The organism is Caulobacter sp. GW456-12-1-14-TSB4 (assembly GCF_059424195.1).
Genome location: NZ_JBWKZF010000001.1, coordinates 112,281 through 282,342, shown reverse-complemented (window position 1 = coordinate 282,342; position 170,062 = coordinate 112,281). Strand labels below are relative to the sequence as shown.

The 170,062-nt window shown below is 68.0% G+C and carries 164 protein-coding genes (1 of these 164 running past the window's edge); 84 read left to right on the top strand and 80 right to left on the bottom strand.

Translation table 11 applies throughout. From position 1 onward, the window contains the following. The first annotated feature begins 281 nt into the window (after positions 1 to 281). Together AC07YH_RS01325 and AC07YH_RS01320 are read left to right on the top strand one after the other, a co-directional pair. Positions 282 to 614 carry a DUF3768 domain-containing protein gene (locus AC07YH_RS01325; RefSeq protein ID WP_494745213.1) on the top strand — a complete coding sequence of 111 codons (333 nt, stop codon included), beginning with the start codon at positions 282 to 284 and terminating at the stop codon, positions 612 to 614. A gap of 214 nt (positions 615 to 828) precedes the next feature. Further along, positions 829 to 1,086 (top strand): GlsB/YeaQ/YmgE family stress response membrane protein, encoded by a 258-nt coding sequence (locus AC07YH_RS01320; RefSeq protein WP_494745212.1) that lies wholly within the window; start codon positions 829 to 831, stop codon positions 1,084 to 1,086. Between the two features lie 359 nt (positions 1,087 to 1,445). Here the strand turns inward: AC07YH_RS01320 and AC07YH_RS01315 are convergent, their stop codons facing one another. Beyond that, on the bottom strand, positions 1,446 to 1,883 hold the full coding sequence (locus tag AC07YH_RS01315; protein WP_494745211.1) for a MerR family transcriptional regulator: 438 nt from the start codon (positions 1,881 to 1,883) through the stop codon (positions 1,446 to 1,448). Positions 1,884 to 1,961: 78 nt separating this feature from the next. On the opposite strand from AC07YH_RS01315, the gene AC07YH_RS01310 reads away from it, so the two are divergent. From AC07YH_RS01310 to AC07YH_RS01295, 4 genes are all read left to right on the top strand, one after another. Next, positions 1,962 to 3,200 (top strand): NADH:flavin oxidoreductase/NADH oxidase family protein, encoded by a 1,239-nt coding sequence (locus AC07YH_RS01310; RefSeq protein WP_494745210.1) that lies wholly within the window; start codon positions 1,962 to 1,964, stop codon positions 3,198 to 3,200. Between the two features lie 68 nt (positions 3,201 to 3,268). Next, positions 3,269 to 4,180, top strand: a complete 912-nt coding sequence (locus tag AC07YH_RS01305) for an acetoacetate decarboxylase family protein (RefSeq protein ID WP_494745209.1) — start codon at positions 3,269 to 3,271, stop codon at positions 4,178 to 4,180. Positions 4,181 to 4,640: 460 nt separating this feature from the next. Next, positions 4,641 to 5,270 carry a hypothetical protein gene (locus AC07YH_RS01300; protein ID WP_494745208.1) on the top strand — a complete coding sequence of 210 codons (630 nt, stop codon included), beginning with the start codon at positions 4,641 to 4,643 and terminating at the stop codon, positions 5,268 to 5,270. Between the two features lie 10 nt (positions 5,271 to 5,280). Beyond that, on the top strand, positions 5,281 to 6,906 hold the full coding sequence (locus AC07YH_RS01295; RefSeq protein ID WP_494745207.1) for a ShlB/FhaC/HecB family hemolysin secretion/activation protein: 1,626 nt from the start codon (positions 5,281 to 5,283) through the stop codon (positions 6,904 to 6,906). A 192-nt stretch (positions 6,907 to 7,098) separates the two neighbouring features. Here the strand turns inward: AC07YH_RS01295 and AC07YH_RS01290 are convergent, their stop codons facing one another. Continuing rightward, positions 7,099 to 7,683 (bottom strand): hypothetical protein, encoded by a 585-nt coding sequence (locus AC07YH_RS01290; RefSeq protein WP_494745206.1) that lies wholly within the window; start codon positions 7,681 to 7,683, stop codon positions 7,099 to 7,101. Positions 7,684 to 7,987: 304 nt separating this feature from the next. Between AC07YH_RS01290 and AC07YH_RS01285 the strand changes: the two genes are divergently transcribed. The 3 genes from AC07YH_RS01285 (at position 7,988) to ligD (ending at position 11,907) form a co-directional block, all read left to right on the top strand. After that, complete coding sequence (locus AC07YH_RS01285; RefSeq protein WP_494745205.1) at positions 7,988 to 8,551, top strand: sigma-70 family RNA polymerase sigma factor; 564 nt, start codon at positions 7,988 to 7,990, stop codon at positions 8,549 to 8,551. 3 nt (positions 8,552 to 8,554) lie between these two features. Then, positions 8,555 to 9,169 carry a cupin domain-containing protein gene (locus AC07YH_RS01280; protein ID WP_494745204.1) on the top strand — a complete coding sequence of 205 codons (615 nt, stop codon included), beginning with the start codon at positions 8,555 to 8,557 and terminating at the stop codon, positions 9,167 to 9,169. Positions 9,170 to 9,255: 86 nt separating this feature from the next. Further along, a complete protein-coding gene (gene ligD, locus AC07YH_RS01275) occupies positions 9,256 to 11,907 on the top strand; it encodes a DNA ligase D (protein ID WP_494745203.1) in 2,652 nt (883 codons plus the stop codon). A 2-nt stretch (positions 11,908 to 11,909) separates the two neighbouring features. Here the strand turns inward: ligD and AC07YH_RS01270 are convergent, their stop codons facing one another. The 3 genes from AC07YH_RS01270 to AC07YH_RS01260 all read right to left on the bottom strand — a co-directional run bounded on the left by AC07YH_RS01270 (position 11,910) and on the right by AC07YH_RS01260 (position 13,661). Beyond that, positions 11,910 to 12,248, bottom strand: a complete 339-nt coding sequence (locus AC07YH_RS01270; protein WP_494745202.1) for a hypothetical protein — start codon at positions 12,246 to 12,248, stop codon at positions 11,910 to 11,912. A 214-nt stretch (positions 12,249 to 12,462) separates the two neighbouring features. Continuing rightward, complete coding sequence (gene ku / locus AC07YH_RS01265; protein ID WP_494745201.1) at positions 12,463 to 13,344, bottom strand: non-homologous end joining protein Ku; 882 nt, start codon at positions 13,342 to 13,344, stop codon at positions 12,463 to 12,465. 71 nt (positions 13,345 to 13,415) lie between these two features. Then, positions 13,416 to 13,661, bottom strand: coding sequence for a DUF5961 family protein (locus AC07YH_RS01260; protein WP_494745200.1), 246 nt, complete (start codon positions 13,659 to 13,661; stop codon positions 13,416 to 13,418). 559 nt (positions 13,662 to 14,220) lie between these two features. On the opposite strand from AC07YH_RS01260, the gene AC07YH_RS01255 reads away from it, so the two are divergent. The 7 genes from AC07YH_RS01255 to AC07YH_RS01225 all read left to right on the top strand — a co-directional run bounded on the left by AC07YH_RS01255 (position 14,221) and on the right by AC07YH_RS01225 (position 17,588). Continuing rightward, the gene (locus AC07YH_RS01255) at positions 14,221 to 14,604 is read left to right on the top strand and encodes a VOC family protein (protein ID WP_494745199.1); all 384 of its coding nucleotides are present in this window, start codon (positions 14,221 to 14,223) and stop codon (positions 14,602 to 14,604) included. Positions 14,605 to 14,608: 4 nt separating this feature from the next. Beyond that, a complete protein-coding gene (gene xth, locus AC07YH_RS01250; protein WP_494745198.1) occupies positions 14,609 to 15,385 on the top strand; it encodes an exodeoxyribonuclease III in 777 nt (258 codons plus the stop codon). Then, positions 15,385 to 15,897, top strand: a complete 513-nt coding sequence (locus tag AC07YH_RS01245) for an inorganic diphosphatase (protein WP_494745197.1) — start codon at positions 15,385 to 15,387, stop codon at positions 15,895 to 15,897. Before xth ends, AC07YH_RS01245 begins: the two co-directional genes overlap by 1 nt. Before the next feature lie 45 nt (positions 15,898 to 15,942). Continuing rightward, entirely contained in the window at positions 15,943 to 16,443 is a 501-nt protein-coding gene (locus AC07YH_RS01240) for a DUF421 domain-containing protein (protein ID WP_494745196.1), read from the top strand. A 102-nt stretch (positions 16,444 to 16,545) separates the two neighbouring features. Beyond that, positions 16,546 to 16,728 (top strand): hypothetical protein, encoded by a 183-nt coding sequence (locus AC07YH_RS01235; RefSeq protein WP_494745195.1) that lies wholly within the window; start codon positions 16,546 to 16,548, stop codon positions 16,726 to 16,728. Positions 16,729 to 16,883: 155 nt separating this feature from the next. Further along, positions 16,884 to 17,252: a hypothetical protein gene (locus AC07YH_RS01230; protein WP_494745194.1), complete on the top strand. Its 369-nt coding sequence runs from the start codon at positions 16,884 to 16,886 to the stop codon at positions 17,250 to 17,252. A gap of 60 nt (positions 17,253 to 17,312) precedes the next feature. Further along, positions 17,313 to 17,588 carry a hypothetical protein gene (locus tag AC07YH_RS01225; protein WP_494745193.1) on the top strand — a complete coding sequence of 92 codons (276 nt, stop codon included), beginning with the start codon at positions 17,313 to 17,315 and terminating at the stop codon, positions 17,586 to 17,588. 44 nt (positions 17,589 to 17,632) lie between these two features. Here AC07YH_RS01225 and AC07YH_RS01220 read toward each other — a convergent pair whose 3' ends face one another. The 3 genes from AC07YH_RS01220 to AC07YH_RS01210 are packed head-to-tail and all read right to left on the bottom strand — an operon-like array spanning position 17,633 to position 23,044. Beyond that, positions 17,633 to 20,815: an error-prone DNA polymerase gene (locus AC07YH_RS01220; protein WP_494745192.1), complete on the bottom strand. Its 3,183-nt coding sequence runs from the start codon at positions 20,813 to 20,815 to the stop codon at positions 17,633 to 17,635. Then, positions 20,812 to 22,347: a Y-family DNA polymerase gene (locus AC07YH_RS01215; RefSeq protein WP_494745191.1), complete on the bottom strand. Its 1,536-nt coding sequence runs from the start codon at positions 22,345 to 22,347 to the stop codon at positions 20,812 to 20,814. The genes AC07YH_RS01220 and AC07YH_RS01215 overlap by 4 nt, the downstream gene beginning before the upstream one ends. Continuing rightward, positions 22,247 to 23,044: an ImuA family protein gene (locus AC07YH_RS01210; RefSeq protein WP_494745190.1), complete on the bottom strand. Its 798-nt coding sequence runs from the start codon at positions 23,042 to 23,044 to the stop codon at positions 22,247 to 22,249. The genes AC07YH_RS01215 and AC07YH_RS01210 overlap by 101 nt, the downstream gene beginning before the upstream one ends. A gap of 234 nt (positions 23,045 to 23,278) precedes the next feature. On the opposite strand from AC07YH_RS01210, the gene AC07YH_RS01205 reads away from it, so the two are divergent. Continuing rightward, a complete protein-coding gene (locus AC07YH_RS01205) occupies positions 23,279 to 23,461 on the top strand; it encodes a DUF3606 domain-containing protein (RefSeq protein ID WP_494745189.1) in 183 nt (60 codons plus the stop codon). A 580-nt stretch (positions 23,462 to 24,041) separates the two neighbouring features. Continuing rightward, positions 24,042 to 24,410 (top strand): hypothetical protein, encoded by a 369-nt coding sequence (locus tag AC07YH_RS01200; protein ID WP_494745188.1) that lies wholly within the window; start codon positions 24,042 to 24,044, stop codon positions 24,408 to 24,410. A 7-nt stretch (positions 24,411 to 24,417) separates the two neighbouring features. On the opposite strand, the gene AC07YH_RS01195 is transcribed toward AC07YH_RS01200, so the two are convergent. Continuing rightward, positions 24,418 to 24,597: a hypothetical protein gene (locus tag AC07YH_RS01195; RefSeq protein WP_494745187.1), complete on the bottom strand. Its 180-nt coding sequence runs from the start codon at positions 24,595 to 24,597 to the stop codon at positions 24,418 to 24,420. A 105-nt stretch (positions 24,598 to 24,702) separates the two neighbouring features. On the opposite strand from AC07YH_RS01195, the gene AC07YH_RS01190 reads away from it, so the two are divergent. Further along, positions 24,703 to 25,035 carry a hypothetical protein gene (locus AC07YH_RS01190; RefSeq protein WP_494745186.1) on the top strand — a complete coding sequence of 111 codons (333 nt, stop codon included), beginning with the start codon at positions 24,703 to 24,705 and terminating at the stop codon, positions 25,033 to 25,035. Here AC07YH_RS01190 and AC07YH_RS01185 read toward each other — a convergent pair. From AC07YH_RS01185 to AC07YH_RS01170, 4 genes are all read right to left on the bottom strand, one after another. Then, positions 25,032 to 25,787 carry an SOS response-associated peptidase family protein gene (locus tag AC07YH_RS01185; RefSeq protein WP_494745185.1) on the bottom strand — a complete coding sequence of 252 codons (756 nt, stop codon included), beginning with the start codon at positions 25,785 to 25,787 and terminating at the stop codon, positions 25,032 to 25,034. The genes AC07YH_RS01190 and AC07YH_RS01185 overlap by 4 nt on opposite strands. 74 nt (positions 25,788 to 25,861) lie before the next feature. Further along, complete coding sequence (locus tag AC07YH_RS01180) at positions 25,862 to 26,200, bottom strand: hypothetical protein (RefSeq protein ID WP_494745184.1); 339 nt, start codon at positions 26,198 to 26,200, stop codon at positions 25,862 to 25,864. A 94-nt stretch (positions 26,201 to 26,294) separates the two neighbouring features. Beyond that, positions 26,295 to 26,558 (bottom strand): DksA/TraR family C4-type zinc finger protein, encoded by a 264-nt coding sequence (locus AC07YH_RS01175; RefSeq protein WP_494745183.1) that lies wholly within the window; start codon positions 26,556 to 26,558, stop codon positions 26,295 to 26,297. A gap of 103 nt (positions 26,559 to 26,661) precedes the next feature. Next, positions 26,662 to 27,918, bottom strand: coding sequence for a DUF6880 family protein (locus AC07YH_RS01170; protein ID WP_494745182.1), 1,257 nt, complete (start codon positions 27,916 to 27,918; stop codon positions 26,662 to 26,664). A gap of 295 nt (positions 27,919 to 28,213) precedes the next feature. On the opposite strand from AC07YH_RS01170, the gene AC07YH_RS01165 reads away from it, so the two are divergent. Continuing rightward, complete coding sequence (locus AC07YH_RS01165; RefSeq protein WP_494745181.1) at positions 28,214 to 30,310, top strand: ParB/RepB/Spo0J family partition protein; 2,097 nt, start codon at positions 28,214 to 28,216, stop codon at positions 30,308 to 30,310. Here AC07YH_RS01165 and AC07YH_RS01160 read toward each other — a convergent pair. Next, complete coding sequence (locus tag AC07YH_RS01160) at positions 30,307 to 30,840, bottom strand: DUF736 family protein (protein WP_494745180.1); 534 nt, start codon at positions 30,838 to 30,840, stop codon at positions 30,307 to 30,309. The two genes, AC07YH_RS01165 and AC07YH_RS01160, sit on opposite strands and share 4 nt — an antisense overlap. Before the next feature lie 223 nt (positions 30,841 to 31,063). Between AC07YH_RS01160 and AC07YH_RS01155 the strand changes: the two genes are divergently transcribed. Beyond that, the gene (locus tag AC07YH_RS01155; RefSeq protein WP_494745179.1) at positions 31,064 to 31,378 is read left to right on the top strand and encodes a DUF736 domain-containing protein; all 315 of its coding nucleotides are present in this window, start codon (positions 31,064 to 31,066) and stop codon (positions 31,376 to 31,378) included. Here AC07YH_RS01155 and AC07YH_RS01150 read toward each other — a convergent pair. Next, positions 31,323 to 31,826: a helix-turn-helix domain-containing protein gene (locus tag AC07YH_RS01150; RefSeq protein WP_494745178.1), complete on the bottom strand. Its 504-nt coding sequence runs from the start codon at positions 31,824 to 31,826 to the stop codon at positions 31,323 to 31,325. The genes AC07YH_RS01155 and AC07YH_RS01150 overlap by 56 nt on opposite strands. 302 nt (positions 31,827 to 32,128) lie before the next feature. Between AC07YH_RS01150 and AC07YH_RS01145 the strand changes: the two genes are divergently transcribed. The 12 genes from AC07YH_RS01145 to AC07YH_RS01090 all read left to right on the top strand — a co-directional run bounded on the left by AC07YH_RS01145 (position 32,129) and on the right by AC07YH_RS01090 (position 39,571). Continuing rightward, entirely contained in the window at positions 32,129 to 32,479 is a 351-nt protein-coding gene (locus AC07YH_RS01145) for a DUF736 domain-containing protein (protein WP_494745177.1), read from the top strand. A gap of 101 nt (positions 32,480 to 32,580) precedes the next feature. Continuing rightward, a complete protein-coding gene (locus AC07YH_RS01140; protein ID WP_494745176.1) occupies positions 32,581 to 32,847 on the top strand; it encodes a DUF2285 domain-containing protein in 267 nt (88 codons plus the stop codon). 110 nt (positions 32,848 to 32,957) lie between these two features. Next, entirely contained in the window at positions 32,958 to 33,158 is a 201-nt protein-coding gene (locus AC07YH_RS01135) for a transcriptional regulator domain-containing protein (protein ID WP_494745175.1), read from the top strand. Between the two features lie 211 nt (positions 33,159 to 33,369). Next, positions 33,370 to 33,702: a DUF2285 domain-containing protein gene (locus AC07YH_RS01130; protein ID WP_494745174.1), complete on the top strand. Its 333-nt coding sequence runs from the start codon at positions 33,370 to 33,372 to the stop codon at positions 33,700 to 33,702. Positions 33,703 to 33,846: 144 nt separating this feature from the next. Next, on the top strand, positions 33,847 to 34,119 hold the full coding sequence (locus tag AC07YH_RS01125; protein ID WP_494745173.1) for a helix-turn-helix transcriptional regulator: 273 nt from the start codon (positions 33,847 to 33,849) through the stop codon (positions 34,117 to 34,119). Between the two features lie 2 nt (positions 34,120 to 34,121). Then, the gene (locus AC07YH_RS01120; RefSeq protein ID WP_494745172.1) at positions 34,122 to 35,189 is read left to right on the top strand and encodes a replication initiator protein A; all 1,068 of its coding nucleotides are present in this window, start codon (positions 34,122 to 34,124) and stop codon (positions 35,187 to 35,189) included. Continuing rightward, positions 35,186 to 35,824 carry a ParA family partition ATPase gene (parA, locus tag AC07YH_RS01115; RefSeq protein ID WP_494745171.1) on the top strand — a complete coding sequence of 213 codons (639 nt, stop codon included), beginning with the start codon at positions 35,186 to 35,188 and terminating at the stop codon, positions 35,822 to 35,824. Before AC07YH_RS01120 ends, parA begins: the two co-directional genes overlap by 4 nt. Then, complete coding sequence (locus tag AC07YH_RS01110) at positions 35,821 to 36,063, top strand: hypothetical protein (protein WP_494745170.1); 243 nt, start codon at positions 35,821 to 35,823, stop codon at positions 36,061 to 36,063. The genes parA and AC07YH_RS01110 overlap by 4 nt, the downstream gene beginning before the upstream one ends. Then, a complete protein-coding gene (locus tag AC07YH_RS01105) occupies positions 36,060 to 36,530 on the top strand; it encodes a DUF2840 domain-containing protein (protein WP_494745169.1) in 471 nt (156 codons plus the stop codon). The genes AC07YH_RS01110 and AC07YH_RS01105 overlap by 4 nt, the downstream gene beginning before the upstream one ends. Beyond that, positions 36,527 to 37,030 carry a S26 family signal peptidase gene (locus AC07YH_RS01100; RefSeq protein WP_494745168.1) on the top strand — a complete coding sequence of 168 codons (504 nt, stop codon included), beginning with the start codon at positions 36,527 to 36,529 and terminating at the stop codon, positions 37,028 to 37,030. Before AC07YH_RS01105 ends, AC07YH_RS01100 begins: the two co-directional genes overlap by 4 nt. After that, positions 37,027 to 37,653 carry a lytic transglycosylase domain-containing protein gene (locus AC07YH_RS01095; RefSeq protein ID WP_494745167.1) on the top strand — a complete coding sequence of 209 codons (627 nt, stop codon included), beginning with the start codon at positions 37,027 to 37,029 and terminating at the stop codon, positions 37,651 to 37,653. Before AC07YH_RS01100 ends, AC07YH_RS01095 begins: the two co-directional genes overlap by 4 nt. 187 nt (positions 37,654 to 37,840) lie before the next feature. Further along, the gene (locus tag AC07YH_RS01090) at positions 37,841 to 39,571 is read left to right on the top strand and encodes a relaxase/mobilization nuclease domain-containing protein (RefSeq protein ID WP_494745166.1); all 1,731 of its coding nucleotides are present in this window, start codon (positions 37,841 to 37,843) and stop codon (positions 39,569 to 39,571) included. On the opposite strand, the gene AC07YH_RS01085 is transcribed toward AC07YH_RS01090, so the two are convergent. After that, the gene (locus AC07YH_RS01085; RefSeq protein ID WP_494745165.1) at positions 39,566 to 40,153 is read right to left on the bottom strand and encodes a hypothetical protein; all 588 of its coding nucleotides are present in this window, start codon (positions 40,151 to 40,153) and stop codon (positions 39,566 to 39,568) included. The genes AC07YH_RS01090 and AC07YH_RS01085 overlap by 6 nt on opposite strands. 284 nt (positions 40,154 to 40,437) lie before the next feature. Here AC07YH_RS01085 and AC07YH_RS01080 point away from each other — a divergent pair, with 284 nt between their 5' ends. The 3 genes from AC07YH_RS01080 to AC07YH_RS01070 all read left to right on the top strand — a co-directional run bounded on the left by AC07YH_RS01080 (position 40,438) and on the right by AC07YH_RS01070 (position 44,145). Beyond that, complete coding sequence (locus AC07YH_RS01080; RefSeq protein WP_494745164.1) at positions 40,438 to 41,106, top strand: GntR family transcriptional regulator; 669 nt, start codon at positions 40,438 to 40,440, stop codon at positions 41,104 to 41,106. 616 nt (positions 41,107 to 41,722) lie between these two features. Then, positions 41,723 to 42,358 carry a lasso peptide biosynthesis B2 protein gene (locus AC07YH_RS01075; RefSeq protein ID WP_494745163.1) on the top strand — a complete coding sequence of 212 codons (636 nt, stop codon included), beginning with the start codon at positions 41,723 to 41,725 and terminating at the stop codon, positions 42,356 to 42,358. Positions 42,359 to 42,360: 2 nt separating this feature from the next. Beyond that, on the top strand, positions 42,361 to 44,145 hold the full coding sequence (locus tag AC07YH_RS01070) for an asparagine synthase-related protein (protein ID WP_494745162.1): 1,785 nt from the start codon (positions 42,361 to 42,363) through the stop codon (positions 44,143 to 44,145). Here the strand turns inward: AC07YH_RS01070 and AC07YH_RS01065 are convergent. From AC07YH_RS01065 to AC07YH_RS01020, 10 genes are all read right to left on the bottom strand, one after another. After that, entirely contained in the window at positions 44,077 to 46,515 is a 2,439-nt protein-coding gene (locus AC07YH_RS01065; protein ID WP_494745161.1) for a S9 family peptidase, read from the bottom strand. The two genes, AC07YH_RS01070 and AC07YH_RS01065, sit on opposite strands and share 69 nt — an antisense overlap. A gap of 60 nt (positions 46,516 to 46,575) precedes the next feature. Next, positions 46,576 to 49,578: a TonB-dependent receptor domain-containing protein gene (locus AC07YH_RS01060; protein ID WP_494745160.1), complete on the bottom strand. Its 3,003-nt coding sequence runs from the start codon at positions 49,576 to 49,578 to the stop codon at positions 46,576 to 46,578. Between the two features lie 122 nt (positions 49,579 to 49,700). After that, positions 49,701 to 50,699 carry a FecR family protein gene (locus AC07YH_RS01055; protein WP_494745159.1) on the bottom strand — a complete coding sequence of 333 codons (999 nt, stop codon included), beginning with the start codon at positions 50,697 to 50,699 and terminating at the stop codon, positions 49,701 to 49,703. Between the two features lies 1 nt (position 50,700). After that, positions 50,701 to 51,243 carry an RNA polymerase sigma factor gene (locus AC07YH_RS01050; RefSeq protein ID WP_494745158.1) on the bottom strand — a complete coding sequence of 181 codons (543 nt, stop codon included), beginning with the start codon at positions 51,241 to 51,243 and terminating at the stop codon, positions 50,701 to 50,703. A 548-nt stretch (positions 51,244 to 51,791) separates the two neighbouring features. After that, positions 51,792 to 52,925: an SAVED domain-containing protein gene (locus tag AC07YH_RS01045; RefSeq protein ID WP_494745157.1), complete on the bottom strand. Its 1,134-nt coding sequence runs from the start codon at positions 52,923 to 52,925 to the stop codon at positions 51,792 to 51,794. Positions 52,926 to 52,958: 33 nt separating this feature from the next. After that, entirely contained in the window at positions 52,959 to 53,384 is a 426-nt protein-coding gene (locus AC07YH_RS01040; protein ID WP_494745156.1) for a M67 family metallopeptidase, read from the bottom strand. After that, on the bottom strand, positions 53,374 to 55,089 hold the full coding sequence (locus tag AC07YH_RS01035; protein WP_494745155.1) for a ThiF family adenylyltransferase: 1,716 nt from the start codon (positions 55,087 to 55,089) through the stop codon (positions 53,374 to 53,376). Before AC07YH_RS01035 ends, AC07YH_RS01040 begins: the two co-directional genes overlap by 11 nt. Next, the gene (locus AC07YH_RS01030) at positions 55,086 to 56,282 is read right to left on the bottom strand and encodes a nucleotidyltransferase domain-containing protein (RefSeq protein ID WP_494745154.1); all 1,197 of its coding nucleotides are present in this window, start codon (positions 56,280 to 56,282) and stop codon (positions 55,086 to 55,088) included. The genes AC07YH_RS01035 and AC07YH_RS01030 overlap by 4 nt, the downstream gene beginning before the upstream one ends. A gap of 93 nt (positions 56,283 to 56,375) precedes the next feature. Beyond that, a complete protein-coding gene (locus AC07YH_RS01025; RefSeq protein WP_494745153.1) occupies positions 56,376 to 58,316 on the bottom strand; it encodes a tetratricopeptide repeat protein in 1,941 nt (646 codons plus the stop codon). 79 nt (positions 58,317 to 58,395) lie between these two features. Continuing rightward, on the bottom strand, positions 58,396 to 59,346 hold the full coding sequence (locus AC07YH_RS01020) for a restriction endonuclease (protein WP_494745152.1): 951 nt from the start codon (positions 59,344 to 59,346) through the stop codon (positions 58,396 to 58,398). A 331-nt stretch (positions 59,347 to 59,677) separates the two neighbouring features. On the opposite strand from AC07YH_RS01020, the gene AC07YH_RS01015 reads away from it, so the two are divergent. After that, positions 59,678 to 60,964, top strand: coding sequence for an AAA family ATPase (locus AC07YH_RS01015; RefSeq protein WP_494745151.1), 1,287 nt, complete (start codon positions 59,678 to 59,680; stop codon positions 60,962 to 60,964). Position 60,965: 1 nt separating this feature from the next. After that, complete coding sequence (locus AC07YH_RS01010) at positions 60,966 to 61,835, top strand: HNH endonuclease family protein (RefSeq protein WP_494745150.1); 870 nt, start codon at positions 60,966 to 60,968, stop codon at positions 61,833 to 61,835. Between the two features lie 401 nt (positions 61,836 to 62,236). Here AC07YH_RS01010 and AC07YH_RS01005 read toward each other — a convergent pair whose 3' ends face one another. Continuing rightward, positions 62,237 to 63,253, bottom strand: a complete 1,017-nt coding sequence (locus AC07YH_RS01005) for a PAS domain-containing protein (protein ID WP_494745149.1) — start codon at positions 63,251 to 63,253, stop codon at positions 62,237 to 62,239. 188 nt (positions 63,254 to 63,441) lie between these two features. Between AC07YH_RS01005 and AC07YH_RS01000 the strand changes: the two genes are divergently transcribed. Beyond that, the gene (locus AC07YH_RS01000) at positions 63,442 to 64,161 is read left to right on the top strand and encodes a Crp/Fnr family transcriptional regulator (RefSeq protein WP_494745148.1); all 720 of its coding nucleotides are present in this window, start codon (positions 63,442 to 63,444) and stop codon (positions 64,159 to 64,161) included. Here AC07YH_RS01000 and AC07YH_RS00995 read toward each other — a convergent pair. Further along, positions 64,128 to 64,322 carry a hypothetical protein gene (locus AC07YH_RS00995; protein ID WP_494745147.1) on the bottom strand — a complete coding sequence of 65 codons (195 nt, stop codon included), beginning with the start codon at positions 64,320 to 64,322 and terminating at the stop codon, positions 64,128 to 64,130. The two genes, AC07YH_RS01000 and AC07YH_RS00995, sit on opposite strands and share 34 nt — an antisense overlap. A gap of 307 nt (positions 64,323 to 64,629) precedes the next feature. Between AC07YH_RS00995 and AC07YH_RS00990 the strand changes: the two genes are divergently transcribed. Continuing rightward, positions 64,630 to 64,800 carry a hypothetical protein gene (locus AC07YH_RS00990; RefSeq protein ID WP_494745146.1) on the top strand — a complete coding sequence of 57 codons (171 nt, stop codon included), beginning with the start codon at positions 64,630 to 64,632 and terminating at the stop codon, positions 64,798 to 64,800. Between the two features lie 52 nt (positions 64,801 to 64,852). Here AC07YH_RS00990 and AC07YH_RS00985 read toward each other — a convergent pair whose 3' ends face one another. After that, positions 64,853 to 65,767, bottom strand: coding sequence for a HEPN domain-containing protein (locus AC07YH_RS00985; RefSeq protein WP_494745145.1), 915 nt, complete (start codon positions 65,765 to 65,767; stop codon positions 64,853 to 64,855). 195 nt (positions 65,768 to 65,962) lie between these two features. On the opposite strand from AC07YH_RS00985, the gene AC07YH_RS00980 reads away from it, so the two are divergent. Next, positions 65,963 to 66,868 carry a LysR family transcriptional regulator gene (locus AC07YH_RS00980; protein WP_494745144.1) on the top strand — a complete coding sequence of 302 codons (906 nt, stop codon included), beginning with the start codon at positions 65,963 to 65,965 and terminating at the stop codon, positions 66,866 to 66,868. On the opposite strand, the gene AC07YH_RS00975 is transcribed toward AC07YH_RS00980, so the two are convergent. From AC07YH_RS00975 to trbB, 10 genes are read right to left on the bottom strand one after another with little or no spacing between them, the layout of a single operon-like run. Next, entirely contained in the window at positions 66,865 to 68,025 is a 1,161-nt protein-coding gene (locus AC07YH_RS00975) for a TraB/TrbI/VirB10 family type IV secretion system protein (protein ID WP_494745143.1), read from the bottom strand. The genes AC07YH_RS00980 and AC07YH_RS00975 overlap by 4 nt on opposite strands. Then, complete coding sequence (gene trbG, locus AC07YH_RS00970) at positions 68,022 to 68,879, bottom strand: P-type conjugative transfer protein TrbG (protein WP_494745142.1); 858 nt, start codon at positions 68,877 to 68,879, stop codon at positions 68,022 to 68,024. The genes AC07YH_RS00975 and trbG overlap by 4 nt, the downstream gene beginning before the upstream one ends. After that, on the bottom strand, positions 68,876 to 69,559 hold the full coding sequence (gene trbF / locus AC07YH_RS00965) for a conjugal transfer protein TrbF (RefSeq protein WP_494745141.1): 684 nt from the start codon (positions 69,557 to 69,559) through the stop codon (positions 68,876 to 68,878). The genes trbG and trbF overlap by 4 nt, the downstream gene beginning before the upstream one ends. Positions 69,560 to 69,562: 3 nt before the next feature. Next, on the bottom strand, positions 69,563 to 70,828 hold the full coding sequence (trbL, locus tag AC07YH_RS00960; protein ID WP_494745140.1) for a P-type conjugative transfer protein TrbL: 1,266 nt from the start codon (positions 70,826 to 70,828) through the stop codon (positions 69,563 to 69,565). Further along, positions 70,828 to 71,085 (bottom strand): putative entry exclusion protein TrbK-alt, encoded by a 258-nt coding sequence (gene trbK-alt / locus AC07YH_RS00955; RefSeq protein WP_494745139.1) that lies wholly within the window; start codon positions 71,083 to 71,085, stop codon positions 70,828 to 70,830. The genes trbL and trbK-alt overlap by 1 nt, the downstream gene beginning before the upstream one ends. Next, positions 71,082 to 71,831 carry a P-type conjugative transfer protein TrbJ gene (gene trbJ / locus AC07YH_RS00950; RefSeq protein WP_494745138.1) on the bottom strand — a complete coding sequence of 250 codons (750 nt, stop codon included), beginning with the start codon at positions 71,829 to 71,831 and terminating at the stop codon, positions 71,082 to 71,084. The genes trbK-alt and trbJ overlap by 4 nt, the downstream gene beginning before the upstream one ends. A 1-nt stretch (position 71,832) precedes the next feature. Then, positions 71,833 to 74,253: a conjugal transfer protein TrbE gene (gene trbE / locus AC07YH_RS00945; RefSeq protein WP_494745137.1), complete on the bottom strand. Its 2,421-nt coding sequence runs from the start codon at positions 74,251 to 74,253 to the stop codon at positions 71,833 to 71,835. Positions 74,254 to 74,258: 5 nt separating this feature from the next. Further along, entirely contained in the window at positions 74,259 to 74,528 is a 270-nt protein-coding gene (locus tag AC07YH_RS00940) for a VirB3 family type IV secretion system protein (RefSeq protein WP_494745136.1), read from the bottom strand. After that, positions 74,525 to 74,875 carry a TrbC/VirB2 family type IV secretion system protein gene (locus AC07YH_RS00935; protein ID WP_494745335.1) on the bottom strand — a complete coding sequence of 117 codons (351 nt, stop codon included), beginning with the start codon at positions 74,873 to 74,875 and terminating at the stop codon, positions 74,525 to 74,527. The genes AC07YH_RS00940 and AC07YH_RS00935 overlap by 4 nt, the downstream gene beginning before the upstream one ends. Before the next feature lie 50 nt (positions 74,876 to 74,925). Beyond that, complete coding sequence (gene trbB / locus AC07YH_RS00930) at positions 74,926 to 75,843, bottom strand: P-type conjugative transfer ATPase TrbB (protein ID WP_494745334.1); 918 nt, start codon at positions 75,841 to 75,843, stop codon at positions 74,926 to 74,928. 247 nt (positions 75,844 to 76,090) lie between these two features. Between trbB and AC07YH_RS00925 the strand changes: the two genes are divergently transcribed. Next, positions 76,091 to 76,345, top strand: coding sequence for a hypothetical protein (locus tag AC07YH_RS00925; RefSeq protein WP_494745135.1), 255 nt, complete (start codon positions 76,091 to 76,093; stop codon positions 76,343 to 76,345). 2 nt (positions 76,346 to 76,347) lie between these two features. On the opposite strand, the gene AC07YH_RS00920 is transcribed toward AC07YH_RS00925, so the two are convergent. Further along, positions 76,348 to 76,773 (bottom strand): CopG family transcriptional regulator, encoded by a 426-nt coding sequence (locus tag AC07YH_RS00920; RefSeq protein WP_494745134.1) that lies wholly within the window; start codon positions 76,771 to 76,773, stop codon positions 76,348 to 76,350. Between the two features lie 3 nt (positions 76,774 to 76,776). Beyond that, the gene (locus tag AC07YH_RS00915; protein ID WP_494745133.1) at positions 76,777 to 78,738 is read right to left on the bottom strand and encodes a conjugal transfer protein TraG; all 1,962 of its coding nucleotides are present in this window, start codon (positions 78,736 to 78,738) and stop codon (positions 76,777 to 76,779) included. A 396-nt stretch (positions 78,739 to 79,134) separates the two neighbouring features. On the opposite strand from AC07YH_RS00915, the gene AC07YH_RS00910 reads away from it, so the two are divergent. The 3 genes from AC07YH_RS00910 (at position 79,135) to AC07YH_RS00900 (ending at position 80,229) form a co-directional block, all read left to right on the top strand. Then, positions 79,135 to 79,617, top strand: coding sequence for an Hsp20 family protein (locus tag AC07YH_RS00910; RefSeq protein ID WP_494745132.1), 483 nt, complete (start codon positions 79,135 to 79,137; stop codon positions 79,615 to 79,617). 12 nt (positions 79,618 to 79,629) lie between these two features. Continuing rightward, the gene (locus AC07YH_RS00905; protein WP_494745131.1) at positions 79,630 to 79,905 is read left to right on the top strand and encodes a hypothetical protein; all 276 of its coding nucleotides are present in this window, start codon (positions 79,630 to 79,632) and stop codon (positions 79,903 to 79,905) included. A gap of 72 nt (positions 79,906 to 79,977) precedes the next feature. Further along, on the top strand, positions 79,978 to 80,229 hold the full coding sequence (locus AC07YH_RS00900; RefSeq protein ID WP_494745130.1) for a hypothetical protein: 252 nt from the start codon (positions 79,978 to 79,980) through the stop codon (positions 80,227 to 80,229). Positions 80,230 to 80,236: 7 nt separating this feature from the next. Here AC07YH_RS00900 and AC07YH_RS00895 read toward each other — a convergent pair whose 3' ends face one another. Beyond that, positions 80,237 to 80,599 carry a CZB domain-containing protein gene (locus tag AC07YH_RS00895; protein ID WP_494745129.1) on the bottom strand — a complete coding sequence of 121 codons (363 nt, stop codon included), beginning with the start codon at positions 80,597 to 80,599 and terminating at the stop codon, positions 80,237 to 80,239. A gap of 306 nt (positions 80,600 to 80,905) precedes the next feature. On the opposite strand from AC07YH_RS00895, the gene AC07YH_RS00890 reads away from it, so the two are divergent. Then, entirely contained in the window at positions 80,906 to 81,118 is a 213-nt protein-coding gene (locus AC07YH_RS00890) for a hypothetical protein (RefSeq protein ID WP_494745128.1), read from the top strand. A gap of 230 nt (positions 81,119 to 81,348) precedes the next feature. Here the strand turns inward: AC07YH_RS00890 and AC07YH_RS00885 are convergent, their stop codons facing one another. Further along, positions 81,349 to 81,678: a hypothetical protein gene (locus AC07YH_RS00885; RefSeq protein ID WP_494745127.1), complete on the bottom strand. Its 330-nt coding sequence runs from the start codon at positions 81,676 to 81,678 to the stop codon at positions 81,349 to 81,351. Between the two features lie 337 nt (positions 81,679 to 82,015). On the opposite strand from AC07YH_RS00885, the gene AC07YH_RS00880 reads away from it, so the two are divergent. Beyond that, complete coding sequence (locus AC07YH_RS00880) at positions 82,016 to 82,513, top strand: hypothetical protein (RefSeq protein ID WP_494745126.1); 498 nt, start codon at positions 82,016 to 82,018, stop codon at positions 82,511 to 82,513. Between the two features lie 60 nt (positions 82,514 to 82,573). On the opposite strand, the gene AC07YH_RS00875 is transcribed toward AC07YH_RS00880, so the two are convergent. The 3 genes from AC07YH_RS00875 to AC07YH_RS00865 are packed head-to-tail and all read right to left on the bottom strand — an operon-like array spanning position 82,574 to position 86,411. Then, positions 82,574 to 84,907 (bottom strand): xanthine dehydrogenase family protein molybdopterin-binding subunit, encoded by a 2,334-nt coding sequence (locus AC07YH_RS00875; protein ID WP_494745125.1) that lies wholly within the window; start codon positions 84,905 to 84,907, stop codon positions 82,574 to 82,576. After that, on the bottom strand, positions 84,904 to 85,890 hold the full coding sequence (locus AC07YH_RS00870; RefSeq protein WP_494745124.1) for an FAD binding domain-containing protein: 987 nt from the start codon (positions 85,888 to 85,890) through the stop codon (positions 84,904 to 84,906). The genes AC07YH_RS00875 and AC07YH_RS00870 overlap by 4 nt, the downstream gene beginning before the upstream one ends. Continuing rightward, positions 85,887 to 86,411: a 2Fe-2S iron-sulfur cluster-binding protein gene (locus tag AC07YH_RS00865; protein ID WP_494745123.1), complete on the bottom strand. Its 525-nt coding sequence runs from the start codon at positions 86,409 to 86,411 to the stop codon at positions 85,887 to 85,889. The genes AC07YH_RS00870 and AC07YH_RS00865 overlap by 4 nt, the downstream gene beginning before the upstream one ends. Before the next feature lie 266 nt (positions 86,412 to 86,677). Here AC07YH_RS00865 and AC07YH_RS00860 point away from each other — a divergent pair, with 266 nt between their 5' ends. The 5 genes from AC07YH_RS00860 (at position 86,678) to AC07YH_RS00840 (ending at position 90,491) form a co-directional block, all read left to right on the top strand. Continuing rightward, positions 86,678 to 87,283: a DUF4142 domain-containing protein gene (locus AC07YH_RS00860; protein ID WP_494745122.1), complete on the top strand. Its 606-nt coding sequence runs from the start codon at positions 86,678 to 86,680 to the stop codon at positions 87,281 to 87,283. Positions 87,284 to 87,305: 22 nt separating this feature from the next. Then, entirely contained in the window at positions 87,306 to 87,707 is a 402-nt protein-coding gene (locus AC07YH_RS00855) for a DUF3597 domain-containing protein (RefSeq protein WP_494745121.1), read from the top strand. A 188-nt stretch (positions 87,708 to 87,895) separates the two neighbouring features. Further along, on the top strand, positions 87,896 to 88,483 hold the full coding sequence (locus AC07YH_RS00850; RefSeq protein WP_494745120.1) for an SRPBCC family protein: 588 nt from the start codon (positions 87,896 to 87,898) through the stop codon (positions 88,481 to 88,483). 26 nt (positions 88,484 to 88,509) lie between these two features. Then, positions 88,510 to 89,700 carry a zinc-dependent alcohol dehydrogenase gene (locus tag AC07YH_RS00845; protein ID WP_494745119.1) on the top strand — a complete coding sequence of 397 codons (1,191 nt, stop codon included), beginning with the start codon at positions 88,510 to 88,512 and terminating at the stop codon, positions 89,698 to 89,700. Continuing rightward, positions 89,700 to 90,491, top strand: a complete 792-nt coding sequence (locus AC07YH_RS00840; protein WP_494745118.1) for an SDR family NAD(P)-dependent oxidoreductase — start codon at positions 89,700 to 89,702, stop codon at positions 90,489 to 90,491. Before AC07YH_RS00845 ends, AC07YH_RS00840 begins: the two co-directional genes overlap by 1 nt. Positions 90,492 to 90,552: 61 nt before the next feature. Here the strand turns inward: AC07YH_RS00840 and AC07YH_RS00835 are convergent, their stop codons facing one another. Next, positions 90,553 to 91,644 (bottom strand): alpha/beta hydrolase, encoded by a 1,092-nt coding sequence (locus tag AC07YH_RS00835; RefSeq protein ID WP_494745117.1) that lies wholly within the window; start codon positions 91,642 to 91,644, stop codon positions 90,553 to 90,555. 410 nt (positions 91,645 to 92,054) lie between these two features. On the opposite strand from AC07YH_RS00835, the gene AC07YH_RS00830 reads away from it, so the two are divergent. The 3 genes from AC07YH_RS00830 to AC07YH_RS00820 are packed head-to-tail and all read left to right on the top strand — an operon-like array spanning position 92,055 to position 93,627. Beyond that, the gene (locus AC07YH_RS00830; RefSeq protein WP_494745116.1) at positions 92,055 to 92,579 is read left to right on the top strand and encodes a hemerythrin domain-containing protein; all 525 of its coding nucleotides are present in this window, start codon (positions 92,055 to 92,057) and stop codon (positions 92,577 to 92,579) included. A 2-nt stretch (positions 92,580 to 92,581) separates the two neighbouring features. Then, positions 92,582 to 93,085 (top strand): low affinity iron permease family protein, encoded by a 504-nt coding sequence (locus AC07YH_RS00825; protein WP_494745115.1) that lies wholly within the window; start codon positions 92,582 to 92,584, stop codon positions 93,083 to 93,085. Next, a complete protein-coding gene (locus tag AC07YH_RS00820; RefSeq protein ID WP_494745114.1) occupies positions 93,082 to 93,627 on the top strand; it encodes a DUF1003 domain-containing protein in 546 nt (181 codons plus the stop codon). The genes AC07YH_RS00825 and AC07YH_RS00820 overlap by 4 nt, the downstream gene beginning before the upstream one ends. Before the next feature lie 16 nt (positions 93,628 to 93,643). Here the strand turns inward: AC07YH_RS00820 and AC07YH_RS00815 are convergent, their stop codons facing one another. From AC07YH_RS00815 to AC07YH_RS00795, 5 genes are all read right to left on the bottom strand, one after another. Further along, positions 93,644 to 93,994: a response regulator gene (locus tag AC07YH_RS00815; RefSeq protein WP_494745113.1), complete on the bottom strand. Its 351-nt coding sequence runs from the start codon at positions 93,992 to 93,994 to the stop codon at positions 93,644 to 93,646. 52 nt (positions 93,995 to 94,046) lie between these two features. Then, complete coding sequence (locus AC07YH_RS00810; protein ID WP_494745112.1) at positions 94,047 to 95,510, bottom strand: sensor histidine kinase; 1,464 nt, start codon at positions 95,508 to 95,510, stop codon at positions 94,047 to 94,049. Positions 95,511 to 95,517: 7 nt separating this feature from the next. Next, entirely contained in the window at positions 95,518 to 96,159 is a 642-nt protein-coding gene (locus AC07YH_RS00805; protein WP_494745111.1) for a chemotaxis protein CheX, read from the bottom strand. A 76-nt stretch (positions 96,160 to 96,235) separates the two neighbouring features. Then, entirely contained in the window at positions 96,236 to 96,379 is a 144-nt protein-coding gene (locus AC07YH_RS00800) for a hypothetical protein (protein ID WP_494745110.1), read from the bottom strand. Between the two features lie 93 nt (positions 96,380 to 96,472). Next, on the bottom strand, positions 96,473 to 96,856 hold the full coding sequence (locus tag AC07YH_RS00795; RefSeq protein WP_494745109.1) for a response regulator transcription factor: 384 nt from the start codon (positions 96,854 to 96,856) through the stop codon (positions 96,473 to 96,475). A gap of 140 nt (positions 96,857 to 96,996) precedes the next feature. Here AC07YH_RS00795 and AC07YH_RS00790 point away from each other — a divergent pair, with 140 nt between their 5' ends. After that, a complete protein-coding gene (locus tag AC07YH_RS00790) occupies positions 96,997 to 97,554 on the top strand; it encodes a GAF domain-containing protein (RefSeq protein ID WP_494745108.1) in 558 nt (185 codons plus the stop codon). Between the two features lie 286 nt (positions 97,555 to 97,840). Here the strand turns inward: AC07YH_RS00790 and AC07YH_RS00785 are convergent, their stop codons facing one another. Further along, positions 97,841 to 98,428, bottom strand: coding sequence for a CC0125/CC1285 family lipoprotein (locus tag AC07YH_RS00785; RefSeq protein WP_494745107.1), 588 nt, complete (start codon positions 98,426 to 98,428; stop codon positions 97,841 to 97,843). Positions 98,429 to 98,708: 280 nt separating this feature from the next. Between AC07YH_RS00785 and AC07YH_RS00780 the strand changes: the two genes are divergently transcribed. Continuing rightward, a complete protein-coding gene (locus AC07YH_RS00780; protein WP_494745106.1) occupies positions 98,709 to 100,928 on the top strand; it encodes a PAS domain S-box protein in 2,220 nt (739 codons plus the stop codon). Positions 100,929 to 101,043: 115 nt separating this feature from the next. Further along, positions 101,044 to 102,114 (top strand): blue-light-activated histidine kinase, encoded by a 1,071-nt coding sequence (lov, locus tag AC07YH_RS00775; RefSeq protein ID WP_494745105.1) that lies wholly within the window; start codon positions 101,044 to 101,046, stop codon positions 102,112 to 102,114. An 88-nt stretch (positions 102,115 to 102,202) separates the two neighbouring features. On the opposite strand, the gene AC07YH_RS00770 is transcribed toward lov, so the two are convergent. From AC07YH_RS00770 to AC07YH_RS00740, 7 genes are all read right to left on the bottom strand, one after another. After that, positions 102,203 to 104,140, bottom strand: a complete 1,938-nt coding sequence (locus AC07YH_RS00770; RefSeq protein ID WP_494745104.1) for a hybrid sensor histidine kinase/response regulator — start codon at positions 104,138 to 104,140, stop codon at positions 102,203 to 102,205. Positions 104,141 to 104,727: 587 nt separating this feature from the next. After that, positions 104,728 to 105,336: a glutathione S-transferase family protein gene (locus AC07YH_RS00765; RefSeq protein WP_494745103.1), complete on the bottom strand. Its 609-nt coding sequence runs from the start codon at positions 105,334 to 105,336 to the stop codon at positions 104,728 to 104,730. A 405-nt stretch (positions 105,337 to 105,741) separates the two neighbouring features. Beyond that, complete coding sequence (locus AC07YH_RS00760) at positions 105,742 to 106,053, bottom strand: DUF3175 domain-containing protein (RefSeq protein ID WP_494745102.1); 312 nt, start codon at positions 106,051 to 106,053, stop codon at positions 105,742 to 105,744. 18 nt (positions 106,054 to 106,071) lie between these two features. Then, on the bottom strand, positions 106,072 to 107,064 hold the full coding sequence (locus AC07YH_RS00755) for an SDR family oxidoreductase (protein ID WP_494745101.1): 993 nt from the start codon (positions 107,062 to 107,064) through the stop codon (positions 106,072 to 106,074). Then, positions 107,048 to 107,350 (bottom strand): hypothetical protein, encoded by a 303-nt coding sequence (locus tag AC07YH_RS00750; protein ID WP_494745100.1) that lies wholly within the window; start codon positions 107,348 to 107,350, stop codon positions 107,048 to 107,050. Before AC07YH_RS00750 ends, AC07YH_RS00755 begins: the two co-directional genes overlap by 17 nt. A gap of 9 nt (positions 107,351 to 107,359) precedes the next feature. After that, a complete protein-coding gene (locus tag AC07YH_RS00745; protein WP_494745099.1) occupies positions 107,360 to 107,677 on the bottom strand; it encodes a plasmid stabilization protein in 318 nt (105 codons plus the stop codon). Positions 107,678 to 107,735: 58 nt separating this feature from the next. Further along, complete coding sequence (locus AC07YH_RS00740; RefSeq protein WP_494745098.1) at positions 107,736 to 107,996, bottom strand: hypothetical protein; 261 nt, start codon at positions 107,994 to 107,996, stop codon at positions 107,736 to 107,738. Between AC07YH_RS00740 and AC07YH_RS00735 the strand changes: the two genes are divergently transcribed. Next, the gene (locus tag AC07YH_RS00735; RefSeq protein ID WP_494745097.1) at positions 107,983 to 108,933 is read left to right on the top strand and encodes an NADP-dependent oxidoreductase; all 951 of its coding nucleotides are present in this window, start codon (positions 107,983 to 107,985) and stop codon (positions 108,931 to 108,933) included. The two genes, AC07YH_RS00740 and AC07YH_RS00735, sit on opposite strands and share 14 nt — an antisense overlap. A 50-nt stretch (positions 108,934 to 108,983) precedes the next feature. On the opposite strand, the gene AC07YH_RS00730 is transcribed toward AC07YH_RS00735, so the two are convergent. The 3 genes from AC07YH_RS00730 to AC07YH_RS00720 all read right to left on the bottom strand — a co-directional run bounded on the left by AC07YH_RS00730 (position 108,984) and on the right by AC07YH_RS00720 (position 112,769). Continuing rightward, positions 108,984 to 109,616 (bottom strand): extensin family protein, encoded by a 633-nt coding sequence (locus AC07YH_RS00730; RefSeq protein ID WP_494745096.1) that lies wholly within the window; start codon positions 109,614 to 109,616, stop codon positions 108,984 to 108,986. Positions 109,617 to 109,800: 184 nt separating this feature from the next. Continuing rightward, a complete protein-coding gene (gene nhaA / locus AC07YH_RS00725; protein ID WP_494745095.1) occupies positions 109,801 to 111,036 on the bottom strand; it encodes a Na+/H+ antiporter NhaA in 1,236 nt (411 codons plus the stop codon). Positions 111,037 to 111,185: 149 nt separating this feature from the next. Beyond that, positions 111,186 to 112,769 carry a tyrosine-type recombinase/integrase gene (locus tag AC07YH_RS00720; protein WP_494745333.1) on the bottom strand — a complete coding sequence of 528 codons (1,584 nt, stop codon included), beginning with the start codon at positions 112,767 to 112,769 and terminating at the stop codon, positions 111,186 to 111,188. 376 nt (positions 112,770 to 113,145) lie between these two features. On the opposite strand from AC07YH_RS00720, the gene AC07YH_RS00715 reads away from it, so the two are divergent. The 4 genes from AC07YH_RS00715 (at position 113,146) to AC07YH_RS00700 (ending at position 118,481) form a co-directional block, all read left to right on the top strand. Then, on the top strand, positions 113,146 to 113,751 hold the full coding sequence (locus AC07YH_RS00715) for an RNA polymerase sigma factor (protein WP_494745094.1): 606 nt from the start codon (positions 113,146 to 113,148) through the stop codon (positions 113,749 to 113,751). Continuing rightward, on the top strand, positions 113,717 to 114,682 hold the full coding sequence (locus AC07YH_RS00710) for a FecR family protein (protein ID WP_494745093.1): 966 nt from the start codon (positions 113,717 to 113,719) through the stop codon (positions 114,680 to 114,682). Before AC07YH_RS00715 ends, AC07YH_RS00710 begins: the two co-directional genes overlap by 35 nt. Positions 114,683 to 114,777: 95 nt before the next feature. Next, the gene (locus AC07YH_RS00705; protein ID WP_494745332.1) at positions 114,778 to 117,708 is read left to right on the top strand and encodes a TonB-dependent receptor; all 2,931 of its coding nucleotides are present in this window, start codon (positions 114,778 to 114,780) and stop codon (positions 117,706 to 117,708) included. Continuing rightward, positions 117,708 to 118,481 carry a DUF1868 domain-containing protein gene (locus AC07YH_RS00700; protein WP_494745092.1) on the top strand — a complete coding sequence of 258 codons (774 nt, stop codon included), beginning with the start codon at positions 117,708 to 117,710 and terminating at the stop codon, positions 118,479 to 118,481. Before AC07YH_RS00705 ends, AC07YH_RS00700 begins: the two co-directional genes overlap by 1 nt. Here AC07YH_RS00700 and AC07YH_RS00695 read toward each other — a convergent pair. Then, positions 118,469 to 121,681 (bottom strand): glycoside hydrolase family 2 TIM barrel-domain containing protein, encoded by a 3,213-nt coding sequence (locus AC07YH_RS00695; RefSeq protein ID WP_494745091.1) that lies wholly within the window; start codon positions 121,679 to 121,681, stop codon positions 118,469 to 118,471. The two genes, AC07YH_RS00700 and AC07YH_RS00695, sit on opposite strands and share 13 nt — an antisense overlap. Before the next feature lie 2 nt (positions 121,682 to 121,683). Next, entirely contained in the window at positions 121,684 to 123,900 is a 2,217-nt protein-coding gene (locus AC07YH_RS00690; RefSeq protein WP_494745090.1) for an alpha-galactosidase, read from the bottom strand. Positions 123,901 to 124,099: 199 nt separating this feature from the next. Between AC07YH_RS00690 and AC07YH_RS00685 the strand changes: the two genes are divergently transcribed. After that, positions 124,100 to 126,829 (top strand): TonB-dependent receptor, encoded by a 2,730-nt coding sequence (locus tag AC07YH_RS00685; RefSeq protein ID WP_494745089.1) that lies wholly within the window; start codon positions 124,100 to 124,102, stop codon positions 126,827 to 126,829. A 147-nt stretch (positions 126,830 to 126,976) separates the two neighbouring features. On the opposite strand, the gene AC07YH_RS00680 is transcribed toward AC07YH_RS00685, so the two are convergent. The 4 genes from AC07YH_RS00680 to AC07YH_RS00665 are packed head-to-tail and all read right to left on the bottom strand — an operon-like array spanning position 126,977 to position 130,171. Continuing rightward, a complete protein-coding gene (locus AC07YH_RS00680) occupies positions 126,977 to 127,708 on the bottom strand; it encodes a FadR/GntR family transcriptional regulator (RefSeq protein WP_494745088.1) in 732 nt (243 codons plus the stop codon). 54 nt (positions 127,709 to 127,762) lie between these two features. After that, positions 127,763 to 128,674 (bottom strand): 2-dehydro-3-deoxygalactonokinase, encoded by a 912-nt coding sequence (locus AC07YH_RS00675; protein WP_494745087.1) that lies wholly within the window; start codon positions 128,672 to 128,674, stop codon positions 127,763 to 127,765. After that, on the bottom strand, positions 128,674 to 129,300 hold the full coding sequence (locus tag AC07YH_RS00670; protein WP_494745086.1) for a 2-dehydro-3-deoxy-6-phosphogalactonate aldolase: 627 nt from the start codon (positions 129,298 to 129,300) through the stop codon (positions 128,674 to 128,676). The genes AC07YH_RS00675 and AC07YH_RS00670 overlap by 1 nt, the downstream gene beginning before the upstream one ends. A 4-nt stretch (positions 129,301 to 129,304) precedes the next feature. Continuing rightward, positions 129,305 to 130,171 (bottom strand): SMP-30/gluconolactonase/LRE family protein, encoded by an 867-nt coding sequence (locus AC07YH_RS00665; RefSeq protein WP_494745085.1) that lies wholly within the window; start codon positions 130,169 to 130,171, stop codon positions 129,305 to 129,307. A gap of 208 nt (positions 130,172 to 130,379) precedes the next feature. Between AC07YH_RS00665 and dgoD the strand changes: the two genes are divergently transcribed. The 6 genes from dgoD to AC07YH_RS00635 are packed head-to-tail and all read left to right on the top strand — an operon-like array spanning position 130,380 to position 136,837. Beyond that, positions 130,380 to 131,564 (top strand): galactonate dehydratase, encoded by a 1,185-nt coding sequence (gene dgoD, locus AC07YH_RS00660; protein ID WP_494745084.1) that lies wholly within the window; start codon positions 130,380 to 130,382, stop codon positions 131,562 to 131,564. Then, positions 131,558 to 132,550, top strand: coding sequence for a substrate-binding domain-containing protein (locus AC07YH_RS00655; RefSeq protein WP_494745083.1), 993 nt, complete (start codon positions 131,558 to 131,560; stop codon positions 132,548 to 132,550). Before dgoD ends, AC07YH_RS00655 begins: the two co-directional genes overlap by 7 nt. Then, positions 132,550 to 134,052: an L-arabinose ABC transporter ATP-binding protein AraG gene (gene araG, locus AC07YH_RS00650; protein WP_494745082.1), complete on the top strand. Its 1,503-nt coding sequence runs from the start codon at positions 132,550 to 132,552 to the stop codon at positions 134,050 to 134,052. Before AC07YH_RS00655 ends, araG begins: the two co-directional genes overlap by 1 nt. A gap of 18 nt (positions 134,053 to 134,070) precedes the next feature. Then, the gene (araH, locus tag AC07YH_RS00645; RefSeq protein WP_494745081.1) at positions 134,071 to 135,045 is read left to right on the top strand and encodes an L-arabinose ABC transporter permease AraH; all 975 of its coding nucleotides are present in this window, start codon (positions 134,071 to 134,073) and stop codon (positions 135,043 to 135,045) included. Then, on the top strand, positions 135,042 to 135,782 hold the full coding sequence (locus tag AC07YH_RS00640; protein ID WP_494745080.1) for an SDR family NAD(P)-dependent oxidoreductase: 741 nt from the start codon (positions 135,042 to 135,044) through the stop codon (positions 135,780 to 135,782). The genes araH and AC07YH_RS00640 overlap by 4 nt, the downstream gene beginning before the upstream one ends. Further along, positions 135,779 to 136,837, top strand: coding sequence for an aldose epimerase family protein (locus AC07YH_RS00635; RefSeq protein WP_494745079.1), 1,059 nt, complete (start codon positions 135,779 to 135,781; stop codon positions 136,835 to 136,837). The genes AC07YH_RS00640 and AC07YH_RS00635 overlap by 4 nt, the downstream gene beginning before the upstream one ends. Here the strand turns inward: AC07YH_RS00635 and AC07YH_RS00630 are convergent. From AC07YH_RS00630 to AC07YH_RS00595, 8 genes are all read right to left on the bottom strand, one after another. Further along, positions 136,824 to 138,674, bottom strand: a complete 1,851-nt coding sequence (locus tag AC07YH_RS00630) for a cytochrome c biogenesis protein DipZ (protein WP_494745078.1) — start codon at positions 138,672 to 138,674, stop codon at positions 136,824 to 136,826. The two genes, AC07YH_RS00635 and AC07YH_RS00630, sit on opposite strands and share 14 nt — an antisense overlap. A gap of 11 nt (positions 138,675 to 138,685) precedes the next feature. Further along, positions 138,686 to 139,150 carry a peptide-methionine (R)-S-oxide reductase MsrB gene (gene msrB / locus AC07YH_RS00625; protein WP_494745077.1) on the bottom strand — a complete coding sequence of 155 codons (465 nt, stop codon included), beginning with the start codon at positions 139,148 to 139,150 and terminating at the stop codon, positions 138,686 to 138,688. A 63-nt stretch (positions 139,151 to 139,213) separates the two neighbouring features. Beyond that, positions 139,214 to 141,061, bottom strand: coding sequence for a pyrroloquinoline quinone-dependent dehydrogenase (locus tag AC07YH_RS00620; protein WP_494745076.1), 1,848 nt, complete (start codon positions 141,059 to 141,061; stop codon positions 139,214 to 139,216). Then, complete coding sequence (locus AC07YH_RS00615; protein ID WP_494745075.1) at positions 141,058 to 142,167, bottom strand: lactonase family protein; 1,110 nt, start codon at positions 142,165 to 142,167, stop codon at positions 141,058 to 141,060. The genes AC07YH_RS00620 and AC07YH_RS00615 overlap by 4 nt, the downstream gene beginning before the upstream one ends. Positions 142,168 to 142,169: 2 nt before the next feature. After that, positions 142,170 to 143,402, bottom strand: coding sequence for an MFS transporter (locus tag AC07YH_RS00610; protein WP_494745074.1), 1,233 nt, complete (start codon positions 143,400 to 143,402; stop codon positions 142,170 to 142,172). Then, positions 143,402 to 144,697 carry a mandelate racemase/muconate lactonizing enzyme family protein gene (locus tag AC07YH_RS00605; protein ID WP_494745073.1) on the bottom strand — a complete coding sequence of 432 codons (1,296 nt, stop codon included), beginning with the start codon at positions 144,695 to 144,697 and terminating at the stop codon, positions 143,402 to 143,404. Before AC07YH_RS00605 ends, AC07YH_RS00610 begins: the two co-directional genes overlap by 1 nt. Positions 144,698 to 144,776: 79 nt before the next feature. After that, on the bottom strand, positions 144,777 to 147,626 hold the full coding sequence (locus AC07YH_RS00600) for a TonB-dependent receptor plug domain-containing protein (protein ID WP_494745072.1): 2,850 nt from the start codon (positions 147,624 to 147,626) through the stop codon (positions 144,777 to 144,779). 46 nt (positions 147,627 to 147,672) lie between these two features. Continuing rightward, complete coding sequence (locus tag AC07YH_RS00595) at positions 147,673 to 148,395, bottom strand: ribonuclease activity regulator RraA (protein ID WP_494745071.1); 723 nt, start codon at positions 148,393 to 148,395, stop codon at positions 147,673 to 147,675. Between the two features lie 274 nt (positions 148,396 to 148,669). Between AC07YH_RS00595 and AC07YH_RS00590 the strand changes: the two genes are divergently transcribed. After that, complete coding sequence (locus AC07YH_RS00590; RefSeq protein ID WP_494745070.1) at positions 148,670 to 149,566, top strand: LysR family transcriptional regulator; 897 nt, start codon at positions 148,670 to 148,672, stop codon at positions 149,564 to 149,566. A 103-nt stretch (positions 149,567 to 149,669) separates the two neighbouring features. Here the strand turns inward: AC07YH_RS00590 and AC07YH_RS00585 are convergent, their stop codons facing one another. Together AC07YH_RS00585 and AC07YH_RS00580 are read right to left on the bottom strand one after the other, a co-directional pair. Beyond that, a complete protein-coding gene (locus tag AC07YH_RS00585) occupies positions 149,670 to 149,960 on the bottom strand; it encodes a c-type cytochrome (RefSeq protein WP_494745069.1) in 291 nt (96 codons plus the stop codon). A gap of 117 nt (positions 149,961 to 150,077) precedes the next feature. After that, a complete protein-coding gene (locus AC07YH_RS00580; protein ID WP_494745068.1) occupies positions 150,078 to 150,710 on the bottom strand; it encodes a DUF2306 domain-containing protein in 633 nt (210 codons plus the stop codon). Between the two features lie 116 nt (positions 150,711 to 150,826). On the opposite strand from AC07YH_RS00580, the gene AC07YH_RS00575 reads away from it, so the two are divergent. Beyond that, positions 150,827 to 151,576, top strand: a complete 750-nt coding sequence (locus AC07YH_RS00575) for a LytTR family DNA-binding domain-containing protein (RefSeq protein WP_494745067.1) — start codon at positions 150,827 to 150,829, stop codon at positions 151,574 to 151,576. Here the strand turns inward: AC07YH_RS00575 and AC07YH_RS00570 are convergent. Beyond that, positions 151,573 to 152,586, bottom strand: coding sequence for a LacI family DNA-binding transcriptional regulator (locus AC07YH_RS00570; RefSeq protein ID WP_494745066.1), 1,014 nt, complete (start codon positions 152,584 to 152,586; stop codon positions 151,573 to 151,575). The genes AC07YH_RS00575 and AC07YH_RS00570 overlap by 4 nt on opposite strands. Positions 152,587 to 152,721: 135 nt before the next feature. On the opposite strand from AC07YH_RS00570, the gene AC07YH_RS00565 reads away from it, so the two are divergent. From AC07YH_RS00565 to AC07YH_RS00510, 12 genes are all read left to right on the top strand, one after another. Continuing rightward, positions 152,722 to 154,170: an MFS transporter gene (locus AC07YH_RS00565; RefSeq protein ID WP_494745331.1), complete on the top strand. Its 1,449-nt coding sequence runs from the start codon at positions 152,722 to 152,724 to the stop codon at positions 154,168 to 154,170. Positions 154,171 to 154,623: 453 nt separating this feature from the next. After that, complete coding sequence (locus AC07YH_RS00560) at positions 154,624 to 157,992, top strand: TonB-dependent receptor (RefSeq protein ID WP_494745065.1); 3,369 nt, start codon at positions 154,624 to 154,626, stop codon at positions 157,990 to 157,992. 65 nt (positions 157,993 to 158,057) lie between these two features. Further along, positions 158,058 to 159,602, top strand: coding sequence for a tryptophan halogenase family protein (locus AC07YH_RS00555; RefSeq protein WP_494745064.1), 1,545 nt, complete (start codon positions 158,058 to 158,060; stop codon positions 159,600 to 159,602). Beyond that, positions 159,599 to 161,074 carry a tryptophan 7-halogenase gene (locus AC07YH_RS00550; RefSeq protein ID WP_494745063.1) on the top strand — a complete coding sequence of 492 codons (1,476 nt, stop codon included), beginning with the start codon at positions 159,599 to 159,601 and terminating at the stop codon, positions 161,072 to 161,074. The genes AC07YH_RS00555 and AC07YH_RS00550 overlap by 4 nt, the downstream gene beginning before the upstream one ends. Further along, positions 161,067 to 162,107 (top strand): cupin-like domain-containing protein, encoded by a 1,041-nt coding sequence (locus AC07YH_RS00545; protein ID WP_494745062.1) that lies wholly within the window; start codon positions 161,067 to 161,069, stop codon positions 162,105 to 162,107. Before AC07YH_RS00550 ends, AC07YH_RS00545 begins: the two co-directional genes overlap by 8 nt. Continuing rightward, entirely contained in the window at positions 162,104 to 162,820 is a 717-nt protein-coding gene (locus AC07YH_RS00540) for a DUF6445 family protein (RefSeq protein WP_494745061.1), read from the top strand. The genes AC07YH_RS00545 and AC07YH_RS00540 overlap by 4 nt, the downstream gene beginning before the upstream one ends. A 170-nt stretch (positions 162,821 to 162,990) precedes the next feature. Then, positions 162,991 to 165,012, top strand: coding sequence for a glycoside hydrolase family 97 protein (locus AC07YH_RS00535; RefSeq protein WP_494745060.1), 2,022 nt, complete (start codon positions 162,991 to 162,993; stop codon positions 165,010 to 165,012). A 127-nt stretch (positions 165,013 to 165,139) separates the two neighbouring features. After that, on the top strand, positions 165,140 to 165,931 hold the full coding sequence (locus AC07YH_RS00530; RefSeq protein WP_494745059.1) for an ABC transporter permease: 792 nt from the start codon (positions 165,140 to 165,142) through the stop codon (positions 165,929 to 165,931). A gap of 9 nt (positions 165,932 to 165,940) precedes the next feature. After that, positions 165,941 to 166,693, top strand: a complete 753-nt coding sequence (locus tag AC07YH_RS00525; protein WP_494745058.1) for an ABC transporter ATP-binding protein — start codon at positions 165,941 to 165,943, stop codon at positions 166,691 to 166,693. Next, positions 166,690 to 167,607, top strand: coding sequence for a class I SAM-dependent methyltransferase (locus AC07YH_RS00520; protein WP_494745057.1), 918 nt, complete (start codon positions 166,690 to 166,692; stop codon positions 167,605 to 167,607). The genes AC07YH_RS00525 and AC07YH_RS00520 overlap by 4 nt, the downstream gene beginning before the upstream one ends. Next, a complete protein-coding gene (locus AC07YH_RS00515) occupies positions 167,604 to 170,060 on the top strand; it encodes a glycoside hydrolase family 99-like domain-containing protein (protein ID WP_494745056.1) in 2,457 nt (818 codons plus the stop codon). Before AC07YH_RS00520 ends, AC07YH_RS00515 begins: the two co-directional genes overlap by 4 nt. Next, positions 170,057 to 170,062, top strand: the start of a protein-coding gene (locus AC07YH_RS00510) for a glycosyltransferase family 61 protein (protein WP_494745055.1). Its footprint extends 1,221 nt past the window's final position; the window shows 6 of its 1,227 coding nt (coding positions 1-6); the start codon lies at positions 170,057 to 170,059; its stop codon lies off the right edge, out of view. Before AC07YH_RS00515 ends, AC07YH_RS00510 begins: the two co-directional genes overlap by 4 nt.

The window sequence follows — 170,062 nt, the reverse complement described above, 5'->3', positions numbered from 1 at the left end:
GGCCCCCCCGCCGGCGGCTCGACGCCGCCTCCCGAGCCCGCTTCGCGCGCTCTCCTGTACAGGCTTCATTGTCATGAGCGCCCGCATGCGGGCGCGCACGGCTTGGGGCTCCGCCCCCGGCGCGCTTCGGACCGGCTTCCGCCCAGCTTCGGACCCTTTGGGTCCTGCAGCCGGGTCCCCGCGAAGCCGGCCACTCCGCTTGCACCCCCAGCTCTCGCCGAGGGGCGCCGGTTGCAGACGCGCTTTGCGTCCGCAACCGACCACCCGAGGAGAATATTCCTATGACCGAGCAAGAGCATGTCGAAGCCATCGCCAAGCTGAACGACCAGCACCGCGCCCTGCCGGGGGTGGGCTGGGTGTTGACGCCCGGCGTCCAGGGCCTGGGGGGCCTCGCCGTGGCGCAGGCGGTGAACGCCGTGAAAACCTTCAGCGCCTTTGGCGAAGACAACGATCCCCATGGCGAGCGCGACTTCGGCGCTTTCGAGATCGACCGGCAGCGTCTGTTCTGGAAGATCGACTATTACGACCTCAACCTCGCCATGGCCTCACCCGACCCGGCCGATCCGGCCGTGACCCGGCGTGTCCTGACGCTGATGCTGGCCGAGGAGTACTAGAACTCCGCGTTGGGCCGGGCGCGAGGCGTCCGGCCCTATGCCGTTGGCCAAGTCGCCTCGGGATCGCGCCGCCGCTCAAGGCGGCGGCGCGATCCCGAGAACGGCGGCCGCCACGAAACCTTGGGCGCGATCCAAATCTTGGCGGCGGAACCATGCCGTCGTCCGTCGCTTATCAAGGGCCTCAGCCGGCGACGGCATATCCTGGAGTCCGCCAATGTCCATTCTCGCTTGGATCGTCCTTGGCCTCGTGGCCGGCTTCATCGCCAGCAAGCTGGTCAATCGCAGCGGCGGCAGCCTCGTTCTCGACCTCGTCCTGGGCATCGTCGGCGCCCTGGTCGGCGGCTTCCTGTTCAACCAGTTCGGCAGCGCCGGGGTCACCGGCTTCAACCTCTACAGCTTGCTCGTCGCCACCATCGGCGCCGTTGTCGTCCTCTTCATCTACCATCTCGTCGCCGGCCGCCGCGCGCTCTAGGCGCGCCCAGCGTATCCACGCAAAAGGCCCCCGGGGAGTCCCCGGGGGGCCTTTTTGCTTTCGCCGCGCACTTGGCGCGCGGCAAAGGGGCAGTCGAACCCCAAGGCCTTCAACCATTGATCGACATCGAGCCAGCAGCGTGTCGTGGCCGCGAGATCGCCGCTTGCGAACACGATCCGCGTTTCGTCCAAGATCGCGCAGCCTTCGGGTGGTCTCGCACGGGCGCGCCAGACGATGAGAAGATCGCGAACGCTGTCAGCTCCAGATCGGCAAACTTGAAGTCATGCCAAACCGGGGCAGGTCAGGGCAGGGCGCGCCTCGGTCGCGCCGAGCGCCGTTGGGGCCGACTGCCAGGTTCGTTATCGCGCCCCTGTCGCGACGGGGTCGATCGTCTTGCCGAGGACGGTTGACAGCACCCGGCGAGCATTGGCGGCGCAGTCCAGATCGTCGGGCTTGTCTTCGATGCCGGCGATCAGCGCCACCAACTGCGCTTTGCTCTCGGCCAGGCGCGTTTGGAGCGCCTCGATATCCGCGACGCGGCCGCGCAAGGCCGTAATGAGCGCATCATGCTTCCAGTCGGCTAGATCGGACGGAAGCAGCGTGCGGATTTCGTCGAGGCTGAAGCCGGCCCTCTGCGCCGTGGCGATGAGGTCGAGGACGAGCACGGCGTTGTTCGGATAGGCGCGATAGCCGTTGGCGCGGCGCTCGACCGTCGTGAGCAGGCCCTCCCGTTCATAGAACCGGATGCGCGAATGGGTGAGGCCCGTGCGCTTGGCCAGATCGCCGATGTTCATCATCCGGGGTCCGCATAGTCTGTTGACCCTAAACCTAACTTAAAGGTTAGGGCGTGGTCCATGGTTTTCGTGGAGCCGCCCATGTCCCTGTTTTCGCCGCTTACGCTGCCCAACGGCGCCGTGATCCCCAACCGTATCGCCAAGGCGGCGATGGAGGAGAACATGGCCGATGGCGACCACTTGCCGTCCACGGCGCTGATCGACCTTTACCGGGCCTGGGCCGCAGGGAAGGCGGGGCTCATCATCACCGGCAACGTGATGGTCGATGCGCGCGCCATGACCGGGCCCGCCGGCGTGGTGCTGGAGAACGACCGTCACCTGGACCGCTTCAAGGACTGGGCCACGGTGGCGCGATCGGGCGGCGGCCAGGTGTGGATGCAGATCAATCATCCCGGTCGCCAGATGCCCGCGGCGCTGGGCCAGGAAACCCTGGCCCCTTCGGCCATCCGCCTGGACCTGGGCGCCCAGTCCAAGGTCTTTCCCATGCCGCGCGAGATGTCGGCCTCCGACATCGCCGAAGTCGAGCGGCGGTTCGTGACGACGGCTGCGCTGGCCGAACGCGCCGGCTTCACGGGCGTGGAGATCCACGCCGCGCACGGCTACCTACTGAGCCAGTTCCTTTCGCCCCTGGCCAACCATCGCAGGGACCGCTGGGGCGGCAGCCTGGAAAACCGCGCGCGCCTGCTGCTGGACATCGTACGCGGGGTGCGGGCGGCGGTGACGCCGCGCTTCGCCGTGGCGGTCAAGCTCAACTCGGCCGACTTCCAGCGCGGCGGCTTCTCGCCCGAGGATGCCCGCGCCGTGGTCGCGATGCTCAATGGGCTGGGCGTCGACCTGGTCGAGCTGTCGGGCGGCAGCTACGAGGCGCCGGCGATGATGGGCTCGTCGCGCGACGAGCGGACCCTGGCCCGCGAGGCCTACTTCCTGGAGTTCGCCGAAGAGATCGGCAAGATCGCGACCATGCCGTTGATGGTCACGGGCGGCATCAAGCGGCGTGAGGTGGCTCAAAAGGTCGTCGAGAGCGGTGTGGCCATGGCTGGCATCGCCACGGCGCTGGCCATCGCGCCGGACCTTCCCAACCTGTGGCGACAAGGCAAGGCCGTCGCGCCCAGCCTGCGGCCCATCACCTGGAAGAACAAGCCCATCGCCTCTTCGGCGCACATGGCCGCCGTCCGCTACCAGCTCGTGCGCTTGAGCCGTCGGCGGCGCACCGCCCCCAACGTCTCGCCCGTCTGGGCCCTGATCACCGCGCAGCTCCAGGCCAGGAGGAGCGCTCGCCAGTATCGTCGCTGGATGGCGCAACGCCCGGCGACGGCCTGATCGCCGCCCTCTCGGCGCGGTGCCGCATCGGCCCGTCGCTCTTGGTCCACCGTCAAAAGGTTTCGTACATGGTTGAGCAATTCGTGGACGTCGAGTTCGGCGGCCAAAAGGTCCTGGTCCCCAAGGGCGGATACTACGACCGCTTCGGTTCCAATCCCGACCTGGACGTGGTGGCGCGCGATCCAGCCGCCGGCAACATCGACTTCTTCCGGCGGTTTCCCAAGCAGAAGGTCGCCTCGCGGGTCGGCCCCGTCTGGGCGCCGAACTTCTACTACCGCAGCAGTTCCGTGCAGCTTTTGATGACCGCGCCAGCCGACCGGCTGGCGGCGGCCCTGCCTGCGCCGCTCGAGCCACTGAGGCCCTTGCCGGGCAAGGGCCTGGTGGCGCTGACCTTCTTCTCCTACGCCGTCTGCGACAACGACCCCTATGACGAGGTCTCCATCGCCGTCGTCGTGCGCCGGCCTGGCGCCAAGGGCTCGCACGTCGGCCAGCTCCTGGGCGACATCCGGCGGCGCAATTTCTTCGCCCATGTCCTGGCCCTGCCGGTCACAACCGAGATCGCCCGCGTGCGCGGCGTCCAAGGCTATCAGTTGCCCAAGTGGCTGACGCCGATCAGCGTGGAAATCGGCGATGAGGTCAGAGCCAGCATCGCCGCCACCGACGGCTCGCCCGACCTGGTGCTGCGCGCGCCCGCGCCGACCTTTCGCGAGGCGCCGTCTCAGTCGCGTCTGGGCGCCAACACCATGATCCATCAGGTCGACGGCCGCTGGAACCAGACGGTCGTGCAGTCCAACACCTTGTCCTATTCCCAGGAGCTTTTGCCCAAGGGCGTGACCCTCACGCGCAACGGGGGGCCGATGAGCGATCTCCTCAACGGCCTGGGCGCCAGGTCCATACTCCGCTTGGACGTGGTCCGGGACGCGCAGCTGGTGCTCAACATGCCAACGCCATTGAGCGGGCTAGGCGTCAGCTCGTCATGAACTCGCTTAGGCTCCAAGCTCTGTAACGGCTACCGCGCGCCGAGGGAGACGCGGTTTACGGTGCAGGTCAAAACCCCGCGGCGCTCAAGTGTCTTGGACCGCGGGATGCGCCTCCATCCGGAAGAGCCTGCTGACGGCGTAGCGTTGATGGCGGCGTGAAGACTCGCACGACATGACCAGTGCGTTGGGAGCTTGCCTGAGGCGACGACCAAGGGCGGGGCGCGGCGTCTTCGCAAAGCGAGCGTTGCAGCCGCATACGACCGTGCGCAGAGGTCGGATCACCTCGATTCCAAAGATTTTTCAGCGCGGAACTGCTCATGGCAGCCGCCATTACCCCTACTCGATAAACTCCGTTCAGGGCTGGAAAATGGGCATTCTTGTCAGTCGTGCGACGTCGCTGGCGGCGTGCCTCCTGTCGACGATTTGCCTGAGCGCTTGCGCAACGGGCCAGGGCAGTTTCGTGGCCGGTTCCGGGGGCGGCTCGGACAACGGCGAGGCCTTTGCCGAAGACGATGGTTTCTACGCCGACACCGCTTTTGAGCGTGACGCTCCGGGCCTTCTGGCCGCCAGCGGCAATGTGCTCCTGGCTGGCGGCCGCAACCTGACGCCACCGACCTTGAATGCCGGCGGCGCCTCGGGCGCCGGTCCGCTTTTGAGCACCGGTCCGGCCAGCGCCGGCGTCGACGCCAATGTCAGTCTTTTGAATGGCGCGAACGCTTCGGCGGGGCTGACGACGGGCCTGGCGTCCGTCAACGTCAACGCGGCCTTGGGTGGCCCGCTGCTGGCCTTGAACGGCTCGCGCGCGGCCTTGCTTGGCGCCAGCGCCGTTGGCCCAAATGTCCTTGGCGTTACGCCGAACCTTTCGGTGGGCGTGGGCGCGGCGGTGAACCCGGCCACGGCCGCCACTCAGTCCTTGATCAACGCCACGGTCGGGGCCACCACGCCAAACGGTCCGATCAACGTGCCTGGCGGCGGCCCACTCCTGCCTCCCGTACTCGGCGTGCCCGGCACGACGCCGCTGCAGACCCTGCTGCCCCTGCTGCCCACCGCCCCAAAGCCGCCGGTCCTGCCGGGCCTCCTGGGCAACTGAGAAAGAAGACATGCGCGCCACTTCCCTGTTGATGGCCACGGTGGCGATGCTCGCCCTGCCGCTGGCGGTCCATGCCCAGACCAGCACGACCCGCGTGGTCCCGCAGAACCGGCCCGACCAGAACCCTCGCGTCACCCGAGCCCGCCCGGCGCCGGGACCCAAGGTCCCGCGCGGCCGGGTGCGCTCGACGCCCGTCGCGCCGTTCGTCCTGCGGGAAGTGCGGCTGGAAGGCTCGACCTTGCCGCCGGCCGTCATCGAAGCGGCCTGGCGACCGTTCGTCGGCAAGACCGTCGACACCCGCGATCTCGTCAAGATCACCAACGCCCTGGCCGCCGCCTACGAGCAGCGCGGCTATGCGATCTACACGGTCGTCGCGCCGGAACAGGTGTTCTCGGACGGCGTCCTGCACCTGCGCGCCCTGGAGGGCTACATCGCCGAGACGGTCGTCGAAGCCCCCAACGCCAAGAGCCGCGCGCAGGCCGACCGCTACCTGGCCCGCCTCAAGGCGGATCGGCCGCTCCACCGCGCCACGCTCGAACGCTACATCTCGCTGATCCGCGATCTGCCGGGCATGAGCAACGAGATCGCGTTGGAGAACGGCGTCGGCGACGACGGCGTGCGACTGAAGCTGAAGCTGACGCCCAAGCCCGTGCAAGTGGGTTTGTCGGTGAACAATCGAGGGACGGCTTATCTGGGACGCACCCAGGTGCAGGCCGATCTCTATCTCAACAGCCTGGTGCGGTCCGGCGACCAGACACGCTTTTCGGTGGCCGTCCCGACCGATATCGACCGTTTCCAGTCCTATTCGCTTTCGCATACCACGCCGCTTGGATCCGATGGCCTGACCCTGGGCGTCAACGCCGGCTACCTGAAGACCAAGCCCAAGGTCGGCGGGCTCATCGGCCACGCCAAGTCCGGCGGCGTCCAGCTGTCCTATCCCCTGCGTCGTGGCTACGAGCGCGACACCTACGTCAACATCTCCGTGGACGGGATCGACAGCGACAACGCGTTCCTGGGCTACACCTTCGCCAACGACAAGACCCGCGCGGCGCGCCTGGCGCTGTCGACCAGCGCCCAGACCGACCGGCGGCTGTGGTACGTTAGCGCCACGGTCAGCCAGGGCATCGACGGCCTGGGCGCCCAGACCGATCCGCTGCTGGCCAAGCTGGATTTCCGCAAGCTCAACGTTCGCGGCGGCGCGGCCTTCAGCCTGGGCAAGCAGGGCGCGTTGCGCCTCAACGCCGCCGGCCAGACCACCGCAACTCGCCTGCCCGGCACCGAGCAGTTCGCCATCGGCGGCGATGAGTTTGGCCGTGGCTATGAGGCCTCGGTCATCGCCGGCGACCAAGGCGTCGCCGGGTCGGCCGAACTGGCCTTCGTCCCGGCCAAGGCGCCCAAGGGCTTCGCCGGTTCTGAAGCCTACACCTTCATCGACGGCGGCAAGGTCTGGTACAGGGGCCGCTTCGGCTATGCCGGATCCCATGCCGACCTGCGCTCGGCCGGCGCGGGCGTGCGGGTGCGGGTGCGCGACAAGGCCATCGTCCAGGTCGAGGCCGCCAAGGCGCTTTCCAACGACATCGCCTTCCTCGACGGCCGTCCCTGGCGCGGCGTGGTTTCGCTCAAGACCGTCTGGTAGCCATTTACCCTCACACCGCGATCGAGCGCCTGGCCATCGGCCGGGCGCTTTTCCATATCGGCGAGGCCGCCACGGCCATCGCCAAAAGGAAAAAGCCGCTCGTTGACGAGCGGCCTGTCGAAGTCTGCGCAGGGCATTGAGAGGGCTTTGCGGGAAGGAAAGGGCGCGGCTTGGCCGCGCCCCTGCCGTGGCCTAACGCGGCGTCGAGGACGACGAGTTTTGCTGGCTGCCGCTGTTGGAGCGGTTGGTCATCGACGAGCGGCCCGCGCTGCGGTCGCTCGACGACCGGGCCGAGTTGTTGTGGCTCTCGCCGCTGGCGCTCTGGCGCTGAACGCCCCCGATCGTGGTGGCGTCGGTGCTGATCGGCACGCCGATGTGCAGGCCGCTGGACGAGGCGTCAGAGCTGTTGTTCGCGGCCGCGTTGGCGCCCGAGTTACCGCCGGCGTTGTTGCTGTTCGAAGCGTTGTTGCTCGCGGTGTCCTTGTACGTGCCGATCTGCGGATCGGCGTGGATACCGCCCAGCGTGGTGTCGCGCAGGTTGGTGTTGTTTTCGCGCCAGCTGTCACCGGTCTTGGTGGTCTCGCGGTTCTGGACGTTGTTGCGCCAGGCGTCGCTCGACTTGGCGCTTTGCGAGTTGTTGGTCGCGCTGTTTTGCTGGGCGGTGCTGGAGCCGCCGCGGCCCAGCAGGTTCGAGCCATTGCCGCTGCTGATTTGAGCGAAGGCGGGCGCGGCGATCAAGGTCAGCGCGGCCGCGCCGGTCAGAAGGTAATTACGCACTGAGATTCTCCTGGATTGAATAAGGCGGGTGTCGATTGGCATCGACAGAAAACAAACTCAGCGCCGTCTCAAAGGTTTCTGCCAGATCAATAATCTGTCATCATTTTTCTAATTTATTTCGGCCAACACTACATTAACGTCGTTAATTCGACATTCTGGTCGAATGTTATACTTTGCTGTGTACGTTGGAATATTCAATTTGGATCTCGTCAAATGAGATTATTTCGCTGCGCAGATCGAACGGAGTTCTTCGTAAAGGGTTGATGATCCAGTGCGTCGCCAAGGCGCCTTGCCGCTCGGACCCATGTTGCTCCCAAACCGCATCCCCACCGCGTCCTGCGCGGATGATCCGAGCGTCTGGATCGCCAGCATCGCCAAGACCGGCGACCGCTCGGCTTTCGCCAAGCTCTTTCGCCGGTTCGCGCCCAAGCTGAAGAGCTATTTCCTGCGCAATGGCTTCGAGGACGGCGAGGCCGAGGACCTCAGCCAGGAGACCCTCCTTCGGGTCTGGCGCTGCGCCGACCAGTTCGATCCAGCCAAGTGCGAGCCCTGGGGCTGGATCTACGCGATCGCCCGCAACCTGCGGATTGACCGCTATCGCAAGGCCGCGCGGCAATCTGGCCTTACGACCCAGCCGTCCTCGCCGCCGGTCGATCCCGAAGAGCAGATCCTTAGCGCCGACGACGCCCGACGCCTGCACGGTGCGCTAAACAGCCTTCCTGACGACCAAATCGCCGTCGTCAGGCTGGCCTATTACGCCGACAGTCCCCATTCTGAGATTGCCCGGCGACTGAATCTCCCCTTGGGGACGGTGAAGTCGCGACTGCGCCGAGCGGCGGCGCGCTTGAGGGCGACGCTCAGTGAGTAAGCTTTGCAGAGTCATCCTTCCCCGGACCTGATCGAACGCTTCGCGGCCGGGCAGCTTTCGCTCGCGCCGTCCCTGGTGGTCGAGAGCCATATCGAAGCCTGTCCAGGCTGCGCGGCCGGGGTCGCGCGGCTCGAGGCCGCGCATGGCCGCGCGCTGGCGGATCTTCCCGACGCGCCCCTGCGCGCGGACGCGCTGGACCGGGCCCTCGCCGCCCTGGGGACGCCGACGCCCCCCACGGCGATGGTCGGCGACACACCCCTTCCCACCGCGATCATCCGCCAGGGATTGCGCCCCCGACGCTTTATCGCAGCCGATTACTGGGTCGCGCCCGTCCGTCGGGCGCGACGAGACACCTGGCGGGCCTATGTCCTGCGCGCACCCGCCGGAACCGCGATCCCGGCTCACCGTCATCTTGGCCAGGAGTATTTCCAGGTATTGATGGGCTCGGTCGTGGACGGGGGCCTGCATCGCACCGGCGATTTCGTCGGCGGGGAGAAGGGCGCCGACCACGCCTTGCGCGTCACCGACGATGGCCCGTGCGCGTGCCTGATCGCCGTGGAACACGGCGCCCGATGGCGCGGCGCGATGCGGCTGCTATCGCCGCTTCTTGGCGTGTGACCCTGCCGTCGCGCCATGCGAGGCTGCGTCCGCTCTCCATGGGATCAGCGCGCCGCCCTGGCCGTTAGGAGCCGAGAGGAGTTCCGATGGCCGCCAACAAGCTCAGCAAGTACCGGGAGATGCGTGACTTCTCGCGGACGGCCGAGCCCGCGGGCAACGACAAGGTCGTGCCGTCCAAGGCCTTGCGCTTCGTGATCCAGAAGCACGCGGCTTCGCACCTGCATTTCGACCTGCGGCTCGAATATCACGGGACGTTCAAGTCCTGGGCGGTGCCGAAGGGGCCGTCTCTCGATCCGGCGGACCGCCGCCTGGCCATGGAGGTCGAGGATCACCCGCTCGACTACGGAGACTTCGAAGGCACGATTCCCAAGGGCCAATATGGCGGTGGCACGGTGATGCTCTGGGATCGCGGCTATTGGGCGCCCGAGAAGGGTTTCGAGAAGATCGGCGCCGCCTTGGCCAAGGGCGAACTGAAGTTCGTCATGGAAGGTGGTCGCATGCATGGCTCGTGGGTGCTGGTGCGCACCAAGCGCGACAGCAAGGGGCGGGCCAGTTGGATGATGATCAAGCACCGCGACGAGGGCGCGGAGCCTGGCAATCCGAACGGCCCGACCGATGACGACCGCTCGATCGCCTCGGGACGAACCATGGTCGAGATCGCCAACGGCAAGGGCAAGGCCGCCACGCCGTTCATGACCGGCGCCGGGGCGGACGCGGGCGCGGTCTGGCAGTCCAACCGCGACGACGGCGCGCCGGCCGGGCGCCTCAAGCCGGTCAAGGCCACGCCCGCGTCCAAGGCCAAGACGGTCCAGGTCCTGCCCGAATTCGTCGAGCCGCAACTGACCAAGCCGATGGAAAAGCCGCCCGCGGGTCCAGGCTGGGCGCACGAGATCAAGTTTGACGGCTATCGCATGCAACTGCGCACCCAGGGCGGCAAGGCGGCGCTGCGGACCCGCAAGGGCCTGGACTGGTCGGCGAAGTTCCCGGAGATCACCGCGGCCGGCGCCAAGCTGGGCGACGGCATCGTCGATGGCGAGGTGGTCGCCCTGGACGAGACGGGCGCGCCCGATTTCGCCGCCCTGCAGGCCGCGATCTCGTCGGGCGACACCGCGTCGCTGGTGTTCTTCGTGTTCGATCAGCTGTTCGACGGCCTGGAGGACCTGCGCGACCTGCCGTTGGCCCAACGCAAGGACCGGCTCGCGCCGCACCTCCAGGGCGCCGGTCCGAACCTGCGCTATGTCGACCATTTCATCACCGCCGGCGACGCGGTGTTGCTGTCGGCTTGCCGCATGGACCTGGAAGGCATCATCTCCAAGCGGCTCGATGCCCCGTACCGCTCGGGCCGCGGGGAAACCTGGACCAAATCCAAGTGCAGGGTCGGCCATGAGGTGGTGATCGGCGGCTACACCACGACCAATGGCGCGTTCCGGTCCCTGATCGCCGGGGTGCATCGCGACGGCAAGCTCTTCCACATCGGCCGGATCGGCACGGGATTTGGACGGGACAAGGTCGCGGCGATCCTGCCTCGCCTGAAGGCGCTGGAGGTCGCCAAGTCTCCTTTCGAGGGCAAGGAGGGGCCAAGCCGCGCGGGACGCCTTGGCGAGGCCCATTGGGTCAAGCCCAAGCTCGTCGCCGAGATCGAGTACGAGGGCTTCACCGCCGACGGCCAGTTGCGCCAAGCTGCCTTCAAGGGCCTGCGCGAAGACAAGCCCGCCCGTGAAGTCGACACGGTCGAGCCGGCGCCGGCCGACACGCCCCTGGTCGAGCCCAAGGCGCAGAAGGCCAAGCCCGCGCCCGTGGCCGCGGTGACGGTCAAGGCGGCCACGGTCAGCCCGCGCGGCTCGGCGGTGGTCCTGGGCCAGACGATCTCCAACGCCGGCAAGACCCTGTGGCCGCACGCCCATGACGGGACCCCCGTCACCAAGCTTGAGCTGGCGCAATACTACGCGGCGGTCGGGCCGTGGATGATCGACCACGTGCGCGGTCGGCCCTGCTCGATGATCCGCATGCCCGACGGCATCGACGGCAAGCAGAACTTCTTCCAGCGCCATACCAGCGCCGGTCAGTCGGCCCTGATCACCGAAGTCGAGGTCTGGGGCGATCGCAAGCCCTACCTGCAGTTCGACAGCGTCGAGGCCCTGGTGGCCGCAGCCCAGGTCGGCGCCCTGGAGCTGCATCCCTGGAACAGCGAGCCGTTCCTGCCCGAACAGCCGGGGCGCTTGGTCTTCGACCTCGACCCCGCGCCCGACGTGCCCTTCGACTGGGTGATCGAGGGCGCGCGCGAGGTTCGTGACCGACTGGCCGACCTGGGGCTGGTGTCCTTCTGCAAGACCACGGGCGGCAAGGGCCTGCACGTGGTGACGCCGCTGTCGGCCGAAGGGCTCAACTGGGACATCGCCAAGGCCTTCGCGCGCGACGTCTGCAAGGCGATGGCGGCCGATGATCCCGATCGCTACCTGATCGTCATGGCCAAGGCCAAGCGGGGCGGAAAGATCTTCCTGGACTATCTGCGCAACGACCGGATGGCCACGGCCGTCGCGCCCCTGTCGCCGCGCGGCCGTCCAGGGGCGCCGGTGTCGATGCCGCTGTCCTGGACGCAGGTCAAGAAGGGCCTGGATCCCGCCAAGTACACGGTCCGAACCGCGCCGGCGCTGGTGTCCAAGCTGACGGCCTGGGAAGACTACTGCGACGGCGAACGTCCGCTTGAGGCGGCGATCCGGCGGCTGGGCAAGGTCTAGCGCTAGCGCTTGCCCTCGGCCGGATCGGCGGCGGGCCCAAGGCGCGCCTCACTCGCCGAGACCGGCAGCTCGGGGTCGGGTTCGCTGGCCGCGTCCGCCGTGTCCCAGCTCGCCGTGGCCTCGGCCAGGGCGCGCATCAGGCGGTGGAAGATCATCCGCGCCTGACCCTGGGCCTGCGTCGCCGGGTACTGGCTGAGGTTGACCGAGACAGGCACGGTGAAACTGTTGGGATGATCGGCGGGCAGCACCCTGAAGACGACCGTCTCATAGGCCGACTGGTCGGGGTGAAGATGGCCCGGCTCGACGTCGATGGTCTCGACGGTGATCTCTTCCTGCCGCATCGAAGCTCCTTGCGCGCGCGGGGTTGCGGGTCTGCGAACAGCAAAGCGCGAGGACCGTCAGGGTTTCTTGCCGGCCGTCGATTTGCGCGGCGCACGCCGACCTTATGCAACGGCGATGGGGGCAAGGCGCCGCCGCGCGCGCCTTGCCCAGGCCTTGCAGGATCGCGACGTCGCGAGCCGGATTTAAGCATCACACGCGGCTGGCGCGGCGAGACTAGCTTGCCTTCTTCTGCGGAACCTTGGCCTTGGCCGGAGCCTTGCTCGCGGGCTTGGCCTTGGCGGCCGGCTTGGCGGCGGCCTTGCCCGACACCGGCCCGCCCGGACCCTTGGCCCCCAGGCTGGCGCGCAGGGCCGCCATCAGGTCGACGACATTGGTGTCCTCCGGCTCGGCGACCTTGGCGACCTTGTGACCCTTTTGCTTGGCCTTGATCAGATCCTTCAGCGCCTCTTCGTAGCGATCGACGAACTGGCTGGGATCGAAGGGGCCTTCCTTCTGTTCGATGATCTTCTGGGCGATCGAGATCATGGCTTCGTCAGGCTTGGCGTCGCTGATCGCGCCGAAGACTTCGGCTTCATTGCGCACCTCCGCGTCGGTGCGCAGGGTGTAGGCCAGGATGCCCTTGCCGTGCGGCTCCAACGCCAACAGGCGCTCGCGGGTCGACATCACCACGCGGCCCAGGGCGATCTGGCCGGAGCGGGCCATGGACTCGCGGATCACCGCGAAGGCCTCCTGCGCCAGCTTGCCGTCGGGCGCGAGATAATAGGGATTGTCCCAGTAGCGCCGGTCGATGTCCTCGGCGGGGACGAAGCGCTCGATGTCGATGGTCTTGGTCGACTCCAGCTTGACGCTGTTGATCTCGTCCTGGGTCATCAGGATGTATTCGCCCTTCGACACCTCGTAGCCCTTGACCAGCTTCGAGCGCTCGATCGGGCCGGTGTCGGGATCGGTCGTCACCATCTTGATCCGGTTGTTGGTGTCCGGATTGATCAGGTTGAAGTGGACCTCGCCGCCGCTGTTGGTGGCGGTGTAGAGGGCCACCGGGCAGGTGACGAGCGAAAGGCGCAGGTGGCCTTGCCAAGTCGGGCGGTACGCCATGTCGTTGTTCCTTGCCGCCGGGCGGGTCCGGGGCGCTGGGACTCAACGACAAGGCCGGTGATTCGTTTCGGCTAGCCGCAGGGCGTGGTCTCGCCGGACTCCAGATCGATGCGGAAGCAGTGCTCGCCGCCGCCGTCCAGGTCACGGACAATGACCTTGATGGGCGCGTCGGCGTCCGGGGCGATGGCCAAGTCCTCGACATAGGCCACCGCGGCGGCCTCGAAGCTGGGTTCCCGCACGACGCGGGCGTGGTGGCGGCCGGCATGGTCGGCATAGACGCTGAAGCGGCGATCGTCGTTGGCGGCGGCGTGGGGCATGGGCGACTCCTGGTCCATCAACGCGCGAGGCCATGGAAGGATTCACAGGCGAGCCGCGGACGCGAAGGCGCCCCGGCCAAGGCCGGGGCGCGGTGTTCGCTCAAGCCGTGGACGGCGAGCGGGAGGCCGTGGGCCTCGGATGTTGGGGCGGCCTGGCGCCGGCGGCGCCAAGCCTGACCTATTTGAAGAGCGCGGCTTGGACGCGGCGGCGCGAGGCCTGGTCGGATCGCTTCGCAACGAAGGTGGCGCTCGGGACCGAATGTCGGCTGTCGCAGCGTTGCATGACCATCGTCAAACCTCCTGGCAAACCCTTCGCCCGGGCCTGGATCTCGAGCGAGACCTGTCCCGGACGCGTTGAAACTACGCATGAGGTGTGTGCAGCGTTCCGTCCGGCCGAGGGGCCGTCGGCCCTTGGGCAAGCCGATCGAACCGCCGGGCCGTGCGGGCTCCTGGGAAGACGCGATGTCGATCCGCCGCGATCGCGTGGCGCCGTTGGCCCGATCATGCGTTTGGCGATCACGCTGGACGACTGGATCGGCCAAGCTGACAAGGAGCCGAGATGACCGCGCCGATCCCCGTCCATCGCCTGGACCACGTGGCGATCAAGACCGCGCGCCTTGAGCAAAGCCGCGACTTCTATGTCCGGGTCATCGGCCTTTGCGTCGGTCCCCGCCCGGCCTTCGATTTTCCGGGCCTTTGGCTCTATGCGGGCGGACACGATCTGGTCCACCTGGTCGAAACCGCGCAGGACAAGGGCGGCAGCCAGACCTCCAGCCTCAACCATTTCGCGCTGCGCATCGCCGACTTCGACGCCGAGCGCGCCCGGCTCGACGCGCTGGGCGTCGCCTACGAGACCGAGGTCACGCCCGGCGGGGCGCTGAGACAGATCTATGTCACCGACCCCAACGGCGTGAGGGTCGAGCTGAATGCCCCGGGAGGCTGAACGCATGCGGATCGCCACCTTCAACATCAATGGCGTGGGCGCGCGTCTCCCGGCCCTGCTGGCCTGGCTGGAGCAAACCCAGCCCGACGTGGCCTGCCTGCAGGAGCTCAAGGCGCCTGACGCGCGCTTTCCGGTCGCGGAGCTCGAACGCGCCGGCTACGGCGCCATCTGGCACGGCCAGAGCGCCTGGAACGGCGTGGCCATCCTGGCGCGCGGCGCCGCGCCGAAGGAACGCCGGCGCGGCTTGCCAGGCGACGCGCAAGACCTCCACAGCCGCTATATCGAGGCCGAGATCGGCCAACTGGTGGTCGGCTGTCTCTATCTCCCCAACGGCAACCCCGCGCCCGGGCCCAAGTACGACTACAAGCTGCGCTGGCTCGAGCGCTTCGAGGCGCACGCGAGAGGGCTGCTGGACGAGCACCGTCCCGTGGTGCTGGCCGGCGACTACAACATCATTCCCACCGACCTGGACGTCTATGTCCCCGACCGCTGGCGCGAGGACGCGCTCTTTCGGCCCGAGGTCCGCGCCGCCTACGCCCGCCTGCTCGAGCAGGGCTGGATCGACGGCCTGCGCACGCGCCATCCCGGCGAGGTGATCTACACCTTCTGGGACTATCTGCGCCGAAGGTTCGACCGCAACGCCGGCCTGCGCATCGACCACCTGCTGCTGAGCCCGGACCTGGCCCCGCGCCTGAAGACGGCCGACGTCGACCGGTTCGCCCGGGCGGGCGAGCGGCCCAGCGACCACGCCCCGACCTGGATCGAGCTGGAGGACCGGTGATGAGCGACCTGACCCGCCTGGATCATCGCCTCGACGTCCAGGCTCTGACCTGCCGCGCCGTCATCGAGACTCCCAAGGGCCGGCGCGGCAAGCTGGCCTACGATCCGCAAAGCGGCGCGTTCGAGCTCAAGCGGATGCTGCCGGACGGCATGAGCTTTCCGCTCGACTTCGGCTTCGTGCCCGGCACGCGCGGCCAGGACGGAGACCCGCTCGACATCCTTGTTCTGGGCGACGAACCCTCGGCGCCAGGGACCTTGCTCGCGGTGCGCCTGATCGGCTTGATCGAGGCCGAGCAGTCCGAGGACGGCCTGACCTTGCGCAACGATCGGATCCTGGCGGTGGCGGCCGTCTCGCATCTGTTCGCCAAGGTGCAGGCGACAGGCGACCTCGACCCGGCGTTTCTCAAGAACCTGACGGCCTTCTGGGAAAACTACGACGCCCTGCGCGGCGTCGCCTTCACGGTCCTGGCCGTTCGCGACGGGGCCGCCGCGGCCCGCGTGATCGCCGGCTAGGACATCTTCAAGGACCCGGGGCGGGCCCTTTCGCGTTCGATCCGCATGGAAACCTTCCGCGTGCTGATCGGTCCCGACACCGGCGAGGCCAGTGTCCTCCAGCTCTGCGCCCGCGCCGTTGTCCTCTTCCTGTTCGGCGTGGTCTGCATCCGCATCGCCGGCCGGCGCACCTTCTCCCAGATCACGCCGCTCGACATCTTCGTGGCCATCATCGTCGGCTCCAACATCAGCCGCGCCATGACCGGAAAGGCCCCGTTCTTCGGCGGCCTGGCCGCTACCCTCGTGGTCGTCGTGCTCCATCGCCTGATCGCCATGGCGACCTTGCGCTGGGGCATGCTGGCGCGGCTGTTCAAGGGGCGGCCGGTCATCCTGGTTCGTGACGGGGTTGCCGACCCCGCCGCCATGCGTCGCCACGCCATCAGCAAGGCCGACCTGGAGGAAGGCCTTCGCATGGAGCAGGTCGAGACGGTGGACGAGGTGAGGCTGGCCACGCTCGAGGCCGGCGGCAAGATCAGCGTCGTGCGCAAGGGCACGGGCGCGGCTTGAGCCGCGAGCGCGGCTCCGCCGCAAGCTAGCGCCGGCCGCTAGGTGGCGCGCGGAACAGTTTGGCCGGTCGGGGATTCGCTTTTCCATGGAGGAGACGCGCTGATGTCCAAACGCGAACTGATCGAACCCACCCCTGGCGACAAGCGCTTCGTGCGCCGCGACGACCAGGGCCATTTCAAGGATGAGGTCGATGTCGGCAAGTCGCTGGCCGCCGACCAACGCCGGCACGCCGAGCATGACGCCGGCCGCGGCCAAGGCGACAAGGGCGATCGCCAAAAGGGCTAGGGCCCGCGGGGCTTTGGCCTGGCGGGCGTCGCTGGCCAATGGCGGCCCTCGGGCGGCGGTGGCCCAGCGAACGAGTCATCGCGCTCCGGCGTAGGCGTGGCGTGCGTCGATACGCCTCGGTACCGGTTCGGACGGCCATGCCTATCTGAGTCTGTATGGCCATCAACGCCAAAACCACGCCGCCTTCGGACGCCGTCGCCGAGCCGTCGGCCGCCCAGATTCTTCAGTTCGAGATCGCCGCTCGGCGCGCGCGCTTCGAAGCCTATGCGACCGCCTCCAGCCGGGTGGCGCGCTACGAGTTCCTCTTTCCCGACGGCGCCACGGTCGCGGCGATCGGCGCCTCAGGAACCGCCCGCGACGCCCGCGACCAGCTTCAGCTCGCCATCGCCCTGACCGGGGGATCGATCGGCAAGTTTCCGGGCGGCCTGGTCGCTCGCGTGCCCCTGGCGGCCGTCGAGCGGTTCGAGGCCCTGGCCGGCCCCCTGATCGCCGACTTCCTGACGGCGTTCGCGCGCGAGCCTTGAGAACGCCGGCAGGGTCGATTTTCGACGGTGACGTTTGAGCAGCGCTGCTAAGCTCGCGCCATGGACGTCGCCTTCACCTTCGTTTGCCTCGCCGCCAACCAAGTCGCGGTGCACCGCGAACTTTCGACGCTGCCGCCGGACCAATGTCGCCAGCGGGCCTTCCAACTCCTTCGCGATCATGCCGCCGCCGCAACGGTCGAAATCTGGCGCGACGAGGCGGTCTGGGAAGTCATCGCCCGTGACGGGGTGCGCGCCATCCGGGCCGAACCGGCCGACCCGAACGCCCAGGCCGTCGCGGCGGCGGGCGTGGCCGAGAGCTCGCGGCCTGAGACCTGAGCGCAGTCCTGCTTGCCGCTCGGCTGGCGCATGGTCCGGCGACGTCAGCAGAAGTTGCGGCTGCGGCGCGCCCAGGCCAGGTCGCCCGCATCGCTGGACCTGGATTGTAGCTTGCCCAGCACCCCGCTGAGGTCGTGGAGCTGGTAGGCGACCAGATGGACCACATCGCCCTCGCGCTGAACCCGGGCGTCGACGCCGATCATGTGGGCCGACAGGGCGATTGCCCTCTGCTTTTCGTAGAGCGTCTTCCAGATGACGAGGTTGGCCACGCCGGTCTCGTCCTCGATGGTCATGAACATCACCCCCTTGGCCGTGCCGGGCATCTGGCGGACCAGGACTAGGCCCGCCGTCTTGACGAACCGGCCGTCCTTGGCGCTCGCCGCCGTCTTGCAGGGCGCGCGCCCCAACGCGGTGAGGTCCTCGCGCAGCAAGGCCAGCGGATGGCGGCGCAAGCTGAGGCCCAGGTGGCTGAAGTCCTCGATGATCTCGCGGCCTTCCGTCATCGGTTTCAGGGCTGGCGCCGGCTCGTTGAGCTCGGACGCGCCGGCATGGTCGAACAGCGGCAAGGCCGCATCGCGCAGCGCCTTGATGGCCCACGATGCCTGGCGGCGCTGCTGCTGCAGTTCGGGCCCGAAGGCGTCGGCCCGCGCCAGCGCGTCCAGCGCGCCGGTCCCGATCCCCGAGCGCCGCGCGACCTCGTCGATGGCCTGATAGGGATCCTCGCCGCGGGCCAGGATCAGTTGCGCCGCGTCGGTCTCCTTCAGCCCGCGCACGAGGCGCAAGCCCAGCCGCACGGCGAACCGGCCGGTGTCGCCAAGCGATTCGAGCGTGCAGTCCCAGCGCGAGGCGTTGACGCACACAGGGCGGAGCTCGACGCCGTGCTCCTTGGCGTCGCGGACGATCTCCTTGGGCTGGTAGAAGCCCATCGGTTGGCTGTTGAGCAGGGCCGCGCAGAAGATGTCGGGGTGGTGGCATTTGAGCCAGGACGAGGCGTAGGCCAAAAGCGCAAAGCTGGCGGCGTGGCTTTCCGGAAAGCCGTAACTGCCAAAGCCCTCCAACTGGGCGAAGGTCTGCAGGGCGAAGGCCTCGTCATAGCCGCGCGCCACCATGCCGCCGACCAGCTTGTCTCGAAAATGCGAGACGCCGCCGGTGAACTTGAAGGTCGCCATGGCCCGCCGCAATTGGTCCGCCTCGCCGGGCGTGAACCCCGCGCACTCGATCGCCACCCGCATGGCCTGCTCCTGGAAGAGCGGAACGCCCAGGGTCTTGCCCAGCACCTTCTCCAGCTCGGGCTTGGGGTAGCTGACCGCCTCCTTGCCTTCGCGGCGGCGAAGATAGGGGTGGACCATGTCGCCCTGGATCGGGCCAGGGCGGACGATGGCCACCTCGATGACCAGGTCGTAGAAGCTGCGGGGCTTCAGGCGCGGCAGCATCGCCATCTGGGCCCGGGACTCGATCTGGAAGACGCCCAGGGTGTCGGCCCGCCGGATCATCGCATAGGTGCGCGGATCCTCCGGCGGGATGGTGGCCAGGTCGAGGGCCACGTCCTTGTGCTGTTGCAAGAGGTCCAGGCCGCGCTTGAGGCAGGTCAGCATGCCCAGCGCCAGGCAGTCGACCTTCATGAACTTCAGCTCGTCGATGTCATCCTTGTCCCACTCGATGATCTGGCGGCCGTCCATGCGCGCCGGCTCGATGGGCACGAGCTCGTCGAGCCGGTCCTGGGTCAGGACGAAGCCGCCCGGATGCTGGCTGAAGTGGCGGGGCGTGTTGAGCAGTTGGCTGGCCAGCTCCAGGGTCAGGCGCAGGCGCCGGTCGGTCAGGTCCAGGCCGATCTCGCGGGCGTGCTTGTCCTCGATCTGCTCGCGCGAGAAGCTCCAGACCTGATTGCCCAGGGCCTCGGTCATGTCCTCGGGCAAGCCCAGGACCTTGCCCACGTCCTTGACCGCGCCACGTGGCCGAAACCGTTGGACGACCGCCACCAGCGCCGCGCGATGGCGGCCGTAGGTTTCGAAGACCCACTGCATCACCGTCTCGCGGCGACCGTGCTCGAAGTCGACATCGATGTCGGGCGGCTCGTTGCGCTCCTGGGACACGAAGCGCTCGAAGAGCAGGTCGTTGCGCTCGGGATCGATGCTGGTGATGCCGAGGACGTAGCAGACCGCCGAATTGGCGGCCGAGCCGCGGCCCTGGCAGAGAATGTCCTGGCTGCGAGCGAACTGGACGATCGAATTGACGGTCAGGAAGTAGGGCGCGTAGCCGAGCGCGCCGATCAGCTTCAACTCGTGGGCCAGCAGCCGGCGCACCTCCGGGGTCACCCCGTCCGGGAAACGGCGGGCCGCGCCCTCCCAGGTCAGGCGCTCGAGCGTTTCCTGGGCGGTGCGGCCCGCCTCCACCACCTCGTGCGGGTACTGGTAGGTCAGCTCGTCGAGGCTGAAGGTGCAGCGCGCGGCGATGGCGACCGAGGCGGCCAGGGCCTGGCGGTGCTTGGCCAGCAAGCGGTGCATCTCGGCCGGCGCCTTCAGGTACCGGTCGGCCTCGCGCTCGCGCCGGAAGCCCGCGTCGTCGATGGTGGTCTTCTCGCGGATGCAGGTGACGACGTCCTGCAGCAGACGCAGCGCCTTGTCGTGCATCAGGACGCGGTTGGTCGCCACCGGGACGACGCCGGCGGCCCAAGCCATGCGCTCCAGCGCGTAGAGCCGCAGCGCCTCGCCCGGTCGCCGCCGCAAGGTCAAGGCCAGGTGGGCGTCGGGCCCGAAGATCGCCGCCACCTTCTTCAGCTGCAGCGCGCAGGCCGCGTCGGCCTCCTTGGGGACCAGGATGGCGATCATTCCGTCGGCGTGGGCGGCCAGGTCCTCGAAGCCGAGGTCGCACGCGCCCTTGCCGGCCCGGGCCTTGCCCAGCGACAGCAGCCGGCACAGGCGCGCGTAGGCGGCCCGGTCGGTGGGAAACACCAGGACGGTGGCGCCCTCGCGTAAGGCCAGCTCGCAGCCGACGACCAGGCGCACGCCCGTGGCCTTGGCCGCGACGTGGGCGCGGACCAGGCCCGCCACGCTGTTGCGATCGCAGATCGCCAGGGCGCGATAGCCCAGGCGCGCGGCCTCCTCGAAGAGTTCGCCGGGCGAGGAGACCCCGCGCAGCAGCGAGAAGTGCGATGCGCAGTGCAGCTCGACATAGTCGCCGAGATCCGCGGGCAGGCCCGGGTCGCCTTCGGGAGGGGCGCGGCTCATCCGAACACGCCGTGCAGGTACCAGCGCTGCGAGCCGGAGGCGGCGTCCTCGCCGTCGCCGTCGCGGAAGATCCAGAACCGCTCGCCGCCCTCGTCCTCGACCTGGAAGTAGTCGCGGCTGCGGGTCAGTTCCGCGTCCGAGCGCCACCACTCGCCAAAGACCCGCTCAGGTCCGTCGGCGCGGGCGACCCGGCGGCGCACCCCGCGCCAGGTGAAGGCCACCGGCGGGTGGTCGGGCAGGGCCGCCAGGGTCTCGATCGGCTCGGGGTGACGAAAGAGCCGCTCGGGACGTGGCCAGGGCGTGGCCTCGCCGGTCTCGGCGGGCGACAGCGCCGGCGCCCTCTTGACCGAGCGTTCGGGCAGGTCGCTGGGCACGTTGACGATCTTGTAGACCGCCTCGGCCCCGAGGCGCACGGTCAGGGTGTCGACGAGCCCGGCGATGTCGGCGGCGGGGCGGCTGGCGCCGATGGCGTCGCCCTGACGCCAGCCCAGCGGCTCGGCCCCCGGCGCGGCCAGCAGCATCGTCTCGACCCCAAAGCCCGGATCGACCGTCTCCAGCTTCTCGCACAAGAGCTTGGCCAGGCGCGGGACGTCGCGGGAGGGCTGGGCCAGGCTGATCCGGGCGGTCTCGACGCGGTTATCGACCCGCATGAAGTAGGCGTCCAGGCGCCGGGCCCCGAGGCCAACCGCCTCCAGGGCCGCGCAGAGCTCGCCGGTCAGCTGGCCAAGATAGCGGGCCATGGTCTCATGCGCGCCGATCGGCTCGGCGAAGACGCGGCGCACGCGCAAGGTTTCGGGCGCCAGCACCGGCTCGATCGGCTCGGCCGTGCGCCCGAACGCCTGGTCCAGGCGGCGCACCGGCTCCATCCCGAGGCGGTGGGCCAAGGGGCCCTTCTTGGTCGCCTCCAATTCGCCGATCGTGTCGAACCCGAGGCGCGACAGGGTCTGGACAAGGTCCGCCGGCAGCCGCAGCGCCGCCACCGGCAAGTCCTTCAGCGCCCGGCCCGTGCTCCCCGGCTCGACCACGAAGATCGATCGCCGCGAATAGCGGGCCAGGGCGTGGGCGCCGCCCCAGCTGTCGGCGATCGCCAACTGGGCCGCGTAGCCGGCCTTGGCCAGGCGCGCGCGCAGGTCGATCAGCATCTTCTCCTCGCCGCCGAACAGGTGGGCGCAGCCGGTGGCGTCGATGACCAGGCCCTCGGCGCCGTCCGGCGCGACGACCGGCGAGAAGCGGCGTTGCGCCCAGAGCGCCAACCGCATCAGGGCGGCGGCGTCGCCTTCCGCGTCGAGATCGTGGAGGACGAGGCCCTTGGTCATGGCCGTGGCCTGGGCGACCGCCTGGCCGATCCGCAGGCCCGCCTCGACGGCGGCCGGGTTCATCGCGGCCACGGCGCGGCGACGACCGATGCGCCCGACCATCGCCACTGGCGTGTCAGGCGGCGGCGCGGCCTTGCCCATGGTCTTGGCCTGCGTGCGCGCCAGCCGGTCGGTCGGCCAGTGGGGCAGGAAGACGGAGATGACCCTTTGCGTCACAGGCTTCTATCTCAAGGTCGAAGGCTTGCCCGGCGCGGCAACGGAAGAGTTCGAGAAACCAGCGGGCGGGACCGACGCCGGCGGTGGGCAGGGGTGAGGAGGGCATGGCCGAGACCCGCCATCGGCTGTAGGCCGCCGTCGGCCGGCCGAGCTCCGCGGCGTCGGCGGTCCGTTTCCAGCGGCGGATGGCGATGGCCATCTGCCCGCTCTTCTCGGCCGCCAGCTGCAGTCTTCGCGAGGCCGTCATCGAGAGCTTGGAGACCTCGCCGACCACGCCCGCCAAGCCCGGCCAGCGTAAGCCTTCTTCCATCGACGCCAGCACACCGTCCTCATCGCCGGCGTCGGCGAAGATGATTCGGTCGGGCGGCAGGCCGACCCGGGCCAGGGCAGGCGCGAAGAGATCCGGATGGCGCCGGCACCAGAGCACCGGACCGTCCATGCGCGCCAGGACGCCGGCGGCGAACTTGGCGGCGGCCGCGCCGTGCAGGGCGCCGTCCGCCCCGCCGGCCACCTCGTGCAGCGCCCCGACCGGCAGACCGCCATCAGGGAGGCGATCGTCGATTTCCGCCACCCCGAACGGCAGCACCGCGCGGCTAGCCTGGCTCTCGATTTCGAGGGCGCGGACCTGGCGGCGGAGCGCGTCGAGCGCGGCAGGGGTGCGTGAGGGGTTCATGCTGACAAAATGACTGTGTTCCATCTTTGTTCTCGCCGGTTGGCGAGAGTCAACGGGGCCAGGGGTGCGGCGCAGGCGCGCGCCAAGGCCAAGATGCAGGCGGGCCAAGGGTTTGAGAGGAATCAGAATTTTTTGGCGGCGACCGAAGTTGACGTAAGCTTGGCTGGCTTGAGCGCATGGCGCCGACCGTCAAACGACAACTGGCGAGGAACCCGCCTTCGTCTTCGCGCCTTCGTCCCCCAAACGGGGAGACGCGCCATGTCAGACGACACGTCCAAGACCGGCCCGCAAGACGCCAGCCGCATCAACATGAACGAGGACTACGAGGTCCGCTATTGGACCAAGACCCTTGGCGTATCGGCCGACGTGCTGCAGCAGGCGGTCAACGAGGCCGGGCCGTCCGTCGAGAAGGTTCGCCAGTTCCTCGCCAGCGGCAGTTGACCTTGGACCCGCCGTCCGACCAGCGCCGACCGGGCTATTCGCGCCTGGTCCTGGCGATCGTCTTCCTCGTGGCGATGGTCTGCGCCGCCTTCCTCGTGATCTTCGCCTTTGGCGCCAATAGGGACCGTTTTCCATGCCTGGGCTCGGATTGTCTGACACGCGCGCCCAACGCTGGCGGCGCCGGCCGCTCGTCGTCCTTCGCCGCGCCTGGGCCTATCTGCAGCGGCGGCAGGACGCCGTCACCGCCCGGCGCGACCCGTACGCGGCGCTCAACGTCGGTGAGTTGATCGCACAACTGCGGCGGTTCGACCCTGACATGCGGGTCGTGATGCCGGGCGAGATGCTGAATTGGACCGAGGTCCACGAGGCCCATCTCGACATCTTCGTGTCCGAAAAAACAGCCCCGAGACGCTGGAGATGGCCGACGATGGCGACCCGGACGCGATCCTGGTCGTGCGGCTGTTTGGCTCGCCCGACGACGACTAGCCGTCCCATGCGGCGCCCGAAACGGCATCAGCGGCAAAGCCGCCGACGATGCCGGCCGATTGGCGTTGGCCCGTTTGATCCGTAGGCTTCGGCGATGGTCCAGCCCAGCCTGCCCTCCTGGTGGCCGAAAGCCGAGCGCGCGGCCCGCGCGTTCAAGGCCACGACCCACCGCGCCAAGGGCGCCAAGCACTCGGTGTATGTCGTCATGCTGCACGACCCGCGCCGCGCCGATCCCTGGGGCCTCTATGTCGGCCAGACCTCGCGCGATCCGGACCTGCGCTTCGACCAGCACAAGACCGGCTACAAGGCCAGCAGCGCGGCCAAGCGTTTCGGGGTCCGGCTCGTGCCGGTCCTGACCGAGCACCTCAATCCGATGCGCCAGTGGGAGTCGTTGGACCTGGAGGCGGCGCTAGCCCAGGCCTTCCGGGACGCCGGCGTGCCGTGGGTCGAAGGCGGGCATTGACGGGCGGCTACGCCACGCGCGGCGGCGGGTCGTATGGGCGGTCGTCGTCCGGCGCGAGCGGCGGTCCCGGATCCTCGAAGGGAATGATCGGCTCGCCGAATTCGGGCGGGGGCCCGTCGGGCGGGATCTCCGGCGGCGGGCCGCCGGGCTCGGGATGGGGTGGTGGGGGTGCGAACGGATCGGACATGGATTACCTCCGTTCCGAAACGTCGGGAGGCCCTTGTCGCTCCCCGAACCTGGCCTGACGCGGACCAGGACTGACCTGGCCCACTCGCCGCGGAGATCGCCCTGGATGTCGAACCGACCGCCTTCCACGCTGCAGCGGCCGCCCGAACAGCTCGTCCGCCGCTTTCACCTGGGGCAGGTGGGGACCGACACGGTGAGGACCTTCCTGACCAAGGGCTATTCACTCGCCATCTGCTGTCGCGAATGCCCACGGCTGATCGAATGGACGCCGGAGGACCTGCTCGAGAACTTTGGCGACCGCACCCACGTCAAGATCGCCGACATCGCCGCGCGGCTGTCCTGCGCTGGCGAGGAGGGGTGCGGGTCCACCGACGTGGCTGTCTTCCCCCACCTCTACGACGGGCCCTGGTCGTGGACGCCGCCGGACACGGGCCGCTAGGCGGGGACGACCTCGTCGCTCTTGCCGCCGATGGCCACGATCTTCAGGCGATCGGGCAAGGGGCGTTGCAGCTTGGCGACCTCGGTCCAAGGCGCGTCGCTCATCCAGAGGTCCCACTCTTCCGGCTCGGTCAGGATCACCGGCATGGCCTTGGAGTGGTAGGTCTTGACCGGCTGGGCCGAGTCCGTCGTCAGGAAGCCGTAGGCGACGATCTCCTCCCAGCCCTTGCTGATCATTCGCACGCAGGCATGTGGGGTCCAGATCCCCGCGAAGAAGGCGATGGGCCGGCTCTCATCCAGGGCGAACCAGATGTTCTTGCGGGTCCGCTCGTGATCCTGGTCGGGCTCGGCGAACGAGGTGAACGGCACCAGGCAGCGGCTGCCGGCGCCAAGCCACGGCGCCCAATGCTGGTTGGTGCGTCCGGTCGTCGTGCTGGTGGTGTTGCGAATGTTGGTGGTGCCCTTGTCCGGCTCCATCTTCAGAAGCTCGGCGAAGTCGAACTCCGTGCCCTTGGCCCGCAGCTTGTCGGCGCGCAGGCTCGCCGCCTCGCGCAGGCCCTGCTTGGAAGACGGCATGCCCCACCGCGCGTCGCGCATGATCCGCTGGCCGTCCTCGCCATGGGTGATGATCGGCGCGGCGTAGTCGGGATAGATCCCCGGCATGGGCGGCTGGTTGTTGTTGAGGTCGGACATCGCGCGCGCCAGGGCCGCGACTTCGGCGCGGGCCTTCATCAAGGCATAGAGGTTGCACATCCGAGGGGGCGCTCCAGAAGACCAAGGATCCCAACGCTAACGATCAGGCGCGTGGGTGCAAGATGGACGCGGCCTTAGGCCGCCCTCAGCCAGATCCGCGCATGCCACCATCCCAGCGGCGCGGCCTCGGGATCGCCCAGGGCGTCGAAGAAGACCTCCGCGTGCTGGGCGCGTGGATGGTGCAGCAAGGCGGACGGGGGAGCGCCCTGGCCATGGAGCTCGACCTCTGGCGGCCGATCGGGCCGGGTCTGGTCGAGGACGGGCCCGTCACCTTCCGGCTCGTCGAGCCAGACGACGACCTGGCCGTCGCGGCCGGCCCCCAAGTGCATGGTGGACGGGTGGGTTTCGAGGTAGCCGCGATCGCCGATGACGTCGACGGCGATCAGCGACCGAGCGCGTGGGGTGCGGGTCATGGGTAGGACCGTGGACCGTTGGAAAGGGGTGGCAAGGCGTTTGACTCTCGCGAAGGAACGGCCGCCGCGGCGTCCAGGTCCCAGAGTGACCGGGCTAGCGCAACTGGCTGTCCTTGCTGCCGCGGCGATTGATGCTGCTGAAGACGACCTGCTTGTCGCGCCCCGCCTGGCATTCGATGCACGTGCGACAGCCGGGCAGGGCGCGCCGGCGCGCCTCGGGAATGTCCTCGCCGCATTCGACGCAGAACAGCAGGCTTTCTCCGGCCGGGAGGCGGGCGCGTGCGTTGAGAACCCCGTCGGTGACGGTGTCTTCGATCTGATCCAGAACGCCCCCGTCGTGGGTCCATCCACCAGCCATGAGCCTCGAAACTCCCGTGTCTTGTCAGGGTCTTAGATAGGAATTTCCGCCTGGTTCTCCAGGTCGCCGGGCTGTGATCTGGGCGGTCAGATTGTCGCGGTGGTCAGACCGGAATGCTGTCGGCCTCTTCGGTTAGGCGTTGCGACAGCTTCAGTTCCCGGCGCTTGAAGGCGGCGGCCGCGGCCCGGCGCAAAAGGCGGTGGGCGGCGGCGGGAAAGCGGGCGCGCAGCTTGGCCGCCCAGGCCTCGGCCTGGTCCGGCTCGACCTTGGCCCCGTCGCCCCGGTCGATGATCATTTGGCTGGCTTCGGCCAAGGCGGGCCAGGCCATCAGGACGGCCAGGCCCCTCTGGAAGTCGTCGTGCGCGCGGGCATAGGCGAAGACCTCGCCCTCGGCCTCGACGTCGTCGAAGCCGTCGAGGCGTCCGACGAAGGCCTTGGCCCGAGCGACGTCCAGGGTGCGCTGGAACGAAGCCCAACGCACCGCCTGGGCGCCGGCGGTGTCGCCGGCGGCCTCCAGGTAGTCGATCCAGGCGGTCTCCCACTCGAAGTCCGGTGCGGCCAAGCGCCCGCGCAAGCCCCTCGGCTTGGGCGCGGCGCGCCGCAGGACCTCGCCCGCCATCTCGATCTGGCCGGCCGCCAACCACCGGCGCGCCACGGCGATCGCCACCGTCGGCGTCTCCAGGGCCGGGGCGGCGTAGGTGGCGGCGTAGGCCTCGACGTCGCCGGCCGCGTCGGCCAGGTGGCGGATGACGACGATCCAGCCGGGCGCGGCCTTGGCGCGCGCCTGGGCCAGGGTCAGGGCGATCTGGTCCGTCGCCTTGGGCGTCGCCGCCAAGGCGCGCGGCATCCAGTGCGACCACGCCTGGGGCGCGGCGGCCGCCGCATCGACCAGGGCGTTGGCGGCGAGGTGCGGATCATGGCCGGCCAACAGGCGGCCAAGGTCGCCCGCCGCTTGAGCGTAGACGGCCTCGAAGGCGTCCTCTCGCTCGCGCAGGCGCGGCGAGGTCTGGGCGTAGGTCGCCAGGAAGCGCCAGAGCCGCTCCAGGGCCGCGTCCGGCTCCTGGCGACCGAGGCGCTCGGCGATCAGGCCGCGCAGGGCGTCCAGGTCGCGCAGGAAGGCGGGCTTCTGGCGCCAGGTGACCTGGCCTCGGCTGGTCTCCAAGGCGCCCAGTCGTTTGTCGATCTCGGGGACGAGATGGGTCGCGCCGAGGCCAGCGGCCAATTCCATGCGCAGCCGGCGCTTGAGGTCCGTCCGGGTCTCGGCGACCTCGACCAGGATTTCCGCCAAGCGATCGACGCCGAGCCCGGCGAGGTTCTCGGCGGTCACCTTCTTTTGGCTGGCGAGGCTTGGCTTGGCCATGAGGCCTGAACGGGTATGGCGGTCAGATGATCCGCCGAAGGTCGGGTTCGCCGGCGATCGACGGGGGTCTTTGCCGGGCGCTCCCGCGCCCGTGGGACTTGGGGCTCCGCCCCCGGCGCACTTCGGATCGTCTTCCGCCCAGCTTCGGGCGCCCCGCGCCGCCTCGCCACGACGAACCCTCACGCCCTGCAGCCGGGTCCCCGCGAAGCCGCCCCTCCGTTTGCACCCCCGGTCTCGCCGACGGGCAAGGCCGCAGGCGCGCCTTGCGCCTGCGACCAGCCCCTAGGAGGCAGACATGACCATCCAAGCCCAGCCCGCTCTAACCGCCAGCAAGGCCGAGCGGCCCCTGATCCAGACCGGCGAGGTGCGTGAAATCGCCCTCAACAAGCTGAAGGCCTCGCCCAAGAACGTGCGCCGCGTCAGCCACAGCGCCCAGGATATCGAGGCTCGCGCGGCCAGCATCCGCTACAAGGGCCTTCTCCAGCCCCTGGTGGTGGAGCCCGAGGTGAAGGAGAGCGGCGAGGCCAGCGGCTACTACCTCGTCACCATCGGCGAAGGCCGCCGTCAGGCCCTTCGGCTGCTGGCCAAGCGCAAGCTGCTGGGCAAGGCCGAGCCGGTGCGCTGCGTGGTGGATACGCTCAACGATCCTGGCGAGATTTCCCTCGATGAGAACACCTCGCGCTGCGACATGCACCCGGCCGACCAGTTCGAAGCCTGGAAAGATCTCGCCGAGCGCAAGGGCTACAGCGCCGAGGAGATCGCGGCGCGGTCGGGCGTCTCGCCCAACACCGTGCGCCAACGCCTGCGCATGGGCGCGGTCGCGCCCGCCCTGCTCGACCTCTACCGCGAGGGCGGCCTGACCCTGGACCAGATCATGGCCTTCGCGGTCAATCCCGACACCGAGCGGCAGATGCAGGTCTACGCCCAGTTGGCGCCGCACCAGCGCCAGACCTACGCCATCCGCCGCGCCATGACCCAGGCCAAGGTCGCGGCCGACGACCCGCGCGCCCTCTATGTGGGCGTCGACGCCTATGTCGCGGCGGGCGGCGCCTTGCTCGTGGACCTCTTCACGGAGGCGGGCGAGGGCTGGCTGGAAGATGTCGGCTTGCTCGACAGGCTGGTGGCCGAGAAACTGCAGGCCGAGGCCGTCGCCTTGCGTGACGCCGAGGGGTGGAAGTGGACCGCCGCCTATCTGGCCTACCCCAATGATCATGGCTTTGGGCGCATCTGGGAGCGCGTCTTGCCGCGCGCGCCGGAAGAGGAGGCTCTGCGCAACAGCCTCTACGCCGAGCGCGATGGACTGATCGAGCGCTACCCCGATCTTGCCGAACTGCCCGAGGATGCCGAGGCCCGGCTGAGCCAGATCGACCAGGAACTGGACGCCCTGGCCGAGTCCTACGGCTTCGATCCGGTGGAGAAGGCGCGCGCGGGCGCCTTCGTGGTCTTGGGCTACGACGGCGAGACCCGGATCGAGCGCGGCTACGTCCGGCCCGAGGACGAGCCGTTGGTCGAGGCCGAAACCGAAGCCGAGGCGGACGACGCGGCCCAGGCGAAGGGCGACGGCGACGACGAGGCCGAAGACGACGAGGACGACGCGCCCGGCCAATTCGAGGAGCCGCTCGGCGAGGCCAACGCGCCGATTTCGCCGCGCATTCGCGCCGACCTGACCGCCCATCGCAGCACCGCCCTGCGTCACGCCCTGGCCCAGGACCCGGACCTCGCCTTGGTCGCCTTGACCCATGCCCTGCTGTTGCGGGTGTTCCGGGGGAGCGGCGGCTACGCCTCGTGCCTGGACGTCAAGCTCGGCTCTCGCAACCTCGCGGCCGATGGCGACGGGATCGAGGACAGCCCCGCCGCCCGCGCCAACGCCGAGCGCCATGACGCCTGGGCGCGGCAGATGCCCGACGACCCCGAGGCCTACTGGGCGTTCGTGGTCGGGCTCGACGCCGACAGCCGCATGAGCCTCATGGCCCACTGCGTGAGCCTGTCGCTGGACGCGGTGCGCGGGTGGGACAACCGGCCGATGGCGTGGAAGCACGCCGACCGGCTGGCCAGCGCCCTGGACCTGGACATGAGCGACTGGTGGTCTCCGACCGCCCATCGTTACCTCGGGGCGGTCACCAAGGGACAAATCCTCGACGCGGTGACCGAAGCCGTCTCGCCAGAGGCGGCCGAGCGCCTGACCGGCCTGCGCAAGACCGAAATGATCGAGGCGGCCGAGCCGCAGTTGGTCGGCGCGCGGTGGCTCCCGGCCTGCCTGCGCACGCCAGGGCGGCCCTTGCCATGGGCGAAGGCGGCCGAGGTCGACGAAGTGGCGGGTTCAAAACCGGCTGAAACGGCGGCCGAGGGTGAGCCCGACGCTGAGGCCGAAGCGCACAGCGCGGCGGACTAGGTGCGGCGCGGGGCGGGCGACAGGCCCGCCCCGGATGGCCATGACGCGTGAGGCGCGGTCGATCCCAAGGGATCGACCGCGCCTTCATTCGGCTTTGCGTTCCGTGCGACTGGCGCGTGGAGGTTGAGGCCTCGCGACGGGGGGCGCCCCTTCCGGGGCGCCCCTTGGGCGTCAGTCGGCCTGGGGGGCGCTACGTGACCAGACCAAGTGTGGACGCCGTCGATGACCACCAGGGCGGCGTTGACCGGCTCGCGGTCACCGATCTTGGCCAGCGTCACCGACAGGGTCGCGTCGCCGCCCTCGTCGATCGTCCTCCAGGCCGCCCCCAGGTCCGCCTGTCCGGCAAGGACCCGAACGTCGGGACCGCGCGCGCCGGTCTTCTCGCGAGGGCGGATGCGCACGGTCCCGGCGTTGGGGGCGAGGACGCGGACGGCGCCCAAGCCCAAACCGCCAGCGTCGGCGGCGAAGGACCGATCGTAGCCGTTGAAGTCTTCCGGCTGTCTCCAGCGCGTCCATCCGCGATCTCTCATGGCCCGATCTGACCGGGGCCGGAGGCCCGGCAACCTCGTCGGCCGACTTTCATCCCCTGGCGGCGCGCCGCCATTCCTCGCGAGGCAAGAAACTCGCCGCCTTCGGTCCTGCGGCAAGCCTGCGGGCGCGCAAGGCGCGCTGCCGATCCTCCTGTCGCCCCCGGTCCTGGGATCGCCATCGAGGTCGCGATGGTCGCGGCCCGAAGACAGAAGGAAGACTTCAATGGCTACGATCGGCACCTTCACCGCCAACGCCGACGGTTCGTTCTCGGGCGCCATCCGCACCCTCACCCTCAACGTCAAGACCGTCCGCATCCGCCCCGTCGAGAAGACCGGCGAGCGCGGTCCCGACTTCCGGGTCTTTGCCGGACAGACGGACCTGGGGGCGGCCTGGAAGAAGGTCAGCAAGGACAACAACGAGTACCTGTCGGTGAAGCTGGACGACATCAGCTTCGGCGAGCCGGTCAACGCCGCCCTGGTGGTCATCGACGGCGTCCACACCCTGGTCTGGTCGCGCAGCACCCCCAAGGCCGACTGACGTCCAAGGGGCGCCCCGGAAGGGGCGCCCCGCCCGTCGCGAGGCCCCAGTCGTCGCCGCTCGGCGGACCGGGAAGGAAGGCGCGGACCACGGCCAGCACCTTGCGGCGCATGGCCGGCGACAGTCGCGCCATGGCCAGGGCCATTCGCGCGCCTTCGCCGCTGGCCATCAGGGCCGTGACGGCGTCCGGCCCGCCGTCCGACGCCGGGCCGCTCGGCTCTAGGTCCTCGAAGAACCAGGCGACCGGCCGCCCCAGAAATCCGCAAAACCGGAAAAGCGTGGACGCGGAGATCCGGTTTGTCCCGCGCTCGTATTTCTGGATCTGCTGAGCGCTGACGCCGATCGCCTGGCCCAGCTCGCCTTGCGTGCGCTCACACGCCGTGCGGGCCAAGCGAAGGCGGGCGCCGACATGGACGTCGACGGGATGCGGAACGGGGGACGATTTCAACGGGGACTCCGGCGCTGCGACGGCCAGCGCCATCGGGGTCTATTGACGCGCCAGCGCCGTCGCATCCCTGGAGAGGGTCCGTCGGCGGAGACGCGCCGTCTTCGCCAGAGTTCGCCAGCGCCTGTCTTTGCCGCACGCGCGGCGGTCGCCCCTTGAGGTCGGGGCGCGCGCCCAACATCGTCACGCCGTCGCCCCGAGCCGGTCGGGGCGCGCTGCGCTCCCGGCCCGGAGCGACGCGGCGGCGCGAAGCCTCCCCCCAACTTGCTTCGCGCCGCCGCCACCTGCCCAAAAAGGAGGTCCCATTGACGACCATCGGCTACTTCCGGCGTGACGGCGAAATCTTCGTCGGCCGCCTCGCCACCCTGCAGATCGACGCGGCCGTGCGCCTGGTCCCGATCGAAAAGATCTCGCCGCGCGCGCCGGCCTTCCGCGCCTTCGTCGGCGACAACGAGTGCGGCGCGGCCTGGCGCCCGCTCGATCCGGCCAGCGGCGCGATCCTCAATGTCGAACTGGACGACCCGACCTGGACCGAGCCGGTCAACGCCCGGCTGATGGCTGGCGAGGAACCCCATCCGCTGGTCTGGATCCGGCAGAAGCCAGACCGCGCGACCGACAAGCCCGGCGAAGACGGCAAGCCGCGTCCGCCGACCTGACGGTTTGCGGGGCGATGCCGCCAGCGCATCGCCCGATCCGGGTTCGAGGCCGTCCCCTCCCTGACGATATCCAGTAGGATCGCGCCGGGGAGGGGACGACCATGACCGACGGCGCCTTGCGCGACACGCCGATCCGCGACCGCGAGGTCACCGGCTACGACCAGGCCCATCTCCAGGCCTATCTGCGTCTCCTGGACGCCGCCGCCGCCCACGCCGACTGGCGCGAGGCGGCGGCGCTCATTCTGGGACTCGACGTCGCGGCCGACCCCGCGCGGGCGCGGCGCATCCACGACGTCCATCTCGAGCGGGCCCGATGGATGGCCACGGCCGGCTATCGCGACCTTCTGAAAGGGCGGCCCGAAGGGTGATGCCACGGTGGCATCGGGCGTTCGCACCCCCGGCGCTTCCCGCTGACTCCGTGCACGGAAAAAACCGATCCGCCGCTCAATTTTAGAGCGAGCCTCGTCGGAGGTTCTTCATGTCGCCAGACGCCTCACGGTGGCGGTCCGCGGAAGCCTATGACTATCTCGACGACCTTTCCGCGGCCGACTTGGCCTGGGAATATCTTCGTCGCAATCCAGACTACCAGAACGACTTCCAGACGGCGAGCCAGGGGCGCGGCGAGGATCTGCTGAGCGCCCGCTGGGGGCTGCGATTTCCCGATCGATCCTTCGCTTGAGGCCCATCGCGTCGAGGTCTGGTGGCGTCCCGAGGTCGACGCCGAACTGATCCAGCTGCAGCCGGCCCCAGCCAGCGTCGGGGCGCGGCTTCACAGTCCGGCCATCCGCGCGCCGGGCGAGGCTTGGTGGTCGCTGGGACGCGGCCGCGACAAGATCCGCCTGGCGCTGCTGGCCCATGCGGCCGACCCCGGCCAGCCGCTCGCCGCCGTCGTGCCGCTCGATGCCACGGCGCCGGACCGCCTCCGCGCCCTGACCCGCCTGTGGCGCCACCTGGAGGGGGCGCCGCCGCCGCCCGACCTAGTCACCCCCCAGCGTCGGAAACGCCTGAAGGCCATGCTCCGGGCGCTCGATGGGCGCGCCTGCGGCGCGGTCCACCGCGAGATCGCCGGGGCGCTTTGGGGCGGCGCCCGCGTCGCGGCCGAACCCTGGAAGACCTCAGCCCTGCGCGACGCAACCCTGCGCCTGGTCCGTGACGGCGGCGTCCTGGTTGGTGGGGGGTACCTCGCCTTGCTCGGTGGCCGGCCGGCCGATCCGGCGGCCTGATCCCGCCACGCCGCCTTCCTCGCACGGGGGTGCGAAATCGCGCTCGCCGTCTTCGCACTCCCTGCCCCGGCCGGCGCTTCGCCAGCCTTCCCCGGTCCGCGCCGGGCCATCCGGCCCCGCGCCATGAGACCAGGGAAACCGCCAATGAACGCCTCGCCGACCCCGGGCGCGCCACGGTTCGTGCGCACCCAGCAGGCCGCCGCCTATCTGGGCCTGTCCCACCGAACGCTCGAAAAGCACCGCACATACGGAACCGGCCCGGCCTACCGCAAGCTCGGCGGTCGGGTGCTCTACGCGATCGACGAATTGCAGGCCTGGGCCGATCGCGGCGCGCGGGTCTCGACGACCGACCCGGGCGTCGGCGAGGTGTTGCCGGCCAAGCGCCATGCCGCCCCCGCCGACGGCGGGCAGGCCTGACCATGGCGCGCCAGTCCCTGTTTCAGCCTGCCGCGATCGACCGCCTGGACCCCTTCGTGGTCGTGACCGGCGACGCCAGGCCCCGCGACCAGCGCGACCTGATGGAGCGGCCGTTCTTCTCGCTGTCGAAGTCGCGTCGCACCCGGCCGATCCTCTATCGGGCCGGCAATGTCGAGGTGCAGGTCCACGGCCTGCCCGAGCACGGCATGGCGACGATCTGGGACGCGGACGTGCTGATCTGGGCCGCCTCGCAAATCGTCGACGCCGAGAACCAAGGGTTTCGGACCTCCCGACTGCTGCGCTTTACGCCGTATCAGTTGCTGACAGGCGTGGGGCGGGCGACCGGGGCCACCGAATACCGCCTGTTCAAGGCCGCGCTGCGCCGGCTGCAGTCGACTGTGGTCGCCACCACCATTCGCCAGGGCGAGCATTGGCGCCGCCAGCAGTTCTCCTGGATCAACGAATGGGAGGAGCGCAGCGGTCGGGGCGGGCGCGTCGAGGGCGTGGAGATCGTCCTGCCCGAATGGTTCTATCGCGGCGTGGTCGACCGCTCGCTCGTGCTCAGCATCGACCCCCACTATTTCCGGCTGACGGGGGGCATCGAGCGCTGGCTCTATCGCGTGGCCCGCAAGCACGCCGGCCGCCAAGTCGGCGGCTGGGTCTTCGAGTTGGCCCACCTGCACCACAAGTCCGGGAGCCTCGCCCGTCCGTCCGACTTCGCGCTCGACATCCGGCGCATCGTCCATCGCCAGCCCTTGCCGGGCTACCGGCTGATCCTCGACCGCGCCCAGGGCCAGGAACGGCTGCGCATCCTGCCCATGGTCGTGGAGATCGCCCTGGACCGGACGGTGGGCGAGGCAAGCCGCCAAGGGGACCGTCCTGTGGATGGGCTCGTGACATTGGGCGCAGACCCTATCGTGAGATCGGGCGCAGGGGCATCGGGACATCAGGCGCACGAGGCCCCGTCAAACCCTTGTGACACAAGCGTTTGCGACGGGCCTAACTTGGACTCTAACTCCGAGTCTAACTTTTCGCGGGCGCACGCCTCGGGCGCGGGGCCGGCCCGATGATCGTCGCCTTCCTCAATCAGAAGGGCGGTGTCGGCAAGACCACCTTGGCCCTCAACCTCGCCGCCCTCTGGGCCGGTCAGGGACGCCGGGTCACCGTGCTGGACGCCGATCCGCAAGCCTCGGCCCTCGACTGGGCCCAGGCCCGCAGCCACGCCGGGTTGCCGCGCGCCTTCGGGGTCGTGGGCCTGCCTCGCGAAACCCTGCATCTCGAAGCGCCGGACCTGGCGCGGGCCAGCGACCACCTGATCATCGACGGACCGCCCCGCGTGGCGCCGCTTCTGCGCTCGGCCCTCCTGGCCGCCGACCTTGTCGTCGTGCCGGTGCAGCCCTCGCCGCTCGATGGCTGGGCGTCGGCCGAGATGCTGCGCCTGCTGGACGAGGCGCGGATCTATCGCCCCGATCTGCGCGCGCGCTTCCTGCTCAATCGCTGCGGCGCGCGAACCGTGATCGCCCGCGAGACCCGGGAGGCCCTCGCCGCCCAGGACACCGGCGCCCTGCGCCGCACGGTGGGCCAGCGGGTGCTGTTCGCCCAGGCCATGGCCGGCGGCCAGACCGTCGCGGAGCTGGAGCCCGATGGTCCGGCGGCGGCGGAGATCGCCGCGGTCGGGGCCGAGTTGGAGGCCCTCCAAGGATGAGCGGCAAACCCTTCGCGGCCCGGCCACGCGGCGCTGGAGCCGGCGCCGAGGCATGGGTCCGCGCCGAGCAGGGCGGCGGCCCGGACGAACGCCAGAACCCGTACACCGCGCGCCTGACGATCGACGTCACGCCGGCCACGCGCGGACGGATCAAGATCGCCGCCTTCGCGCGAGGCCAGACCGTCGCCGACATGGTCCGCGCCCTTCTGGATCGTGAGTTCCCGGAGACGCCGGCATGAGCGCCGGGCGCGATACCGAGGTGGATCTGGTCTGGTGGCGGGGCCGTGTCGAGGAATGGCTGCGCTTTGGCCAGCCGCGGGCGGAAGTCCTTCACGATCGTCGCCGGCGCACCCTGGCCTTCGCGCCGGGGGCGGTGTTCGCCCGCGTGCGCTGGACGGGCGGCGATTACGGCACGACCGCCTCGGCGCTGGAGATCCTACGCGCGCCGAGGCTCGCCGAGGCCTGCAACACCTTGCCAGGCGTGCGTCCCGGCGCCGAGGCGCTCGCCCTGCTCGGCGGCTGGACCCGGGTGCAACGGGGGCTGGCGGCGATCGACGCCATCGAGGCGGCGGGCTTTGCCCCGCACGCCATCGCGCCCGACCATTGGCGTCACGTCCACAACCGCCTGACGGCAGGCCTGACGCCTCGACCCTATGATGCGCGCCGCCATCGCGCCTGGCGCCTGCGCGCGCGGGTCTCGTCATGAGGCGGCTGGTCATCGGGGCCGGCTTCTTCGCCTGCCTGGCGCTGGCCGCCGCGCCGCGTCCGCGCCTGTTGCTGAACACCACGGCCAGCGTGCCGGTAGGGCTCTACCGCCTGTCGCCGCCCGGCTCGCTCGCCGTCGGCGACCTCGTGGTCGTGGCGCCCGATCCCGCCCTCGCGACCTTCCTCGACGAAGGGGGGTGGTTGCCGCGCGGCGTGCCGTTGATCAAGCCAGTGGCCGCGATCGCCGGACAATCGGTCTGCCGCGTCGGCCAGGACCTGGCGATCGATGGGCGCCGGGTCGCGCGCGCCTTGAGCGTCGACGGTGATGGGCGTCCGCTGCCGACCTGGAGCGGATGTCGCGCCCTCGGGCCCGGCGAGATCTTCCTGCTGTCCCCGGCCTTCGGGAGTCTCGATGGTCGCTACTTCGGGATCACGGATGACGGACAGGTGCTGGCGCGCGCGCGTCCGCTGTGGGTCGTCCGTTCGGCGGCAACGCGATGAAGCGCTGGGCGCCAGCGATCGCCCTCGCCCTCATGCTCGTGGCGGGCCAGGCCCAGGCGCAGGACCGGGCCGACGCCTCGGTCCGGGCGCAGGTCGAAATCGCCGCCGCCCGATTTGGCCTACCGGTTGACCTGATCGAGGCGGTCATCGCCGCGGAGAGTGGCGGCCAGGCAAGGGCCGTCTCGCCCGCCGGCGCCCAGGGCCTGATGCAACTCATGCCCGGCACCTGGGGGGAACTGCGGATCCGCCTGGGCCTGGGGTCCGATCCCTTCGATCCGGCCGACAACATCCTGGCCGGCGCGGCCTACCTGCGTGAGCTGCGCGACCGCTATGGCGAGCCGGGTTTCCTGGCCGCCTACAACGCCGGGCCCGGACGGTACGAGGCCAGCCTGGCGGGGAGACCCCTGCCGCTGGAGACGCGCCGCTACGTCGATCACATCGTCGAGCGGGTGGCCGGGACTGGGCGTGCCGGCCCCGACTGGCGCGTCGTTGGCCTCTTTCCGCCAGCCTGGTCGTCGGGCCTCGGCGCGGCGGTGGCGGTGAAGACGCCGGAGGCCTCCAAGCCGGTGTCGGTGGGCGATGACCGGGAGCTGTTCGTGTTCCGACCGGGCCAGGCGCGATGAACGACAAGGCGAAGCGGGGCGTGTGGCAGCGAAGGCAGCGGGGATGGCCAGATAAAAGCCGCGCCGTCGGACGGGCGGCATGTCGTTGGTTGGGTTGGGTTTTTTGCGCCATCGCCCTGTGGTCGCGGCTGGCGGTCTTGGCGCTTTCCCTCGTGTTTTCAAAGGCCTTCGCGCCGTCGGCCCGGCCATGAGCGAGTTCGACGACGACTTCCTGCTGCGCCCGGGCCGAGTCAGCTTCGACCGTTCGGCCAAGCCGGCGCGCTTCCTGGGCCAGGTCCGCCGAGCGATCGAGGCGGCCGGGGATGCCGGGCTGGGCCGGCGCGCCGGAGCCCGCGGCCGAACGGGCGGACGGCTAGGGCGCGGCGCCGGGCGAACCCGGGCCGGCGCGGAGACCAACCGGCGCGTGATCGTCAAGGCGAGGGTCGTCCGGCAGTCTGGCAGCCGCTATCGCGCCGCGCCGCTGGCCAGACACATCAGCTATCTGCAGCGCGAGGGCGTCACCCGCGACGAGACCGCCGCGCGTATGTTCGACGCCCACGGGGACGCCGACGTCGCCGCCTTCGCCGAGCGCTGCGAGGACGATCGTCACCATTTCCGCTTCATCGTCTCGCCCGAGGACGCCGCCGAATTGGCCGACTTGCGAGCCTTCTGCCGCGACCTGATGGGGCGCGCCGAGGCGGATCTTGGGACGCGCCTGGACTGGGTCGCCATCGACCACTGGAATACCGACAACCCCCACCTGCACGTCCTGGTGCGCGGCCGCGCCGACGACGGCAAGGACCTGGTGATCGCCGGAGACTATCTCGGCAGCGGCCTGCGTCGGCGAGCCCAGGCGCTGGCCACCTTGGAGCTGGGCCCCAGGACCCACCACGAGATCGACGCAGGTCGCGACGCCGATGTCGCCGCCGACCGTTGGACGCGGCTCGACCAGGCCCTGGTGAAGGCGGCCCATCCCGGCGATCGCGTGGTCGACCTGAGACGGGACGCGGCTGGGGGCCAGGATGATGCACGACGACTCGGACGCGCCGCCCATCTTGAAAGGCTCGGCCTGGCCCAACCCGAGGGACCAGGGCGCTGGCGGCTGGCCGACGACCTCGAACCGCGGCTGCGCGATCTGTCCGTGCGCGGCGACATCATCAAGACCTATCACCAAGCGATGGCGCGTGGCGGCCGCCACCCGACGCCAGAGCGCCTGGTCATCCATGGACAGGATGACGGCCCGCCGGTGATCGGACGTCTCGTCGACCGGGGCCTCCACGACGAGTTGACCGGTTCGGCCTACGTCCTGGTCGACGGCATGGACGGCCGCCAGCACCACTTGGTCTTCCCCGACCTGGCCGCCACCACCGATGCGCCGACCGGCGCCATCGTCGAGCGGCGCGCCTATGTCGATCGCGACGGCGTCGCGCGCCAAGCCTTGGCCGTCCGCAGCGACCTGGGCCTCGAGGCGCAGGTGGAGGCGCGGGGGGCGACCTGGCTCGATCGCCAGATCCTCAAGCGCGCGCCGGACGATGGCGCGGCGGGTTTCGCCAGCGAAGCGGCGGCGGCCCTGTCGCGACGCGCCGGCGTCCTGGTCGGCCGAGGCCTGGGATCGGTGCGCGACGGCCGGTTCGTGCCCGTCGCAGGTCTTTTGGCGACGCTGCAGGCCCAAGATCTGGAGAGCGCGGCGGCGCGGCTGGCCCGCGAGACCGGGCGGCCGGCCCGATCGCTCGCCCCGGGCGAGGCGGTCGAGGGCGTCTATCAGCGGCGCCTCGACCTGGCCTCGGGGCGTTATGCCGTCCTCGACGATGGCCTGGGCTTCCAACTGGCGCCCTGGCGCTCGGCGTTGGAGTCCCGCCGGGGCCTGACGGTGGCCGGGGTCATGGAGCCCGGCGGCATGACCTGGTCGCTGGGGCGCGCACGCGGCCCTGGTCTATGAGTCGCCGTCTGGCGTCATGGACCCGTCCTCGCTGGGATCCTCGCCATCGTCCGCGCCGGCGTCGTCGGCTTGGCCATCGGCGGCGTCAGAGCTGTCGTCGCCTTCCGGACGAGCCGCGCCCAGGCCCAGGCGCGCGGCGTTCTCGGCCAACCAGGTGTCGTTCTGGACCTGCGCGGCCAGAGCCTTTTCTGACAGGCCCTTGAACATCTCGCGATAGGCGGACACCCAGGTCGTGGTCTCCAGGCGGGCCATGGCTTCGCCCGTGTCTTCGGCGAACTCCTGTAGCGTGATCATGAAGGCGATCATCGCCTTGTTCTGCGCCACCCAGGCGGCGAACTCCGGCTTGCCGATCTGGACGGCGGTCAGGATGCCGATCGCATCGGCGTCGCTGGCCCGCGCGAAGGCCGTCACGTGATCGATGTTGAGTTGGCCGCCGCCGGCTTCGAAGTGCTGATAGCCGCGCAGCGACAAGCCCAGGGCTTCGGCCAGGGCGCGGGGTTTGACATCGCGGATGGCGCGCACCGCCCGCAGCGCCCGCGACAGGAGCTTCGAGCGCTGATTATCCTCCGTGTCCCTACTCATCCAAACTCACGCAAAGGCGATCTACCCTAGGTGTAACAAGGCTTGGGCGCATAGCGAAAGCCGTCAGCGCCAAGTTGCATTATTGGCCGCGCTTGACCATCACGTGCGCCATAGGCGGACTTCGCGGGGATGTCACGGTCAAATATTCAGCAAATAGAGCTGCGCAATATATTTGCGCAAAGGCGCAAACATTCTGCGTAACCCTGTTATTGTTCTTACAAGTATCTTATGGTTGCATTGAAATCTAGCTATGACTATTTGTGTAGTTGTGGCGAGCGATGGCGATGACTGGCGTGCGCTCTCAGAGTCTGGAGATTCGCGTGAGGGTAAGCGCGCCCGGCAAGCCGAAAGACCCGTTCAGCGCGGCTTTGGACGCCCTGCGCCAAGAACTGCGGAGCGGCCAGCTGGTCCAGGGCGAGCCGCTCACCATCACCGACATTGCCGATACCCTGGGCCTGAGCGCGACGCCGGTGCGTGAGGCGCTATCGCGGCTGGCGGGCGAGCGACTGATCGAGGATCGCAGGGGGCGCGGCTATTTCGCGCCGCGTCTGGACGTCTCAGACCTCGTCGAGCTCTACGGCCTGCGACGGCTTTATCTGGCCGAGGCGCTGGCAGCCGACGCCGCGCCCGCGGCCTTTCCGACCCCGGATGAGGTCGAGCCCGCGCTGTCGGCGGCGGTTCAACTGAGCCAGATGCTCGACTGGATCGCGGCGCGGGCCGGCAATCGCGCTCTGTTCGACGCCTATCGCCAGGTCTGCGAGCGATTGGTCCCGTCCGTGCGTGCGGAAGCTCAGGTCTTTCCGCTCGCGGAGGAGCTCGGCGCGCTTCAGGCGGGTCTCGGCGATCCAGGCGAATTGGCCGCCGCCTTGACCGATTTGCATGAAGCGCGGCGTCTGCGGGCCACTGAGTTGATGCGCGCCATACGCGCTGGGGCGAATATAGCGTCCTTATAGCTGCAATATACTGCCAATGCAGAACGCGAGGTGCGCTGATGAAGACGCCGCAGATCGTGCGGTCACTTCAATCCCAGGAGCAAGCCATGACCAAGACCCGCAAGATCCACCTCGTCCGCGTGGGCGACGCCAAGCGCCTGACCAAGGGCCAAGGCACCCTCGGCGTCGAGATCAACCTGAAGCCGGGTCGCGACGCCGGCTGAGCTTCCGCGGGCTGCCAAGTCGGCAGCCGCCGCGATGCCGTCCCACCGGTTGTGAGGAGGCTTCCATGACCGCTGAACGCCAGACCCGATTCATTTGCCTCGGCAGCGCCCGGGCTGTGACGCGGGGCGGGCCCGACGGGGGCCTGGAATTCAATCTTACGCCCGGTTGGGTCGGTACGCCGCTCGCGATCCGTGTCGCGAGTTCCCGTCCAGCGCCGGCACGCTCCGGCAAAACCTGGAGGACGCTATGAAAGCGATCCAAACCCGCCGCATCGTCAAGCTCGGCAAGGCCAAGCGCCTGACGCGCGGTGGCGGCGACCACGGCTTCGACTTCAAGTTCCTGCCGATGGAACCGCAAGGCTGAAACGCCTCGGGCGGCGGCCTCGGCCGCCGTCCACCCGCCTGGAGACGCCATGTACCTCAGACCGGACGTTCATCTGGCCCGGCTCGAATCGGATGTTGTGCTGCTCGATGCCGGTCGGGGCGAATACCTTTGTTTAGCCCAGGCAGCAGAAGCCTTCGCGCAGCCCACCGCCGGGCCTACGCACATCCTCGATAAGGATCTGGCGGAGGAAGCCGCCGCGCTTGGCTTGACCGGAGCCGGCGTATCCTTGGCTGTGGCGTTGCCGCCGCCAGCGGCGGCCGATCTTGTCATGCATCCCGATAAGCTGCTGACCCGAGCCGATCGAGTCGCCGGGATCGTGGCGTATCTGACCGTACTTAGACGCTACCACGGCCGCCCGTTCCCCCGCCTCCTGAGCTATGCCGCGAGAAAGCGACGCCCGATGCCGCCGCAGTCTCTCGCCGCCCTGGCCGACCAGGTCACGGCCTTTCGGCAGATCCTGCCCTGGGCGCCGTTCCAAGGCGTGTGCCTCTACCGCTCCTTCTACCTCCTGGCCTTTTTGCGCCGGCGAGGCTTTGAGGCGACCTGGGTGTTCGGCGTGCGGGCCTGGCCGTTCGAAGCCCATTGCTGGTTGCAGGTCGGCGACACCGTGCTCGACGACAGCCTCGATCACGTCCGGCCGTTCACCCCGATCCTGGCGATCTAACGATGTCCGACTACGCGATCCTGACCTGGCGGCCGGGCGACGGCGCCGCGCGCCGCGCGCTCAAGGCGGCCAAGGCGATCCTCAAGCGCCTGGGGCTGGAGGGGATGGGTGTACAGCCCGGGCTGGAAGTCTGGGGTTCGAGCGCGACGCCGCCCTCGATCTGGCTTTCGCCCACCCATGACGGCCTGATCGTCGGCGACGTCATTGGGCGACCACAGGCGACGTGGACCGCCGAACCACTCGCCTGCGCCAGAGCCTTGTGCCGGAATGTCTGGGGACGCTACGTGGCCGTCTTCCGGGAAACTAACGGGGCGGCCATCGCCATGTTGCGCGATCCTTCGGGCGCGGTCGAAGCCTTGGCCTGGCGCTGTGAAGGCTTGACCCTCGTGGCCTCGGATCTCGATGGGCTGTTGGAGGCCGTCCCGCCCGCCGAGCTTGCCGTGGATTGGGATCACCTCGGCCGGGCTCTCGTCGATCGCTTGGCCCTGGCCGGCCGCTGTCCACTGCGCGGCGTGCTGGCGGCGACGCCGGGGACCATGCGCTGGCTGGATGGAACGGAGGCCTTGGCGTGGCGGCCAGCGGATTTTGCCCGGCTGTCGCAGGACGACACCGAAGCGACCCGCCGTGGCCTGGTTGGAGCGGTCGATATGGCGATCTCCGGGCTGTCCCGGCCCGGCGCGCGCGCCATGGCCGAGCTTTCTGGCGGGCTGGATTCCTCGATCGTCGCGGGCGCGTTGGTGCGGCAGTCGAACCTCACGGTGGTGCAGTGGCTGCATTATTTCGTCGAGGACGCCGGAGCGGACGAGCGCCACTATGCGCGCGCCGCCGGCCGACACCTGAAGATCGAGGTCACCGAGGCGCCCAAGGCGACCCTCGGCCTGGATCTCGACGCCCTGGCGATGGCCGCGCGATCCATTCGACCGAGCGGCGCCATCGCCGACGCCCACTACGACCAGGATATCGCCGCCCGCGCCCGGCGGCTGGGCGCCGAGCAGCTGTTCACCGGCTTGGCGGGCGACACGGTGTTTCTGGCCGGTGGCGGATCGCTGCTGGCGGCCGACGATTACTGGCGGCGTCCGTTCTGGTCGGTGGGCTTGGCCCCGGCGCTGCAGATCGCGCGAAGGAGCCACAAGTCGGTCTGGTCGGTGTGGCGAGAGGCTCAGGCCGCCCGTATGGGCTGGCGACGACCCGCGCCGACCGGGGAAACCGCTCATCTTGCGGCCAAGTTGCGCGGTCTTACGCCAGCCGGCCATGCCTGGTTCGAGGGTCTTGAGAATGTCGCGCCGGCCAAGGCGCGTCAGGTTCGCCACCTGGCCCAGCAACTACAGGTCTCCGGACGAACGGCGCGAGGCCAGGTGATCGAGCTTGTCCACCCCTTGTTGGCCCAGCCGGTGATGGAAATGTGCCTAAGCTTGTCAGCTCGGGCGCAGACCGGCGGCGGCGGCGACGATCGGCTGATGGCCCGCGAGGCCTTTCGCGAACGCCTGGCGCCAGAGATCTATGCCCGGCGGTCGAAGGGCGATCTTGGCCGGCACTATGGCAGAGCGGTGGCCGAGGAGCTGCCGGCCTTGCGCGAACTCCTGCTGGACGGCTGTCTGGTCCAGGCCGGCCTGCTCGACCCGGCCGTCCTGGACCAGTTGCTCGCGACCGAAACCCTGATCTGGAAGGGACCCTATCGTGAGATTGTCGAGGCCGTTATCCTCGAGCAGTGGGCGCGTTCATGGACGCGCCGTCTGAGCCGACTGACCCGACCCGCCTTCGCCGAACGCCTGGTCCAGGAAGTCTAGCACCTCGCTGTAGAGATGGCGCACGTTTCCTGGCGCGTTCACCACATGGCCCTCGCCCCAGAACGTCAGAAGCTTGGCGTCCTTGCCCTGGCGATAAAGCGCGGCGAACATTTCCGCGCCCTGACCGTAGCTGTACTCGTCCAAGTCGCCGTAAGCGAGCAGGACGGGGGCGGTGATCTTGTCAGCCTGAAAGAGCGCGCTGTTGCGAATGTACCGTTCCGGCGCGGCCCAAGGTGACGCGCCGACCGACATCTGACCGGTCTCGAAATAGGCGAAGGTGCCCAGGAATGGCAGACCCTCCTCCGGCGTCGATTGCAGGACGTTGTTCCCCCACCGGGTGACCATGTCGGCGATCCCCGACGTCGAGACGATTGCCTTGAAGCGGCCGGATTGAGTTGCAGCCGAAAGGGCGGCCTGACCCCCGAAGCTGTGACCCCAGATCGCGACCCTTCGCGTGTCGGCCAGGCCCGCCGCGCCTGCCGCGTCGGCGACGGCGAGGATCTCTTCAGCCAGGCCCTGTGCAGGCTCGTTCGGAAAGCGGTCGTGAGGCAGGCTGGCATAGAGCACCGCATACCCGTGTCCTGCGAGGACCGAGGCGGCGATCGTCGTGTAGCCGGCGCCGGGGCGCGCGTCGGCTGGCGGCCCCGCAGCGCTGAACACCTCCCCAGGGTAGGGGATGACGACCAGAGGCGGCGGATGATCGGCGCGCCAGCCTGGCGGCATGACGATCCAGCTCGTCAGCGACTCGCCACGAGGTCCCTTGTGCGACATCGGCCGGACGTCGCCAAAGTCGATCTCGGCCAGCTGGGGATTAAGGGTCATGAGGTCGACCGTTGTATTCTCGCGACGCGCCTGCAGAGTTTCGACGCCATGACGGTCGCGATCGGCGACCACCGACCAGCCGGTGTTGGTGACGATCAGGGCCCGGTCTTGCGCGGGTCCAAGGTCTTGTTCGCCCGCCACCGTCAGGCGGATCAGGCGATCTTTCCGGCGGATCAGAAGCTGTTCGCCGCCGACCAGTCGCGCCATGGCTGGCCGACCCTGGTCTCCGAGGGTGGGCGTTGGCGCGGCGGTCACCGCGTCGAGGGTCCGAACTTGGCCGCCGACGAGGCGAAACGCGCCGCCGTTCCCGGTCAAGAGCATGCGGCCCCACGGATCGCTCACGATACGATCCGGACGGATCGGGGCGGTGTCGGGAAGCAGCGGCGCGGTCTTACCGCCGGACACATCCAACCAGGTCTCATGGCCGCCTTCGGCTTGCGCGCGCGGACGACCGAAGGCCACCGGCGTCTCGCCCACCCAGCCCGCGCGCGGAATCTCGAAGCCCTCGTACGTGAAGTCGAGATGGGTACGAACCTGATCGATGCGGCGGGTTGAAAGCCGATCGCCATCGGGCGTCACCAGGACCAGCGCCCCTTCGCTCGGTGTCTGGCCGGGTCGGCGTGCATAGACCAGCAAGCGATCCGAGCGCGGGGCCCAGGCCATCAAGAACGACGAAAGATCGCAATCGTCGCAGCCATGAAGCGGTCGACCGCTGGCCAAGTCAAAGACCGTCAGATCGCGCCGGCGCGTGGCGGTTCCGCCCAGGATCGTGTCCTTGGCCTGCGGCTGGATTTCGGCGCCGTACTTGTAGGCCGCCACAAAGCGCCCCGTGGATGAGAGTTCGAGATCCAGGAACTCGCCCTGGGCGAGCGCCGTCACCCGGCCGGTGTCGACGTCGATCCTGGCAAGCAGGCGTTGGAAACCTGGAGCGCCGGCGTCCAGATACTTGCCGCTGCCGATGGTCAGCACGCTGGGCCCACCGCCCTCGGCCGTAACCTTGGCGGCGGCCGAGCGGTAGGCCATGCTTTCCCAACCCCGGCGAAAGACGAAGTGAGGCCGCTCCGGAAGATTGACGATGGCGATCACCTGGTGATCGCCGCGCCACTGCGCGGTCCGGCCCAAGAGCGAGAAGTCCAGGCCGACGCCCAGCCATCGGACCGCGCCGGTGGCCATTTCGACCACGCCGGTTTCGGATTGGTGGCCACGCATCCTCGTGACGAGGACGCGCTGCCCGTCCGGTGAAAAGGCGCCGGCGGTGTAGCCGGCGTCGGGATCCTGCGCCAGTAAGGGCGTTGCGGCGCCGGGATGGGTGAGGTCGACTTTGTAGAGGCGACGGGCCGCATATTGGGGCAGGGCGCCATAGTCGAAGCGCGGGGCCTTGTCGGGGGCTTGGTCGATCGTGATCACCAGCCACCGTCCGTCGGGAGAGGAGCCGATCACCGACCGTTTGTCGACCTTCATCAGGTCGTCGATCGTGAACGGTCGGGCGTGAACAGCCGTGGCGAAAAGCGCGCAGCACAGCGCCGCGCACTGCAAGAGCAGTCGCATGGGAAAAGACCTTTTTAGGGGAGGTGCGGCGGGCGCGGTTCTCCGCGCCCGCCGTGAGGGCTACCAGCGCTTGGTCAGTTGGATCGCGATCACACGCCCGAGCACGTCGGCATTGGCCGGATCGTAGCCGACCCCGTCGAGCGAATCGTAGAACGGCGCTTTCGTGCCGAGCAGGTTCTGCACGGACAGCGTCGCCGACACGCCATGCAGCGGACCGTCAGGCGCCGGTGCCGTCCAGCCGAGTAGGACGTCGGCCGTCGTCCAAGACCCGATCTTCTGGCCGGCCGAAGACTTGTAGTCGTCGACATAGTGGACCGAGAGGCTGGTCGTGAACGGCCCGTGGGTCCAGCTGGCCCCGGCGACAGCGCGCAGATCGACCGGGAATCCGGCGAGGTCCACGAACTCGGTCGAGGGGGCGGACGGGCTGATCCGGCGGCTGTACTCGAAGAGATAGGAGAGGTTTGCCGTCAAGGTGACGGTCTCCTTGGCCACCGCAACCGGCCAGGCGCCAGTGACGTCTAGGCCGCGTACGTCCAGCTCGCCGGCGTTGAGGTTGCGCGCGTCGATGATCGTGCCATAGGCCGTGGCGGGGAACAGTTTCGGCGTCGAGCTGGTCGCTGCGTCAATCAAGGCCTGCGCAGCCGAAACGTCGGCCGAATTGCTGGCGCTCAGCCGCCGCACGAAGTCCTTGTAGATCGGGTTCTTCAGCGCGTTGAGGATGTCCTCGTAGACCGGGTGGCCGACCTGGTTGGAAAACTTGGTGTCGAAATAGGTGATCCCCAGTCGCGCGCCCGGACGCGACACCGGCGTGAAGTCGACGCCCGTCGTCCAGGACTTGGCCGTCTCAGGCCGAAGGCCAAGATTACCGCCGGTCTGGATCAGGCTCAGCGTATTGCCCGACACGTCCGGCACGAAGGCGGCGCTGATCGTATAGGGCTCGTAGATGTCGGCCAGGGTCGGCGCCCGGAACGACGTCCCGTAGCTGGTCCGCAGCTTGACGCCTTCGACCGGCTCCCAGACCACGCCGACCTTGGGGTTCTTAGTCGTCCCGAAATCGCTGTAGCGCTCTATGCGGCCGGCCAACGACAGCTCCAGGCGATACACTCCTGGAATATCCTGATGCGGTCCGACGATCGGCACGCGCAGTTCCGCGAAGGCCGAGCTGACGTGGCGATCGTAGAGTGTGCCGCCCGCTGCGGTGACCTTGGCGCCGGAGGTGTAGTAAGCGTCGCGGACCAGGAAGTCTTCCTTGCGCAGCTGGCCGCCGACGGCCAGCTTCAGGGGGCCGCCCGGCAGTTCCACCACCGTACCATCGACCTTCAAATTGACCGACGAGACCCGGTTGCGGCGCCAGTGGTGCTGATAGCCGCTTTTGATGAAATCCTTCACCGTCTGGCTGTTGGCCGCGCCGTCGCCATAGGGGTTGAAGTAGCCGTCCCGCGCGGTGGAGAACGCGGTGGCGGGGTCGTCGGCCACTGAGCCGAGCGCCTCGCGCAGGAAGCCGGAATTGAGAGCGTGGTCCTGCCGGCTTTCACCGCGATCGGTGGAGTAGGCCCCGTAGAGTTCCCCGCGCCAGGTTCGGCCGAAGTCCCGCGCCGCGCCCAGCGAAAGTCCGAGGTTCTCGGCCGTGCCCACCGCTTTGACGGGACCCACGGCGCCGGTGAAATCGTAGGCGATCAGTTGCGAGGTCTCGCCGGTGATCGGCACGAAGTAGGGGTTGGCGTTGGTGACCGTGAGGATCGTCGAGGCCGCGCCCTGGCTGAAGCTGAACTTGCGATGGGTGTAGAGCGCGTCAGCCGTCAACTCGACCTTGCCCAGGGTCTGGGCGAGCGTCCCATAGACGCTCTCGCGCTCCTGGTCCGGCAGGGTGTCGGAGCCCAGGCGCGGCTCGCCCAGGTTCATGGTCCCGGCCACGAAATCGCTCGCCGTCAGACCCGTCCCCGTCGACGGGATCGCGTAGATCGGGACATAGGCTCCGGCCGCAGGGCTGTAGTCGACGATGTTGCCAGGGTTGGAGAACTGGGTGCGATGGTCCGTGCCGCCCAGGGCGCGCAAATCGCTGCTGGCGGTTTGCCTTCGCGCCGACGCCGCCAGGGCGTCGCGTTGATAGTATTCGCCGGAGATCACCGCGCGACCGCCGCTCCAGGCGGTCCCGAAGGTCTGACCAAACTGCAGTTCCTTTGCGTCGCCCTTCTGGCCGATGCTCGAGCGCACGCGGGTCTCGGCGCCTTCGAACTTCTGGCGCAGGATCACGTTGACCACGCCTCCGACCGCATCCGCGCCATAGAGCGCCGAGGCGCCATCCAGCAGGACCTCGACGTGATCGATGGCGCCGGTAGGGATCGCCGAGACGTCCGCGAAGTTGCCCTTCAAGCCCGTGCCGGCCATGCGCCGGCCGTTGAGCAGCACCAGTGTGGCCGAGTTGCCCAGGCCGCGCAGATTGACGCCCGAGGCGACGGTGTCGTTGACGAAGGTGCGGTCCGAGCCGAGCAATTGGCTCGCCGGCGTGGCGCCGCCGCTGAAGTTCTGGGGCAGGGCGCTGAGCGCTTCGGCCAGATTACCGTAGCCGCCACGGTCGATGTCCTTGCGATCGAAGGACACCACGGGCGAGGCGCCGTCACGCGCGCCACGGATCAGCGAGCCGGTCACCAGGACTTCGGTGACCTCCGTCGCCGCCACCTCGCCGGTTGCATCAAAAGGGTCGGCGGCGTTCGACCCCGTGGTCACGGTGCGCGGCTTGAGGATGAACCCGTTGCGGCCGCCGCGGCGAATGTCCAGCGGCGCGCCAGCCACAAGTTGGGCGATCGCCGCTTCCGGCGTCAGGTTGCCGTGCAGGCCCGCCGTCCTGAGCCCGGCGACCAGTTCGGGCGCGAACGAGACCTGGCGACCACTCTGGGCGGCGAAGGTCTGCAACGCGGCGTCTAGCGGCCCGGCCTGGATGTTGAACGCGATGACCTGGGCCTGTTCGGTCGGTGCGGCCAGGACGGGCGCGGCCGAGGCGGCGCCCAAGAGCGTGATGGCCAGGCCCGCGAGCAGGCGCTGTTTCAAGGTGGTGCTAGGCAAGATCGGTCCCCTCCGACGCCCAGCCGGCGCCCGTCAATGGACGGATCTTCTGTGCACGGCGCATGGCGTCGCGGCTTTGACGCGCCAGACGGCCTTGAACCCTGTTGCTCCGAAAAAGAATTTCAGTGGCCCGTCGACGGTTGGGGCCCGCGTGTCAGGCGGATGACGCCCGGCTCTGACCGGCTGACGACGAAGTCGTTCAGTTCGGCGGCCGCGCTGACGAAGTAGTCGGTATCGCCGACGTCGAAAGTGCCACTGATGCTGGCGGGGTCTTGCGGGCCGACGTCGAGGACGATCTGGGTCTTGTCATAGCGGTTGATCTCGGCCACGGCGGCGGCGAGCGGCACGTCGTTGAACACGAGGCGCCCGGTGCTCCAGCTGGTCTTCGTCGCGACGTCGACCGGCGCCGGACGTGGCGCGGGCATAGTGGTCGAGAGCGCCTGACCGGGCGAGAGCCGCCAGACCGCAGGTTTTGCTTCGCCTTGTTTGCGCACCTCGACCGAACCACGAACCAGAGTGACCTGGGCGCCGCCATCGTCACGTCGGACATCGAAGCGTGTGCCCAGCGCGGTCACCGACGTGTCTCCCGCCCGCACGACGAACGGTCGCGTGGCGTCATGGGCCACATCGAACATCGCCTGGCCCGTTTCGAGGTCGAGGTCGCGGTGATCCTTGCTGTAGCGCACGACGATTTTGCTGGCCGTGTCGAGCATGACCGTCGAGCCATCGGTAAGCCGCACGAGCCGCTGCTCGCCGACCCGGGTCGTATATGTGGCGGGTCCCCACGCGCGGTAGAGGCCGACCCCGCCGATCGCCAGAAGCGCCAGCGCGAAGGCCAGTCCAAAGCCCAGCGCGGCCCCAGGCAACCGCCGGGGCGCCCGAAGCGAGATCTGTCCGCGCGCGGCGTCGATCGCGTCCTGGATGTCAGGGTCGGACTTCAGGCGTTCGCTCTGTCGCCAAAAGGCGTCGACGGCGTCGTACGCTTCCTTGTTGCCGGGTCCCTTGCGCCATAGGCGGAAGGCTTCCATGTCGGCGGCCGGAACATCGCGCTTCTTCAGCCGCGCGAACCAAGCGGCCGCTTCGGCCTTGGCTTTTTCGGAAGGGGCGATCGAAAGACTCATCTCAGGCTTCTTCTTCTTCGTCCTGAACGCGTCCAATACAGTGCTCGATGGCCTTGCTCAGCCGCCACTCTACAGCCTTCACCGATAAACCGCAGCGTGTAGCGATCTCTTCATAAGTCAAACCGTCGAAGCGGCTCAAGACGAAGACGGTCCGATAGCGCTCGGGGATCGATAGGATCGCTTCCTTGAAGAGGAGGTCGTCCACCGGCGTGGCGATGGTCTCATCCTGGCCAGTTGACGACTGGACCCGTTGAACGTGGCGGCCGCGGACCGCGCGGCGGCGCAGCAGGTCCTTGGCGAGGTTGGAGGCCACCCGCATCAACAACGCCTGGGGGCGTTGGATTTCGGAGGCGTCGCGTGACGTCAGCCGCGCATAGGTCTCCTGGACTACATCTTCGGCGTCGGCGTCCATTCCGCGCCCGAAGCGCCGGCGCAGCATGGCGCCCAGCCAGGGCGCATAGCGCCTATAGAGCTGATCCATGTCGTCGTGCTCGTCCCAGTCGCCCTCGGGCTGGGTCGCCACGCGCGGAATCTTGCGGTCCATCGCCTACTCCGTCGGTTCGACGGGGCCTTTCGGAAACTCCATGGCGGGCAAGGGCGCGCGACCGCGAACCGCGGACACGGGGGCGCGTCCCGGGGGCGCGGGCGCTGTCGCCGAGCCGCTGTGATCGGCTCGTCGCTATGGCTCTTAGGCATCGCACGGGGTTTCCACGCCCCACCAGCGCGCGAGGCGCCGGCCCCGAAATCCTGAATCAATCGGGACTCGGGCGCAAGCCGGGGATCGTTGTTAGGCGAAATTGGGGGCGGGCGTTGGAAACCTTGCGATGAGGAAGGCCCGCCGACTTCAGCGCCGACCGCCGCCGATGACCCCCGGCTCCAGGTCGGCGCCTATAGGGCGGCGCCCGCGAGGGGGAGAGTAGGGGCCTAGGAGGCGAAGAGGAAGGGTGGAGCTCCCGCCTTTGGCACGGCCGCGCTCTACGGCGGTGGGTGCCCGAGCCAGTCGCGGCGGTCTCGGCCCTGGAAGGGGACGATTGCCGACGTAGCAAATCTGACTCATAGCCGAAGTTAAAAGCGTCTGCTTCGTGCTGACAGTTAGTTCGACGGTATCCTGATAGTAGGGATGAAACCGCCCGCCTCGGCGTTTTGATCGTAGATGAGCCAAGGCAGGTCGGCCTTGGGCATGCGGACTCGTCCGGTCTCGATCGCCAGCGAAGCAGGTAGGGCAGGAAACACGTGCACGAGGACGTTCTCGCCATGAGCCGTCTTGATGCGTTCGAGCAGCTTGCGCAGCTCGCGCCGGTAGGCCGCTTGGTCGTCGGCGCGGCGCAGGATGTCGTTGTGCGGGTCCTTGGCCGTGAGCGACCAGATCGCCACCTCGGAGCCTAGCGTTGCGGCGATGCGCTCATCGGTGATGGTCGCGCTGACCGCCAGCTTCAAGGCGACGGTTCCAGGCTTGCGCTCAGGTTCGGCCGTTTCGAACACGATGGCTGGCTGGGCCGTTTGCCAAGCCCAGGTCGCCGGCTCACGATGTCGTTGGCGCACCGCCACCGGAACAATATCTCCCAGGAGACGTCCCAGTTCGATCAGGAGCGGCTGGGGTGCGAGCGCGAAGACGCTCAAATGCCGGATCTCCTGCCGCTCGATACGGCCCTTCACTTTGCTCTCGAACTGTCGGAGCAGGTTTGTGCGCTGGAACGTCCAAAAGTCCTGTTCGTGGTCGCGGAACGCGCTTCCGACCAGCTCCAGGTCGATGGTCGTCCCGTGAGCTGGATGATTATCAGGGGGCATGGCCGCAAAGATCGATCGTGTCGAGACCAGCGCTTCGTTCTGCCCAATATCGGCGCCGAACCGAATGACGTGTGAGGCGCGATCCGGATCCATTCCGCAGACGATCCCGATGCGGTCTTCGTGCTCTTTCTTCATAGCCAGCAGCACAGATTCGGGGTGGCTATCGACCTCATCGACGTCGATGAGTTTGTGGTCCCTGGCGCACATCAGCATCAGGTTCTCAAGCGAGCGCGCCAGTTTCGGCGAGCGCACGGGATCGCCTCGCGGCCCCGTTTCCTTATCGGCGACGATGTGGGCGATGAAGCCGAACGTCCCATCTTCCTTGCCCGCGACTAGGTCGCCCACAAGGTTCTCGTTGCATCCCCGGTACTGACAGCGCCCGCCGGCCTTGGCCCAAAGCGCCGACTGCACCTTCTGGGGAATGTTGGTTCTGGACATGGATTGGCTTCGTGTTGGAGGCCTAAGGCGAGGCTAGGACTTCGTAAAAAGGGTGACGGAGTATTCGAGGCTGACCAGGAAGCGCAGCTTGACGATCATCAGAACCGCAAAGTCGATCCCTCGATCGCCGTTGACCAAATCCATCATCGAGGCCGCGTCCTCGAGGCTGGGGCGGACCGGGAAGCTGGGATGGGAGTGCCATTCCCCCAGATAGTTGAATCTCTCGTAGTCCGAGCCCGTGCGCTCGAAAAAGGCTTCGAGCGCGGCGGCGTGATGGGCAGGACTGCGCACGAAGTGCGCGACGCTGCCCGCCTGGTCGTCGACGGAAAAATCAACGACACGGAAGTGACCCGCCTTGACCTGCTCGCCCATCAGAACGCCGCCAATTTCGCGTCGGCCGGCGGCGCGAAGATGTCCGCGAAGTCGAGCTACGACCTGCGGCGAGATCTCAATCTGCATCTGCGGTAGTGGGGAAGAGCTCTTTTAGGAGCTGGCCGACTTCCGTGGCTGCGTCGGCCTCGTGATCGGGACCCCAGCTTCCATCGGGGCTATAGGTGATCGGATAGGTTTCGTAGGGACCGCTGAAGATCCATTCGGCCTTGAAGCCGAGAACATAGGCTGAATACGGAAAGTCGGAGCCGTTCGTGTTGACCAGAAGGTCGAGCGCGAACTGGGTCAGATGGCCGGCGATGGCGCCGACGTCCGCATCGGAGGCGACCAGGGGGGCGGCGTCGACGACATCGACGGCGTAGTCCTCCGGCGATGTGGCGGTCCATGGCACGTCGCGACTGGCGTACCACGACAGGATCTGATTGCGCGCCCTTTGGGGCGGCGGATCGTGGTCGGGGGCGGAGCGCGCGACCAATCCGCCAACGCCGCCCGCGAACACCTCGCCCCACAGCATCGGCTTGCTCTCGGCCTTGGCGACCGAAGCGCAGAGATTGAAGACCGTCGGCTCGGCCGTGGCGTCGACGATCAGGTCGCATTTGGACAGCAGGTCCATCACGCTTGCTGTCGTGTCGGCGCTTTCTTGTCCGCCCAGCAGGACCGACCGTGCGATGACCTCCGCGTCAGGCGCGATTTCCAGCAGACGGTTCTTCAGCGCCTGGCTCTTGTTCACCCCGACGGCGCGCAGGTCGAGGTCGTTTCGGACGACGTTGTCGGGAAAGAGCAGGTCTGGATCGATCAGGGCGAACCCAGAGACGCCAGACCTGGCCAAGGAGACAGCGACCTTCGAGCCCAACGATCCGCAGCCGACGATCCCGACGCGTTTGTCGGTCAGTACAGAGAAGCGCTCAGGCAGCCGGCGGCGCGCGGGACCTGACAGGATCGTCCGATATTCCAGGACCTTCATCTCCTTCCCGCCGAAGAAACCCGGCAGGCATATGGTCTGGCCGCTCACCAGGATCAGAAAGGCGAAGCCCTTGTTCCTGAGGACTTCGAACTGGGCGTCCAGGCCGTGCCGCCCGACCAGATCGAGCAGCTTGTCGGGGGTGAGAGGTCTTGGAATCCTTTCGCCGTCCGGCAGCCGAAACGCGAGCGCCGGCCACTTCGTATAGCCTGGGTCACGCGGCAAACTGCGCGCGAAGATTGGCGCGTCCTTTTCGCCCAGCCGCGTCACTTGGGCGACCCAAGCATCGGCGTGGCGCAGCTCAGTGATCTCAGCGTCCAAGACATGACCGGGCGGCAAGGCCAGGAGATTCTGGCGTGCCTCGTCGGCGAGGGCGAAACGCATGGTTTCGCCGCGAACCTCCTGACCCAGGGTGGTCTTGTGGGCCGAGGGCACCGGCGCGGCCTGCGCGTCCTCTTCACCGACCAGAAGGCGATAGGCGCTTTCGACCAACATTGCGCCAGTCGTGTCCGAGCGCCAGTTGTCGGCCCGGTACTCCAAACAAAGTTCGCCGCCGGCTCCGTACTGGTGCGGCGAAAGAAGAGTCGCGTCCTTTGGCCGGACCGAAGGTGGAACGTCCGGAAAGAAGTCAGGATAGGTCAGCGTGAAGGCGATGCGGTCGTCCTCTCGAACAATCGCGAAACTGGCCGTCAGCTTAAAGTCGCTCTCCAGGTGCCAAACTACATCGACGAGCCAAGGACAGCGCTCCTGCAGCTCCGCCAGCTGAGCTCGCTCCTCGCGCGCGCGTCCCGGAAGGCTGACCCACCAAATCAAGCGAAGCCCTTCGGGGTGGTCGGCACGCGCGGACTGTTGGGGAAGGACAGAGCCGCCGCCGGGGCCGCAGAAGCAGCGTTCAGGAAGCCCGCCAGCCCCGAGCGTTTGAGAGAACGCTCGGCGACGCCACCTCCCATCGACGGCGAAAGGCTTTCCATCAGGCGACGCGGATCGGTCTGGCCGGCGGCGTAGCCGAAGTCCTGGCGGGCCTGACGAAGCCATTCATAAAATGCGGTCGCGCGCTGGGGATGGGTCTCCCACTTGTCGGCGAAGTTCTCCAGCGGGTCAGTCGGGTTGGCGATGACATATTTGCGCCCGTCGTGCTGGATGTGGTTGTCCATCTTGCTCAAGATCGCCAGCAGCGCCTCGGCGATGGTCTCCTCTGAGCCGTAGGCATGGGCCGCAAGGGTTGTGATAATGATCGAGATCGGGCGGTCGTCGAGATTCCCGGCGAACCTTGAATCCCGGTGCCGCTTGAGGATCATGATCGCGGCTTGAAGTGGGGTGCGGACCTTGTAGTCGGGAATGCTCTCGACGCTCGCACGCAAGGATTCGGCGAGGGTCTGCTTTCGACGGTTTAGGACGGCGATCATCCGCCTGCGGAACCACTCCGAGTAGCCCTTCGGGTTGGAACGGCACCAATCGGCGTCGAGGATCCTGTAGTTCCAGCGCTCATTGTCGGTGATGGCGATCGCCGTATCGACCCAGTCGGTGCTGAACCGTTCATTTTCCAAGAGCCGGCGTTGTCGAGCCGCGTCCGGCACGCACGGCACGACGTCCATGTGAAACTGCGCCTCATCGGCATAGTTCAAGACCCAGCACCGTCGCCCCTCGCGGATGGGCTTTGTCATGTTTTGCGCGCGGTGGTAGGCGCGGACCTCACCTTCGAGAAGTCGCTTCAAGCCTTGTTGGCTAAAGGTGCTGGTGGTCGCCGCGCGCAGCTCGCAAACCGAATCGACGTCGTAGTCCTCTTCGTCCGAGATCGGGCGGATCACGGTCCCGAGCCTGAAAGACCCCTGGACGTAGACCTGGGGCTGATAGGCCCGCAGCGTCGAAGCGGGGCGCAGGAGCCAATCGCCCAGCGATCGATAGCTCTGCTCGGCTTGCTCATAGCGTCGCTCGCTGATCGACAGTTCGTCCGCGAGCGCTTGCAGAAAGGTTTCGGCTTGGCGTGTTGTGCTGAAGCTAGACATGGCCACAGCAATACCGCCGTTTCATGATTCGTTCCAGGTGTGGGCGAGTGTGCTTTTCTCGCCCGCATACCGAGAACTTTTCCTGGCCGACTGTCAGAAGAGGGGGCTAAAATCCCGACGAAGCTGAAGGGCTAGCTCGTGATCGGGAAACTCTGCGAGGGCGTGCTCCCACCTGATAAGCGCCTCTTCTCTAGCCCCGGCATTCCAGAAGACGCCGCCTAGATTGAACCAAGCGTCAGCGCACAGCGGGTTGAGGGCGATAGCGCGTTGATAGGCGTCGATCGCATCTTCATGGCGACATAAGCCCACATAGGCGGACGCCAACTGTAACCAGCTCTTGTCGTCGGGCTGCAGGTGCTCGGCTTGCTGCAGAAGGAACGGGACGGCTTCTTCATGGCGATCGAGGAAAATCAGCGCAGTGCCAAGGCAATACCCGTAGTGGCCTTGGGCGAGATCGTAGGCTTGGCGAAAGCAGCGTTCGGCTTCGGTCCGATCGTCGATCTCTTCGGCCCAATGCCCAAGACGGTCCCAAAGATAGGCGGCGGGCTCGTCACCTAGCAGCGCAATTCCTGCGTCGAACTGGATTTTGAACGTGGCGTAATCGGGGCCGCGATAATCCTCCCCTTGGCGAAGGTAGAGGATGTTTAGCAAGCGTTCGCGAGTACCGCCCGGGCATCCTGGGTTGGCTGCAAGATACCGGTCCCAGAACGAAAGGCTCAGCCTGGCGTTCTCGTCGTTGGCCCTACCAAAGTTCGCGACTTGCCTTGCGCACCAACCCCAAATCCAATCCTGATCGCTAGCGTAGGGCAGGAGCGTGTTAATTTCCCGGAAGGCTGCCTTGCCGTCTCCAAGGTTGAAGAGGGCGTTCATGCGCCAGCTGGATACCGAGCGGCCGCCGACGCCCTCCGCGAAGACGACTTGGTCAAAGTGTTCTAGCGCTTGGGCATAGGAGCCTTGCTTCAAGGCATGGCGACCCAGCGCACTGTGGGCCTCGGGCAGATGCGGGGCGTAGTCCAGGGCCTCGCGGTATAGTTCAAGCGCTTTGGCGTCGTTTCCTAGCCTTTCGTGGCTGGTCCCGAGATTCTTGCAAATCTGCGCCCTTAAGGCGTCCCCCTCCTGTGGCGACAGGTTCTCCAACGCCAGAGAGTAGGCCTCGACGGCTTCGGCATCGCGCGAGAGGGCGCTGTAGGCATTGCCTATAGAATAATGAAGCCCAGCCGCCATGATCCGACCGCGGTCTATTTCCGAGGTCAGGAACGAGATGGCTTCGACGATCCGGTCAGGATTGTCGCTCCGACCTCCCATGCCAAGATTTATTTCAGCCATGTAGGCGCATCCCATCGCAGGATGCTGTGATCCCAGTAGCGCCTGGAAGCGGTCGAACGCCGCGCTGATCGCCCGATCGGACTGACCGCTTTCATATAGACTGTGCAGGAGCGCCGCCGCCGTCGCGACGTCGTCGGGGACGTGCAGGTGCGGCGGGGCGGCGCGCAAAATCGACGGCACGTCCCGGGGCAGAGCGGATGTCTGGATGAAGCGGACATCTCGGGTCGAGGCCGCGCTGGAGCGAGCCAACTGGGCCAGGGACTTCAAACGATCTTCCGAAAGTACATCCGAGAAGGTCACCGTCAGGGTTTCTTGATCGGTCCAATTGCGCTTTGTGTGCTCGTACTTGCGCACGACCGCTTCGGCCGAACAGATGCGAAGACTTTCAGTGGGGACGTGGAAGCAGACAAAGGCCGAATGGGGCTGCATCAGCAGGTAATTCAGGTTCGCGCGACGGATTTGAACGCTCAAAGATCCATCGACATTAAATGCTACTTCTGTTCCCTTCAGTTGAATGTGGAGGCGGACGTTGGTCGCCGCCTGGCGGTTAATCACCTCGATTTGCAGGTCGGTTCCGTAGTCCGCGCGGTCCGAGCCTTGGAGGATGAAGTCTTCTGAGGAAGTCAACAGAGCCTCGAAGGCGCGTTCGGCCTTGGCTTGTATCTCGTGATTGGGGTGTCGGTTCGGTAGATCGTCGAGATGTTTCATCGTCTTTAGATGACTATGATGTCTTGGCCCTAGCCTTGCGTCGCCTTCCTGCAGGTTGCTGAAGGTCAGCCCATGGCGCTCAGGGGGCGTGTTTCTTCTGTGGCGCAATGGGTGTGGTGGAAGCCTCAAAGAACCTTTGTGGGGCGTCTCCGATTTGCACGGAGTGTGCGTGTGTTCCGGTTGATCGTAAAATGGCGGTGACCCCCCGCTCGGATTTCACAAACGCCAAGTCCGAAGTCTGTCCGTTGGAGAAAGTCACTTGGGTTGAGGCAATCTCGGCCGTCGTCTCGCTACCGTAGCGATGGAGGCTGATGCGTTGGGTGAGGGTCTCGGCGACGACGCCGTAGAAAATAGTCATGGCATCAATCGGCCAGCGAGCGCCAGCTAGGTCGATGGCGTAGGCGCCGGGGATCGGGCAAGCAACTGAGCCGGTGCGCTCCGAGCCGTCGATTGCCGCTAGTTGGGACGATGGGACGGCCCGCATGACGAGGTGACCCATCCGCTCTCCATCAATAGCCCGCCCCTCCATATCGAACAGTGCCGCGATCCCTTTCGGGATGGGCGTGTTATCCGCGCCATGGAGTTGAACAGACAGTCGGGTGAAGTTCAACATTTGAGCGATGGCAGTAATCTCGCCAACCCAAGAAAATTTTTGAGCTTCAGCTAAATCCATGCATGTTATGTTTAAGGACTCGGCTTTTTTGCGCGCAGTTTTTGCAAAGCCCCGTGATGCGACCATAATGCCATGGTGCACGCCGGTCCGCTCGCATTTCTTCGCATAACTTTCTATGGCCTGGACGCCAATCTTGCGACCATTGTCTCGACACTCAATAGCGGTCAGATTTGGTCCGTGGTGGGTGTTCCGGGTAATGACCACATCGTGCTCGCGCAGACGGCCGGTATCGCGATCGCGTAGGCGTAGCGGTGAGGTCACGCTTACATCGTCCTGAAAAGCGAAGGCTTTTTCGAGCAGGGCCACGAAGTTCTGAAAGCGTTCTCCAGGGCGGGGTTTGGCGACGGTCGGGCTCATCGGGCGACTATGGCTGGATAGTGAGTTAGGCGTCACCGCCTTTTCGCAACAATACGGCAAGTCGGGATTGGCCAAGCGCTTGGGCTAAATGTCGTGTTTTTGGCGCGATTTTCAAATCCGGAGTTTGCTCGAGCCTGGGGGCAGGGCTTCAAGGGTAAACACAGCCCGCCATGGGGCGGAAAGAGAATCTTATACGAACATTGAAGCTGGGCAATTTCGGCGAGCGGTCGTTTTGAAGTCGAACCCGAGGATGCGTTGACGGCTACGACGATGGCGTAGAGAATCCGCCTAATCTTTTCGGGCGGCGCTAGCCGCCGTCCCAGGTCCTGACATGTACGTTCGCCGCCTCAGCATCCAAAATATTCGCTCGATCGAGACCTTCGAAATGAAGTTCGCGAGCCACGAGCTGGCCGGCTGGCACGTGGTGCTGGGGGCCAATGGCGCGGGTAAGTCTAGTGTCGTGCGCTCGCTGGCGCTCGCCCTGGCCGGTCCGAAGGAAGCAGCCGCGTTGCGCCAGAATTGGAGCACCTGGGCTAAGCACGGCACCAGCAACGGCCGCATCAAGCTTGATATCGAGTGTGGGCCCAAAGACGTCTTCACCAAGATCGGTCGCCGTGCCAGCACGGTCGATGTAGAACTCGAACTACGGCCCCTTGAGACGTCGATCGGCGGCCCCCGGTTTGAGGTGGCGGTGGCCTCCGGAATTCAGAAGGGCGAGCGCTCCATCTGGGGGACCAACTCCGGCTGGTTCTCGGCCTCGTTCGGTCCGTTCCGCCGCTTTACCGGCGGCGACCAGGCCTTCGACCGCCTCTTCTACTCCAACCCCCGTCTGGCGCCCCACTTGTCTGCGTTTGGTGAGGATGTGGCCCTGACCGAAGGCCTGCGCTGGCTGCGCGATCTACGCGTGAAGCAGCTGGAGAATGAGCAGGACGAGGGCAGGCTGCTGCCGGTCCTCATCGACTTCCTCAACAACTCGTCCCTGCTGCCTCACGACGCCAAGATCCACGAGGTTCGCGCCGAGGAGATCATCGTCCTCGACGGCGGTGGGGCGCGCGTGATCGTCGAGCAGCTCAGCGATGGGTACCGCTCGGTGCTGTCGATGATCTTCGAAATCTTGCGGCAGATGACCCGCGCCTACGGCGTCAACGACATGATCGCCGCTCTTGATGTCGAGAACAGCGCCGTGCGCCTTCCCGGCGTTGTGGCCATCGACGAGGTCGACGCCCACCTCCATCCGTCGTGGCAAAAGGACATCGGCCCCTGGTTCACGCGGTGTTTTCCCGAACTTCAGTTCATCGTCACCACCCACAGCCCGATTATCTGCCGTACCGCCACCTCGGTTTGGCGTTTGGGCAATCCGGGGACCGACGAGGCCGCCACCCGCATCGAGGGCGCTGCTCTCAATCGTTTGATCCACGGATCGATCCTGGACGCCTACGGGACCGAGTTCTTTGGGCGGGATGTTACCCGCTCGGAGGACTCAAAGGAGATGTTGCAGGAACTGGCGAGCTTGAACCGCAAGGCGCTGCGGTCTCAGCTGTCCGGCGAGGAAAAAGGCCGCCTTGAGGAGCTGCGACAGACGCTGCCGACCAGCGCCGCCGACACGGCCGTGGCCTAGGATGCTGAAGATTGCCGAACGGCCGCTATCGGACGCGGTCCTCCAGGTGCTGGCAGGCCTGCAGACGGGCGTGACGGGGGCCGGGACCTACGCTGCCCAGGTCGACGCCGCCAAGGCCGCATGGAATATCAAGACCTCGACCCATGCCAAGGAGGCCGCGTTCAAAGCGGTTCGCGACAATTTGGCCAAGATGTCGATCGGGCCTGTTCGCTGCGCCTATTGCGAGGACTCGCTCGCCGACGAGATCGAGCACATCCTGCCCAAGACGCTGTTTCCTGAATACACCTTCCTCTGGGCCAACTATCTCTTCGCCTGCGGGCCCTGCAATGGACCCAAGAGCAACAACTACGGCGTCCTCCAGGGCGACGTCATTGTCGAATTCGTCCGGAAAAAGGGCGATCCGATCGTGGCGCCCGCGGCCGGCGTTCACGCCCTGATTGATCCGCGGACCGAAGAGCCGCTCGACTATCTGGATCTGGATCTCGGGGGCACGACGCCCGACGGCGTCAAGATCGAGGGCACGTTCGAGTTCCTGCCGGCCTATGACCTCGACGCTCCGAACACGGCGCGAGCGGCCTACACCATCCGCATTCTCGGCTTGAACCGCGAGGTCATGCGGGTCGCGCGTCAGAACGCCTTCGGCGGGTTCCGGGCCCGGCTGCGCGAGTATGTCGACCAGAAGGCCGCGGCCGCCGAGGCCGCGCATCTGACCCGTCTGCAGCGCGATCTCCTCGCCACGCCGCATCTGACGGTCTTCGCCGAAATGCGCCGGCAGCGTGCGCTGCTGCCCGAGATCGACCAGCTGATCAAGCAGGCGCCCGAAGTGCTGGGCTGGAGCCTGGTTCCCGCCGGGGTCGCTGCGCCCTCGTGAGGAAGCCCCAGCCGCCCGGCAGGCTTGTTCGGGATCGGTCCGCGAAGTCGGCGGCAAGGGCGACGATCAACTCAATGGCTGAGGCTGAGGGCTTGTTGCCTCTCATACCCCTGATTCCCTGGATCCTCGGCGTCTCCGCAAGAGCGGCTCGAAAAGCTAGATGTTAGACGGCCAGCCATGGCCTCCATGTAGCGCGTGATGAATAGCCCCTGACTGGCCGCCAATGGAAATCGTGATCTAGAGAGCCGCCGGTTAGGCGTAGCTCTCCTCGCCATTCGATTCTGCGCGCCACCTTACCTAGCGAACGTCGTGTTCCTGGAGATGCGCCAATGCCCGCTTATGGCGCGAAGCCGATGCTCCGCTTGTGACTCACCGACCGTGATTGAGACAACTTAGTCAGGTTAATGATGCAGACGCGCGGCCGACACCCGGATCGAAACTTCAAGGCCGCCAGGGAGCCAGCGCCGTTCCAACTGGCCCTTCAGCAGTCGCACGACGGCGTCGTGCAGCAGCGATGATCCAAATCCCTCCGCCGCGTTTTCCGCCCGCACCTGGTGTTCGCTCGTTTCCCGCCAGAGCAGTTCGAGATCTCCGCTCGTCAATGAGATCTCCAGGCGTACCCGGCCCAACGGCGTCTTGAGCGCGCCGTACTTGACGGCGTTCGTCGCCAGTTCGTTCATCACCAGCGCCAGCGCCGTGGTGGCCGACCTCCCGATCGGGCCGTCATAGCCTTCTATGAACAGCTGCGCGTCAGGCCCCGCGATCGCGCCATAGGGCTCAAGCAAGGTCTGGAGTAGTCCGCGCAGGTTTGGAATTGCCGGAAGATGCAGGCCTCCGGCGTCCGAAGGCGAGACGTAGGCAGTCGCCCGTCCGAGGGCGTGGAGGCGCTTGCGGAGCGTCTCGGCGAACTCGGCGGCCGCAGGTTCGGCGCGAGCTGAAAGGGCGATGACCCCATCCATCACGGCGAAGATGTTCTTAATCCGATGCGAGAGTTCCAGGCTCATCAGCGCAGTCTGTTCCAATGCGCGACGTCGCTCGGTGACGTCTTGGGAAATCGAGACCACCTGAATAGGGCGACCGGCGGCGTCGAACACCGGTGAGACGATCACGTCCCACGTCTTTGGCTCGCCCTTGGCGGTCGGACAGTCGGCCGAGAAACGCGCGATGGCGCCACCGATGGCCTGATTGACCGCCGAAGTGACCGTCGCTCGCGCCGTCTCCGGCCAGAGCGTGGCCCAGGTCACTCCTCGCAACGGCTCAAAGTCGTCGATTTCCATCAGACGACGACCGTTGACGTTCATCGCAAGGAGCCGGCCCTGAAGGTCGATCAGTTTGATGCAGTCAAGACTCGCTTCGAACAGGCCCGCGCTGATCGGGTCGCCAGCGTCGCCGGGCGCGGCATGGAGCGAACCACTCATCGTGCGATCCCGAACTGTCGTGCGCCGGTGCTCGGCCAAGGGGCGCGGTGAGGGGCGCTTATCACCGACATACCTTCGGTGGACCGACAACACCGTCGACTAGGCTACAGTGACCGTCGGCCTGGACCGCTAAGCAAAGGCGCCGAGGAAATCTCCGGCCTCGATCGATCCTGGCTTATGGGGGGACCTTGCCGAACGTTCGCAACAGCTTCCTCACTTTGCTGGAAACCGACGTCGCCGAGCGCTTTGCGGCCAAGTTCTCGCTTCTCCAAAGCCATCGCGGCCAGGAATTGCAGCGGCCAGGCGAGGTGCTCGACTGGGTCTATTTCCCCGAATCGGCCGTCCTGGCGACGACAGCTGAAACCCGGGCCGGCGAAAGCCTCGATGTCGTCCTGGTCGGCGCCGAAGGCGTGGTCGGGGCGTTCGAAGCCTGCGGCAGCCGCCGGGCCACGGCCAGGGTTACCACCTTGATCGCCGGCAAGGTCTGTCGCCTGCCAGCATCAAGCTATCGCGACTTGTTCGACCAGAGCGCGGCGCTACGCACCGCGATCCACAAGTATGTCGAGGTGCTGCTGTTCGAAGCCCGACAATTGGTGGCCTGCAACGCCCTGCACACGGTCGAGGCCCGGCTGAGCCGTGTCTTGCTCGATGGACTGGATCGGAGTCGTAGCAGCACCACGGTGCAGATCACCCAGGAAGCGATCGCCAACATGCTGGGCGTGCAGCGCACGACCATCGCCGCCTCGATCGCCGCTCTACAGCGCGCGGAGCTGATCCAGTCGGGACGCGGCGCGATCACGGTCAGCAACAAGTCCGGTCTGGAGCGTGTCTGTTGCAACTGCCGCGCCGCGATCAAAGGGGCGCAGGCGGAAATCTATTCGACAGGCGGCAAGGCCTGCGACGGCTGATCCAGAGCCTGGCGCGCGGCGTCGGCCAAGCGTTGACTGGTCTCCAGGGCCGCTTGCGGCGTCAGCGAAAGTCCGGTCGGGCCCGTATCACCCGTTAGCACGATCTCGCCATCGATCACCTCGACATTGAGTGGAGCGGTAAGGGCGCGAAGCTGGGGCATGTCGCTGTTCCGTGAGGGTTGCTCAACAACGAACCGTCTAACATGCAGTTCCTGTCGTGTAGTCGACACTTCTCGCAGTATTTTTTATCAACCTAGAGTAATTGCGCCCTCTTGGCGCGAGCTTGGGGGTGCGCCTATCCCCCACACGTAGAAACTGGCGCTGATCTACAAGCGGACCCGCAATTTTTCCCGCCTGCCACCTTCTACTCGAGCGTATGTATCTCGACAGCACGGTCCGATCCTTTTTGCGACGCGACGTGTTGATCCAATTCGCAAGCGTGGCCATGGGGTCAGACGGGGATCGTACATGTCACACGTTCAGCAATCGCTCGCCGGCCGCATCTTCGCGGTCTTCAACACGGGCAAGCTTGCCGAGCGCTGTGACGTGTTACGGGACGAGGTTCAGGCGACTGTCGGCGGCGTCTCCGTGTTCGACCCGGAGGAAGCCCTGCATCGCTATCTACCGAGAGCATGGTGAGCCATCGCCGAACGTCCGCTTCTTGGAGATAGGCCAATGGCAGCTCATGGCGCTAAGTGGCCGCCTTTCGAAGGGCCTCAATCCGCTCGCGAGCTATTGTCGCAAACGCATCCTGCAAGTTGGACACTCGATCATCCATCCAGGCTAGATGATCTTCCGAAATCTCGTAGAAGTCGGAATATCGCGCTTCAACATACGCGCGGCGGATCAGGTCGAAACCCTGACGCTCAAACTTGTTGCTACCAGGCCAGATGCCAACCAGCCGTTGGTCCATCGCCTCCGCTCGGTCGCGCAAAAGATTCAGTCGATGGGTTTTAGCGCTATAAAGCGTGAGGGTCAGGATCAGGCCGTGGTATGCGCGCTCGGCGGACTGGTGAAGGAGAAATGCAGCGTCATTCGCCATGCCCCTCACACGTGCGTCCTGAGACAGGATCCGCGAGTTTTTTGAACGCTCGGACCACTTCTCGAAATAGCTCGTAGTTTCGGCGAGGGCGTCTCGACCTGAAAGTGCCTCCGGTTGCACGAACGGAAATCCGTCTTCCTCGAAAAGCGTGATCCCGTCTCTCAGGATGTCCGTAAAGAAGTAGCGACCGAGGCGGAGCTGCTCGTTCACGTCGTTGAGGCTGTGAACCACGAAATTGGGCTGGGTGCGCAGGCGTTCGCCCGACGCGTATTCACGCAGGAAGGTCTTGTCGGGTGCGTCCCAGAACTCCTCTAGGTCGGTCATGGCGTCGTGGTTGACCACCACCAGGATGTCATAGTCCGAGAAGTAGCGACCCTTCGGATCCTCGACCCAGTCGCCACGGGCGTAGCTGCCGAACAGGATGATCTTCAGCAGCTTGCCATTCCTGAAACGTGGCATGGTCCGCCGGCTGAGGGCCTCGGCGAACCCATCGCGCAGCACCTTGACCACAAGGTCCAGTTCCTTGCGCTTGCCGATGGGCAGGTGGTCGAGCGAGGTCTTCATGGGTCCGTTAGCCAGTGGCGGTCGTGGGTGGAGTCTATGGCGGCATGTGATGTCGGCGCCACCGTTCGTTGCACGTGCGCGTCGAATATTCTGTCTATATTCGCTCTATAGAGTGGTCGGGCGCGTGGGAGCGCGCTTTGCATGGCCTGAGCGACCGCCGGGGTCGCGTCGCCTGGGCTGTCCGTGCCATCGACCATGCCGGATATTGTCGCCGCCGGCCTTGGCCAAGCTAGCGCCCGCGCAGGCCTGGGCCTCCATCAACTACGCTACGTGCTGGCCGCAGCCGAGCATGGGGGCTTTAGGCGGGCGGCCCGTCACCTCGGCGTCCAGCAGTCGGCCGTGTCGCGGCGGATCCAGGAACTGGAAGACCGGTTGGGCGCGCCGATCTTCGAGCGAGGACCCCACGGCGTACGGCTGACGATCGCTGGCGAGGACTTCGTCCGCGGCGCCCAGGGCGCGGTCGGCGAACTGGATCTCGCCGTCGACCGGGCTGCCGAAGCGGCGCGCGGCGACCACGGCGTCTTGCGCGTCGGCGTGCTGGCGGGTCTGGGCGGCGGCGTTCTCCAGGACCTGATGCGGAGGCTGATCGGCGGAGAGAGCGGTCTCGGGGTCGAGATCCTCGAGGATGATGCTCGCGGGCTTACCGCCCGCCTTATCCAAGGCCAGCTCGACATCGGCTTTTTGCTGGGGGCGCCAGAGAGGCTGGCCGCGCGACCGGCCTGGCGCGAACGCCTGATCGTCGCGGTGCCGGCCGAGGATCGCTTGGCCGATGAGCGGTCGCTGTCCTGGTGTGATCTTACCGGCCATCGCCTGCTCGTCGCGGGCCCGATCGCGCCCGCGGTCGATCGGATGAAGCTCAGGCGCCTGGGCCAAGGCTCATTCTCCGCAATCGCCACCGCCCCCACCCCAGCTAGCGTCGCCCGGTTGGTGGCGCTCGGACAAGGACTGGGCTTGGTCAACGAAGGCGACGCGGCCCGGGTCACGGGCGTGGTCTACCGGCCTCTTAGTCGTGCCTTCTTGACCTTCCAGGCCGTCCTAGGGCGGAGGCCGGAAAAGCCGATCCTTCGACGACTGTTGGCGATGTTGCCGGGCGCGGCCTAGTCGTCGAAGACGATATCGCGGGTCACCAGGATCGTCAGCGGCAGGCCCGCCCGGAGCGTGAGAGTCGGCTGAACGTCGAGTTGCTTGCGGACCACCTGTTGGCCGGTCTGGTTGACGGTGTCCTGCACACCCTGGCGAAAGGCGCGGGCGATATCGCTGTCGTCGTCGGATCCCAGTGACGCCCCCATGCCGAGCACACTGGAAAGCAGGGCGGCTTTGCCCATGGCGCCCCAGTGCGCGTCCGTCCGGTCGACCAGGCCCGATTGTCCCGTCGCGTCGGCGCCGACCAGACGGTCCAACTGCAATGAGCGGCCGTCGGGAAAGATCACGCGGTCCCAGGCCAGGAGCACGCGCTTCTGGCCGAATGCGACCTGGCTGTCATAGGCCCCGAGCAGCTTGGAGCCCTGAGGTATCAGGACGACCCGGCCGGTCAGGCTGTCATAGACGTTGCGTGTCACCTGGGCCGACACCGGGCCTGGAAGATCCGAGCTGACGGCGGTGACCAAGGCCGCGGGAATGATGGTTTGGGCCAGCAGGATCTTGCGCCCGGCCGGCGGCGCCGGACGATAGGCGCTGGTCGTCGGCGTGGCGTTCCGGGTCTCGAGGAACGCTTGGCGATGGTCGCCGATGCCCAGCTGCGGCGCCGCCGCAAGCGTGGCTGGAAGCGCCGATGGTGGCGTCGCATAGCCGGGCGGCGCCGGCGCCGTTGCGGTGGTCGGCGGCGCGTTCGATCCGTTGCGACTGAAGACGGCGCTGGTGCGTGCGGCGGCCAGGGCCTGACGTCGCGCTTCGACAACGGGATCAGGCTGAGTGTTCGCGATCGGCGGCGGCGTCACGTCCTGCCCGCGCGCCTGGGCTGACAGGATTGGCCGGCCCAGATCGCCCGGCAGGGGCGGACCGAGCCTTGGCACGTCGGCATAGGTGTGTGGCCCCGCGACGATCGCCTGGGGCGCTCGACCGTCGGTCTCGTCAGCCTTGATGACGACGGGCTTAGGCGCGCGCGGATGCAGGGCCAAGGCGAGCGCCGCGCCCAGGCCGGCCGCGCCCAGGCCGGCCAGGCCGGCGATCGCCACCCGAGAGAGGCGCGCGACCCTGGGCGGCGAAGCGCGCAGGCGCACTGCTTCTTGGGCCGCCGGGCTGGTGTCTGATCCGCTCACGGCGCCGGCGTCCCGGTCCGCTCGATCCTGACCCGCCGGGCCGAGCGCTTGTCGCCGAGCCGCAACTCGGCGCGGTCGAACAGGCGATCGACGATGACCTGGCGGCCCACGACCCGGTAGTCGAGCAGCCCGCCCTTGCCGGCCGCATCGAGCAGGAACAGCGGCGGCAGCTCCCCCGCGGCTATACCCGGCGGAAAGACCAGGTGGACCTTGGCGCCGTCGTCATAGACCTCTTGGGGGCGCCAGCCGACCTTGTCGCCCGACACCCTGTAGTCGAAATTCAGGCGACCGAGGTCGAGATCGACGGCCGGTGGCGCGGCAGGCGGTGGCACGGGCCTAGTCAACGCCGCCGGCTTGGCCAGGGCGATCAACGCGTCCTTGGGATAGGTCCAAGCGACAGACGCCATGTAGGTGGCCGCGCCGGCTCGAAGCTCCAGATAGTAGGTGCGGCGCACGGTATTGATCACCAGATTGGTGGCCAGGCCCGGAAGGGTCGGCTTGACCAGGACATGAATGCGCCGGGCCTCGCCTTCACCGCTTTCAGTGTCGCCAATCACCCACCGCGCCGTGTCGCCAGCGGCGATGGGACCCGATCCCGCCAACTCTTCTCCGGGCTCCAGCACGATGTCGGTTACCCGCCCGGGCGCGGTATAGATTTGGTAGAGCCCACCCTCGCTCCAGGAAAACCGCTGCAACGCGCCTTGGAAACCCTCGAGCCGAGGCTGCACCCGGGCGGCGGCATTGGCAGCGACGACAGGTGAGGGTGTTCGACGCGGGGGCTCGGCTAGGGTTTGCGATGCCGCGGCGAGCGACAGGACCGCGACGACCGCGGCCCCCTGCAGGGCGTGGGTCACGGGGTCATCTCCTTGGACCAGTCGATGGCGTCGACGTAGAGGTGAAGCGGGTTGGCCTTCAGGCGCTCGACCTTGTTGGTCGGGCGATCAACCAGAGTGAGGATCGCCGACCAGCGCTCGGTCGACGCCAAGGCGCCGTCCTGGTAGTGACGCTCGATCCAGGCCACGCGGAAGCTGGTGGGCGAGGCGCGCAGGACGTTGGTGACGTCGACCGAGACCTGCTCCTTGCCAATGCGCTCGCGGGGATCGTTGGTCTTGCCGTAGGCGGTGAGGGCCGCCGCGCCCCTGTCGGTCGTGAACTGGTAGGCCGACAGCCAGTTGCGGGTGACGACCACGGGGTCGGACGAGACCGACCGCACCTCCTCGATGAAGCGTTCCAGCCGCGCGCCGATGATAAAGTCGCTGGGCTTGAAGTCGGCCGTGGCGGGGCCGACCGTCCGGGCCTCTCCGAACCGGTCGACCTCCACCACCCACGGCACGACGTGGCCGCGGGCGCCCTGCCAGACCAGCGCCGCCGCCAAGGCCGCGATCACGCCGCCCTGGACGAGGGCGACTGTCCAGGCCCGCCGCCCGGTGACGGCCAGGCGACCCTCGCGGTCGTCCCAGGCCTGCCTGGCGCGTCGATAGGGCGTGTCGGGTTCGGGCGTCGTCCCGTAGCGGATCTCGGGCCGTCGAAACATCGATCAGGACTCCTCGGAAAAGTCGACGGAGGCGCCGCCGCCCGATTGGCCGGACGCGGCGGCGTGGCCGGCGGTGGTCGCCCCGTGGGCGATTGCCTGGCGCTGATGCATCCGCTTGGCCCACGCCGGCTGGCCGTTGGCCGGGGCTTGGTCGCCAGACTGGGCGGCGGGTTGCGCCGCGTTCGGCGAGACTTGTTGCTGACGTACGGATTCGAACCGCCGACCCAGGGATTGGGCCATCTGGCGCAAGGGGCTCACGGCCGCGCCGCCGGCCGCCTTGGCCACGCCCATCGCCCCGCCGGCCTGGGCCGCGCCGACGGTGGCGCCGGCCAGGCTGGCGGCGCCTCGCGCGGCCCCGGCCGCCAAGCCCGCCGCGCCCCCGGCCGCGAGTCCCGCCAGGGCGCCGCCCGCCGCCATGGCCCCGCCGGCGGCCGCGACGCTGCCTACGGCCGCACCGGCCGAGAGCTGGGGACCTCCCGACACGAGGCCGCTGGCGATGCCCGGCGCGAAGAGGCCCAGGCCCAGCAGGCACAGCGAAGCGAGGACCACGCTCAGCGCTTCCTCGATGGTCGGGTCGGCGCCGGCGAAGCCAGCCGTGAACTGGGAAAACAGGGTCGAGCCGATGCCGACCACGACGGCGAGCACCATCACCTTGACGCCTGAGGCCACGACGTTGCCGAGCACCCGCTCGGCCAGGAAGGCGGTCTTGCCGAACAGGCCCCACGGCATCAGCACGAAGCCGCAGAGCGTCGTCAGCTTGAACTCGATCAGCGTCACGAAGAGCTGCACGGCCAGGACGAAGAAGCTCAGGACCACGATCAGCCAAGCGATCAGCAGCACGGCGATCTGGATGAAGTTCTCGAAGAAGGCGACGTAGCCCATCAGGCCGGAGATGCTCTCCAGCAAGGGCCTGCCCGCATCGATGCCGGCCTGGCCGACCCGGCCTGGACGCAGCAGGTCGTCGACCGTGAAGCCAGTGCCCGACGCCTTCAGGCCCAAGCCCGCGAAGCTCTCGAAGATGATCCGCGCCAGGGTGTTCCAGTTGCCGATCAGGTAGGCGAAGGCCCCGATGAACAGGGTCTTGCGGATCAGCCGGGCGATCACGTCCTCGCCCTCGCCCAGGCTCCAGAACAACGCCGCCAACGTCACGTCGATGACGATCAAGGTGGTGGCGATGAACGCCACCTCGCCGCGCAGCAGCCCGAACCCTGAATCGATGTAGGTGGTAAAGACGCCCAGGAAGCGATCGACGACGCCGGGGCCTTCCATCAGCCGCCCGCCTTGCTGACGCCCAGGAACCGGGAGCGCGCGTCGCTCCAGGCCTTGAGGCAGTCGCGATCCTGGGCCCCGGCGGCGCCGAGCGCCTGGCAACGGGCCAGTTTCGCGTCGACCGGGCGGGCCAGCGTCGCCGGCGGCCGAGGCGGCGCGGCTGCCGGCGCGGGGCGCTGGGCCTGCACGATCGCCACCAGGATCGCCAGCAGCGCAAAGCCGCCAGCCGCCAGCCGAAAAACCAGCCGGCCGCTCATGGCTGGTTGAACATCTTGGCCGAGCCGGGCTGGTAGCCTGCCCCTGGCGTGAGGAACCGGCGCAACTGCTCGCGGGCCTGGTCCTGGGCGGCCGCGCGCTGGGCGGACTCCAAGGTCTGGGCGCGGCCTTGGGCCGCGAGCAGCACCAGGAGATCCGACAACTGCTGGGATTGCAGGGCCAGCAACTGGTTGCCGGCCTGGGCGGCCTGCAGCGCGCCGGTCGCCGACTGGCTGGCGCCGACCAACTGGCCAAGCTCGGCGTGGGAGGCGTCGAGGTTTCCGACCACGCCGGCCTGGATCTTCAGGGCGTCCTGGAACGCCGCGACGCTGTTGGTCCAGCGAGTCTTGGCGTCCGCGACCAAGCCCTGGCTCGTGATCGTCAGGTCGGCGGTGCGATAGGCGCCCTGAAAGGCCGCATCGATGTCGCTCACCCGCAGCGCTACGCCCTTGGCCTGGTCGATCAGGGCGCGCGTCTGGGCCAGTTGCGCCTGCAGGGTCTGCAGGGCCGAGAACGGCAGGGCCTGGAGATTGCGCGCCTCGTTGACCAGGGACTGCGCCTGGTTCTGTAGAGCGGTGATCTGGTGGTTGATCTGCTCGAGGGTGTGGGCCGCGGTCAGCAGGTTCTGGGCATAGTTCGTCGGGTCGAAGACGGTGAACTGGGCGTGGGCGGCGCTGGGAAGCAGCGGGGCGGCCAGGAGCAGGGAGGCGGCCGCGAGCAGCCGCCGCCGCGTGGGGCGGGGGGTCATGTCAGGTCTCCAAGTCGATGGTGGGGAGGAGGTCGGCGGCCCAAGGCAGGCCGCGCGCCCGCAGCCAGGCGGCGGCGAAATCTTCCGGCGCGGCGGCCAGCACGGCGTCGATCTGGGCTTGGTCGGCCTTGGAGGACGCGGCCGCGAAAGCCAGCGCGACTTCGCCCAGCCCAAGGTCGAACAGGCGGTCGCCGACGGGGGACTGGCAGTAATAGTCGCGCTTGGGCGTGGCCCTGGCGATGATCTCGACCTGCCGGTCGTTGAGGCCGAAGCGCTGGTAGATCCCGGCGATCTGAGGCTCGAGGGCGCGCGCGTTCGGCAGGAACAGCCGCGTCGGGCAGCTCTCGATCAGGGCCGGGGCGATTGCGCTCTGCTGGATGTCGGCCAGCGACTGGGTGGCGAAGACGACGCTGCCGTTACGCTTGCGCAGCGTCTTGAGCCACTCGCGCAACTGGCCGGCGAACTGAGGGTCGTCCAAGGCCAGCCAGCCCTCGTCGACGATGACCAAGGTCGGCCTGCCGTCGAGGCGGTGCTCGATACGGTGGAAGAGATAGGCCAGCACCGCGCCCGCGCCGGATGCGTCGGCCCCGGCGCCCATCAGGCCGTCGGTCTCGAACGTCTCCAGCGAGGCGGCCTTGAGGGTCTCGTGCTCGCCGTCCAGCAACCGGCCCGAAGCGCCCCCGATCGCGTAAGGCCTCAGCGCCAGCTTCAGGGCGCTGTCCTGGAGCAGCGCGATCAGGCCGCTGATGGTCCGCTGGTCGACGGGGGCGCTGGCCAGGGCGCCCAAGGCCGACCACAGACGCTCGCGGCCCTCGGGCGTCGGCGCCGCGCCTTCCCGGGCCAGCAAGGCCGAAAGCCACTCGGCCGCCCAGCTGCGCTCGGCCAGGTCGTCGATACGCGCCAAGGGCTGAAGGGACGGCGCGGCGTCGCCGCCGAGGTCGTGGAACACCCCGCCCATCGCCAGGGTCGCCGCACGGATGGAGCCCCCATAGTCGAAGGCGAAGATCTGGGCGCCTGCGTAGCGCCGGAACGACAGCGCCATCATGGCCAGCAGCACCGACTTGCCCGCGCCGGTCGGGCCGACGACCAGCGCGTGGCCGACATCGCCGACATGCAAGGACAGGCGAAAGGGCGTCGAACCGGCCGTCCGCGCATGCAGGAGCGGGGGCGCGGCCAGGTGGTCGTCGCGTTCGGGACCAGCCCACACCGCCGACAGCGGCATCATGTGCGCCAGGTTCAGCGTCGAGATCGGCGGCTGGCGCACATTGGCGTAGACGTGGCCGGGAACGGTCCCAAGCCAGGCCTCGACGGCGTTGAGGGTCTCGGCCACGACCGTGAAGTCGCGTCCCTGGATGGTCTTCTCGACCAGTCGCAGTTTTTCCGTCGCCGCGCGCGGATCCTCGTCCCAGACGACCACACTGGCCGTGACGAAGGCCTGGGCGACCTCGTCGGCGCCAAGGTCCTGCAGGGCCGCATCGGCGTCGGCGGCCTTGTTGGCCGCGTCCGAGTCCACCAGGGTGGCGGCCTCGTTGGTCATCACCTCCTTGAGGATGGCGGCGACCGACTTGCGCTTGGCGAACCACTGCCGGCGAATGCGCGAGAGCAAGCGCACGGCGTCGGTCTTGTCGAGCATCAGCGCCCGGGTCGACCAGCGGTAAGCGAAGGCCAGGCGGTTGAGGTCGTCGAGCAGGCCGGGGAAGGTGGCTGTTGGAAACCCCACGACGGTCAGGACCCGCAGGTGCTGGTCGCCTAGCCGGGGCTCCAGCCCGCCAGTCAGCGGCGCGGTGGCCAGCAGCGCGTCCAGGTGCATGGGCGTCTCGGGAACACGGACGGCCTGGCGCGTCGTGGTGATCGCGCCGTGCAGGAACGACAGGGTCTGGGCGTCATCGAGCCAGGCCGCCTCCGGCATGAACCCTTCGACCAACTGCAGGACCCGGTCAGTCCTTTGGACGAAGCTTTCGGTCAGTTCCCAGGCGTCCAGGCCGCGCTCGGCGCGGCCCTCGATCATCAGTCCGCTGACCCGCGCGGCGTCCTCGGCCGGCGGGCGCCAGACGAAGGTCAGGTAGTAGCGGCTCTCGAAGTGCGCGCCGGCCTCGGCGAACTGCTCGCGGCGTTCCAGGTCGACCAGGCCGCTGACCGCATCGGGAAACCTGCCGGGCGGATAGCCCGGCGCCGGATCGCGCCGCGCCTCGACGAACAGGGCCCATCCCGATCCGAGCCGGCGCAGGGCGTTGTTGAGTCGGGCGGTGACGGCGACCAACTCGCTGGGCGTGGCGCTGTCGAGGTCGGGACCGCGAAACCGCGCGGTGCGCTGAAGGCAGCCATCCTTGTTGAGCACCACGCCCTTGGCCACGAGGGCGGCCCAAGGCAGGAAGTCGGCCAGGCGCGGGGTTGGATCGACGTAGGACGAAAGCGCCATCATCGCCGTCAGGCCCGCAGATAGGGCGGGTAGCGCAGGTGACGGCGCCCGACCTCGACGAACTGGGGATCGTGCCGCGCCGCCCACACCGCCAGGGCGTGGCCGATCAGCCAGAGGGCCAGGCCCACGAGCCACAGCCGCAGGCCAAGACCCACGGCCGCGGCCAGCGTCCCGTTGGCGATCGCCACGGTGCGCGGCGCGCCGCCCAGCAGGATCGGCTCGACCAGGGCCCGGTGGACCGGCGCGAAGTACCCCGGCGGAAGCTCGAGCCCGTTCATGCCGGCGCGCCCGTGGCGGCCATCGCCACAGCGTTTTGGGCGATGAGCGCGCCGCCGCCGAACGAGAAGAACGACAGGAAGAAGCTGGAGGCGGCGAAGGCGATCGATAGGCCGAAGACGATCTGGATCAGGCGGCGAAAGCCGCCGGAGGTCTCGCCAAAGGCCAGCGACAGGCCGGTGACGATGATGACGATGACCGCCACGATCTTGGCGACCGGGCCCTCGATCGACTCCAGGATCGACTGAAGGGGGGCTTCCCACGGCATCGAAGACCCGGCCGCCCAGGCAGGGACCGCGTAGAGGACAGCGCCGGCGGCGATGGCGGCGCGGACGAAGCCTTCCGGCATCCCGTCGGCAAGGCGCGTGTGCATGCGGCCCTTCGCCGCGCGAGGGGTCGTCATGGGGCGTCTCCGATGGGGGCGAAGCGGTAGCCGCCGTCGGACAGGCCCTGGACGGCGACGAGGTCGGTCAGGCGGCGCGCGGGACCGCGGCCGGTGAGGACGGCGACGATTTCGATCGTCTCGGCGAGAAGCTCGCGCGGCACGGCCACGGCGGCCTCGGCGATCAACTGCTCAAGGCGCCTCAGCGCGCCCAGCGGCGTGCCGGCGTGGACCGTGGCGACGCCTCCGGGATGGCCCGTGCCCCAGGCCTTGACCAGGTCGAGGGCTTCGGGCCCGCGGACCTCGCCGACGACGATGCGGTCGGGTCGCAGGCGCAGGGTCGAGCGCAGGAGCTCGGTCAGCGAGGCCACGCCGTCCTTGCTGCGCAGGGCGACGGTGTTGGCGGCCGGGCAGCGCAGCTCGACCGTGTCCTCGAGCACGACGACGCGCTCGCTCGAATCGGACAGCTCCGCCAGCAAGGCGTTGGCCAGCGTTGTCTTACCGCTGGCCGTGGCCCCGGCGACCAGGATGTTGCGGCGCCAGGCGACGGCGGCCGCCAGGGCGTCGGCCTGGTCGCGGCTCATCACCCCCTGCGCCACGTAGTCGGCCAGGGTCACCGCCCGGATCGCCGGCTTGCGGATCGCGAAGGTCGGGGACGCCACGATCGGCGGCAGCAAGCCCTCGAACCGCTCGCCGCTGTCGGGCAGTTCGGCCGAGACGCGGGGGCTGCGGGCGTGGGCCTCGCTGGCCACGTGATGGGCGACCAGGCGAATGATGCGCTCGCCTTCGGCCGCGCCGAGCGTGACGCCAGTGTCGGCCAAGCCTTCGCCGAGCCGGTCGACCCACAGCCGGCCGTCCGGGTTCAGCATGACCTCGACGACATCGTCCTGGGCGAGCCAGGTCCGGACGTCGGCCCCCAACGCGCTGCGCAGCATGCGGCTGGCGCGGACGAGGGCGTCGTTGGCTGAAGGAAGAACCGACACGGTCGGGAGCCTCGGAAAGCCCGGCAGGCCGGGCGGGAGGCTCCCTAGACAGGACCGAAAATCATTCGGCGCAACAAGAGGTTAGCGGTTGTCGTGTCCTGGCGTGCAAAGACAGGCGCTGGCGAAAATCGCCGGAAGATCGCCGCTTCCGTCTTGCCCTCGTCGATGTCGCGTACAATCCTGGGTTCCGGAGTGACGCATGGATTTCACCGACAACCTTCGCAGCCTGGTGCTGTCCCACCTGGCCCTGGCCAACCGCGATCCGGCCAAGATCGGCGTCGTGGTCGACGCCCTGGTCGAGATGCTGGCGGCGGCCCTCGTCGTGAACTACCGCGACGACGGGCGGGCGATGGACCAGGCCTGCGCCCTGCTAGAAGGCGCGATCAACCGCTCGGCGCTGGAGCAGCAGGCCCGCCTCAAGGCGTTCGGCGCCTTCGACGGCGACGAGGCCTGAGCTTAGGCGTCTTCCCCGGCGGCCGGATCACTGGCGCCCGCCTCGATGTCGCGCGGCAAGCTGGCCCCCTTGGCCAGCCGCCGGCCCAGCGCCGCCAGGAAGTTCTCGTAGCGCTCCCGACCCTTGGCCTGCTGGGCCGGCAGCGCGGCTTCCGGCAAGGCCAGGGTGTTGGCCAGCCAGAAGCGTACGAACAGGCCCAGCGCCTCCAGGACGATCCCGACGAGCTGCTCGATCCGATCGGCCTGGCGGGACAACCGGTCCAGGCGCCGGCTCAGCGCGGCCTCGAGTTGCTCGGCGCCGTCCGGCGACAGGAAGCTTTCAAGCGCGGCCTCCACGACCAGGGCCTGGGAAATCCGCCGCCGCAGGGCGTATTCAGCCAGACGCGCGCCCAGGTTTGGCGGCAGTCGGAAGGTGTGCTTGAGCCGCATGTCCTAGAGCTCCACGCCGTCATCGGGATCCATCGCCGCCTGCCGGGCGGTTCGCGCCAGTCGCCGGTCCAGTCGGCGAGCCTCCAGCGCGGCCAGGTCGTCGGTCGGTCCGTCGTCGAAGGCGAACTCGTCGAGATCCGGCGGCGGCTCGCGTGGATCGAGCGAGAGGGTCAGAGCGCGTGGATCGGGGCCCTCGCCGTCCGAGCCGGTGCCGGCCAGAACCGTGGGCGGCGGCGCGGCGCCGGGCGTCGCCCGGCTGGACCAGCCATTGGCGGCCGCCGCCGCGAAGCGACCGGGCTCCGGCGGGCTCATGATGCGCCCCGCAAGACGCGGGTCCTTGAAGTATCGTGCCTTGCGCGCACGGATGGGCGCCACGCCGGCCAGCATGACGATCTCCTGATCGGCCGGCAGTTGCATGATCTCCCCAGGCGTGAGCAACGCACGGGCGGACTCGGCCTTGGACACCATCAGGTGGCCAAGCCACGGGGACAGACGGTGCCCGGCGTAGTTTCGCATCGCCCGCTCTTCAGTCGCCGTGCCCAGCGCCTCGGAGATCCGCTTGGCGGTCCGCTCGTCGTTGGCCGCGAAACAGACCCGGACGTGGCAGTTGTCGAGGATGGCGTTATTGGGCCCGTAGGCGCGCTCGATCTGGTTCAGGGACTGGGTGATCAGGAAAGCCCGCACGCCGTACCCGGCCATGAAGGCCAAGGTGCTCTCGAGAAAATCGAGGCGGCCAAGCACCGGCAACTCGTCCAGCATCAGCAGGAGGTTCTGCCGCTCGGCCACGCCCTCCAGGCTTTCCGTCAGACGTCGGACGATCTGGTTGAGGATCAGGCGGATCAATGGCCGCGTGCGGCTGACGTCGGACGGCGGCACCACGAGATAGAGGCTGCAAGGGCCGGCCACGAGGTCGGCGATGCGCCAGTCGCACCGGGCAGTGACAGCGGCCACCACCGGATCGCGGTAGAGGCCCAGGAACGTCATGGCCGTGGACAGCACGCCCGAGCGCTCGTTGTCGCTCTTGTTCAACAACTCCCGCGCCGTGCTGGCGACGACGGGGTGCGTGCCCGCCTCGCCCAAGTGCGCGGTGTGCATCATCACCGACAAGGTCTGCTCGATGGAACGACGAGGATCGGATAGGAAGGTCGCGACGCCCGCCAGGGTCTTGTCAGGCTCGGCGTAAAGGACGTGCAGGATGGCCCCGACCAGCAGCGCGTGGGAGGTTTTCTCCCAATGGCTACGCTTGTCCAAACTGCCTTCCGGATCGACCAGGATGTCGGCGATATTCTGAACGTCGCGGACTTCGGTCTCGCCGGAACGCACCTCCAGCAGAGGATTGTAGGCCGAGGACGCTGGATTGGTCGGATCGAACAGCAGCACCGGTCCAAGGCGTGCCCGAAAGCCTGCAGTCAGGGTCCAGTTCTCGCCCTTGATGTCGTGAACGATCGTCGAGCCGGGCCAGGTCAGCAAGGTCGGGATGACCGCGCCCACCCCCTTGCCCGAGCGCGTGGGCGCGAAGAACAGCACGTGCTCGGCGCCGGCGTGGCGCAGATAGTCCTTTCGGAAACGCCCCAGTACGACGCCGTCGTCGTCGAGGAGACCGGCTGCGCGAACCTCCTGATCGCTGGCCCAACGCGCCGTGCCGAACGTCGTCGCCCCATGGAGTTCGCGGCCGCGCCAGACCGACAGCGCCATGGCCAGGGCGACACAGAGGATGCCGCCGCTGGCGGCGATCAGCGCGCCGCGCAGGAAGATCTTCGAGGCGTAGGCGTCGTAGACGAACCACCACCAGAAGAAGGCGGGCGGCGGGTAGATCGGGCGTCCGGAGAGGGTGAACCAGGGTGGACCCAGGCCAGGCTGGTAGCCGAGCGCCGCGGCGGTCCACTGCGTGGCCCACCACACCGCGCCGAGCGCGACGCCCGCCACGAGGATCGCCGTCATCCAGAGGACCTTCGAACCCTGCATGGAGCAGGATGAAGCGTGGACGGACGGGACGGCGCCAGAGCGACTTCAACCCCGTCGAGCTCTGGCGGGCAAAGACAGGCGTTGGCGTAGCGCGCCTTTAACGTGGACGACCTGAGGCCTAAGGTCGGCGGCGTCTGGTCGGGGAGCTCAGCGGCATGTTCAGGCTCGCGCTAAAACCCTGAGGGCCCTTCGCACGGCTTTTCCAACTCGCCCGGCCAGGCGCTCGTCTCCTCGCATGAGGTCGAAGCAGAGTTTTCGCGTGGGCACGCCTTGACGCCTTGTCGCGGCGCCCTACTTGATCGCGTGCTTGCCGGGCGCCGACAGGGCCCGGCGCCTGGGGCGCGCGGCGCTTGGCCAAGCGCCCCTCATTGCCAACTTGCTTTCGAGGAGATGGAAATGAGCACCGCGTTTGACTTCACACCGCTCTACAGCTCGATGATCGGCGTCGATCGCACGGTCGACCTGGTCGAGACCGCCCTGCGCAGCGGGGCGAGCGCCAGCTATCCCCCGTACGATATCGAAAAGACCGGCGAGGATGCCTATCGCATCTCTCTGGCGCTCGCGGGCTTTGCGCCGAGCGACCTTGAGATCGTCGCCGAGCCCAACCTCCTGGTCATCAAGGGCCAGCGGCCCGGGAGAGACGGGGAATGCGCGCGGTCTTTCCTGCATCAAGGGCTGGCACAGCGCGCCTTCGAACGCCGGTTCGAGCTGGCCGACTACGTAGTCGTCAAGGACGCCCGCCACGACCACGGCGTGCTTTCGATCGACCTGGCCCGCGAGGTGCCGGACGCCTTGAAGCCGAGGCAAATTCCCATTGGCGTCGGCGCGGCCCAACAGGCTTTGGAGCTGAAGCCTGCCAAGGCCCGCAAGGCGGCCTAAAGGAGGCTCGCCATGCGCATGGACTCCCATCTGGATGACCGGGCGCGTCCCTCGCCCGTGCGGCCCGCGGTCGGCTTCCTCCATCCGTTGGAGGTTCTCAAGGACCAGGATCTCGACGCCGCCGAAAAGCGCGAGATCCTGGCGGCCTGGGCCTCGGACGCCAGCGCCGTGGAGCATCGACCAAGCCAAAGATGGCTCCTGGGCACGCCCGCGCCGGTTCCGCTCAGCGAGGTGTTGTCCGCGCTGAGCCGACTGGATCGCCACTTGGATCGCGACGCGCGCCCTTGAGTTGGGGCGGGCGGCCGGCCAGCGAATGGCCGGCCGCCAACTTGCCCTCTGTCCTATTCCTACGTTTCGATCATGCCCTGTTCTGTCTTTGTCGAGCCGTCGGGCGACGGTTGGGTCGTTCGCGGCGATTTCGACGGCGGTCCCCTCGACTTCGCCACCGGCGCCCGTGCCGAGCAGGCCGCGCGCGACCTTGCCCACCGGTTGGCCGACGCTGGCGAGCCGGTCGTCCTGGAGATCCGCTTGCGCGATGGCGCGCGGGCCGGACGCTTCCTGTTTCCACCCTACGGGGGCGAACCGGGGGCAATCCCGGCGCAGCGCGCCTAGCCGCGGACTAGGCCGCGAGGGAGGAGGCCGCTGTCCGCATCCGGCGCAGCGCCGCCAGCAGGTCGGCGAGCGCCAGGGCGAAAGGCGACCCGTTGCGCAGCGCTCTCTGGGCGTCGGGCCATTCCCCGCGATGGATCTGGTCGGCGACCCGGCCAGCCTCTTGGTGGAAAGCCCGATGGGTCTCGATCAAGCCCAGGAAGGCATGGTTGCCGGCCCAGCGCCTGGCGCCCTCGCCATGCAGCCAGCAACCGGTCGGACAGAGTCTGTCCGAGCGCAGGGCGTTGGGATCGATCGGGTGGCGCTCGGTGATGGCCGCGACGAGCGCTTCGCGGATCTGGGTGTGTTGGTGTGCTTGTTCCTGGAAATCCATGGCCAAACCTCTCGGCTCAATCCAATGGTGGTGTTCTCGCGCAGGATGGTTTCCGGCCGGTTTTCACACGGCCTTTTCCACAGTTTTGATCGGGCGGGGATAAGCGACGGTCTGTCCATCAGGACGACGTCAAGTCAAAGACCTTGCGCAACGGAGGCAATCGCCGCGCCGGTCGGGGGCGCCATGCAGAGCGGGAGACGCTTGAGGGCGCTGTCCTAATCGTGGCCAAAAAAGCTAAGCGGCGCTGTCGGAACGTGCTCGCCGGCGGCGTGTTGATCTTCGGTCCACCCCACGCAGGAGCGCATCATGGCCGATCAAGCCAACGAGCAAAACCGCCAGCCGCAGCAGCAAGAACAGAACCCGCAGCAGCGCTCGCCGCAACAGCAGAACGAGCAGCGCGATAATCAAGGCCAGAAGACCGGCGAGCGGATCGACACCGATGGTGACGGCCGCACCCGCGACCCGAACGACACCCGTCCGACCGACGACGGCGGTCGCGGCGAGCCTGTTCAGCGCTGATCAGGCGCCGAGGACTTGAGATAGGCCGGGCGCCCCGCCCGGCCTTTTTCGTGTGCGCAGGACGACCGTGAGGCCGCGATGGCTCGTGACGCAATGGCGAGCAACCCAGAATCCGCCCTCCGCCGCATCCAGGCGCGTCGATCCCAGCACGATGAACGGCCAAGCCCTTAGGCGACAGCACAACGCCCCGGAGGAAACTCCGGGGCGTCTTACGTCTGTCGATGGCGTGCTTAGCCGCGGCGGTGGTCACCATCGTTCTTTTCGTACTGGACACTGCGGCTCAGCCGGTCGAAGCGACTGTCGAGGTCCGCGCGTTCCCGGGCGGAAAGGCTGCCCCCGCTGCGACGATACTGCGCCTCGAGCCGCGCCAAGTCCTTGAACTGGCCCTTCAGGCGAGCCGCTTCAGGACGCGTGATCTTGCCCGCGCGAATGCCTTGGTCGATGCGGCGATCGATGTTGGCCTGGCGCTGGTTCACCGACTGCCAGGGGGCGGCTTGAGCGGCGAGCGGAACGGTCGCGACGGTGGCGACGGCGACGACGGAAATCAAAAAGCGCTTCATGGGAGGACTCCTTCCAAATTCGTGGGCGCCGGGGGGCGTTCGACGAGCACCATCAAGCCACGCCCGGGCTGAACGTTCCCGGACCTCGTCGTTGCGCGGCGTTCATGTCGCTCCGGGCACTGCCCTTGCGCCGCCAAGGTCGCCGTCGTCGAAGACCCGGAACCGGGCGCCGGTTGCCTCGCGCGAGATCACGGCCCTGAGCGCGGGGCCCGCCGGGGCGGCCGCCAAGAGATCAGGCTTTGGCGGCCCGACACGGTTTGGCCTGGCCCCGGTCGAACCCGTTGCCAATCACCCGGTGGTCGGGGATACGACACCCCGCTTGGTTTTAGGAGTTGGCATGCAGGCGATCGTATTCATGGCTGGGTTCGCGGCCGCGTGGTGGGTGGCGGGCATCGCGCTTGGGCACGAACCACTTGGACTGGCGGCGATTGGTCCGGCGATCTCGGCGGTCTTCATCCTGGCCGCGGCCAGGGGTTTGCCGAAGGCTGAACTCGACGCCGGCGAGCGGGAGCGTCGTGGCCGGACCGTGGCCTGGATCGGCGCGGTCGAAGGCGCGGCGATCGCCGTGGCGATCAGGCTCTTGCCCGGCCTGGGCTTGTCTGACCTGGTCTTTCCGGCCGTGGCGATGATCGTGGGCCTTCACTTCGTGCCGTTGGCAAGACTGTTGCCCATGCGGATCTACTATCTGTCCGCGGTGCTGCTCGTCTTGGTCGCCGTCGCCGGCCTGTTCGCGCCGCCGGCCGACCGCCCCTTCGTTGTCGGGGCCGCCGCGGCGATCACCTTGTGGCTCACCTGCCTGGTGCGCTTGGTCCAACCCACACGGTCGGTCGCCTAGCCGATCCGCGTTCAGCGGCGCACAGTTGGGGTGGTGCGAGGACGATCCGCAGCTGCCGGGCTAGAGCAGCTTGTCCAAGGTGATCGGCAGGTCGCGGACACGTTTGCCAGTGGCGTTGAAGACGGCGTTGGCCACTGCCGCGCCCGTGCCCGTGATGCCGATCTCGCCAACGCCATGGGCGCCCATGGGCGCGTGCGGGTCGGGAATGTCGGTCCACATCACGTCGATCTGCGGCACGTCCATCTGGACGGGCACGTGATACTCGGCAAGGCTCGGGTTCATGATACGGCCCTTACGCGGGTCAAATTGCGTCTCCTCCATCAGGGCCAGGCCAAGCCCCATGATGATGCCGCCGCGGAACTGGCTGGCGGCGGTCTTGGCGTTGAGAATGCGGCCGCAATCGAACGAGCCCAGGAAGCGGCTCACCCGCACCTCGCCGGTGACGGCGTTGACCCGCACCTCGCAGAACATCGTCCCGTGGCTGTGCATCGACCAGTGCTGCGTCTCCAGCGGCATAGGAGGTTCGGCCTCGACCGTGATGATCTGACGACCCGCGCGGGCCAGGATGGAGGCGTAGGTTTCATGACGATCGGGATCGTCGAGCGCGGCCAGGCCGGCGTCCTGCCCGCCGACCTCGTCCGGATCGAGACCGGCCAGCACGGAGTCGTTGCCGGCGAGCTTGAGCAGTTCCTTGACCAGGGCCCGGTGGGCGGCGATCACGGACGCGCCGATCGAGGCGGTTTGCTGCGAGCCGCCGGCCAGGACCAGGCCCGGAAGGGTGGAGTCGCCATAGTTGAACGTCACCGCTTCAAGCGGCAGACCAAGGCGCTCGGCGATGACCTGCGTCTGGGCCGTGGCCGTGCCCATGCCCATCTCGTGGGCGGCGATATCGACGATGGCGTGGCCCTCGCGGGTCAGGGTCAGGCGCGCCGCGCCGCCCGGCATCCGGTAGTAGGGATAGGTCGCCGTGGCGCAGCCCACGCCCACCCACCATTCGCCGTCGCGCGTGGCGCCCGGGACCGGGTTGCGATGCGACCAGCCGAACCGTTCGGCGCCGGCGCGCCAAGCCTCGTCGATGTTGCGCGAGGAGAAGGGCAGGCCCAAGGTCGGGTCCTTGTCCGGCTCGTTGCGAAGGCGAAGTTCGATCGGGTCCATGGCCAGGGCGTGGGCCAGCTCATCAAGAGCGCTCTCCAGGCCGAACGTGCCGACAGACTCGCCCGGCGCCCGCATGAACGTATTGGCCAGCATGTCGAGCTCGACGACCTGCACGTCGAGCAGCATGGTTTCGGCGGCATAGGCGCTGCGAGCCGGCAGGATGAACGGTTCGGGCATGACGTTGGTGGCGGTCTTGGGCGTTACGCCGCTGTGGATCAGGGCCTTGAGCGTGCCGTCACGGTCCGCGCCCAGCGCCACGCGCTGCTGGGTGGGCGCGCGTCCGCCGACCATCCGATAGACGCTCTCTCGCGAGAGGACCAAACGCACCGGACGTTCCGTGAGCCGAGCGGCGCCGGCGGCCAGCACCTGATGCTGCCACAGGGTCTTGCCGCCGAAGCCGCCGCCGACGAAGGGCGAGGTCACGACGATCTGCTTCTCATCGACGCCGAACATCTGGGCCATCGTCCAGGCGGTGTGGGCCACGGCCTGGGTCGCGTCATGCAGCCGCAGCGCGCCGTCCTGCCAGTACGCGGTGACCGCGTGCAGCTCGATGGCATTGTGATTGTGGCCAGGGCTGGTGTAGTGGGCGTCGACGGTGACGGGCGCCGCCGCCAGGGCCTCCTCGGCATCGCCGATGGCGTTGTGCAGGGGCTGACCCATGAAGACGCCCTGCTTCGTCCCCTTGGCCTTGGCCACCTCGATGTCCGTCACGGCCGGCGCGACCTCGTAGGTCGCGCGCACCAGGGATTTGGCGTGGTCGGCCTGCTCCTGGGTCTCGGCGACGATCACCGCGATGGGCTGGCCGTTCCAGTGGATCTCCTCGTCCTGCATGACCGGCAGATTGTCGCCGCTGGCGGCCTTGGGATCGGACAGGAAGACGGGCGGGGCCTTGAGCCGTGGCGCGTTGCGATAGGTCATCACCGCAATGACGCCGGGGGCGGCCTCGGCGCCGGCGACGTCAAGCGTGAGGATCTTGCCGCGCGCGATGGTGCTGTGGGCGACGGCGGCGTAGGCCATGGCCTGGATCGGGAACTCGGCGGCGAAGGGGGCCTTGCCGGCCACCTTCAGCGGGCCATCGACCCGGGTCACCGGCTTGCCGATGTGGCCGTGCTGGTGACGGATCAGCGGATCGGGCTTGCCACCGGGAATCCAGCTGTCGGGGGCCAGGGCCACGGCCTTGCCCATCAGGCCTTGCACCGCGCCCTGGATCAGTTGCTTGGCGGCTTCGGGCAGGCTCATACGGCGTCTCCCAACAGATCGGTCAGGACGGCCACGGTCGTTCGGCGGGCCAGCTCGACTTTGAAGGCGTTGTCGACCTGGGGCCGGGCGTCGGCCAATTCGGCGTCGATCGCGGCGGCGAAGGCGCCGGCGTCGGCCGGGCCGCCCCGCAGGGCCGCTTCGGCCTTCCAGGCGCGCCACGGCTTGTGGGCGACACCCCCGAGCGCCAGTCGTACATCCTTGACCCGGCCGCCCTCCACCTCAAGGGCGGCGGCGACCGAAATCAAGGCGAACGCGTAACTGGCTCGGTCCCGGACCTTGCGATAGGCCGAACGCCGGGCGACCGGTAAGGGGGGCAGCTCGACGGCGGTGATCAGCTCGCCCTCCGCCAGCTCGGTCTCCAGGTCTGGCCGCTCGCCCGGCAGCCGGTGGAAATCGGTCAGTTGCAGGTGACGCGCCCCTTGGGGGCCGTCCACGTGGACGACGGCGTCCAGCGCCGCCAAGGCCACGCACATATCCGACGGGTGCACGGCGATGCAGGCGTCCGAGGCACCCAAGATCGCATGCATGCGGGCAAAGCCGCCGAGCGCGTCGCAGCCTTCCCCGGGCCGCCGCTTGTTACAGCGCGCGCCCTCGTCGTCGTAGAAATAGACGCAGCGGGTGCGCTGCAGCAGGTTGCCGCCGACCGTGGCCATGTTGCGAATCTGTGGGCTGGCGCCGGCGACGATGGCCCGGGTCAGCATCGGATAGCGCTCGCGCACCAATGGATGCTCGGCCAGCGCCGTGTTGCGGGTCGCCGCGCCGATCACGAGGCCGCCGTCCGGGCTCTGGGCGATCTCGCGCGACAGGCCGGTCACGTCGACCAGAGCCGTAGGGCGTTCGATCGTCTCGCGCATCAGATCCACGAGGTTGGTGCCGCCGCCAAGATATTTGCCCTGAAGCGCAACGGCGCGGCGGACGGCGTCGGCCGCGTCCTGCGCCCGCTCATAGACGAACGGGATCATTCGGCCGCCTCCAGTTGATCTGTCTTGCCGGCATAGGTCTCGAGGATCGCCTCGACTATGCCGTTGTAGGCGCCGCAACGGCAGAGGTTGCCGCTCATCCGCTCGCGAAGTTCGTCGCGATCGAAGGCGATGGTTTGCGCGACGAGGTCGCCGGTGACGTGGCTGGGAACGGCGCGCCGGATTTCCTCGGCCATGGCGATCGCCGAACAGATCTGGCCGGGCGTGCAGTAGCCGCACTGAAAGCCATCGTGGTCCAAGAACGCCTGCTGCAGCGGATGCAGTTTGCCTGGCGCCCCGACCCCCTCGATGGTGGTGACGGTGCGACCTTCGCACTGCACCGCCAGCGTGAGGCAGGATAGGACCCGCTCTCCATCGACGAGCACCGTACAGGCTCCGCAGGCGCCCTGGTTGCAGCCCTTCTTGGTTCCGGGCAGACCCAGGGTCTCGCGCAGATGGTCCAGAAGCGAAACACGCGGATCGTCGGGCAAGGCGGCGGCCACGCCGTTGACGGTCAAGCTCATGGGAACCTCGCAGCAGCGCCGTCGCGCGCGACGCGGTTCGGCTTATGCAAAACGCCAAAGGTCGTGTTCGGTGCCGCTCGCGACAGCGCCGTCGACCCCGGTCCGCCTTGTAGGCGCCGCCGCGGCCCTCCAGCACGCCAACCTTTCGCGGAAGGCTCCCAAGGATGAGCCGCCACCAGTTCGGCGGCCGGCCCCTGCGACAGCGCTTTGGAACGTTGCCGCAGGCGTGTCGTTCAAACGGCGTTCCCAATTCGAGGAGGTCCACCATGGCTCGACATTCCCTGCTCGCCGCCGCCGCCTTGGCGGCCCTATCGCTCGCCGCTTGTCAGAAGAAGGACGCCGCGCCCACGCCGGCCGATCCGGGCACGACCAACCCGACCGTGAACGCCGCGCAGGACGCCACCGCCACGGCGGTGGGGACCGCCGCCGCCGTGACCGGGCCGGTCTCCACCGACGCCTTCGTCGCCAATGCCGCGATCAGCGACATGTATGAGATCCAGGCCGGCCAGATCGCCCAGACCAAGGGTCAGACCGCCGCCGTCAAGGCGTTCGGCAAGCAGATGGTCACCGACCACACCGCACTGTCCAACGCGATGAAACCGCTCGTCATCGCCGCGGGCAAGACCGCCCCGACAGGCCTGGACGAGCGCCGCAAGGGCCTGATCGACAACCTCAACGCCGCCGCACCGGCTGATTTCGACAAGGTCTATATCGCCCAGCAGGACGCGGCCCACAACGAGGCCCTGACCCTGATGCAGGGTTATGCCGACCACGGGGACGACGCGGGGCTGAAGGCCGGCGCGATCAAGGCGCTGCCGAAGATCAAGGCCCACCTCGCGCACGTCCAAGGCCTGGCGTCTGGCGCTCAGTAAACCCTTAGATAAGGAGCGCCCGATGGGCCTTTTCTCAAAGATCGTCGACAAGATCTTCCATCACGACCAGGCAAAACCCGCGCCGGCCGCGCCGGCCGCGCCGGCCGCGTCGAGCCCGGCGGGGGCGACGCCGGCGTCCGCGCCAACCCAACCGCCATCGACCGCGCCGGTCGATGTCGAGGCCGTGCTTTCGTCAATGGCCGAGATCGATGGGGGTGGGGGCAACTGGCGCACCTCGATCGTCGATCTCCTGAAGCTATTGAAGCTGGATTCCAGCCTCGAGGCTCGCAAGGACTTGGCCCAGGAGCTGGGCGTTCATGCCGGTGAGGCCGGCAGCGCAGAACAAAACATCGCCCTGCAAAAGGCGGTGATGAAGAAATTGGCCGAAAACGGCGGGCAAGTGCCCGACAGCTTCTACCGGTGATCCGCGCGTGGGGGGGGGGGGGGGCCTGGCGCCGGCCGACGTTCATCCAGGCGAACTGCGCGTGATGGTGAGCCATGGGCTGGGACATCATCTCCGGCTAGCCGGTCCGCCGGCGCGGCAAGTCCATGGCTATGCCGTTGGAACGCTAGAGAACTTAAGCGGTTGAAAGCGGGCAGAGGAGATCATCCATGTCCGACGAGACCGTCGCCCGCGCGCTGCAAAGCGATGCGCCGCTCACCGCCGCCGTCCACCAACGCGATGTCGCCCATGAAGTCGCCGAGGAGCGTGGCTGGCACGAGGCCGCCCTGGTGGGGCGAACCGTGACGATCAATCGTCCGCGTGCGGAGCTTTATGCCTTCTGGCGCGACTTCCGGAACCTCGCCCTGTTCATGGAGAACGTCGAGAGCGTCACCCCGGGTGACGACAAGCGCTCGCACTGGGCGGTCAAGGCCCCGGCCGGCAAGACCGTCGAGTGGGACAGCCTCTTGACCGAGGAGGTCGAGAACGAGCTGCTAGCCTGGGAGTCGGTGGAGGGCGCCGATATCAAGAACGCCGGGCGCATCGAGTTCAAGGACGCCCCGCCTGGGCGCGGGACCGAGGTCACCGCCACCATCGTCTACGAGCCGCCGGGTGGTGATCTTGGCAAGCTGATCGCCAAGCTCTTCCAGAAGGAGCCGAAGATACAGGCCCGCCGCGAGCTCCGTCGCTTCAAGCAACTGATGGAGACCGGTGAGATCTCCACCGCCAAATCCCAAGACGCCGCGCCGCAAGGCTGACCCAACCCCTTTCGTAGGAGACGCCCATGCGCGCCCTGACCTGGCACGGCAAGCACGACGTCCGGATGGACACCGTGCCCGATCCCAAGATCGTCAATCCCCGCGACGCGATCATCAAGATCACCTCGACCGCCATCTGCGGTTCGGACCTGCACCTCTATGACAGCATGATCCCCTCGATGGAGAAGGGCGACATCCTGGGCCACGAGTTCATGGGGGAGGTCGTCGAGACCGGCCCCGGCTCGACCCTGCGCAAGGGCCAGCGGGTCGTCGTTCCGTTCGTCATCGCTTGCGGCAAATGCTTCCATTGCGAGAAGCAGCAGTTCTCGGGTTGCGAGAACTCCAACCCGGCCGAGACGCAAGACCTGGGCGAGATCGCCTATGGCGCGCCGATGACCGGCCTCTTCGGTTACTCCCACATGACCGGCGGTTATGCCGGCGGCCAGGCCGAATATGTCCGCGTGCCCTATAGCGATGTGGGACCGATCGTCATTCCCGATGGGCTGGAGGACGATAAGGTGCTCTTCCTCTCCGACATCCTGCCGACCGGCTGGATGGCGGCCGAGAACTGCCAGATCGAACCCGGCGACACGGTGGCGGTCTGGGGCTGCGGGCCCGTCGGCCTGTTTGCGATCCAGAGCGCCCTGATCCAGGGCGCCCACAAGGTGATCGCCATCGACCACCATCCCCACCGCCTGGAGCTGGCCGCCTCCAAGGGCGCGCAGGTGATCAACTACCACGACGTCAAGGTCCGCGAGGCCCTGATGGCCATGACCGGCGGTATCGGCCCCGACGCCTGCATCGACGCGGTCGGCATGGAGAGCCACGGCTTTTCGATCGACAACGTCGTCGACGCGGTGAAGGTCGCCACGCGCCTGGGCACCGATCGCGCCCACGTGCTGCGCGAGGTTCTGATGGCCTGTCGCACCGGCGGCCGGGTCTCCATCCCCGGCGTTTATGGCGGCATGGGCGACAAGATCCCGATCGGCGCGCTGATGGAGAAGGGCCTGCAGATCCGCACCGGCCAGACCCATGTCCAGAAGTACCTGCGCCCGCTGCTGGACCTGATCGGCGAAGGCGTCATCGACACCACCTTCCTGATCAGCCACCGCCTGCCGCTGGAGAGCGCGCCCGACGGCTACAAGATGTTCAAGGAAAACCAGAACGAGGTGACCAAGGTCGTCCTCAAGCCCGACTGGCAGAAGGAAGCCGCGTGATGATCGAAGACATTCGCCCCCTGGCCGTGGTGACCGGCGCTTCGTCCGGCATCGGCTACGAACTCGCCCGCCTGGCCGCCGAAGACGGCTACGACCTGGTGATCGCCGCCGACGAGCCGTCGATCGCCGAAGCAAAGGACGGCCTGGCGCAGCACGGCGGCAAGGTCGAGGCGCTGCAGGTGGACCTGTCGACCACGGACGGTGTCGACCAATTGCTGGCCCTGATCGGGGATCGTCAGGTCGACGCCCTGATGGCCAATGCCGGCCGGGGCCTAGGCCACGGCTTCCTGGACCAGGATTGGGACGAGGCACGGTTCGTCATCGACACCAACATCACCGGCACGGTTTATCTGATCCAGAAGGTCGCCCGCGACATGCGCGAGCGCGACCGTGGCAGGATCCTGATCACCGGCTCCATTGCCGGCCTGATGCCTGGCTCGTTCCAGGCGGTTTACAACGGCACCAAGGCGTTCCTCGACAGCTTCGCCTGGGCGCTGCGCAACGAGCTGAAGGACACCAACGTCACCGTCAGCTGCCTGATGCCCGGACCCACCGACACGGAATTCTTCGAACGCGCCGACATGCTCGACACCAAGGTCGGCGCCGATCCGAAGAAGGCCGACCCGGCCGATGTCGCGCTGACGGGCTACCGCGCCATGCAGAAGGGTGAGGGCGATGTCGTCGCCGGCTTCAAGAACAAGCTGCAGGCGGCGATGGCGGCGGTGACCCCGCAGAGCGTGCTGGCCGAGCAACACCGCAAGATGGCCGAGCCGGGGTCGGACAAGGCCTAGAGCGCGCGGCGAGCGGTGGGAAACGACAGGCCGGAGCGGTTCGACCGCTCCGGCTTTCGTCCTACAGGCCGAAGGCGGCCTTGAGCTTGCCGGCGGCGTAGTCCTCAGCGTCCTTGGCCTTGGCCACCACCGAGCCCATGCCGAAGAACTCGTGGGTGACGCCGGCATATTCCTTGAGATCGGTCTGGACGCCGGCGGCCTTGAGCTTGTCCGCCAGGTTGACGCCGTCGTCGTGCAGCGGGTCGATCTCGGCGACGATGATCGTGGTCGGCGGCAGGCCCTTCAGGTCGGCGCCCACGAGGTTGAGGCGCCGATCGAAGGCGTCGCCGGGTTTGGCCAAGGTGTTGGTGAAGAACCAAGCCAGCATCGGGGTGTTGAGCGGCTTGGCGGTCGCCTTGCTGACCTTCGAACCGGTGGCCATGTTGCTGTCGGCCACCGGATAGACGGCGACGACGGCCAACGGCGCCTGCAGCTTGTCGTTTCGCGCGGCGATGGCGACGTTGACGGCCATGTTGCCGCCGGCGCTCTCGCCGACCACGGCGACCTTGGTCGGATCGCCGCCCCAGGTCTTGGCGTTGGCCAGCAGCCACTTCCAGGCCGCGACGCTGTCGTCGTGGGCGGCGGGGAACTTGGCTTCCGGCGCGTGGCGATACTCGATCGAGACGACGATGGCGCCGGTGGCCTTGGCCAGGGCGCGCGGGCTGGCGTCATAGACGTCGAGGTCGGCGATCACCCAGCCGCCGCCGTGGATGTAGAGCACCACCGGGGCGTTGGCGGCGACGCCGGCCGGCGTGTAGATCCGCGCCTTCTGGACGCCCGCGCCGGCGGGGTAGGTGACGTCCTTGGTCGTGACGGTGGTGTCGGCGGCAATGGCCTTGTCCGTCATCACGGCCTTGACCGCGTCGGCTGGGGTCGGTTGCGAGCGCGCCTCGGTCGGCGAGAGGGTCTCGATCGGCTTGCCGCCCAGCGAGGCCAGCTTGTCGAGCACGGCCTGCATGTCGGCGTCGGGCTTGCCAGCTTGCGTCGTTTGGCTGGCGGCCGCGGGCGTATCGCCCGTAGTCTTGGCCCCGTCGGTGTTCTTGGAGCAGGCCGCGCCGACCAGGGCGAAAGCGCAGACCGAGCCCAGGAGGGCGAACGCGTGGCGAGTTGTCATGGAAGGTCCCAAGGCTGGCGAGCCTTCGCCCGCGCGGATGTTTTCCCCGTTGCGAGCTAACGATGGCGGAGCGGCCAAGTTCCGGGCTCGTGGCCTCCTTGCGGGCCATGGCGAGACAGGTCGCAAGCCGAGCGTCTCAGGGCGCTGCACGTCGCGGCACTGGTCCGGCGCGTTGATGGCCGCACCCGAGGCCGCACCTCAGCCATTGCCGGGAATACACTCTTGGGCGCGACGTCACGTCCCGCCTCGCCAGTGGATGGCAAATCGCCAGGGCTCGCAATAGCCGCGGAGACGGCGTCCGTAAATCCAGACGCGAACGTTTCGCAACATCGAGAAGTAGAGGAACGAGCGCGCCGCCTCCTCGTTGCTTGCAGCGACAGTCTCCCTGGCTGTGCGAGGAGAAAAACATCATGGCCACCGCCGCCCCTAAGCTCGACGCCGTCGCCTTGCTCAAGGCTGATCATCGCAAGGTCGAGGCGCTGTTCGCCCAGTTCGAGGCCGCCAAGGGCGATGGCAAGAAAAAGGCCCTGGCCGAACAGATCTGCATGGAGCTGACCGTCCACACCAAGATCGAGGAGGACATCTTCTACCCCGCCTGCGAGGGCAAGGTGGAGGCGGACCTCTTGAAGGAGGCCTATGTCGAGCACGACGGCGCCAAGGTGCTGATCGCCGAGATCGAGGCGGGCGGCCCCGACGACGAATTCTACGACGCCAAGGTCAAGGTGCTGTCGGAAATGATCGAGCACCACGTCGAGGAAGAGGAAAGGCGCGTCGAGGGGATGTTCAGCCAAGCCCGCAAGGCGGGCCTGGACATGGACGCCCTGGGCGAGCAGATGGCCGCCGAGAAGGCTCAGTTGATCTCGACCTACAAGGCCGGCGGCTTGCCGGTCCCCGAGACGCCGACCCTGCAGAGCACGACGCTCGCGGCCCACTGACCATGGACAAGCTGTTCGCGAAGTTCGCGAACGCCACGGCCAAGGCGACGGGCAGTCCCGTCGCCTTTCTGCTGTGCGTCGCATCGGTGCTGCTCTGGGCCGTCACCGGCCCGCTCTTCAAGTTCTCCGAAACCTGGCAACTGGTGATCAACACCGGCACGACCATCATCACCTTCCTGATGGTGTTCCTCATCCAGAATACCCAAAATCGCGACGGCGCAGCCCTGCAGACCAAGCTCGACGAACTCATCCGCGCCTCCGACGCCTTGGACGAGTTCATGGGCATCGAAAAGCTGACCGACAAGGAATTGGAAGCCTTGCACGCGCGGTGCCAGAAAGACGCCGAGCGAAGCGCCAAGATCGCCGCCAAGGCCCAGGCCGAGCGCCAATCTCGCGCCGCGCCCGCGCCGCGCGGCGCGGCGGAGCCGGGCCCGAAGGCGGCAACCCGCGCCAAGCCTCGCGCCAAGGCCTCAAAGGCGGGACCTGGCAAGCGGAAGGCTTCATGACCGTCTCGGCGAAACCCGAGCTGTCATCCTCCAACGGCTTGGCCGATCACGTCGCTGAATCCGTCGAGGCGGTCGCTCAATTCCATCGCGAGCACTATCGCAACGCCTCGCCGCTGCAGCGGACCATCGACGCCCTGACGGATCGACTTGGCCGGCCCGCGGCCGTCATCGTCATGGTCATCGTTCTTGCCGGATGGTCGGGCTTGGCGGCTTGGCGCGGCGGCGGACGCGTCGATCAACCGTCCTTCGCGTGGCTGGAGCTGGCCGCCACCATCGCGGCCTTGGTCGTCTCGATCCTGATCCTCGTCACCCAGAGACGGGAGGATCAACTGGCCGATCGCCGCGCCCAGCTGACCCTGGAGCTGGCGCTGCTCGCCGACCGGAAAAGCGCCAAGATCATCGAACTGCTGGAAGCCTTACGCCGTGACCAGCCCGAGGTCGCTGACCGCATCGACGCCGAATCCGAAGCGATGGCCCAGCCTACCGACCCGCAAGCCGTCGTGGCGTCGATCGACGAGCACGACGAAAAATCCCCAGACTAGGCGAGCGCGTGGCCGTCTAGGCGGCCATTTTGGTCTTGAACGCGTTGGCGATGGCTCGCTCGTTGACGGGCTTGCCGAAGACTTCTCCGGTCCTGGCCAGCCGATCTTCGGCGTCGGGCTGAACGGTGATGAAGATCACCGGGATCCAGCCATGCGCCCGATGGATCGCCGCCACCGCGGCCGGGCCGGTGCCGGTCGCCAAACCGACGTCGGCGGTGATGAAAGCGGGTCGTTTCTGTCTTGCCGCGTCGATGGCCTCATCCTGCGTCGCCACGATGATGCTGGACGTGGCGCCGTTTTCCTCAAGCAGCAGCTGAAGGTTCATGGCGATCAGCGGATCATCTTCGATAATAAGAACGTGGACCATGTCGCTACCGCCTTTGACCGGACCATAACCCGCCGATGGTCTGAATGTTCAATTAATTCGCGGGCATCGTAAAAATAAAGCGCACGGTTTTCTGTGTCGAAGTCGCTCTTAATACTCCGCCATGGGCCTTAGCGATCTCAGAGGAGATAAACAAACCCAGGCCCAATCCTTGTTTATTGGGCGTGACGTCGCCCCGCGAGAAGGGCTGGAACAGTCTTTCAAGCGTTGCTGCCGCAATGTCGTCGCCCGGGTTACTTACCGAGAGCTCGAACTCGCCGTTGCGATGTGTCGCCAACACGACAATGGGTCCGTCCTTCGCGCCGTGGGTCAGGGCGTTGCCTAGGAGGTTGGAGAACAGTTGAGCCAGGCGGGTGATGTCGCAGGCGATCGGATCGGGCAGCGCCCAGGTGGTCTGGATCTCGCGATCGGGCCAGGTTGAGCGCAATTCGGCCACGACCTGTTCGAGGACTGGCTCGATCCGTTCGGGACGCAGGCGCAGGGCAATGCCCCCGCCCAAGCGCCCGCGCGCGAAATCCAGAACATTGTCGATCAGGCTCGCCATGCGCAGCACCGACTGCTGCATCATCGTGCTGATCGTGCGGGCGCGCTCGTTGGCCGGGTCGCGCAGTAGGATGCGAATGCCTGAATCGATGGAGGCCAGGGGATTTCTCAGATCGTGCCCGAGCACGGCGATGAACTGTTCTCGCAGCTCCGATACGCGACGCTCGTCCAGCAGGGAGGCGGAGGTGTCGTCATTAAGCTGTCGCAAGGCCGCATCGGTGGCGTGGCGCTCGCTGACGTCGCGTAGGATGACGCTCGCATAGGCCTGGGTCTGGCTCTGCCACCGCGAGGCCGACGCCTCCAGATAGCTGGTCGAGCCGTCGGGGCGGCGCACGATCAGTTCCGTGCGCTCGTCCTCCCCGCGCCCACCAATGGCGTTGCGCCAGACTTGCTCCCACGCCTGGCCGTCCTCGAACAGCGACGTGACGCTGGCGCCCACCAGACTGACAGCCTCGACGCCAAACTGACGTCCGGCCGCAGCGTTGACGTGCTGGACAATACCCGTCTCGTCCACGGTGAGGATGCCGTCGCGGGCGTTGTCGACGACGGCGGCGTAGCGGGCGTTCTGGCGCTCGCGCAACACGCGCTCGCGTTCGGCGGCCACGGTCACGTCGGTGATCTGCACGAAGATGAGCGCAAAGGGGGGCTCGCCGACCGGGCCGACGACGATGTCATGCAGCATGGGCCGGTCGGCGCGCGTGCGAAGCGGCAGCAGGCCAGGGTGCAGGGCGTGGCTCAGCAGGCGCGAGGCGCCGTTCTGCGCCGCCTCCCGCGCCGCGCGATCAAGCTTTGAGAGATCCGCGCCGGGGAAGAGTTCGCTCAGCGTGTGACCAAGCGCGTGCGCCTCGCTCAGGCCGGTGGCGCCTGCTAGCCAGGCGTTCCAGACGGCCACGCGACGCTCGCGGTCGAGGGCCAGCACGCCGACGTTCAAGCTGTTGAGGAGATCGCGATGCATCGCCCGATCAGACCTGGGCCGGCGCGCCGGTCGCGCGGTCAATGAACTCTCCGATCAGCGCCTTCAGCGCCATCAGCGAGGGCATGTCCATCAGGAACACGATGTAGCCGCCGAGCGCGCGACGCCGCACCGAAAAGTCGATGTAGAGCAGCAGCACGACTTCTGTCTCCGCGGCGGGCGACAGCCCCAAGAGCTCGGCCCCATGGCCGCGCACCACGTCGGGCAGGGACATCTTCAGCGTCCGCTCGAGCATGTTGGCCATGGTCGCCAGACAGGCGTTCAGCACAACATTGCCCGTTTCGGCCAAGGCCTCGTGCTCGAGTTCGGCGATATCTTCCAGCGACAGGTCCGCGCCCGCCACGGCGCGCACCAATTCAAGACTCTTGGCCTCGGGGAAGATCAGCAGGGCCCGGCCGCTGATATCGCCCTCAAAGCGCTGGTGCACGGCGATCAGGCGGTGGGGATCGCGAGCGGCGAGAAGCGCGGCGGCCTGGGCGCGGGTGACGAGCGCCAAATTCGGCACCGTCAGGTGGACTTGCTCCCCGACCATCGCGGCCAGTCCCGCGGCCGCGCGGCCCACGCCCATATTGACCAGTTCGACCAGGGCGTCGTGCTCGAGCGCGTCGAGCAGATCGTCGATCGGCGTCATTGGGTCGATGTCGCCAAGGCCGTGAGCGACGGCCGCGCTGCCAGGGCGTCTGGGCTCAACCGGCCGGTCCGCGCGCTTAGGTGGTCGCGGCGGTTTGGGCCATGGCCGGCAGCCGGAGAATCGTGCGCGGGCGCGGGAAAGCCGCTGGGCTGGCGATGGCGCGTTGCGGCGCCAGGGGGGCGCGGCGCGACCGGACGGTCACGACGGTAAAGGTGTGCATGGGGGGTGGTTCCATGATCCGGCCGCCACGATGGCGCTCCAGGATCGGGAGAAGAAGCCTTGGGCCGCCCGACGGTTCCGACATCGACCTGCGTCACGCGGGCCGAGACCTCAACCGCAGGGCCGCCCCGGAGATGAAGCCGCGCAGAGTGTCCGGCGTCGCGGGCTTGGCCACGAAGGTCACGTCGATGGCGCGCGCGGCGCTGATGATCTCGTCCTGGACATTGGCCGTGGCCAGGGCGAGCGGCATTTTCGGAAACTGTTCGCGCAAGGTTTCGGCCAGCGCCAGACCGTTTTGTCCCGGCATGTTGTAGTCGAGCACGGCCAGATCGATCGCCTCCTGATCGATCTTGGCCAGCGCTTCGACCGCATCGGCGGCCTCGAGCACGGTCCAGTCCGGCTGCAGGGCGCAGATGGCCTTGCGCAGGACAATGCGCGCAAGCTTGCTGTCGTCGATCAACAGCGCCGTTACCGTCATTTGAGGACTCTTCGCGGCTCAAGCGCCTAGCCCTGCAACCATAGACATCTGGAACGCGATGGCAACAAAGCGCGGACTTCGGCTTTCTTTCCGTGGCGCTTCCAGCGTTGCTGGGCGGGCATTCAGCGATGGGTCAAGACATGGGCATTGGCGCGGCAATCGAGCTAGAGGACGCGCTTGGCGCCGTACGCGCAGCGCATCAAGCCCCGCGCGAAGTCGTGCTGCCCTTGCGCGCGAAGCTCGAAGAGCTGCTGCTGACCGCCGAAATCGCATCGGGCGGGGGCATGGTCGCCTCGGTGCTGCTCGTGGATGAAACGGGCGAGCGCCTACGACATGGCGCGGCGCCGAACCTGCCGGTGGGCTATTGTGAGGCTATCGATGGCATCTTAATCGGCCCGGGCGTCGGATCCTGCGGCACGGCGGCGTTCCTGGGCCACCCCGTCTATGTGACCGACGTAGAGCGCGACCCTCTGTGGGCCGACTTTCGCCATCTGGCGCTGCGCCACGGTCTGAGGGCCTGCTGGTCCAGGCCGCTCTTCGACGCGGGCGGCGCGGTCCTCGGCACGTTCGCGGTCTATCACCACACGCCGCGCAGCCCAACGCCGACGGAGTTGGACGCTATCGGCGTCATCGCCAGCGCCGTCGAGAGCGCGATCGTCGAGCACGCTGTCTCCCTCGGTTCTGGCCTCTTGCCTTGAGCCTATCCGCGATAGGATTGCCGTGGGTGACAGCGCCGAACTGGAGGCCGGCTCACCCATCGCGAGCCGATATCCGCCCTGTACGATTGAAGGGCGTGCAAAGGATCGACCCCCCAGCATCCCGGACGGCCCTCGAACCCTGACGCTCGCCAACGAAGCAAGCCGTGGCGCGCGCCTTCGATGACGCCCAGACGGAAGAGGTCGCCGCCAACACCGTCGGGGCGGCGCCGCCTTGCAAGGCGACCCGACCCGCCAAGCTGCGCGACGCCCTCGACGCCGCGTCCTGTCAGGATGGCCGCTGGATGTTGGGCCCCAGGCTCGAAAGAATTTCCCGGGCGTCGTAGGCGCGCGGGTCGCCGGCAGGCTTTGCTCCCTTGTGCAGGACGATCTCCGCGGAGGCCTCGAACTTCTCGACCGTTCGCACCCGAGCGCGATCAGCAAAGAACGGATCGCCCCAGAACGGATCCCAGCTGCGCCAGCCGCCATAGCGAGGGCCATAGTAGCGCCAAGCCGGGCGCCAGGAGCCGTAGCCCGCCCCATAGCCGAAGCCTGGCCGCATGAACGGGTCCTGTTCGATCGTGGTGCGCGCATCGCGGTCGGTTCGCCGGTCGGCGGTCTCGAACCAGTCAAAGCCTTGCTGAGTCGTCAGCTCGGCCGAGCGATAGAGCAGGTAGCGCTCGACGGTTTCTCGCGACGTCAGGCTGTTGCCCGCGAAGGTCACCCGGTATCGATCCGGCTCCAGGCGCAGATCCGAAAACCCGCCCGAGGCGGCCTGGCCACGAACATTGGGCTGGTAGGGCGTGGCGGTGGCGCAGGCTGTCAGGCCGGCGGCAAGAACGAGCATGGCCGCCACAGCGGCGCGTCTGATCGTCATGATTTTGCTCCTTCGAGTCTATACCGCAAGATACGCGCCAGGGACTGGCCTGGATGCCAAAATCCTCAGGAAAATTATAGTGTTAGGTTGCCGACAGTTTATGCCCGCCTCGCGTGGCGGAGACCGTGACGGAGGGCGCGCCGGTTTCCTGTCCGGTTCTGTCGCGAGCGTGCGGCGACTTTCTTGAGCCCGCCGGGGGCAGATCGTCGACCCGAGTGACAGCAAGCCTTGCAAGGCGCTACGGTCGTCGTCATCGGTCTCCGGTCAGCTTAAGGTTCGCGTGGCGTCCTCCTTTCTTCCAAACCGCGATGATCTGGGCCGCATCGTCGCAACGACTGCAGGCTACGCGGCGCTGGGCGTTCTTGGGCTTGGGTGGGGCGTCTATCGCGGAGCGGGAACGGCGGTTTGGCCCGCCTCGGGCTTTGCCTTCGCCGTCCTCCTGGTCGGCGGCGTCAGGCTTTGGCCGGCTATTTTCCTGGGTCGGCTGCTGACGGCGATCCTCGTCTCGAGCGCCCCGCCGTGGTGGGGAGATCTCCTGGTCGCGGCGGCCTCGGCCCTGAGCACCGCCGCACCGGTCGCCTGGCTCAAGCATCGCTCACGCTTCGATCTTCGCCTCGTCGCCGTCTACGATATCGTCGCCCTGCTCGCGGCGGGGGCGGCGGGCGCGCTTCTCTCTGCCCTCACGGGCCTCCTGGTTCTCTGGCTAAGCGGCGCGGCGCCCTCGAGCATGCCCGTGGCGTTCGCCGCCTGGTGTCTTGGTTATACGAGCGGCGTGATCATTGTCGCGCCACTGATCCTGGCTTGGCGACGCGCCACCCAAGCCTCGCCGCGCGAGACGCTCGGCTTGGCGGCGAGCCTCGTCCTCCTCGCCGCCTTCAGCGTTGTGGTGCTGTTTGGCCTGACCCCCTTTCACCTGCGAACCTGGCATCTTTTCCCGGTCCTGGCGGCGATCGCCATCATCTTCAGCCTGCGCGGCGTGACGCTGGCGCTGCTGATCGTCTCCATCCTGGCCTTGGCCAGCGCGACCTCCGGCGTGGGTCCGCTTTCGGAAATCTATACCGGATTGGCGGCGCGCGCCCTCTACGCCCAGCAGTTCATCGCCGTCACCGGCGGCACGCTGATCCTGCTGGCGGCCGCCACGGACGAAAGCCGCGCCAAGACCATCATCGCCAACGCCCGCGCCGCGAAGGCGGCGGTGCTCGACGCGGCCTTGGACGCGATCGTCACCATGTCAGGCGATGGAAAGGTCGTCGATTGGAACGATCAGGCCGAGGTGATGTTCGGCTACACCGCGGCCGAAGCCATCGGCCAGGACCTAGCCGAGCTGATCGTGCCGGAAAGTTTGCGCCAGGCCCATCGCGATGGTCTGGCGCGCTATCTGGCCCAGGGGCGTGGGTCCATTCTGGGCCGGCGGCTGGAGTTGCAGGCCATCCGCGCCAACGGAACGACCTTTCCCGTGGAGCTGGCCATCAATGTCGTGCGGCTGGACGACGCGCCGTTGTTTACCGCCTACCTTCGGGACCAGACCGAAAAGCTCGCCGCCGCGGCCAGACTCAGGGTTCAGGACCAGCGGCTGCGGGCGACCTACGCCCATGCGCCGATCGGCATCGCCGAGGTCGACGCGGAGGGCCGCTTCCTCGCCGTCAATGCGCAGCTTTGCGAGATCTGTGGCCGAACCGCCCCATCCCTGATCGGGGTGAAGTTCTGGGACATCACCCACGAAGACGACCACGAGGCCGAACGTTACCTCTTCGCGCGGCAGATGCGCGGTGAACTCGATCACTACAGCCTGGAAAAGCGCTATGTGCGCCCGGATGGCGCGGTCGGCTGGGTGGAGCTTCGAGCGTCCCGTGTCGACGCCGCCGACGACGCGCCCGCCTATGGCATCCGGGTGCTGCGTGACATCACCCAGGAGCGACGCTTGGCCGAACAGCAGCAAGTGCTGATCAACGAGCTGAACCATCGGGTGAAGAACACGCTGGCGACCGTGCAGTCGGTGACGTTCCAGACCCTGCGCAACGCCGGCGTGACGGGCGCGGCCCAGCACGACATCGAAAGCCGCCTGGTGGCCCTGTCGCGCGCCCATGACGTCCTGACGCGCGAAAACTGGGATGGGGCGAACCTTGGGGAGATCATCGACGTCGCGGTCAAGGCCTACGCGCCTGCTGGCGCGCGCCTGAGCGTGCGCGGACCCGAGGTGCGGCTGGCGCCGCAAACGGCGCTGAGCTTGGCGATGGCTCTTCAGGAACTTGCCACCAACGCCACCAAATACGGCGCCTGGGCCAATGACGAGGGCGTGGTGGACATCGTCTGGGGAGACGCCGGCGGCGTCCTCGACCTGAGCTGGCGCGAACGCGGCGGGCCACCTGTCGTCACCCCGACCCGGCGCGGCTTTGGGACCCGATTGCTCCAGCGCAGCCTGGCCGCCGAGCTTGGCGGTGCCTGTACGATCACCTTCGCGCCCGAAGGGGTCGTTTGCCAGATCACCGCCGCGCTTTGAGCCTTTGGCCTGCGTGGCGCACGTAGGAAAGCACGCCCGAGGACATCCTGGGCCTTGAGGTGCAACGGCTTTTGGCGGCCGGCGTTGGGTTGATCCGAATCCATGTGAGCATCCCATGAGTGACGTCGTCCTGCCGGCCCCCGGCCTCCACGGCGATGAGCCGGCCGCCTCGACCGCGAAGGGTCGCGCCGACCGCAAGGAATTGGCGTTCGTCGCCGTCGAGCGCACGCGCATGCCGATGGTGATCACCGACGCGCAGGCCCCCGACAATCCGATCGTCCTGGCCAATAACGCCTTCCTCGAACTGACCGGCTATGACGCCGATGAAGTCTTGGGCCGCAACTGCCGCTTCCTGCAGGGCCCGGAGACGGCCTCGGGGGCGATCGCTGAAATTCGCACCGCGGTGGCGGCGCAGCAGGAGTGCACCGTCGAACTCCTCAACTACCGCAAGGACGGCACGTCGTTCTGGAACCGCCTGCACCTTAGCCCCGTCCACGCTGACGATGGGCAACTCCTCTACTTCTTCGCCTCGCAGCTGGACGTCACCGAACGCCGACGCGCGCAATCCCTGCAGATCGTCGAGCACCGGCTCCTGCGAGAAGTCGATCACCGGGCGATGAACGCCCTGGCGATCGTCCAGGGCATCGTGCGCCTGAGCCGCGCCGACGATCCGGCGCGGTATGCCTCAGCGATCCAGAACCGTGTCCAGGCGCTCGCCACCGCCCACGCCCTGCTCGGGCGCGAGGGATGGCGCGACATCCTGCTTGAGGACCTGCTGAAGGCGCTGGTGGGGCCCGCCGGGCACAGGGTGACCTTGATGGGCCCGCCGTTCCAGGTCGCCGCGACCCTCGTCCAGCCCCTGGCGCTCGTGCTGCACGAGATGATCGCCAACGCCTGGCGCCACGGCGCCCTGTCGCAGGGCGCAGGACATGTGAGCGTCACGTGGCACCACGGCGGCGACACTGGTTTGGTGCTGTCCTGGGTCGAGACCGGCGGTCCCGAACCGGCCATCAGTCGTCCCCCCGGCTTTGGCGCGACCATGATCGACGCCATCATCGAGCGGCAACTTCGCGGCCAGGCCCAGATGCATTGGCGGTCCGAGGGTCTGGCGGCCCAGTTCACGCTCCCGCACAACGCCGCCGTCGAACCGTTCGAACTCTCTTCGGCGGGCGATCCCCGGCCGTGAGAACAATAGGGGTCGGGCACGCCTTGCCCGACCCTCGGGCGCGGCGCTGGCAGCGCCTTGCCCGCCGTGCGGAGCTGTTGTCGCGTCCTTAGGCTGGATCTTGTCGTAGGGCCGCGAGCAGGCCTTCGATGGAGTAGGGTTTGTGAAGCAGGGCAAAGCCGTGATTGCCCTTCTCCGCCAGGACGTGGCTGTAGCCGCTCGTCAGGATGATCTCCAGGTCGGGCCACAGGGCGCGGACCTGCTGGGCCAGCTCGATGCCGCTCATCCCCGGCATGACGACGTCCGAGAACAGGAGGTCGTAATCGCCCGCGCCCGCCTTCAGGATCGCGAGCGCCTTTGAGGCGTCGCCGACCCAAGTGACGGTCTGGCCAAGCTCGGTCAGAAGCCCCGCCGCAAATCGGCCCACGCCTTCATTGTCCTCGACCAAAAGGATGCGACGCGCCGGCAGGGTTTGCGGCGCCGGCGACGGAGCGGGAAGGGCGCTCTGCGTCGGCGCCTTGGCGCGCGGCAGATAGAGCGTGAAGGTCGTTCCGACCCCTTCCTGGCTCTCGGCGGCGATCTCGCCGTGGGACTGCTTGGCAAAGCCATAGACTTGGCTAAGGCCCAGGCCCGTGCCCTTGTCCACGGCCTTGGTGGTGAAGAACGGCTCGAAGATGCGCTGCAGGGTTTGCGGCGACATGCCCACGCCCGTATCGGCGATGCTCAGGGCCACGAAAGCGCCGCTGGCGGCGGCGTGGCCGCGCACCGGCGGCACCTGGTCGACCGACGACACCGACACCCGGATCGCGCCGCCCCTGGGCATGGCGTCGCGGGCGTTGATGATGACGTTGAGGACGGCCGTCTCGAACTGACTGGGGTCGGCCTCGATCCAGAAGGGCTCGTCTGGCAGCGACATCTGGACATCGACGACCGCGCCGACGGTGGTGGCGATCATCTGCTCCAGGCCGCGAAGACGCGCCCCGGCGTCAAAGACTTCGGGCTGCAGCGGCTGGCGGCGCGCGAACGCGAGCAATTGGCCGGTCAGGACGGCGGCCCGGTTGGCGGTCTCGGCGATGGCCTGGACATAACGCGTGCGCTTGTCCTCGCTCAGCCCCGGGCGCATCAGGAAGTCCGCCGAGGCCCGGATGACCGTCAGAAGGTTGTTGAAGTCGTGGGCGACCCCGCCGGTCAGTCGGCCAATGGCCTCTAGCTTCTGGGCCTGGTTGAGCGCCTCGCGGCTGCGTTCCAGCTCTTCCTGGGCCGCGCGCTTTTCAGTGATGTCGCGCGTGACCTTGGCAAAGCCGATTTGCTCGCCCGCGTCGTCGAAGATCGGATCCAGCAGGACGTGCGCCCAGAAAACCTCGCCGTTCTTGCGGACCCGTTGGGCTTCACCCTCGAACTTGCCGGTGGCGAGCGCCGTGGCCAGGGCGCGATCCGGCTCACCCCTTTCCCGGTCCTCGGGCGTGTAGAAGGTGGAGAAGTGGCGGCCGATGATCTCGTCGGCGCGGTAGCCCTTTATCGCCTCTGCGCCGGCGTTCCAGCTGGAGACCAGACCGTCCTTGTCGAGCCGATAGATGGCGTAGTCGCGCACCCCTTGCACCAGCAGGCGAAATTGCTGCTCGCTCTCGAACCGAGCCTGTTCCGCCGCCCGTTTGTCCGAGACGTCGCGTGTGATCTTGGCAAAGCCGATGATCGCGCCATCCTCGCCCACGATAGGATCGATGACGACGTGGGTCCAGAACCGCGAGCCATCCTTGCGCACCCGCCAGCCCTCGGCCTCGAACCGGCCTTCGGACGTGGCGGTCTCGAGCGCGCGCCCCGGCAGATCGATGGCGCGATCCTCGTCGGTGTAGAACTTGGAGAAATGCTGGCCGATGATCTCGTCGGCCGTGTAGCCCTTGAACCGTTCCGCGCCGGGATTCCAGCTGGCGACATAGCCGAGTGGATCGAGCAGATAGATCGCGTAATCCTTGACCGCTTGGATGAGCAACTCGAAGCGCTCGGCGTGCGCCAGGTCGGTCAGGGCTTTGGGACGAATGGCCTTCACCTGCAAGCTCCACGGGCCTTGGACGGGGGTCCGGCAGCGTAGGCGCGATAGCCCCGTAGGCGGTGACGCTATTTGGCGGATTGGCTGGGCCGGTTCAAGGGTTCTCATACGTGACAACCCCACGCGAAGGCGCTGCGCTTTCGGACGGGAGGCGTTGGACGCCTCAAATCGGGTCGCCAATGAGCGTCGACTTGATCGTGAACTCCGAACGCGGCTCGGCGTTTGCACGGAATGACACACCAAACATTCGATACCCCGCTTAGCGCCGAACTCGTCGACGGCGAAGTCGTGCTGACAGGTCCTGATGGTTTAAGTGGTTCCCTGACCCTGGACGCCGCCAGGAAGACCCTTGAGCACTTGCAGCGCGCTTTGGCGCCTGACGACGAACCGGCGCAAACCTATCAGAAGCCGCTCGGTTAGGCTCCGACGCCTGGCGTCTGCGCCGTGTATGCTGAAGCCGAAGGGAGCGTTTTTTAGCCTCCCTGGCGCGCGCCGACGGCCCGATTGGATTTCGGTGGAAGCGTCAGAGGTCACGGGTCTTGCCGCCGCTGGGGCCGCGCGACGGACGAGGTCGTCGTGCGCCCGCCTTACAAGGGACGGGCTGGCCGGTGCTCGGTGCTGACCATGGAATAACGCGCCGAAAAGCCCGAAAACCATTCGCTCAGGGCTGGGCGAGCCCGACGCCATTCGCGGTCGGGCCAACGAAAATCAAGGTAGCCCAGCAGGACGCCCACCGAGATTTCGCCAACGGTGCAGATCTCAGGATCCAGGCGTTCGGCGTCCACCGCCGCGAGCGCGGCGGCCAGAGCCAGACGCTGGCGTTCCATGACCCCGTCAGATCGCTCGTTTCGGGGTCTGTGCTCATCGGCGAAAAGACGGCCGGCGGCGGCGGATGCGCCGTCCGCCAAGCCTTGGAGGCGCAAGGCGCGCCAGCGGCCAGGGCCGGCCGGCGGGATGAGACGGCGCTCGGGGCCGAGCGCGTCGAAATAATCGCAGATCACCGCGGACTCGTAGAGGCATTCGCCCTGGTCCAGCACAAGGGTCGGGACCTTGGCGAGGGGATTGAGCGCCCGCAGGCGCGTGTTGGTCCAGGGATCGACTTCGATCAGGTCCAGCCCGCTTGTCAGCCCCAACTCCTCGGCGGCGACGCGCACCTTTCGCGCGAACGGCGAGGTTGAGGCGTACCAAAGCTGCATGGCGCTCCTCCGATCGTGACCTTGGCGACCGTACCTTTAGCCTTGGATTTCGTCGACGTCAGCGCCCCGGTCCAAGACCTTGGCGCTGCGCCGGCGAAGCTGAGGCGACCCTCGATCCCAACGCGCACGGAGCAGCCGGACTCGCCCCGGGGTGCGTGCGGCATCGACACCGGTCCGCTGCCTCTTACGCCAGGACGCTGTTAGTCGGCGCCGTTGCCAGGGTCATCCGCGGTCGGGTCGCTGGTCGCGTCCGTCTTTCGCGTCGAGTCCTGGGCGGGATGGGGTGGCGCTTCCAGGCCAGCGGGATGGGGTTCCTTTGGTTTGGGCTGATCGGTCGTGTTTGTCTCGGGCATGACGTTCTCCTGGAAGCGGACAATAAAACGCGCCGTGGCCAGACCCGCGCGCTCAGCCGGGCTTGCGATGGAACTGCTGGCGAAGCTCGGCCTTGGCTTCGTTCAGCTTATGCTTGCGCTCGGCCGAGAGGTTCTTGCCGGCGCGGTTGATGTAGAAGGTCAGCATCGACATCGCCGACTGGAACGGCGAGGCCTTGCGGCGGTGGCTGTGCTCGGCCGAGCGCTTTAGCGACGCGGCGATCTTGGCCGGGTCGTCCTGTTCGAAGACGTGCGCCTTCAGGTTTAGCGCATCGCTGGTCTCGGTGACCTCGGCCGACCATTTGCGGCCTCCATCCTTCTTGGCCTTCTTGGCCTTCTTGGCCATCACACATCTCCTTCGGGTCTAGGGTCCGCCGCGACCGCCGACGGCAGCGAAAACCTGGCCGGTCGAGTAGCTGGCTTCCGGCGAGGCCAGCAGGACGTAGATGCCCGCAAGTTCGGCCGGCTGGCCCGGACGACCCATCGGACTGTCGGCGCCGAACTGGGGAAGCTTGTCGGCGGGCTGGCCGCCGGTGACCTGCAGCGGCGTCCAGAAGGGCCCCGGAGCCACGGCGTTGACCCGGATCCCCTTGGGGGCGAGCTGCTTGGCCAGCCCCTTGCTGAAGATCATGATCGCGCCCTTGGTCGAGGCGTAGTCCAGCAGGTTTTCGCTGGGATCGTAGGCGTTGACCGAGGCGGTGTTGATGATCGCCGAGCCAGGCTTCAGGTGCGGGACCGCCGCCTTGGTGATCCAGAACATCGCGTAGACATTGGTCTTGTAGGTCTCGTCGAACTCGGCGGTCGTGATGTCGAGGATCGAGTCGCGCGAAAACTGCCGGGCAGCGTTGTTGACCAGGATGTCGAGGCCGCCCAACTCGCCCACGGCCCGCTCGACCAACTGCTGGCAGAAGGCCTCGTCCTTGATGTCGCCGGGGATCAGCACCGCCTTGCGCCCGGCCTCGCGGATCAGCTTGGCCACCTCCTGGGCGTCAGGCTCCTCGGCCGGCAGATAGTTGATGGCCACGTCCGCGCCCTCGCGGGCAAAAGCGATGGCGGCGGCCCGGCCAATGCCGCTGTCGCCCCCCGTGAGCAGCGCCTTGCGCCCCTGGAGGCGGCCCGAGCCCTTGTAGCTGGTCTCGCCGTGATCGGGCCTGGGGTCCATCTTGCTGGTCAGGCCCGGCCAGGGTTGTTGCTGCTTGGGAAAGGGCGGTCTTGGATAGGCCGTGGTCGGATCGGGCGGCGGAGCCATGGGCTTTGCTTTCTGGCTTTGGGCCGCCGCGGGGGCGGCGACGGCGAGGCCGCCGGTGGCGGCGGCGGCGAGGATCAGGCGGCGGTCCTTGTCAGGCGGCTTGGTCATCGTGGTGTTCCGGCAGGAGGGGGGGAAGCGACAGGGGTGTGACGGGCGTGAGGCGTGAGGCGCTCATTTCGTGTTCGAGCAGCGACGCGCCATCGATCCAGCGACCGACCCTGCGGCCTAAGCGGTCATGCACCTGCACCTCGCTGGGGCCGGGATGCAGGGCAGACAGGCGGCGCGCCTGGCGCTCGGCCTCGCCACCGGTCTTGAAGAACAGCACCTCGCCGGTGTCGCAGATCTTGACGCACCAGCCGCCGTCGAACGGCGCGACGTGGAAAACGCAGGTCATGACGCCCTCCTAGTGGTGGGCGTGGTGTTCGGCGTTACGCTTGCGCGTGGCGGCGGCCTTCTTGGCCGAGGCGGACCGCTCGGCCGCGCTGCGCGAGGCCGAGGCCTTGCCGCCCTTTTCGCCGCCCTTGTGCGCGGCGGGATGGCCGGTCGACTTGCCGCGACCCGAGCCGGATTTCTTGCCGCCGCCGTCGTCCTTGTTGACGGTGGCCCAGGCCCGGCTTTCGGCCTCCTTGGTCGAGACCCCCTTGTCCTTGTAGGACTCGGCGATGTGGTCGGCCTTGCGTTCCTGCTTGTCGGTATAGCTGGACCTGTCTCCGCGCGGCATGGCGCAACTCCCTGATGATAGCGTCCGGGCGGCGCCGCGCGTCGCCTGGCTGGCGTCGTCAAAACGTGCTGCGGCCAGCGCGGTTTCGCGCAGGCGCGCGAACCGCGGTCGTGACCGGGGCGCATTTTCGGCAGAACGCTTTGCGACCTGATCGGTCGGCCGGATCGAATTGGCCGCAGGCGCGGCGCGCGGGGGCCGCGAAGCGTAGGCTTTTACCGCCGCCGGCGATCTTGAAGGACCTCTCGCGCATCGACGGATCGTCTGCGGCGTTCGGCGGTTTTGAGTTGATCTCGGAGACCGCGAAGATGAGCGACGACATGGAAAATAGGGCCGTGCGCCTTAACCGCTTTGGCGAGCGGGACGTCCTGAGTGTCGAAACGATCGACATTCCCCAGCCTAAGGACGATGAGGTCCTGGTCCGTGTGGCGGCCGCCAGCGCCAACCCAGTCGATTTCAAGATCCGCCAGGGCAAGTATCCAGCCGTCAAGGAGGGGGATCTGCCAGTGACGCTGGGCCGTGACCTTGCCGGGGTCATCGAGGCCGTCGGCACGCGGGCCCACTATATGCTGAGCAAGGGCGATGCGGTCTTCGCGTTCATCGGCCAGGATCGCGGCGCCCAGGCCCGCTTCGTGGTGGTCAAGGCCGTCGAGCTGGCCGCCGCGCCCACCACCGTAGATCTCGTCCACGCCGCCGGCGTTCCCTTGGCGGCGATCACCGCGTGGCAAGGGCTGTTCGACCACGGTGGGCTGCAGGCCGGGCAAAAGGTCCTGATCCATGGCGGGGCCGGCGGCGTCGGGCATCTGGCCATCCAGCTCGCCAAGGCCAAGGGCGCGACGGTGATCACCACTTGCGGGGAAGATGACCTCGACTTCGTCCGCGAACTCGGAGCCGACACCGCCATCGACTACAAGAACCAGCGCTTCGAGGACGTGACCGGCGACGTCGACATGGTCTTCGACCTCATCGCGGGCGAGACCCAGGACCGCTCCTGGTCGGTTCTGCGCGAAGGCGGGATCATGGTCTCGACCTTGCAGGAACCGGACAAGGCCAAGGCCGCCGCCCACAAAGCGCGTTCAGCCCCGCGCTACACCGCCCAGCCCAACGCCGCCCAGCTGAAGGAGGTCGCCGACCTGATCGACGCCGGCAAGGTCAAGGTCGTGGTGTCCGAAACCTATCCGCTCGAAGAGGTCGCCACGGCCCACGCGCGCCTGGAGGACGCGCACGTCCGCGGCAAGATCGTGCTGACGATCGCCTAAGACCAAATGGGGAAAGGACTTGAGCTTGGTCCCTCCGGCCCCGCAGGGTCCTAGCTGCAAAGCCCGCCGGGGCCGACCTCCAGGTGCAGGTGGTTGGCGTGGGCGGCGTTGTAGTCTGGCGACAGCGTCACCCCGAACACCCGGCAGGCATCGTCGCGAACGCGGCGCAGGAACGCCGCCTCGGGCCCCTGGCCGCGCCAATCCCGCTCCACCGTGATCCGTCGGCCATTGGCAAGCCTAAAGCCCGCTACGTCGATGGCTTGCGCACGCGCATGGGCGCTGGGGCGACCGGTGACGGGATCGCCAACCCCGCGACAGGCATAGACGCCAAGATGGTCGATCTGCCGGACCTCCGCGCCCAGCAATTCCCGCGCGGCCGGCTCGACCGATTGTCGTCTCCACAGCGCCACGGCGGCGGCCAGATCACAGGCCATCATCGGGCGCGCGGGCGACAAGGGCGGGTCAATCCTGGGCGCGGCGTCGATCAGCGCGCCGGCCCCAGTGACCACGCAATAGGTGTCCTCGGTCCGGTCGGCCACGGGCCGGAACGTCAGGCCCGCGGCCGCCAGCCAGGCCGCGCAGGCGTGCGGCGTGTCGAGCGTGTTCAGCAAGCGCCCACGCGTCGAGCCGTCGATGGGCTCGGCGATGGAGACGGGGCGGCGATCGAAGCCAAGATCGGACAACGGTTGGCATCCGGCGCACGCCAGCGCCAGGATGAAAACGCCAGTCCAGCGGCGGGCGCGTCTCAAGGGACGGCGAGGTGCTGCGCGAAGGATGTGGCCGGCATGATGGACCTCCTGCTCAAGCGCCAGGATTTCAACGCCGGCCGCGAGGTGGCGTTCATCGCGCGGCCCTCGGGCGCGCCGTTCACGCTTCGGCGAAGTCGGCCTCGCGGTCGGCGGCGGCCGGATCGCACGGCTTGACCAGGCGCAGGATGGTCATGCCGAGCACGGCCGAGGCGACAGACCCGATGAGGACGCCGATCTTGGTCTCGTCGATGAGCAGGGGATCGCCGAACGCCAGGTTGCCGATGAACAGGCTCATGGTGAAGCCGATGCCGCAGAGCACGGCTACGCCATAGAGTTGGGCGGCCGAGGCGTCGCGGGGCATGTCGGCCCAGCCCAGGCGAACGATCGCGATCGCTGTCGCGAAGACGCCGACCTGCTTGCCGACGAAAAGGCCCAGGGCCACGCCGAGCGGCACGGGGTCGAGGATCGCCGAGGGGGATAGACCCGCGAACGAAAGGCCCGCGTTGGCGAAGCCGAACAGCGGCACGATCAGGAAGGCGACAGGCTTGTGCAGGGCGTGCTCGAGCCGGTGCAGCGGCGAGGTCGCATCGTCCGGGCAGGCGGGGCTCCTGCGCAGCGGGATCAACATGGCCAGGGCCACGCCGGCCAGGGTGGCGTGGACGCCCGACTCCAGCACCAGCCACCACAAGACCAGGCCGCCCAGCAGGTAGGGCCACAGCGTCATGACCTTCAGGCGGTTGAGGAGGAAGAGGGCGACGAGCACCGCGCCCGCGCCGGCCAGATAGGCCAGGTGCAGCTGGGCGGTGTAGAAGACCGCGATGATGATGATGGCCGCCAGGTCGTCCATGATGGCGATCGCCGTCAGGAAGATCTTCAGCGAGGCGGGCACGCGCGACCCCAGCAGCGCCAGCACCCCCAGGGCGAAGGCGATGTCGGTGGCCGACGGAATGGCCCAGCCATCGCGGCTTGCCGGCGAGGCGGCGTTAAAGACAAGATAGATCGCGGCCGGGACGAGGACGCCGCCCAAGGCCGCCAGACCGGGCAGGATCACTCGCGAAGGCTTGGAGAGCTGGCCGTCGAGCACCTCGCGCTTGATCTCCAGGCCGACCAGCAGGAAGAACACCGCCATCAGCCCGTCATTGATCCAGTGCAGCGCGCTTTCCTTCAGATGAAAGCCGCCGATCGCCACGCCGAACTCCGCCTTCAACGCCGCGAAATAGGATCCGGCCAGCGGCGAGTTGGCCACGACCAGGGCCAGGGCCGCGGCCGCCATCAGCACATAGCCGCCGGAGGCCTCATGGTGGAGGAAAGCACGCAGGGCCGAAAGCGGGCGGGGCCGGGCGGAAGGCGTCATGCGGATTTCAATTTCGGGGCCTGAGGAATGCGGCGGTCGCGGCCAAAGTCGCCATCGAGGCGGCGCGGTCAAGCCAAACCGGTCCCGGTGGCGCATCAGGGCGTTGGCGCCAGCCGCTCGCCCTCCGACCGACAAAAGCCTGCACGCAATCACATGTTCAATAGCGATCGCATCGGGTCGAGCCTTTCATTGGTCGTAGCGGGAGCGCCGCTGGACGCGGCTGGCCGAAGCGGCGCCTTTGGGGCGGGCCCAGACGGTCCAGTCGATGCGACCACTGCCATGGCCAGACGTCCGCCGCTGTCTCCTGCGCCGCTGCGGCTTCCGTCCCGGTCGCCCTGCAGGTCCGTCCCGGGTGACGACGTGGCCGGGCGCAAAGACGCGGCCCTGAGAAGGCGCGGCGCCTCGATCGCCCAAAACCGCTCTTCGCGCGATTTGTTCGATCGCGGATCCGGCAGCGTCGGATCGCGACGCGGGTCGCCGATCAGCCGCGAGGGCAGGTTTGGCCACTGGGTCGGGTTCAACCTGCCAGCCTGGATCATGGTGCCGGTCAGCTTCTCCTGCGAGGCGCGCAGGTGCCCGCTGATCAGTTTGGCGCGCGTGATATAGCCGGCGTTCACGCCGGGAATGCTGTGGTTCATCAGCAGGTGCATGTCGATTTCCGACAGGCCGGCGATCTGGCCCATCGTGCGGTAGGTCTGGCGAAGATCATTGCCCCACTTGGACAGCACCTTGCGATACTCTCTGTGTTCGGACATATGGCCGTCGGCGCTGTCGGCCGCGAAGATCCATCCGCCATGATTATGAGGGTAGAGCATCCGGCTCGCGCGGATGGCGCGGATCAGGCAGCGGATCATCGGTCGCGACAGCGGTATATCGAAGGCCCTGTCCGCGCCGCCCTTGGGGCGCGGGATGTGAAGGATTCGAGCGCGCAAATTGAGGTGCTCGATGCGCGCCTGCAATTGGGCGCCGGGACGACCGCCCGAGAGCAGCGAAAAGAGATGAAACTCGCGGCGCACGGGATGACGCATCAACCGCGCCTGGGCAAACCAGGTCGGAAGGTCGTCAGAGCCCATCGCGGTGTCGCGACGTTTTTCGCTGTTCCAGTCCACGGCGAGCGTGGGGTTTTCGACGGGCAGGTCGCGGTGGCTCTTGCGCGCGTGGTTGTAGATCGCTCGCAACGTGCGCATGGCGCCGTTCGCGGCGGACGGGCCGCTGATTTCCGAGAGCGTGTCATGGCGCTCGGCCACCATCGCCGGGTTCTCGCCCAAGACCCGGAGCGGCAGATCGATCCATTCGACCAGGACGCGCTCGACGTGATCGGCGTAGCTTCTGATGGTGGCGGGGCTACGGTTCTTGCGCTCCATATGGGCGACGAGATAACGCGCCCAGGCCTGACGGAGGGTCACGCCGCCAACCACGCCATCGCCTTGCGGCGCGGGCTTCTTCTTGGGCGACTGCACCACGTTGCCCTGCCCAATCTTGGCAAGGAGAAGTTTGGCTTGGCCGCGCGCGTCCCGCGCCGAGATTTCGCCGGCATAGCCGATCAGCACGCTCTTGCTCTTGCGCACGCCATTGGCCCAGTGCTCGGCCTGGGCGGTGTAGGACTTTCGACGCCGGCCCACGATCACGACGAAGCCGGACAGTTCGCTGTCCCTGACCTTGTATCGATCGATGGTCGCCAGCGGCAGTTGCGCCACCGCACGATCAGTCAGCAGGATCCTTTTTTCCACCATTTCCACGGTCCCTAATCGCGGCTCCGAGAGCAAACTGTTCCGGGATCACTTTGTCCTGGGGTCCATTTTGTGCTGGGGAACTCCAGTACAAAGGTCTCTCGGGCGAAGTTTCCGAACGCACGATGGAGTGCGACGTTTGAAGCCAAAAGTATAGGGGATATAATGGCTTATCGGGCTCTGGCGTAAAGTGGCGTGAAGTGTCGAAAAATACTCGGAGCGTCTACGAATCTGAGGGTCGGACGTTCGAATCGTTCCGGGCGCGCCATTTTCTCCTGACATTGTTAGAGACCGCCGCGGCGGGCCAAACCGGGCCCTCGGCGCCTCTTCACGCGCGCTAGCGTCCAGCTGTCACATATCGCTGCTAGCAGCCGGCGCCATGACCTTGACCACGCATGAGCGGGCGATCTGGCTGGCGCGGAATGCGTTGCCGCATGAGCCGGCGCTGCGGGCTTGGCTGTCCCGGCGGCCGCTGGCGGGGCTGGAGGTCGACGATATCGTCCAGGAGACCTATGCGATCCTGGCAGGGCTGGAGCGGGTGGAGCATATCCTCAACGCCCGGACCTACATGTTCGAGGTCGCCAAGTCGGTGGTGCTGCGGTCGCTGCGTCGCAGCCGGATCGTGGCCTTCGAGGCGCTGGCCGAGGTCGAGGCCCTGGAGCCGCCGTGCGGGGAGCCTTCGCCCGAGACGGTGGCGGCCGATCGCCAGGAGCTGTCGCGCATCGCCGGCCTGATCGCCGGCCTGCCGGCCAAGTGCCGCGAGGCCTTTACCCTGCGCAAGGTCCACGGCCTGTCGCAGCGCGAGGTGGCCCGGCGCATGGGGGTGTCGGAGAACACCGTCGAAAAGCACGTCGGCAAGGGCATCGGCGTGTTGATGAATGCATTGGGACGTGGCGGAAGCGGTCGCTTCCAGGCATCTAGTCCCAGAGACGCCGAGGATCCGAGCCAAGTTGACCACGACCCGAGAAAGCAGCGCCGACATTGACGCCGCCGCGGCCGCCTGGGCCGCGCGCGTCGATCGGGGGCCGCTGTCGGACGAGGACCAGGCCGCTCTGGAGGCCTGGACGGCGCAGGATCCCCGCCGGGCCGGCGCCTATGCCAAGGCCCTGGCCGTCAGCGCCCATCTGGACCGCGCCCGAGGGCTGGGCGAGGACTTCGCGCCCTCGTCCCACCCAGCGGCGAAAGCGGCGGATCGGCGACGACTGCTGATGAGCGGCGGCCTGCTGGCGGCGGCCTCGGTGGTCGGGGCGGTCGGTTATGGCGGGCTGCGGCTGAAGGGGCGGGTGGCCACGGCCAAGGGCGACATCCGCCGCGCGCCGCTGAGCGATGGTTCGGCCGTGACCCTCAATACCGAGACCACCATCCGCGCCGCCTTCGACGGCAAGCTGCGGCGGGTCGAGCTGCTGCAGGGCGAGGCCTTGTTCGACGTCGCCAAGGACCCCGGCCGGCCCTTCGTGGTGGTGGCCGGCGACGTGCGGGTGCGGGCCGTGGGCACCAGCTTCACGGTGCGGACCCATGCCGACGGCCAGGTCGGGGTGATCGTGCGCGAGGGCGTGGTCGAGGTCTGGCGCGGGGCCGAGGGCAAACCGGTGCGGCTCACCGCCGAGCACGCGGTGCGGGTGGCCGAGGCCGGAGTGCTGGCGCCGACCGAGGTCGGGGCGGCGGCCGTCGACCGGGCCATGGCCTGGCGGCAGGGGCAGATCGACCTGGACGGCCTGACCCTGGATCAGGTGGCCGACGAGTTCGCCCGCTATTCCGACCGTCGCATCGTCATCGACGATCCGACCGTGGCTAAGCTGAAGATGACCGGCCTGTTCTCGGCCAGCGACCCGGATGGCTTCGCCAAGGCGGCGGCGCTCAGCCTGGGCCTGAACGCCGTCTCGACGGCCGACGGCGTTCGTCTCAGCCGAGGCTGAAACTTTTTTCGCGGGAGGCATGGCGGGAGTTTCGTCATCGAGGCTCCACCCCGTTGAGGCCGGCGCGGGACCGGCGAACTTCGGGGCGAACCATGTTGCGGAAGAACATCCTGGCCGGCGGCGCGGCCGCCCTGGCCCTCCTGGCCTGCGCCATGCCGGCGGCGGCCCAGCAGCGCACCTTCGACGTGCCGGCCCAGGGCGCGGCCTCGGCGATCTCGGCCTTCGCGCGGCAAGCGGGCCTGCAGGTCGTGGCCCCGGCCGACGGCCTGGAAGGCGTCCGCACCCAGGCCCTCAAAGGTCCGATGGACGCCCGCGCGGCCCTGCGCAAGCTGATCGACGGCACGGGCCTGGAGATCGTCTCAGACAGCGGCGGGGTGATCATCCTGCGCCGTGTGGCGACGTCCGCCTCGACGGGCGAGGTCGCCCAGCAGGCCTCGGTGGTCGATCAGGTGGTGGTCGTGGGCCAGCGGGCCGCCGACCGCAACGCCATCGCCGCTAAGCGCGACACCGTGCAGGTGATGGACGCCATCTCGGCTGACGACATCGGCCAGATGGCCGACTTCAGCGTCGGCGACGCCCTGAAGCGCATCGCGGGAGTCAGCGTCTACGACTACCAGGGCGAGCCGCGCTTCGCGAGCATCCGCGGCTTCAACGCCCACTACATCACCACCACCCTGGACGGCCTGCAGCTGGCCTCGCCCGACAGCCAGAACCAGACCAATGGCGGTGGTCGCCAGTTCTATCTGGAGACCCTGCCGTCCAACGTCGCCTCGCGCATGGAGGTCTACAAGACCAGCACGGCGGACATGGACGGCCACTCGATCGGCGGTTCGATCAACTTCAAGATCCCGGGCGCGTTCGACTTCCGCAAGGACCAGACCCGGCTGTCGGCCAAGCTGGGCTACCAGGTCCAGGACAAGGCCAAGGGCGGCGAGCGGCCCGTCTCGCAGGCCGAGGTGTTCGTCACCCGCCGCTACGGCGCCGACGACCAGTTCGGGGTGATGGTCAGCGCCTCGTACTGGCGGCGCGAGATGTGGATCCCGCAGCTGGAGCGGGGCGGCGGCTCGTACTGGTATGACGCGACCGGCAAGAACACCGGCCAGCCCTATGTCGGCATGGGCCCGACGCCGACCGAGCGGCGCTGGTACGCCTATGACAACACCCGCGAGCGGCGCTCGGTGATGACCGTGCTGGACTGGCGGGCCAGCGACAATCTCAGTATGCGGACGACGGGCTACTATTTCGGCCAGAACGAGAAGTCGCTGCGCAACGACACCATCGCCAGCATCGGGGCCAGCGCCCTCGTAAGCGACCAGACCGCCACGTCCGGCGTGTTCTCGCCGCGTCCCGGCAACCCGGCCGACACCTCGCAGAACGTCAAGTCGTTCAAGCTGTTGTTCGACCGCAAGGTCTACGGCCTGCAGAGCGCGGTGGACTACACGGCCGGCGACTGGCGGCTGGGCCTGAAGGCGGCGGCTTCGCGGGCCACCTACAACAATCCGCAGATCGGCGACGGCTTCACCCAGAACGGCCTGTCGTTCCGCTATGACATCAGCGACGACGAGGTCGGCTTCACCCCGGTCAACCCGGCCGCCGCTGGCAATCTGGCCGCCTATACGGGCGGGCCCAGCGCGTCCAATCCCCAGCACTATGACGAGCGCTTCAAGACTGACGGCCGCAACTACGAGGCCCGGCTGAAGGCCGCCTACAACATGGACGCCCACGACACCGGCCTGGGCGTCGAGTTCGGCGGCGGCGGCATCCGGCGTGACCACGGCGAGAACTACGGCAAGACCTACCAGCTGGGCATGCCCTACACCCTGGCCGACGTCATCTCGGCCAGCCAGCTGTGCCCGATCAATTGCCAGCCGGGCCAGTTCCTGGTCATCGACCAGGGCAAGCTGATCGAGACGTTGAACCGCTATCTGCCGACGGCGACCAAGACCACCGACACCGCCAGCGCCTTCAGGACCTTCTGGATCCGTGAGGACGTCTACGCCGCCTACGGCATGGCGCGCTGGAAGGCCGAGAACTGGACGGTCCAGGGCGGCCTGCGCCTGGAATCGACCAAGGTCGACACCACCGGCTTCCGCGCCACGACCAAGGCTGGCAAGACCACCTACGATCCGGTCGAGGCCGCCAGCGACTATTCGCACTGGATGCCGTCGGCCCAGGCAACCTACGACCTGTCGCCCGACAAGCGCGTCCGGGTCGCCTACAGCCGTACGGTGGGGCGTCCCAAGCTGACGGACATGGCGCTGCTGGGTGGCTCGCTGAACCTGGCGGACCAGTCGTTTCCCAAGCTGACGACAGGCAATCCGGACCTGAAGCCGCGGGTCTCCGACAATCTCGACGTGTCGCTGGAATGGTACCTGGACGAGGGCAAGGGCCTGGCCTCGCTGGCCCTGTTCCACAAGCGCATCCAGAACGAGATCTATTCGCTGGGCCGCACGGCCGATATCGACATCGGCGGCGGGACGGTGGTCCCTGGCCTGCTGACCACGGCGGTCAACGCCACGGAGGCGGCCACGACCGAGGGCGTCGAGGTCAACTTCATCAAGTATTTCGGCTTCCTGCCGGGGGCCTGGAGCAATTTCGGCGTCAACTTCAACGCCATCGCCTCGAAGACCGACTTCCCGATCAAGCTGGCCGACGGCACGCCCAGGACGCTGGACGCCCTGCCGGGCCAGCCCAAGTTCGTGACCAACCTGTCGGTCTTCTACGAGGGCGACAAGCTGCGGGCCCGCGTGGCCTGGAACCACACCGACCTGATGACCGAGGAGCGCTATATCGGCGGCGGCACGTCCAGCCCGGCCAACTTCTACAAGATCCGCTGGGTGCTGCCGTCGGACAAGATCGACGCCTCGCTGTCCTACGACATCGACAAGACCTACACCGTGCGCATCGACGGCTCGAACCTGACCGGGCAGGGCGTCGACACCAACCTCGGCCTCGACAAGGAGATCCCGGTGGCGCGGATGAAGCAGCCCCGGGCGGTGATGGTCGGCGTGTCGGCGAGGTTCTGATGGACGCGCTTTCCAGACGCGCGCTGCTGGCGGCGGGGCCTCTGCTGGGTCTCGCTGGTCAGGCCCTGGCGGATAGCCGTCCCGCGTCTCCACCCGATGTCGGCAAGAAGTTCGACGCCCAGGGGCGGGTCATGCCCTTCGTCGGCAATACGATCATCTGCCACTTGCCGCAGCAGGGGCCGGGCTCGGCGTTCTTCGACGCCTTGCTCGACATCTATCGCGAGCTGCCTCGCCAGGCATTCAGCGGCAAGATCACGCCGCTGCCGCCGTCCAGCTACCACATGACGATCTTCGGCGGGGCCAACGATCCCTATCGGCAGTCGGGGCTGTGGCCGGCCGGCCTGCCGCTGGACCTGCCGATCGCCGAGTGCGACCGGATCCTGGGCGAGCGGCTGAAGGTCTTCGACCTGGACTGCGCATTACCGATCCGTATACGGATCGATGTGGCCGAGCCGGCGGCCAGCGAGCGGCCGCTGACCATCCGGCTGGCGCCCGTGGACGCGGCCGAGGACGCCAAGCTGCGTCGCCTGCGGGCGCGGCTGTCGAGAGTGCTGGGCATCGCGATCCAGGAGCCGGATGCGTACCGTTTCCACGTCACCCTGGCCTATCTCTGGCGCTGGTTGACGCCGGACGAGGACCGGGTGTTCCGCGCCAGCCTGGCCGGCTGGCGCGCACGTCTGGCCAAGGCCTGTCCGGTCATCGAACTGGGCGCGCCGGAGTACTGCCTGCTGGACGACATGTTCGCCTTCAGGCGGCAGTTCTACCTCGACTGATCCGCCCCGCCGCTGGCCCCGATCCTGGTCCGGTCCAGCGACGACGGCGACAAGGTGAAGCCGAAGCTCAGCGGGGCCAGGGGGATGCGGTACTTGACGTGAGCCCGGGCCGCGAGGGTCCAGGTGTCGTCGCCGCCGACCCCGACCTGGGCGGTGTCCACCAGCAGGCTGACCTGATCGTGCGGACGGATGTCCGACGAGCGCCAGGTCCCGGGCGTACGGCGTTGCAGGTCGTCGTACGGGAGGGCCAGCACGTTCATCGACAGGGGCGCGTCGCCGGTCAGGCGGACGCCGTCGCCTTGTGGGGCGCCGATGTCCATCCAGCGGACGTCCACCTTGTTGCCGGTCTCCTGGGGCCGCATGTAGCCGTGGTTCTGGTCGGCGATCGGGCCGTGCCACAGGCCGAAGGCGCCGCTCCATTTGCGGTCCGCGTAGGTCTCGTGCGGGCCGCGGCCGTACCAGGCGACATCGGTCATCGCCGTCGGCATGGCGAAGGCCAGGCCCACGCGCAGCGGGTCGGGCAGGTCGGGGCGGGCGGGCGTGAACTGGCCGCTGACCTTGACCGAGCCATCGGCCTTGAGGGCGTAGGTGGTCAGGAAGCGCACCGCGCCGCCGCCGTAGACGTAGTCGATCGACACCGACCGGGCGGCCTTGTCGATGGTGATCGCGCGCACGTCGCGGGTCTCGGAGAAGCCCTTCCAGACGGCGTGGGTCTTGTCGACCTTGGCTCCCAGGTCGTTGTCGGTCAGGGCGCGGAAGAAGTTCGGCGCGCCGCCCGACAGGATGGTCTTGCCGCCGACCGCGTAGTGATCGACGAGGCCGGTCTTGCGGTCGATGACCAGTTCGGCGTCCTTGGCCGACAGCTTGATGGTCTTGCCGTCGTCGGCGAGGGCCACCGAACCTTGGGGCGCGGCGACCGGCTTGGCCGAGGCGGCGGGCAGGACGAACTGGTCCCAGGCCACGACGGAGCCTGCCTCGACCAGCGGGATGGTCCCGGCCTTGGCGCGGGCCCGCAGGGTGACGATCCGCTCGACGCCAGGGGCGCTCGTGGGTAGGGCTACCGACAGCGCCTGGCTGGCGCGGGCGGCCGTGGCCGCGTTCGGCAGGGCGCCGTGGGCGACCGGGACGCCGTCTTCCAGGAGTTCCCACTCCAGATCGAAACCCGAGAGGTCGCGGAAGTCCTGGCGGTTCAGCACCGAGAAGCGGCCCGCTGCCGCATCGACCGCCTGGAAGGCGATCGGGGCGTAGACCTTCTTCAGCTCGTGCAGTTGCGGGTTGGGCGTGCGGTCGGGCAGGTTCAGGCCATCGCCGAACTCGATGTCGCCGCCGGGATTGGGGCCGTAGTCGCCGCCGGTCTTCCAGTAGTGACGGCCGTGCTCGTCCGTGCCGTTCATGCCCTGGTCGACCCAGTCCCAGACGAAGCCGCCCTGCAGCTTCTCGGGGTGGGCGTAGATGACGTCCCAGTAGTCCTTCAGCACGCCGCCGGCGTTGCCCTGCATGTGGGCGTACTCGCACTGGATCATCGGCTGGGTGAAGCGCGGGTCCGTGGCGTAGTCGATCATCTGGGCCAAGCTGTCGTACATCGGCGCGTAGACATCGACGAAGGCGTTGGGGCGATGGTCGTCCAGCGTGCTCCAGCCCAGGAAGCTGATCAGGCGCGAGGGATCGCGCTGGCGGATGTGGGCGGCGGCCTTCTCGAAATTGGGCCCGACGCCGGTCTCGTTGCCCAGCGACCAGAAGATGATCGACGGGTGGTTCTTGTCGCGCTCGACCATGTTGGCCACGCGGCTGACATGGGCGGCCTCCCAGGCCGGGTCGAAGCCCAGCTCGTAGGTCTCGCGCTGGCTCGGATCGTCCTCGCCCTTGGAGAGGTAGCCGTGGCTCTCGATATTGGCCTCGTCCATGACGTAGAGGCCGTACTCGTCGGCCAGGGCGTACCAGCGCTCGTCATTGGGATAGTGCGAGGTGCGGACGGCGTTGATGTTGTTCTGCTTCATCAGCGCCATGTCGCGGCGCATGGCGGCCTCGGACATGACGTGGAAGGTGTCGGGGTCGTGCTCGTGGCGATTGACGCCGCGGATGACGATCGGGCGGCCGTTGACCATTACCTGGCCGGCCTTGATCTCGACCGTGCGGAAACCGATGCGGCGCGACGAGGCCTCGATCACCGCGCCGTCGGCGCCGATGACCTCTGTCACCAGGGTGTAGAGGTTGGGGGTCTCGGCGCTCCAGGTCTTCACGCCCGGGACCTCGGCGGCGACCGTCAGCTTGCCGGTGGCGGGTGCGGCGGTCTCGCGGGTCAGGACCGTGCGGTCGCCGTCCAGCAGGGTGGTGCGGACCTTGGTTCCTGGACGCGGCTTGGCGACCTCGACATCGACCGACAGGCGGCCGTCGCGATAGGTCTTGTCGAGGCCGGCATGGACATAGACGTCACGGGCGCGAGTGGCCGGCGCGGCCATCAGCCAGACGCTGCGCTCGATGCCGCTGACCCGCCAGAAGTCCTGGTCCTCGATATAGCTGCCGTCCGACCAGCGGTAGAGCTCGATCGAGACGTTGTTCTTGCCGGGGCGCAGATAGGGGCTGACGTCGAATTCCGAGGGGAGCTTGGAGTCTTCCGAATAGCCGACCTGCTTGCCGTTGACCCAGACGTAATAGGCCGAGTTGGCCGCGCCGATGTGCAGCACGATCTCCTGGCCCTTCCAGTCCGTCGGCAGATCGAAGTCGCGGCGGTAGGAGCCGACCGGGTTGGTCGCGTGCGGGATCAGCGGCCGGTTGGCCGTGAACGGGTAGGTGATGTTGTTGTAGCGCGGCTGGTCATAGCCTTGCGTCTGCCAGTCGGCCGGGACCTTGATGGTCTTCCAGGCCGAGACGTCGAAGTCGTCGCGCCAGAAGTCCTTGGGCCGCTGATCGACGCCCGGCGAGAAGGCGAACTTCCAGTCGCCGTCCAGGGAGCGGAAGCGCTTCGAAGCCGCCATGTCGCCGGCCAGGGCCAGGTCGCGAGTCTCGAACGGGAAGCCGGTGGCGCGGGCGGGAAGCTTGTTCCGCGCGAACACCGCCGGGTTCTCCCAGTCGGGACGATCGGCCGAGACCTGCGGCTGGATCGGCTTGGGGACGTCGGCCCCAAAGGCCGGCAAGCCGCCGGTCAGTGTGACGAGCGCCAGGGCCGAGCCCAGCATCAGGCGTTTCGAAGCGCTGCTCATGATCAGGCTTCCAGCACGAAGCCGGCGGCCTGGAAGTCGCCGCGCAGGGCGACATCGACGCCGTACTCCATCCAGTAGGCGCCGCTGGCCTTGGCCGGGGTCGTCGGATCAGCCGCGCCCGACATGGCCCGCAAGGCATAGGTCGCCTTCGGGTCCAGACCGCGCAGCTGGATGCGGGGCAGGGGATCCATCTTGGTCGTCGAGTGGACGAAGGCGAACAGCACCGCCTGCTTGCGATCCGGCGACACCGACAGGGTGGCCGAGCGTTCCGAACCGTCACGCGGCGAGATCAGCCGGTAGAGGTCGCCGCGCTGCACGGTCTTGCGGATGGTCTTGTACTCGGCGACCAGCTTCTTGGCGGTGGCGAAGTCCTCGTCCTTCCAGTGGTTGAGGTTGGCGCCGATGCCCAGGCCCCCCTGCATCGACGACAGGAAGCGGTACTCCAGCGACGTGGTGCGCTTGTTGACCCAGTTGGGCGAGTCCGTGACCCAGCACATCATGGTGGCCGGGGCATAGGCGTGGGTGTAGCCGTCCTGGATGGTCAGGCGGTCATAGGGGTCGGTGTTGTCGGACGGCCAGGCCTGGTCGGTCAGGGCCAGGATGCCCAGGTCGACGCGGCCTCCGCCGCCGGCGCAGGTCTCGATCTCCAGCTTCGGGTGACGGCGGCGCAGCTCGGCTATGATCCAGTAGAGATTGCGGACGAACTCCACATAGATCTTCTGCTGGTCCTCGATCGGTTGCTCCGACCAGCCCGGCTCGGACCAGTTGCGATTGTGGTCCCACTTCAGGAAGGCGATGTCGTTCTGGCTGACGAGGTCGTCCAGCACCTTGATCAGGTGATCGCGGACGTCCTTGCGGGCCAGGTTCAGCATCATCTGGTTGCGGCCCAGCGTGCGCGGGCGGGTGGGGAAGTTGATCGCCCAGTCGGGATGGGCGCGGTAGAGGTCGCTGTCGGGATTGACCATCTCGGGCTCGACCCACAGGCCAAACTCCATGCCCAGGCTCTTGACCTTGTCGATCAGCGGCTTGAGGCCGTCGGGGAACTTGGTGCGGTTGACGGTCCAGTCGCCCAGGCCCGCCTTGTCGTTGTTGCGGGCGCCGAACCAGCCGTCGTCCATGACGAAGCGCTCGACGCCGATCGTGGCGGCCTTCTCGGCCAGGGCGATCTGGCCGGGCGCGTCGACCTTGAACTCGGTGGCTTCCCAGCTGTTGTAGAGCACCGGCCGTAGCGGGGCCTTGTCGCCGCCGGGCAGGATCTTCTCGCGCTGGAAGCGGTGCATCAGGCGCGAGGCGCCGCCCATGCCGTGACCGCTATAGCCGGCGTAGAACACCGGCGACTCCAGGGTCTGGCCGGGCTGCAGGCGGTAGCCGAAATCGAACGGATTGAAGCCGCCGACGATGCGGGCCTTGCCCAGGGTGTCCTGATCGACCGTGATCCGCCACGAGCCGCTCCAGGCCAGGGCGCCGAACCACACGGGGCCGGTCTCCTCGTCGGAGTGGCCGTCGCGGTCGATGGCGATCCAGGGATTGTTCTGGTGGCCGGTGTCGCCGCGGCGGCTCTCGATGACGGTCGAGCCGGGGCTGACGGGGCGGGTCTGCACGGTCCATTCGGCGGCCCAGCGGCCGGTCAGGTAGTGCAGGCGGTAGTCGGTCTCGACCGGAAGGGTCAGGGCGGCGGCGGCCAGCTGCTCGATGCGCACCGGGGTCTTGGCGCGGTTCTCGACCACGGCCGAGCGGCCCAGGATGCCGGTCTCGGGATCCATCACGTAGCGCAGCTCGACATAGAGCTCGCGCTCGATGTCCTTCAGGCGAACGGTCAGGCCCTGGTCGGTGACGCGGTGCGAGACGTACTTCAGCACCACGTCTCGGACGCCGTCGGGCCAGGTGACCTTGATCGCCGGCTCGACGAACATGCCGCCGCCTTGCGCCGGGAATTCCTGCGGCGTGACCGAAGTGGAGAGATCGACCGAGGAGTGGTCGCGCAGGCTGACCGGCAGGCCCGGCTGGTCGCCATCGGCCAGGCGGCCGCCCCAATACAGCGACTGCACCTGGCCCTGGGCGTTGACGCCGAAGGCATAGGTGACGTCGCCGCCGTCCAGGCGGAAGACCTTGGTCTTGTCGTCATAGCGCGCCGTCGCGGCGGCCGAAGACGACCATCCCGCGGCCCCGGCCAGCAGGCCAAGGCACATCAGTCTTCTGTCCAGCTTCAGGGTAGACATCCTGCGGTTTCCTCGTTTTCTTTATTTGTCTGATAAATCCGCTTTTAGCTCCGCCGTCAATCGGAGCGTTGGCGGAACGCCGTGATCGCGCCGTCAATTTTCCCTATTTCAGATTTATCTGATTTATGAGATAGACGCTTCAACGCACCACGACAAACATGTGCGCCACGATAAAAACCCGCAGTCTCTGGGGAGAGAAATGACACAAGCCTATCGCCGTTCAGGCGGCCTGCTGCTGTGCAGCGCCAGCGCTTTCACCCTATTCCTCGCATCGCCCGTCCTGGCCCAGACCGCGCCCGCCGCGCAGGCCAATGACAGCTCGACGGTTGAAGAAGTCGTCGTCACCGGCACCCGGGCCAGCCTCTCCAAGGCGCTGGACCTGAAGCGCGCCCAGGTCGGCGTCGTCGACTCCATCGCCGCCGAGGACATCGGCAAATTCCCTGACCAGAACGTCGCCGAATCGCTGCAGCGCATCACCGGTGTCTCGATCGACCGCAGCGGCGGCGAAGGCAAGTTCATCACGGTCCGGGGCTTCGGCCCCGAGTTCAACACCGTGCTGCTGAACAACCGCCTGCTGGCCACCGAGAACGGCGGCCGCGAGTTCAGCTTCGACATCCTGGCGTCCGAACTGATCAGCGGCGCCGAGGTCTACAAGTCCTCCGACGCCGTGCAGCAGGAAGGCGGCATCGGCTCGACCGTCATCATCCGCACCGCCCGTCCGCTGGACCGTCCCGGCTTCCACTTCGCCGGCAGCACGGCCGCCAAGATCGACAGCACCACCGACAAGGCCACGCCCGTCGTCTCGATGGTGCTCAGCGACACCAACGAGGACCGCACCTTCGGCGGCCTGATCAGCCTGGTGTACGACAAGCGCGAGTCGCGCCTGACCAACGTCAACACCGGCGGCTGGATCGCCGGCCAGAACCTCGACTTCAACAAGGACGGCATCATCGACATGGCCAATGTGGCCATGCCCCGCACGTTCAACACGACCGTCGAGCAGAACCATCGCGAGCGCATGGGCGGCACGATGGCCTTCGACTGGTGGGTCAACGACAAGCTGAAACTGGGCTTCGACGGCCTCTACACCCAGTTCCGGGTGAAATCGCGCTCGAACCAGGTCGGCTACTACACCGACCCGGGCGACACGATCGCCGCCGAGGTCAACAGCAACAAGACGGTCACCAAGTTCACCCGCAGCGCCGCGGGCAACCTGGCCACCGACCAGATCGTCTTCGACAGCCCGCGCGACGCCAAGACCTACCAGCTGGCGATCAACGCCCACTACACGCCGTCGGACCGCTCGACCCTGGACGTCGACATCTCGCACTCGCAGGCCACCGACGGCAACAAGTCGGTGTTCTACGTGCTGGGCTCGCGTAACACCGGCCTGACCCCGACCTTCAGCCTGAACCCGGGCGGCCTGCCGTCGATGGCCAATGTGCTGTCGACCACGGACGCCTCGCGCCTGCGCCTGCACTGCTGCGCCGAGCGCGGCGGCAGCGTGAAGGACGCGGTCTCGCAGGCCAATGTCGACTTCAAGCACGACTTCGACGGCGTGCTGAAGGACATCAAGCTGGGCGGCCTGGCGACGTTCCGGAAGAAGAACATCGTCTCGCTGACCACGCCCGATCCGCTGGGCTGCTTCTACTGCGGCTACCTGGCCTCGGTCCCGGCCTCGCTGACCTCCGTGTTCAACGCCGGCAGCATCCTGGGCGGGCCCAGCATGAGCTGGCTGGACTACGACGTGAAGAAGCTGGTCCAGTACTGGGGCAGCGACGCGGCGATCAACCAGCGCAACGACCCGGCCGCCGCGGCCGCGTTCCGCGCCGTGTTCGCCGGCAACGGCAACAGCAACAACCCGGTCTTCAACCCGCAGGGCTCCGGCTCGGTCGAGGAGAAGAGCTTCGCGGTCTACGCCCAGGCCGACTTCGGCGGCGACCTCAACGGCCATGCCTGGTCGGGCGTCGCGGGCGTCCGCTACATCACCACGGACCTGCACGCCGAGGGCAATTCGCGTCAGCTGATCTCGATCACGCCGCGCCCCAGCGACCCGACCTCCGCCGACGCGGCCTACAGCCCGCCGGTGCCGGTCACGGCCGACAACAAGTACGGCTACATCCTGCCGTCGGCCTCGTTCCGCTACAACATCAGCGACGACGTGGTCTTCCGCGTCGCCGGTTCGCGCACCCTGACGCGTCCGACCCTGTCCAACCTGTCGCTGTCGCGGTCGTATGACTTCCGTCCGCCGCAGTCGAACACGGTCAGCGGCGGCAACCCGGACCTGAAGCCGTACCTGTCGTGGAACGGTGACGCCGGCCTCGACTGGTTCATCAGCGACGCCAGCTACATCAGCGTCGCCGGCTTCTACAAGAAGGTGTCCAACTTCGTCTCGCAGGTGACGACGCCGGTCACGTTCTTCGGCTACCAGTTCCTCGACACCCGTCCGACCAACGCCCAGGACGCCAAGATCTATGGCTTCGAAGCGGCGGTGCAGTACACGTTCGACTTCCTGCCCGCGCCGTTCGACGGCCTGGGCGCGTCGGCCAACTATACCAAGGTCAAGAGCAACATCAGCTTCGACCCGACCCTCAGCACCCAGACGTTCAACGTCGAGGGCCTGTCGGACTCGGCCAACCTGGTGCTGTTCTACGAGAAGGGCCCGATCCAGATGCGCGGCGCCTACAACTGGCGTGACAAGTTCCTGCGCCGCACCTTCGGCGCGAACGGCCAGCCCGAGAACGTCGACGCCTACGGCCAGTACGACCTCAGCGGCAGCTACAAGATCAACAAGAACTTCGCGGTGTTCACCGAGGTCATCAACCTGACCAACAAGCACAACCGCAGCTACTCGATCTACGAGGAGCGCCTGATCCAGATGGACGACACGGGCCGCCGCGTCTCCGTCGGGGTGCGCGCCACCTTCTAACCGACGACCCCTCTATCCTCCCTCCTGCGACCGGGCGCCGACCTCCCCCTTCGGCGTCCGGTCCTTTTTTGCCTGGAGCTCAGCGCACGAAAAAGCCCGCCGACACGAGGCCGGCGGGCTGGGATTTCAAAGCGTCGGGAGAGGACCTTAGTCCTCGGGCTGGCTCTCGCTGGCTTCCTTGATCAGGGCCATGACGTCGGCGATCAGCACGCGCATGGCGGCGCTGGCCGTTTCGGGATCGCGGGCGATGATGGCGTCCAGCACCGCCTTGTGGCCCGGCAAGCTGGCGCTGCGACCGCGATAGCGGTTGGTGAACTGGATCGAGGTGCGCAGGGCCGTGGCCACCACGTCGCGGAACTGGGCGTAGAACGGATTGCCCGACGCCTCCAGGATCGAGACGTGGAAGGCGATGTCCGACGACAGCGGATCATCGTCGCCGTGGTCGGCCGCCTCCATCCGGTCATAGCCGGCCTGGATCAGAGCGATGCCCTCGGGGCGGGCGGCCTCGGCGGCCAGGGCGGCGGCGCCGGGCTCGATGCTCAGGCGCAGCTCGGTGAACTGGCGCAGCAGGCTCAGCGAGAACTTGCGTTCCAGCAGCCAGCGCAGCACGTCGGTGTCGAACCAGTTCCAGGCCGCCGGCGGGGTGATGATCGTGCCCTGGCGCGGCCGCGCGGTCAGCAGGCCCTTGGCGGCCAGCATCTTGACCGCCTCGCGCGTCACCGAGCGGCTGACGGAGTGTTCCTTGGACAGCTCGGCCTCGATCGGAAAGGATCGGCCGTCATAGGCGCCCGTGACGATGGCCCGCCCGATCACGTCCAGAAGCCCAAAAGTCAGGTTGCGCCCGAGCGCGCTGCGGTCCATGGCGTCAGAGGCTTTCATGAGGTCAGTGCTGTCAAATTTGCCTGGGCCTCGCAACAGATTACTTGGATTGGCTCACGCCTGACGTTGGGTCAGGGCGAAGCGTTTGAGGCCGGCCAGCACGCAGACTTCGCCGCCGAGGGCGATAGTCTCAACCGACTGGGCGGCCAGCACGGCGGCGTAGCGGTCGGTCAGGGCGCTGGCCCCGACCAGGATCACACGCTGGGCCTTGAAGGCCGCGGCGCCCTCGGCGGCCTCGGTCCCGATCGTCAGGCCCGACAGGAAGCCACGCGCCCAGGCGCCGGTCCGGCCCTCGCGCAGCTGGGCGCTGCGGGCCTCGAACAGGGCGCTGAGCAGATGGCCGCCGCGCGCGCGCTCCAGGCCATGCGCGAACCCGGCGGCCTCGTGCTCGGCGTTCTCGGCCGTGTCCGCGCCCAGCAGCAGGCTGGAGCGGGTCGAGAGCAGGGCGAAGAGCTCGCCGGTCAGGAAGGTCTGGAAGCGCAGGATACGGCCGTCGCGCACCTGACACCACTTGCCATGGGTGCCGGGCAGGACGAACACCTGCTCGCCCTCGGCCAGCTCGGGATGCAGGGCCAGGGCCCCGAACACCTGGGTCTCCTCGCCGCGCATGACGTCGGGCGCGCCGCTGGGGGCGGTCCCGGCCACGCCTGGCGCGACCTCGACGATGAGGCCATCCAGCGTGACGCTGGCGGCCTGGCGGGACCAGTCATCGACCCTGGCGGGGCACTCGGCATAGGGAGCCTCGACCACGCCGGTGCGCGAACCGGCCATGCCGGCCAGCACCACCCGCGACAGGCCAAAGCGCTCGCGCCAGCTGGCCACGGCGGCCAGCAAGGTGTCGGCCGGCGAGACGCTGAGCGCGCCGATGCCGGGGCCTTCGACGGCCTCGACCTGGGTGTCGCCGTCGTAGAGGCCCAAGCGCAGGCGGCTCGTCCCCCAGTCCCCGAACGCGATCAGCTCGGCCATCAGGCGCTGGCCTTCCAGGCGGCGACATAGGCTTTGGCGATCTCACCGACCTCGGCGGCCGAGCGACCGGGCTTGTAGAGCCCCGAGCCCAGGCCAAAGCCGTTGGCCCCGGCCGCGCGCCAGGTCGTCACATTGCCAGGCTCGACCCCGCCTACCGGGAAGACCGGCGTGGTCTTCGGCAGCACCGCCTTCATCGCCTTCAGCATGGCCGGACCGGCGGTCTCGGCCGGGAACAGCTTCAGGGCGTCGGCCCCGGCGGCGATGGCCGTGAAGGCCTCGCTGGGCGTGTAGAAGGCCGGGAACGAGATCAGGCCCGCGGCCTTGGCCTCGCCGATCACCGCCACATCGGTGTTGGGCGAGATGATGATCTGGCCGCCGGCGTCGGCGACGTCGCGCACGGCCTGGGGCGTCAGCACGGTGCCGGCCCCGACGATCGCCCGATCGCCCAGGGCGTCCCGCAGCCGGCGGATGCTGTCCAGCGGCTGGGGCGAGTTCAGCGGCACTTCCAGGCAACGGAAGCCGGCGGCGACCAGGGCCTCGCCGACCTCGACCGACTCGTCGGGCGTCAGGCCGCGCAGGATCGCCACCAGGGGCAGGGTCTCGAGGACGTCGGTCCAGGCGGTCATACGCTTAGCCTCCAAACTGGCCGGGCGGCAGGCCGCGCACCCCGGCGTCAACTTCGAACAGCGCCCCGGCGTGGGGCTCATCGTCCCGGCCCATGGCGGCCGAGGTCACGAACAGGCGGTCCAGGTCCGACCCTACGAAGGCGCAACTGGTGATCTGGGAGGCGGGCAGGGCGATGAAGCGGTCCAGCCGCCCCTCCGGCGTGAAGCGGTTGACCCGGCCCCCGGCCCAGGCGGCGATCCAGACCCCGCCCTCGGCGTCGGTGGTCATGCCGTCGGGATAGCCCATCTCGCCTTCGAACCGCACAAATACGCGCTTGTTGGCCAGCATCCCGCCGTCCTCGACATCATAGGCGTAGACGACCCGCTGGGCGCTGTCGGCGTGATAGAGCACGCTTTGGTCCGGGCTGAAGGTCGGGCCGTTGGCGATGTGGTAGCCGGTGTCGACTTCGCGCCAGGCGAAGTCCGGATCCAGCCGCCGCAGTGCGCCGATCGGCTGGGCCTCGCCGCGCTCGTCCATCGAGCCGGCCCAGACGCGGCCGTGTCGGTCGGCCTTGGCGTCGTTCATCCGGGTGTCGGGCAGGTGCGCCTCGGGATCGCCGAAGCGGTCGATCATCAGCGGATCCAGGGTCAGCGCCGCGAAGCCGCTCTTGAGCCCGGCCACGAAGCCGCCCGGCGTGTCGCGCCGCTCGATCAGCCAGCCGATCGCTTCGGGCATCGACCAGGTCCGCACCGCGCCGCTGGCCAGGTCCAGGCGGTTGATGCGCGGGGCCTTGATGTCGACCCAGTACAGCGCGTTTTCGCGCGCCGACCACAGCGGGCCTTCGCCCAGCAGGTCGCGGTCGGGGCGTTCGACAATGGTGTAGGGGGGCATCAAAGGCTTCCAGTTACGGCGCGGACATTAGGTCGCCGGGCCCTCGCTGTCCATATTCCAAGATTAATATGATAAAACGTTTGACGCCATCCTCCGGCCCGTCATAACGATGGAGCAACGCCCGGAGACACACCGGGCAAGGACCATTCGGGAGCTATGTCTATGCGGTCTTCCCCGCGCTGCGCCTTTGCCATGGCGGAACGTCACGATGGATGATCGTTTCGGAGGTTTCGTCGGCGCCGGTGCGCCCGCCAACCGCATTGCTCGCATCGAGACCTTCATGGTCCCCCCGCGCTGGCTGTTCGTCCGGGTCGAGACCCAGGACGGCGCGGTCGGCTGGGGCGAGGCCAGCCTGGAGGGCCACTCCGAGGCCGTCGCGGGCGCCTTCGTCTCCCTGCGTGAACGCTTCGTCGGCGCCGACGCCGACAATATCGAAGACGTCTGGCAGGTCGCCTATCGCGGTGGTTTCTACCGTGGCGGCCCGGTGCTGATGTCGGCCCTGTCGGGTCTTGATCAAGCTCTGTGGGACCTCAAGGGCCGCCGTCTGGGCGTGCCGGTCTGGCGTCTGCTGGGCGGCCTAGTCCGCGACCGCATCCCGGTCTACGCCTGGATCGGCGGCGATCGTCCCGACGAGGTGGTCTCGGCCGCCAGGGCCCGCATCGCCCAGGGCTTCAAGGCCGTGAAGATGAACGCCACCGGCGAGATCGGCTGGCTGGACAGCACCCGCAAGTTCGACGAGGCGCTGGAGCGCATCGCGGCGGTCCGCGCCCTGGGCCTGGACGTCGCCCTCGACTTCCACGGCCGCCTGCACAAGCCGATGGCCAAGCAGCTGGCCCACGCGCTGCAGGCCTTCGAGCCGCTGTTCCTGGAAGAGCCGCTGCTGTCGGAAAACCCCGAGGCCATCCTGCAGCTGTCGCGCCTGACCAGCGTGCCGATCGCCCTGGGCGAGCGCCTGTACAGCCGCTGGGACTTCAAGCCGTTCTTCGAGGCCGGCGCGGTGGACGTGATCCAGCCCGACCTCAGCCACGCCGGCGGTCTGTCGGAGTGCCGGCGTATCGCCGCCATGGCCGAGGCCTATGACGTGGCCGTGGCCCCGCACTGTCCGCTGGGCCCGCTGGCGCTCGGCGCCTGCATGCAGCTGGCCCTGACCACGCCCAACTTCGTGATCCAGGAAATGTCCCTGGGCATCCACTACAACGTGGGCCATGACCTCCTGAGCTATATGCGCAATCCGGAGGTGTTCGACGTGAAGGATGGCATGGTCGCGGCGCTGCAAGGGCCGGGTCTGGGCGTCGAGATCGACGAGGACATGGTCCGCGAGGCCGCCAAGGACGCGCCGACCTGGCGCAACCCGATCTGGCGCGGCGAAGACGGCAGCGTGCGCGAATGGTGATCGCGCGGCGCGGCCTGATCCTCGGCGCGGCGGCCCTGGCGCTGCCCGCGCTCAGCGGCTGCCGCCAGAGCGACGGCAAGGTCCGCATCGGCTTCATCGTCAAGCAGCCCGAGGAACAGTGGTTCCAGAACGAATGGAAGTTCGCCGGCCAGGCCGCCCATGATCGCGGCTTCAACCTGATCCGCATCGGCGCCACCGACGGCGACCGGGTGCTGACGGCGATCGACAACCTGGCGGCCAAGGACGCCAAGGGCTTCGTGATCTGCACGCCCGACCCCCGCCTGGGGACGGCCATCGTCGAGCGGGCCAAGGTCAACGACCTGAAGGTCATGTCGGTCGACGACCGCCTGATCGGCCCGCGCGGCCAGCCCATCGCCTCGGTGCCGCATGTCGGCATCTCGGCCCGCGCCATCGGCCGCATGGCTGGCGAAGAGGCCCTGGGCGAGGCCCGGCGTCGCGGCTGGCCGATCGCGCAGACGGGCGTCCTGCGTCTGGCCTATGACAGCCTGGAGACCGCCCGCGAGCGCACCTTCGGGGCGCGCGAGGCCCTGATCGCCGCCGGCCTGCCGGCCGCCAACATCGTCGACGCCCCGCAGCGCACCACCGACACCGAAGGGGGCTTCACCGCCGCCTCGCCGGTGCTGATCCGCAAGCCGGAGCTGCGCCACTGGATCATCGTCGGCCTGAACGACGAGACCGTGCTGGGCGGCGTCCGCGCGGCCGAGGGCCTGAACCTGGGCGCCGACTCCGTGATCGGCGTCGGCATCGGCGGCTCGGGCACGGCCGACGCCGAGTTCCGCAAGGCCAAGCCGACCGGCTTCTACGGCTCGGTACTGCTCAGCCCCCGTCGCCACGGCTACGACACCGCCTCGGCGATGTTCGACTGGGTGACCAAGGGCGTGAAGCCGCCGGCGATCACCCTGACCACCGGGATCATGATGACCCGGACCAATTTCCGCCAGCTGCTGGCGGCGGAGGCGGCGTGATGGCGCTCCTGTCCTACGAAGGCGTCGGCAAGACCTTCCCGGGCGTCGTCGCGCTGGCTGATGTCAGCTTCTCGGTCGCCGCTGGTGAGATCCGCGCCCTGATGGGCGAGAACGGGGCCGGCAAGTCGACCCTGCTGAAGATCCTGGCCGGCGAGTACCATCCCGACAGCGGGACCGTGAAGGTCGACGGCCAGGCCCGCGCCTTCGCCGGACCGCGCGACAGCGCCGCCGCCGGCGTGGCGATCATCCATCAGGAACTGCATCTGGCCCCCGACCTCAGCGTCGCCGAGAACTTGATGCTGGGCGCCTTCCCCGGCCGCGGCGGCTTCGTCGATCGTAAGGCCCTGCGCGCCAAGGCCGCCGAGATCCTCCAGCGCCTGGGCGAGGACATCGACCCCGACGCGCCGGTGCGGTCCCTGTCGATCGGCAAGCGGCAGATGATCGAGATCGGCAAGGCCCTGCTGCGCGACGCGCGCGTCATCGCCTTCGACGAGCCGACCAGCTCGCTCAGCGCCCGCGAGACCGAGACCCTGATGCGGATCATCCGTGATCTGAAGGCGCAGGGCCGCGCCATCCTCTATGTCAGCCACCGCATGGAGGAGGTGTTCGCGCTGAGCGACAGCGTCACCGTCCTGCGCGACGGCCGGCACGTCGCCGACTATCTGAACATCAAGGACGTCGATCAGACCAAGCTGATCGCCGCCATGGCCGGCCGCACCATCACCGACATCTACGACTACCGCGCCCGTCCGCTGGGCGAGGAGACGATCGCCGCCGAGGCCCTGCTGGGCCCCGGCCTGCGCCAGCCGGTGGCGTTCGCCGCTCGGCGCGGCGAGATCCTGGGCTTCTTCGGCCTGGTCGGGGCGGGACGGACGGAGCTGTTCAAGCTGCTCTACGGCGCCGAGACCCCGACCGCCGGTGGCCTCCGCCTGCGCGGCCGGTCGGTGGCCTTCAAGGGGCCGCGCGACGCTATCGCCGCCGGCCTGGCCCTATGTCCCGAAGACCGCAAGGGCGAGGGCATCTTCCCGCTGGCGGCCGTGCGCGAGAACATCGCCGTGGCGACCCGCAACCTGGGTTCTGGCGAGGCCGCCTTCCTGAGCGGCGGGGCCGAGGCCAAGACGGCCCAGGACCTGATCGCCCTGATGCGGGTCAAGACCGCCTCGGCCGAGACGGCCATCGGCACGCTGTCGGGTGGCAACCAGCAGAAGGCCGTCATCGCCCGCTGGCTGGCGGCCGACTCTGAGATCCTGCTGATGGACGAGCCCACGCGCGGCATCGACGTCGGAGCCCGCAGCGAGATCTACGGCCACATCTATCGCCTGGCCGAGGCCGGCAAGACCGTGCTGTTCGTCTCCAGCGACATGCCCGAGGTGATGGGCGTGGCCGATCGCATCGTGGTGATGCGCGAAGGCGCGATCGCCGGGGTCGTCGACCGGTCCGAGGCCACCTCCGAATTGCTCCTGCGCCTGGCCCTGCCCGATGCGGCCGGCGCGGCCCACTGATTGTCCGAAAGCATGACCATGGGAAATTCCAACCTGTCCTTCCTGCGCCGCTTCAGCGCCGCCGGACCCCTGCTGATGCTGGCGGTGCTGTTCGTGCTGCTGTCGGTGTTCGTCCCCGACTTCCTGGGCCTGCGGAACATGCGCGGCCTGATCCTGTCGGTGACCCTGGTGGCGACCATCGCCCCGACCATGATGCTGGTCCTGGCCTTGCGCGAGGTCGACCTCTCAGTCGGCTCGACCACGGCCCTGGCCGGGGTGCTGTGCGCGGTGGTGATGTCCAGCACGGGCAGTGTCGCGGCCGGTGTGCTGGCGGGCCTGGCGGCCGGCGCGGCCGTGGGCTTCGTCAACGGCTTCGTCGTCGCCCGCTTCCAGGTCAATTCGCTGATCGTCACCCTGGCGACCATGGAGATCGTGCGCGGCCTGGCGTTCCTGGCCTCGGGCGGCGAGGCGGTGTCGATCCCCGTCGAGCGTTTCTACCAGCTGGGCTCGGGCGCCTTTCTGGGGATCAACTATCCGATCTGGATAGCCGTGCTGGGCTTTGTCGTCTTCGCCGTGGTGCTAAACCGCATGGTGTTCGGCCGCAACGTGTTGGCGATCGGCGGCAATCCGGAGGCCGCGCGCCTGGCCGGCGTGCCGGTCAACCGCGTGCGGGTCATCGTCTTCGTGCTGCAGGGGCTGGCGGCCGGTCTGGCCGGCATCGTCCTGGCGGCCCGCATCACCAGCGGCCAGCCCAACACCAGCCAGGGCCTGGAGCTGGCCGTGATCTCGGCCTGCGTGCTGGGCGGCGTGTCGCTGTCGGGCGGCGTGGCCACGGTGGTCGGCGTGATCGTCGGCGTGCTGATCATGGGCGCGGCCCAGAACGCCCTGAACCTGCTCGACGTGCCGACCTTCTACCAGTTCGTGGTGCGCGGCGGGATCCTGCTGGCGGCCGTGCTGTTCGACCGCCTGCGCCAGTCGCCGGGCTTCCTGAAGTTCGGGACGGCCAAGGCATGACCAAAGGCTTCCAGGATCGCGGCGTCATCGTCACCGGGGCGCTGGGCGGTATCGGCCTGGCCGTCGCCCGTCGCTTCGCCGCCGAGGGCGCGCGCCTGACCCTGGTGGACTTGAAGGCCGATGACGGCGCGGCCGCCGACGAGCTGCGGAGCCTGGGCGCGACCGGCGTACTGTCGGTGGCCTGCGACATCGGCGATGAGGCCGCCGTGGCCTCCGCCGTTGAGCAGTCCATGGCCGCCCATGGCGACCTGCGGGCCGTCGTCAACGTCGCCGGGATGATGATCTACAAGCCGATCGCCGAGCTGACCGGCGCGGACTGGCGCCGCCTGCTGGACGTCAACCTGCTGGGCGCGGCCTTCTTCACGGGCGAGGCGTTCCGGCGCATGGGGCCGGGTGGGGCGGTGGTCAATGTCGCCTCGATCCACGCCCGTCAGACCAGCCCCGACGTCGCCCCCTATGCGGCGGCCAAGGCGGCGATGCTCAGCCTGACCCGCACCGCCGCGATCGAGGGCAAGGCCAAGGGCCTGCGCGTCAACGCCGTCCTGCCCGGCGCGATCGACACCCCGATGCTGTGGGCCAGCCCCAACCTCGCCAATGGCGCCGAGGTGCTGGAGCCCGGCGATGTCGGCCAACCTGACGACGTGGCGGGGCCGGTGCTGTTCCTGGCCTCGGACGACGCGCGCTTCGTCAGCGGCGCGGCGCTGGAGGTCGACGGCGGACGCCTGGCCAAGCTGTGAGCGTCGAACTCCGCAGTTGGGGAACGCTGGAGGACGGCTCGCCGGTTCGGCTGGCGACCCTGCGCAACGCCAGCGGCTTCGAGGCCCGGATCAGCGACTTCGGCGCGATGATCGCCGGTGTCCGCGCACCGGATCGTGACAGCCGGCTGGGTGAGGTGACCCTCGGCTTCGCGCATCTCACCGATTACCTGGCGCCGGCCTATCGCGCGGCCGGGCCCTATTTCGGATCGACCGTCGGCCGCTACGCCAACCGCATCGGCGGGGCGCGGTTCACGCTGGACGGTCAAGACTATCCGCTCGTCGCCAACGAGGGCGAGAACCAACTGCACGGCGGCCCATGCGGTTTCGACCAGGTGATCTGGTCCATGGAGCCGTTGGACGGCGAGATCGGCGTGCGGCTTTCCTTGATCAGTCCCGATGGCGACCAGGGCTTTCCGGGGACGTTGCGGGTCAGCGTCGAGTTCGTCGTCGCTCCGGACGCCGACACCCTGATCGCCCGCTATCGGGCCGAGACGGACCGGCCGACCCACGTCAACCTGACGGCCCATCCGTACTTCAACCTCGACGGCGCGGCGACGATCCGAGAGCACGCGCTGGAAGTGCTGGCCGGCGCCTTCACCCCCGCCGACGCGGCCTGCATCCCGACCGGCGAGGTGGCGCTGGTTGCCGGCGGTCCGCTGGATTTGCGCGAGCCGCGCCATCTGGACGAGATCCTCGACCATCCGGACCTAGCCGGCTCACGCGGCCTGAACCACAACTACGTCCTGCCGGGCGGTGTTACCGGTGGGCCTCGGCTGACCGCTCGACTGTCCGCGCCGAGCACCGGCCGGGTCCTCGAGGTGTGGACCACCGAGCCCGCCCTGCAGGTCTATAGCGCCGGCTACCTGCCCGACCTCACCGGCCAGGCCGGCGAGCGGTTCGGGCGCGAGGGCGGGGTCGCGCTGGAGACCCAGCACTTCCCCGACAGCCCCAACCGCCCGGCCTTCCCGACGACCCGGCTCGACCCAGGCCAGGTCTGGTCGTCGGAAACCCAGTGGCGCTTTAGCCGAACGTGAAGGCGTAGGCCTGCGCGCCAGCGTCCAGGAACTGGATCTCGAAGGTGCGGTCGCCGATCGCGCCCTTCTGCCGGACCAGCTGATAGAGCCGCTGGCCGGTGATAACGCCATTGCCGGCCGCATCGGTGTCCATGCCGTGGTCGGGGCCGGGCGCCTTGCCGTCGATGGTCACGCGGTAGCGGACCTTCGCGCCATTCGACGCCGGGCCCAGCACCAGGTGCAGGTCTCGGGCGTGGAAGCGGTAGGCGATCTTGCCGCCCGCTGCGTTCGAGCCGGCCTGCTCCTTGCTGATGGTCCAGTCGCCGGCCAGGCCCCAGGCGTTGAGCTTCAGCGGTCCGCCCAGGGCGTAGACCTTGCGCGCATCCCGCGCCGCGCCGCCGGTCGAGGCGAAGTTCTCGGCGCGGTCGTAGCCGACATAGGTCTCGGGCGAGTTGACGTCCTTGCCGTCCGAGGCGGCTTGCGCGCCGGTGGCGTTGACCGCGACCAGGCCACTGGCGACCTTCGCCTTGCCGGCCTCGGCCAGCAGCTGCTGGATCACCCGTTCGGACTGGTCGTAGCCGCCCTCGCCGAAGTGGTGGTGGCGGACCTGGCCGTTGGCGTCGATGAAGTAGTGGGCCGGCCAGTACTGGTTCCCGAACGCGCGCCAGATCGCGTAGTTGTTGTCGACCGCCACGGGGTAGCCGATCTTCAGGTCGGCGACGGCCTTGCGGACGTTCTTGACGTCCTTCTCGAAGGCGAATTCCGGCGCGTGGACGCCGATCACCACCAGGCCCTGGTCCTTGTACTTCTCCGCCCAGGCGCGGACGTAGGGGATCGAGCGCAGGCAGTTGATGCAGCTGTAGGTCCAGAAGTCGACGACCACGACCTTGCCCTTCAGCTGGGCCAGGGTCAGGGGCGGAGAGTTCAGCCAAGTCACCGCGCCGTCCAGCGGCGGGGCGGCGCCTTCGACGGGCAGGGCGGGACCTTCGCCGGGCTTGGCGCGCATCATCATCGCGCCGTCCGGAGCGCCGCCGGCCGACATCATGGCCGGATTGGCGCTCATCATCGCCGGGTTGGCGGCCATCATGGCGGGGCTGCCGCTCATGGCGTCGCCGGCGGCGGGCAGCAGGACCGACTCCTGCTGGGGATGCAGCTTGTTGACCAGGCCCTGCTCCAGGGTGGCGGTGCTGGTCTGCGAGACGCGGGTCAGGAAGCCGGTGTCGACGCCCAGCGCGATGGCCGCGACGGCGACCAGGATCACCGCCCCGACGCCGCGCCGGATCCATTCGCTGGCGCCCAGCGAGCGCTTCATGGCCGTGAACACCTTGCCGCCGACCAGCAAGGCCAGGCCCAGCGAGGTGGCCGCGCCGGCGGCGAAGGCGACCAGCAGCAAAGTGGTCTGGGCGTTGGCGCCTTGCAGCGCCGCGCCCGTCAGGATCAGGCCCAGCACTGGGCCCGCGCACGGGGCCCACAGCAGACCGGTGGCGACGCCCAGCAGCAGCGAGGCCGCGAAGCTCTCCTGCTCATCGGCGCGTTGCGACAGGCGACCGCCCAGCGCGACCAGCGGCCGGGTCAGGCGGTCGGCCAGGCTCGGAACCAGCAGGGTCAGGCCGAAGAAGGCCATCAGCGCCAGGGCGAACCAGCGGCCGTACTGGTTGACGTGCACGGCCCAGCCGCCGCCGACCGCCGCCAGGGTGGCGACCAGGGCGAAGGTCACGGCCATGCCGGCCAGCATCGGCAGGCCGCTGCGCACGAACGGCTTGTCGGCTCGCGCGAACACGAACGGCAGGATGGGCAGGATGCACGGGCTGACGATGGTCAGCACGCCGCCCAGATAGGCCAGCAGGAACAGGATCATTTTCGGAAGTCCTAGGCGGCCTTGAAGGTCAGGGCGACGCCGTTCATGCAGTAGCGCAGGCCGGTGGGCTTGGGACCGTCGTTGAACACGTGGCCCAGGTGCCCGCCGCAGCGACGGCAGTGGATTTCCGTGCCCCACATGATGCTGCCGCCGGCGCTCTTGGCCGTGGCGTTGGGCAGGGACTGCCAGAAGCTGGGCCAGCCGGTGCCGCTGTCGAACTTGGTGGTCGATGAGAAGAGCGGCAGGTCGCAGCCGCGGCAGTTGTAGCCGCCCTTCTTGTAGTTCTTGTCCAGCGGGCTGGAGCCGGCGCGCTCGGTGCGGGCGTGGCGCAGGACCTCGTAGGAGTCCGGCGGCAGCATGCGCTTCCACTCGGCGTCGCTGTGGGTGACCTCGAAGGTCTCGGCCCGCGCGCCGAAGGCGGCCAGGCTCAGACCGGCAAAAGCCCCGGTGGCCAGAAAGTCTCTACGCGTCGTCATCGCCAATCTCCGTTTCGCCGCCCCGCAATGAGATACGCAGCGACGCACCGGAAAGTTACGCCCTTATTTCGGCAGAGCGTAGACCAGCAGGCTGTCGCCCCCGCTGGGGCTGGAAAGGTACGAGCCGCCGGTGGCGACGATGGCCACGTACTGGCGGCCGTCCGCGCCCTGGTAGGTGATCGGATTGGCGTGGGCGGAGTAGTCCAGCACCTGCGTCCACAGCTCGCGACCGGTCTTCGTCTCGAAGGCGCGGAAGCGGTGATCGTCCGTGCCGCCGACGAAGATCACGCCGCCGGCGGTCAGGATCGGGCCGGCGTTGCCCGGGCGGCCGGTGGCCTGCTTGTCCTTTGGGAAGACGTCGGTGACGCCCAGGATCGAGCGCCAGGCGACCGTGCCGGTGTTGACGTCCACGGCGATCAGCTCGCCCCACGGCGGCTTCTGGCAGGGGCTGCGGGTCTCGCGGTCGCGGAAGCGCTCGGAGACGACGCTCATTTCGTTGGTGTCGTTGGCCACCAGCTTCTCGATATTGCCCAGCTGGTTGCTGTTGAAGATGTAGAGCCCCAGCGTCGGGTCGAACGCCCCGCCGCCCCATTCGGGCCCGCCGGCCGAGCCGGGGAAGCGGATGATCGGCTTGTCGGCGCGCAGGGGTTCGAACATGACGCTGCCGACCGCGTGGCCCTTGTCGATCATCGCCTGGCAGGCGGCGGTGTGCTGCGGCGTGATGTTGGCCAAGTCCGCCATGGCGAAGTCCATGCGGGTGATGATGCCCGGCTTGGTCGGGAAGGGCTGGGTCGGCCAGGCCTTCTCGGCGGCGACCGACGAGGGCGGCGCGCGGCGCTCCTCGACGGGGTAGATCGGCTCGCCGGTCTCGCGGTTGAGCAGGAACAGGAAGGCGGTCTTGTTCATCGCCACGACGGCCGGGATGGCCTTGCCGTTCTTCATCACCGTCAGCAGGGTCGGCGGCGTGGCCAGGTCGTAGTCCCAGACGTCGTGGTGCACGGTCTGGAAATGCCACAGGTACTTGCCGGTGCGGACGTCGACCGCGACCAGGGCGTTGCCGAACAGGTTTGTCCCCTTGTGGTCGCCACCATAGCGGTCGGAGCTGGGGGCGCTGAACAGCAGGTAGGCGATGCCCCGCTCGGCGTCGATCGTCGGCATGTTCCACATGTTGACGCCCGAGCGCTGCTTCCAGCTGTCACCCTCCCAGGTGTCCTGGAATTTCTCGCCCTCGCGGGGGACCGAGTGGAAGGTCCAGACCAGCTTGCCGGTAACCACGTCCCAGGCGCGGGCGTCGCCGGCCGGGCCCTTGCCGGGATATTCCTGCAGCTTGGAGCCCAGGATCGCCAGGTTCTCGAAGATGATCGGCGGGGCCGAGTAGCTGTAGAAGCCGCCGGCCACGCCATTCATGATCTCGGGGGTCTTGGTGTCGACTGTTCCGTCCTTGCCGAAGTCGGGGCAGGGCTGACCGGTGCGGGCGTCCAGCGCCACGATCCGTCCACGGAGCGTCGAGACGATGACGCGCGGGCCGTGGTCCTTGTCGCCGGGCCAGTAGCCGACGCCGCGCAGGGCCGGCTGGTCGCGATCGGCCAGTTCGTGGGCCCAGATCTCCTTGCCCGTCGTGGGATCCAGCGCCACGACGCGGTGGTAAGGCGTGCCCAGATACATCCGCCCGTCGGCGACCAACGGCGTGGCGGTCGAGAACGGCTTGAAGCCCTCGCCCGAGGCGTTGGGCGCGGGGTCCATATGGTAGGTCCAGGCCAGCTTCAGCCCCGCGACATTGGCCGGGGTGATCTGGGTCAGCGGCGAGTAGCGCGCGCCGCCGAGATCGCGGCCCCAGCTGGGCCAGTCCTTCACGGGTTCGGCCGCATGGGCCGCCGTGGCGAGGAGGGCCGCGAGGACCAGCGCTCTCACGGTTTCGTCGCCAGGAAGTAGAGGCCGCCGGGCGTGTCGAGCCTGGCGGAGAACGGGGTCAGGGTCAGGGCGCCGGTCTTCGCATCGACCTTGAACACCGTGATGCTGCCGTCGCCTTCGTTGGCCGACAGCAGGAAGCGGCCGGTCGGGTCGAAGCGCAGGTTGCGGGGCGTCTTGCCGCCGGCCGGGACGTTGGCGGCCAGGGCCAGGCGGCCGTCTGGCGCGATATCGAACACCGCGATCGTGTCGTGGCCGCGATTGCCGACATAGAGGTGACGGCCGGCCGGATCGATGACGATCTCGGCGGTCTTGTTGGCGACCGTCACGCCCGGCGGCAGGGTCGGGGCGGTCTGGATTTCCTTGAGGTCCGAGCCGTGGACCTCGAAGACGCTGACCTCGCCATCGGTCTCGTGATTGACGTAGAGGTGGCGGCCGTCGGGCGACAGCTGCAGGCGGCGCGGACCGGCCCCGGCGTGGACGCTGACGAACGACGTGGCGGCGGGCGCGATCGTCCCCTTCGCGGGATCGACCTCGTAGCTGTAGACGCGATCCAGTCCCAGCTCGGCGACGAACATGTGCCGGCTGTCCCTCGTGAAGACGATGCCGTGGGCGTGGGGTGATCCGCCGGGGGCGGTATGCTGGTCGCTGTAGATCGGGTCGGACAGCTTGCCGTCCGGGAGCACGCGGTAGGCGACCAGATTGCCGGTCGTGTAGTTGACCGTGGCGGCGATCTTGCCCGTGGGGTCGAGCACCACCTGGTTGGGCTTGTCTCCGTTCGACGGGACGCGGTTCAGCAGGGTCAGCTTGCCGTCGCCCGGCGCGATGCGGAAGGCGCTGACGCCGCCGGGGGTCTGCCAGTTCACGGCGTAGAGCGTCTTGCCGTTCGGGGCGATCCACAGGTGGGCCGGCTGCGGCGTCTCGGCGGCCAGGCCCAGCGGCGTCAGGGCGCCGGTCTGGTCGTCGAAACGGAAGGCGTAGACGCCCTTCGAGGTCCCGTCGGTATAGCTGCCGGCGTAGAGCAGGACGGGCTTGGCCGTCGCGTCTGCGGCGAAATTGGTGGCCGCCAGCGCCGCCACGAGGCCGAAAGTCTTGAGCAGGTCGCGCATGATCAGGTCTCCGTCACCGCATATTTTTCGCGGACCAGGACAAGGTAGCTGCCGACCCCCAGGGCGATGAACACGACGATCGTCTTGATCGGCGCGTCGAAGCTCTTGGTGGTATCGACCAGCCAGCCGGTGAGGATCGGGGCGACGATGCCGGCGGCGCTGGCGGCGAAGTTCTGGATGCCGACGATCCGCCCGATCGACGAGCCGGGGATCAGGGTCTGGGTCAGGGCCCAGTAGTTGGCGGTGGCTAGGCCCAGGCCACTCAGCGACAGCACCGAGAAGGCCAGGGCCACGTTCAGCGAGGTCGCCTGCGCCCCGATCAGCACCGTCGTGGCCAAGAGGAAACCGGCGATGGTGAAGGCCTTGCGCACCTTCACCGCGCCATGGCCGCGCCGGATCAGCATGTCCGCCGCCCAGCCGCCCAGGATCGAGACCGTGGCCATGCCGGCGAAGCCGAAGGTGGTGAAGAGGCTGCTGGAGGCCAACGACAGGTGGCGGGCCTCGTTGAAATACGCCGGCATCCAGGTCAGGCAGAAATAGACGAAGTACATGTAGCAGAAGGTGCCGATCACGGTGCCCCACAGCACGGGGCTCTTCAGCAGTCGGCTCATCGGCACTGTCGGCGCGGTGGTCTCTACCGCCTGGGCCGAGCCGGCGTCGGGCTTCACAAACAGCAGCCACGGGATCAACCAGACCAGCGCCGCAACGCCCATGATCACGAACATCGCCTGCCAGCCGTGATGCTCGATCAGCCAGGCGGCGGCGACCGCGCCGATGGCTGGGCCGAACTTCGAGCCGGACATGAAGACGCCGATGGCCAGGCCCCGGCTGCGCTCCTCGAAGTTGAAGCGGATCCAGCGCATGCTGGCCGGGTGCATGACCGCCTCGCCGACGCCCAGCAGCATCCGAACCGCGAACAGGGCCGAGAAGCCGGTGGTCAGGGCGGTGGCGGCGGTCAGCAGGCTCCAGACCAGGAACCCGATCGCCATCGGCCGCTTGGAGCCGAACCGGTCGACGACCCAGCCCGCCGGGATCTGCAGCAGGGCGTACGACCAGAAGAAAGCCGAGTTGGTCAGGCCCCGATCGGTGTTGCTGAGCTTGAAGAAGGCCTTGAAGTGCGGGTCGATCAGGGCGACCGACAGGTTCACGCGATCGATGTAGGCGAACACCGCCGCCAGGGCCAAAAGCACGACGATCGTCCAGCGGCCCGTGGTGGAATACGGTTTGCTGGTCATCAGCCCCACCACTTCTGGCCGGGCGCGAGATGCGCCTCGACGATCTCGCGATTGAGCTCGACGCCGGTCCCCGGCTTGTCGCCGACCGCCACGTAGCCCTTGTCGATGTACGGCCCATCCAGCTTGAGGACCTGATCCATCCAGCCGCCTTCGCCGGTGACCGTCTCGCACATAACGAAGTCGCGAATGGAGGCGGCCCACTGGCAGACCTGCCAGGTGTGCAGCTGGCTGGCGGTGTTGTGGGTGGTCAGCGGGACGCCATACAGCGACGCCAGGTCGGCGATGCGCTTGGTCTCCAGGAAGCCGCCGCTGTTGCGCAGGTCCGGATTGACCAGCTGGGTTCCCTGGTTGGCCAGGAAGGGCAGGAAGCCCTCGCGTCGCGCCAGGTTCTCGCCGGTGAGGATCGGCACCGGAGAGCGGGCCGCCAGGGTCTTCCAGGAGTCGCTGTAGTCGACGCCCAGCGGGTCCTCGAGCCATAGCGGTTTGATGGGGGCGACCACTTCCGCGAGCTGCAGGGCCGATGGCAGGTCCAGCTCCCAGTGGCAATGAACCATCAGGTCGTGGTCCCAGCCGATCGCCTCGCGCATGTTCTCGAAGGCCTGGCCGATCTGGCGCAGTTCCTGGGTGGTCAGGCGACGGTTGCCGGGGTCCTTGGCCTGGTCGGGCAGGCCTTTCCCGGTCTCGCCGAAGGCCAGGGTGCGGGGGATGTCGACCTTGTGGGCGGTGAAGCCGCTGGGATGGGCGGCGACCTTGGCGGCCCACTCGCGGCAGGACGCCTTGTCCAGCGGATCGCGCGGCCGGGAATGATCATAGACACGCACCCGGTCGCGGAACCGTCCGCCCAGGAGCACGCAGGTCGGGGTGTCGAGCAGCCTGCCGGCCAGGTCCCACAGCGCCATCTCCAGGCCGCTGGACGCCCGCATCAGCTGGTGGGCCGAGCCGTCCGTGCGCGAGCCGAACAGGCCCGAGGCGCCGTCGCCCATGAAGGTGTAGAGCTTGTCGATCTCCAGCGGGTCCTTGCCGATCAGGGCCGGCTTGATCGCCTCGATCTGCTCGGCCACGCCGACGCCGGGCGTGCCGTAGGCCTCGGCGACGCCGAAGGTCCCGTCCTTGGTCTCGATCTTCACATAGACGTAGGTGCGGCCTGGGCCCTGGACCGTCATGGTCCGCACGTCGCTGATCTTGGGGCGGACGCGTTCGGCGGCGAGGGCCGGGGCGACGAGGCTGGCGGTTCCGGCCGTTGCGGCCAGGCGCAACAGGGTGCGGCGCGACCAGGGCTGGCGCTTGTCGAGCATCGGACTGCTCCAAAATCAGGGAACTGGAAGCGCGAACGGCCGCCCGCGCATGGAGCGCGGACGGCCGCCGGGGTCGTCGTTAGAAGCGGGCGCGGACGCCCACCGTGTAGTAGCGGCCCATGATGTCCTGGCCGCCGGGCACCGGGAACGTCAGGCCGATCGAACCGGCCAGCGGCACGATCTCGGGCTTGGCGTTGGCCACGTTCTGGATCGTGACATAGGCGGTGGTGTTCTTGTCCGCGCCCAGCTTGTACTCGACATTGATATCGGCCGAGTTGAACGGGCGCACGTCCGGATCGACCCACACCTGGTTGGGCGAGGTGATCTTGCTGAACCCGCCCAGCCAGCGGTCCTGGACGCCGACCGCCAGGTCACCATGCTCGTAGCGCAGGATGCCGGTGATGCGGGCCTGCGGGGCCGAGACGGTGGTCAGCGGCGCGCCCGGGAAGGCTTGCGAGACGTTGGTCGGCTGGTAGTTGCCGAACAGGCGCGTCGACCACGAACCGCCCAGGGCCTGGAAGCGATAGTTGACCTCGACGTCCCAGCCCTTGATCTCGGTGAAGGCCGTGTTGAGGCTCTGGTTGAAGACCTTGGTCGGGAAGTTGGCCGGCGAGTGGTCGCTGAACGGACCCGGACGTTCGAACAGCGTGCAGTACTGCGAGCTGCCGCCCGAGTCCTCGCACAGGCGCTGGATGGTGTTGTTGCCCGCCGCGATCGCGCCGATCGCGTTGTCCATGCTGATCTTGTACCAGTCGATCGAGGCGTTGAAGCCCGGCAGGAAGCTGGGCGTGAAGACCACGCCGGCCGTCCAGGTGCGGGCGACTTCCGGCACCAGGTCGGGATTGCCCTTGGTCGAGATGAACACCGTGCTGCTGGTGCTGGTGTGCAGGTCGACGAAGCCGCTGACCGAGGCCTGCACCGGCTGGAACAGGTCGTTCAGCGTCGGCGCGCGGATGTCGCGCGACGTGGTCGCCCGGAACCGCACGGTGTTGTTGACGCGATAGTCGAGGCCGGCCTTCCAGGTCTGGACACTGCCCGAGGTGCTGTAGTCGGTGTAGCGACCGGCCAGGTTCGCATCCAGGCTGCTGATCAGCGGCAGGTCCTTCAGCAGCGGAATGGCCAGTTCGCCCGCGACTTCCCAGACGTTGTTCTTGGCCGTGACATTGGCCGAGACGGGCTGGGCCCACAGCGCCAGGGCGGGATTGCAGATCCGCAGGCCGGTGCAGTCGACGGTGGCCGTCGGGCTGGCGTCGCTCCACACCGTGTATTTGTTCCAGCGCGCCTCGCCCGAGACGGCGAAGTTGATCGGGCCGGCCCAGTTGTGGAAGGCGGTGCCGGTGAAGCTGCCGGCCACGTCATCCATGGTGTTGATGACGTTCTGGTGGGTGTTGGCGGTGAACCAGTTGAACGCGTCCTGGCTGATCGCCGTCGGGCCGAAGGCGTTCAGCGGCACGCAGCCCTTGTAGGCCGCAGCGGTGGCGGCCTGGGTGGCGGCGTAGCACTGCACCGTTCCGCCGACCGTGACGGCGTCGAGGGCGGCGAACTGCTTCTGGTAGTTGGAGTTGTTGCGGCTCTCGACCATCAGGTCGTTACGGCCGTGGGTGTAGGTCAGGTCCCAGCGGTAGTCGCCGAGGGTCCCGTTCAGGCCAGTGTTGAAGTTGGTGTATTCGTTGACGTTGCGCGTGCCGGTCAGGCCCTTGGGACCGGTGCTGATGATGTAGGTGCCCATCTGGAAGGTGTTGGTCGCATCGGACAGGCCGTTGTCGCCCAGCGCCAGGCGGGTCGCCGCGTTCAGGAACGGGTTGTTCTTGTAGAAAGTGCTGGCCTGGCCGTTGCCGGGGGTCAGCTTGACCGGGAAGTGCCAGCCGCCCGAGTAGGCGTTGGCGTACGAGGCCTGGGCGTAGAACTGGACGTTGTCGGTCAGGTCGAAGTCGAACCGGCCGAACAGCTCGTCCTGGCGCATGGCCACCAGGGCGGTGGTGTAGCGGGCATAGGCGCCGTCGCCGCCGACGTTCTGGTTGCCGGTGCCGGTCGTCTGGCCGGGCAGGAACGGACCCAGCACGCCGTTGCTGATGAACTGCTGGTTCAGCGCCGAGCACGAGTTGGTGCAGGCGGTGATCTTGCCGCCGAAGGCGCTGTCGCCGCGGCGGACGTTCATCGAGGTGGTGAACGGGGCGGCGACCGTGCCGCTGCCGGTCAGGGTGTAGACGCCGCGGCCATAGGCGCGGTCGAAGTTGGAGACGTCGTCGGTCTCGCGGCGCTGGTACGAGCCCAGGACGTGACCCCGGCCGCCCAGGACGCTGGCGCCGCCGGCGATGCCGAACTTGTAGCTGTTGCCGTCGCCATAGGTGGAGATGCCGGCGTTGGCCTCGATCTTCAGGCCGGTGAACTTCTTGTCGATGATGAAGTTGACCACGCCGGTGACGGCGTCCGAGCCATAGACGGCCGAGGCGCCGCCGGTGACGACGTCGACGCGGCTGATCAGCATCTGCGGGATGGAATCGACGTCGACCGTGCCGTTGGCGTTGGACGGCGTCAGGCGGTGGCCGTCCATCAGCACCAGGGTGCGCTGGGTGCCGAAGCCGCGCAGGGCCAGCACGTTCTGGGCCTGGTTGCCGGCGCCGTCGCCCGAACGGGTCGGGATCGCCGAGCCCTGGAAGATCGGCAGCTTGTTCAGGCCGTCCGGCAGGCTGCTGGGCGTGGTCTGCTGGATCTGTTCGGTCGAGACGACCGTGATCGGCGTCGGCGCGTTGGTGGCGATCGCGGTGATGCGCGAGCCCGTCACCGTGACGGCTTCAACGACCTGGGATTCATCGGCTTTGGCGACGGCTTCTTGCGCTGAGGCCTGTCCACAGACCCCTAGTACAGCAGCCGAGACGCCAAACAGTAATGCCGCGCGGCGCGCGGTGTGGTTCTTTTGAGTATGCATTAGTCACTCCCCTTTTTTATAGAGCTAGGATTCCCCTCCTGCTCGGTTATTGAGGCGACCTGGTCCTGCGCCAGTCGTCGAATTTTTCTTTGTTTTCTGGGTTAGTCATTGGGTACAGGCCGATGATGGTCTGTCCCGCCTTGACCATGTCGACCACGAAGTCTTCGTAGAGGGTCATGGCCAGGGCCTCGTCGGCGAGGTCCGCCGCGATTTCCGCTGGAACGACGATGACGCCGTCGGCGTCTCCGACGATCACGTCACCGGGAAACACCGGCGCGCCGCCGCAGCCGATCGGCGCATTGATGTCGATCGCCTGGTGCAGGGTGAGATTGGTCGGCGCCGAGGGGCGCTGGTGGAAGGCCGGCATCGCCATCTGCGCGATCTCGGCGCTGTCGCGGAAGCCGCCGTCGGTGACGACCCCGGCCGCGCCGCGCATCATCAGGCGCCGGATCAGGATGCCGCCGGCCGAGGCCGCGCGGGCGTCGCCGCGGCTGTCCATGACCAGCACGCAGCCGGGCGGGCAGGCCTCGACGGCGGCGCGCTGCGGGTGCTTGGGGTCCTCGAACACCTTGATGCCGTTGAGGTCCTCGCGGGCGGGGATGTAGCGCAGGGTGAAGGCGCGGCCGACCATGCTTTGCGTCATCGGGCCCAGCGGACGCACGCCTTGAATGGCCTGGTTACGCAGGCCGCGCTTGTAGAGGGCGGTCGCCAGGGTCGGCGTGCTGACGCCCTTGAACTTGTCCAAAGTCGATTGATCGATCTCGATCACGCCGTCCCGCCCCCCAGCCTGGATGTTCCAGACCAATTGGCCTGACTTGATTGGCCAACTGGCCTGACCAGTGCGAGCGGAGCATCGTCGAGGACCTGACATCGGTCCATTGCAAATTCATCATGGAGCCATACGGGTTTCGTATGTACCGCAGGCTCGAAATGTCACTGGATTTACCAGATTTAACCGACAGGTCAGGCCAATCCCTTGTGGAGATCGGCGAATTGTCCTTCAATTGTCCCGGTGGCGGGGGCCACGGGGAGAACAACCAGCAATGCTGGAGTTGGGCCAGCTGGGGTGCTTCGTCGCCGCCGCCGAGGAGATGCACTTCGGCCGCGCCGCCGCGCGCCTGAACACCACCCAGCCAACCCTAAGCCGCCAGATCCAGGCCCTGGAACGCACGCTGCGGGTCGAGCTGTTCGAGCGCGCCAACCGCACCGTCAAGCTGACCCCGGCCGGCCGGGTGTTCCTGCCCGAGGCCAAGCGGATCCTGTTCCTGGCCGAGACCGCCACCAACCTGACCCGCCGCGCCTGGCAGGGCGAGGCGGGCGTCATCCGTCTGAGCTTCGTGGCCTCGGCCGGCTTCGTCGACCTGCCGATCATCCTACGCCGGGCGGCCGAGGCGCTGCCCGATGTGCGCATCCACCTGAAGGAGATGACCTCGGCCGTCCAGCGCGACGCGCTGCTGGCCGACATCGTAGATGTGGCCGTGCTGCGGCCGCCGATCGACCACGGCAAGTTCGGGGTCCTGCCGCTGCGCACCGAGGCGTTCTTCGCGGCCCTGCACGTCGATGATCCGCGCACGGAGCTGGAGCAGCTGGAGCTGCGCGACTTCGATCGGCTGCCCTTCATCATGTATTCGGTCGAGGGGGCCGGCTACAGCCACGCCATCCTGTCGGCGATGTTCGACCGGGCCGGGGTCTCGCCGACCATCACCTATCACCTGGACCAGAACCACACGATCCTGTCGCTGGTCTCGGCCGGCTTCGGCGCGGCGCTGGTGCCCGAGGGTGTGACGCGGCTGCGGCTCGACAACGTGGTTTTCCGCCCTGTGCGACTGGAGCCCGAGCGGCCGCTGGAGATGTACATGCTGTGGCGGCGGCAGAACGACAATCCGGTGCTGCCGCGCTTTCTGGCGCTGTGCGAGGACCTCGGCCTACCCGCCGCCTGACACCAAAGAAAAGGCGCCGGACAGGCCGTCCGGCGCCATAGTTTCTGGAAGGTTTGGGGGAACAGTAAAAGCGGGCCTTCCAGAGAAACGGGAAAGGGTGGGATCAGCCCGGCTTGCCGTAGACCTTGGCGAGGTAGGCCTGCACCTGCTTGGCGTCCTCGTCGGTGAGGTCGGCGCCGTTGCCGCGCATGCGCTCGATCACGCCGGCCCATTCCTTGGGGGTGCGGCGCGCTTCGGTGACCATGCTCAGGTCATGGCACGATTGGCAGGCGCGGTTGACGATGGCCTTGCCGGGATCGGCGGCGGGCGGGGCGTCGGCGGGCGCGGCAAGGGCGGCGCTGCTGGCCAGGAGCGCGCCGAGAACGAGCGCGATCTGCAGAGATTTGCTGAGCATGGTCCCTAACGGTCTTCGAGTATCGGCCTGCGCGTGGTGTTGCGTGAAGCTCGGCTTCCGCTCCATCCAAATTGGTCAGGCCACCATAAGGGCATCGTGGCGCAAATCCATTGCAATTCAATGATGGCCCGATACGCGCCGCGCATCATTCCGCAACAATGCCTCGGCGATCAGCAGGTTCGGAACCCAGGCCAGGAACGAGATCGCGCGGTACCAGGGCAGGAACGGCAGGTCGAGGACCTGCACCGCCGGCAGGTACAGCCGCAGGGTGACGGCGGCCAGGGTCAGGGCCCACGAGCGGATCATCCAGCGGCGATGCTCGACAAAGCGCCGATCCAGCGCCGCGCGCCAACCCAGCAGGTTCACGGTGATCCAGATCGCCGCCAGGCTGCCGAAGCCCGCCGTGGCGATCGGGCCGGCGAACGAGCCGGGCGCCAGGATCAGTCCCGCGCCGCCGCCGACCAGGCAGCCCAGCACATAGACCCGCCCGACCCAGCGATGCGCGCCGATGCGGCGCAGGCCGGGCAGGAACTGGAATGAGCCCAGCAACAGGGCGGTGACCGCGCCAGCGACATGGACGAACAGCCAGGGCACGCCCAGCGGATTGCCCAGGGCTTGCTTCGGCGTCATCGGCGGATGCAGCAGGTAGCGGCTGGCGGCGTAGCCGGCGACGCCCAGGCAGAGGAGGGCGGCGAGCGTCCAGAAGGCGCGGGCGGGCCAGCGCGGCGCGGGCAGGGTCGTGGTGGTCAAGGCTCGAGTTCCTCATGGGGTTCGCCGAACCTCGTTGCGGCTCACGCGGCGTCTCGCTAGGCCTTGCTTCGCGAACGGCGCCGGGCTTGCGCGAACGGGACAGGAGCAGCGGAAGGATGAGGACGGCCTGGCGGCGATGGTCGATCGACGTGGCGATCCTGGTCGCCATCGGCGCGGTCATGGGCTTCCTGGGCCCCTTCGCCTCCGAACGCATCGCGGTCCCGATCCGCTATGCGTACTGGATGATCTGCATGGTCGGCGGCGGCGTGATCGGCGTGGTCATCGACGCGATGCTGGAGCGCCGCGTGGCCGCGACCTGGCGGCGAGTGGCGCTGGTCTCGCTGCTGATGACGCCGCCGGTGACCCTGCTGGTGTTGTGCACGCAGTACGCGCTGGTCCGTGGGCGGTTCGACTTCGTCGTCTATCTGATGCTGACGCCCCAGGTCTTCCTGATCTCCCTGGCGGTGATGATCGTCCACGCCCTGGCCTGGCGGCGGCCGCCCGCGCGGGTCGAGACCCGCACCGTCGTCGCCCCGCCTTTGCCCGAGGCCGAAGCCGCCTTCCGCAAGCGCCTGTCGGCCAAGCGCCGCGCCGCCCGGCTGATCGCCGTCGAGGCCCACGACCACTATCTGAAGGTCCACACCGACGCCGGCGAAGAGCTGATCACCCTGCGCTTCGCCGACGCCCTGGCCGAACTGGAGCGCGCCCATGGCTGGCGCGTCCACCGCTCCTGGTGGGTCGCCGCCGAGGCCGTCGAAGGCGTCCGCCGGCGACGCGGCGCCGGCGAGGTCCGCTTGGCCGGCGGCCTGGAAGCGCCGGTCAGCCGGACCTACGCGCCGGTGCTGAAGGAGGCCGGCTGGTTCTAGGCCCCGCAGCTCTCCCGCACGATCAGATCAGTCGGCAGGGTCTCCGGCCCATGGTCGCCGTCTTGGTCGAGGATGCGCGAGACCAGCAGGCGGCCGGCCTTGGAGGTGTCCTGCTTGATGGTGCTGAGCGCCGGGGTCGAGAGACGGCTCAGCAGCATGTCGTCATAGCCGACCACCGCGACGTCCTCGGGGACCTTCATGCCGGCGCGCTGCAGCGCCCGGATGGCGCCGAGCGCGATCAGGTCGGACGAGGCGAAGATGGCGTCGAAGGTCGCGCCCCGGCGCAGCAGGCGGCCGACGGCGGCCTCGGCCGATTCCATCTCGAAATCGACCGGCAAGACCAGGGAGGGCTCGGGCTCCAGGCCGCTTTCGCGCAGGGCGTCCAGATAGCCTTCGCGGCGCTGGGTCGCCTCGGGGTGGGTCTCGCCCAGGAACACGATCCGCCTGCGGCCCAGGCGGGCCAGATGGAGCGTCGCGCGGCGGCCCCCTAGGAAGTTGTCCGAGCCGATCGAGCAGTACTTCTGGCCCGGCAGCTGGGCGCCCCAGACCACGAAGCGGGCGTCGGTGGCGGCCAGCTGGTTGAAGGCCTCGTGCAGGTCGCCTTGGCCCAGGAAGATCGTGCCGTTGGCGCGGCTGGCAGTGACGGCCAGATAGAGGTCGTCATAGCTGGCCGGGGCGGTGTGGCTGACGGTGAAGTCGCAGCCGCGATCGCGGGCCGCCTCGCCGATATTGGCCAGCAGCTCCAGGAAGAACGGGTGCGACAGCGGCAGCGGCCGGCCGTGGGTGCGGGGCAGGACGATGGCGATCGCGCCCTCGGCCCCGATCGGCGCGGCGGGCATGTAGCGGCGGAACGAGTAGCCGCGTTCCTTGGCCAGGGCCCAGATCTTCTGCTTGGTCTTGGTGCTGATCGAGTGGTGATCGTTCAGCGCCCGCGAGACGGTCGAGACCGACACGCCGGCGATTGTCGCCAGGTCTTCAAGCGTGATGTTGTTGCTGTTATCGTCCGCCATCGCGCTCTAACACATAAGAATAAGGCCGAAGGGCCGGGGAAAAGGAAGCCTTTGCCAGGAGAGCCGCAAGACCTCCCGGGCGCGACCGTGTCGCCGCCGCAGAAGGCCAATCTCAGCTTTCTTCAGATCTGGAACATGTGCTGTGGCCTGTTCGGCGTGCAGATCGTGTGGGGCCTGCAGAACGTCAACACCAGCCGGATCTTTCAGACGCTGGGCGCGGACGTCAACGAACTGGCCATCCTGTGGATCGCCGCGCCGATCACGGGCCTCTTGGTGCAGCCGATCATCGGCCATCTGAGCGACCGGACCTGGGGGCGGCTGGGCCGTCGCCGGCCCTATCTGCTTTACGGGTCGATCCTGACGACCGTGGCGCTGATCCTGACGCCCAACGCCCCGACCGTGTTGGCCGCGAGTCTTGCCCTGTGGCTGCTGACCGCCTCGATCAATGTCGCCATGGAGCCGTTCCGGGCCTTCGTCGCCGACTCGCTGCCCGACCAGCAGCGCACCGCCGGCTTCGCCATGCAGGTGTTCTTCATCGGCGCGGGGGCGGTGTTCGCCTCGGCCCTGCCGTGGATCCTGACCCACTGGTTCGGGGTGTCGGGCCAGGGCGGCCCGGGCAGGCTGCCGCCCTCGGTGCACGCGGCCTTCTATGTCGGCGGCGCGGGCCTGATGATCGCGGTGCTGTGGACCGTGTTCACCACCAGCGAGACCCCGCCCGAGCGGCTGGCTGGCGGTGCGCCAGTGATCGAGAGCCGCACGCCCTCGCCGGAAACCGTTCTCTGGATGCGCAACAGCGGCCTGCTGTGGATCGCCGCCGCCGCGATCGTCGGGCTGTGCGCCTTCCTGGGCCGCTGGGGGCGCGAGATCCATGTGCTGGCGCTGATGGCCGGCATCTTCGGCGCGGCGCAGCTGGCGACCAGCTGGCTGCGCGGCCAAGGGCGGACCTCGGTAGGCCTGTTCGAGGTGGTCGAGGATATCGTCCACATGCCGCAGGTGCTGAAACGCCTGGCCGTGGTGCAGTTCTTCACGTGGTTCGGGCTGTTCGCCCTGTGGATCTACGCCACCCCGGCCGTGACCGCCCGCCACTATGGCGCGGTCGACACGACCTCGGCGGCCTATAACGCCGGGGCCGACTGGGTGGGGGTGCTGTTCGCCGGCTATAATGGCGTTGCGGCCCTGGCCGCCTTCGCCCTGCCGCTGCTGGCCCGCCGGCTGGGACGCCCGATCAGCCACGCCGTGTGCCTGGCCCTGGGCGCGCTGGGCTTCGCCGGCTTCGTGTTGATCGACGATCCGATGCTGCTGTGGATCCCGATCATCGGCATTGGCCTGGCCTGGGCGTCGATCATGTCCGCGCCCTACGCCATGCTCTCCAGCGCCGTGCCGCCGGGCAAGATGGGCGTCTATATGGGCATCCACAATCTGTTCCTGGTGATCCCGCAGCTGGTGGCCGCCACCGTGCTGGGCGCGGTGGTCAGCCGCCTGCTGGGCGGCCAGGCGATCCTGGCCCTGGCCCTGGCCGGCGGCGCCTTCGCCATCGCCGCCGGGCTGGCCCTGACCATCCAGGACCACGCCGAGCGCGGCTGAGCCGAATCTGCCTGGTTTTGCGGTGCGCCCCGTCATCGAGCGTGACTATCCGCTCAGCGCAAAAATTGCGCAACCATTTTGCGTAACGCGGGTCGCAAAGCCTTGCTGGGCAAGGGTGTTGCGCGCTTTTGCGCGGCTTTTTGCGTAAATTTCCGTAACGCTGCTATTGCAACGCGCGCAAATTGGCGCAAAAACAACGCAACACGAGAGCGCGGCGGTCCCCAGTGGCTGCCCAGAATTGCGCAAAAATTGCGTAAATCTCTCGCGGGGGAAACGAAGGAGGGAACGGCGCCGCAAGGCGCCTGTCCGGTCGGCGGCCACGAACCGCGGTCCGGATCATCGACATCACAAGACCAACAAGACGCGCTCGGCCCGATCGGTGGGACCGGCGCGAGACGAACACAAACGACCCGCGATCAGGCGCGGGCGAACAAGACGTTAGGGAGCAGAGGGATGAGGAAGTTCGATTTCGGCCCAGGCCGGAAGACTGTCCTGCGGGGGACTGTTTCGCTGGTGGCGCTGGCCACCCTGGGCATGGCCGGTACGGCCTATGCGCAAGCGACCGCCAAGAGCGATCCGAACGACACCGTCGACGAGGTCGTCGTGGTGGGCGTGCGCAAGTCGCTGGAAAGCGCGCAGCTGATCAAGAAGAACGCCGACACGGTGGTCGACTCGATCACCGCGACCGACATCGGGGCGTTCCCCGACAAGTCCGTGGCCGAAGCGCTGCAGCGCGTGCCCGGCATCACCGTTTCCCGCCTGCAGTCCAGCGACGACAGCTCGCACTTCTCGGCCGAACCGGCCAGCGTGCTGATCCGCGGCCTGACCCAGGTGCGCACCGAGTTCAACGGCCGCGACAGCTTCTCGGCTGACGCCAATCGCGGCCTGAACTTCAACGACATCTCGCCGGAGCTGATGGCCGGCGTCGACAGCTACAAGAACCAGACGGCCGAGATGATCGAAGGCGGCATCGCCGGCACGGTCAATCTGCGCACCCGCCTGCCGTTCGACGCCAAGGACCAGGTGGTCTCGGTCTCGGCCAAGGCCAATTACGGCGACAAGTCCAAGAAGACGACCTACGAATATTCCGGCGTCATCTCGAAGAACTGGGACACCAGCATTGGCCGCGTCGGCCTGATGGCCGACTACGCCAACTCGCACGTCCTGACCCAGACCGAGGGCGTGGTCATGCAGCGCCTGGGCACCTTCTGCTCGGCGGGCTACCAGGACGCTTCGGGCAAACCCATCGTCAAGTCGGACGGCACGATCGCCTGTACGGCCAACCCGTACGGCGGGTCGAGCTGGGTGTTCATCCCCGACCAGGTCAACTACTCGCAGGTGGTCTACGACCGTAAGCGCCACGGCACGGCGCTGGCCTTCCAGTACGAAAACAACGAAGGCAACGTCCGCTTCACCGCCCAGTACAACGACAGCTACTACAAGAACGCCTGGCTCGAGCGCAGCGTGAACGTGGTGGGCTTTGGCCTGTGGGCCTCGCCGGCCTTCTCGCCGCAGACCACGGCCTTCCTGGCCCCGGCGGCCGGCACCCCGGCCTTCACCTTCGGCCAGGACGGCATGCTGACCTCGGGCGTCCTGACCCAGCCGATGGGCGACTGGGGCGGCAGCACGGCCGACAACATCGCCCGCGGTTCGGCCGTCGCCGGCCTGCCGTTCGTCAACTACTGCGGCGCCGGCGCGCCCGCCTGCGCCAGCCAGCGCGAAGGCCTCTACATCGAGAACCAGGCCCGGAACTTCAACCACTCCGAAGGCACCAAGGACTTCTCGACCCACCTGGACTGGGACGTCTCCGACAAGCTGAAGACCAGCTTCGACACCCAGTACATCAAGGCCACGACCGACAATTACGACATCCTGGTCGCCAACCGCACGATGGCCGACGCCAAGTACGCGGTGAACAAGGACGGCACGCCGCAGATCACCCTGCTGCCGGGCTCGAACGTCAACTACGCCACGGGTGGCCTCGCCAACCCGCACAACTACTGGATTCCGTTCATCCAGGACCACTACGAGGACAACGACGCCAAGGAACTGGCCCTGCGCGCCGACGCCGAATACAGCTTCGGGGGCGGCGGCTGGCTGAACTCGCTGAAGGTGGGCGTGCGCTACGCCGACCGTAAGCAGAACGTCCGCTACTCGACCTACAACTGGTCGCCGGTGGCCGCGCCGTGGAACTGCAACGGCCCGGGCTTCAACGTCGACAACACCGCGCCGACCCCGTACCCGGCCGCCTGCGGTCGCACCGACACCTTCAAGGGCTATGGCGCGGGCATCTGGACCACGACGGGCCTGGGCGACTTCTACAACGGCGACGTCTTCCCGAACGGCGACCTGGTGTTCCTGAGCAAGGACACGCTGGCCGACCACGACGGGCTGATCAAGGCGCTGTCGGGCAAGACCACCAACTCGCCCATGCAGTGGACCCCGCTGTGCGAGCGCACCACCAACACCGAGGGCTGCTTCATCGCACCCGAGATGCTGAAGGTGCAGGAGAAGACCAAGGCGGCCTACGCGATGCTGCGGTTTGGCGGCGACGACAAGACGATCTTCGACGGGATCACCGTCCAGGGGAACGTCGGCCTGCGCTACGTCCACACCGACGTGTCCAGCTCGGGCGGCGTCGCGTTCCCGACCAACGTCTGGTACACGACCGCGGCCGCGATCCCGTGCTCGACGCCGCTGTCGGGCAACAACGTCACCAATATCTCGTGCTGGCTGAAGCCCGACCTGCTGGCCTTCTCGAACGGCGGCGCGGCCCTGAACGACTACGGTCAGACGCACGACAACTGGCTGCCCAGCTTCAACGTCCGCTTCGGCCTGACCGACAAGCAGTTCGTCCGCTTCGCCGCCTCGCGCGCCCTGTCGCGTCCGGACTTCGGCCTGCTGCGCAACTATGTCGGCGTCCAGACCCCGGCCATCAACACCGGCCCGGACTCGCCGTACATCATCTGGAACGACCCCAACGCCCCTCACACCGCGGCCAACGTCAAGGGCTATAACTTCCAGTTCAACGCCGACTCCGGCTACGCGGCGCTGAAGCCGATCACGGCCGACCAGTTCGACGTCACCTACGAGAACTACTTCACGCCGAGCAGCTCGTTCACGGCGGCGCTGTTCTACAAGAAGCTGAACGGCTCCATCGCCTATGGCGAGTTCCTGCGCTCGTTCACCAACAACGGCTCGACCCAGAACGTCCTGGTCCGCGGCCCGCGCAATGGTGACGGCGGCGGCGAGCTGAAGGGCTTCGAGGTCGCCTACCAGACCTTCTTCGACTTCCTGCCGGGTATCTGGAGCGGCCTGGGCTTCCAGGCCAACTGGACCCACACCAAGCAGTCGGGGATCAGCAACTCCAACCTGGCCAACCAGCCCGGCTACGCGGCCGGCGGCACCGTCGCCTTCGGCGGCGGCCTGCAGGTCAACGGCCAGGTGATGGACAGCCACCGCCTCGCCGGCATCTCGGACAACGCCTACAACATCGTGGGCCTGTACGAGAAAGGCCCGATCGCGATGCGCCTGGCCTACAACTGGCGTTCGAAGTTCCTGACCAACAACCTCGACTGCTGCATCGGCATGCCGATCTACCAGAAGGCCGCCGGCTTCCTGGACGGGTCGATCCGCTGGTCGGTCAACGACAAGGTCGAGGTGTCGCTGGAAGGCTCGAACCTGCTCAACACCACCTCGGTGTTCCAGCAGCAGGTGTTCGGCGACAGCGGCCTGACGCCCAACGCCAAGGCCGTCGTCAAGGACACGGGCTGGATCCGCAACGACCGTCGCGTCCAGTTCGGCGTCCGCTTCAAGTACTAGTCGCTACCGGGTCCGCGCCGCTACGGTCCGCCGTGGCGGCGCGGGTTCCAGCTTGAGGTCCGACCATGCGGACAGAAAACAGGTTCAGGGTCGTCATCGTCGGCGGAGGCACGGCGGGATGGATGTGCGCGGCCGGCATGGCCCGTCTCCTGGACGCCCGCGACTACGCCATCACCCTGGTCGAGTCCGACGAGATCGCGACGGTGGGCGTAGGCGAGGCGACCCTGCCGCACATCAAGACCTTCAACGACATGCTGGGGATCGACGAGGTCGAGTTCCTGCGCGAGACGCAAGGCACGTTCAAGCTCGGCATCGAGTTCCGAAACTGGGGCAAGCCGGGCGACCTCTACCACCACCCGTTCGGCACGTTTGGCGAGCCTTGGGCCGGGGTAGACTTCCAGCATCACTGGACGCGCGCGAAGCTGGCCGGGCTCGATCCGGCCCCGCTGCAGGCCTATTCGTACGCCGTGGTCGCGGCCCGCGCGAACGCCTTCGAATTCCCGAACGAGGATCAGAAGTCGATCCGTTCGACCTATGCCTATGCCTATCATTTCGACGCCGGCCTCTATGCCGCCTACCTGCGCCGCTGGGCGACGGCGCGTGGGATCACACGGATCGAAGGGCTGGTCCAGGACATCGCCCAGGACGGTACGAGCGGCCACGTCACCGGCCTGGCCCTGAAGTCCGGCCAGCGGATCGAGGGCGACCTCTTCATCGACTGCACCGGCTTCCGCTCGCTGCTGCTGGGTGGGCTGATGAAGGCGCAGTGGGACGACTGGACTCAGTGGCTGCCGTGCGATCGGGCCTTGGCCGTGCCGTGCGGCCGGGCCGGCGACTTCAGCCCCTACACCCGCTCCACCGCCCAGGAGGGCGGCTGGATTTGGCGCATCCCGCTGCAGCACCGCACCGGCAACGGCTATGTGTTCTCCAGCGCCTTCATGGACGAGGAGAAGGCGCGCGACACCCTGCTGGCCCAGCTGGACGCCCCGGCGCAGATGGAGCCGAAGCTGCTGCGCTTCGCCGCTGGTCGCCGTAAGGCGGGCTGGACCGGCAATGTCGTGGCCATGGGGCTCGCGAGCGGCTTCCTGGAACCGCTGGAGTCGACCAGCATCTTCCTGATCCAGGCGGCGGTGGTCGACCTGATCAACCTGATGCCGACCAAGCGTACCGGCATGGACCCGCGCCTGTCGGCCGAGTTCAACCGACTGTTCGAGATTCAGTACGACCGGGTCCGCGACTTCCTCATCCTGCACTACCGCCTCAACCAGCGGGTCGGGCAGCCGCTGTGGGACCACGTGCGGACCATGCCGATCCCGGCCAGCCTGGAGGAGAAGCTGGCATTGTTCGAAGGCCGCGCCGGCCTGCCGGACTACAAGTACGGCCTGTTCTCGCGCGACAGCTGGCTGTCGGTGCTGGAAGGGCAGGGGATCGCGCCGCGCGCCTATGACCGTCTGGCCGAGGCGATGCCGCTGGACGTGCTGGCGTCGAAACTGGCTGACCTGAAGACGCGGATCGACACGAACGTGGCGGCGATGAGCGCGCACGCGGACTTCATCGCACGGTACGCGCCGGGCGCCGAACCCGCGCCGCTGAAGGCGGTGGGCCAATGAGCGCGGCGCCGACCAAGGTCGTCGTCGTGGGCCGTGACGCCCCGCTGTGGCTGTCCGCCGCCGTCCTGCGCGCGGCGCTGGAGCCGGCCGGCGTGGCGGTCACGGCGGTGGAGCTGCCCAGCCGCCTGACGCCCGCCAATGTCCACGCGACCCTGCCGGCGCTCGAGGCGCTGCACAATCTCCTGGGCCTCGACGAGTCGGCGCTGCTGCGCGGCGTCGGCGGGACGTTCTCGCTGGGCGGCAACTTCGTCGATCTGACCGGCCAGGCCCCGGCCTTTTTCCACGCCCACGGCGCCCATGGCGCGCCGATCGATGGGCGGGACTTCTTCCCCTACTGGTTGAAGGCGCGGGCCCTGGGGCTGAACGCCGAGTTCGCCGACTTCTCGCTGACCGCCGCCGCCGCGCGCCACGGCCGGTTCGTCATGCCGGACGAGGAGACGGAAGTCTTCGGCCGCACCGACTACGGCTACCACCTGCCGGCCCTGGCCTATGCCGGAACGCTGAAGAGCCTGGCCGTCCGTCGGGGCGTCGAGGCGCATCAAGCGCTGAGCCTCACGGTCGAGCGCACCGAGGCTGGCGACATCGCCGCCCTCGACCTCGGCGAAGGCCGTCGGATCACGGGCGACCTCTTCATCGACCTCGAAGGCGTGGTCGATAGCCCGCGCGAGGCCTGGAGCTTCCCGGCCGATCGCGTGCTGACCGCGCTGGCGCCGGCCTTCCCGTCGATCCCGGCCTATGCCGAGACCCGCGCCTGGGCGCGCGGCTGGACGGCCCTGCATCCGGCCCAGAATGGCAGTCATATCGTCCAGGTCTACGCATCCGATCTGTGTACGGATGAAGAAGCGCTGCAGGCCGCCAGCGCCGCCTCCGGCCTGCCGATCCAGAACGCCTCGGTGCGCGCCGTCGCCCCTGGTCGCAGCCTATCGACCTGGGACCGCAACGTCGTCGCGATCGGCGAGGCGGCCTGCGTGTTCGATCCGCTGCACGGCGTCGATCTACACGCGGTGCAGATGGGGCTGGTCCAGCTCCTGGCGCTGTTCCCGGTCTCCGACGACTGGACCTACGAGCAGGGCGCCTACAACCGCGCCATGGCCGAGCAGTTCGAACGGGTGCGCGACTTCCAGCAGCTGCACTACGCCCTGAATCGCTATGGCGTCTCGGACTTCTGGACCCGCGCCCGCCAGGCGCCGGTCTCCGCCGACCTCGCGCACATGATCGCCACCTTCCGCGCGCGGGGCGATATCGCGCCGTTCGAGCACGACAGCTTCCCGGCCGACAGCTGGCGGGCCGTCTTCGTCGGTCAGGGCGTCACGCCCGACAGCCATGCCCCGGCCATCGACGCGACCGCGCCCGAGCTGATGAAGCACGAGTTCCGCCGCATCCTCGGCTTCATCAAGGACCAGGTGGAGCGCCAGCCGACCCACGACCTTTATCTGGAGAGCTTCTGCGGCCGGGAGCCCGTCCATGGATAGCGGCCTGGCCATCGACCCGACCCTGAGCCTGGAAGCCCTGCCGCGCGTCGCCGCCGTCGCCGCGCCGTCGTTGGAGGCCTTCGAGCGGATCGTCGCCGCCGAGGCGCCGGTGGTGATCAAGGGTCTGGTCGAGACTTGGCCGGCCCTGGCCGCAGGTCGTTCGCCGGGGTCGATGAACGCCTACCTCAAGGCCATGGACAGCGGCCTGCCGGGCCCGGTCATGGAGGCCCCGGCCAGCACCAACGGCTGGTACGCCTACGGCCCCGACTTGCGCGAGTTCAGCTTCTCCAAGCGCAACGCCGGGATCAGCCAGACCCTGGATCGCATCGAGGCCCTGCTGGGCCAGAAGGATGCGCCGTTCGTGGCTATCCAGATGCTGCCGTTGGCCACCCACATGCCCGAGTTCGTGCGCCAGAACCCGATGCCGCTGGTGTCGCCCAAGGTCATGCCGCGCCTGTGGGTCGGCGGGCCGCTGCGGACCCAGACCCACAACGACCGCGACCACAACCTGGCCTGCGTGCTCGCCGGCCGCCGCCGCTTCGTGCTGTTCCCGCCCGAGCAGGTGTCCAACCTCTATGTCGGCCCGCTGGAGACCCCGCCGCCGCTGTCGCTGGTCGATCCGGAGGCGCCGGACCTGGCCCGGTTCCCGCGCTACCGCGACGCCCACGCCGCCGCGCGGGTGGCGTGGCTGGAGCCGGGTGACGCCCTCTTCATGCCCAAGCACTGGTGGCACCACGTCACCTCGCTCGAGCCCTATAACGCCATGGTCAACTACTGGTGGGGCGACACGGCCGTGGGCCTGGAGCGGCCGGTCGACGTCTTCCAGATCGCCCTATTGGCGCTCAAGGACCTGCCCGAGGGCGAGAAGGCCTACTGGCGCGAGATGTTCGCCGCCTATGTCTTCGGCGATCGCGGCGAGGCGACGGCGCACATCCCCGAAGCCCTGCGCAGGGCGCTCGGCACGCTCAGCCCCGCCCAGCGCGCGGCTCTGAAGCAGCAGCTGAAGATGGCTGTGCTGAGGTCGCCGACATGACCCTCGCGACCGCCGTTAAACCCCTGCTGTTGGGCCCGAACATCAGCGTCCGCCTGCGCAAGATCGGCCAGGAACAGCAGTCGCTGCTGGTCGTCGACGACGTGCTGGCCGATCCATACGCGATGGTCGATGCGGCCCGCGCCGCCGACTTCTACCGGCCGCCACACACCAACTATCCCGGCCTCAACGCCAACCTTCCGGAGGCCTACTACCGCACCGTCGTCACGGCCCTGCGCGGTCCGATCGAGGCGGCGTTTGGGGTCTCTGCTGGCGCGATGCTGAAATTCTTCGGCTTCTTCGCCCTGGCGACGACGCCGGCCTCGGCCGCGACGCCCGTGCAGACCCTTCCGCACCTGGACGGGCCGGACCCTAGCCGTTTGGCCATGGTCCACTACTTCTGCCAGGGCGATTTCGGCGGCACGGGCTTCTTCCGTCACCAGGCGACCGGCTTCGAGTCGGTCGATGCGAGCCGCACAGACGCCTACGCCGCTGCGCTCAAAGCCGAGCTGGCCCAGGAGCGTGACGCCTTCGCCGGCGCTGACACCCCAGGCTACGACCTTATCGACCAGGCCGAGCCCGTCTTCAACCGGCTGATCCTCTATCGCGGCCACGTCCTCCACGCCGGCCTGCTGGACCCGGCGGGCGGATCGGCCGATCCCGCCGCGGGCCGTCTGACGGCCAACGGCTTCATCGAGGCGGTCGACACCGGATAGCGCCCGCCTCCTCAACCTCTCGTCCTATCTTCGTCCTGGCGCGGGCAATCCGGCGCGCGCTCCGAAGACCCTTTTGTGTTCGGCCAGTCTTCCTGGCCTCAAGTCCTCCCCCTGCGCCTCCGGCTCCGATCCTGCGGAGCCGGGGCGCCCTTTTTGAAGAAAGACTGTCGATGAGCTTCCGAACCCTGGCCCTGCTGGCCGCCCTGGCCTCGCCGGCGATCGCTCAGGCCGCGGAACGCGAGTGCGCCCAGTCGCCGGGCAAGGTGATCGAGGTGTGCGTCTTCACCCAGGACGGGCAGGCCTTCTACGAGGTGAGCAAGGGCGGCAAGGTCGTGCTGGCGCCGGGGGCGATGGGCCTGACCTTCGCCGGCGAGGCGCAGGCGCGCTATTCGGGGATCACCGCCGCCAAGCGCTCGGCCAGCGACACCCGCTGGGAGCAGCCCTGGGGCGAGCAGCGGGTCATCCGCGACAACCACTCGGAACTGACTGTCACCCTGGCCGGCGATACCGCCCTGAACCGCAGCGTCGACGTCACCTTCCGCCTGTTCGATGACGGCCTGGGCTTTCGCTACGCCTACACCGCCATCCCGGCCGGCCAGGCCGTGGCCGTCACCGACGACCGCACCGAATTCAAGCCCGTCGGCGCCTATGACGCCTGGTGGTACGAGGCCTTGGGCCAGGAGCGCGACGAGTACCTCTACAAGCAGACCGACGCCCGCCGCATCACCCTGGCCGAGACGCCTTTGACGATGCGGGAAAAAGGCGGCCTGCACCTCTCCATCCACGAGGCGGCCCTGGTCGACTTCCCGTCGATGCTGCTCGCGGGCAATGGCGCGGGGACCTACAAGGCCAAGCTGATGCCGTGGCAGGACGGGACCCTGGCCAAGAAGACCGGCGCCTTCACCACGCCCTGGCGCACCGTGCTGATCGGCGACAGCGCCGGCGCCCTGTCCGACAGCCGTATCGAGCTCAATCTCAACGAGCCCAGCAAGATCGCCGACACCTCGTGGATCAAGCCGGGCAAGTATGTCGGCGTCTGGTGGGAGATGCACCTGAACCGCTCGACCTGGGGCAGCGGCCCGATCCACGGCGCCAACACCGCCAATGTCGAGCGCTATATGGACTTCGCCGCCAAGTACGGCTTCGACGGCGTGCTGGTCGAGGGCTGGAACAAGGGCTGGGACGGCGACTGGATCAGCAACGGCGAGAAGTTCAGCTTCACGCAGGCCTATCCGGACTTCGACATCAAGGCGATCACCGAGTACGGCAAGAAGAAGGGCGTCAAGCTGATCGGCCACAACGAGACGGCCGGGGCGGTGCCCAACTACGAGGCCCAGCTGGAGGACGCCATGAAGCTCTATGAGAGCGTCGGGGTCAGCCAGGTGAAGACCGGCTATGTCCGCCACAGCGGCACGATCCTGGACCAGGACGGCCAGCAGCAGTGGTTCGCCGGCCAGTACATGGTCCGCCACAACCTGCACGTCGCCGAAGTGGCGGCCCAGCATAAGATCTCGATCGACGCCCACGAGCCGGTCAAGGACACCGGCCTGCGCCGCACCTGGCCCAACATGCTGAGCCGCGAAGGCGCGCGCGGGCAGGAGTTCAACGCCTGGGGTGATCCGACCAATCCGCCCGAGCATACGGTGATCATCCCGTTCACTCGCATGCTGGCCGGGCCGATGGACTTCACGCCGGGCATCATGGACGTGATCCACGGCAAGACGACGGAGCTGACCCGCCGCGGCCAGTCGACCATCGCCGTGCAGCTGGCGCTCTATGTCGTGCTCTACAGCCCCGTGCACATGGCCGCCGACCTGCCGGAGAACTACGAGGCCCGGCCGGACGCCTTCCAGTTCATCCGCGACGTGCCCACCGACTGGGAAACGTCCAAGACCCTGCAGGGCGAGGTCGGCGACTACATCGTCGTGGCCCGCCAGCCGCGTGGCGGCAAGGACTGGTTCCTGGGCGCCCTGACCGACGAGAGCCCGCGCAAGCTGAGCCAGAAGCTGGACTTCCTGGCTCCGGGCAAGCGCTACGAGGCTCAGATCTACAAGGATGGTCCCTGGGCCGACTACCGCACCAACCCCGGCGCCCTGACGGTGGAGAAGAAGGTGGTCACGGCCAAGGACAGCCTGGACTTCGACATGGCCCCCGGCGGCGGCGCGGCCGTTCGCTTCAAAATCCTCGACTAAGGGGCGCTTGACTAAAGTTTTTACGCAACACGTGGTTCGTCGACCCTCCAAAGCAATTGTCGGCCGGCTCGGGGCTCTGTAAGCAGGCCCCTTGCTGGTCGCCCTCGGGCGTTTTGGAAGGTTGCGGATGCCGAGTCCCTTGATGGCGGCGCTGAAGGATGTGGGAGACGGCGTCCGTCTCGCGCCCCTGTGGTGGCGGCTCGGCCTGGACCAGACGGCTTCGCGCTTCCAGCGCTCGATCCTGGGTCCGTTCTGGATGGCCTGCAACCTGCTGGTCGTCGCCTTCGCCCTGGCCTTCCTGGTCAGCGCCCTGATGGGCGTGGACATGAGCAAGAGCTATCCGCAGGTCGTCGCGGGCCTGCTGGCCTGGTCGCTGGTCGGCACGACCATCGCCGAGGCCCAGGCGATCTTCCTCTACAATGCCGGCCTGATGCAGAGCCAACGCCTGCCGCTCAGCTTCTACGTCTTCCTGCACGCCCAGAAGGCGGCGACCAACTTCCTGTTCCAGGCCATCGCGTTCTGGGCGGTGATGCTGATCATCGGCCGGTTTTCCGTACCGCACTGGACGCTGATCCCGGCCGTCGCCCTGATGCTGCTGATCGTCTGCCTGCAGGGCTTCATCATCGCCGTCCCGTCGACCCGCTTCCGCGACGTGGCCTACATGATGAGCTACGTGGTCCAGCTCCTGTTCTACGTGACGCCGGTGTTCTGGATGACCGCCAATGTCAGCGCCAAGCATCGCTGGGTGGTCGAGCTGAACCCGCTGGCCCACCAGGTGGAGCTGTTGCGCGCGCCGCTGACCGGCCACGCGCCCGCCGCCCTCGACTGGTATTGGACGCTGGGTACGACCGGCGTCCTGGCTGTAATCGCGCTCGCGCTGCTGGCCTTGTTCCGCAAGCGCGTGGTCTTCTGGCTGTAGGAGACGGCGATGACACACCAGATCAAGCTGACGGACGTCGATCTCGACTATTTCGTCTACAGCCTGCGCTCGCAGTCGCTGCGCAGCGCCGTGTTCAACCTCGCGGTCGGCGGCAAGATGTACAAGGCCGCCGGCGACGTCGCCGCGGTCAAGGCGCTACACGACATCAACCTGGAGATCAACGAGGGCGACCGCATCGCGCTCGTGGGTCACAACGGTTCGGGCAAGACGACCCTGCTCAAGGTCATCGCCGGCATCTACCACCCGACGCGCGGCGAACTGCACATCGACGGCGACATCACCTCGATGATCGCCATCAACGCCGGCCTCGACATGGAGGCCACCGGCCTTCGCAACATCCACAAGCTGGGCCTCATGCGCCGGCTGTCGCGCAAGGTCATCGAGAGCCGCATCGACGCCATCGCCGAGTTCTCCGGTCTGGGCGACTTCCTGCACCTGCCCGTGCGCACCTATTCGGCCGGCATGCAGGCGCGCCTGATGTTCGCCGTCTCCACCGAGTTCGAGGCCGACATCCTGGTGCTGGACGAGTGGCTCAGCGCGGGCGACGCCGCCTTCGTGCAGAAGGCCGCCGACCGCATGCAGCGCATGGTCGAGGACGCCAAGATCGTCGTCCTGGCCACCCATGACCACGACCTGGTGCGCCGGGTCTGCAACCGGGTCTGCGAACTGCAGGCCGGCAAGATCGTCTTCCTCGGCTCGACCGAGGATTGGCTCGTCCACCGTGAGACCAACGCCGCATGACCGCCGCTCGCCTTCTCGCCCACGAGGACCTGCGCGGTCTCGCGCCCGAGGTCTGGCTGGCGCGCCTGAAGCGCTCGGTCGGCGAGCGCGCCCAGAGCGGCCTGGTCTATCCCGACTTCCCGTCGCCTGAGATCCAGCGCCAGTTCGTCGGCTCGGCCTATGAGGACGCGCTCGACGAGGCCGGCAAGTTCTATGACTTCGCCCAGGAGGCCATGGCCGACCGCGCCTACCAGCGCTGCCTGGGGCAGGGCTATCTGGACTTCGGTTGCGGCTGGGGCCGGATCGGCCGGTTCTTCCTGCGCGACTTCGACGCCAAGGACATGGTTGGGGTCGATATCGATCCGGGCATGGTCGAGTTCTGCGCCAACGCCAATCTGCCGGGCCGCTTCGAGACCATCGTCAACGGCCAGCCGCTGCCTTTCGCCGACGGATCGTTCCGGCTGATCACCGCCTATTCGGTGTTCACGCACCTGCCGCCACACCTGTTCCGCGCCTGGCTGGCCGAGCTGCTGCGCGTGCTGGCGCCCGGCGGCCAGCTGGTGTTCACGGTCGAGCCGCCGCGCTTCCTGGACATGGTCGAGGCCATCGAGCCGGACTCCGACAACGCCTGGATGGCGGCGCTGTCGATCTACAAGCACCAGCTGCCGCAGCTGCGCGCGGACCTGGCCAGCGAGGGCATCGCCTATCTGGCTTCGGGCGGCGGCGACTATCGCGAGCCGGACGTCTATGGCGAGGCGGTGGTGACGACCAAGTTCGTGGCCAGGGAGGCCGCGCCGCATGGTGGCGAGGTGGTGCGCTATATCGACGACCCGGCCCAGTTCTGGCAGGCGGCGGTGGTGATCCGCAAACGCGATCCGAACGCGCCAAAGGGCTTGCTGGGACGGCTGCTGGCCCGTCTGTCAGGCAAGGCATGAGCAGCCCGCCGCCCGGTCTCAAGCCTGGCCGCGACGTTACGGTCCAGGGTCTCGACGCCCAGGGCCGGACGATCCTGGCGGCGGCCGGCGGCGACCCGCAGATGGTCTGGACGCCTACGCGAGAGCAGCGCGCGTCCTTACGTGCGGCCAAGGCGGTGCGGATCGATCTGAAGCTGGAAGCGACCGAAGGCCAACTGGTCGGTCCGGCTCTCTATGCCGACTGGGGCGATGGCTTTTCCGAGGATTCCTACACGCGCCTGAAGGCTGGCCCAGACGGTTGGTTCGCCTCGCTGCCGGCGCGGAGCTTCCAGCTGACCGGCGTGCGTCTCGACCCGTCCGAGGGCGCGTGCCAGTTCACGGTGTCCGACTTCAAGGTCACCCGCATCGGCGATCTGGGCAAGGATCCGCGCGGCCTGCGCGGGACGGCGATCCAGGCGATCAAGCCGCTGCTGGGGCCATTGCGCGGACCGGCCGGCGCGCTGTGGCGACGCGGCCGGGCGGCGCTGCAAGGCTCGCGCGCGCCGCGTGCCGGCGGCGGTGACGCCGGGCCGGTGCAGGCGACCTTCACCCATGCGCTGCAGGTCGCCAGGAACCTGCGCAGCCCGCACTTCGCGGCGCCGATCGCCGCGCCGATCGCCCTGCCGGCCGACGCGCCGAAGGTGGTGGCCTTCTACCTGCCGCAGTTCCATCCGTTCCCGGAGAACGACCTGTGGTGGGGCAAGGGCTTCACCGAGTGGACCAACGTCACCAAGGCCCAGCCACAGTTCCTGGGGCACTACCAGCCGCGCCTGCCGGCCGATCTGGGTTTCTACGACCTGCGCCAGCGTGAGGTGATCGCCCAGCAGATCGACCTGGCCAAGGGCGCGGGCGTTTCGGCCTTCTGCTTCCACTACTACTGGTTCGCCGGAAAGCGCCTGCTGGAGCGGCCGATCGAGCTGGTGCTCGCCGACCCGACCCTGGACTTCCCGTTCGCCCTTTGCTGGGCCAACGAGAACTGGACCCGGCGCTGGGACGGCGACGAGAGCGACGTGCTCATGGGCCAGGACCACTCGCCCGAGGACGACCGCGCCGTGTTCGAGGACATGGCCCGCTACATCCGCGATCCGCGCTACCTGAAGGTCGGCGGCAAGCCGGTGCTGGTGCTGTACCGCCCGGAGATCCTGCCAGACAGCAAGGCCACCACCGACCGCTGGCGTGAGCAAGCGCGAGCCATGGGCCTCGGCGAGCTGCATCTGCTATGCACCACGGCGTTCGGCTTCCAGGACTATGCCAGCCACGGCTTCGACGGCATCATCGATTTCCCGCCGCACGCCATCGTCGAGGGCGAGATCACCCGGCAGGTGACGCCGCTGCACGGCCAGTTCACCGGCAAGGTCTATGACTATCCGGTCGTTGTGCAGTCCAAGCTCGATGAGCTGGAACAGGTCGATGCGGCCTATGTGCCGGGCGTCATGCCGGGCTGGGACAACCAGGCCCGCAAGCCCTGGGCCGGCCACGCCTTCCACAACGCCGACCCGGAAAGCTACCTGACCTGGCTGTCGGGCGCGCTGAAGCACGCGCGGGCCAAGCATCCGGCTGGCGCGGCCATGGTCTTCGTCAACGCCTGGAACGAATGGGGCGAGGGCGCTTATCTGGAGCCCGACCGCTGGTTCGGTCACGGCTATCTGCACGCCACCCGCACCGCGCTCTCCGCCTACACGCCGCGCCTGACCGACGCCCATCCGCTGGTCGCGCAGGCCCAGGCCGGCTTCGTGAAGCGCGCCGAGGCGGTGACCCTGCTGCACCTCTTCTATCCGGAACTGATCGACTGGTTCGCCGAGCGCCTAGCCGCCACGGCCGACGTTCTGGACCTGATGATCACCGTGCCGGAGACCTGGGACGAGGCCAACCTGGCCCGCGTTCGCAAGGCTTTCCCGGCCGCCCACCTGGCCATCGCCCAGAACCGCGGCCGCGACATCCGGCCGTTCGTCGAGACCCTTCGCCGGGCCAAGGCCCTGGGCTATTCGGTGTTCTGCAAGCTGCACTCCAAGCGCTCGCCGCACCGGGCCAAGGGCGACCAGTGGCGGGCCGAGTTGGTCGACGGCCTGCTCGGCGGCGAGGCCGCCGCCCTGGCCCTGCGCGCCTTCGCCCAAGACCCGCAGCTGGGCCTGCTGGCCTCGTCCGAAGCGCGGATGCGGATCGGCGATCCCGACGTGATGGACAACAACCGCGTGGCCGTCGAGCGCCTGACCGCCCGCATGGGTCTGAAGCCTCGGCCCGAGACGCCGTTCGCGGCCGGTTCGATGTTCTGGGGGCGGACGGAGGCCTTCGCGCCGCTCAGCGACCTCACCGACGCCGAGATCGGTTTCGAGCCGGAACTGGGCCGCGTCGACGGCACGACGGCCCATGCGATCGAGCGCCTGACCGCCGCCATCGTCGCCCGCGCCGGCTATCGCGCGAGCTTCGAACTATGAGC

Excerpts from the sequence above, each read along its gene's own strand:
- ligD (WP_494745203.1), top strand. The coding sequence starts at position 9,256 with ATGGCCGCCAACAAGCTCAGCAAGTACCGGGAGATGCGTGACTTCTCG.
- lov (WP_494745105.1), top strand. The coding sequence starts at position 101,044 with ATGAGTGACGTCGTCCTGCCGGCCCCCGGCCTCCACGGCGATGAGCCG.
- AC07YH_RS00680 (WP_494745088.1), bottom strand. The coding sequence starts at position 127,708 with ATGAAAGCCTCTGACGCCATGGACCGCAGCGCGCTCGGGCGCAACCTG.
- AC07YH_RS00820 (WP_494745114.1), top strand. The coding sequence starts at position 93,082 with ATGACCGTCTCGGCGAAACCCGAGCTGTCATCCTCCAACGGCTTGGCC.
- AC07YH_RS00995 (WP_494745147.1), bottom strand. The coding sequence starts at position 64,322 with ATGCCCCAGCTTCGCGCCCTTACCGCTCCACTCAATGTCGAGGTGATC.
- AC07YH_RS00535 (WP_494745060.1), top strand. The coding sequence starts at position 162,991 with ATGAGCTTCCGAACCCTGGCCCTGCTGGCCGCCCTGGCCTCGCCGGCG.
- AC07YH_RS00690 (WP_494745090.1), bottom strand. The coding sequence starts at position 123,900 with ATGTCTACCCTGAAGCTGGACAGAAGACTGATGTGCCTTGGCCTGCTG.
- AC07YH_RS00670 (WP_494745086.1), bottom strand. The coding sequence starts at position 129,300 with ATGACCGCCTGGACCGACGTCCTCGAGACCCTGCCCCTGGTGGCGATC.
- nhaA (WP_494745095.1), bottom strand. The coding sequence starts at position 111,036 with ATGACGCCTTCCGCCCGGCCCCGCCCGCTTTCGGCCCTGCGTGCTTTC.
- AC07YH_RS01110 (WP_494745170.1), top strand. The coding sequence starts at position 35,821 with ATGAGCGGCAAACCCTTCGCGGCCCGGCCACGCGGCGCTGGAGCCGGC.
- AC07YH_RS01185 (WP_494745185.1), bottom strand. The coding sequence starts at position 25,787 with ATGTGCAACCTCTATGCCTTGATGAAGGCCCGCGCCGAAGTCGCGGCC.
- AC07YH_RS00585 (WP_494745069.1), bottom strand. The coding sequence starts at position 149,960 with ATGCTCAGCAAATCTCTGCAGATCGCGCTCGTTCTCGGCGCGCTCCTG.
- AC07YH_RS00530 (WP_494745059.1), top strand. The coding sequence starts at position 165,140 with ATGCCGAGTCCCTTGATGGCGGCGCTGAAGGATGTGGGAGACGGCGTC.
- AC07YH_RS00630 (WP_494745078.1), bottom strand. The coding sequence starts at position 138,674 with ATGATCCTGTTCCTGCTGGCCTATCTGGGCGGCGTGCTGACCATCGTC.
- AC07YH_RS01055 (WP_494745159.1), bottom strand. The coding sequence starts at position 50,699 with ATGAGTCTTTCGATCGCCCCTTCCGAAAAAGCCAAGGCCGAAGCGGCC.
- AC07YH_RS01270 (WP_494745202.1), bottom strand. The coding sequence starts at position 12,248 with ATGCGGCAGGAAGAGATCACCGTCGAGACCATCGACGTCGAGCCGGGC.
- AC07YH_RS00525 (WP_494745058.1), top strand. The coding sequence starts at position 165,941 with ATGACACACCAGATCAAGCTGACGGACGTCGATCTCGACTATTTCGTC.
- AC07YH_RS00590 (WP_494745070.1), top strand. The coding sequence starts at position 148,670 with ATGCTGGAGTTGGGCCAGCTGGGGTGCTTCGTCGCCGCCGCCGAGGAG.
- AC07YH_RS01065 (WP_494745161.1), bottom strand. The coding sequence starts at position 46,515 with ATGCGACTGCTCTTGCAGTGCGCGGCGCTGTGCTGCGCGCTTTTCGCC.
- AC07YH_RS01075 (WP_494745163.1), top strand. The coding sequence starts at position 41,723 with ATGTACCTCAGACCGGACGTTCATCTGGCCCGGCTCGAATCGGATGTT.
- AC07YH_RS01070 (WP_494745162.1), top strand. The coding sequence starts at position 42,361 with ATGTCCGACTACGCGATCCTGACCTGGCGGCCGGGCGACGGCGCCGCG.
- AC07YH_RS00745 (WP_494745099.1), bottom strand. The coding sequence starts at position 107,677 with ATGCCGCGCGGAGACAGGTCCAGCTATACCGACAAGCAGGAACGCAAG.
- AC07YH_RS00750 (WP_494745100.1), bottom strand. The coding sequence starts at position 107,350 with ATGACCTGCGTTTTCCACGTCGCGCCGTTCGACGGCGGCTGGTGCGTC.
- msrB (WP_494745077.1), bottom strand. The coding sequence starts at position 139,150 with ATGACGACGCGTAGAGACTTTCTGGCCACCGGGGCTTTTGCCGGTCTG.
- AC07YH_RS01310 (WP_494745210.1), top strand. The coding sequence starts at position 1,962 with ATGTCCCTGTTTTCGCCGCTTACGCTGCCCAACGGCGCCGTGATCCCC.
- AC07YH_RS01305 (WP_494745209.1), top strand. The coding sequence starts at position 3,269 with ATGGTTGAGCAATTCGTGGACGTCGAGTTCGGCGGCCAAAAGGTCCTG.
- trbK-alt (WP_494745139.1), bottom strand. The coding sequence starts at position 71,085 with ATGAGCGGCCGGCTGGTTTTTCGGCTGGCGGCTGGCGGCTTTGCGCTG.
- AC07YH_RS00830 (WP_494745116.1), top strand. The coding sequence starts at position 92,055 with ATGGCCACCGCCGCCCCTAAGCTCGACGCCGTCGCCTTGCTCAAGGCT.
- AC07YH_RS01085 (WP_494745165.1), bottom strand. The coding sequence starts at position 40,153 with ATGAGTAGGGACACGGAGGATAATCAGCGCTCGAAGCTCCTGTCGCGG.
- AC07YH_RS00765 (WP_494745103.1), bottom strand. The coding sequence starts at position 105,336 with ATGCAGCTTTGGTACGCCTCAACCTCGCCGTTCGCGCGAAAGGTGCGC.
- AC07YH_RS01200 (WP_494745188.1), top strand. The coding sequence starts at position 24,042 with ATGGTCCAGCCCAGCCTGCCCTCCTGGTGGCCGAAAGCCGAGCGCGCG.
- AC07YH_RS00795 (WP_494745109.1), bottom strand. The coding sequence starts at position 96,856 with ATGACGGTAACGGCGCTGTTGATCGACGACAGCAAGCTTGCGCGCATT.
- AC07YH_RS00740 (WP_494745098.1), bottom strand. The coding sequence starts at position 107,996 with ATGTCGTCGCTCATCTTCGCGGTCTCCGAGATCAACTCAAAACCGCCG.
- AC07YH_RS00675 (WP_494745087.1), bottom strand. The coding sequence starts at position 128,674 with ATGGCCGAGCTGATCGCGTTCGGGGACTGGGGGACGAGCCGCCTGCGC.
- AC07YH_RS00880 (WP_494745126.1), top strand. The coding sequence starts at position 82,016 with ATGCAGGCGATCGTATTCATGGCTGGGTTCGCGGCCGCGTGGTGGGTG.
- AC07YH_RS01125 (WP_494745173.1), top strand. The coding sequence starts at position 33,847 with ATGAACGCCTCGCCGACCCCGGGCGCGCCACGGTTCGTGCGCACCCAG.
- AC07YH_RS00870 (WP_494745124.1), bottom strand. The coding sequence starts at position 85,890 with ATGATCCCGTTCGTCTATGAGCGGGCGCAGGACGCGGCCGACGCCGTC.
- araG (WP_494745082.1), top strand. The coding sequence starts at position 132,550 with ATGGCGCTCCTGTCCTACGAAGGCGTCGGCAAGACCTTCCCGGGCGTC.
- xth (WP_494745198.1), top strand. The coding sequence starts at position 14,609 with ATGCGGATCGCCACCTTCAACATCAATGGCGTGGGCGCGCGTCTCCCG.
- AC07YH_RS00610 (WP_494745074.1), bottom strand. The coding sequence starts at position 143,402 with ATGACCAGCAAACCGTATTCCACCACGGGCCGCTGGACGATCGTCGTG.
- AC07YH_RS00890 (WP_494745128.1), top strand. The coding sequence starts at position 80,906 with ATGGCCGATCAAGCCAACGAGCAAAACCGCCAGCCGCAGCAGCAAGAA.
- AC07YH_RS00715 (WP_494745094.1), top strand. The coding sequence starts at position 113,146 with ATGACCTTGACCACGCATGAGCGGGCGATCTGGCTGGCGCGGAATGCG.
- AC07YH_RS00665 (WP_494745085.1), bottom strand. The coding sequence starts at position 130,171 with ATGCCCCCCTACACCATTGTCGAACGCCCCGACCGCGACCTGCTGGGC.
- AC07YH_RS00990 (WP_494745146.1), top strand. The coding sequence starts at position 64,630 with ATGTCACACGTTCAGCAATCGCTCGCCGGCCGCATCTTCGCGGTCTTC.
- AC07YH_RS00835 (WP_494745117.1), bottom strand. The coding sequence starts at position 91,644 with ATGACAACTCGCCACGCGTTCGCCCTCCTGGGCTCGGTCTGCGCTTTC.
- AC07YH_RS00910 (WP_494745132.1), top strand. The coding sequence starts at position 79,135 with ATGAGCACCGCGTTTGACTTCACACCGCTCTACAGCTCGATGATCGGC.
- AC07YH_RS01095 (WP_494745167.1), top strand. The coding sequence starts at position 37,027 with ATGAAGCGCTGGGCGCCAGCGATCGCCCTCGCCCTCATGCTCGTGGCG.
- AC07YH_RS00695 (WP_494745091.1), bottom strand. The coding sequence starts at position 121,681 with ATGAGCAGCGCTTCGAAACGCCTGATGCTGGGCTCGGCCCTGGCGCTC.
- AC07YH_RS01090 (WP_494745166.1), top strand. The coding sequence starts at position 37,841 with ATGAGCGAGTTCGACGACGACTTCCTGCTGCGCCCGGGCCGAGTCAGC.
- AC07YH_RS00755 (WP_494745101.1), bottom strand. The coding sequence starts at position 107,064 with ATGACCAAGCCGCCTGACAAGGACCGCCGCCTGATCCTCGCCGCCGCC.
- AC07YH_RS00555 (WP_494745064.1), top strand. The coding sequence starts at position 158,058 with ATGCGGACAGAAAACAGGTTCAGGGTCGTCATCGTCGGCGGAGGCACG.
- AC07YH_RS00805 (WP_494745111.1), bottom strand. The coding sequence starts at position 96,159 with ATGACGCCGATCGACGATCTGCTCGACGCGCTCGAGCACGACGCCCTG.
- AC07YH_RS01010 (WP_494745150.1), top strand. The coding sequence starts at position 60,966 with ATGCTGAAGATTGCCGAACGGCCGCTATCGGACGCGGTCCTCCAGGTG.
- AC07YH_RS01120 (WP_494745172.1), top strand. The coding sequence starts at position 34,122 with ATGGCGCGCCAGTCCCTGTTTCAGCCTGCCGCGATCGACCGCCTGGAC.
- trbL (WP_494745140.1), bottom strand. The coding sequence starts at position 70,828 with ATGGAAGGCCCCGGCGTCGTCGATCGCTTCCTGGGCGTCTTTACCACC.
- trbB (WP_494745334.1), bottom strand. The coding sequence starts at position 75,843 with ATGCTGCGCAGCGCGTTGGGGGCCGACGTCCGGACCTGGCTCGCCCAG.
- AC07YH_RS01315 (WP_494745211.1), bottom strand. The coding sequence starts at position 1,883 with ATGATGAACATCGGCGATCTGGCCAAGCGCACGGGCCTCACCCATTCG.
- AC07YH_RS01225 (WP_494745193.1), top strand. The coding sequence starts at position 17,313 with ATGGACGTCGCCTTCACCTTCGTTTGCCTCGCCGCCAACCAAGTCGCG.
- AC07YH_RS00850 (WP_494745120.1), top strand. The coding sequence starts at position 87,896 with ATGTCCGACGAGACCGTCGCCCGCGCGCTGCAAAGCGATGCGCCGCTC.
- trbJ (WP_494745138.1), bottom strand. The coding sequence starts at position 71,831 with ATGACCCCCCGCCCCACGCGGCGGCGGCTGCTCGCGGCCGCCTCCCTG.
- AC07YH_RS01240 (WP_494745196.1), top strand. The coding sequence starts at position 15,943 with ATGGAAACCTTCCGCGTGCTGATCGGTCCCGACACCGGCGAGGCCAGT.
- AC07YH_RS01030 (WP_494745154.1), bottom strand. The coding sequence starts at position 56,282 with ATGTCTAGCTTCAGCACAACACGCCAAGCCGAAACCTTTCTGCAAGCG.
- AC07YH_RS00875 (WP_494745125.1), bottom strand. The coding sequence starts at position 84,907 with ATGAGCCTGCCCGAAGCCGCCAAGCAACTGATCCAGGGCGCGGTGCAA.
- AC07YH_RS00925 (WP_494745135.1), top strand. The coding sequence starts at position 76,091 with ATGGATTTCACCGACAACCTTCGCAGCCTGGTGCTGTCCCACCTGGCC.
- AC07YH_RS00565 (WP_494745331.1), top strand. The coding sequence starts at position 152,722 with ATGTGCTGTGGCCTGTTCGGCGTGCAGATCGTGTGGGGCCTGCAGAAC.
- AC07YH_RS00560 (WP_494745065.1), top strand. The coding sequence starts at position 154,624 with ATGAGGAAGTTCGATTTCGGCCCAGGCCGGAAGACTGTCCTGCGGGGG.
- AC07YH_RS01025 (WP_494745153.1), bottom strand. The coding sequence starts at position 58,316 with ATGAAACATCTCGACGATCTACCGAACCGACACCCCAATCACGAGATA.
- AC07YH_RS01040 (WP_494745156.1), bottom strand. The coding sequence starts at position 53,384 with ATGCAGATTGAGATCTCGCCGCAGGTCGTAGCTCGACTTCGCGGACAT.
- AC07YH_RS01195 (WP_494745187.1), bottom strand. The coding sequence starts at position 24,597 with ATGTCCGATCCGTTCGCACCCCCACCACCCCATCCCGAGCCCGGCGGC.
- AC07YH_RS01165 (WP_494745181.1), top strand. The coding sequence starts at position 28,214 with ATGACCATCCAAGCCCAGCCCGCTCTAACCGCCAGCAAGGCCGAGCGG.
- AC07YH_RS01015 (WP_494745151.1), top strand. The coding sequence starts at position 59,678 with ATGTACGTTCGCCGCCTCAGCATCCAAAATATTCGCTCGATCGAGACC.
- AC07YH_RS00895 (WP_494745129.1), bottom strand. The coding sequence starts at position 80,599 with ATGGATTTCCAGGAACAAGCACACCAACACACCCAGATCCGCGAAGCG.
- AC07YH_RS00935 (WP_494745335.1), bottom strand. The coding sequence starts at position 74,875 with ATGCCGGAAGGCTTCGTCCGCGCCGCCATCGCCGCCGGCGCTGTCCTC.
- AC07YH_RS00815 (WP_494745113.1), bottom strand. The coding sequence starts at position 93,994 with ATGGTCCACGTTCTTATTATCGAAGATGATCCGCTGATCGCCATGAAC.
- AC07YH_RS01160 (WP_494745180.1), bottom strand. The coding sequence starts at position 30,840 with ATGAGAGATCGCGGATGGACGCGCTGGAGACAGCCGGAAGACTTCAAC.
- AC07YH_RS01255 (WP_494745199.1), top strand. The coding sequence starts at position 14,221 with ATGACCGCGCCGATCCCCGTCCATCGCCTGGACCACGTGGCGATCAAG.
- AC07YH_RS01295 (WP_494745207.1), top strand. The coding sequence starts at position 5,281 with ATGCGCGCCACTTCCCTGTTGATGGCCACGGTGGCGATGCTCGCCCTG.
- AC07YH_RS00550 (WP_494745063.1), top strand. The coding sequence starts at position 159,599 with ATGAGCGCGGCGCCGACCAAGGTCGTCGTCGTGGGCCGTGACGCCCCG.
- AC07YH_RS00520 (WP_494745057.1), top strand. The coding sequence starts at position 166,690 with ATGACCGCCGCTCGCCTTCTCGCCCACGAGGACCTGCGCGGTCTCGCG.
- AC07YH_RS00575 (WP_494745067.1), top strand. The coding sequence starts at position 150,827 with ATGAGGACGGCCTGGCGGCGATGGTCGATCGACGTGGCGATCCTGGTC.
- AC07YH_RS00800 (WP_494745110.1), bottom strand. The coding sequence starts at position 96,379 with ATGCACACCTTTACCGTCGTGACCGTCCGGTCGCGCCGCGCCCCCCTG.
- AC07YH_RS00735 (WP_494745097.1), top strand. The coding sequence starts at position 107,983 with ATGAGCGACGACATGGAAAATAGGGCCGTGCGCCTTAACCGCTTTGGC.
- AC07YH_RS01325 (WP_494745213.1), top strand. The coding sequence starts at position 282 with ATGACCGAGCAAGAGCATGTCGAAGCCATCGCCAAGCTGAACGACCAG.
- AC07YH_RS01230 (WP_494745194.1), top strand. The coding sequence starts at position 16,884 with ATGGCCATCAACGCCAAAACCACGCCGCCTTCGGACGCCGTCGCCGAG.
- AC07YH_RS00720 (WP_494745333.1), bottom strand. The coding sequence starts at position 112,769 with ATGGTGGAAAAAAGGATCCTGCTGACTGATCGTGCGGTGGCGCAACTG.
- AC07YH_RS00810 (WP_494745112.1), bottom strand. The coding sequence starts at position 95,510 with ATGCATCGCGATCTCCTCAACAGCTTGAACGTCGGCGTGCTGGCCCTC.
- AC07YH_RS00980 (WP_494745144.1), top strand. The coding sequence starts at position 65,963 with ATGCCGGATATTGTCGCCGCCGGCCTTGGCCAAGCTAGCGCCCGCGCA.
- AC07YH_RS00860 (WP_494745122.1), top strand. The coding sequence starts at position 86,678 with ATGGCTCGACATTCCCTGCTCGCCGCCGCCGCCTTGGCGGCCCTATCG.
- parA (WP_494745171.1), top strand. The coding sequence starts at position 35,186 with ATGATCGTCGCCTTCCTCAATCAGAAGGGCGGTGTCGGCAAGACCACC.
- AC07YH_RS00605 (WP_494745073.1), bottom strand. The coding sequence starts at position 144,697 with ATGCTCGACAAGCGCCAGCCCTGGTCGCGCCGCACCCTGTTGCGCCTG.
- AC07YH_RS01320 (WP_494745212.1), top strand. The coding sequence starts at position 829 with ATGTCCATTCTCGCTTGGATCGTCCTTGGCCTCGTGGCCGGCTTCATC.
- AC07YH_RS00640 (WP_494745080.1), top strand. The coding sequence starts at position 135,042 with ATGACCAAAGGCTTCCAGGATCGCGGCGTCATCGTCACCGGGGCGCTG.
- AC07YH_RS00985 (WP_494745145.1), bottom strand. The coding sequence starts at position 65,767 with ATGAAGACCTCGCTCGACCACCTGCCCATCGGCAAGCGCAAGGAACTG.
- AC07YH_RS01080 (WP_494745164.1), top strand. The coding sequence starts at position 40,438 with ATGACTGGCGTGCGCTCTCAGAGTCTGGAGATTCGCGTGAGGGTAAGC.
- AC07YH_RS01050 (WP_494745158.1), bottom strand. The coding sequence starts at position 51,243 with ATGGACCGCAAGATTCCGCGCGTGGCGACCCAGCCCGAGGGCGACTGG.
- AC07YH_RS01190 (WP_494745186.1), top strand. The coding sequence starts at position 24,703 with ATGTCGAACCGACCGCCTTCCACGCTGCAGCGGCCGCCCGAACAGCTC.
- AC07YH_RS00545 (WP_494745062.1), top strand. The coding sequence starts at position 161,067 with ATGGATAGCGGCCTGGCCATCGACCCGACCCTGAGCCTGGAAGCCCTG.
- trbE (WP_494745137.1), bottom strand. The coding sequence starts at position 74,253 with ATGATGGCGCTTTCGTCCTACGTCGATCCAACCCCGCGCCTGGCCGAC.
- AC07YH_RS01140 (WP_494745176.1), top strand. The coding sequence starts at position 32,581 with ATGACCGACGGCGCCTTGCGCGACACGCCGATCCGCGACCGCGAGGTC.
- AC07YH_RS00940 (WP_494745136.1), bottom strand. The coding sequence starts at position 74,528 with ATGAACGGGCTCGAGCTTCCGCCGGGGTACTTCGCGCCGGTCCACCGG.
- AC07YH_RS00920 (WP_494745134.1), bottom strand. The coding sequence starts at position 76,773 with ATGCGGCTCAAGCACACCTTCCGACTGCCGCCAAACCTGGGCGCGCGT.
- AC07YH_RS01100 (WP_494745168.1), top strand. The coding sequence starts at position 36,527 with ATGAGGCGGCTGGTCATCGGGGCCGGCTTCTTCGCCTGCCTGGCGCTG.
- AC07YH_RS00540 (WP_494745061.1), top strand. The coding sequence starts at position 162,104 with ATGACCCTCGCGACCGCCGTTAAACCCCTGCTGTTGGGCCCGAACATC.
- AC07YH_RS00570 (WP_494745066.1), bottom strand. The coding sequence starts at position 152,586 with ATGGCGGACGATAACAGCAACAACATCACGCTTGAAGACCTGGCGACA.
- AC07YH_RS01205 (WP_494745189.1), top strand. The coding sequence starts at position 23,279 with ATGTCAGACGACACGTCCAAGACCGGCCCGCAAGACGCCAGCCGCATC.
- AC07YH_RS01285 (WP_494745205.1), top strand. The coding sequence starts at position 7,988 with ATGTTGCTCCCAAACCGCATCCCCACCGCGTCCTGCGCGGATGATCCG.
- trbF (WP_494745141.1), bottom strand. The coding sequence starts at position 69,559 with ATGTTTCGACGGCCCGAGATCCGCTACGGGACGACGCCCGAACCCGAC.
- dgoD (WP_494745084.1), top strand. The coding sequence starts at position 130,380 with ATGGATGATCGTTTCGGAGGTTTCGTCGGCGCCGGTGCGCCCGCCAAC.
- AC07YH_RS00655 (WP_494745083.1), top strand. The coding sequence starts at position 131,558 with ATGGTGATCGCGCGGCGCGGCCTGATCCTCGGCGCGGCGGCCCTGGCG.
- AC07YH_RS00785 (WP_494745107.1), bottom strand. The coding sequence starts at position 98,428 with ATGACGATCAGACGCGCCGCTGTGGCGGCCATGCTCGTTCTTGCCGCC.
- ku (WP_494745201.1), bottom strand. The coding sequence starts at position 13,344 with ATGGCGTACCGCCCGACTTGGCAAGGCCACCTGCGCCTTTCGCTCGTC.
- AC07YH_RS01210 (WP_494745190.1), bottom strand. The coding sequence starts at position 23,044 with ATGGAACACAGTCATTTTGTCAGCATGAACCCCTCACGCACCCCTGCC.
- AC07YH_RS00865 (WP_494745123.1), bottom strand. The coding sequence starts at position 86,411 with ATGAGCTTGACCGTCAACGGCGTGGCCGCCGCCTTGCCCGACGATCCG.
- AC07YH_RS01175 (WP_494745183.1), bottom strand. The coding sequence starts at position 26,558 with ATGGCTGGTGGATGGACCCACGACGGGGGCGTTCTGGATCAGATCGAA.
- AC07YH_RS01105 (WP_494745169.1), top strand. The coding sequence starts at position 36,060 with ATGAGCGCCGGGCGCGATACCGAGGTGGATCTGGTCTGGTGGCGGGGC.
- AC07YH_RS01260 (WP_494745200.1), bottom strand. The coding sequence starts at position 13,661 with ATGCCCCACGCCGCCGCCAACGACGATCGCCGCTTCAGCGTCTATGCC.
- AC07YH_RS00600 (WP_494745072.1), bottom strand. The coding sequence starts at position 147,626 with ATGCATACTCAAAAGAACCACACCGCGCGCCGCGCGGCATTACTGTTT.
- AC07YH_RS01170 (WP_494745182.1), bottom strand. The coding sequence starts at position 27,918 with ATGGCCAAGCCAAGCCTCGCCAGCCAAAAGAAGGTGACCGCCGAGAAC.
- AC07YH_RS00905 (WP_494745131.1), top strand. The coding sequence starts at position 79,630 with ATGCGCATGGACTCCCATCTGGATGACCGGGCGCGTCCCTCGCCCGTG.
- AC07YH_RS01020 (WP_494745152.1), bottom strand. The coding sequence starts at position 59,346 with ATGAGCCCGACCGTCGCCAAACCCCGCCCTGGAGAACGCTTTCAGAAC.
- AC07YH_RS01235 (WP_494745195.1), top strand. The coding sequence starts at position 16,546 with ATGTCCAAACGCGAACTGATCGAACCCACCCCTGGCGACAAGCGCTTC.
- AC07YH_RS00885 (WP_494745127.1), bottom strand. The coding sequence starts at position 81,678 with ATGAAGCGCTTTTTGATTTCCGTCGTCGCCGTCGCCACCGTCGCGACC.
- AC07YH_RS00900 (WP_494745130.1), top strand. The coding sequence starts at position 79,978 with ATGCCCTGTTCTGTCTTTGTCGAGCCGTCGGGCGACGGTTGGGTCGTT.
- AC07YH_RS00840 (WP_494745118.1), top strand. The coding sequence starts at position 89,700 with ATGATCGAAGACATTCGCCCCCTGGCCGTGGTGACCGGCGCTTCGTCC.
- araH (WP_494745081.1), top strand. The coding sequence starts at position 134,071 with ATGGGAAATTCCAACCTGTCCTTCCTGCGCCGCTTCAGCGCCGCCGGA.
- AC07YH_RS01180 (WP_494745184.1), bottom strand. The coding sequence starts at position 26,200 with ATGACCCGCACCCCACGCGCTCGGTCGCTGATCGCCGTCGACGTCATC.
- AC07YH_RS00825 (WP_494745115.1), top strand. The coding sequence starts at position 92,582 with ATGGACAAGCTGTTCGCGAAGTTCGCGAACGCCACGGCCAAGGCGACG.
- AC07YH_RS00845 (WP_494745119.1), top strand. The coding sequence starts at position 88,510 with ATGCGCGCCCTGACCTGGCACGGCAAGCACGACGTCCGGATGGACACC.
- AC07YH_RS00700 (WP_494745092.1), top strand. The coding sequence starts at position 117,708 with ATGGACGCGCTTTCCAGACGCGCGCTGCTGGCGGCGGGGCCTCTGCTG.
- AC07YH_RS00685 (WP_494745089.1), top strand. The coding sequence starts at position 124,100 with ATGACACAAGCCTATCGCCGTTCAGGCGGCCTGCTGCTGTGCAGCGCC.
- AC07YH_RS01005 (WP_494745149.1), bottom strand. The coding sequence starts at position 63,253 with ATGAGTGGTTCGCTCCATGCCGCGCCCGGCGACGCTGGCGACCCGATC.
- AC07YH_RS00615 (WP_494745075.1), bottom strand. The coding sequence starts at position 142,167 with ATGCGCGACCTGCTCAAGACTTTCGGCCTCGTGGCGGCGCTGGCGGCC.
- AC07YH_RS00760 (WP_494745102.1), bottom strand. The coding sequence starts at position 106,053 with ATGGCCAAGAAGGCCAAGAAGGCCAAGAAGGATGGAGGCCGCAAATGG.
- AC07YH_RS01155 (WP_494745179.1), top strand. The coding sequence starts at position 31,064 with ATGGCTACGATCGGCACCTTCACCGCCAACGCCGACGGTTCGTTCTCG.
- AC07YH_RS01135 (WP_494745175.1), top strand. The coding sequence starts at position 32,958 with ATGTCGCCAGACGCCTCACGGTGGCGGTCCGCGGAAGCCTATGACTAT.
- AC07YH_RS01045 (WP_494745157.1), bottom strand. The coding sequence starts at position 52,925 with ATGTCCAGAACCAACATTCCCCAGAAGGTGCAGTCGGCGCTTTGGGCC.
- AC07YH_RS01220 (WP_494745192.1), bottom strand. The coding sequence starts at position 20,815 with ATGAGCCGCGCCCCTCCCGAAGGCGACCCGGGCCTGCCCGCGGATCTC.
- AC07YH_RS01245 (WP_494745197.1), top strand. The coding sequence starts at position 15,385 with ATGAGCGACCTGACCCGCCTGGATCATCGCCTCGACGTCCAGGCTCTG.
- AC07YH_RS00915 (WP_494745133.1), bottom strand. The coding sequence starts at position 78,738 with ATGCAGGGTTCGAAGGTCCTCTGGATGACGGCGATCCTCGTGGCGGGC.
- AC07YH_RS00855 (WP_494745121.1), top strand. The coding sequence starts at position 87,306 with ATGGGCCTTTTCTCAAAGATCGTCGACAAGATCTTCCATCACGACCAG.
- AC07YH_RS00515 (WP_494745056.1), top strand. The coding sequence starts at position 167,604 with ATGAGCAGCCCGCCGCCCGGTCTCAAGCCTGGCCGCGACGTTACGGTC.
- AC07YH_RS00790 (WP_494745108.1), top strand. The coding sequence starts at position 96,997 with ATGGGCATTGGCGCGGCAATCGAGCTAGAGGACGCGCTTGGCGCCGTA.